This window comes from Arthrobacter sp. USHLN218, from assembly GCF_037144715.1.
Lineage (GTDB): Bacteria > Actinomycetota > Actinomycetes > Actinomycetales > Micrococcaceae > Crystallibacter.
The window spans coordinates 1-228254 of the sequence record NZ_JBBCYT010000006.1 but is presented as its reverse complement, the minus strand read 5'-3'; the positions used below and the strand labels follow the sequence as shown (position 1 = coordinate 228254).

Annotated in this window: 208 protein-coding genes, 3 tRNA genes and 1 riboswitch (1 of these 212 running past the window's edge); of the genes, 126 read left to right on the top strand and 85 right to left on the bottom strand. The window is 67.6% G+C overall.

Going from position 1 to position 228254, the window contains the following annotated elements; all coding sequences use genetic code 11:
- The 3 genes from WFH44_RS15180 to WFH44_RS15170 all read right to left on the bottom strand — a co-directional run.
- Nucleotides 1-849: the 5' portion of an amidohydrolase gene (locus WFH44_RS15180; protein WP_336714755.1), read on the bottom strand. Its footprint begins 825 nt before the window's first position; 849 of the gene's 1674 nt are visible here — the first part of the coding sequence; the start codon lies at nt 847-849; its stop codon lies beyond the left edge, outside the window.
- Nucleotides 846-2561: a thiamine pyrophosphate-dependent enzyme gene (locus WFH44_RS15175; RefSeq protein ID WP_336714754.1), complete on the bottom strand. Its 1716-nt coding sequence runs from the start codon at nt 2559-2561 to the stop codon at nt 846-848. Before WFH44_RS15175 ends, WFH44_RS15180 begins: the two co-directional genes overlap by 4 nt.
- A gap of 187 nt (nt 2562-2748) precedes the next feature.
- Nucleotides 2749-4071, bottom strand: a complete 1323-nt coding sequence (locus tag WFH44_RS15170) for an MFS transporter (RefSeq protein WP_336714753.1) — start codon at nt 4069-4071, stop codon at nt 2749-2751.
- A 167-nt stretch (nt 4072-4238) separates the two neighbouring features.
- On the opposite strand from WFH44_RS15170, the gene WFH44_RS15165 reads away from it, so the two are divergent.
- Nucleotides 4239-5411, top strand: a complete 1173-nt coding sequence (locus WFH44_RS15165) for a PucR family transcriptional regulator (protein WP_336714752.1) — start codon at nt 4239-4241, stop codon at nt 5409-5411.
- Nucleotides 5412-5421: 10 nt separating this feature from the next.
- On the opposite strand, the gene WFH44_RS15160 is transcribed toward WFH44_RS15165, so the two are convergent.
- Nucleotides 5422-6045 (bottom strand): LysE/ArgO family amino acid transporter, encoded by a 624-nt coding sequence (locus WFH44_RS15160; protein WP_442892920.1) that lies wholly within the window; start codon nt 6043-6045, stop codon nt 5422-5424.
- Between the two features lie 157 nt (nt 6046-6202).
- Here WFH44_RS15160 and WFH44_RS15155 point away from each other — a divergent pair, with 157 nt between their 5' ends.
- Both WFH44_RS15155 and WFH44_RS15150 read left to right on the top strand, forming a co-directional pair.
- Complete coding sequence (locus WFH44_RS15155; protein WP_336714751.1) at nt 6203-6394, top strand: DUF2795 domain-containing protein; 192 nt, start codon at nt 6203-6205, stop codon at nt 6392-6394.
- A gap of 122 nt (nt 6395-6516) precedes the next feature.
- Nucleotides 6517-6978, top strand: coding sequence for a DUF3817 domain-containing protein (locus tag WFH44_RS15150; RefSeq protein WP_336714750.1), 462 nt, complete (start codon nt 6517-6519; stop codon nt 6976-6978).
- A gap of 3 nt (nt 6979-6981) precedes the next feature.
- On the opposite strand, the gene WFH44_RS15145 is transcribed toward WFH44_RS15150, so the two are convergent.
- The 3 genes from WFH44_RS15145 to WFH44_RS15135 form a co-directional block, all read right to left on the bottom strand.
- Nucleotides 6982-7371 (bottom strand): hypothetical protein, encoded by a 390-nt coding sequence (locus WFH44_RS15145; RefSeq protein ID WP_336714749.1) that lies wholly within the window; start codon nt 7369-7371, stop codon nt 6982-6984.
- 1 nt (nt 7372) lies between these two features.
- Nucleotides 7373-7780, bottom strand: coding sequence for a GNAT family N-acetyltransferase (locus tag WFH44_RS15140; RefSeq protein WP_336714748.1), 408 nt, complete (start codon nt 7778-7780; stop codon nt 7373-7375).
- Nucleotides 7781-7962: 182 nt separating this feature from the next.
- The gene (locus WFH44_RS15135; RefSeq protein ID WP_336714746.1) at nt 7963-8676 is read right to left on the bottom strand and encodes a TetR/AcrR family transcriptional regulator C-terminal domain-containing protein; all 714 of its coding nucleotides are present in this window, start codon (nt 8674-8676) and stop codon (nt 7963-7965) included.
- 167 nt (nt 8677-8843) lie between these two features.
- Here WFH44_RS15135 and WFH44_RS15130 point away from each other — a divergent pair, with 167 nt between their 5' ends.
- Nucleotides 8844-9053 carry a hypothetical protein gene (locus tag WFH44_RS15130; RefSeq protein ID WP_336714745.1) on the top strand — a complete coding sequence of 70 codons (210 nt, stop codon included), beginning with the start codon at nt 8844-8846 and terminating at the stop codon, nt 9051-9053.
- A gap of 112 nt (nt 9054-9165) precedes the next feature.
- Here the strand turns inward: WFH44_RS15130 and WFH44_RS15125 are convergent, their stop codons facing one another.
- The gene (locus tag WFH44_RS15125; protein WP_336714744.1) at nt 9166-9360 is read right to left on the bottom strand and encodes a hypothetical protein; all 195 of its coding nucleotides are present in this window, start codon (nt 9358-9360) and stop codon (nt 9166-9168) included.
- Nucleotides 9361-9526: 166 nt separating this feature from the next.
- A complete protein-coding gene (dnaB, locus tag WFH44_RS15120; RefSeq protein WP_336714743.1) occupies nt 9527-10897 on the bottom strand; it encodes a replicative DNA helicase in 1371 nt (456 codons plus the stop codon).
- A gap of 595 nt (nt 10898-11492) precedes the next feature.
- On the opposite strand from dnaB, the gene WFH44_RS15115 reads away from it, so the two are divergent.
- The 3 genes from WFH44_RS15115 (at nt 11493) to WFH44_RS15105 (ending at nt 13873) form a co-directional block, all read left to right on the top strand.
- Nucleotides 11493-12458 (top strand): hypothetical protein, encoded by a 966-nt coding sequence (locus WFH44_RS15115; protein ID WP_336714742.1) that lies wholly within the window; start codon nt 11493-11495, stop codon nt 12456-12458.
- A 102-nt stretch (nt 12459-12560) separates the two neighbouring features.
- A complete protein-coding gene (locus tag WFH44_RS15110) occupies nt 12561-12998 on the top strand; it encodes a DUF1801 domain-containing protein (protein WP_336714741.1) in 438 nt (145 codons plus the stop codon).
- 83 nt (nt 12999-13081) lie between these two features.
- The gene (locus WFH44_RS15105; protein WP_336714740.1) at nt 13082-13873 is read left to right on the top strand and encodes a ZIP family metal transporter; all 792 of its coding nucleotides are present in this window, start codon (nt 13082-13084) and stop codon (nt 13871-13873) included.
- A 17-nt stretch (nt 13874-13890) separates the two neighbouring features.
- Here the strand turns inward: WFH44_RS15105 and WFH44_RS15100 are convergent, their stop codons facing one another.
- From WFH44_RS15100 to WFH44_RS15035, 14 genes are all read right to left on the bottom strand, one after another.
- On the bottom strand, nt 13891-14214 hold the full coding sequence (locus WFH44_RS15100; RefSeq protein WP_336714739.1) for a hypothetical protein: 324 nt from the start codon (nt 14212-14214) through the stop codon (nt 13891-13893).
- Between the two features lies 1 nt (nt 14215).
- Nucleotides 14216-15055, bottom strand: coding sequence for a PhzF family phenazine biosynthesis protein (locus tag WFH44_RS15095; protein WP_336714738.1), 840 nt, complete (start codon nt 15053-15055; stop codon nt 14216-14218).
- 127 nt (nt 15056-15182) lie between these two features.
- Nucleotides 15183-16814: an alkaline phosphatase D family protein gene (locus WFH44_RS15090; protein ID WP_336714737.1), complete on the bottom strand. Its 1632-nt coding sequence runs from the start codon at nt 16812-16814 to the stop codon at nt 15183-15185.
- Between the two features lie 154 nt (nt 16815-16968).
- A complete protein-coding gene (gene rplI / locus WFH44_RS15085; RefSeq protein ID WP_336714736.1) occupies nt 16969-17418 on the bottom strand; it encodes a 50S ribosomal protein L9 in 450 nt (149 codons plus the stop codon).
- Nucleotides 17419-17445: 27 nt separating this feature from the next.
- Nucleotides 17446-17685: a 30S ribosomal protein S18 gene (gene rpsR, locus WFH44_RS15080; protein ID WP_026543915.1), complete on the bottom strand. Its 240-nt coding sequence runs from the start codon at nt 17683-17685 to the stop codon at nt 17446-17448.
- Nucleotides 17686-17790: 105 nt separating this feature from the next.
- A complete protein-coding gene (locus WFH44_RS15075) occupies nt 17791-18357 on the bottom strand; it encodes a single-stranded DNA-binding protein (protein ID WP_336714735.1) in 567 nt (188 codons plus the stop codon).
- A gap of 106 nt (nt 18358-18463) precedes the next feature.
- A complete protein-coding gene (rpsF, locus tag WFH44_RS15070) occupies nt 18464-18769 on the bottom strand; it encodes a 30S ribosomal protein S6 (protein ID WP_336714734.1) in 306 nt (101 codons plus the stop codon).
- 218 nt (nt 18770-18987) lie between these two features.
- Nucleotides 18988-19401 (bottom strand): hypothetical protein, encoded by a 414-nt coding sequence (locus WFH44_RS15065; protein WP_336714733.1) that lies wholly within the window; start codon nt 19399-19401, stop codon nt 18988-18990.
- A 70-nt stretch (nt 19402-19471) separates the two neighbouring features.
- On the bottom strand, nt 19472-20185 hold the full coding sequence (locus tag WFH44_RS15060; protein WP_336714731.1) for a response regulator transcription factor: 714 nt from the start codon (nt 20183-20185) through the stop codon (nt 19472-19474).
- Complete coding sequence (locus tag WFH44_RS15055) at nt 20178-21440, bottom strand: sensor histidine kinase (protein ID WP_336714730.1); 1263 nt, start codon at nt 21438-21440, stop codon at nt 20178-20180. The genes WFH44_RS15060 and WFH44_RS15055 overlap by 8 nt, the downstream gene beginning before the upstream one ends.
- Nucleotides 21441-21465: 25 nt before the next feature.
- Nucleotides 21466-22314, bottom strand: a complete 849-nt coding sequence (locus WFH44_RS15050; RefSeq protein ID WP_336714729.1) for an ABC transporter permease — start codon at nt 22312-22314, stop codon at nt 21466-21468.
- 4 nt (nt 22315-22318) lie between these two features.
- Nucleotides 22319-23299, bottom strand: coding sequence for an ABC transporter ATP-binding protein (locus WFH44_RS15045; RefSeq protein ID WP_336714728.1), 981 nt, complete (start codon nt 23297-23299; stop codon nt 22319-22321).
- A gap of 226 nt (nt 23300-23525) precedes the next feature.
- On the bottom strand, nt 23526-24704 hold the full coding sequence (locus tag WFH44_RS15040; RefSeq protein ID WP_336714727.1) for an MFS transporter: 1179 nt from the start codon (nt 24702-24704) through the stop codon (nt 23526-23528).
- A 388-nt stretch (nt 24705-25092) separates the two neighbouring features.
- Entirely contained in the window at nt 25093-26109 is a 1017-nt protein-coding gene (locus WFH44_RS15035; protein WP_336714726.1) for a PHP domain-containing protein, read from the bottom strand.
- 221 nt (nt 26110-26330) lie between these two features.
- On the opposite strand from WFH44_RS15035, the gene WFH44_RS15030 reads away from it, so the two are divergent.
- The gene (locus tag WFH44_RS15030; RefSeq protein ID WP_336714725.1) at nt 26331-27146 is read left to right on the top strand and encodes a phosphotransferase enzyme family protein; all 816 of its coding nucleotides are present in this window, start codon (nt 26331-26333) and stop codon (nt 27144-27146) included.
- A 57-nt stretch (nt 27147-27203) separates the two neighbouring features.
- A complete protein-coding gene (gene arfB / locus WFH44_RS15025; protein WP_336714724.1) occupies nt 27204-27626 on the top strand; it encodes an alternative ribosome rescue aminoacyl-tRNA hydrolase ArfB in 423 nt (140 codons plus the stop codon).
- Nucleotides 27627-27670: 44 nt separating this feature from the next.
- Here arfB and WFH44_RS15020 read toward each other — a convergent pair whose 3' ends face one another.
- The gene (locus WFH44_RS15020; RefSeq protein ID WP_336714723.1) at nt 27671-30505 is read right to left on the bottom strand and encodes a helix-turn-helix transcriptional regulator; all 2835 of its coding nucleotides are present in this window, start codon (nt 30503-30505) and stop codon (nt 27671-27673) included.
- A 93-nt stretch (nt 30506-30598) separates the two neighbouring features.
- Nucleotides 30599-31417 (bottom strand): fumarylacetoacetate hydrolase family protein, encoded by an 819-nt coding sequence (locus WFH44_RS15015; RefSeq protein ID WP_336714722.1) that lies wholly within the window; start codon nt 31415-31417, stop codon nt 30599-30601.
- Nucleotides 31418-31628: 211 nt separating this feature from the next.
- On the opposite strand from WFH44_RS15015, the gene WFH44_RS15010 reads away from it, so the two are divergent.
- From WFH44_RS15010 to WFH44_RS15000, 3 genes are read left to right on the top strand one after another with little or no spacing between them, the layout of a single operon-like run.
- Nucleotides 31629-32363 carry a DUF5058 family protein gene (locus tag WFH44_RS15010; protein WP_336714721.1) on the top strand — a complete coding sequence of 245 codons (735 nt, stop codon included), beginning with the start codon at nt 31629-31631 and terminating at the stop codon, nt 32361-32363.
- A 16-nt stretch (nt 32364-32379) separates the two neighbouring features.
- Complete coding sequence (locus tag WFH44_RS15005; protein WP_336714720.1) at nt 32380-33111, top strand: hypothetical protein; 732 nt, start codon at nt 32380-32382, stop codon at nt 33109-33111.
- Between the two features lie 31 nt (nt 33112-33142).
- Entirely contained in the window at nt 33143-34387 is a 1245-nt protein-coding gene (locus WFH44_RS15000) for an amidohydrolase (RefSeq protein ID WP_336714719.1), read from the top strand.
- Between the two features lie 32 nt (nt 34388-34419).
- Here the strand turns inward: WFH44_RS15000 and WFH44_RS14995 are convergent, their stop codons facing one another.
- Entirely contained in the window at nt 34420-35865 is a 1446-nt protein-coding gene (locus WFH44_RS14995) for a phytoene desaturase family protein (RefSeq protein ID WP_336714718.1), read from the bottom strand.
- A complete protein-coding gene (locus WFH44_RS14990) occupies nt 35865-37328 on the bottom strand; it encodes a glycosyltransferase family 87 protein (protein ID WP_336714717.1) in 1464 nt (487 codons plus the stop codon). The genes WFH44_RS14995 and WFH44_RS14990 overlap by 1 nt, the downstream gene beginning before the upstream one ends.
- Before the next feature lie 122 nt (nt 37329-37450).
- On the opposite strand from WFH44_RS14990, the gene WFH44_RS14985 reads away from it, so the two are divergent.
- The 6 genes from WFH44_RS14985 to WFH44_RS14960 are packed head-to-tail and all read left to right on the top strand — an operon-like array spanning nt 37451 to nt 44307.
- A complete protein-coding gene (locus WFH44_RS14985; RefSeq protein ID WP_336714716.1) occupies nt 37451-38644 on the top strand; it encodes an acylneuraminate cytidylyltransferase in 1194 nt (397 codons plus the stop codon).
- A gap of 17 nt (nt 38645-38661) precedes the next feature.
- On the top strand, nt 38662-39567 hold the full coding sequence (locus WFH44_RS14980; RefSeq protein WP_336714715.1) for an N-acetylneuraminate synthase family protein: 906 nt from the start codon (nt 38662-38664) through the stop codon (nt 39565-39567).
- 9 nt (nt 39568-39576) lie between these two features.
- A complete protein-coding gene (locus WFH44_RS14975; RefSeq protein ID WP_336714714.1) occupies nt 39577-40551 on the top strand; it encodes a glycosyltransferase family 2 protein in 975 nt (324 codons plus the stop codon).
- On the top strand, nt 40548-42014 hold the full coding sequence (locus WFH44_RS14970) for a polysialyltransferase family glycosyltransferase (protein WP_336714712.1): 1467 nt from the start codon (nt 40548-40550) through the stop codon (nt 42012-42014). The genes WFH44_RS14975 and WFH44_RS14970 overlap by 4 nt, the downstream gene beginning before the upstream one ends.
- Complete coding sequence (locus WFH44_RS14965) at nt 42011-43042, top strand: hypothetical protein (RefSeq protein ID WP_336714711.1); 1032 nt, start codon at nt 42011-42013, stop codon at nt 43040-43042. The genes WFH44_RS14970 and WFH44_RS14965 overlap by 4 nt, the downstream gene beginning before the upstream one ends.
- Nucleotides 43039-44307 (top strand): DUF6716 putative glycosyltransferase, encoded by a 1269-nt coding sequence (locus tag WFH44_RS14960; protein ID WP_336714710.1) that lies wholly within the window; start codon nt 43039-43041, stop codon nt 44305-44307. The genes WFH44_RS14965 and WFH44_RS14960 overlap by 4 nt, the downstream gene beginning before the upstream one ends.
- A 106-nt stretch (nt 44308-44413) precedes the next feature.
- Here WFH44_RS14960 and WFH44_RS14955 read toward each other — a convergent pair whose 3' ends face one another.
- On the bottom strand, nt 44414-46648 hold the full coding sequence (locus tag WFH44_RS14955; protein ID WP_336714709.1) for a catalase: 2235 nt from the start codon (nt 46646-46648) through the stop codon (nt 44414-44416).
- 131 nt (nt 46649-46779) lie between these two features.
- On the opposite strand from WFH44_RS14955, the gene WFH44_RS14950 reads away from it, so the two are divergent.
- The 8 genes from WFH44_RS14950 (at nt 46780) to WFH44_RS14915 (ending at nt 56066) form a co-directional block, all read left to right on the top strand.
- Nucleotides 46780-47790 carry a DNA topoisomerase IB gene (locus WFH44_RS14950; protein ID WP_336714708.1) on the top strand — a complete coding sequence of 337 codons (1011 nt, stop codon included), beginning with the start codon at nt 46780-46782 and terminating at the stop codon, nt 47788-47790.
- Between the two features lie 132 nt (nt 47791-47922).
- The gene (locus tag WFH44_RS14945; RefSeq protein WP_336714707.1) at nt 47923-48345 is read left to right on the top strand and encodes a hypothetical protein; all 423 of its coding nucleotides are present in this window, start codon (nt 47923-47925) and stop codon (nt 48343-48345) included.
- Nucleotides 48346-48426: 81 nt separating this feature from the next.
- Nucleotides 48427-49104 carry a DUF6766 family protein gene (locus WFH44_RS14940; protein WP_336714706.1) on the top strand — a complete coding sequence of 226 codons (678 nt, stop codon included), beginning with the start codon at nt 48427-48429 and terminating at the stop codon, nt 49102-49104.
- A 188-nt stretch (nt 49105-49292) separates the two neighbouring features.
- Nucleotides 49293-50378 (top strand): inositol-3-phosphate synthase, encoded by a 1086-nt coding sequence (locus tag WFH44_RS14935; protein WP_336714705.1) that lies wholly within the window; start codon nt 49293-49295, stop codon nt 50376-50378.
- Between the two features lie 141 nt (nt 50379-50519).
- Nucleotides 50520-51596 (top strand): acyltransferase, encoded by a 1077-nt coding sequence (locus WFH44_RS14930; RefSeq protein ID WP_336714704.1) that lies wholly within the window; start codon nt 50520-50522, stop codon nt 51594-51596.
- A gap of 199 nt (nt 51597-51795) precedes the next feature.
- The gene (locus tag WFH44_RS14925) at nt 51796-53262 is read left to right on the top strand and encodes a GntP family permease (protein ID WP_336714703.1); all 1467 of its coding nucleotides are present in this window, start codon (nt 51796-51798) and stop codon (nt 53260-53262) included.
- A gap of 127 nt (nt 53263-53389) precedes the next feature.
- Nucleotides 53390-54091: a GntR family transcriptional regulator gene (locus WFH44_RS14920; RefSeq protein WP_336714702.1), complete on the top strand. Its 702-nt coding sequence runs from the start codon at nt 53390-53392 to the stop codon at nt 54089-54091.
- Between the two features lie 175 nt (nt 54092-54266).
- Nucleotides 54267-56066 carry a dihydroxy-acid dehydratase gene (locus WFH44_RS14915; RefSeq protein WP_336714701.1) on the top strand — a complete coding sequence of 600 codons (1800 nt, stop codon included), beginning with the start codon at nt 54267-54269 and terminating at the stop codon, nt 56064-56066.
- Nucleotides 56067-56155: 89 nt separating this feature from the next.
- Here the strand turns inward: WFH44_RS14915 and WFH44_RS14910 are convergent, their stop codons facing one another.
- A complete protein-coding gene (locus WFH44_RS14910; RefSeq protein ID WP_336714700.1) occupies nt 56156-57517 on the bottom strand; it encodes an MFS transporter in 1362 nt (453 codons plus the stop codon).
- 366 nt (nt 57518-57883) lie between these two features.
- Here WFH44_RS14910 and WFH44_RS14905 point away from each other — a divergent pair, with 366 nt between their 5' ends.
- Nucleotides 57884-58681, top strand: coding sequence for an IclR family transcriptional regulator (locus WFH44_RS14905; RefSeq protein WP_336714699.1), 798 nt, complete (start codon nt 57884-57886; stop codon nt 58679-58681).
- On the opposite strand, the gene WFH44_RS14900 is transcribed toward WFH44_RS14905, so the two are convergent.
- Both WFH44_RS14900 and WFH44_RS14895 read right to left on the bottom strand, forming a co-directional pair.
- Nucleotides 58682-59560, bottom strand: coding sequence for an IclR family transcriptional regulator (locus WFH44_RS14900; protein ID WP_336714698.1), 879 nt, complete (start codon nt 59558-59560; stop codon nt 58682-58684).
- Nucleotides 59561-59716: 156 nt separating this feature from the next.
- A complete protein-coding gene (locus tag WFH44_RS14895; RefSeq protein ID WP_336714697.1) occupies nt 59717-60487 on the bottom strand; it encodes an N-carbamoylsarcosine amidohydrolase in 771 nt (256 codons plus the stop codon).
- A gap of 733 nt (nt 60488-61220) precedes the next feature.
- On the opposite strand from WFH44_RS14895, the gene WFH44_RS14890 reads away from it, so the two are divergent.
- From WFH44_RS14890 to WFH44_RS14880, 3 genes are all read left to right on the top strand, one after another.
- On the top strand, nt 61221-65087 hold the full coding sequence (locus WFH44_RS14890) for a hydantoinase B/oxoprolinase family protein (RefSeq protein WP_336714696.1): 3867 nt from the start codon (nt 61221-61223) through the stop codon (nt 65085-65087).
- A gap of 125 nt (nt 65088-65212) precedes the next feature.
- A complete protein-coding gene (locus tag WFH44_RS14885; protein WP_336714695.1) occupies nt 65213-66580 on the top strand; it encodes an MFS transporter in 1368 nt (455 codons plus the stop codon).
- A 205-nt stretch (nt 66581-66785) separates the two neighbouring features.
- Nucleotides 66786-67088 carry a DUF4193 domain-containing protein gene (locus WFH44_RS14880; RefSeq protein WP_336714694.1) on the top strand — a complete coding sequence of 101 codons (303 nt, stop codon included), beginning with the start codon at nt 66786-66788 and terminating at the stop codon, nt 67086-67088.
- 23 nt (nt 67089-67111) lie between these two features.
- Here WFH44_RS14880 and WFH44_RS14875 read toward each other — a convergent pair whose 3' ends face one another.
- Both WFH44_RS14875 and WFH44_RS14870 read right to left on the bottom strand, forming a co-directional pair.
- Nucleotides 67112-67489, bottom strand: a complete 378-nt coding sequence (locus tag WFH44_RS14875; RefSeq protein ID WP_336714693.1) for a DUF1622 domain-containing protein — start codon at nt 67487-67489, stop codon at nt 67112-67114.
- 322 nt (nt 67490-67811) lie between these two features.
- Nucleotides 67812-68681 carry a 3-hydroxyacyl-CoA dehydrogenase family protein gene (locus WFH44_RS14870; RefSeq protein WP_336714692.1) on the bottom strand — a complete coding sequence of 290 codons (870 nt, stop codon included), beginning with the start codon at nt 68679-68681 and terminating at the stop codon, nt 67812-67814.
- Between the two features lie 204 nt (nt 68682-68885).
- On the opposite strand from WFH44_RS14870, the gene WFH44_RS14865 reads away from it, so the two are divergent.
- Both WFH44_RS14865 and WFH44_RS14860 read left to right on the top strand, forming a co-directional pair.
- Nucleotides 68886-69518 carry a GntR family transcriptional regulator gene (locus WFH44_RS14865; RefSeq protein ID WP_336714856.1) on the top strand — a complete coding sequence of 211 codons (633 nt, stop codon included), beginning with the start codon at nt 68886-68888 and terminating at the stop codon, nt 69516-69518.
- A 125-nt stretch (nt 69519-69643) separates the two neighbouring features.
- Nucleotides 69644-71029, top strand: coding sequence for an MFS transporter (locus WFH44_RS14860; RefSeq protein ID WP_336714691.1), 1386 nt, complete (start codon nt 69644-69646; stop codon nt 71027-71029).
- Between the two features lie 172 nt (nt 71030-71201).
- Here the strand turns inward: WFH44_RS14860 and WFH44_RS14855 are convergent, their stop codons facing one another.
- Nucleotides 71202-71783 (bottom strand): TetR/AcrR family transcriptional regulator, encoded by a 582-nt coding sequence (locus WFH44_RS14855; RefSeq protein ID WP_336714690.1) that lies wholly within the window; start codon nt 71781-71783, stop codon nt 71202-71204.
- A gap of 141 nt (nt 71784-71924) precedes the next feature.
- On the opposite strand from WFH44_RS14855, the gene WFH44_RS14850 reads away from it, so the two are divergent.
- The 4 genes from WFH44_RS14850 (at nt 71925) to WFH44_RS14835 (ending at nt 75584) form a co-directional block, all read left to right on the top strand.
- Nucleotides 71925-73382 carry an APC family permease gene (locus WFH44_RS14850; RefSeq protein ID WP_336714689.1) on the top strand — a complete coding sequence of 486 codons (1458 nt, stop codon included), beginning with the start codon at nt 71925-71927 and terminating at the stop codon, nt 73380-73382.
- A 44-nt stretch (nt 73383-73426) separates the two neighbouring features.
- Nucleotides 73427-73759 (top strand): cupin domain-containing protein, encoded by a 333-nt coding sequence (locus tag WFH44_RS14845; RefSeq protein WP_336714688.1) that lies wholly within the window; start codon nt 73427-73429, stop codon nt 73757-73759.
- Nucleotides 73760-73773: 14 nt separating this feature from the next.
- Entirely contained in the window at nt 73774-75120 is a 1347-nt protein-coding gene (locus tag WFH44_RS14840) for a flavin monoamine oxidase family protein (protein ID WP_336714687.1), read from the top strand.
- A 224-nt stretch (nt 75121-75344) separates the two neighbouring features.
- Nucleotides 75345-75584, top strand: a complete 240-nt coding sequence (locus WFH44_RS14835; RefSeq protein WP_336714685.1) for a hypothetical protein — start codon at nt 75345-75347, stop codon at nt 75582-75584.
- Nucleotides 75585-75629: 45 nt separating this feature from the next.
- On the opposite strand, the gene WFH44_RS14830 is transcribed toward WFH44_RS14835, so the two are convergent.
- From WFH44_RS14830 to WFH44_RS14810, 5 genes are all read right to left on the bottom strand, one after another.
- Entirely contained in the window at nt 75630-76832 is a 1203-nt protein-coding gene (locus WFH44_RS14830; protein ID WP_336714684.1) for a cytochrome P450, read from the bottom strand.
- 45 nt (nt 76833-76877) lie between these two features.
- Nucleotides 76878-77843 carry a PDR/VanB family oxidoreductase gene (locus tag WFH44_RS14825; protein ID WP_336714682.1) on the bottom strand — a complete coding sequence of 322 codons (966 nt, stop codon included), beginning with the start codon at nt 77841-77843 and terminating at the stop codon, nt 76878-76880.
- A gap of 52 nt (nt 77844-77895) precedes the next feature.
- Nucleotides 77896-79260, bottom strand: coding sequence for an MFS transporter (locus tag WFH44_RS14820; RefSeq protein ID WP_336714681.1), 1365 nt, complete (start codon nt 79258-79260; stop codon nt 77896-77898).
- Between the two features lie 123 nt (nt 79261-79383).
- Nucleotides 79384-80217 carry an IclR family transcriptional regulator gene (locus WFH44_RS14815; RefSeq protein WP_336714680.1) on the bottom strand — a complete coding sequence of 278 codons (834 nt, stop codon included), beginning with the start codon at nt 80215-80217 and terminating at the stop codon, nt 79384-79386.
- A gap of 126 nt (nt 80218-80343) precedes the next feature.
- A complete protein-coding gene (locus WFH44_RS14810; protein WP_336714679.1) occupies nt 80344-81144 on the bottom strand; it encodes an SDR family oxidoreductase in 801 nt (266 codons plus the stop codon).
- A gap of 160 nt (nt 81145-81304) precedes the next feature.
- Between WFH44_RS14810 and WFH44_RS14805 the strand changes: the two genes are divergently transcribed.
- The 4 genes from WFH44_RS14805 (at nt 81305) to WFH44_RS14790 (ending at nt 86464) form a co-directional block, all read left to right on the top strand.
- Nucleotides 81305-82684 (top strand): aldehyde dehydrogenase family protein, encoded by a 1380-nt coding sequence (locus WFH44_RS14805; RefSeq protein ID WP_336714678.1) that lies wholly within the window; start codon nt 81305-81307, stop codon nt 82682-82684.
- Nucleotides 82685-82710: 26 nt separating this feature from the next.
- Nucleotides 82711-83637: an MBL fold metallo-hydrolase gene (locus WFH44_RS14800; RefSeq protein ID WP_336714677.1), complete on the top strand. Its 927-nt coding sequence runs from the start codon at nt 82711-82713 to the stop codon at nt 83635-83637.
- A 33-nt stretch (nt 83638-83670) separates the two neighbouring features.
- A complete protein-coding gene (locus tag WFH44_RS14795) occupies nt 83671-84924 on the top strand; it encodes an MFS transporter (RefSeq protein WP_336714676.1) in 1254 nt (417 codons plus the stop codon).
- A 115-nt stretch (nt 84925-85039) separates the two neighbouring features.
- Entirely contained in the window at nt 85040-86464 is a 1425-nt protein-coding gene (locus WFH44_RS14790; protein WP_336714675.1) for an MFS transporter, read from the top strand.
- Between the two features lie 74 nt (nt 86465-86538).
- On the opposite strand, the gene WFH44_RS14785 is transcribed toward WFH44_RS14790, so the two are convergent.
- The 4 genes from WFH44_RS14785 to WFH44_RS14770 form a co-directional block, all read right to left on the bottom strand.
- Nucleotides 86539-88227: a formate--tetrahydrofolate ligase gene (locus WFH44_RS14785; protein WP_336714855.1), complete on the bottom strand. Its 1689-nt coding sequence runs from the start codon at nt 88225-88227 to the stop codon at nt 86539-86541.
- A gap of 102 nt (nt 88228-88329) precedes the next feature.
- The gene (locus WFH44_RS14780; RefSeq protein WP_336714674.1) at nt 88330-88692 is read right to left on the bottom strand and encodes a hypothetical protein; all 363 of its coding nucleotides are present in this window, start codon (nt 88690-88692) and stop codon (nt 88330-88332) included.
- A gap of 537 nt (nt 88693-89229) precedes the next feature.
- Nucleotides 89230-89850 (bottom strand): histidine phosphatase family protein, encoded by a 621-nt coding sequence (locus tag WFH44_RS14775; protein WP_336714673.1) that lies wholly within the window; start codon nt 89848-89850, stop codon nt 89230-89232.
- Nucleotides 89847-91310, bottom strand: a complete 1464-nt coding sequence (locus WFH44_RS14770; protein WP_336714672.1) for a CCA tRNA nucleotidyltransferase — start codon at nt 91308-91310, stop codon at nt 89847-89849. Before WFH44_RS14770 ends, WFH44_RS14775 begins: the two co-directional genes overlap by 4 nt.
- Nucleotides 91311-91411: 101 nt before the next feature.
- Here WFH44_RS14770 and WFH44_RS14765 point away from each other — a divergent pair, with 101 nt between their 5' ends.
- The 6 genes from WFH44_RS14765 to WFH44_RS14740 all read left to right on the top strand — a co-directional run bounded on the left by WFH44_RS14765 (nt 91412) and on the right by WFH44_RS14740 (nt 98117).
- Nucleotides 91412-91936, top strand: coding sequence for an NUDIX hydrolase (locus tag WFH44_RS14765; RefSeq protein ID WP_336714671.1), 525 nt, complete (start codon nt 91412-91414; stop codon nt 91934-91936).
- Between the two features lie 102 nt (nt 91937-92038).
- Entirely contained in the window at nt 92039-93712 is a 1674-nt protein-coding gene (murJ, locus tag WFH44_RS14760; RefSeq protein WP_336714670.1) for a murein biosynthesis integral membrane protein MurJ, read from the top strand.
- Nucleotides 93713-93807: 95 nt separating this feature from the next.
- Nucleotides 93808-95448 carry an ABC transporter substrate-binding protein gene (locus WFH44_RS14755; protein ID WP_336714669.1) on the top strand — a complete coding sequence of 547 codons (1641 nt, stop codon included), beginning with the start codon at nt 93808-93810 and terminating at the stop codon, nt 95446-95448.
- 136 nt (nt 95449-95584) lie between these two features.
- The gene (gene trxB, locus WFH44_RS14750; protein ID WP_336714668.1) at nt 95585-96568 is read left to right on the top strand and encodes a thioredoxin-disulfide reductase; all 984 of its coding nucleotides are present in this window, start codon (nt 95585-95587) and stop codon (nt 96566-96568) included.
- 27 nt (nt 96569-96595) lie between these two features.
- The gene (gene trxA, locus WFH44_RS14745; protein ID WP_264794794.1) at nt 96596-96922 is read left to right on the top strand and encodes a thioredoxin; all 327 of its coding nucleotides are present in this window, start codon (nt 96596-96598) and stop codon (nt 96920-96922) included.
- Nucleotides 96923-96926: 4 nt separating this feature from the next.
- Entirely contained in the window at nt 96927-98117 is a 1191-nt protein-coding gene (locus WFH44_RS14740) for an N-acetylmuramoyl-L-alanine amidase (protein ID WP_336714667.1), read from the top strand.
- 4405 nt (nt 98118-102522) lie between these two features.
- Here WFH44_RS14740 and WFH44_RS14735 read toward each other — a convergent pair.
- The 8 genes from WFH44_RS14735 to rpmH all read right to left on the bottom strand — a co-directional run bounded on the left by WFH44_RS14735 (nt 102523) and on the right by rpmH (nt 108297).
- Nucleotides 102523-103845, bottom strand: coding sequence for a ParB/RepB/Spo0J family partition protein (locus tag WFH44_RS14735; RefSeq protein ID WP_336714666.1), 1323 nt, complete (start codon nt 103843-103845; stop codon nt 102523-102525).
- Between the two features lie 86 nt (nt 103846-103931).
- Nucleotides 103932-104822, bottom strand: a complete 891-nt coding sequence (locus WFH44_RS14730; protein WP_442892919.1) for a ParA family protein — start codon at nt 104820-104822, stop codon at nt 103932-103934.
- A gap of 291 nt (nt 104823-105113) precedes the next feature.
- Nucleotides 105114-105749, bottom strand: coding sequence for a 16S rRNA (guanine(527)-N(7))-methyltransferase RsmG (gene rsmG / locus WFH44_RS14725; protein WP_336714664.1), 636 nt, complete (start codon nt 105747-105749; stop codon nt 105114-105116).
- 34 nt (nt 105750-105783) lie between these two features.
- Nucleotides 105784-106341, bottom strand: coding sequence for a Jag family protein (locus tag WFH44_RS14720; RefSeq protein WP_336714663.1), 558 nt, complete (start codon nt 106339-106341; stop codon nt 105784-105786).
- Complete coding sequence (gene yidC, locus WFH44_RS14715) at nt 106338-107303, bottom strand: membrane protein insertase YidC (RefSeq protein WP_336714662.1); 966 nt, start codon at nt 107301-107303, stop codon at nt 106338-106340. Before yidC ends, WFH44_RS14720 begins: the two co-directional genes overlap by 4 nt.
- An 18-nt stretch (nt 107304-107321) precedes the next feature.
- Nucleotides 107322-107714 (bottom strand): membrane protein insertion efficiency factor YidD, encoded by a 393-nt coding sequence (gene yidD / locus WFH44_RS14710; RefSeq protein ID WP_336714661.1) that lies wholly within the window; start codon nt 107712-107714, stop codon nt 107322-107324.
- Entirely contained in the window at nt 107711-108094 is a 384-nt protein-coding gene (gene rnpA / locus WFH44_RS14705) for a ribonuclease P protein component (protein ID WP_336714660.1), read from the bottom strand. The genes yidD and rnpA overlap by 4 nt, the downstream gene beginning before the upstream one ends.
- Nucleotides 108095-108159: 65 nt before the next feature.
- Nucleotides 108160-108297 (bottom strand): 50S ribosomal protein L34, encoded by a 138-nt coding sequence (gene rpmH / locus WFH44_RS14700; RefSeq protein WP_005268235.1) that lies wholly within the window; start codon nt 108295-108297, stop codon nt 108160-108162.
- Between the two features lie 428 nt (nt 108298-108725).
- Between rpmH and dnaA the strand changes: the two genes are divergently transcribed.
- The 11 genes from dnaA to WFH44_RS14645 all read left to right on the top strand — a co-directional run bounded on the left by dnaA (nt 108726) and on the right by WFH44_RS14645 (nt 120826).
- On the top strand, nt 108726-110144 hold the full coding sequence (dnaA, locus tag WFH44_RS14695; protein ID WP_336714659.1) for a chromosomal replication initiator protein DnaA: 1419 nt from the start codon (nt 108726-108728) through the stop codon (nt 110142-110144).
- A 762-nt stretch (nt 110145-110906) separates the two neighbouring features.
- Nucleotides 110907-112031: a DNA polymerase III subunit beta gene (gene dnaN / locus WFH44_RS14690; protein WP_336714658.1), complete on the top strand. Its 1125-nt coding sequence runs from the start codon at nt 110907-110909 to the stop codon at nt 112029-112031.
- A 49-nt stretch (nt 112032-112080) separates the two neighbouring features.
- Nucleotides 112081-112989, top strand: coding sequence for a phosphogluconate dehydrogenase (NAD(+)-dependent, decarboxylating) (gene gnd / locus WFH44_RS14685; protein WP_336714657.1), 909 nt, complete (start codon nt 112081-112083; stop codon nt 112987-112989).
- Between the two features lie 10 nt (nt 112990-112999).
- On the top strand, nt 113000-114190 hold the full coding sequence (recF, locus tag WFH44_RS14680) for a DNA replication/repair protein RecF (protein ID WP_336714656.1): 1191 nt from the start codon (nt 113000-113002) through the stop codon (nt 114188-114190).
- Entirely contained in the window at nt 114180-114713 is a 534-nt protein-coding gene (locus WFH44_RS14675; RefSeq protein WP_442892918.1) for a DUF721 domain-containing protein, read from the top strand. The genes recF and WFH44_RS14675 overlap by 11 nt, the downstream gene beginning before the upstream one ends.
- Before the next feature lie 259 nt (nt 114714-114972).
- Nucleotides 114973-117039: a DNA topoisomerase (ATP-hydrolyzing) subunit B gene (gene gyrB / locus WFH44_RS14670; RefSeq protein WP_336714655.1), complete on the top strand. Its 2067-nt coding sequence runs from the start codon at nt 114973-114975 to the stop codon at nt 117037-117039.
- Nucleotides 117040-117098: 59 nt separating this feature from the next.
- Nucleotides 117099-119774 carry a DNA gyrase subunit A gene (gyrA, locus tag WFH44_RS14665; RefSeq protein ID WP_336714654.1) on the top strand — a complete coding sequence of 892 codons (2676 nt, stop codon included), beginning with the start codon at nt 117099-117101 and terminating at the stop codon, nt 119772-119774.
- Nucleotides 119771-120355: a DUF3566 domain-containing protein gene (locus tag WFH44_RS14660; protein ID WP_336714653.1), complete on the top strand. Its 585-nt coding sequence runs from the start codon at nt 119771-119773 to the stop codon at nt 120353-120355. The genes gyrA and WFH44_RS14660 overlap by 4 nt, the downstream gene beginning before the upstream one ends.
- Before the next feature lie 134 nt (nt 120356-120489).
- Nucleotides 120490-120563, top strand: a tRNA-Ile gene (locus WFH44_RS14655).
- Between the two features lie 35 nt (nt 120564-120598).
- On the top strand, nt 120599-120715 hold the full coding sequence (locus tag WFH44_RS14650; RefSeq protein WP_005268244.1) for a DLW-39 family protein: 117 nt from the start codon (nt 120599-120601) through the stop codon (nt 120713-120715).
- 38 nt (nt 120716-120753) lie between these two features.
- Nucleotides 120754-120826, top strand: a tRNA-Ala gene (locus tag WFH44_RS14645).
- A gap of 113 nt (nt 120827-120939) precedes the next feature.
- On the opposite strand, the gene WFH44_RS14640 is transcribed toward WFH44_RS14645, so the two are convergent.
- Both WFH44_RS14640 and WFH44_RS14635 read right to left on the bottom strand, forming a co-directional pair.
- A complete protein-coding gene (locus tag WFH44_RS14640; RefSeq protein WP_336714652.1) occupies nt 120940-121779 on the bottom strand; it encodes a glycosyltransferase in 840 nt (279 codons plus the stop codon).
- Between the two features lie 85 nt (nt 121780-121864).
- Nucleotides 121865-122758: a hypothetical protein gene (locus WFH44_RS14635; protein WP_336714651.1), complete on the bottom strand. Its 894-nt coding sequence runs from the start codon at nt 122756-122758 to the stop codon at nt 121865-121867.
- Between the two features lie 263 nt (nt 122759-123021).
- Between WFH44_RS14635 and WFH44_RS14630 the strand changes: the two genes are divergently transcribed.
- The 3 genes from WFH44_RS14630 (at nt 123022) to WFH44_RS14620 (ending at nt 127111) form a co-directional block, all read left to right on the top strand.
- Complete coding sequence (locus tag WFH44_RS14630; RefSeq protein WP_336714650.1) at nt 123022-123564, top strand: peptidylprolyl isomerase; 543 nt, start codon at nt 123022-123024, stop codon at nt 123562-123564.
- Between the two features lie 67 nt (nt 123565-123631).
- Nucleotides 123632-124489, top strand: coding sequence for a rhomboid family intramembrane serine protease (locus WFH44_RS14625; protein WP_336714649.1), 858 nt, complete (start codon nt 123632-123634; stop codon nt 124487-124489).
- Nucleotides 124490-125929: 1440 nt separating this feature from the next.
- The gene (locus tag WFH44_RS14620; protein WP_336714648.1) at nt 125930-127111 is read left to right on the top strand and encodes an NAD(P)-dependent malic enzyme; all 1182 of its coding nucleotides are present in this window, start codon (nt 125930-125932) and stop codon (nt 127109-127111) included.
- 55 nt (nt 127112-127166) lie between these two features.
- Here the strand turns inward: WFH44_RS14620 and WFH44_RS14615 are convergent, their stop codons facing one another.
- Nucleotides 127167-128162, bottom strand: coding sequence for a magnesium and cobalt transport protein CorA (locus tag WFH44_RS14615; RefSeq protein WP_336714647.1), 996 nt, complete (start codon nt 128160-128162; stop codon nt 127167-127169).
- 13 nt (nt 128163-128175) lie between these two features.
- Entirely contained in the window at nt 128176-128427 is a 252-nt protein-coding gene (locus tag WFH44_RS14610) for a cell division protein CrgA (RefSeq protein ID WP_264794816.1), read from the bottom strand.
- 216 nt (nt 128428-128643) lie between these two features.
- Between WFH44_RS14610 and WFH44_RS14605 the strand changes: the two genes are divergently transcribed.
- From WFH44_RS14605 to WFH44_RS14595, 3 genes are read left to right on the top strand one after another with little or no spacing between them, the layout of a single operon-like run.
- Nucleotides 128644-129465: a class E sortase gene (locus WFH44_RS14605; RefSeq protein WP_336714646.1), complete on the top strand. Its 822-nt coding sequence runs from the start codon at nt 128644-128646 to the stop codon at nt 129463-129465.
- A 3-nt stretch (nt 129466-129468) separates the two neighbouring features.
- Nucleotides 129469-129633 carry a hypothetical protein gene (locus tag WFH44_RS14600; RefSeq protein WP_336714645.1) on the top strand — a complete coding sequence of 55 codons (165 nt, stop codon included), beginning with the start codon at nt 129469-129471 and terminating at the stop codon, nt 129631-129633.
- 2 nt (nt 129634-129635) lie between these two features.
- Nucleotides 129636-130280, top strand: coding sequence for an aminodeoxychorismate/anthranilate synthase component II (locus WFH44_RS14595; protein WP_336714644.1), 645 nt, complete (start codon nt 129636-129638; stop codon nt 130278-130280).
- 107 nt (nt 130281-130387) lie between these two features.
- Here the strand turns inward: WFH44_RS14595 and pknB are convergent, their stop codons facing one another.
- Genes pknB through WFH44_RS14560 form a run of 7 tightly spaced genes read right to left on the bottom strand, consistent with a single transcriptional unit; the run spans nt 130388 to nt 139837 of the window.
- The gene (pknB, locus tag WFH44_RS14590; protein WP_442892917.1) at nt 130388-132352 is read right to left on the bottom strand and encodes a Stk1 family PASTA domain-containing Ser/Thr kinase; all 1965 of its coding nucleotides are present in this window, start codon (nt 132350-132352) and stop codon (nt 130388-130390) included.
- 27 nt (nt 132353-132379) lie between these two features.
- Nucleotides 132380-134197: a protein kinase domain-containing protein gene (locus WFH44_RS14585; RefSeq protein WP_336714642.1), complete on the bottom strand. Its 1818-nt coding sequence runs from the start codon at nt 134195-134197 to the stop codon at nt 132380-132382.
- The gene (locus WFH44_RS14580; protein WP_336714641.1) at nt 134194-135645 is read right to left on the bottom strand and encodes a peptidoglycan D,D-transpeptidase FtsI family protein; all 1452 of its coding nucleotides are present in this window, start codon (nt 135643-135645) and stop codon (nt 134194-134196) included. The genes WFH44_RS14585 and WFH44_RS14580 overlap by 4 nt, the downstream gene beginning before the upstream one ends.
- On the bottom strand, nt 135642-137084 hold the full coding sequence (locus WFH44_RS14575; protein WP_336714640.1) for an FtsW/RodA/SpoVE family cell cycle protein: 1443 nt from the start codon (nt 137082-137084) through the stop codon (nt 135642-135644). Before WFH44_RS14575 ends, WFH44_RS14580 begins: the two co-directional genes overlap by 4 nt.
- Nucleotides 137077-138612 carry a PP2C family protein-serine/threonine phosphatase gene (locus tag WFH44_RS14570; protein ID WP_336714639.1) on the bottom strand — a complete coding sequence of 512 codons (1536 nt, stop codon included), beginning with the start codon at nt 138610-138612 and terminating at the stop codon, nt 137077-137079. Before WFH44_RS14570 ends, WFH44_RS14575 begins: the two co-directional genes overlap by 8 nt.
- A 2-nt stretch (nt 138613-138614) precedes the next feature.
- The gene (locus WFH44_RS14565; RefSeq protein ID WP_264794825.1) at nt 138615-139100 is read right to left on the bottom strand and encodes an FHA domain-containing protein FhaB/FipA; all 486 of its coding nucleotides are present in this window, start codon (nt 139098-139100) and stop codon (nt 138615-138617) included.
- On the bottom strand, nt 139100-139837 hold the full coding sequence (locus WFH44_RS14560) for an FhaA domain-containing protein (protein ID WP_264794826.1): 738 nt from the start codon (nt 139835-139837) through the stop codon (nt 139100-139102). The genes WFH44_RS14565 and WFH44_RS14560 overlap by 1 nt, the downstream gene beginning before the upstream one ends.
- Nucleotides 139838-140278: 441 nt before the next feature.
- Between WFH44_RS14560 and WFH44_RS14555 the strand changes: the two genes are divergently transcribed.
- From WFH44_RS14555 to WFH44_RS14530, 6 genes are all read left to right on the top strand, one after another.
- Nucleotides 140279-140364: transfer RNA gene (locus WFH44_RS14555), tRNA-Leu, on the top strand.
- A 149-nt stretch (nt 140365-140513) separates the two neighbouring features.
- The gene (locus tag WFH44_RS14550) at nt 140514-141257 is read left to right on the top strand and encodes a GntR family transcriptional regulator (RefSeq protein WP_336714638.1); all 744 of its coding nucleotides are present in this window, start codon (nt 140514-140516) and stop codon (nt 141255-141257) included.
- A 282-nt stretch (nt 141258-141539) separates the two neighbouring features.
- The gene (locus WFH44_RS14545; protein WP_336714637.1) at nt 141540-142526 is read left to right on the top strand and encodes a phosphotriesterase; all 987 of its coding nucleotides are present in this window, start codon (nt 141540-141542) and stop codon (nt 142524-142526) included.
- Between the two features lie 49 nt (nt 142527-142575).
- Nucleotides 142576-143529 carry a phosphotriesterase family protein gene (locus WFH44_RS14540; RefSeq protein WP_442892916.1) on the top strand — a complete coding sequence of 318 codons (954 nt, stop codon included), beginning with the start codon at nt 142576-142578 and terminating at the stop codon, nt 143527-143529.
- Nucleotides 143530-143596: 67 nt separating this feature from the next.
- Nucleotides 143597-144724: an FAD-dependent oxidoreductase gene (locus tag WFH44_RS14535; protein WP_336714635.1), complete on the top strand. Its 1128-nt coding sequence runs from the start codon at nt 143597-143599 to the stop codon at nt 144722-144724.
- 4 nt (nt 144725-144728) lie between these two features.
- Nucleotides 144729-145652, top strand: a complete 924-nt coding sequence (locus tag WFH44_RS14530; protein WP_336714634.1) for an alpha/beta hydrolase — start codon at nt 144729-144731, stop codon at nt 145650-145652.
- A 120-nt stretch (nt 145653-145772) separates the two neighbouring features.
- Here the strand turns inward: WFH44_RS14530 and WFH44_RS14525 are convergent, their stop codons facing one another.
- Complete coding sequence (locus WFH44_RS14525) at nt 145773-146714, bottom strand: MBL fold metallo-hydrolase (protein ID WP_336714633.1); 942 nt, start codon at nt 146712-146714, stop codon at nt 145773-145775.
- Between the two features lie 224 nt (nt 146715-146938).
- On the opposite strand from WFH44_RS14525, the gene WFH44_RS14520 reads away from it, so the two are divergent.
- Nucleotides 146939-148678, top strand: a complete 1740-nt coding sequence (locus WFH44_RS14520) for a CocE/NonD family hydrolase (RefSeq protein ID WP_336714632.1) — start codon at nt 146939-146941, stop codon at nt 148676-148678.
- Nucleotides 148679-148821: 143 nt separating this feature from the next.
- Entirely contained in the window at nt 148822-149202 is a 381-nt protein-coding gene (locus WFH44_RS14515; protein WP_336714631.1) for a VOC family protein, read from the top strand.
- 56 nt (nt 149203-149258) lie between these two features.
- Here the strand turns inward: WFH44_RS14515 and WFH44_RS14510 are convergent, their stop codons facing one another.
- Nucleotides 149259-149642, bottom strand: coding sequence for a DUF5997 family protein (locus tag WFH44_RS14510; RefSeq protein WP_336714630.1), 384 nt, complete (start codon nt 149640-149642; stop codon nt 149259-149261).
- 75 nt (nt 149643-149717) lie between these two features.
- Between WFH44_RS14510 and WFH44_RS14505 the strand changes: the two genes are divergently transcribed.
- The 6 genes from WFH44_RS14505 to WFH44_RS14480 all read left to right on the top strand — a co-directional run bounded on the left by WFH44_RS14505 (nt 149718) and on the right by WFH44_RS14480 (nt 154068).
- Complete coding sequence (locus WFH44_RS14505; RefSeq protein WP_336714629.1) at nt 149718-150503, top strand: LysR family transcriptional regulator substrate-binding protein; 786 nt, start codon at nt 149718-149720, stop codon at nt 150501-150503.
- Between the two features lie 23 nt (nt 150504-150526).
- Nucleotides 150527-151315: an inositol monophosphatase family protein gene (locus WFH44_RS14500; RefSeq protein ID WP_336714628.1), complete on the top strand. Its 789-nt coding sequence runs from the start codon at nt 150527-150529 to the stop codon at nt 151313-151315.
- 48 nt (nt 151316-151363) lie between these two features.
- A complete protein-coding gene (locus tag WFH44_RS14495) occupies nt 151364-152158 on the top strand; it encodes an enoyl-CoA hydratase/isomerase family protein (RefSeq protein ID WP_336714627.1) in 795 nt (264 codons plus the stop codon).
- 152 nt (nt 152159-152310) lie between these two features.
- The gene (locus WFH44_RS14490) at nt 152311-152853 is read left to right on the top strand and encodes a YceI family protein (RefSeq protein ID WP_336714626.1); all 543 of its coding nucleotides are present in this window, start codon (nt 152311-152313) and stop codon (nt 152851-152853) included.
- 208 nt (nt 152854-153061) lie between these two features.
- Nucleotides 153062-153313, top strand: coding sequence for a hypothetical protein (locus WFH44_RS14485; protein ID WP_336714625.1), 252 nt, complete (start codon nt 153062-153064; stop codon nt 153311-153313).
- A gap of 71 nt (nt 153314-153384) precedes the next feature.
- Nucleotides 153385-154068, top strand: a complete 684-nt coding sequence (locus tag WFH44_RS14480; protein ID WP_336714624.1) for an SRPBCC family protein — start codon at nt 153385-153387, stop codon at nt 154066-154068.
- On the opposite strand, the gene pstS is transcribed toward WFH44_RS14480, so the two are convergent.
- The 6 genes from pstS to WFH44_RS14450 are packed head-to-tail and all read right to left on the bottom strand — an operon-like array spanning nt 154055 to nt 159108.
- Nucleotides 154055-155164, bottom strand: a complete 1110-nt coding sequence (gene pstS, locus WFH44_RS14475) for a phosphate ABC transporter substrate-binding protein PstS (RefSeq protein ID WP_336714623.1) — start codon at nt 155162-155164, stop codon at nt 154055-154057. The two genes, WFH44_RS14480 and pstS, sit on opposite strands and share 14 nt — an antisense overlap.
- A 56-nt stretch (nt 155165-155220) precedes the next feature.
- Nucleotides 155221-155562 carry a PRC-barrel domain-containing protein gene (locus WFH44_RS14470; RefSeq protein WP_336714622.1) on the bottom strand — a complete coding sequence of 114 codons (342 nt, stop codon included), beginning with the start codon at nt 155560-155562 and terminating at the stop codon, nt 155221-155223.
- On the bottom strand, nt 155549-155926 hold the full coding sequence (locus WFH44_RS14465) for a hypothetical protein (protein ID WP_336714621.1): 378 nt from the start codon (nt 155924-155926) through the stop codon (nt 155549-155551). Before WFH44_RS14465 ends, WFH44_RS14470 begins: the two co-directional genes overlap by 14 nt.
- Nucleotides 155923-157152 carry an NRAMP family divalent metal transporter gene (locus WFH44_RS14460; protein ID WP_336714620.1) on the bottom strand — a complete coding sequence of 410 codons (1230 nt, stop codon included), beginning with the start codon at nt 157150-157152 and terminating at the stop codon, nt 155923-155925. The genes WFH44_RS14465 and WFH44_RS14460 overlap by 4 nt, the downstream gene beginning before the upstream one ends.
- Nucleotides 157149-157598 (bottom strand): hypothetical protein, encoded by a 450-nt coding sequence (locus tag WFH44_RS14455; protein ID WP_336714619.1) that lies wholly within the window; start codon nt 157596-157598, stop codon nt 157149-157151. Before WFH44_RS14455 ends, WFH44_RS14460 begins: the two co-directional genes overlap by 4 nt.
- Nucleotides 157585-159108 carry an FAD-dependent oxidoreductase gene (locus WFH44_RS14450; protein ID WP_336714618.1) on the bottom strand — a complete coding sequence of 508 codons (1524 nt, stop codon included), beginning with the start codon at nt 159106-159108 and terminating at the stop codon, nt 157585-157587. Before WFH44_RS14450 ends, WFH44_RS14455 begins: the two co-directional genes overlap by 14 nt.
- 109 nt (nt 159109-159217) lie before the next feature.
- Between WFH44_RS14450 and WFH44_RS14445 the strand changes: the two genes are divergently transcribed.
- On the top strand, nt 159218-159796 hold the full coding sequence (locus WFH44_RS14445; RefSeq protein WP_336714617.1) for a cysteine hydrolase family protein: 579 nt from the start codon (nt 159218-159220) through the stop codon (nt 159794-159796).
- 44 nt (nt 159797-159840) lie between these two features.
- Nucleotides 159841-160083 (top strand): DUF2630 family protein, encoded by a 243-nt coding sequence (locus tag WFH44_RS14440; RefSeq protein ID WP_336714616.1) that lies wholly within the window; start codon nt 159841-159843, stop codon nt 160081-160083.
- A gap of 6 nt (nt 160084-160089) precedes the next feature.
- Here WFH44_RS14440 and ku read toward each other — a convergent pair whose 3' ends face one another.
- Nucleotides 160090-161025: a non-homologous end joining protein Ku gene (gene ku, locus WFH44_RS14435; protein ID WP_336714615.1), complete on the bottom strand. Its 936-nt coding sequence runs from the start codon at nt 161023-161025 to the stop codon at nt 160090-160092.
- 69 nt (nt 161026-161094) lie between these two features.
- On the opposite strand from ku, the gene WFH44_RS14430 reads away from it, so the two are divergent.
- The 8 genes from WFH44_RS14430 to WFH44_RS14395 all read left to right on the top strand — a co-directional run bounded on the left by WFH44_RS14430 (nt 161095) and on the right by WFH44_RS14395 (nt 171854).
- A complete protein-coding gene (locus WFH44_RS14430; RefSeq protein WP_336714614.1) occupies nt 161095-163635 on the top strand; it encodes an ATP-dependent DNA ligase in 2541 nt (846 codons plus the stop codon).
- 27 nt (nt 163636-163662) lie between these two features.
- Nucleotides 163663-166071, top strand: coding sequence for a phosphoketolase family protein (locus WFH44_RS14425; protein ID WP_336714613.1), 2409 nt, complete (start codon nt 163663-163665; stop codon nt 166069-166071).
- Between the two features lie 182 nt (nt 166072-166253).
- Nucleotides 166254-167252, top strand: coding sequence for a LacI family DNA-binding transcriptional regulator (locus WFH44_RS14420; RefSeq protein WP_373875787.1), 999 nt, complete (start codon nt 166254-166256; stop codon nt 167250-167252).
- A gap of 10 nt (nt 167253-167262) precedes the next feature.
- Nucleotides 167263-168033: an alpha/beta hydrolase family protein gene (locus WFH44_RS14415; RefSeq protein WP_336714612.1), complete on the top strand. Its 771-nt coding sequence runs from the start codon at nt 167263-167265 to the stop codon at nt 168031-168033.
- Between the two features lie 38 nt (nt 168034-168071).
- Entirely contained in the window at nt 168072-168995 is a 924-nt protein-coding gene (locus tag WFH44_RS14410; RefSeq protein WP_336714611.1) for a carbohydrate kinase family protein, read from the top strand.
- Between the two features lie 119 nt (nt 168996-169114).
- A complete protein-coding gene (locus WFH44_RS14405) occupies nt 169115-169927 on the top strand; it encodes an HAD family hydrolase (protein ID WP_336714610.1) in 813 nt (270 codons plus the stop codon).
- A complete protein-coding gene (locus tag WFH44_RS14400; protein ID WP_336714609.1) occupies nt 169924-170736 on the top strand; it encodes a glycerophosphodiester phosphodiesterase in 813 nt (270 codons plus the stop codon). The genes WFH44_RS14405 and WFH44_RS14400 overlap by 4 nt, the downstream gene beginning before the upstream one ends.
- Nucleotides 170733-171854: a glycerate kinase gene (locus WFH44_RS14395; protein ID WP_336714608.1), complete on the top strand. Its 1122-nt coding sequence runs from the start codon at nt 170733-170735 to the stop codon at nt 171852-171854. The genes WFH44_RS14400 and WFH44_RS14395 overlap by 4 nt, the downstream gene beginning before the upstream one ends.
- Nucleotides 171855-171856: 2 nt before the next feature.
- Here the strand turns inward: WFH44_RS14395 and WFH44_RS14390 are convergent, their stop codons facing one another.
- Nucleotides 171857-172108: a hypothetical protein gene (locus WFH44_RS14390; protein WP_336714607.1), complete on the bottom strand. Its 252-nt coding sequence runs from the start codon at nt 172106-172108 to the stop codon at nt 171857-171859.
- An 81-nt stretch (nt 172109-172189) separates the two neighbouring features.
- Here WFH44_RS14390 and WFH44_RS14385 point away from each other — a divergent pair, with 81 nt between their 5' ends.
- Nucleotides 172190-172840 (top strand): dienelactone hydrolase family protein, encoded by a 651-nt coding sequence (locus WFH44_RS14385; RefSeq protein WP_336714606.1) that lies wholly within the window; start codon nt 172190-172192, stop codon nt 172838-172840.
- Between the two features lie 69 nt (nt 172841-172909).
- On the opposite strand, the gene WFH44_RS14380 is transcribed toward WFH44_RS14385, so the two are convergent.
- A complete protein-coding gene (locus WFH44_RS14380) occupies nt 172910-173122 on the bottom strand; it encodes a dodecin (protein ID WP_264794859.1) in 213 nt (70 codons plus the stop codon).
- Between the two features lie 278 nt (nt 173123-173400).
- Here WFH44_RS14380 and WFH44_RS14375 point away from each other — a divergent pair, with 278 nt between their 5' ends.
- Complete coding sequence (locus WFH44_RS14375) at nt 173401-174765, top strand: MFS transporter (protein ID WP_336714605.1); 1365 nt, start codon at nt 173401-173403, stop codon at nt 174763-174765.
- Between the two features lie 7 nt (nt 174766-174772).
- Here the strand turns inward: WFH44_RS14375 and WFH44_RS14370 are convergent, their stop codons facing one another.
- Both WFH44_RS14370 and pgm read right to left on the bottom strand, forming a co-directional pair.
- Nucleotides 174773-176098, bottom strand: coding sequence for a uracil-xanthine permease family protein (locus WFH44_RS14370; protein ID WP_336714604.1), 1326 nt, complete (start codon nt 176096-176098; stop codon nt 174773-174775).
- Nucleotides 176099-176199: 101 nt separating this feature from the next.
- Entirely contained in the window at nt 176200-177834 is a 1635-nt protein-coding gene (pgm, locus tag WFH44_RS14365) for a phosphoglucomutase (alpha-D-glucose-1,6-bisphosphate-dependent) (protein WP_336714603.1), read from the bottom strand.
- A 104-nt stretch (nt 177835-177938) separates the two neighbouring features.
- Here pgm and WFH44_RS14360 point away from each other — a divergent pair, with 104 nt between their 5' ends.
- The 6 genes from WFH44_RS14360 to WFH44_RS14335 all read left to right on the top strand — a co-directional run bounded on the left by WFH44_RS14360 (nt 177939) and on the right by WFH44_RS14335 (nt 185537).
- Nucleotides 177939-178436, top strand: coding sequence for a MarR family winged helix-turn-helix transcriptional regulator (locus tag WFH44_RS14360; RefSeq protein ID WP_336714602.1), 498 nt, complete (start codon nt 177939-177941; stop codon nt 178434-178436).
- Complete coding sequence (locus WFH44_RS14355) at nt 178423-179214, top strand: alpha/beta fold hydrolase (RefSeq protein WP_336714601.1); 792 nt, start codon at nt 178423-178425, stop codon at nt 179212-179214. The genes WFH44_RS14360 and WFH44_RS14355 overlap by 14 nt, the downstream gene beginning before the upstream one ends.
- Nucleotides 179215-179372: 158 nt before the next feature.
- Nucleotides 179373-179484, top strand: a riboswitch (SAM riboswitch).
- A gap of 104 nt (nt 179485-179588) precedes the next feature.
- Nucleotides 179589-180503, top strand: a complete 915-nt coding sequence (locus WFH44_RS14350) for a methylenetetrahydrofolate reductase (RefSeq protein ID WP_336714600.1) — start codon at nt 179589-179591, stop codon at nt 180501-180503.
- Nucleotides 180504-180556: 53 nt separating this feature from the next.
- Nucleotides 180557-182935 carry a 5-methyltetrahydropteroyltriglutamate--homocysteine S-methyltransferase gene (gene metE / locus WFH44_RS14345; RefSeq protein ID WP_336714599.1) on the top strand — a complete coding sequence of 793 codons (2379 nt, stop codon included), beginning with the start codon at nt 180557-180559 and terminating at the stop codon, nt 182933-182935.
- Between the two features lie 39 nt (nt 182936-182974).
- Nucleotides 182975-184309, top strand: a complete 1335-nt coding sequence (locus tag WFH44_RS14340; protein ID WP_336714598.1) for an O-acetylhomoserine aminocarboxypropyltransferase/cysteine synthase family protein — start codon at nt 182975-182977, stop codon at nt 184307-184309.
- A gap of 28 nt (nt 184310-184337) precedes the next feature.
- Nucleotides 184338-185537, top strand: coding sequence for a cystathionine gamma-synthase (locus WFH44_RS14335; RefSeq protein ID WP_336714597.1), 1200 nt, complete (start codon nt 184338-184340; stop codon nt 185535-185537).
- Nucleotides 185538-185725: 188 nt separating this feature from the next.
- On the opposite strand, the gene WFH44_RS14330 is transcribed toward WFH44_RS14335, so the two are convergent.
- Together WFH44_RS14330 and WFH44_RS14325 are read right to left on the bottom strand one after the other, a co-directional pair.
- Complete coding sequence (locus WFH44_RS14330) at nt 185726-186232, bottom strand: GNAT family N-acetyltransferase (protein ID WP_336714596.1); 507 nt, start codon at nt 186230-186232, stop codon at nt 185726-185728.
- 16 nt (nt 186233-186248) lie between these two features.
- Nucleotides 186249-188249: an FAD/NAD(P)-binding protein gene (locus WFH44_RS14325; protein ID WP_336714595.1), complete on the bottom strand. Its 2001-nt coding sequence runs from the start codon at nt 188247-188249 to the stop codon at nt 186249-186251.
- A 294-nt stretch (nt 188250-188543) separates the two neighbouring features.
- On the opposite strand from WFH44_RS14325, the gene WFH44_RS14320 reads away from it, so the two are divergent.
- From WFH44_RS14320 to WFH44_RS14285, 8 genes are all read left to right on the top strand, one after another.
- Nucleotides 188544-189533: an amino acid ABC transporter permease gene (locus tag WFH44_RS14320; protein ID WP_336714594.1), complete on the top strand. Its 990-nt coding sequence runs from the start codon at nt 188544-188546 to the stop codon at nt 189531-189533.
- Nucleotides 189530-190372 (top strand): amino acid ABC transporter ATP-binding protein, encoded by an 843-nt coding sequence (locus tag WFH44_RS14315; RefSeq protein WP_336714593.1) that lies wholly within the window; start codon nt 189530-189532, stop codon nt 190370-190372. The genes WFH44_RS14320 and WFH44_RS14315 overlap by 4 nt, the downstream gene beginning before the upstream one ends.
- A gap of 32 nt (nt 190373-190404) precedes the next feature.
- Nucleotides 190405-191379, top strand: a complete 975-nt coding sequence (locus WFH44_RS14310) for an ABC transporter substrate-binding protein (RefSeq protein ID WP_336714592.1) — start codon at nt 190405-190407, stop codon at nt 191377-191379.
- Nucleotides 191376-192503, top strand: a complete 1128-nt coding sequence (locus tag WFH44_RS14305; protein ID WP_336714591.1) for an LLM class flavin-dependent oxidoreductase — start codon at nt 191376-191378, stop codon at nt 192501-192503. The genes WFH44_RS14310 and WFH44_RS14305 overlap by 4 nt, the downstream gene beginning before the upstream one ends.
- The gene (locus tag WFH44_RS14300; RefSeq protein ID WP_336714590.1) at nt 192500-193606 is read left to right on the top strand and encodes an LLM class flavin-dependent oxidoreductase; all 1107 of its coding nucleotides are present in this window, start codon (nt 192500-192502) and stop codon (nt 193604-193606) included. The genes WFH44_RS14305 and WFH44_RS14300 overlap by 4 nt, the downstream gene beginning before the upstream one ends.
- Before the next feature lie 24 nt (nt 193607-193630).
- Entirely contained in the window at nt 193631-195007 is a 1377-nt protein-coding gene (locus tag WFH44_RS14295; protein ID WP_336714589.1) for an NtaA/DmoA family FMN-dependent monooxygenase, read from the top strand.
- Nucleotides 195004-196014, top strand: coding sequence for an ABC transporter substrate-binding protein (locus WFH44_RS14290; protein WP_336714588.1), 1011 nt, complete (start codon nt 195004-195006; stop codon nt 196012-196014). The genes WFH44_RS14295 and WFH44_RS14290 overlap by 4 nt, the downstream gene beginning before the upstream one ends.
- Before the next feature lie 92 nt (nt 196015-196106).
- Entirely contained in the window at nt 196107-196556 is a 450-nt protein-coding gene (locus WFH44_RS14285; protein WP_336714587.1) for a DUF4190 domain-containing protein, read from the top strand.
- Nucleotides 196557-196644: 88 nt separating this feature from the next.
- Here the strand turns inward: WFH44_RS14285 and WFH44_RS14280 are convergent, their stop codons facing one another.
- The 4 genes from WFH44_RS14280 to WFH44_RS14265 all read right to left on the bottom strand — a co-directional run bounded on the left by WFH44_RS14280 (nt 196645) and on the right by WFH44_RS14265 (nt 202377).
- Nucleotides 196645-198120 (bottom strand): peptide MFS transporter, encoded by a 1476-nt coding sequence (locus WFH44_RS14280; RefSeq protein ID WP_336714586.1) that lies wholly within the window; start codon nt 198118-198120, stop codon nt 196645-196647.
- 82 nt (nt 198121-198202) lie between these two features.
- Nucleotides 198203-199585, bottom strand: a complete 1383-nt coding sequence (locus tag WFH44_RS14275) for an amidase (RefSeq protein WP_336714585.1) — start codon at nt 199583-199585, stop codon at nt 198203-198205.
- A 22-nt stretch (nt 199586-199607) separates the two neighbouring features.
- Nucleotides 199608-201596, bottom strand: coding sequence for an ABC1 kinase family protein (locus WFH44_RS14270; RefSeq protein ID WP_336714584.1), 1989 nt, complete (start codon nt 201594-201596; stop codon nt 199608-199610).
- A 37-nt stretch (nt 201597-201633) separates the two neighbouring features.
- Nucleotides 201634-202377, bottom strand: coding sequence for a peptidase E (locus WFH44_RS14265; protein ID WP_336714583.1), 744 nt, complete (start codon nt 202375-202377; stop codon nt 201634-201636).
- Between the two features lie 100 nt (nt 202378-202477).
- Here WFH44_RS14265 and WFH44_RS14260 point away from each other — a divergent pair, with 100 nt between their 5' ends.
- From WFH44_RS14260 to WFH44_RS14250, 3 genes are all read left to right on the top strand, one after another.
- Nucleotides 202478-202804, top strand: a complete 327-nt coding sequence (locus WFH44_RS14260) for a rhodanese-like domain-containing protein (RefSeq protein WP_336714582.1) — start codon at nt 202478-202480, stop codon at nt 202802-202804.
- On the top strand, nt 202804-203730 hold the full coding sequence (pheA, locus tag WFH44_RS14255) for a prephenate dehydratase (protein WP_336714581.1): 927 nt from the start codon (nt 202804-202806) through the stop codon (nt 203728-203730). Before WFH44_RS14260 ends, pheA begins: the two co-directional genes overlap by 1 nt.
- A gap of 111 nt (nt 203731-203841) precedes the next feature.
- Nucleotides 203842-204159, top strand: coding sequence for a hypothetical protein (locus WFH44_RS14250; RefSeq protein ID WP_336714580.1), 318 nt, complete (start codon nt 203842-203844; stop codon nt 204157-204159).
- A 75-nt stretch (nt 204160-204234) separates the two neighbouring features.
- Here WFH44_RS14250 and WFH44_RS14245 read toward each other — a convergent pair whose 3' ends face one another.
- The gene (locus tag WFH44_RS14245) at nt 204235-205338 is read right to left on the bottom strand and encodes a diacylglycerol/lipid kinase family protein (RefSeq protein WP_336714579.1); all 1104 of its coding nucleotides are present in this window, start codon (nt 205336-205338) and stop codon (nt 204235-204237) included.
- Between the two features lie 75 nt (nt 205339-205413).
- On the opposite strand from WFH44_RS14245, the gene serS reads away from it, so the two are divergent.
- Both serS and WFH44_RS14235 read left to right on the top strand, forming a co-directional pair.
- On the top strand, nt 205414-206697 hold the full coding sequence (serS, locus tag WFH44_RS14240) for a serine--tRNA ligase (protein WP_336714578.1): 1284 nt from the start codon (nt 205414-205416) through the stop codon (nt 206695-206697).
- A 105-nt stretch (nt 206698-206802) separates the two neighbouring features.
- Nucleotides 206803-207678, top strand: a complete 876-nt coding sequence (locus tag WFH44_RS14235; RefSeq protein WP_336714577.1) for an HAD family hydrolase — start codon at nt 206803-206805, stop codon at nt 207676-207678.
- 39 nt (nt 207679-207717) lie between these two features.
- Here the strand turns inward: WFH44_RS14235 and WFH44_RS14230 are convergent, their stop codons facing one another.
- From WFH44_RS14230 to WFH44_RS14220, 3 genes are all read right to left on the bottom strand, one after another.
- The gene (locus WFH44_RS14230; RefSeq protein ID WP_336714576.1) at nt 207718-208146 is read right to left on the bottom strand and encodes a DUF1761 domain-containing protein; all 429 of its coding nucleotides are present in this window, start codon (nt 208144-208146) and stop codon (nt 207718-207720) included.
- Between the two features lie 56 nt (nt 208147-208202).
- Nucleotides 208203-208832, bottom strand: a complete 630-nt coding sequence (locus tag WFH44_RS14225) for a hypothetical protein (RefSeq protein WP_336714575.1) — start codon at nt 208830-208832, stop codon at nt 208203-208205.
- 139 nt (nt 208833-208971) lie between these two features.
- Entirely contained in the window at nt 208972-209541 is a 570-nt protein-coding gene (locus WFH44_RS14220; protein WP_264794884.1) for an inorganic diphosphatase, read from the bottom strand.
- Between the two features lie 190 nt (nt 209542-209731).
- Here WFH44_RS14220 and dacB point away from each other — a divergent pair, with 190 nt between their 5' ends.
- The 18 genes from dacB (at nt 209732) to WFH44_RS14130 (ending at nt 228082) form a co-directional block, all read left to right on the top strand.
- A complete protein-coding gene (gene dacB, locus WFH44_RS14215; protein ID WP_336714574.1) occupies nt 209732-211156 on the top strand; it encodes a D-alanyl-D-alanine carboxypeptidase/D-alanyl-D-alanine endopeptidase in 1425 nt (474 codons plus the stop codon).
- Between the two features lie 78 nt (nt 211157-211234).
- Nucleotides 211235-212398 (top strand): zinc-dependent metalloprotease, encoded by a 1164-nt coding sequence (locus WFH44_RS14210; protein WP_336714573.1) that lies wholly within the window; start codon nt 211235-211237, stop codon nt 212396-212398.
- Nucleotides 212395-213495: a tRNA lysidine(34) synthetase TilS gene (gene tilS, locus WFH44_RS14205; RefSeq protein ID WP_336714572.1), complete on the top strand. Its 1101-nt coding sequence runs from the start codon at nt 212395-212397 to the stop codon at nt 213493-213495. The genes WFH44_RS14210 and tilS overlap by 4 nt, the downstream gene beginning before the upstream one ends.
- Nucleotides 213496-213530: 35 nt before the next feature.
- Nucleotides 213531-214082, top strand: coding sequence for a hypoxanthine phosphoribosyltransferase (hpt, locus tag WFH44_RS14200; RefSeq protein WP_336714571.1), 552 nt, complete (start codon nt 213531-213533; stop codon nt 214080-214082).
- A gap of 200 nt (nt 214083-214282) precedes the next feature.
- Complete coding sequence (gene ftsH, locus WFH44_RS14195) at nt 214283-216355, top strand: ATP-dependent zinc metalloprotease FtsH (RefSeq protein WP_336714570.1); 2073 nt, start codon at nt 214283-214285, stop codon at nt 216353-216355.
- Between the two features lie 10 nt (nt 216356-216365).
- Entirely contained in the window at nt 216366-216974 is a 609-nt protein-coding gene (folE, locus tag WFH44_RS14190) for a GTP cyclohydrolase I FolE (protein WP_336714569.1), read from the top strand.
- A 32-nt stretch (nt 216975-217006) separates the two neighbouring features.
- Nucleotides 217007-217912, top strand: a complete 906-nt coding sequence (folP, locus tag WFH44_RS14185) for a dihydropteroate synthase (RefSeq protein WP_336714568.1) — start codon at nt 217007-217009, stop codon at nt 217910-217912.
- 11 nt (nt 217913-217923) lie between these two features.
- On the top strand, nt 217924-218304 hold the full coding sequence (folB, locus tag WFH44_RS14180; protein WP_336714567.1) for a dihydroneopterin aldolase: 381 nt from the start codon (nt 217924-217926) through the stop codon (nt 218302-218304).
- Nucleotides 218301-218795, top strand: a complete 495-nt coding sequence (gene folK / locus WFH44_RS14175) for a 2-amino-4-hydroxy-6-hydroxymethyldihydropteridine diphosphokinase (protein ID WP_336714566.1) — start codon at nt 218301-218303, stop codon at nt 218793-218795. Before folB ends, folK begins: the two co-directional genes overlap by 4 nt.
- A 25-nt stretch (nt 218796-218820) precedes the next feature.
- Nucleotides 218821-219318, top strand: a complete 498-nt coding sequence (locus WFH44_RS14170) for a DUF3180 domain-containing protein (protein WP_336714565.1) — start codon at nt 218821-218823, stop codon at nt 219316-219318.
- Complete coding sequence (locus tag WFH44_RS14165; RefSeq protein WP_336714564.1) at nt 219311-219823, top strand: PH domain-containing protein; 513 nt, start codon at nt 219311-219313, stop codon at nt 219821-219823. The genes WFH44_RS14170 and WFH44_RS14165 overlap by 8 nt, the downstream gene beginning before the upstream one ends.
- Nucleotides 219820-221412, top strand: a complete 1593-nt coding sequence (locus tag WFH44_RS14160; protein ID WP_336714563.1) for a PH domain-containing protein — start codon at nt 219820-219822, stop codon at nt 221410-221412. The genes WFH44_RS14165 and WFH44_RS14160 overlap by 4 nt, the downstream gene beginning before the upstream one ends.
- Nucleotides 221399-222316, top strand: a complete 918-nt coding sequence (locus tag WFH44_RS14155; protein WP_336714562.1) for a Rossmann-like and DUF2520 domain-containing protein — start codon at nt 221399-221401, stop codon at nt 222314-222316. Before WFH44_RS14160 ends, WFH44_RS14155 begins: the two co-directional genes overlap by 14 nt.
- Nucleotides 222313-223218, top strand: coding sequence for a pantoate--beta-alanine ligase (panC, locus tag WFH44_RS14150; protein ID WP_442892914.1), 906 nt, complete (start codon nt 222313-222315; stop codon nt 223216-223218). Before WFH44_RS14155 ends, panC begins: the two co-directional genes overlap by 4 nt.
- A gap of 105 nt (nt 223219-223323) precedes the next feature.
- Nucleotides 223324-224778 carry a lysine--tRNA ligase gene (gene lysS, locus WFH44_RS14145; protein ID WP_336714851.1) on the top strand — a complete coding sequence of 485 codons (1455 nt, stop codon included), beginning with the start codon at nt 223324-223326 and terminating at the stop codon, nt 224776-224778.
- A 2-nt stretch (nt 224779-224780) separates the two neighbouring features.
- Complete coding sequence (locus WFH44_RS14140) at nt 224781-224924, top strand: hypothetical protein (protein WP_264794898.1); 144 nt, start codon at nt 224781-224783, stop codon at nt 224922-224924.
- Nucleotides 224925-225141: 217 nt separating this feature from the next.
- Nucleotides 225142-225474 carry a histone-like nucleoid-structuring protein Lsr2 gene (locus WFH44_RS14135; RefSeq protein ID WP_336714561.1) on the top strand — a complete coding sequence of 111 codons (333 nt, stop codon included), beginning with the start codon at nt 225142-225144 and terminating at the stop codon, nt 225472-225474.
- Between the two features lie 106 nt (nt 225475-225580).
- Complete coding sequence (locus tag WFH44_RS14130) at nt 225581-228082, top strand: ATP-dependent Clp protease ATP-binding subunit (protein WP_336714560.1); 2502 nt, start codon at nt 225581-225583, stop codon at nt 228080-228082.
- Nucleotides 228083-228254: the final 172 nt, after the last annotated feature.

The following is a 228254-nucleotide window of genomic DNA, read 5'->3' as shown; positions in this document are numbered from 1 at the left end:
GTCCAGCCCGCGGCCGGAGCCGGTCCCGTGCATGTCGCGGGCGTTGGCTTCCAGCGGCCGCAGCGCGTCCAGTGCCGGCATCAGCTGGGCCCGCGCGTGCAGCTTCCCGGCGCGGCGGGCGACCTGGTAGGCCTGCACTTCCACTGGGCTGTGCCCGATCCAGCCGCCGCCGATCCCGGCCTCGGTGAAGCTGGTGATGCCCTCGGCGGCGTACCGAGCGGTCGCGGCGTCCAGCGCGTCCACGATCTGCTCCACCGGATACGGCAGCAGCAGGTTCTGGACCAGGGCCTGCGCGGATTCCTCCACTATGCCCGTGGGGTAGCCGTCCTCGCCGCGGAGGACGGCGCCGCCCGTCGGGTTGCCGAAGCCGGGCTCGAAGACCCCGGCCAGCCGCAGCGTCGCGGTGTTGGTGATGGACAGGTGGCCGGACGTGTGCCGCAGGTAGAGCGGCCGGTCCCCGGTGATCGCGTCCAGCCGCCGGATGTCCGGGAAGGCGCCGCCGTGGTGCTTCTGGTTGAACCCGGTGCCCTGGACCCAGCGGCCCGGCTCCCCGGCCAGCCGCTCCGCCTCCGCTTCGAGCAGCGCGTAGAGCTCTTCCAGGCCGCGGGCCTTGCTCAGGTCCACGGCGTCCAGGCCGAGCCCCCACCAGGTGGTGTGGCAGTGCGCGTCGATGAAGCCGGGCACCGCCGCGGCGCCGCCCAGGCTGATGTCGCGGCCGGCGGTGCAGCCGGCGAGCTCCTCGTCGAAGCCGACGATGCGCCCGTGCAGCACGCCGACACTGTGCGCGCGGGGCCGCTCGTGGTCGAGCGTGATGATGTCCGCATCGCGGAGGATCAGGTCCAGCTTCATTCGCCCGCCCTTTCGGAAGCAGCGGCGGCCAGCTCGGCCAAGTCTCCGCCGTCGTCGTTAATATCCCCGTGCAGCGCCGCGTTGGCCTGGCCGGGCGGCATCGTGGCGGGGTCCATGAACAGGTGCAGCAGGGCCGGCTTGCCGCTGGCCAGCGCCCGTTCCAAAGCCGGCGCGAAGTCCGCGGTGGATTCCACCCGCTCCCCGTGCCCGCCGAAGGTCTGCATCCACGCGGCGAAGTCCGGGTTGGCCATCGAGGTGCCGGAGGGGCGGCCCGGGTAATGCTTCTGCTGGTGCGCGACGATGGTCCCGTAGATGCCGTTGTCCACCACGACCACCAGCGGCGCCGCCCCGTGGCCGACGGCCGTGGCCAGCTCCTGCGCGTTCATCAGGAAGTCGCCGTCGCCGCACACCGCGACCACCTGCCGTTCCGGATGGACCAGCGCCGCGGCCACGGCGGCGGGAACGGCCAGGCCCATGGCGCCGTTGCGCGGGCCGACCAGCGTGCCCGGGCCGGCGTGGCTCAGGTAGCGGTGGCCCCAGATGGTCGCATTGCCGGCGCCGTAGGTGGCGATCCGGTCCGCGGGCAGCGTCCGCTCGAGCACGCCGAAGGCCTCGCCCAGGTCCACGCCGCGGGCGGAGTCGCCGGGGCCGTAGTCCGGGCGGGCGGTGGCGTAGCGCCGCTGGTCGGCCGCGAGCGCGTCCATCCAGTCCCGGCCGCGGGCGCCGCGCGCCGCGGACGCGTCCGGCAGGGCGGCGGCAAAGGCCGCGGGTCCCGCGGGGATGTGCTGGTCGATGCGGCCGGCATGGGTCGCGGCGTCGGGATCGGGAAGAACGACGACGGTAGGCGCCTCGAGCCCGCGGGTGTACCCGTCGCTGAGCACGTCGGAGCGGCCGCACCCGATGAAGACGAGCAGGTCCGCCTCGTCGAGCCGGGCCGCGAGGGTGTCCGCGCGCCCGTAGCCCAGCCAGCCGGCCCAGGCCGGACTGGAGTGCGGGACCGCGTCGTAGGCCCGCCAGTCGGCGGCCACCGGGATGTTGGCGTCCTCGGCCCAGCCGGCGAGCCGGTGCGCGGCCTCCGGGGTCCAGCCATCGCCGCCGGCCACCAGCAGCGGGCGCTTCGCGCCGGCCAGCCGGGCCGCCAGTTCGTCGAGCGATGCCGGAGCGGGCGCCGCCGCCGGGAGCGCCCGCGGCGGCACGGCCCGGGCCTCCGTGCGGCGGACCAGCACGTCCTCGGGCAGCCCGACGACCACCGGACCGGGCCGGCCGGACGAGGCCAGCCGCATGGCCTCAGCGACCATCTCGGCCGCCCGATGCTCGTCGTCGAGCACCATTACCCGCTTGGCAGTGGTGGAGAACCAGCCGGAGAGGCTGAACTCCTGGAACGAGTCCCGCTCCCGGTCTGCCACCGGAATGAGCCCCACGAAGAGGACCAGCGGCGTGGCGTCCTGCCAGGCCGTGTGGACGGCGATCATCGCGTTGGCTGCCCCCGGCCCGCGGGTCACCATGGCGATGCCCGGGGTGCCGGTGAGCCGCGCCTCCGCCAGGGCCATGAAGCCGGCCCCGCCCTCGTGGCGGCAGACCACCGTTTCGATGGGCGAGTCGTAGAGCCCGTCGAGCACGTCGAGGAAACTCTCCCCCGGGACGGCGTAGGCGCGGCGGACCCCGTGCTGCTCAAGCTGGCTGACGATCAGGTGGCCGGCGGTGCTGGACATGAAGCGTTAATTCCTTTGTTCGGTGCTGGTGTACAGGCCGGGGAGGGCCCGGCTGGCGGCGAGGGCCCGGCCATCGCTCAGGGGTTGGTATCTGCAAGCGATTGGCCCGTAATGGCTGGAATGGACGTCCTAACGAGCCACTTCAGGCCAATCGTTTGAGAGGGTGCCAGCCGGGCCGGGCTGGCGGCTAGTGCTTGAACCCGGGCAGGTTCACGCTCATCCGCGGCGCGACGACGCCGGCCACGGCGGTGAACAGGCTCAGGAAGACCAGCATCGCGGCAGCGGGCCACCAGTGGTTGCCGACCGACGCGACGAAGCCCGTGGCCAGCAGCGGGACGAAGCCGCTGAGCATGCCGGCCACGTTCTGCGCGAACCCGACGCCGCTGTAGCGGGTCCGGGCCGGGAACAGGCCGGTGAGCACGGTGCCGGAGGCCGCGTACGGGAAGGACAGCGTCGCCACCGCCAGGACCATGCCGGTGATGACGAGGAAGTCGTTGCCGCTCTCGACCAGCAGGAAGGAGGGCACCGCGGCGACGGCGGACAGGATGCCGCCGTAGATAATCACCTTGCTGGCGCCGAAGCGCTCGGCCAGCCGGCCGCCGGCGATCAGGACAGGGATCTCGACGACGGCGGCGATCATGCCGCCCAAGAGCATCAGCGAGGACTCGTAGCCCAGGATCTTTACGCCGTAGTAGACCACGAACGCGGTGACCAGGTAGAAGCCGCCGACGCCGAGCAGGGCCGCCGCCATGCCCACGATGATGTGCTTCCAGCTCTCGCGCAGCACGGTGCGGATCGGCGCCTTCTCGGTCTCGCCGGCTTCCATCAGCTCGGCGAAGACCGGAGACTCGTCGAGGCGGGAGCGGATGTAGAGGGCGAGCAGCAGCATCGGGAACGCCGCCAGGAACGGGATACGCCAGCCGAAGGAGTCGAAGCTCTCCTGCGAGAAGAGGAGCGTCATCACGAAGAAGCCGCCGGAGGAGAGAATGGTGCCGATCGGGGAGCCGATCTGCGGCAGCGCGGCGTAGCGGGCACGGCGCTCGAGCGGCGCGTTCTCCACCACGATGGTCATGGCGCCGGACCACTCACCGCCCACGAACAGCCCCTGCGCGATGCGCAGCAGCACCAGCAGGATGGGGGCGGCGACGCCGATCGCCGCGTAGGTGGGCAGCAGGCCGATCAGGCCGGTGATGATGCCGATGCCGACGATGGTGACCATCAGGGTCTTGCGCCGGCCGATCCGGTCGCCCATCGCGCCGAAGATCATTCCGCCGATCGGACGGGCCACGAGGCCGACGCCGAAGGTCGCGAAGGAGGCCATCGCGGCCGCCGTCGCGTTTTCGCTGGTGAAGTACTGGACGTTGAAGACCAAGGCAGCGGCCGCGCTGAAGAGGAAGAAGTCGTACCACTCCATCGCGGTGCCGACGAGGGCGCCGATGGCGACCTTGGTCGCCTCCTTGTCCGAGATCTTCCTGGTCGCCCCGGCTTCGAGGTTCAGGGATTGCGTCATGGTGCCTCCGCACTCTAGGGGCCGGCGCTACACGGACGCCGCGGCCTCGCATTCGAATGCACACCAGCATGCCAGAGTGCAGCAGGTCACACCCGCACGAATCGAGGCGGGTTTGGAGGAGTAGGATGTGCAAACGCACAAGATTGGAGGGTCCTGACGCGGTGGAAATGCCTTCGAAACGGGGAATTAACGACGGCGGCGCGGCCGCCCGCTGGAACGAGCTGCTCGACCTGCTCTCCGTCGACGCCCTGACGGACGCGTTCCTCGAGCGCGTCCTGCAGCTGGAGGACTACCGCGACGGGGCGCTCCCGGCCAGCGAGATCCGCCGGACCGGCGCCGCCTCCTTCGAAGCGCTGATCGAAAGCCTGCGGCCCGGGGCCGACAGCAGCCGCCTGGTCAGCGAACGCCAGAACATCGCGCTGGACGTCGGCGTCTCCCGCGCCCGGGCCGGCGTCCCCGTGGAGTCGCTGATGACGGCGATCCGGCTCGACTTCACGGTCCTCTGGAGCCATCTCATGGCCCTGGCCGGGCCGGACGACGCGCCGCTGCTCGTGCGCCGGGCCGAGACGGTGTGGCAGGTCGTGGACACCTATGCCGCGCAGACCCAGGTGACGTACCTGGCGGAGCGGCAGCGCATGGCCCACGAAGAGTCCTCGGTCCGCCAGGGCTACGTGGCGGCCATCTTCGGCCCCGCGGCACCGGCGCCCGACCTGGTCGAGCGCATCGCCGCCGAGCTTGGCCTGGAGCGGGACGGACCCTTCGGCGTCGCCGTCGCCACGGTCGAGAATGCCGCCGCCCTGCGGATCGTCATCGCGCAGGCCGCCCGCCGGGGCGGCGAAATCTTCACCCATCCGCTGGCCGACGCGCTCGTCGCGTTCTGGGTGCTGGACGAGCGGCACGGGTCCGCGCTCTACGAGGCAGCGGAGCGGATCGGCCGGCTCCGCTGCGGCCTGATCGAACGGGTGGACGGCCTCGCGGACCTCTGGAACAGCGCGCGGCTCGCACGGGACCTCGCCCAGCTCGCGGAACCCGAAGACGGGGGCGCGCTGACCCTCAGCGGCGCCTGGTCGCGGCTGGCCCGGCTCCGGCTCGCCGCCGCCAACCTTCCGATTGCCCCGGACGTGGAGAGCGCCCTGGCCGGCTGCGGACCGGTGGAACGCGAGCGGCTCATGGAAGCCGTCCGCGCCTACCTCGCCACGGGCAGTGTCACCGATTCGGCCGCCCGCCTCTTCTGCCACCGCAACACGCTGATGAACCGGCTGCGCCGCTTCGCCGACCTCACGGGGGTCGACCCCACCGTGCCCGCCCAGGCCGCCCGCCTGGTCGTCGCCTGGCTCTGATTGCCCCCGGTTAAGCGCCGAACGCCATCCGCAGGCCCAGCGCGAACATCACCAGGGCAATCAGCCCGTCCAGGATCCGCCACGACATCGGCTTCGCAAAGAACGGGCGCAGCAGCCGGGCGCCGAAGCCCAGCGCGCTGAACCAGAGGACGCTGCCCAGCATCGCCCCGCCGCCGAACCACCAGCGGGCGCCGCCGGCCTGGCTGTTGGCGACCGAGCCGAGCAGCAGGACCGTGTCGAGGTAGACATGCGGGTTCAGCCAGGTCAGCGCCAGCACCGTTGCCACCGCCGCTTTCCGGCTGAGCGGCCCCTGCTGAGCGGACGCGGTGAGCGCCCCGGGCCGGATCGCCCGTTTTGCGGCCAGGATTCCGTACGCCAGCAGGAACGCCGCGCCGGCAAAGCGGATAATAACGACGACGGCGGGGGCCGCCTCGATCAGCGTGCCGATTCCCAGGATGCCCGCGGCGATCAGCACCGCGTCCGACAGAGCGCAGATCAGCACCGTCACCGCTACGTGCTCGCCGCGGATGCCCTGCCGCAGCACGAAGGCGTTCTGGGCGCCAATGGCCACGATGAGGGCCAGGCCGGTGCCGAGGCCGAGGAGCGCCGCCTGGATCATGTCCGCTGGAATCACCACAAGAGGCTACTACGGCCGCCGGCCGCACCCGCGCCGCCCACCGCCAGCCGCCCGGGCCCGCGGACGCGGAGTTGGCCCGAGGCATTCCCATGGACCCGAGGGGCCAGTAGGTTAGGTGATTGAATCCCGTTCCGCCCTTCAGGAAGGACCTCCCGTGGCCAACCCCAGCCCGATCGACATCCAGAAGGCCCTCGGCGGCGTCGACTACCCCGCCTCCGCCGCCGACTTGGTCAAGAAAGCAGAGGACTCCGGCGCGGACAGCAGCGTCATCGACGTCCTGCGCGGCCTGCCCGACCGGCAGTACGAGACGCCCGCCGAGGTCAACAAGGCCGTCGCCGGCAACTGACCGTCCGGGCGTTCCCGGGATGCGCCGGTCCTCCGGCGGCGCGGGCCCGCGCCGATGGAGGTGCGCCGGCCGGCCGCTGCGGCTACCTTGGAAGGGATCCCTTTCCCCACCCGAGGACTTCCATGCCGCCCCGCACCTTGTTCCGGTCAGTTGCATTTGCCGAAGCAGCCACCTGGACGCTGCTGCTCTTCGCCCTGTTCCTGAAGTACGTCCTGCACACCGGCGAGGCCGTGATGAGCGTCGCCGGAGGCCTGCACGGCTTCGTGTTCCTGTGCTACGTGGCGAGCACGTGCTTCACGTGGGTGAACCAGAAATGGTCCACCGGAACGGGCCTGCTCACCGTGGCCTCCGCCGTCGTTCCCTATGCCACCATTCCCGCGGAAAGGTCACTGGACCGCCGGGGCCTGCTGAGCGGTGGCTGGCGCCTGGCCGCGGGCGGGGCGGAACCGCGCGGACCGCTGGAGAAGCTCCAGGCGTGGGTCCTGCGGAAGCCGGCCACCGCCGTCGTCGTCGCGCTGGTGGCCGTCGCGGCCGTCTTCAGTTTCCTGCTGTTCCTCGGTCCGCCGGATACCTGGTTCGCCTAGCCGCTAGGCCGCCAGGGCAACGTCGGAACCCGAGGCCACGGACGCGCCCGCCAGCGCTCCGGCCTTCCCGGCCGCTTCCGCGGACCGGGCCGGTTCGGCGGCCTCGGCCGGAAGGACGGCGCTCAGGTTGCATGGAACCGGATCCTGGCCGGCACCTGCCGGGAGAGCCTGTGCGTCGGCGCACTCCCGCAGTTCCCGGGCGGCCTCGGCCGTTGCCTGGGCCGCCGCAAGATCCAGGACGATCCCGAGGCCCGGCATGAGCGTGTTCACCCGCCGGGCGACGGCATGGAGTGCCTGCACGTTCCGGGAATCCACGCTCCCTTTGACTTCGATCCTGGCGCTGTGGCAGTCCACGTCCATGCTCACCAGGACCTTGAGTTTGTCGCCCTCCATGCTAAGCAGCTTCCGCCTTGCCGACGGATGCCAGCACGGGCTTGCGCGCCGCGCGGCTGGCTTCCGCCCTCCGCCAGGCGGCCTCATCCTTGAGGATCTCCTCGTACGACTCGCGGAAACGCTCCCGCTCCCCGGCCGGCACGAGCTGCAGGTAAACGGGGTGGTTGAAGACCCGTTTGCGGACCTGGTGGCAGAACGGCAGCACGGACAGCCGGCGGCTGTGCGCATCCGCCAGCGCGGTGCGGATCAGCCGGTCGTCCAGGTCGGTGTCGCGGAATTCCTGGTCCACAGCGGTGTGAAGAAGCCACATCTGGTCGCCCTCAATGCGGTAGTGCAGGGACCCTGCGACCGCTCCATCAACGTAGGCGTCGTACTGCGATGCACCGAAGTTGTTTCGAATGACCTGCATGCTCTCTCCTCTGTTTCTCCCCTTCAGCCCCGACCGTAGCTGGGGCCGGCATTTCGGGCTGAAGGGTCCAGCGGCGCCCCCCTGAAGGATCGGCACCGCCATCGGATCTTGCTTACAAGGGTAAGCAAAGCATGCTTACTTTATTTGCGCAAAACGTTCCATCAAAATTGGTCATTTTTGTATCAGCTGCGCAGCGTTTCGAGGCGTTCCAGCAGATGGTCCAGCGATTCCTCGAACTCCTGCCCTGCCCGATCCTCGGAAAGCAAGGTCTGGAATTCCCGCAGCAGCGGGTAGTCCGACAGGTCGGCCGCGCGCGGGGGCCGCACCTCGGCCTCCTCTGCCGGCCCGATGTCCACGCCCATGGCAGAAACCTCGAGCAGCAGATGCCCCAGCAGGAAACTGCTGAAGGCCCGGTAGGCGTCCACGGCCGCGCGGTCGCTGAATCCCGAACCGGTCAGTGCTGCCAGGAAGGACTCCACCCAGCGCAGGCTGCGCAGCGGCGGCCGCACCCAGGGGGCCTCGGTCGGCCTGGTGGCAACCAGCGGAAACACCTGCGGCCGCGCCATGGCCAGGCGCCGCGAACCGTGCGCCAGCCGCAGCAGGTAGTCCTGCCAGCCGTGGACCGGCTCTACCGTGACCTCCGGGTCGCTGTAGAGCTCGTCCACCACGGTTTCCACAATGCCGTCCAGCAGGTCTTCCCGCGAATGCACGTAGCGGTAGAGCGACATCGCCTCCACGCCCAGTTCCTTGCCCAGCCGGCGCATGGTGAGCTGCCGGACCCCGAAGCGCTCCACGTACTCGACGCCGGCTTCCAGGATCATTCCGCGTTCCAGGCGGGCGCGTTCGGCACCGGGTTCCCGGCTTCCGTCGTGGCCTGCTGACGCTGGACCGGACACTGTCTGCCCCTTCCCTGCGGCTCAATCCAGCCTACGCTCAGACAGGCATCCGTGTCCCAGCATCCGGAACATAGAAGAGGGGAAGCGCCAAGCGCCTTCCGTTATGCCGAGGGAGAACCGGGCCGCGGGCGTTCGACCGGGTAGTGCTTACGCCGTAAGCTCTTGGTATGGATGAAGAGTTGAAACAGGTTTGGGTCGCCTCGGCGGCGGTCGAATCCCTGCAGGGAGAAATCGACCAAGCCGAAAGCAACCTGGACACCGCCATCGACGAGGCGGTGAAGGCCGGAGCCGATCCGGACGCAATCGGCAACGCGGCAAACCTCACCGCCAGCGAGCTGAGCGGCCGCGTCCCCGTGCTCCCCGCCGAACCGGCCTAGCCGCCCTCCACGGCGAAGGGAACGGCAGCAACAACTTACGCAAGACAGAAGCACCGCCGCAGCCAGACGCTGCAGCGGTGCTGTTCCTTTTTGCCGTAAGGCTCGAGAAGGCCTAAGCCAAAGAGCCTGGGGCCGCGTCGCCCGACAGGCTGACCGTGAATACGTTGGGCCCGCTGCGCGTGACCCTCACCCGATCCCGCGGGGCGTTGGCCTTGGTGGACACGTGCGCGATGGCGGCCTCCAGCGTGTGGTCCATCGTGGAGTGGTCCCAGATCTTGAGCGTCATCGAGTGCGATTCGAAGTTCATGCACCGCTGCTTTCTTCGTCGTTTTCCCGCCACCTCGTCGCTGAGGAAGCGGGTCCACCTTATCCGGCAACCCATGGGCGGCTCATTGAATGTGACCGAAAGTGACCGCCTGCACAAGCATCGACCCGCCCGGCGGTGGCCGGCGGGGCGCCCGGAACCCCTGACGCTATCCGCTCTCGACCGCCATGTTGGCGAAGCGCGAGTAGTGGCCCTGGAAGCCCACCACGATGGTCTTCGTGGGGCCGTTACGGTGCTTTGCCACAATCACGTCCGCCTCGCCGGCACGCGGTGATTCCTTGTCGTAGATGTCCTCGCGGTGCAGCAGGATGACCATGTCCGCATCCTGCTCGATGCTGCCGGATTCGCGAAGGTCGGAAACCATCGGCTTCTTGTCGGTGCGCTGCTCGGAACCACGGTTCAGCTGCGACAGGGCAATGACGGGCACCTCGAGCTCCTTGGCCAGCAGCTTCAGCGCACGGGAAAACTCGGACACTTCCTGCTGGCGGGATTCGACGCGCTTGCCGGACGACATCAGCTGCAGGTAGTCCAGCACGACCAGCTTCAGGTCGTGCCGCTGCTTGAGCCGGCGGCACTTCGCGCGGATTTCCATCAGCGACATGTTCGGGCTGTCGTCAATGAAGAGCGGCGCGTCATTCATCCGGCCCATCGTGGTGGCGATCTTGCCCCACTGTTCGTCCTTGATCGTGCCCTTGCGGAGGTCCTGCAGCCCGATCGTGGCCTCGGCCGACAGCAGGCGCATCGCAATCTCGTTGCGTCCCATTTCCAGCGAGAAGAACACGGTGGTCATGTTGCTCTTGATCGCGGCCGAACGAGCGAAATCCAGCGCGAACGTCGACTTGCCGACCGCGGGCCGGGCCGCGATGACGATCATCTGGCCGCCGTGCAGGCCCTGTGTGAGCTCGTCGAGCTCGTAGAAGCCGGTGGGGACGCCGGTCAGCCCTTCGCCGCGGTGCCCGGCGGATTCGATCTCGTCCACCGTGGACTCGATGATGTCCTTGAGCGGCACGTAGTCTTCGGCGCTGCGCCGCTCGGCCACGGTGTAGATCTCCGCCTGGGCCTGGTTGACGATGTCGTCCACCTCGCCGTCCTGGGAGTAGCCGAGCTGGACGATCTTGGTGCCGGCGTTGACGAGGCGGCGGAGCACGGCACGCTCGCGGACGATCTCCGCGTAGAAGCCGGCGTTGGCCGCCGTCGGAACCGACTGGATCAGGGTGTGCAGGTACGCCGGACCGCCGATGCGGGTGATTTCGCCGCGCTTGGTCAGCAGGTCGGAGACGGTGACGGCGTCGGCCGGCTCGCCGCGGCCGTAGAGATCGATGACCGCCTCGTAGATGCTCTCGTGGGCCGGCCGGTAGAAGTCATTGCCGCGCAGGATCTCCACGACGTCGGCGATGGCATCCTTGGACAGCATCATGCCGCCCAGCACCGATTGCTCGGCGACGAGGTCCTGCGGCGGCGTCCTTGCGAAATCCGGTTCCCGACTCGTCTGGGCGGAGTCCGATTGAACTGCTGTCACCGCTGCCTGCTTTCTGTCCTCGATGCTGCTTTTGCCAGCCGGCGCACTCCTTGGCGGAGGGGCCGGCCGATTCCTGTGTATCAACCGCTTCCGACACTTCCGCCCGGCGCCGGGCAGGGCTGTATAGCCCCGGACGGCGCCGAAACAAGGAGGAATACCCGGTACGTTAGTCCTCTTTGTGCGGCGCGCAAAGCCGGTTATCCACCGGCCCTGTGGATACATTGTGGATTGGGTGGCGTGTCTTGTGCACAGACTGTGTGGACAACTGTGGATAACGTTGTTAACTCGGCAGTAACATGCCTCTGGCCTGCGCAAATACTCTGCACAGCCTGTGGATCAAAGAAAATCACCCGGATCTTTTCCCCAATACTGTGGGTTTGACAAGTGTGGAAAAGGGCCGTAGGGGCTGATTGTCCACACAGTTATCCACAGGCCGTGCGGCTTTTCCCGTGGATAACCCCGGGGCTCTTCCCGGCTGGGCCTGCGTCGATGCCCGATGGGACCTGCTGGGCGCCCGGCATAGCCCCAAAATCGGGTGGCGGCCATTCCCGACCCCGCCCTAGGGTCCTGGGGGCGTGCCCGTAGGATTAATCACATGGAGTCCTTCCTGATCCCCCTGCTGATTGTCGTCGTCGTTGTGGTGCTGGGTCTGCTGGCCATGAAGTATCTGGGCGGCCGTTCCAGGACGGAGAACGACGGCGGGACCCGCGGGCGGTCGTCCCGGGGACCGGCGGCGGTGGCATCCCGCGAGGAGTCGGTCAGAGCCAGTGCGCGGCTGAACCAGCAGCAGCACTCGGCCATCTACGCACTGCTGGCGCGCGGCGATGCGCTGAACGCGATCATGGAGTACCGGAAGGCGACCGGCGCCAAGCTCCGCGAGGCAGCGACCGCCATCGCCAGCATGTCCACCTACCCGCAGGCTTACGGGGCCTCGCCCGCTATGGACGGTGCCGGGGACGCGGGCGAATCCGGCCGCCCCGGTGACGCCTCCGCCCCGGACCGGCCCGAAGAGGACGCCGGCCGTCCCGGCACGGCCGGGGAAACGGGTTCCGGCCTGTTCGAAAACGACCGTTCCGGGTTGTCCGGAGGCGCAGCCGGTTCGGGCCCGGCAAAGGACGTCGGTTCCGGATCGGCCGCAGAAGCCGACCGATCCGGCTTGTCCGGGGACGCTGCCGGTCGCGGCCAGGCCGGATCGCAGGGATCCGGTCCGCTCGGCCCGCCGGCCCATCCGGTGGTCCCCGACACTCCCGAATCGCTCGCCGGGCCGGGGCCCGCGCCGCGCCCGGAAGCAGCCGATGCCCCCGCGTTCGCTCGGCGGCCGAAGGAGGCGGCACGCGGTTACCGCTACCGCGCGATTGTCTCCCAGGGTGACGAGATCCGCGAGATCGCCAGCACCCGCCTCAACGACGACGTCTTCGGCCGGATCAAGGACCAGGCCCTCGGCGGCGATCGAGAGGCCGCCGTCCGGCTCCTGATGGAGCACTCGGACGCGGACGAGCAGCAGGCAAGGGACTTCGTCCGCCTGATCCAGCCCGAGCCGCCGGCCAAGTCCGAGGGCTAGCCGCACCCGCGACATAGCGCCGGGAGGCAAGCCCGGCCGTGGCGGCCGGGGCATGGGCAACGAGCCGGCCGGTCCGTGCCGGGACTCTGGCAGACTGTGGCCATGGCAGAGAACAAGACCGCCCCCACCGACGTGCCGGTAGACGAGTTCCTGGCGGGCATCGAGCACCCTGTGCGCCGCGCCGACGGCGAGGCGCTGCTGGAGCTGATGGGCCAGGCGACGGGCGAGGATCCGCTGATGTGGGGGCCATCCATGGTGGGCTTCGGCAGCTACCACTACCGTTACGCGAGCGGCCGCGAAGGCGACGCGCTGGCCGTCGGATTCTCGCCGCGCAAGGCCAATCTAGCGCTCTACGGCCTGACCTACGCCCCGGAGTCCGCCCGATTGCTCGCGCGGCTGGGCAAGCACAAGACCGGAGCCGCGTGCCTCTACATCAACAAGCTGGCCGATGTGGATCCGGAGGTGCTGCGCGAACTGGTAACCGCCGGCCACCGCTTCATGACCACGCACGACCACGAATCGCTCCCAAGCCAAGCCTGAGTAAGCCGGCCGTCACCGAGCTGCTCCGGGCAAGGACACTGCCAGTCGTTGTCGTCCACCCGGCCAGCGCCCATAATGGCCGTGTGGCAACGTCGCTGCTATTCGGCATCGTGACTTCCAGCGCGCTCGTGCTCGGCAGCTTCATCGGCGTGTGGTTCGAGCTGCCCAAGCGTGTGCTGGCCATCATCCTCTCCTTTGCGGCCGGAGCCCTGGTTACCGCGCTGACCTTCGAGCTGTTCGAGGATGCCTACCAGCGCGGAGGCATCTGGCGCGCGGCTGGAGGCCTCTTCGTCGGTGCCGTGGTGTTCACGACCTTGAGCGCGCTGCTCGACCGCTGGGCGCAAGCCGGGTCGAAACCCATTCCCGCGGACGAGTACCGGGGCAGCGCCAAGCTGGACACGGATGCCGCCGCCAAGGGCCACGCGCCGTCGGCGGAGTCAACGCGGGGCGCGGCGGGCCTGGCCCTGCTTGCCGCAGCCACGCTCGACGGCGTGCCGGAGAACCTGGCTCTGGGCGTGGCACTCGGCGAGGGCAGCGGCGGGCTGGCACTGCTCGCAGCGATCTTCGTCTCCAACCTGCCGGAGGCACTGGTCGGGGCAGCCTCCATGCGCAGCCAGGGCATGTCGAGGCCCTCCGTCATCTGGCCGTGGGTCGCGTGCTCCGTGCTGCTGGTTGCCGCCGTGGTCGTCGGCGCCGGGCCTCTGTCAACCAGCGATCCTGAGACGATCTCGCTGCCGTTGGCCTTCGCCGCGGGGGCGGTGATCGCCGCCCTGGCCGACACCCTGATGCCTGAGGCGTTCGAACACGGCGGCCCTGCGGTCGCCCTGAGCACCGCGGCCGGCTTCGTGCTTTCCTACGTGCTGTCCCTGGCCTGACCGCCGCCTCACGTGCGTCAGCCGGCGAGCAGCCACACCCAGAGCCAGACGGGCGGGACCGCGGCCGCGATTCCGATCACGAGGGCGGCCAGGGCGGGCTTCCGGCGGGGCGTCCGACCGGCCAGGGCGACGGCGGCCAGCACCACCCCGATCAGCGCGAACATGAGGACCGGCAGGGCGACGAAGGGAGCGAGCACCAGCCCCGCGCCCTCGGTGCCGAGCCCGTAGGCCAGCATCAGCGCGAGCAGCAGCGCCCCGAGCAGGGACGAGGCGAGGGCCCAGGCGGCGGAGCGCGGGGAGGTGCGGGAGGTGGCGGCGACGCCGGTTCGTGCCGCAGCCACCTTAGAGCTCCACCGTTCCGCGGATGACTGCCTGCACGTCGCCGCCGACCCAGATTTTCCCGTCGGAGGCGGAGACGTAGACCCGCCCGTCGCGGCCCAGCCGGGTTCCCTGCCGGGCCACGTAGCTCTCGGGGGCGAGGCCGGCGCCGATCAGCCACTGTCCCAGCGCGGCATTCAGGCTCCCGGTGACCGGGTCCTCGGCAGGCATGGCTTCGAAGCCCATCAGCCCGCGCACTTCGAAGTCGATATCGCGGCCGGGCGGGTAGGCGCCGATGAGCCCGACGCCGAAGGGCGCCAGCGCGGCATAGTCCGGTTCCACGTCGAGCACGGCCTGGGCGTCGGCCAGCTGGAGTGCCTGCCACCGCGGCCCGTTGTGCGCCCACTGGTGGCGCAGGACGTCCGACCGCTCCAGCCCGAGGGCGGCACAGATCTTCTGCACGTTCTCCTCCGGCAGTTCCCCCGTCTGCTGCAGCACGGGCGCGGCGAAAGCCAGCCGTCCGCCGTCGTTCCTGATCTCCACCAGGCCCGCCGCGCACTCCTGCACGATCCGGCCCTCGGTGCGCGGCACGCCGCCGCCGCGCAGCCAGACATCCGCGGTGCCCAGCGTCGGGTGGCCGGCGAACGGCAGCTCGCCGCTCGGTGTGAAGATCCGTACCCGGTAGTCGGCCTCGGGATCGGCCGGCGGCAGCAGGAACGTGGTCTCGGAGAGGTTGGTCCAGTTGGCGAAGGACTGCATCTGCCCGTCGGTCAGGGTTTCGGCTCCGCCGACGACGGCGAGCGGGTTGCCTTTGCCGGGCCCGGTAGTGAAGACATCGACCTGGGAGAATTCGTGGGTGCTCACCGGTTCAGCCTACCGCCGGTGGCCGGCCGGGCCCGCCGGCCGCCACCCGGCAGCAGTGGAGTGTGCGCCAGTCGGGCGGCGGCGCGGGCGGTGTCCGGCCGGTGCATGGCGGCCCGGCCGGACCGGGTCAGCGCTGGGGCCTGAGCGCCTTGCGCCAGAGCACCGTCTCCGCGGCGTCGCGCAGGCTGACCGTGAAGGTATCGTCCTCGTCCAGCTCGACGTGTCCGAAGAACTGCCCCTCGCCGGTCCGCGGGGACTGGTTGGTGTAGCCGGCCTTGCTGAAGACCACCTCGGGACCGAAGGTCAGGTCCATGTCATTGGGGCCGAAGCTGCCCGCGTTGATCGGCCCGGCGACGAACTCCCAGAACGGGTCGAAGTCCTTGAAGGCGGCGCGCTCCGGCGAATAGTGGTGGGCCGCGCAGTAATGCACGTCCGCGGTCAGCCACACCACGTTCCTGACCTTATTGTCCTTCAAGGCCTTCAGCAGCCGGGCGAGCTCCAGCTCGCGGCCGAGCGGCGCCCCGTTGTCCCGGTTGGCGATCGACTCCTGGGCCTTGCCGTCCGGCACGATGATGCCCAGCGGCAGGTCGGAGGAGATGACCTTCCAGGTGGCCTTGGACCGGGTGACCTCGCGGATCAGCCACTGCAGCTGCTCCTCCCCGAGGATGCTGGTGGCGTGCGGCTCCGTACCGGGCGTGTTCTCGCCCTTGAAGGTGCGCATATCCAGGGCGAAGACGTCCAGCTGCGGGCCGCGCTCGATCTTGCGGTAGATGCGCGCGGGCTCGAAGCCCGTGCCCTTGCGGAGGGCCCGGGAGTCGGCGATCGGCATGTATTCCTGCCAGGCCTGGCGTCCGCGTGCGGCGAGGGTGTCGACGTCGCGCACGGTGTAGCGCGGATCGTCGAGGGTTTCGCCGTGCCACCAGTTGTTGGTGGTCTCGTGGTCGTCCCACTGCGCGATGACCGGGACCTCCGCGTACATCGCGCGCAGGTTGGCGTCCATCATGTTGTAGCGGTGCCGCCCGCGGAATTCGTTGAGCGTCTCGGCCACCTTGGAGACCTCTTCGGTCACCACGTTCTTCCAGATCCGGCCGTCCGGCTCCACCACTTCGGCGGTGATCGGGCCGTCGGCGTAGACCGTGTCGCCGGAGTGGATGAAGAAGTCGGGCCGGGTGCGGTGCATCGCGCGGTAGCCGAGCATGCCGCCGATCTCCTCGTTGATGCCCCAGCCCTGTCCGGCGGTGTCGCCGGTCCAGACGAAGCTCTGCCCGCGCGGAACCTGGTTCCCGCGCACGCTGCTGCGGCCCGCGGCGGACGGCCCCGCCGCCGTCGCCAGGGAGCCGATGCCCGCCTCGCTGAGGGTACCGGCCTCGTCCTCGAACTGCAGGGTGAGCTGGAAGCGGCTGCCGGAGGGAAGGTTCGCGGCGTTGACCTTGGCGGTGAAGTCGGTGTCGGCATTGGCCCAGCCGCCGCGCAGCACGCGCTCGTACGCCCCCTTGCCGCGCAGCACGCGGCCGTCGGTGCCGACGGTGCGGAGCGTGGCGATGAGCCGGCCGGGTCCGGAGGAGCGGGACCACAGCACGGCGGAGTTGCTGGTGACGTCGCCGGTGGCGATGCCGCTGGGCAGCGTGAGGCGCCTGCGGACCAGGGGTACGGCGGCGGGGCGGGAGGCGGCCGACGCCGGCGCGGCACCGGCAGCGGCGACGGTTCCGGCGGCGGCGAGGGTGCCAAGGACGAGGGAGCGGCGGGAAATCTCAGTCATGGAGCCCACCATGTCCGGCCAAGCTGACGCGGTTCTGTCCCGGGGGTGAACGTTTTAGAACGGTTCGGAGAGCAACCGGGTCCCGGCGTTCAGACCGGTTAAACTCCGTTGGGCCCCTGCCGAAGCAGAGGCCCAACGAAACAGTGCAGCGGAACTAGCCGGCCACGACCTGCAGGTCGATGACGGCGGAGACGTCCTCGTGCAGGCGCACGTTGGCCTGGTAGTTGCCGACCGACTTGATGTGCTCAGGCAGTTCAACCTTGCGCTTGTCGATGGAACCCAGTCCTGCGGCCTCGACGGCGGCAGCGATGTCGCCCTGCTTGACGGTGCCGAACAGGCGTCCGGACTCGCCGGCCTTGACGGTCAGCTTGACCGGCTTGGCGGACAGGGTTGCAGCCAGCTGCTGCGCCTCTTCGAGGGAGGCGACTTCGCGGGCAGCACGTGCAGCCTTGATGGACTCCACCTGCTTCTCGCCGCCCTTGGACCAGGTCAGGGCGAAGCCGCGGGGCAGAAGGTAGTTACGGGCGTAACCGTTCTTCACCTCAACGACGTCACCTGCGGTACCGAGACCGGTCACTTCGTGGGTCAAAATGAGCTTTGCCATGTTGGTACTCTCTCCTCTTCGCTTCGCTTAGCCGCGGCCAGCGCCGGAGTAGGGCAGCAGTGCAACTTCGCGGGCATTCTTGATTGCCAGGGCGATCTTGCGCTGCTCCTGCACGGTTACACCGGTAACGCGGCGGGCACGGATCTTTCCGCGGTCGGAGATGAACTTGCGCAGCAAGGCTACGTCCTTGTAGTCGATGACGGTGACGTCAGCGGCCTTCAAGGGGTTGGACTTTGGTTTGGGCTTACGGAGTTCAGCCTTAGCCATCGTGGAGCTCCTTTATCTTGTGGAGCCCGCAGAACGTTTCTGCGGGATGGGGTCGACGGCGGTTGCCGCCTTGGGGTGAGGGACACCCGGAGGCGTCCTTCGGATTTAGAAGGGAGGTTCGTTGGAATCCGGGCCGTTGCCCCAGGTGTTGGAGCTTCCGCCACCGGTCGAGGCGCCCCAGGGATCTTCCTGCGGGGAGGACTGCTGTCCGCCGCCCCAGCCCTGGTTGGAGTTTCCGCCGAAGCCGCCTTGGCCGCCACCGAAGCCGCCCTGGCCTCCGCCGAAGCCGCCCTGCCCGCCGCCGGAGCGCTGGGTGCGGGTGACCTTGGCCGAGGCGTAGCGCAGCGAGGGGCCGATTTCGTCGACCTCAAGCTCGATGACGGTGCGCTTCTCGCCTTCCTTGGTTTCATACGAACGCGACTTCAGCCGGCCCTGGACGATCACGCGGGTTCCCTTGGTCAGGGTCTCGGCGACGTTCTCGGCGGCCTCGCGCCATACCGACGCCCGGAGGAACAGGGTCTCCCCGTCCTTCCATTCGTTGGACTGGCGGTCAAAGGTGCGCGGCGTGGAGGCAACGGTGAAATTCGCCACTGCCGACCCGGACGGAGTGAACCTCAGTTCGGGGTCGCTGGTCAGATTGCCAACTACGGTGATGACGGTTTCGCCTGCCATGGTGCCTCCTGATGTCTCGCTCCGCCCGGTAAACCGGCGGAGCTGCGTTCGTAAAGAGTGGGCCCGGTTCGTGCGGGCCCGAAGATCTATGCCGGAGCTACCGAAGTTACTCGGCGGAGATCTTCTGCTCCTCCGGGCGGATGATCTTGGTGCGCAGGATGGTCTCGTTGAGTCCAAGCTGGCGGTCCAGTTCAGCAGCGGTGGCCGGAGTAGCGGTGAAGTTGACGACCGCGTAGATGCCTTCGGACTTCTTCTTGATGTCGTAGGCGAGGCGGCGGCGGCCCCAGATATCGACCTTGTCGATGGTTCCACCGTCATTGCGGACGACGTTCAGGAACTTATCGAGCTGCGATTCCACGGTACGCTCTTCGACCTCGGGGTCGATGATTACCATCAGTTCATAAGGACGCATGTGAACCCACCTCCTTTGGGCTAAGCGGTCACGGTCTTTCCGTAACAGGAGGTTCTATTGCGTTGTCCGCGTGCAGAACCGCCGGGCCGATCAGGTGCTTGGTCGTTCTCACCCAAGATTAGCTGCCGGCGGGGGCGGCACAGACCTATCAATCTTAGCGGATACCCCGCCTGCCGCATAAATCCGGCCGCCGCACTACTCCTCCACAGGGGCGGCAGCTACCGGGTCAGCCCCTGCACATCGAGGACCTCGCAGCGCTGCACCCACCATTTCTCGCAGCCGACGGTGAGCACCGCGGTGCCGGGGTCGCCGAAACCGGTGTCGACCGCGGCGCTGACCTCGACGACGGACAGCTGCTCAATGCGCTCGGTGCGGACGGAGCCGGTGATCTCGAAGGTGCCCGGAACCTGGTCCTCCAGGTAGGCCGAGGCGCTGAGGGCGGCCTGGTCCGTGGCGGAGTTCAGGTGCGCCAGCTGGGTCATGACGAAGACGGCCACCACGGCGAAGGCGCCGGCCGCCACCAGCGTGAAGCCCAGGGCGGCCGCCAGATTCCTGCCTACTGCCTGCCTCTTGCCGGCCGGCGATTCGGTCTCTTCTTCCTGGACCCGCTGGTCCAGCTCCTCCAGGTTCATGACCCCTCCCCCTGCCTTCGGAAAAGCCAACTCTAGCCGGAAGCACCTTGGGAAAGGACTGGGCCGAAGGTCAGTAGTCCAGGCCCTGGGTCGGAACCACCAGCCCGGTTTCGTAGGCGTAGACCACGGCCTGAACGCGGTCGCGCAGGTGCAGCTTGGCCAGGATGCGCCGCACGTGGGTCTTCACTGTCGCCTCGGACAGGAAGAAGCGGTGGGCGATCTCCGCATTGGACAGACCCTCGGCGATGGCACCGAGCACCTCGAGTTCGCGGGGCGTGAGGTCGTCGAGCAGCGGGTCGCGCTGCGGCGGGACGGCGGGGCCGCCGGCGGGGAGCCCGCGGACATAGGTTTCCAGCAGCCGCTGCGTCACGCGCGGCGCCACGACGGCATCCCCGCTGGCGACCAGGCGCACCGCCTGCACGAGTTCCTCCGGCGCCACGTCCTTGAGCAGGAAGGCGCTGGCCCCGGCCTGCAGCCCGGCGAAGGCATATTCGTCCAGGTCGAAGGTGGTCAGGATGATGATCCGCGCATTCAGCCCGGCCTCGGTGATCCGGCGCGTGGCCTCGATGCCGTCCAGCACCGGCATCCGCACGTCCATCAGCACCACCTCCGGCTCGAGCCGGCGCACCAGCTCCAGTGCCTCGGCGCCGTGCGAAGCCTCGCCGGCGATTTCCACGTCCGCCTCGCCCTCGAGGATCAGCCGGAACCCCATCCGCAGCAGCGGCTGGTCGTCCACCAGCAGGACCCTGATCGGGTCCGCCGAACCCGTGCTTTCCTCAGTCATGCGCAAGCTCCTCCCCCGGCCAATGCAACGTTGCTTCGACTATCCAACCACCCCCGGGCCGGGGCCCGCAGGCCACCTGCCCGCTGTAGATGGCGGCGCGTTCCCGCATGCCCGCGATCCCCTGCCCGGCACCCAGGGACTTCACGTTCGCCGGGGCACGTCCGTCGTCGGACACGCAGATGTACACCTGGCCGTCCGAACGGGCCACCGTCAGCTCGACTTCGCTCATCCCGCGGGCGTAGCGCAGCACGTTGGTCAACGACTCCTGGATGATCCGGTAGGCGTTGAGCCTGAAGTTCGGGTCCTCGGGCAGCGGCGGTCCGCTCGTGACCACCTTCAGCGGCAGTCCGGCGGCGCGGAAGCCCTCGACCAGGTCCGCGAGCTCGCTGCCGGCCGGTTCCAGCGGCGCCGTGGGCTGCTGGCCGCCCTCGCGCAGCACGCCGAGCACCCGCCGCATGTCCGCGAGCGCGGTCCGTCCGGTGGTGGACAGCTGCCCCAGCACCTCGCCGGCGCGCTGCGGATCCTTCTTGACGACGACGGCGGCCCCGTCCGAGAGCGCAACCATCACCGAGAGCGAGTGGGCAACGACATCGTGCATTTCCCTTGCGATCCGGTTCCGTTCCTTCGCCGAGGCGAGCATCGCGTTGTCGGCCGCCCAGCGGTGCAGTTCCATGTCGTGCAGCCGGTCCCGCCGGACCGTGACGCCGATGCCCGCCGCGATCACGTTGAACAGGATCATGATCACGCCGGAGACCAGGCCGACGTAGGGCGGCAGTTCCCCGGAGGCAATGCTTTCGGAGATCTCGGGCGGCAGGTTGATCCCCATGGCGGCCACCATGAGGGCCCCGACAACGATCGCGCCGGCCACGGCGACGGCGGCGCGCACCGTCGTGGCGAGGGTGTAGATGGCGATCCAGATGCCGATGGAGCTGCTGCCCGTGCTGGTGTACAGGATGGTCAGGACATCGCTCACCGTGGCCACGGCCAGCACGGGCCACGGGAAGCGCCGCCGGAAGGCGAGCGCCGCGCAGACGACCAGCAGCAGGACCAGGGGCAGCCACTCCCCCTTGCCGAGCGTGACCACCACGTTCGGCAGACCGAAGAGCGCGGTCGCAATGATCAGGACCCAGTCCATGGCGACCGGGCGGGCATGGAAGTAGCGGCGGATCGGGCCGCGCCGCTTGGAAGAGATTTCGGCGAAGGAGACGGCGGCCGTTCGCTCCGCTGCCTCCTTCGCCGAAGACTGTGCACTCATTCGGATGAGCCTAGTGGGCGAGGGATCAGACGTCCCGGGTCTTCGTCGTCACCGCCGCTGCCACCAGCAGCACCGCCGCCCAGGCGGCCATGACCAGGCCGCCCTGGAGCTGGGTCAGCGCGTCCTCCGGAATCTGCAGCGCCACGAGCTGTCGGCCGGCGTTGGAGGGCAGGAAGGGCTCGACGCCGTCCTTCACCCAGTCGAACTGCAGCATGCTCGCGACGATCGGCAGCACCAGCAGGAGGGCGACCAGCGTGACGATGCCGCCGGCACTGTTGCGCAGCAGCGAGCCGAGCGCCAGGCCCATCAGCGCCACCAGGGCGAGGTAGACGCCGGAGAGCAGGATGGACTGCACCAGGTTCTCCACGTCCAGGCCGTACTCCAGGCCGTACTGGGAGAGCACCGGCTGGCTGACGAAGTAGGTGGCGAAGCTGGAGACGATGCCGACGATGGCCGCGACGACGGCGACGACCACGGCCTTGGCGGCGAGGGCGGGAATCCGCCGCGGCACCGCCGTCATGGTGGAGCGGATCATGCCCGTGGAGTATTCCGAGGCGATCAGCAGGACGCCGAGGGCGCCGATGATGAGCTGGCCGAAGTCGAGGCCGCCGGTGGCCATCATATGGATCATCGACGGATCCAGGCCGACCGAGGCCGGATCCTGGCCGTCCGCACGGAGCTGCTCGATTCCCGAACCCATGCCCCAGGCACCGAGCACGCCGATGCCGATGCTGACGGCGATGGTGGTGGCCAGCAGGATCCAGGTGGAGCGCAGGGTCGTGAACTTGATCCACTCCGAATGCAGGGCGCGGGCGAAGCTGACGCCCTTGCCGGAGACCCGCGCGGCGGGGCGGTTCATGGTTGCGGTGCTCATGGCCTTACTTCCCTTCCCCGGAGGCTGCCCCGGCGCCGGCCAGGACCTCCTGCGGCCCGGCTGGACTGTCGATGGTGTCGATGTTCTGCGAGTGGTACTCCACCTCGTCCTTGGTCAGCGCCATGTAGACCTCCTCGAGCGAGGCCTGCAGCGGCGTGAGTTCGTAGACCAGGACCTGGTGGTCCAGCGCCGCCCGGGCGATGGTCCGGGCGTCGACGCCGGCGATTTCCAGCAGGGCGGAGTCCCGGGTCTCGATCGTGACCCCCTCGGCGGCAAGCGCGCGGCCGAGCACCTCCGGCTGGTCCGTGCGGACGCGGGTGCGGAGCTGGCCGCTGCGGGCCAGGAAGTCCTGCATCGAGGCGTCCGCGATGATCCGGCCGCGGCCGATGACCAGCAGGTGGTCGGCCGTCTGGGCCATCTCGCTCATGAGGTGGGAGGACAGGAAGACGGTGCGGCCCTCGGCAGCGAGGGCGCGGACCAGGTTGCGGACCCAGAGCACGCCTTCGGGATCGAGCCCGTTGACCGGCTCATCCAGGATGACCGTCTGCGGGTCCCCGAGCAGCGCGGCGGCGATGCCCAGCCGCTGCCCCATGCCCAGCGAGAATCCGCCGACCCGCTTCTTGGCCACGGCACCCAGGCCGGTCAGCTCGATGACCTCGTGGACGCGCTTGTTGCCGATGCCGTGCGTGGCCGCCATGGCCCGCAGGTGGTTGTAGGCGCTCCGCGAGGAGTGCACCGCCTTGGCGTCGAGCAGGGCGCCGACTTCGCGCAGCGGCGCCCGGTGCTCGGCGTAGTGCCGGCCGTTGACCGTGACGTCGCCGCCGGTCGGGCTGTCCAGGCCCATGATCATGCGCATGGTGGTGGACTTGCCCGCACCGTTCGGACCGAGGAAGCCGGTCACCTTGCCGGGCTGCACCGTGAAGGAAATCCCCCGCACCGCAGGTTTCTTGCCGTACATCTTGACCAGGCCGCGTGCCTCGATCATGTTTGCCGTCCTTAGTTTCGGGTTGCGGGCCGGGAGATTTCCCCGCATTGACTACGCTACGGATCGGACGGCGCGCGGTAACCGCACCACGGGATGATCTTGCCAACCGCCGTCGTACTCCTCAGGGACTACGCTATGGCGCGACAGGCACGCGCCGCTGCCGGGTGATCCCCTGAACCGCCCCTGAGAAACCCCGAGCAACCCTGAGCAACCCGGACAAACCCTGTCAGCCCCGCACGGGCTGCTGTTCCCGGGCCGCCGGCGCCGTCAGCAGGGACGCGACCATGAGCACCGCCACGGCCAGCAGCGCGTTGCGGACGCCGACGTGTTCGCCGAGGAAGCCCAGGAACGGCGGACCCGCCAGGAAGGCCACGTAGCCCAGCGTGGAGACCACGGAAACGCGCTCGGCCGCGTAGGCCCGGTCGTCCGCGGCTGCGGACATGCCCATCGGGAAGCCCAGCGCCGCGCCGGCACCCCACAGCACCGCGCCGGCCACGGCCAGCGGCACGGAGGGGGCGAACACGAAGACCAGCAGCCCGGCGAGGGCCACGGTCATACTGGTGCGCAGCACCGCGACGCGGCCCCAGCGGTCGATGAACCGGCCGCCGACCAGCCGCAGCAGGGTCATCGCGGCGACGAAGATGCCGAACATTACCGCGCCCGTCGCTTCCGTAGCGCCGAGGCCCGCCACCGTGGCCTGGGCGATCCAGTCGTTGGCGGCACCTTCGGTGAGGGCGGCGCCAAGAACGACGACGCCGATCAGGACCGTGCGCGGCTCGCGCCAGGGGGCGAACCGGCTGCGCCGGGCCTCGCCGTCGCCCGGCCGCTCCGGCGCGTGCGGCAGGAAGTACTTCGGGACCGCCAGCAGCACCGCCGTGACGATCACCGCCAGGCAGAGCAGGTGGACGGCGAGCTGCACGTTCAGCACGGAGAGCCAGGCGCCGATCATCGCGCCAGCGAACGCGCCGAGGCTGAAGGCGGCATGGAACTGGGGCATGATGGTGCGCAGCATCCGCCGCTCCACATCCGCACCCTCGATGTTCTGCGCCACGTCCCACCAGGCCACGCCGATCCCGTAGCAGAACAACGCAGCCGCGGCGCCGGGAGCGGAACCGGCGAAGAGGGCCAGCGCCAGGCCGGAAGCGGCCATGGCAGCGATGACGCCGCCGGCCCGGACCGTGTTCGCGGTGCCGATCCTGGCGGCAATGGGGCCAGCCAGCGGCAGCGACAGGACGGAGCCGAGTCCGAGGGCCAGCAGGAGCAGCCCGATCTGCCCCGCGGTGATGTCCAGCGCAGTGGCCGCGGCCGGGATGCGGGCGGCCCAGCTGGCGAAGACCAGCCCGTTCAGGCCGAAGACGGCAAAGGTGGCGGCGGCCGCGTTCCGGGCGGTCCGATCGACGCTCACGGGCGGGGCTTGCGGGAGGTCTCGATGCACCGTTCCAGTCTGCCATCGGCGTCCGGCGGGTCCAGCCCGCAACACGAACCTCGTCCCGCGGCCGGTTTGGTCCCGGACGCGCGAAATGGCCTGAAGTCAGGCCTCCCCAGTAGCCAACTCACTTCAAGCCATTTCGCAAAAGCAGCCGCGAATCTCAGATGTTGCCACCTCAGCCGGTCACCCGGCCGCCCCCAAGCGGATTATGCTGCTGCCGGTTGCGGGCCGGTTTCCCTTTCCGCTTCCAACACAATTAGTGTGGCCGATCCATGGAGCGTTTGACCATAGCCTGCCACCCTAGTTCACAAACGCTGGGGTGGCCTTGGGATCCGCGTTCCAAAGTGCAGAGCCCGTCCAAGGCCTACGGTGCGCACCAGTCCAGCAGCTTCGGAAGCGGCCAGGTGTTGATGATCCGCTCCGCCGGTACGCCGTTGCGGGCGGCGCGTTCTGCCCCGTACTGCAGGAAATCCAGCTGGCCCGGTGCGTGGGCGTCGCTGTCGATGCTGAAGAGGCAGCCCGCGTCGAGGGCCAGCCGGATCAGGTCGTCCGGAGGGTCCTGGCGTTCCGGGCGGGAATTGATTTCGACGGCGACCTCGTACTCGGCGCAGGCGGCGAACACGCGCTCGGCGTCGAACTCGGACTGGGGACGGGTGCCGCGGGAGCCTTTGACGAGCCGGCCGGTGCAGTGGCCGAGCACGTTGGTGTGCGGATCCTTGATGCCCTTGAGCATCCGGCGCGTCATAGGCCCCTTCTCGGCCCGGAGCTTGGAGTGCACGCTGGCCACCACCACGTCCAGCCGGTCCAGGAGTTCCGGCTCCTGGTCCAGCTCGCCGGACTCCAGGATGTCCACCTCGATCCCGGCCAGCAGGCGGAAGCCGTCTCCGGCGCCGTCGTTAATCCCCGCGACGACGTCCAGTTGCTGCTCCAGCCGCTCGGGACTGAGCCCGTTGGCGATCTTGAGGTTGGGCGAATGGTCCGTCAGCGCCAGGTACTCCCGGCCCAACCAGCGGGCGGCAGCGACCATCTCCTCGATGGGAGAGCCGCCGTCCGACCAGCTGCTGTGGCTGTGCAGGTCCCCGCGCAGTGCCGCACGCAACTCGGCGCCGCCCTCGGCCAGCGGTGCAGCCGAGCGTTCGCGCAGCTTCGCCAGATAGTCGGGCACCTCGCCGTCCACGGCTTGGCGGATCACCTCGAAGGTCCGCGCGCCGATCCCCTTCATGTTCTTGAGCCGGCCGTCCCTGGCCCGGGCGGCCAGATCCGCCGGTTCCAGCGTGCCGATGGTTCCCGCGGCGCGGCGGAAAGCCTGCACCTTGAAGCTCGGGGCCAGCTCGCGCTCCAGCCAGAACGCGATCTCGTTGAGGGCGTCGACAGCATCCATGGCACCATCTTCCAGCACCGGCGCCGGGGCGGGGCCGGCAGCACCGAAGTCGGGCGCCGACGCTGGCGGAAGGCGGGCCTCATGGTGCCCAACCTGTTCGGCGCGCACCAGGGCGGCGTCGCTGGTGCGCCCGCGGAAGCGGGCACGGTCGAAAGATTGCGCAGTCCGTCCGCTTTGTCGGCGGAGGTGGACCCCGGGCGGGCGGCGGGCAAGGATGGGGTATGGCCACGGACAGAGGTGTGGAGCAGCAACTCGGCGACCAGGTCACGCACGTGGTCCGGATCGGCAACACAGTGCGCCGGCCGGTGCGCGTGTTCACGGCAACCATCCAGGCCTACCTGGGACATCTGCAGGATCGCGGTTTCTGCGACGCCCCGATCCCGTTGGGCTATGACGACGCCGGGCGGGAGGTTTTGTCCTTCGTCCGCGGCGAGGTGCCGGTGGAACCGCTGCCCGGGCCCGCCACCGGGATGGACGTGCTGCGGTCGCTGGCCCGGCTGATCCGGCGGCTGCACGACGCCGCCGAGGGCTGGGTTCCGCCGCCGGACGCGGTCTTCGGCGGCATTCCGGGCGGCCGTCCCGACGGGCTGGAGCCCCTCTTCACGGCGCCGGAGCTGGTGTCGCACCAGGACTATTGCCCAGGGAACGTGGTGTTTCGCGCCGGCCTTCCCGCGGCGCTGATCGACTTCGACCTGGCCAGGCCCACCACGCGCGTCGCCGACCTGGCCAACGCCCTCTACTGGTGGGCGCCGCTGATGCATCCGGCGGACCGCGCGCCGTCGCTGGCCGGCGCTGACATCCCGGCGCGGGTGCGCGCCTTCGCGGACGCCTACGGCCTGGACCTGGAGCGGCGGCGGGCCCTCACGGACGTGGCCCTGGCCCGCAGCCGGAACGCCCTGCTGACCATGGCGGCTGCGGCCGAGGCGGACCCGGTGTTTGCGCGCTGGTGGGAAGAAGGGCTGAAGGACAAGCTGCCGCGGGCCGAGGCCTGGCTGCGCTCGGCTGCCCGGCCGATCAATGACGCCCTGCTGGACTGACGGCTGGTTGCACCCGGACAGGACGTCCGCCGGTCGACGCTGTGCGACGCTTGATGCATGGATCTGGAGGTGTCGCCCGCGCTCACGGTTCCCGCGGCGGAACTCAGGTGGCGGTTCTCGCGGTCGCCGGGCCCGGGCGGCCAGCACGTCAACACCTCGGACAGCCGCGTCGAGCTGTCATGGAATATCAACGACTCGAAGGCGATTTCGGAGGGCCAGCGGCTGCTCCTGGCTGCGCGTCTCGGGCAGCGACTCGTCGCCGGAGCGATCACCGTTACCGCCTCCGAGCGGCGCTCCCAGCTGCGCAACCGCGAGATCGCCCTGGCCAAGCTCCGCAACGTTATCGGGGAGGGTCTTGCTCCCGAGGGTCCCCGCCGCCGGGCGACCAAACCCACCCGGGGCTCCAACCGCCGGCGCCTTGCGGCCAAGGCGCAGCGGGCGGCGACGAAACAGCAACGACGACGCCCGTCTGCCGAGTAACCCGCACCGTCCACGATTTTCGTGGACGGGCTGTCTGGGGAGAGCTAGTCCCGCGCGTCCATCGCCGATCCAAGCTGCTTCCGGGAGGAGATCTCCAGCTTCGGGTAGGACCGGGAAAGGTGCCATTCCACCGCCTTGATGGTGATGAAGAGTTCGGCCGCGATCTGCCGGTTGGTCATGCCCTTGGCCGCCAGGGAACAGACCCGGAACTCCGCCGCGGTGAGCCGGTCCGCCTTGTTCTCGGCGAGCAGCGGCAGCTGCGCCTCCTGGCCCGACAGGAGCGTGCCCATCCGGCGGGCCACCGCGGCGGCGCCGATCCGGTTACCGAGCACGAGGGCTTTGCGGGCCGCCCCGATTCCTTCCTGCCGGTGCGCCGACAAAAAGGCGCGGTCCTCGCCCAGCAGGCAGGTCTCCGCCAGGTCCGCGAGCGCGAGGGCCTGCGCGTACCGCCCCTCGTTTGCCTCGAGCAGTCCGATCGCCTCACGCAGCATGGGCACCGCCGCCTCGGCTGGCTGGGCCAGGGCCGCCACGCTCAGCGTCACGCCGGTGAGCCGGGGAGCGCCGAAGGCCCGCACCCGCTCGAGCTCCTCCTCGGCGACCGCGGAGGCATACTCGGCCTGGCCGCTCCGGGCGGCGGACTCAATGGCGCTTCGGGTCCAGGCGTTCAGCGTCGGGCCCAGCCCCGGGGCAAGGTCCATCGCCGTCGTGAAGTGCTCCAGGGCGGCGGGATGGTCGCCATGCGCCGCCTTGACCGTCCCGTGCAGCTGCAGCGCCATGGCCTGCACCAGCGGAACCCGGTCCTGCTCAAGCGGGACCCGCGGCAGGAGCGCATCCGCGGCGGCGAGGTCATCCCGCGCGATGTACACGCTGGCCAGCAGGAAGGCGGCGACCTCGAGGTAGGTGCACCAGCCGCTCTCCGCCGCGCGGAGGCTGGCCTCCAGGTCCACCTGGGCTAGCCGCAGCCGGCCGCGGTTCAGGTGGACCGATCCGCGGCAGTAGGCGAGCGTGGCGTGCGCCATGACCGAGGAATTGGCGCGCGCTTCGGCGATCGCCGCATCCAGCAGTTCAAGCGCCTCTGCGTCCCGCTCCCCGGCGTTGAGCGAACCCGTGACGTAGTTGATGATGTTGGATTCGGCCCCGTTTTCCGCCAGCACCCGGCCCTTGCCGTAGGCGCGCACCCCCAGCTCTCCGCTGAGCTTGGCATTTTCGCCCGTGATGGCCAGCCGCAGTGCCTCCTGGGCGAGCAGCAGGCGGTCTCCCGGGCCGTCCTCGGAAGGGTCCTGCGCGAGGATCCCGGCAAGCTCCGCGGAGTACCGTTCCGCGACCTGCATTTGCTGGAAGCCGGCCCCGCAGGCCAGGGCGACCACCCGCCTCCGCAAATCCTGGTCCGGCTCCGGATCCTGCTCCACTTCCTCCAGTGCCTGCGCGAAGTACTTGGAAGCGCGCTCCAGCTGGTTGATGTCGTAGAGGGTGACGGCGCCTTCCAGCAGCAGTTCCACGCGCTCGGCGATGCTGCCGGAAAGGTCGAGCGCCGCGAGGCCGCACTTCTCCGCGGTTTCCAGCCGCCCGCTGCCGGCGTAGGCATGGGCCGCCTCGATGAGCAGCGCACGCCGCAGGTCCCGCGGCAGTTGGGACTCCGCCATCGCCCTCTCGCAGAACTGGGCGGCCAGCGCATGGGCCCCCTGTCTGCGGGCCCTGCCGGCTGCGGCCAGCAGCGTCCGGATGCCATCCTCGTTCCCGTCCGGCTCCGCTTTGAGCAGATAGCCGGCGACCAGCGCGGGGTCCGCCCCCTCAGCCATCAGGAGCCCTGCGGCCTTCCGGTACAGCCGCGAAACCTCGTCCCCCAGGTCGGCGAGCAGCGCCTCGCCCACCAGCGCGTGCTGGATGGCCGGCCTTGGCTTGGTCCCCGCGAGGAAACGTTCGCTGCGGAGGCGGTCGAGGATCGCGCCGAGGCTCCCCGCGTGGGGCTCCGCCATCGCCTTCAGCCGGGGCATGGTGGCGTCCTTGCCCAGTACGGCGACGGCGCTAAGCACCGCGCGCTCCTCATCCGCCAGCCGGCGCAGGCGCTCCCGAAGGACGCTTTCCACGCTTCCGGCGGCCTCCGGCGCGGCCGCGGCAACGTCCCGTTCCAGCAGCTCCTCGACGAAGAACGGCACGCCTCCGCTGGCCGCCTGCACCCGCTCTGCGGTGACCCGGGCCGCGTCCGCCTGGCGTTCCATGATCCAGGACTCGATGGCGCTGGAGGTCAGCGGCTTCAGCTGCCAGTGCAGCGGCACGCCGGACACGCTTTCCTTGCCGATCTGCGAGCCCTTCACGCGAAGCAGGTCCGCGGTGTCCAGCCCTTCCGGGTGCTCCGCGCCCGGCCCCGTCCGCACGCCGCGCAGGAGCAGCACCGGCACGTCGATCAGGAGGCTGCCGATGTCCAGCAGCGCCGCGAGCGAGAGCTCGTCCAGCCACTGCGCGTCGTCCACCGCCGCCACGATGGGCCGCGTCTGGCTCCGCGAACGCAGCACCCACGCCGCCGAATAGCTGAGGGCATCGCGTTCCGCGGGCACGCCGGTCGAGGCGACGAACTTATGCAGCATGGCACCCTGTCCGTCGAAGGGCGGGGAGCCGGCGGGAATGCGCTGGACCAGCGGCGCGAACCATTGCCACAGCATGGCACCGGGCAGTTGCCGCCTGGCATCGCCCGTGGCGCGCAGGACCTTCCAGCCGCGCGCGGCGGCGTCGGCGCAGATGGCGTCCAGCATGGAGGTCTTGCCGATCCCGGAGGGCCCGCTGATGGTCAGCTCCGCGTCCCGGCCGCCGGCCACCGAGGCGGCCAGTGCGCGCCAGTGCGCGAGCTCCTCATCCCGCCCGAAAAGCCGTGGCTGTCCCATAGACCCGATAGTATGGCGCGGCCCCGACAAATTGTTATTGATGCGTCACTTTACGCGCCGCGAGTCGCCTCCCGGTTCACGTTTGCGTCCGGATCAGGCCTCTGGCACGCAGCGGTTGCGCAGCTCGCCGATCCCTTCGATGCGCGTGACCAGTTCCGCCCCCGCCGGGATCCATTCGCGCGGCTTGCGCGCGAGCCCGACGCCGGCCGGCGTGCCGGTAGCGATGAGGTCGCCCGGCTCCAGCGTCATGAACTGGCTGATATAGGAGACCAGGGTGGCACAGGAAAAGATCAGGTCCGCCGTTGTGCCCGACTGCTTCTGCACGCCATCGAGCTCGCATTCGACCGCCAGTCCCTTCTCCGGGTCCAGTTCGTCGGCGGTAACGACGACGGGGCCCACCGGCGTCATGCGGTCCCAGTTCTTGCCCTGGAACCACTCGGACGTGCGGCCCTGCCAGTCGCGGACGGAGACGTCGTTCATCACGGTGTAGCCGGCGATGGCGTCCTTTGCCTCCGCCTCGTCCGCCTTGCGCACGGTGCGGCCGATGACGACGACCAGCTCGGCCTCCCAGTCGATCTTGCTGCTGGCCAGGGGCATGACGACGTCGTCCGCCGGGCCGACCAGGGAGTTGTGGAACTTGGTGAAAATGGTCGGGTACTTCGGAACTTCCTGCCCGACCTCTTCGGCGTGCGCGTAGTAGTTGAGGCCGGCGCAGAGGATCTTGCCGGGACGCGGGATGGGCATGGCCAGCTCGTCGGCGTCAGGCTCCGGTCCCGGCTCCCCCGCCAGCGTCCGCCAGTCGCCGCGGGCCAGCAGCTCGCCGACGTCCTTGACGGGAAGATAGACAGTGCCGGCTTCGTCCTGCCGGAAAGCCTGCGTGGTCCCGTCCCGCCGCACCGTACCCAGACGCATCCGGTCCTCCTGTCCGCGACCCAAGCGCCGCCGTCGTTGTTGTCCGTTGTTGCCCATTGTTGCTGGTAGCGGAGTAACCCGCCCTGTGGCAGACTACCCGCTCGGCTGGCGGGTCCGATCCAAAAGTCACGTCGAGGTGTTGACCTGCCGACATTCCGGCGCGCTTCATTGATACAACCGGAAACGGTCCGGACCATCCTGGGAGCGCGTTATGCATCCTGCTGTGATAGACCCCAATTCGACCGACATCGCGCCGGTGGCCTTCCAACCGGTTCTGTGGCTCGCGGCAGCCGGCGTATTCGCCGTCATCATCCTGCAGTCGGTGATCTACCTCCGGGCCATCCGCAAGGCCGGTGCCGCGGCCCACCTGACCGATCAGCAGGTGGGCCGCGCCGTCCGTGCGGGCGCCGTGGCGGCCATCGGACCTTCGCTGGCCGTCGCTCTGGTGGCGGTCTCCCTCCTGCCGCTGTTCGGCACCCCGGCCGTCCTGACCCGCATCGGCCTGGTGGGCTCGGCTGCCTTCGACGTCGCGGCCGCCGGCCTCGCGGCGGGAACCCAAGGTGCCCAGCTCGGCGGTCCGACCTACACGCAGAAGGTGTTCGCCATCGGGTTCGCCGCGATGACGCTCGGCGGGCTCCTGTGGATGGTCTCCGCGCTCGTCCTCACCCCGATCCTCGCCAGGGGCGACAAGGCGCTGCGCAAGGTCAATCCCGCGGTCATGACCGTCGTGCCCGCCGCGGCCCTGCTCGCGGCGTTCTTCACGCTCGCCTTCGCCGAGACCCTCAAGTCGCCTGTCCATCTGGTGACCCTGCTGGTCTCGGCCGCCGTGATGGGCCTATGCCTGCTCGGGGCCAAATACCTCAAGAAGCCGTGGCTGCACGAGTGGGGGCTCGGGATCGCGATCGTCGTGGCCCTGGCCGTCGCCTATTCCATGACCGCCAAGTAAGAGGCCGGGAGACCACATGTCCTCGCAGACCAGCAACGCGCCGCTCACAGGGCTGGCCCAGTTCGACCGCACCACGTCCATCTGGGGCCCCATCACCCTGGCGCTCGGCTTCCTCGTCTCCCTCGCCGCCGCCCTCTTCGTCGCCTTCGGCACCGGGCTGGGGATCACCGCCGCGGAGTTGTGGAAAGCCGTCGGCATCGTCATCGTGACCTTCGGCATCATCGCGGTCGTGGAGCCGATTGCCTACTATCCGATCCTCGGGCGCTCGGCGATGTACCAGGCGTTCATGATTGGCAACATCGCGAACAAGCTGCTCCCGGCGGCACTCATCGCCCAGACCGACCTGGGCGAGAAACCCGGTACGCGCCGTGCCGACCTCATAGCGGGTGCCGCGATCATCGGCGCGGCGTTCATCCACCTCATCACGCTCGTGGTCCTCGTCGGCATCCTCGGCACCTTGCTCCTTGCAGCGCTGCCGCCGGACCTCGTCGCCGTCGCGCGGCTCTACATCCTGCCGGCGGTGTTCGGTGCCGTCACGGTCCAGGCCGTCGTCACGATGAAGAACGTGCGCATCACCATCATCGCCGCCGTCATCGCGGCGCTCTTGGTGTTCGTCGTCGTCCCGCTGGTCCCGGCGTTGGCGAACCTGGCCACCGCCTTGGCCGTCATCATCGCGATCGTCGCGGCGTGGTTCCTCCGGAAGCGCACGGAGGGTCCGCCCCCGGCGCCGCAGTCCATCGGCCACTGACGTCCCGTCCCACGATCCCGAAAGGCCTCCCATGGCACAGGCTGACACGGTCACCCTCGCCCCCGGCATCAGGGTCTCCCCCGGCTTCGTCGCCGAGCACCTCGAGCTGTACAAGGCGTTCCACCGCGCGCCGGAACTGTCGTCCCAGGAGCACCGGACCGCCGCGGCCATCGAACAGCGCCTCGATGAGCTCGGCATCGAGCACTTCCGCTGCGGCGGGACCGGCGTCGTTGGACTCCTGCGCAACGGCGAGGGGCCGGTCATCGGCTTCCGCGCCGACACCGACGGCCTGCCGATTGCCGAGGAGACCGGGCTGGACTACGCGAGCACCGCGACGGGGACGATTCCGGACGGCAGCACCGTCCCGGTCATGCACGGCTGCGGCCACGACACCCACATCACGGACGCCCTCGCCGCCGCCGCTTACCTGGCGGGGAATCGCGCGGTCTGGGCCGGCACCATCGTCCTCCTCTTCCAGCCCGCCGAGGAAACCGCGGCCGGAGCCAAGGCCATGGTCGACGACGGACTCTGGGACCGCGCGCCCCGCCCGGAGGTGGTCCTGGCCCAGCACGTCATGCCCCAGCGGTCCGGCACGGTGACGCTTCGCCCGGGGCACATGGCGAGCCTTGCCGACTCGTGGCGCATCACGGTCCGCGGCCGCCAGGCGCACGGCTCGCAGCCGGAGAAGTCGATCGATCCGATCGTCGCGGCGGCGGCGATGGTCCTGCGCCTGCAGACCATCGTCTCGCGCGAGCTCCCGCCCACTAAACCGGCCGTGGTCACGGTCGGGACGTTCCATGCGGGGCTGAAAGAGAACATCATCCCGGAGACCGCCGAGTTCAGCCTCAACGTCCGAACGCCGGACGAGGAGACCCGCATCCAGGTCCTCGACGCCATCCGCCGGATCGTCAACGCCGAGGCCGCCGCGTCCGGGATCGGCGCGCCGGGCATCGTGGAAATCTCCCGCTTCCCGCGGCTCTTCAATGACGCCGGGCACACCGAGCGGGTGACGGCCGCCTTCCGCGAGGCCTTCGGCGAGGAGTCGATTATCAGCGCCCCGCTCGGCATGGGCTCCGAGGATGCCGGCTGGCTCGGCGACGCGATCGGCGTCCCCGTGGTCTTCTGGTCCTTCGGCGCGTTCCCGCACGAGCAGTTCGAGGACGGAAATATGCCACCGGGCAACCACCACCCGGGCTTCGCACCGGACGCCGAGGCGGCCCTCGTGCACGGCACCGCCGCCGCGATCACCGCGCTGCTCGCCTACGTGGGCGGCTGAGGATACGGGGAAGCTGCGGGCCGATGGGGAGCCTACGGCCGGAGCGAGGGCATCGGCAGGCCGAAGACGTCTTTCAGCGCCAGCCGGGCGGCGTGGTAGCCGGCCATGCCGTGCACTCCCGGGCCCGGCGGAGTGGCGGCCGAGCAGAGGTAGACGCCCCCGAGCGGGGTCTTCCACGGCTTGGTCCCGGCAACGGGACGCGCCAGCAGCTGCCGGATATCGACTGCGCCGGTGCCAAAGTCCCCGCCCACGTAGTTGGGGTTGTAGGCCTGGTAGTCCATGGCGCTCATGCCGCGGGAAGCAATGACGACGTCGGAAAAGCCTGGCGCGGCTTCCTCCAGTTGCGCGGTGATCACGTCTGTCATGTCCAGCGTGGAACCCTGCGGGACGTGGCAGTAGGCCCAGAGGATGTGCCGGCCGGCCGGAGCGCGGGTGGAATCGAAAACGCTGGGCTGCGAGACGAGCACGAAGGGCTTGGCGGCGTGCCGGCCGCGGGCGATCTCCCGTTCCGAGGCAGCCACCTCGTAGCGCGTGCCGCCCAGGTGCACCGTACCGGCTCGGGCTAGGTCGTGCTCGGCCCACGGCACCGGTTCGGACAGGATGAAGTCCACCTTCGCCGCGCCGGGCCCGTACCGGTAGGCACCTAGGGCCGCGGCGTAACTACGGGGCAAGCGCCCGCCGGCCAGCCGAAGCAGTTCCTGCGGGGCGGTGTCCAGCAGGATGGCGTCCGCGTCGGTCAGGTCGGCCAGCGAGTCCACCCGGTGCCCGGTGACAATGCGGCCGCCGTGTGCGGCCACATCCTGCACCATGGCGTCGATGATCGCCTGCGAACCGCCGACCGGGAGCGGATAGCCGACGGCGTGGGCCAGGGACCCGAGCATCAGCCCCGCGCCCGCCGCGACCAGCCGCTTGATCCCGCCCGGAGTGTGGGCGGCCACCCCGGACAGCAGCGCCGGAGCGAAGTATTCCTTGAAACGCATATCCCACCAGGGGCTGCCCTGCTCCAGGGTCCCCATTCCATAGCGCAGCGCGGAGAGGGGGTGGCGCGGGACGCGCAGCAGCTGGTTCATGGTCAGGTCCAGCAGTTCGGCGGAGTGGCTGGCCAGCGGTTCCATCAGCGCCCGGTACGCGGGGCCGTCGGCACCGAGCCGCTCGGCCGTCCGGTCCACATCCTGGTAGGCGAACGCGACGTGGTCGGGCCGGACGACGTGGGCAAAGGCGATTTCGGGGTGGATCATCTCGACCCGGTCGGCCAGGCCGAAGTCGCGGAAGAAGGGCGCAGCCACCGCCATTGGATGCACGGCGGAGCATACGTCATGCCGGTGCCCCGACTCGATGAGTTCCATGGTCCGGGCTCCGCCGCCGGCGGTAGAGGCAGCCTCGTAGACGCTGACCTCCAACCCGGCCCGGGCCATGATTACCGCAGCCGCCAGGCCGTTGGGCCCGGCCCCTACCACTGCCACCTGTCCGCGTGCCATCAGTCCTGCCTTCCCTCCGCCGCGCTGCGAATGGGTTGTGCGCGATAGCGCCAGTCCAGCACAAATCTGTCCGGTGCGTTATCGAATGGACCACCTTGCGGGTCATCGACGTCCAGCCGCCGCACCACGTCATGCTCCGGCCGGTGCACGGAACGCGCCACCTGGAACATGAGATATGCCGTGGCAGCAATATGCCCCAGCACGGCAAAAACGTAGTAGGGAGTGTCGATGTTGTGCTGCGGCTCCCCGCCGCTGGTGATCCGGCCGAGGTACATCCAGATGGCCCACCAGTGGAGCACCTCGAAGAACTGCCAGAGGAGGAAGTCGCGCCAGCGCGGATGCGCCAGCGCGGCGAGGGGAACCAGCCAGACCACGAACTGCGGCGAGTAGACCTTATTGGTCAGTACGAACGCGGCCACCACCAGGAAGACAATGCCGGCCAGCCGCGGCCGGCGCGGGGCGGACAGCACCAGCACCGCGATGGCCAGGCACGCCGCCAGGAACAGCAGGAGCGAGAGCGTGTTGGCCGGGCCCGGCCCCAGTTCAGGCAGCCCGCCGCGCTCGGCCGTGACGTTGTAGGCGTACCAGAGCGAGGAATAGCCGGCCTCGCGGTCCCGGGTGTAGCCGAGGAAGTGCGCCCAGGACTCGAAGCCGGAGACCATGAAGGGGACGTTGACCAGCAGCCAGGCCACTGCGGCGGAACCTCCCGTGACGAGCAGCGGCCGGAACCTGCCCGATCGCATCGCCAGGAGGAGGATGGCGCCGAGCATCAGCACCGGATAGACCTTGAGGGCGGCCCCGAGCCCGATCAGCACGCCCGCCGCCACGAGCCGCCCGCGCGCGAAGCAAAGCATGGCCAGCGCCAGCACCATCGCCGGCCAGAGGTCCCAGTTGACCGTGCCGGCCAGCACGATGCCCGGGGCCACCGCGACCATCGCCGCATCCCAGGGCCGCCGATGGCTCATCCGTGCGGTGGCGATAACAGTGATGATCCAGACCACCGCCGCCAAGGTGGCATTGACGTCGAAGTAGGCCAGGGTGCGCTCCGGCGACGCCCCTGAGCCCGGCACCAGCAAGGCCGTCGCCCCGGCCAGCAGGCCCATCAGCACGGGATATTCGAAGGAACTGCCCGGGGTCAGGAACGGCAGCACGCCGTCGGCCAGGCCGCGGGAATCGAACAGGACCGGCCAGTCCGAATAGCAGCCCATGTAGAAATAGTCGGGCAGTGCCCAGCCGGCCACCCGGCACGGCGTCTTGGCCAGCACCGACAGCAGCGCGGCCAGCGTCGTCAGCAGGATCAGCACCCGCTCCACGGTGAAGAAGCCGGGCCGGACGATCCCGGGTGCTGTGCGGCGCCCCAGCGGGCCGCCGACGGATTCAGTGAACCGCCTCAGCAGCGGGTCATTGCGGCTGGGCACCACAATGCGCAGCGGCAGACGACGGCGCGAAGAGGGCCCGGGCATGGCATCAACACTACTTGCGCCGCTTGGTTATCGCCTTAGGTTAACAAAACGTTGACTGGCGGCCACCTCCCCGTAACCGGCAGCTCACCGTCCGGCCATTGAGCCTCCCTACGGTTGAGCCAATGAGCATTACCCACCCCCACGAAGTACTGGTGGTGATCCCCGCCCGCGGCGGTTCGAAGGGGATCCCCTTCAAGAACCTCAAGCCCGTTGCAGGACGATCCCTGGTAGCCCGCGCCGTCGAGGCCGCACGGAACGCCGCCCGGGTGACGGACGTCGTCGTCAGCACCGATTCGCCGGACATCCGGTTCGAGGCCGAGCGCTTCGGCGCCCGCGTCATCGAACGGCCCGCGGAGCTCTCGGGCGACACCGCCACCAGCGAGTCGGCCGTGCTGCATGCCCTCGAGAACAGCGGTGCCCGGCCCGCGGTCACGGTGCTGATGCAGTGCACCTCCCCGTTCATCGATTCGGCGGATCTGGACGCGGCCATCGCCTCCGTGCTCGACGGCGGTGCGGACGTGGCGTTCTCGGTCGCGGAGAACCACAACTTCCTCTGGGCGAGGGACGCCGAGGGCGCCGTCACCGCGGTTGGCCACAGCGCCGATTTCCGTCCGCGCCGGCAGGACCGCGAGCCGCAGTACCGCGAGACCGGGGCCTTCTACGCGATGCGCACTTCAGGTTTCCTGGCCCGCGGGCACCGCTTCTTCGGCCGCCTCGAGTTCCAGGTCGTCCCGGCGGAGCACGCCATCGAGATCGATTCGATGGAGGACCTGGAGATCGTCCGGGCGATGGATTCGCGCCCGGAGTCCAGCGGGATCGACGTGGACGCACTCGTCATGGACTTCGACGGGGTGCACACCGATGACCATGCCTTGGTCAACTTCCAAGGCGAAGAATTCGTCCGGGTCAGCCGCTCGGACGGAATGGGGGTGGCCCGGCTGCGCCGCGCCGGAGTCCCCCAGCTGATCCTCTCCACCGAAACCAATCCGGTGGTGACCGCCCGGGCGAACAAGCTCGGCGTCGACGTCGTCCAGGACGTCTCGGACAAGGCGGCCGCGGTGACCGAATGGATCACCACGTACGGACTTGATCCAGAACGCGTTGCCTTCGTGGGCAATGACGTGAATGACCTGCCTGCCATGGGCCGGGTCGGTTGGCCAGTGGCCGTGGCGGATGCCCGGCCCGAGGTCAAGGCCGCAGCGCGCATTGTGCTGCAGCACAACGGCGGCGAGGGCGCGGTCCGCGAAATCTGCGAACGCGTCCTGGCCGCACAACCGGCAGCCCAACCGGCAGCCACAGCAATCCAATCCCGATGACAGAAAGAGCTTCGCTGATGACCACCGAAACCACCGCCCCCGCCGGAGCCCCGGCACCCGTAGCCATCGGCGACGTCCAGGTCGGCGCCGGCCAGCCCGTCTACGTGATCGGCGAGATCGGCATTAACCACAACGGCGACATCGAGATCGCCAAGCAGCTGATCGACGTTGCCGCCGCCGCCGGCGCCAACGCCGTGAAGTTCCAGAAGCGCACCCCGGAAATCTCCACCCCGGTCGACATGCGCGACAAGATGCGCTCCACCCCGTGGGGCGAGATGACCTACCTGGACTACCGCTACCGCGTCGAGTTCGACATGCCGATCTACCAGAAGCTGATCCAGCACGCGGCAGACAAGGGCCTGCACTGCTTCGCTTCGCCGTGGGACGTGCCCTCGGTGGCCTTCATGGAGGAAGCCGGCGCGCTGACCCACAAGGTCGCCTCCGCCTCCGTCACCGACATCGAACTGCTGACCGCCCTGCGCGAAACCGGCAAGCCGATCATCCTCTCCACCGGCATGTCCACCATCGAGCAGATCGATAAGGCCGTCGAGACCCTGGGCACCGACAACCTGGTCCTGATGCACGCCACCTCCACCTACCCGCTGCCCCCGGAGGAGGCCAACCTGCGCATGATCACCACGCTGCAGGAGCGCTACCAGGTTCCGGTCGGCTACTCGGGCCACGAGCGCGGCCTGCAGATCTCCCTGGCAGCCGTCGCCCTCGGCGCCGTAACCGTGGAGCGCCACATCACCCTGGACCGCACCATGTGGGGCTCGGACCAGGCCTCTTCGCTCGAGCCCAAGGGCTTCGAGTCGCTGATCCGCGACATCCGCATCCTCCAGGACGCGATGGGCGACGGCGTCAAGAAGGTCTTCCCGGGCGAGCTGGCGCCGCTGTCCCGCCTGCGCCGGGTGGACGGCTAAGTTAGCCCTATGGACCAGCCATTACTGAGCGTCATCGTTCCAGCGAAAGACCAGGCACCTTTCATCCGTGACTCGATGACCAGCCTGACGCGCCAGTTCGATGACCCCTCCGTAATGGAAGTCATCGTCATCGACGACGGTTCAACCGACGGAACCGGGGAGCTGGCTGCCGCATTCGCCAGCCGGCTCCCCGGCCTGAAGATCCTCCGCAACGAGGCCGCGACCGGCGTCGCCTCCGCCCGCAACCGCGGGCTGGACATCGCGGCCGGCCGCTTCATCACCTTCCTCGACCCGGACGACTGGTACGCCCCCGGGCACCTGTCCCGGATCACGGACGAGATCGCCGAGCTGGGCGTGGACTTCCTGCGGGTCGACCACGTCCGGCACACCGGCGGCGTGCGCACCGTCCATAAGGCGCCCCAGGCGCGCCGCGGCGCCAGGCTGGATCCGCGCAACGACATCGCGCCGCACAACCAGTCCACGATGGTGGACTACTGCTTCCCGCCGTTCGGAATTTTCGACGGCGGACTCAGGGATGCGGGCCTGCTCCACTTCCTGGACGGCCGGCACACCGCAGAGGACCGCCCGTGGGTCTGGCGGCTCCACCTGAAGGCCGCCTCCTACGCCGTCAGCAACCAGCTCGGCGCGTTCTACCGGCGCGGCGTCGCCAGCTCGCTCACGCAGGTCTTCGACCGCCGCCAGCTGGATTTCCTGCCCTGCTTCGCCGAGGTCTTCCGCCTCGTCGGGGAGGACCCGGAAGCAAGCCGCTTCTGGCCCAAGGCCGTCCGCCAGTTCCTCGCCATCGCCTGCCACCAGCTGGACCGCTCCGGCGACATGGACAAGCAAGTCGTGGCGGAACTCCATGCGGGCATCAACGACGCCCTCGCGGGCCTGCCGGACGACGTGCGCGGGCAGGGCCTGGCCGGCATGGACAACAAGCGCCGCAAGTTGCTCAAACCTGTGCTCCGGAGAGCTGCCGCATGAAAGAACTCTTTGTCGTTTCCACGCTGTACCAGTGCATCTCGCTGGCGTCCGCGATCGACGCCGGCCGGATCCCGGACCGGGGTGCCGAGCGCATCCTGGTCCTGACCAACAGCGCCCTGATCCCCGAGATCACCGTGCCGTTCCATGAGGCTCCCGGCTTCGCGGAGGCGGCGGCCCGCTTCGACCGCTCCGTGGACCTGAGCCAGCTGCTCTGGCCGCGCCGCCCCGGGCAGTTCGACCCGCGGCCCGAGGAGGTGCATCTCTGGGAACGACTGCTCCGGGCCGAATGGGACCTCGGCGACAGCCCCGTGGGCCTGTTCGTCGAGTCCATCCAGGTCAACCCGGCAGTCGCGCTGTGCCGCATCTTCGCCGACGCCGGCATCAGCGTGCACTCCGACGGCCTGATGAGCTACGGCCCTACCCGCAATCCGCTGCCGCGCGAACTGGCGCAGCGGCTCGAGACGCTGGTGTACGTTGACCTGGTGCCCGGCCTGGTGCCGCAGCTGCTGCGCGAACACAACCCGGCCCTGGTGCCGGTGGACCGCGCCGACCTGCGCCGCGGCATGGAGGCGCTGGCGCGGACCCTGCCCGAGGACGATGCGGTGGCCGCCGCCGTCAGCGGGACCCCCGCGGCGGAGCTCGAGAAGCACCGCGCGGACCACGGCGCCTCCGGCAGTGCCTTGATCCTCGGCCAGTACCTCTCCGAGCTCGGCATCCTCTCCGCCGAGGAAGAGGTCACGCTGCACCGGGACATGCTGCAGAAGGCCCTGGACCGGGGCATCCGCCACTGCGTGTTCAAGCCCCACCCCAGCGCCGGCCCTGGTGCCGTCACCTCGATCCAGGCCGCCGCCGCGGAACTCGGGCTCCAGCTCGAAGTACTTACCTCGAGCAGCCCGGCGGAGGTCGTCATGCAGCGGCTGGAACCGGAGCTGGTGGTCAGCTGCTTCTCCACCGCCCTGATGACGGCGAAGTACCTCTTCGGCATCGACGCCGCGGCCGTGGGCACCGGGATCCTGCTCGAGCGGCTCACGCCGTACCAGAACAGCAACCGCATCCCGGTCACCATCATCGACGCCCTGCTGGAACGCGGCTACGCCGCCCCCGCTGAGGCGCCGGCGGACTCATCGGCGGACGCATCCTCGGGGGCATCGGCAGCGGCCGGTTCCGACGCCGCGCAGACGCCGGACGCTTTGCCCGGGCGCCCGGCCCCGCTTCAGCAGCTGGTCGAGGCCGTGTCCTACTGCATGCAGCCGCAGACGCTTGAGCTGGCCCGGCCCGCAGCCGAGGCCTTGTTGGCCGGCGCCCAGCACACCGGAGAGCTGCGCTACTTCAAGCGCCGCCGGCTGACCAAGCTGGAGCTGCCCGGCTCCCTGCCCGCCGCGAAGGTGCTCCACCCGCTGGGCCGCGCCCGCCGCGCCGGCGCCCGGCAGGTCAAGCGCGTCCTGACGGTGCTGGCGAAATGATGCAGGAAATCCTGCCCTCGCTGCTGGTGGCCCGGCCACGCTTCGGCCGGGCCACGGTCTGGGCCGAATCTCCGCTGCAGCTGCTCAGCGCCGTGGAAGCCCACGGCGCGGGCCTGCTGGGCAACGAAACCGTCATCCACTCGCGCAGCGACGCTGTCGGCATGGACGCCACCCTAACCGAGCTGCTGAGCCAGGTCCCGGACGGCGTCAGCTTCGCCGAGCCCGGATCCTCCGTGCCGGCGCTGCGCGTTCCGGGCCTGGACCGCTGGGTTATCGGGGACGCCTACTCCGGCGTGGCGCAGACCGAATTGCTGCGCGGAGCGGCGGACAAAGAGATCGTGATTGTCGACGACGGACTGGCCACGCTCAAACTGCTGGCCACGCTGGCGAAAGACTCCGCGGCCCCGCTGGTGCGTCCGCGGGCGGCGGCTTCCTCGGTCCGCAAGGCGCTCGGCCTGGCGGTCTGGTTCATGCTGCGCCGGCTCGCCCGCCAGAACCGCCTGCTGGTGGTCACGGCGCTGCCGGTGCCGCTGGACCTCGAGCAGCGTTTCCGCGCCGTCGGCGGCCAGCTGGAGCGCCACCGCTTCGAATGGCTGGGAACGCAGCCGGTGACGGAGGAGATCACCGAGCCCACCGTCGTCGTCGGTTCCGCCATGGCCGCGGACGGCCTCATCCGCGAGGAGCCCTATCTGGCATGGGTCGAATCGCTCACGGAGGACGGGCCGGTCAGCTACTTCCCGCACCGGCGGGAGACCCCGGCCTTCCTGACCAAGCTGGACCAGCACCCCCTGGTCCGCGTCAACCGCCACACCATTCCCGTGGAGATGCGCCTGCGCGGACTCCGCGCCGGACAGGTCGTCCGGGCGCTGCCGTCCACCGTGCTGGCCTCGCTCCGCCTGATCCTCGGGCCCAACGGGGTTCCGCTGAAAGGACAGGCCGTGCCGGACAGCTGGTGGCTGCCGCAGGCCTCGGACTCGCTGCGCAGGCACCTGAGCAGTTCCCTCGACGACGGCGGATCCCCCGCATGAGCACCGAAACTTCGAACCCCCGGAAGGCGGCACGGAAGATGCGCATTGTCGCCATCGCTGACAGCGACTCCTACTTGAAGTTCGCCTGTGCCACGCTGGACGCCCTCGGCCCGGAGTGGGAGCGCGAGGTCCTGCTGGTCCGCTCCCCCATCCAGCCGACCCTGGAACAGATGGCCGCGGCCACCGCCGGGACCTTCCTCCACGGCCGCGCCACCGCGGTGATCCCCGCCTCCGGCCTGCGGACCGCGCTGGCCGGCGCCGACGTCGTGCTCGCCGCAGCCACCGGCCCCGTGGTCGAGGAGGTCTACCTGCATGCCGCCGCGCTGACCCCGCGCCCGGCGCTGGTGTCCGGGCTGCCCGGCGTCGCCTTCCCCGCCACCCAAAAGGCGCTGCGCTACCGGGCGCTCGGGGACGCCTTCGTCACCCACAGCCACGCGGAATGCCGCGCTTTCAGCGAACGGGCCGAAGACCTCGGACTGCCGCAGCGCATCCTGGTCTCCCGGCTTCCCTTCCTCTCCTCGCCCGAGGCGCCGGTGCCGGACCCCACTCCCCTGCAGCGTGTGGTGTTCGCCCCGCAGGCCAAGGTGCCCGTGGAGAAGGACGAGCGCGTCGCCATCCTGCAGGCGCTGGCCGCGCTGGCCCGCCGCACCGGCTTCACCGTGCGCGTCAAGCTGCGGGCCTGGGCCGGGGAACCGCAGACCCACCTGGAGCAGTATCCGTTCGACACCCTCTGGAACGACATGGTGAAGGCCCGCGCGGTGGCCGGGCACGAACTGGAGTTCTGCACCGGCTCGATGGCCGAGCAGCTGGTCCCCGGCACGGCCATGGTCACCGTCAGCTCCACCGCCGCCCTGGAAGCACTCGACGCCGGCCTGCAGGTGCTGATCCTGTCCGACTTCGGGGTCAGCGACGAGATGCTCAATAAGGTCTTCGACGGCTCCGGTCTGCTCGGCACCCTCGATGACCTGAAGGCCGGCCGTTTCTTCCACCCGGAGCACAGCTGGCTGCGGGACAACTACTTCCACCGGCAGGACGTGCCGCTGGGGCACGTGCTCGCCATCTACGCCGAGTGGGCCAGGGCCGGCAAGCTCGCGCTGGATACGGACCAACTGGCGGCCACGCGGAAGCGCCGGGTGCGGCTGCGCCTGCGCACCCTGCTGCCGACGCCCGCGCTGAAGGCCATCCGCTGGGTCCGCCAGCAGCAGCGGGACGGTGACGCCCGCCGGATGGAGGCGGAGCGGGCCGCCGCGAGCCTGCCCGCCTGACCATCCCGCGGACGTCCGTGCCCTGGCGGCCGGGCTTCCCCGAACCGAGCCGGGGGCCGAACCTGTAGCGGCCGGCCCCCGGCACACGGACCTTTTCGGACGGACCTTAGCGGAGCGTTCCTTGCTCGGCACCGGCCGGGAAGCGTTCCCAGACCCGGTGCTTGGACAGCAGTTCCGCCATCTTCTCCAGCACCTGGGGGCCGCTGCCCAGTACGACGCCGGCGGCGTCCTCGGGCACGGAGGCTGCGGCCAGTGCCTGGCCGGCGCTGTCCCACCCGCCGATCGCCTTGCAGTGCCGGTACGCCTCGGCCAGCAGCAGGCTGACCCGCGGGTCCACCCCGGGGTAGCCCGCGGGATCGCCGGCCTTGGCGTCCAGCCCCGGCGCCGCGTCCGGCGCCGGCTTGGCGGATCCGGCGACCACGACGGCGTCGAACTCCACCGAGCGCGCCGTCAGGTAGGTCCGCTGGACCGGCAGGCCGCCGGGGAGCTTGCCGCCGTGCGGGGCGATGATCAGCGGGACCATGCCGCCGGCGTGGATGGCTTCGCGCGCCCTCGCCAGCGCCTCCTGGTCGCTGTATTCGTCCGCGATGATGCCCACGGTCCGGCCGGCCAGCGGCCAGCTCCCGCGCAGCTGCGACAGTGCGGCGCTCGGCTCCGGGTCGCCGAGCTCCACGGTCGGCGCGGGCGCCTCGAGTCCCAGTCCGGCGGCAACCTTCGCGCACAGGTCCGCGTCGATGTTCGCCAGGGCCTGCAGCTGCCGCTTGCGGATGTTCTCCTCGTAGCACTTGCCCAGTTCGAACGTGTAGGCCTGCGCGACGTGTTCCTGTTCGACCGGCGCCAGCGAGAGGTAGAAGAGCCGCGCCTGGCTGAAGTGGTCGTCGAAGCTCGCCGGCTTCTCCCGCTTCTTGGCCGAGGCCGGCAGTTCCTGCGGGACCTCGATGTAGGCACTCATGTCCTCGCCCGCCAGGAAGGGACAGCCGCCGTCGATCGAGTTGGGCCGGTACGGCGCCGCCCCAGCATGCACCGCGGTCTGGTGGAAGCCGTCGCGGAACATGTCGTTGACCGGGGCCTGCGGCCGGTTGATCGGGATCTGCGCGAAGTTGGGCCCGCCCAGCCGCGTGAGCTGGGTGTCCAGGTAGGAGAACAGGCGGGCCTGCAGCAGCGCATCGTTGGTCACGTCGATGCCGGGCACCAGGTGGCCGGGGTGGAACGCCACCTGCTCGGTCTCCGCGAAGAAGTTCGTGGGATTGGCGTTGAGGGTCATGGTGCCGATCACCTGCACCGGCGCCAGCTCCTCGGGCACGATCTTGGTCGGATCCAGCAGGTCGATCCCCTCGAACGTCTCGTCCGGGGTGTCCGGGAACGTCTGGATGCCCAGCTCCCACTCGGGGAAGGCCCCGGCCTCGATCGCGTCCGCCAGGTCCCGCCGGTGGAAGTCCGGGTCGGTGCCGTTGATCATCAGCGCCTCCTCCCAGACCAGCGAGTGCACGCCCTGCTTCGGCTTCCAGTGGAACTTCACCAGCGTGGTCTCGCCGGCGGCGTTCTGCAGCCGGAAGGTGTGCACGCCGAAGCCCTCCATGGTTCGGTAGGAGCGCGGGATGCCGCGGTCCGCCATGAACCACATGGTGTGGGCCTGCGCCTCGGTGTGGAGCGAGACGAAATCCCAGAACGTGTCGTGCGCACTCTGCGCCTGCGGGATCTCCCGGTCCGGGTGCGGCTTCGCCGCGTGCACCACGTCCGGGAACTTGATCCCGTCCTGGATGAAGAACACCGGAATGTTGTTGCCGACCAGGTCGAACGTGCCCTCGTCCGTGTAGAACTTCGTGGCGAAGCCGCGGGTGTCTCGGACCGTGTCGGCGGAGCCGCGGGAACCGACCACCGTGGAGAAGCGGACAAAGACGGGGGTTTCGACGCCGGACGCCAGGAAGCCTGCCTTCGTCACCCCGGCGGCGGCGCCGTTGGCAACGAACGTGCCGTGCGCGCCGGCACCGCGGGCGTGGACCACGCGTTCCGGGATCCGCTCGTGGTCGAAGTGCATGATCTTCTCGCGCAGGTGGTGGTCCTGCAGCAGGCTCGGCCCGCGGGCCCCGGCCTTCAGGGAATGGTCCGTCTCGTACAGCCGGGCCCCCTGCGCCGTCGTCAGCCAGGACCCGCTCTGGCTGTGCAGCGACTTCTGCGCGCCCGTGGGAACGCCGGTGGGCGTGACCGTCTCCGGCGCGTCCTGGTCCGGCTTGGGCGGTAGCGGCTCGCGCGGCTCGGTGGGCTCGGCGAGCGCGGGCGGCTCTACGCCCGGCACTCCCGGAATCGGGATCTCGTTGGCCGGCGTGCTGTTCGTTGACATAGCTGTCTCCCTTTCGCAGGACCTGGTTTGGCCGGCGCCATCGCGCCCTGCTCAGCACCCTACTAGAGTTAGTAAGCAAGCTGAATAACTTGGGCGGGATGCGCCCCACCGGCGGCGAGGTGAGGAGAACCATGGCGACACAACAGGAGCGGCCGGCACCGAAAGCAAGGAAGCCGCGCCTGCGCCGCAGCAATTGCAACATGCCCGGCTTCGGCCGGCGCCGCCGCGGCAAGGGTTTCAGCTACGCCGCTGCGGACGGCAGCCGGATCGATGACCGGGAGACGCTGGAGCGGATCAACCAGCTCGCCATCCCGCCGGCCTGGCGTGACGTCTGGATCAGTCCGGTGCCCAACGGCCACATCCAGGCCACCGGCGTCGACGACGCCGGCCGGCGCCAGTACATCTACCACCCGCGCTGGCGGGAGCTGAAGGACCGCGAGAAGTTCGACCGCGCCCTGGACTTCGCCGACGCCCTGCCGCGGGCCCGCCCGGCCGTGACCCGGCTGCTGCGCGGGAGCGAGCCGACCGAGGAACGGGCCTATGCCGCCGCCTTCCGGCTGATCGACGAGGGCTCGCTGCGGATCGGCAACGAAGAGTACGCGCAGACCAACGGCTCCTTCGGCGTCACCACCATCCGCATCCGCCACATCCGGCTGCGCGGGGAGATTGTGGAACTCGATTTCCCCGCCAAGAGCGGCCAGCAGTGGAGCGGGCAGCTCAAGGATGCGGACCTCGCCCACGCCCTCGAACCGCTGCTCCAGCGAGGCCCCGAGGAGCCGGCGCTTGCCTACCGCACGGACGACGGCGAGTGGTCGCCGATCAGTTCGGCCGGCCTCAACGACTTCATCCGCGAGCAGTGCGGCGGGGACTTCACCGCCAAGGACTTCCGGACCTGGCAGGGCACGGTGGAAGCCGCGCTGGCCCTGGCCCGGCACGCGCCCGAGCGCACAAGCGAGACCGCGCGCAAGAAAGCCGTCGCCGCCGCCATGCGGGATGTCTCGGATCGGCTCGGCAACACGCCGGCCATCGCCCGCAAGTCCTACGTTGATCCCCGGGTGGTGGACCGGTTCATGAACGGAGACGTGCTCGACGCCGGCTCCTACCGGGCGGCCGAGCGCTCCCTCCGCGAGCTGGTCACGTAAGCCCGCCCGCCCCGGGCCTCCGGAAGGCCTCCCCGCTGTTCGTTCCGGGCTGACCGGCAGGTTTCCCCGCGATTCCTGCCGCGTCCGCCATCGAGCAGTACGGTAGGGACAGAACGTAAGGAGGCTTAGCTTATGGACCACAAGCCGCACCGCAGGTGCGGGCCGCTGGTGCTTGCCGGCGTCGCACTAGCCCTGTCCCTGGCCGGGTGCAGCAGCCTGAACCCCGGCACGGCCGAAGCCGCGGACATCGCCTCGCAGTTCCACGCGGACCTGGCCTCCGGCGATGCCCAGGCTGCCTGCACGCTGCTGGCCCCCGGCACGGTCGAGAAACTCGAAGACGGGGCCGCCGGAAGCTGCGCCCGGAAGCTCGCGGACCTGGGCCTGCCCGGCGCCGGCGAGGTACGCAGCAGCCAGGCCTACGGCAGCAACGCCCAGGTGCAGCTCGAAGCGGACACGGTGTTCCTCACGCTCTCGGGCCAGCACTGGAAGATCACCGCCATCGGCTGCACGCCGCGCGGCGAAAAACCCTACGACTGCGAAGTGGAGGGACACTGATATGCGGTGGGCATTCTGGATCTGCCTGGGCGTCATCGCCCTCGGCCTGGCCTACATGCTGACGATCGGGGTGCTGGCCCGATGAAGCACAATCCCCTGCTGACCAACGGGCTGAGCATCGCCTTCAGCTTCCTGTTCGCGTTCTCGCTGCTCGGGCAGGCCTTCTCCGGGCTGGCCTACTTCAACGACCAGCAGCAGACCTCGCAGCTGGAGCCGGTGGGCTTCTGGCAGTACGTGACGTCCTCGAGCTTTGCGGTGGACGTCGCCGAGAACTGGCAGTCCGAGTTCCTGCAGTTCCTGCTCTACATCTGGCTCACAGTCTGGCTGGTCCAGAAGGGATCCCCGGAGTCCAAGGAGATCGACAAGCGCGGCACGGAGTCGGACAAGGAGGAGCTGATCGGCCGGTTCGCCAGGCCGGACTCCCCGAAGTGGGCCAAGGCCGGCGGGCTGAAGACCCACATCTACTCGAACTCGCTGATCCTGGTCATGGGCGGCATCTTCCTGGGCTCCTGGTTCGTGCAGTCCGTCGCGGGCTTCAGCGCGTTCGCCGAGGAGCAGCTGGCGAACCTCCAGGACCCGGGGACCTGGGGCGAGTACGTGCTCTCTCCGGAGTTCTGGAACCGGACCCTGCAGAACTGGCAGTCCGAGTTCCTCGCCGTCTGGGCCATGGTGATCCTCTCGGTCTATCTGCGCCAGCGCGGCTCCCCCGAGTCCAAGCCCGTGGGCGAGCCGCACGACTCCACCGGCGCGAGCAACTAAGCCGGCGTAGCCGTACCCCTCCCGGCAACAGGTTGGGAGGCGCACGCAAGCCGCCTGCCGCCGTCGTACGTGCAACAATTCCCGGCGGGAATCACAGCAGTAAGGTGAACGTTGCGTAACGAAGTAAGCTAGAGAGGTTGCCTGCCCTCGGCCGGGCGGCATACCAGGATTGTTGTTGAAGGAGAACCGTGGCAGAGAACCCCATCCGGGTCGCGATCGTCGGCGTTGGCAACTGTGCGGCTTCGCTGGTGCAGGGCGTCCACTATTACCGGGACGCCGATCCGGAGTCGACCATTCCCGGGCTGATGCATGTGCAGTTCGGCAAGTACCACGTCAACGATGTGCAGTTCGTTGCCGCGTTCGACGTGGACAGCAAGAAGGTGGGGCTGGACCTGGCCGACGCGATCGGCGCCAGCGAGAACAACACCATCAAAATCGCCGACGTGCCGGAAACCGGCGTGAAAGTCCAGCGCGGCCACACCCTGGATGGCCTGGGCAAGTACTACCGCGAAACCATCGTCGAGGCGGACGAGGATCCGGTGGACATCGTCGCCGCACTGCGCGAGGCCAAGGCGGACGTCGTGGTCTGCTACCTGCCGGTCGGCTCCGAGCAGGCCGCCAAGTTCTACGCCCAGTGCGCGATCGACGCCGGCGTGGCCTTCGTGAATGCGCTGCCGGTCTTCATCGCCGGCACCAAGGAGTGGGCGGACAAGTTCACCGCCGCGGGCGTGCCGATCGTCGGTGACGACATCAAGAGCCAGATCGGCGCCACCATCACCCACCGCGTGATGGCCAAGCTGTTCGAAGACCGCGGCGTCACGCTGGACCGCACGTACCAGCTCAACGTCGGCGGCAACATGGACTTCAAGAACATGCTCGAGCGGGACCGCCTCGAGTCCAAGAAGATCTCCAAGACCCAGGCCGTCACCTCGAACACCTCGGCCGAGCTGGCCGCCGACGACGTGCACATCGGTCCGTCCGACTACGTTGCCTGGCTCGATGACCGCAAGTGGGCGTTTGTCCGCCTCGAGGGCCGCAACTTCGGCGACGCCCCGGTCTCGCTGGAGTACAAGCTGGAGGTCTGGGACTCCCCGAACTCCGCCGGCGTGATCATCGACGCCGTGCGCGCCGCCAAGATCGCCCTGGACCGCGGCGTCGGCGGCCCGATCCTGTCTGCTTCGAGCTACTTCATGAAGTCGCCGCCGGAGCAGTACAACGACGACGCCGCCCGCGAGAAGGTCGAAGCCTTCATCCGCGGCGACATCGAACGCTGACCATCGAGGCCCCCGGATCGCTTCCGGGGGCCTCCGCCGTCGTTCCTGCGCTCAAGCTGTGACCTGTTCGCGCGCTCACCCCGCTCCGCGCTTCGGCATAACTCGCGCAACCGGAATCAACGGCCTCCGGCCTCCTCGCTCATGAGCACCGCCACCACACACGCCGCCACCCGCCAGCGGAATTACGCGCTGGACATCCTGCGGATCGTCTGCATCCTCGGCGTCGTCGCCATCCACGCCTACGGGGAAATCGCCGGGGACGCCGGCCTCCGCGGGCAGCCGCGCTGGCTGGCCGCCGCCATCATCGACATCGCGTTCATCTGGGTGGTCCCGGTCTTCGTCATCATCTCCGGCACGCTGACGCTGGCCCCCCGCGCGCACCGCGATGGCGCCCTAGCGTTCTACCGGAAGCGGGCGCTGCGGCTGCTGCCCGCGCTGGTGTTCTGGCATCTCGTCTACATTTTCGTCGGCCGCGGCCTGCTCATGGGCCAGGAACTCGAGCCCGGCGCGATCGCCGACGCCGTATCCAGCACGAAGCTGGCCCCGCACCTGTACTTCCTCTGGCTGATCCTCGGCCTCTACCTCGTCGCCCCGCTGATCGCCCGCTTCCTGCGTTGCGTGAGCCCGAGGACGGCGGGACTGACGACGGCGGCAATGCTGCTTCTGTGCCTGGCCATCTTCAGCGCGCAGGCAGTCAGCATCCAGTACGGTTTGGACTGGCGCTACCCGTGGAACGTGCTGACGCAGTGGTTCCCGTACGTCGGCTACTTCATGGCAGGCTGGGTCCTCGCCCAATTCAACCTGCGCAAAAGGTATGCCGCCCTGCTCGGAGGCGCCGCCGTCGTACTCTCCGCCTTCAACATCTGGCACTGGATCCACCGCGACAGCACGCCGCTGCTGAATATCGTCACGCCGTCCAGTTATCTCGGCCTCGGCGTTATGGCCGCCGCCCTCGCCATTTTCACGTCGGCCTACCACCTGTTCCGAGGCTGGCAGCCCCGCCCCGCCTGCGCGAAAGCCATCATTGCCCTCTCCAACGCCTCCTTCGGCGTCTACCTGTCCCACTACCTCATCCTGCTCTGGCTCACCTTCGCGGTCTTCGACGGCGCCGACCCCACCCTCGCCCTCGTCACCCTCAAGTTCGTGATCGCCGCCCTGGGCTCCTTCGCCCTGTCCCTCGCTGCCCTCCGCATCCCCGTGGCCCGCGTCCTCGTCTGACCGCGAGGGCAGCGAGACGGTGCTTCCGGGACCCGAGCCATCCTGAAATACGGGTTGCCGTGGACGGGAGTGATGTGGTTCACTCGTCGGGATAGATTATCAATAATTTCATTGACGGTTGCCGAAGGCGCTGCCGTTACTGACTCTGGCCCTTCTTTCATTGCTCCATCCAGAGCGACTGAGACAGGAATCTTCCGGCATGAACCTCACCATCACCCACGAGGCATGGGTCATCACGGCAGCCGTTCTGGCTGTCGCACTCCTACTCCTCCTCATCATCAAGTTCAAGTGGCAGGAGTTCGTCGCCCTGCTCTTCACGTCCATCGTCTTCGGGCTTGCCATCGGGCAGAACCCCAACGAGATGCTCACATTCATTGTCGAAGAGATGGGCTCGTCGCTGGGACAGCTCTCGCTGGTCATCGGGCTCGGGGCGATTTTCGGCATGATGCTGCAGCGCGCCGGCGCCGCCCAGCGGATCGCGCTGACGCTGGTCGAGAAGTTCTCCGACCGAACCATCGCGCTCGGCCTAAGCGCCGCCGGCTTCCTGGTGGGAACGTCGGTCTACATTGACGTGGCGATCGTCATCCTGGTCCCGATGCTCTACCAAGTCGCCCTGAGGACCGGAAAGTCGCTGCTGCACTACGGGATCCCGCTCTGTGCCGGCCTGAGCACCGCCTACACGTTCATGCCGCCGGCCCCCGGTCCTCTCGCCACCGCGGGCATCATGAACGCCGACGTCGGCCTGGTGGTCCTGTTCGGCCTGATCTGCGGGTTACCTGCCGTGCTGGTGGCTGGTCCGGTTTTCGGCCGCTTCATCTCCAAACGCATCCATGTCGAACCGCCCGTTCCCGTTTCCACGGAATCGTCCGGTGCGCAGGTCCAGGACGCTGATGGAAACCGGGCGCAGGACCTGGCCCGGGACGGATCTTCCGGAACCGCTGGAGCCGCGCTCGGGCAGCGCGGCTCCGCACCGGTGGCTGTCGATGAACGGGGCGTCCCGCTGCCCAGCCTCGTCTCCGTCGTCGGCGCGCTGCTCCTGCCGCTCATCCTCGTCGTCGTCGGCACCGTCGGCCGCCTCGTCGGCGGGCCTGTGGGCGAGGTCTTCCAGTTCATCGGCAATCCCGTCATCGCGATGCTGGCCACGTGCCTGTTCTCCCTGTACTTCTTCGGAGTCCGCCGCAAGCTGCGCAAAGAAGACCTGCAGGACATTGCCACGGCCGCCCTTGGCCCCGCCGGGATGATCATCCTCATCACCGGCGCCGGAAGCGTCTTCGGCGGGGTCCTTGTGCAATCCGGGCTCGGCGACACCCTTTCGGAGGGAATGCAGTCCGCAAGCGTTCCGCTGGTGGTCTTCGGTTTCGTCGTGGCATCGGTCATGCGCATCTCCCAAGGATCCGGACTCGTGGCCATGGTCACCGGCGCATCCTTCAGCGCGCCGCTTGCCGAGACCCTGGGCGCAAGTCCCTCCGTCGTAGCGCTGACCTGCATCGCGATTGCCTGCGGCGGCGCCGGGTACTCGCATGTCAACGACTCGGGTTTCTGGATGGCCAACCGCTACTTCGGGATGTCCGTTGCCAACACCTTGAAGTCCTGGACAGTCATGAAGACGCTGGTCGCGCTGACCGGCTTCACCATGGTCCTGATCCTCAGCTTCTTCATCCGCTGACAAGCACCGGCCCCAAGGAACTTCCCATGCGATTCCCGCGAAGCCACCACCTGGACAAACACGGGCACCGGATGCTCCGTGCCTACAATGGCAAGACCACCCACGGTGCCACGCCGGAGCCGCCGCCATGGCCCTCCGTGCCGCACCTACGCCATCGAAGGAGCACGAATCCACCATGGCCCGCGCCACCGCTGCCACCACCGCCGCAGCAATCGCCGACGCCGTGGAGGAAGACGTCGTGCTCGGACGGCTCTACCCGCGGGAGCGGCTCGTCGAAGACGAGCTCATGGCCCGCTTCGAAGCCAAGCGGCACGTCGTGCGGGCCGCCCTCCAGCTCCTGGAAACCCGGGGACTGGCGGAACGGCGGCCGAACGTCGGCGTCGCAGTCAAGTCCTTCTCGGCCGCGGAGGTCGGGCAGCTGTATGAGCTGCGCACGCTGCTCGAATCGAACGCCGCGCGGCTCATCAAGCTGCCCGTCGACGCGGACGCGCTACGACCTGTCATCCAGGCACGGGACGAGCACCGCACGGCCGTCGGGAACCGCGACCTGCCGGCGATCGTCAGGGCAAACGACGTATTCCACAGGGAGATCTACAAGCTCACCGGGAATGCGATCCTGGCCGGCGCCATCCGCCACTATGCACAAATGGCCTCGCCGATACGCTTCCTGAACGTCTCCTCCCCGGAAAAGATGGAGCGTTCGATGGCGGAACACGATTTGATCGTGGAGGCGCTCCAGGGCACCGACTCCGAGGAACTCGCCCGGCTGTGCCGCGAGCACCTCATCCCTTCGAGGGACTACTACCTCGAAAAGAGCACCACTTCCTAAATGGGTTCGAAGGATTGCGCCAGCACCATCGTGCGCTAGAATTATCAATAATTTTATTAAAGAATCCAGTTATCTTCGAGTGTCCGCCCCTCCCCGCCCGAGGGGTTGTGGAAACGGCAGTAGGACCTGCCCCGCAGGCTCCACCGACTCCAGTACTGAGAATCCGAGGGACCGCATGAGCACCAACCACATCGACAACACCCAGCCCGGGACGGGCGGCGCGTCCGCGCCCGATCACGGAGAGACCGGGCTGTACCGGGGGCTAACCAACTACGGGGACCGCGAGTTCGCCCGGTATCTCCGCCGCACGTTCGCGCATTCGACCGGGCGCAGTCCGGAACTGCTCGAGCGCCCGGTGGTGGGCATCGCGACCTCGACCAGCGACTTCAACAACTGTCACCGCCAGCAGCCGGAACTCATCGAGGCCGTGAAGCGCGGCGTGCTTGCCGCCGGGGGTGTTCCCATGGAGTTCCCCACCATCTCTCTGGGCGAGGGTTTCCTCTCCCCCACTTCGATGGCCTACCGGAACCTGATGGCCATGGACGTGGAGGAAATGGTGCGGGCCCAGCCCATGGACTCCGTGGTGCTGGTGGGAGGGTGTGACAAGACCGTCCCCGCCCAGTTGATGGGCGCCTTCTCCACCGACCGCCCCGCGGTGCAGCTCGTGGTGGGTCCCATGATGACGGGCCGGTTCGAAGGGGAGCGACTCGGCGCGTGCACCGACTGCCGCCGCTTCTGGGGCCAGTACCGCGGCGGGGCGATCAGTGGCGAGACGATCAAGAAAGTCGAACGCAACCTTGCGACCACTACCGGCACCTGCGCCGTCATGGGCACGGCCAGCACCATGGCCTGCATCACCGAGGCCCTGGGCATGGCGCTGCCGGGAAGCGCGACCGCGCCGGCCGTACACTCGGACCGCCTCCGCTTCGGCGAATACTCCGGCCGCCTCGCCGTCGAACTCGCCGGCAACCGGCTGGCGCCCTCGCAAATCGTCACCGCGGCATCCGTGCGCAACGCCCTGCGCATCCTGCTCGCTATCGGCGGATCAACCAACGCCCTGATCCACCTCACCGCCATGGCCGGCCGGCTCGGCATCGAACTGGACCCCTCGGAGCTCAACGCGCTGTCCGACGAGACGCCCGTCCTCGTGGACCTCAAGCCCACCGGCGCCCACTACATGGAAGACCTCCACGCTGCCGGCGGTGTGCCGGCGATCATGCGCGAACTCCGCGGCCTCCTCGAGCTCGATGCGGCAACGGTCACCGGACAAACCATCGGCGAAGTGATCGAGGGCGCCGACCCCTGGGTGGACCATTCGGTCATCCGACCCGTCACCGACCCGATCCGGCCGCAGGGCGGACTGAAATGGCTGACCGGTTCCCTGGCCCCGAAGGGCGCCCTCATCAAGCGCTCAGCCGCCAACCCCGAATTGTTCGAACGCACAGGCCGCGCCGTCGTCTTCACTTCACTTGAAGACCTCTCCCAGCGCATCGATGATCCGGAGCTCGATGTCGAAGAGGATGACTTCCTCGTGCTGCAGAACGCCGGGCCGATAGCGGCTGGCATGCCCGAAGCCGGCTACCTTCCGATACCTGCCAAGCTCGCGTCCCGCGGCGTCCGGGACATGGTGCGCCTCTCGGACGCGCGCATGAGCGGGACCGCCTACGGAACCATCGTGCTGCACATCGCTCCCGAAGCCGCCATCGGCGGTCCGCTCGCATTCGTTCGCAACGGCGACCGGATCAGCCTCTCCGTCGCGGAAGGACGCATCGACCTTCTCGTAAACGCCGACGAACTCGAAGCACGAAAAGCGGCAGCGCAATTCGCCGCGACGGACACAGGCAGCCAAGTGACCGGCTACCAGAGATTGTTCCGGAACCACGTCATGCAGGCCGACCGCGGATGCGACTTCGACTTCGCAACACCAATGAACGCCGAACAAGCCGAGCCGGCCGGACAGCACGCAAGAGCATGAAATGAGGCGCGCCTCCCCGGGGGTCGGGGAGGCGCGCATCGAGGGATAACAGCGTATCCGTTCGGGACAGCCCGAATGCCGGAGTGGCGTTATTTCCCGGCGTTGCGTACGGCTTTGTCTTCCTCTTCGAAGGACTTCCTGGAGGTTTCCGGCATGAAGAAGGTTGCGACAAGGGCCCCCGCCGCGATGACGGTGAGGTAGATGGCGGGTGCCAGCTTGTTGTCGGTGAGGGAGATCAGGAAGGTCGCCACGAACGGTGCCGTACCGCCGAAGATGGCGTAGCTGACGTTGTAGGTGACTGCGGATGCGGTGTACCGCACCGCCGTCGGGAAGGCCTCGCTGAGCAGCACGGCCGTGACGACGTTGGCCGTGACGGCACCGACGGCGAGCAGCAGCTGGCCGCCCAGGGCGTTGGCAAAGCTGCCGCCGCCAGCCAGCAGGTACGCAGGGATTGCCAGTCCGCCGAGCAGCACCGAGGAGGCGAACATGGTGCGGCGGCGCCCCACCCTGTCGCAGATGCGGCCGATGACCGGGGCGATCACGGCTGCGAATGTCAGTGCCAGCACATTGCTCATCAGCACCAGTTCAGACGGCAGTCCGACGACTTCACTGAGGAAGGTGGTCATGTAGGTAGAGAACGTGTAGAAGGACAATGCGGTGAGGCTGATGTAGCCGGTGAGGATCGCCATCGGTTTCCACTGCTTCTTCAGTGTGGCGCTCAGCGGGGTGTGCGTGGCGGCGGAGCTTTCGGATACCTCTTTGAACAGCGGGCTTTCGTCGAGTTTGCGCCGGATATAGAAGGCGATGAGTCCCATCGGAGCCGCGACGAGGAACGGAATGCGCCAGCCCCAGCTGTCCATGGACTCTGCCGGGAGGTTTGCCGTGAGCAGGTAGCAGAGCAGCGCCGCTCCCGCGAAGGAGGCGAAGGTGGACGCCGGCATCCAGCTGCTGTGGCGGGAGCGCTCGTTCTGCGGTGAGTGTTCAATAACGTACGTCACGGCACCGGCGTACTCGCCGCCGGCCGACAGGCCCTGCAGGCTGCGCGCCAGGGTCAGCAGGACCGCGGCCCAGATCCCGATTGTTTCGTAGGAGGGGAGCAGGCCGATGCTCATCGTGGCCCCGGACATGAGCAGAACGGTCAGGGCCAGGACCCGTTTGCGGCCGATCCGGTCACCCAGCATGCCGAAGAACGCGCCGCCGATGGGCCGCAGGGCGAAGGCGACAGCGAAGACCGCGAATGTCTGCAGGAGCGCGACCACGGTGTCACCCTCCGGGAAGAATGTCCTGGCGATGATGGGGGCCAAGAATCCGTAGACGGCGAAGTCGAACCATTCGACGACGGTGCCGGCGGAGGCCGCGAACGTCACTTTCCGCAGCGTGGCAGGAGAGACGTTGGCCGTTCCTGCTGCGGAAGCCGAAGTGGAAGTTGATGGGTTGTGGTCCAGTTGCATAGCTGCTCCCGATTGGGGTGCCGTGCCGGCACCCGGCTTTGTGGAGAGGACGAACCTTCGGACAGTCGGCACGGGCTGTAGCCTTGGCTGTGCCTTGTTAGGGAATGGGGGCTCGGCTGAAGCGATGCAACCACCCCAGTTGCTTTTAGATCAATATAGTTGCATCAGCAGCAACAAGCAAGGGTTTTTCCCCGTAATGCTCTTACCGGGCTCGGGGCAGGTCCGAGCGCTTCGAACCCGCCCGGGTGGTGCTCCGATGCCGGAGCTGGGCGGAAGCCGAAGGCGGGATCTTCCACCTCACCGCGCGAAGCGGAGCATATGATGGCCAGAAGAGTGGTGACAGTCGCGCCACGCGAAAGGATGCAGATGGCAGGCAGGCCGAGGCAGGAGAACGGGCAGGTCCAGGGGGCTGCGGCTTCGCTGCTGAACGGTCTTGCTGTGCTGGAAGCCTTTTCCGTTCAAAAACCGGTGCTAGGTGTAACCGAGGTCGCTCAGCGCGTGGGCCTGCACAAGAGCACGGTGTCGCGCATTCTCGGTGGCTTGACCGATGCCGGATATGTCCAGCGGGATGAGGAGACAGGCCGGTACCGGCTCGGTCTGGGCCTCATTGCGCTGTCCGGCCCCTTGCTGGCGGATTTGGATGTCCGCCGTGCTGCGGTTCCGTACCTGGAACAGTTGACCGAAAGCACCCAGGAGACCAGCGCAATCGCGGTCTGGAATGGCCATGAGGCCATCGTCGTGGAGCAGGTCGCCAGTCCGCACCAGGTCAAGCACACGGCCACCATCGGAACCCGATACAACAAATTCGAGAGCTCCTCGGTGCGCGTGTTCCTGGCGGAGCTAGCGCCCGGCCTGGCGACCGAACTGATCGAATCCGGGCGGATACATCGCGTGGCAGGCGACGGCTTGCCTCTGGACCACACCTCCCACCTGCAGGAGGTCGCCCGGCAGGCATACGCCGTCAACGACGGGGCGACTACCGATGAGGAGTTTGGAGTCTCCGCCCCGGTCCGCGATTACCGCGGCAAGGTGGTCGGTTGCATCACCGCATCTGCTCCCCGTTCCCGCGTGCACAAGCATGCAACCGGGGACGCACTGGTGCAGGCCGTGCAACACGCTGCCGCGGAAGTATCCGTCCGCCTGGGCTGGTCCGCCGCCAGCTGATCACCGTGCACCGGCTGCGGGAAGCAATGGCTCGGGGCGCTTCCCCCGAGGGTCCGTGACGGCAGTCGACGCGCCGGATGCGTTTTCCGCCGACCAGCTCCCTAGCCGGGCGGACATTCGGGCGGCAGCCCGGAGCACTGCATCGCGCAGAATCGCTTGGCTCTGCCGGTATTGCACTCGGGACCGGGGCGCGCTGGCCGTGACGCAGCCGACGACCGCGCCCCGGTAGTCGCGTACGGGCGCGGAAACGCCGTATTCCTCGAACGTGGTCTCGCCGTCGTTGACGGCGAACCCATGCTCCCGCACGTCGGCGAGCCGTTCGTGTGCCGGGTCCTCGAACCCCCGATAGCCGTCCCGCAGCACCACCCGGGCAGCAAGGAGGCGGTCGGTCTCCTCGGGCGGCAGCTCGGCGAGGAAGATCTGGACCGAGGAGCTGGCGAACTTGTTATAGCGCGTGCCGATCGCCGCGCTGTGCTTGACCTGATGCATGCTGGCCGTCTGTTCCACGACGATCGCATTGGTACCGTTCCAGACGGCAATCGCTGCCGTCTCCCCCGTGGTTTGTGTCAGTTCTTCCAGATGAGGCAGCGCGGCCCGGCGGACGTCGAGCTCGGAGAGCAGCGGTCCGGCCAGGCCGATCATCCCGAGCCCGAGCCGGTACCGCCCAGTGTCATCGTCGCGCTGGACGTATCCGGCTTCGGTCAGTCCCGTGAGCATCCGGGAGACGGTGCTCTTGTGCAGGCCGACCAGCTCGGAGATCTCCGTGACGCCCAGGAGCGAACGCTTGGCGACGGAGAAGGCCTCGAGGACGGCAAGACCGTTGAGCAGAGATGCCGCCGCCCCTTGAGGTTTGTCGGTGGTGGTTTGCGGGTCAAGCATGAGTGCTCCCTTTCCGTTCGCCCGGCGCAACAGACGGCGGCCGCCCGGTACGTTGGTGTCCTCCCGGATGTGCGTCAGCCCGGCACCACTGAGGGTGCCGGGCTGACGCCGGGCCGGCCCGGGAATGCCGGCCCCGAGCCTGCTAGTACGGGTGGCTCAGGCCGGATCCGCGGGAGCGGCGACCTCGGGCTGGGGATCCGAGAGGGTCTTCGGGACGGTGTCCTCGAACTGCGGGAGGCGGTTCAGGTACTCCACCACCGCATCGGTGGACTCCACGTCACCGAATTTGTTGTCGATGTCGTAGAGGTTCCACTGCACGACGCCCGGGACACGGTCGCCGATGGTCTCCCTGGGGATGATCGGGCGGAAGCCCTTCGCGATCGCGTCCTCGACGGTGTGGCGCACGCACCCGGCCGCGGTCGCACCGGTCACGATCAGGGTGTCGATTCGGTTGGAGGTCAGGAAGAGCTCGAGGTTCGTTCCCGGGAACGCCGAGGCGCGGTTCTTCTCGATCACAACCTCTCCCTCTGCGGGTGCGATGCGGTCGTCGATCTGCGCCCAGTAGGAATCCGCAGGAAGGGTCTCCGTGGGGATCTTCGAGTACCACAGGCCCATGTCGTTCGTGCCGGAGGTGGCGTCGCGGTTGCGGTACACGTTCGTGGTGTAGAAGACCGGGACTCCCTTGGCGCGCGCAGCCTCGTTAATCCGCTGGACGTTCGGGATGATCTCCTCCATGCCCGGGCAGCTGAACGGGTGGCCCGGACGGGTCCAGGCGTTCGCGAGGTCGATGTGGATGACGGCGGGGCGGTTGCCGTAACCGATCCGGCGCTTGAAGCCGCGCTCGTTGTAGATGCCCGTGCCGGCTTCGAACGCCTCCTCCAGTACTGCTGCGAGACGGGCTTCGATGTCGTTGGTCGTAATCGTCATGGCTCTCTCCACTCTCATATTTGTGTGTTGCTGACCGAGCAACTTGGTTGCTGTGTTGACTACGGTAGCGCATGAACTGGCGCTGCACCAGAGGTTCGTCGAATCTGTTTTTCCTCTGACTACCGGCTCGGGCCGGAGGGAGCATCCAGCGCGACCGTGCGACTGGCCAGCAGTGGTCCGGCCAGGCCGATCATGCCGAACCCGAGCCGGCATCACCCCGCACCTTCATCGCGTTGGACGTACCTGGCTGCGGTCAGCCCGGTGTATCGCCGGCTCCAAGCCGGGGTCCACGCCTCGACCGGGCTCTTCCGGGACCACAGGTTCTGACGAATTGCCAACCGTCGCGGGTCGCCGGGAAAAACACTTCGGCTCGTCGCACGCTGCTCCATCCGACCTGCCCAGCCGAACGCCACGGACTGGCGGAATCCCCGGGAACGTGGGGCGACCAGCCCTCAATCGGACACGGTGCCCGGCATGCCCACGGAAGCACGCCGCAAAAAAGACGCGTCATAACCATTGCGTGTTGTTGCTGGGGGAACTAAATTGCTTAGCAAGCAACCAGAAGTGAGCAAGAGCACATCAAGTTGCGGGATTGGATTCCGGCCCGGGGGATTAGGGCTCCAATCCGGGGCAGAGCGGACCGGCCCAAGCCCTTTCCTTCGACCCCAGGCCTTCCCTTCAACCACGACTTCCGTACAACGCAGTCCTGAGCCCAACTTCCGAAAGGACCATCATGAAGCGCATCGGAGTAGACGTCGGCGGCACCTTCACCGACCTGTATTTCTCGGACGACGACCAGCGCATAGCCGTTGTGGAAAAAGTTCCGTCCACTCCCCACGACCCGTCTGAAGCCGTGATCAATGGCATCAAGAAGCTCTGCGCGAAGGCCGGAGTGTCGCTCGCGGAGATCGACCAGCTGGTGCACGGGACCACGGTGGCAACGAATACCGCGCTGACGCACACCGGTGCGGAGGTCGGGATGATCACTACCGACGGTTTCCGGGACATCCTGCACATCGCCCGCCACAAGAAGCCGCACAACTTCTCGCTCCAGCAGGACATGCCCTGGCAGACCAAGCCCCTGATCAAGCGCCGCCATCGCCTTACCGTCAAGGAGCGCATCACCGCCCCGAACGGCGACGTCCTGGTACCCCTGGACGAGGACGAGGTCCGGGAGCGGGTGCGCGAGCTCAAGGCTGCCGGCGTAGAGGCCATCGCCGTCTGCCTGCTGCACTCCTACCTGAACTCCGCCCATGAGCAGCGGATCGGGGAGATCGTCGCGGAGGAATTCCCAGAGGCTTACCTCTCCCTATCCAGCGACATCGTGCCCCTTTACCGGGAGTATGAGCGGTTCTCCACCACGGCCTTGAACGCCTATGTAGGGCCCAGGGTTTCGCGGTACCTTTACCGCCTGCAGGAACAGGCCGAAAGCCTGGGCTATCAGCGCGAGATCCTTCTGATGCAGTCCTCCGGCGGGATGGTCCCGATCAAGGAGGCTGCCAAGCGGCCCGTGACACTGATGATGTCCGGACCGGTCGGCGGTCTGATCGGCGGCATGTGGGCAGGCCGGCAGTCCGGCTTCGAGAATGTCGTCACCTTGGACATCGGCGGCACGTCGGCGGACATCGGTGTGGCCTACCAGGGTGAACTGCGCATGCGCCACCTGCTGGACACCAAGATCGGCGACCACCAAGCCATGGTCCCCATGGTGGATATCGACACCATCGGTGCCGGCGGCGGCTCCATCGCCTACGTCGACGCCGGCGGCGTCTTCCGCGTCGGACCCCAGTCGGCCGGCGCCGACCCGGGCCCGGTTTGCTACGGCCGGGGCGGCACGGAACCGACGTCGACCGACGCCCAAGTGCTGCTGGGCCGCATGCGCCCCGACCGTGTCCTCGCCGGATCCGGACTGGACATGGACCTCGACGGCGCCCGCCACGCGATGGAGGGACTGGCCGGAAAGCTGGGCATGTCCGTCGAGGAGGCCGCCCTCGGCGCCCTCCAGATCCAGAAGTTCGGCATGACCCAGGCCATCGAGCAGAACTCGGTGCGGCGCGGCTACGATCCGCGCGACTTCACCCTCGTGGCAGCTGGCGGTGCGGGCGCCCTGTTCGCCTGTGAAATCGCCGCGGAGCTCGAGGTACCGAACGTGCTGATCCCGGCCCACCCGGGCATCATCGCCGCAACCGGCCTGCTGGCCACGGACGAACAGTACGAGTTCGTCGCCACCAACCGGTTCACGTTCCGCGACGCCGATCCTGCTGCCATCCAGGCCTCTTTCGAACAGCTGGAGCGCGAAGCCAATGCCCAGTTGGACGCGGAGGACGTCCCCGCCGGCCGACGCCGCCTGGACTGGCTGGCCGATGCCCGTTACGAGGGCCAGGGCTACGAGATCCGCTTCGACGTCCCGGAGGGCCCGGTCACCTCGGCCTGGCTGGTCCAGGCGGAGGCCGCCTTCCACGACGCCCACTTCGAGGAGTACGGCCACCGTTTCAAGAACGGCACCGTCGAGGTCATCAACATCCGGGTCGAAGCCCGCGCCTTGATGGACGAACTGCCCACGCCGGAGGCGACGAAGTCCGGGTCCCTCGAGGATGCCCTCGTGGAGACCCGCCCGGTGACCTTCGACCAGGACGGCAAGCCCGTCACCGTGGACACCGGCTTCTATGACCGCGAGAAGATGGGGGTGGGCACCTCCTTCGAAGGCCCGGCCATCATCGAGCAATACGACTCCACCGTTGTTATTCCGCCGGGCTTCTCCGGAACCGTGGATGCTGCCGGCAACCTCGTGATCGCCTGCCCCGCAGCCGCCGAAACCGCTGAAAAGCTGGCCACCCCGATCCTCATGCGCGTGATCGGCGGCGCCCTGAATTCCGCGGCCAAGGAAATGGCCTCGGTGCTGTTCCGCATGGCCTACTCCTCGATCATCCGCGAGTCCGAAGACCTCGGCGCGGGCCTGTTCGACAAGGACGGCAACGTCCTGGCCGAGTCCGACTCCACGCCGATGTTCATGGGCTCCATGCCCAAGATCGTCAAGGGCGTGATCTCGGTCCTCGGGGACGACATCCACGAGGGTGACGTCATCCTGCACAACGACCCGTACCTGGGGGCGACCCACTCCCCGGACGTGGCCATCATCGAGCCGATCTTCCACGACGGCGAACTCGTCGGCTTTGCCGGCGCCTCGGGTCAGCTGATCGACAACGGCGGCGCGTTCTCCGGCCTGATGGTGGACATCCAGGACGTCCAGTCCGAGGGCACGATCTTCCGGGCCGTGAAGATCTACGAGAAGGGCGTGCGCCAGGAATCCCTGATCCGGCACATCCTCAACAACACCCGGACGCCAACCTCCAACGAGGGCGACTTCCAGGCCATGATTGCCGCCTGCGAGCTGGCCAAGTCCCGCTACCTGGCCCTGATCGAGCGCTACAGCTTCGCGGCGGTGCGCGAGGCCGGCCAGAGCTGGATCGATTACTCGGAGCGGATGCTGCGCCAGGAAATCGCCAAGATCCCGGACGGCGTCTACGAGACGGAAGTCGGCTACCTCGACGACGACGGCCGCAACTACGGCAAGAAATTGCCGATCGTCGTGAAGGTGATTGTCGAGGGCGACGAGATTACCTATGACCTCACCGGATCCTCCGAACAGGTGCCAACCGCCTACAACTGCGCCTTCGAGGGCACGACGGTCTCGGCGTTCACCTTCATCACCCGCATGATGTTCCTGGACGAGGTAGCCTTCCCGGTGTTCGTGCCGCAGAACGAGGGCATGCTCAAGCCGCTGAAGGTGATCGCCCCGGAGGGCACCATCTTCAATCCCAAGTACCCGGCCGCAACCTTCTCCCGGTTCTCCCAGGTGCAGCGCGCCGTCGACCTGGCGCTGCGAGCCCTCTCCCCGGTCATCCCCGATCGCGTCACCGCCGGCAACTCCGCCCACATCCACTTCATCTCCTACTCCGGATGGGACGAGAAGCAGGGCGAGTACTGGGTCTACCTGGAGGTGAACGAGGGCTCCTACGGCGCCCGCGCCACCAGCGACGGACCCGACTCCGTGGACAACCTCATCGCCAACACCCGCAATAACCCGATCGAGGAGCTCGAATGGCGGTTCCCGATGCGCACCGACCGCTACGAGCTGCGCTCGGATCCGGCGGCGGCGGGCGAGTTCCGCGGCGGGATCGGCATCGTCCGGGAAAACACCTTCCTGACCGACACCGTGATCACCTGCGAGGGCGAACGCCACGAGTCGGACGCGCCGTGGGGCGCCTACGGAGGTCATGACGGTCTCAACGGCTCGCTCGTGAAGAACCCCGGCCGCACGGGTGAGGAGTCCTGGCCCTCCAAGGTCACCGGCCGCCAGTTGCTGGCCGGAGACTCCCTCCAGATCACCGTGCCCAGCGGCGGCGGCTTCGGCGACCCGCTCCGGCGGGACCCGCTGAAGGTCCTCGAGGATGTCCTGGACGGCTTCACGACCGCGGAGGCGGCCACCCGGGACTACGGCGTGGTCCTCAGGGAGGTCGACGGCCAGCTCACGGTTGATCTGAAGGCCACCGCCGAGCGTCGGGAAAACGCAAAGTCGGAGCTTGCTCCAACCCGCTGATCGAAGATCTGCGGCAGTAAGGGGGGCGGCCTGGAGGCCAGCTAGCAACGTTGGCTCCCGGGCCGCCCCCTTTTCGCTCCGGAATCATCACATCGCTACCCCTATCTCCGTGAATAGGAACCGTCATGTCCACTTTTCAAACCTCCCAATTCGTCGAGTCCGATATCAGGCCCAAGGACGTCCGGCTAGCCACCTGGATTTGCTTTTTCGCCTGGACCTTCGCCGTCTATGACTTCGTCCTGTTCGGCAACCTCCTGCCACAGCTGGCGGCAGACCTCGGCTGGACTGCGGCCCAGTCCACCGAGGTCAACACCTGGGTGACGGCCGGCACTGCGATCGTCGCCTTTGCGATCGGCCCGGTCGTCGACCGGATCGGCCGCCGCAAGGGCATCCTGATCGCCGTCGCCGGTGCCGCCGTCGCCTCCCTGCTGACCGCTATGGTCGGCTGGGTCGCCGGCATCGCTGCCGGCCTCGGACTCGTCTTCCTCGTCCTCGTGCGTTCACTCGCCGGCCTCGGCTACGCCGAACAGGCCATCAACGCGGCCTACCTCAACGAGATGTTCGCCCACAGCCATAGCGACCCGGCCAAGGCGCGCCGCCGCGGGCTCATCTACTCGCTCGTCCAGTCTGGCTGGCCGGTCGGCTCAGTTCTGGCCGCCGGGTCCGTCTACCTGCTCTTCCCCATTGGCGGATGGGCGCTCTGCTTTGTCGTGGCCGCCGTCCCGGCCATCTTCATCATCATTGCCGGCCGTTGGCTCAAGGAAAGCCCCCAGTTCGCCCACCGCCACCAGATCGACAAGATGATCAAGGACGGGCGGCGCGAAGAGGCGCAGCAACTCGGGGAGAAATACGGCATCGACGTCTCGGAGAAGGCCAGTCCGCTCGTCTCCGTCTTCCGCGGGGAGTCGCGGCGGTCCGCTTTGACGATCGGCGGCGCCTTCCTCCTGAACTGGCTCGGCGTCCTCGCCTTCGCAATCCTCGGCACGTCGCTGCTTTCGGCCCCGGACGGCAAGAACATCGAGTTCGACAACGCGCTGCTGATCCTCATCATCTCCAATGCGACGGCCTTCGCCGGATACCTGTTCCACGGCTGGCTGGGTGACCGGATCGGACGCCGCAACGCGATCGGCATCGGCTGGATCCTGTGCGCCGTCTCGTTCTTCATCATGCTCCAGGCCCCCAACGGGAACTTTCCGCTTATCGTTGCCCTGTACAGCGCCGGGCTGTTCTTCCTGATCGGGCCTTTCTCCGCCCTGCTGTTCTTCACCGGCGAAAGCTTCCCCGTCCACACCCGGGCCACGGGAAGTTCCATCATCAACGCCTCAGGCCAGGTCGGCGCGATCCTCGGCGGCCTGCTGATCACCGCCACCCTCGCTGCCGGTGGCGGCTGGATCAACGCGAGCCTTTGGTGGGGCGTCCTGCCCATCCTGGGCTCCGGTCTGCTGATCTTCGCGGCCCGGAACGTCGACCCGCGAACGGTCCGCAAGGACTGACTGGTCCGAACTCCCGGCACAACACCATCCGCCCGGCGGCAACTCCCGGTTCCAGGGAGTTCCTGCCGGGCGGCTGGCCTTAATCCATGGCCGCGGGGCACGGGGCAGCGCCTATGAGGATTGTCACACTCGTGGACGGGGAATACCCGCGCGATAGCAGACGTTGTAAAGCATTCATCCACCTTCAGAAAAGAGATTGAACCAAGTGGCAACCGATTACGATGAGGTCCGGGCCGACGTCAAGGAGTCCCAGGACAAGTCCCTGCAGGCAGTACGGTCCGCAAATGCGCCCGGCGCCCGCAGCGTCGTCATGGAACTGGACGAAGCCGACGGCCTTGATGGAGCCGGTGTACCCGGCGGCGAGTTCATCGCCGAGGAACTCAACGTCCAGGTCATCCCCCAGGCCGACGACGAATTCACCTGCTACTCATGCTTCCTCGTCCGGCACCGCTCCCAGATCGCCCGGCAACAAGGCTCCCACGCCTACTGCAGCGACTGCGAGGGCTAGACGCCCAACAGCGTCCGGACCAGCTACTCAGCTGCCCGTCCACCCGAATTCGCAGGCAGCTGCTCTTCCTTCCCCTGCCATGGCCACCTGCCAGTGATTTCGAGCTCCAGCGACCAGCTCAGGAATGTACGGATCAACACGATCACGGCCAGCGCAGCTACGCTTTCCAGCGTCGGACTGACGGCTACTGTGCGGATAATATCCGCCGCCACGAGCAGTTCGAGCCCCAAGAGGATTGAACGTCCAAGGAACCGGCGGAACCCCTCGTACACCCCGGCCTGCCTTCCGAGGAGCTTCGGCACGGCGAACGTCGCAGCCAGGACGGCACCGATCACCATGGCAAGGACACCAGCAGCATCGATAACGCGGCCGGCCGTCTCGATCAGTTCTCTGAAGTCCATGCGCCCACGCTACAACTGAGCCACGCCCGCGCAACCCCTGGCGGCGTCGTCGTAACACCGGTCACCGGAGAGACATCGCGCTTACTGCTTCGCGACAATGGGCGGACTTCGCCAGGGGTCGCCGAAGGCTTCGGGGCCACCGAGATCATCGACAAAACGATTAAGAAGCAGTCCTTCAGGACCTGGGGACCAACGACGGCGGGGATCCGGCTTCTGCTCTTGGCCCACCTCGAGGGCGTCGAGGGCAACGTGGCCATGCCCCTCAACGCCCTGTCCTCCACCCAGCTTTTCGGCTCCATGGGGAAGAAGCAGCCGCAGCAATTCAGCTCCAGTCGAAGAAGCCCTTGCCGGCCTTGCGGCCCAGTTCGCCATTGGCGACTTTATTCCTCAGGATCTGTGGCGGCGCGAACCTGTCGCCGAGTGTCTTGTGCAGGTACTCCGCGATGCCAAGGCGAACGTCGAGGCCGACGATGTCGGTGGTCCGCAGCGGTCCCGTGGGGTGCTTGTAGCCCAGGACCATCGCGTTGTCGATGTCCTCGGCGGAGGCAACGCCTTCCTCGACCATCCGCATGGCTTCGAGCGCGATGGCGACGCCCAGCCTCGAGCTGGCAAATCCGGGGGCATCGTTGACGACGACGGCGGTCTTGCCCAGTGCCCGGACCCAGCCACGCGCCGTCCCTACCAGCTCAGGACGGGTCTGCCGGCCGATGACGACCTCGATGAGGGTGGAGGCCGGAACGGGATTGAAGAAGTGCAGGCCGAGGAAATCCTGCGGCCGGGCCAGCTCTTGGGCCAGGTCGCTCACGGACAGCGAGGACGTGTTCGAGGCCAGCACGGCACCCGGTGCGAGGCGTTCCTCGACCCCACGGAGCGCGACGACCTTGAGGTCCCAGTCTTCGGGCACGGCCTCGATGACCAGCCCGCGGTCTGCGAAATCTGCATAGTCCACAGAAACGGCCAGACGGGAGGCCATCTCGTCGAGGTTCGCGTCCTCCGCGCCGCGCTCGATTGATTTCGCGGCGGACGATTCGACCCGCTCGCGAGCCGCCTCCGCGGCGGCTTCGTCGCGCTCAACCACCAGGACGTCCGCCCCTTTGAGCAGGAACGCGTGGGCGATGCCCGCCCCCATGCGGCCTCCACCGAGTACGCCGACCTTGGCGGGAAGCCCTGCGGGATGTTCGGAGTTGCTCATCTCTACTTCTTCTTCCTGTCGAGGAACGCCTGCATGCGTTCGAATTTGCCGGGGACTCAAACAGCATTCCCTGGGGCCAGCGTATCGATGAGCGGGTGGACTTCGCGCGGGGTATCTCGATCGATCCGTCTCTCAAGACCACGCACTCCCCCTCGGTGGGCGGTAAATTGAGGAGTTGAGCTTGCCCGAACGGGGGAACAGACCATCGAATCGCTTGCAGACATCGCCTACAAGGTCATCGCCGACCGCATCATTACCCTCCAGATTCGTCCCAACGAGCCCATCAACGAATCCCAGCTGTCCAAGGAAATGCAGATGGGAAGGACGCCGATTCGAGAGGCCTTGCGTCGGCTCGAAGGTGAAGACCTGGTGGTGACCCAGCCCAGGAAAGGTTCGTTTGCGGCACCGATAAACCTTACTGACCTCTCCGAGGTCTCGCAGATCCGCCAGATCCTCGAACCGGTTGCAGCCGAAATGGCCGCGGAGAACCTCCGCCCGCCGCAGGGGGATGAACTCCGCAGGTATCTCGATCTTCTGGGCTCCCTGAGCGCAAGGGCCGTCGACCAGCACGAGCTCATGCGCTTCGACCTTGCCGTGCACCAGGTCATCTACGAGCTGTGCGGGAACCGGCATCTCATGGACACGCTGCTCCGATACGCGCACCACTCCACCCGGATCTGGTCAATGGTCCTCGAACGCCGCGCCCTGGTGACCGAACACATAAATGAGCTGGGGCCCATCATGGAGAGCATCCTGTCCAAGGATGCCCGGACCGCCCGGGACCTCATGGACATCCACGTCCGCAGCTTCAACGACTCCGTAACCAGCAGCATGTAACTTCTCCGTTCGGCGACGAAATAGATTGACGTGTGACGCGCCACACTCTATCTTCTGATATATCACTCGTCGTCAGGCTGTCGGCAATAGCACGGCGGCAATTCTTCCGGTTCCAAAGGAGATCCATGGACATCCATGCCGCGATTGACGAAGCGCGCTTCACGCGTTTCCATAAAAAGCTGGTCGCCGCCTGCATGGGCGGGCCGATCCTCGACGGCTACATTCTGAGCATCATCGCGATCGCACTGATCGGCATCACCGCGGACTTCGGACCCAGCCCGCTGGAGACGAGCCTGATCGGCGCCTCGGCGCTCGTCGGCATCTTCCTCGGCGCTGTTTTCCTCGGCCCGCTAACCGACCGCATCGGCCGGCAGCTCATGTACACCATCGACCTTTGGGTCCTCGTGCTCGGCTCCGTCCTGCAGTTCTTCGTCCAGGACCCGCTCCAGCTCATCGTGGCCCGCTTCATCATGGGTCTGGCCATCGGCGCTGATTACCCGATCGCCAACTCCCTGCTCGCCGAGTGGCTCCCCCGGAAGCGCCGCGGGCAGATGCTCGGGGTCCTGCAGGTGGGATGGTTCATCGGCGCCGCCACGGCAGCCCTCGTCGGTTTCTTCATGTTCGAGCTCTTCGGCCCGGAATCCTGGCGCTGGATGCTCGGTTCTTCCGCGGTCCTCGGAGCGATCGTCATGCTCCTGCGCCTGGGCACCCCCGAGTCCCCGCGCTGGCTCCTCCACCACGGCCGGGTCCAGGAGGCGAAGTCCTCGCTGCGCGCGGCCCTTGCCGACCAGCTCAGCATCGAGCAGGTCGTGTTCGATTCCACTCCACAGGAGAGCGAGCAGACCGGCAAGGTCAATCTCCGGGTGCTCCTGCAGGGGACGTACCTCAAACGCATCATCTTCTGCAGCGGCTTCTACACCTTGCAGGTAGGACCGCTCTTCGCCATCTTCACGTTCGGGCCAACGATCCTCTCGGCCTTCGGCCTCGGCGAGGGCAACGCCTCCAACCTGGGCTCCGTGGTCATCGACCTCGTGTTCCTGGCCGGCTGCATACCCGCGCTGAAGCTCATCGAAACCTGGGGCCGGCGGCCGCTCATCATCTGGTGCTTCGCGCTCATGGCGATCCCGCTGTTCATCCTCGGCTTCGCCCCCTCTGCCCCGGTGGGCGTCATCGTGGCCTGCTTCTGTGCCTACGCGCTGTTCTCCGGCGGTCCGAGCATCCTCGAGTGGGCCTACCCGAGCGAGCTGTTCCCCACGAACGTGCGGGCCAGCGCCGTCGGCATCACCACCGCCGCCAGCCGCATCGGCGCGGCGCTGGGAACCTTCGGGCTTCCGTTCGCCCTAACCGCATGGGGCATCGGCCCGACTATGATCATCGCCGGCGCCGTCACGGCCGCCGGCTTCGTCCTGTGCCTCTTCATGGCGGAGGAAACCCGAGGAATGACACTGGCTCAGGCCGGCGGCGAAACAGAAGCCCATCCGGCCACCGCACCGGTCCACGAATCAGTCTGACCCTGATCTCAACAGCAGCGGGCGCGGCGGATTTTCGCCGGGCCCGCTGCCCGTTAAACGGTGGGAACGCTTTCGCGCACGTGGCGATGGCCGCCGTCGTACCCATGCTGCCGGTGCCGCCGCTGGGACACTGGATCAACACGCACATCATCCGCGAGTGGGGAGCTCAGCTCTAGGCCGGCTGACCGCTTGCGACCAGATTCGTTTCCAACAGTCGTCCGATGCACTCGATGGCCTCGCGCACGACGTCGGCATCGGCGACAGTGAGCTGCTGGAGCACCAGGCCGTCCAGTGCTGCGAAAATCGCGCGGGCCAGGGGCTTGGTGTTCGCATGTCCGTGGCGCGCGAGGGCCAGCTCGAGGGCCTCAATGTACCCCTCGTAGAGAGCCACGGCCTCGTCCCGGAGGTCGGGGCGCCGCCGCGCTTCCAGCACGAATTCGTACTGGAAGATCTGCAGCTGGGGTTCCTTCGCGACGAGTTCCACGAGCGCACGGGCGAAACTGCCATCGATGGTCTCGGTCGCCGATAGATCGCTCAGGCGGATGGCGCGTGCGGTCGCCCACGCCACGGCCTCGTGGAGCAGCGCATCCTTGGTACCGAAGTGATGGCTGATCAGGGTGTTGTTGACGCCGGCGACCTCCGCGACCGCGCGAAGTGTCAGCCCGTGCAGCCCGCGTTCGGCCACCACAGCCACGGTGGCCGCGAGCAGGGCCTCCCGCCCCTCGCCGTACTTGTTGTTCCGCGGTAACGCCACAGACCCGAGTCTAGTCGGCAAATTTCTCCTTGACAGCAAAACTAAGCAGTTGCATAGTTGTTGTTTGTGGCGCAGCGCACGTCACAGCCTCTTCCGGGGATCCGTCCACCCCGATCAGTCCTAACCCTGTTGAAAGGCCGCATGAAGGCTGGTTCACTCGAGCACACAGAAACCGTTCCCGCCCTGCACCGCACGCTGCGGTGGCAGGACGCGTTCGCCCTCGCCATGGCCGTTTCCGGCGGCCTCTTCGTCTCTTTCGGGCCGACGATGGCCGCCATCGGCGCACTGTCGGCCATGTTCATCTGGGCCCTTGCCGCGGCCATCGGCTGGGCGCAGAACCACCTCTTCGCGGAGATGGCCTCGATGTTTCCGGACAAGCCGGGCGGAGTCCCGGTCTATGCCCACGAGGCGTGGAAAGGCAGGTTCGCCCCGGCCGGCGCCCTCGCCACGTTCGGCTACTGGTTCGGCTGGTCGGCCGTCATTTCGATCGTCAGCCTCACGGCCGGCGCCATTATCCAGGCCCGCTGGCTTCCCGACGCGACGTGGACGCTCAATCTCGGTTTCCTGCAGATCGGAGTCGCGCAGCTGATCGGCATCGGGTTCATCCTGGCGCTCATGGTGCCCAACCTGTTCGGCGCGCAGCCGGCAGCATGGGTGAACAAGGTCTTTGGCGCCCTGCTCCTCATCCCCCTGCTGACCTTCGTCGTCGCACCGCTGGTCAGCGGCCAGTGGGACGCCGCCAACCTGGCCTGGGGCCTCGGCCAGCCCGACGCCGACCATTGGGGTGGATGGCAGGACGCCGCGGTCTGGCTCTACCTCGTCGGCTGGACCGCCTACGGCACCGAGATGTGCGCCGCGTTCACGCCCGAGTACCGCAGCAATAAGGACGCGCGCCGGGCCCTGTCCACGTCGGGTGCGTACACGTTCATAATGTTCGCCCTCGTCCCGATCGGCATCGGAGGGCTCATGTCCCAAACGGACGCCGCGGCGGACCCGGCCGCGGTCTTCGTATCCGGCTTCGCCACGGTCCTGCCGGCGGGCTTTGCCGGAGACGCCGCGCTCGTCATCACCATCGGCGCCCTGCTGATGGGCGTCAACGCCAGCATGGCCGACGGCTCCCGCGCCCTCTACGGCGCAGCCATCGACGGACTCGTCCCGCGCCAGCTCGAAACGCTCAACCGCCACCAGGTTCCCGCGAGGGCGATCATCGCCGCCGTCATCATGAACATCCTGCTGGTCCTCTTCGTCTCCAACCCGATCGGCATCCTGGTCGCGGCCAACATCGGCTACCTCCTCGCCATCCTGCTCGCCGTCTCCGGTTTCCTTCTCCTGCGCAAGGACCGCCCCAACGCCCCGCGCAGCTTCAAGCTCGGCCGCTGGGCCGTCCCGCTCGCCGCCGTGCTCACCGTGTACGGAGCAGCCGTCCTCGTTGTCGGCGCCTTCTCCTCCGAACTCTCCGGCTACGGCGGGCCCGTGGAACTGGGGATCGGCCTCGGCATCCTCCTCCTTTCCCTGGTCCTGTTCGTCGTACGACGGCGGTTCCAGGACCGGATGCCGCTGCTGCGCGAACCGCAGTCCGCGCCCGACGCCGACTCCTGAGCCCGTCAGCACCCACAAATCGACCACTACAAAGGAGCAACAAGATGTCCCAGGTCTTCCATGCCCGGCACGACGACGCCGCTTTCGAGCCCTTCGAACTCGGCACCGTGCAGTGGCTCCGCCGCCCCGGCGACAACGGCAACGAAAAACTGTCCTCGGGCATCTGGAAAGTCACCCCCGAGGAAGCACCCGAGCCCTTCGACCTGCCCATCGACGAGGACGAGACCGTCTACATCGTCTCCGGGCATCTGCGCATCGAAGTCAAAGGCGGCGACACCTTCGACCTCACCGCCGGTTCAATGGCCTCGCTCTCGGCGGGCGCCATGACCCGGTGGACCGTTATCGAACCCACCATCGAATTCTTCGTCTACAGCTAGCAAGGACCGTCATCGTGGAAAATTCTGACGTCATCATCGTCGGCGCAGGCTTCGCCGGCCTCATCGCCGCCCGCGAGCTTTCCCGCCGCGGCCACAAGACCATCCTCCTCGAGGCCAGGGACCGCGTCGCCGGCCGCACCCACCTCGATGAGCGCATGGGCCGCAACCTGGAACTCGGCGGCACATGGGTGCACTGGACCCAGCCGTTCGTGTGGGCGGAAATGGGCCGCTACGGCATCGACCCCGTCCCCGGGCCCGAGTTCACCAAGGCCTTCTGGGCCGCGGACGGGCACCGGCACGAGGGCCACGCCGACACGCTGCTGGAACTGCTGGATGCCCCGAACCAAGCCCTTTTGGCCGACGCGCGCCGCTACTTCCCGCTTCCCTGGTCTCCGCTGGCGAACCCGGAGGTCGCCGAGATCGACGGCATCACGCTGTCCGACGCCATCGACCGGCTGGACCTGAGGGCGGACCAGCGCCAGCTCTTGCGGTCCTTCTGGACCCTGAACTTCAACGGCAGGCTCGACCAGGCCGCCTACACGCAGGCCCTCCGCTGGTGCGCGGTCGCCACCGGCTCGTGGCAAACGATGTTCGAAGCCTGCGCCAGCTTCAAGATCGACGGCGGCACGCGCCGCCTTGCCGAGGCGATCCTGGCGGACTCCACCGCCGACGTGCGGCTGAACCGGACCGTCGTATCGATCAGCCACGACGACGCCGGCGTCACCGTGCTGACCTCCTCCGGCGAGCAGTATGCCGGCCGGGAGCTGATCCTCGCCTTGCCGCTGAGCGTGCTTAACGACGTCGACATCCGGCCCGCGCTTTCCCCCGCCAAACGGGAGGCGGCAGTCAGAGGGCAGGCCGGGCGCGGCGCGAAACTGTGGATCAAGGTCAGGGGCCGGCAGGAACGGTTCGTGGCCTTGGGACCCGAACACGCGCCGCTGAACTTCGTGCAGGCCGAATACATCGATGAGGACAGCACCACCTTGGTGTGCTTCGGCCCGGACGCATCCGCCGTCGACGTCGACGATCCGGTCGCCGCCCAGGCGATCCTCGACGCCCTCGTGCCCGGGCTGGAAGTCCTCGAGGTTGCCGGCCACAACTGGGTGGACGACGAGCTGGCCCGGTCCACCTGGCCCATGCACTACACCGGCTACCTCACCCAGTCCCTGGCCGAGCTCCAGCGCCCCGAGGGCCGGATCCGTCTGGCCGGCTCCGACTTCGCCAACGGCTGGGGCGGATTCATCGACGGCGCCATCGAGAGCGGACTCGACGCCGCCCGGGCCGTCGGGCAACAGCTCTCTACACCGGTTGGCGGAACCAGGATCACGGAAACAGTGCCGGCGCCAGCACCCGCCGTTTAGGCGCGAAGCGTTCACGACATCCGCCAAAACGGGGCCGGCATCGCACCACGGTGCCGGCCCCGTTCGGCGTCTGGTTCCTTGCGCGGCAGAACGCGGATCCATGCCCGCACGAGGCAGAGCCGGAATGCCCTATCGGCATCGGGTATGGACGCCGACTCTGGATTCAGGAGGTCCGCTGTGGCCTACTCGGCCAGCTCCTCCGAAATGAAACGAGAGGAAGTCAGATGGACGTGCGGATCGTCGAGAGCGTCGCAATGTTCGGCATCGGCGACGGATTACTCACCGTGCTCTTCCCGGACGAGCACTGTTCCCGCTGGGCAGCCGGCCCGTTCCAGCCAATCATGGAGTGGTGCCGCCAGCACCCTGGACTGACGCGGGCTCTGGGCGCTGTGCAGCTCGTCACTTGTGCGGCCCTGGCAGCGAGCCTGTCGAAGGAACCCGGCCCGGCAAGGCTGCGCTCCTAGCCTGCGAGGCTAACACCCGACCATCGGGAGCGTCACGGAACCGGCCTATCGTGCTGCGGTGATGCGTACAGGCAAGGACTCGAAGCCGCGGAGCACGTTGTGCAGGATCGGCACGGGCGCGCCATCCGGCTCGATGGCTGCCACGCGCTGCAGCAGTTCCTGCAGGACGATTTCCATCTCCAGGCGTGCGATGGGCTGGCCCACGCACTGGTGCAGGCCCATGCCGAAGGCGACGTGGCCGGAGGCGCTGCGGTCCAGGTCGAAGTCGTCCGCGTTGTCGCCCCACTTGCGCGGGTCGCGGTTGGCTGCGCCGACGAAGACCAGCACCTTTGCCCCTGCAGGCAGATGCACCCCACCGAGCACCGTGTCCACCGCTACGGTGCGGTGGAACTTCTGGAATGGCGACTCGAGGCGCAGGGCCTCGTCCACCGCAAACTTCGCCAGCTTCGGGTTCTCGCGCAGCCGGGCCCACGCCTCAGGGTAGCGGGCCAGCACGGAGAGCGTGTTGCCGATGCCGAAGATCGTGGTGTCCACACCCGCCGAGAGCAGGGCGCGCACCAGGAGGGTAGCCTGCTGTTCGGTGATCAGCCCGTCCGCGACGCGGTCCCAGATCCTAGCGCCGAAGCCGGTGTCGTTCAGGTTCTCCCGTTCGCAGTTCCGCATGACGGCCGCGGCATGCTCATCGCCGTGTGCGAAGGCCTGCTTGAAGATGTAGTTCTCGGGGCCGAAGGCGTTGAAGACCATGTTGCCGTACGGGAGCAGGTGCTCGCGGCCTTCGTCGGGAATGCCGACAGCGTCGGGAAACACGCGCAGCGGGTACTTCTCTGCGAGGTCGGTGATGGCGTCGAACCGGTCCCGCTGTGCCAGCTGCTCCGTGAGCTCAACGGCCGGCGGGGTGAAGGGTTCGCGGAGGGCTCGGACGGTTCCGGGGTTGATCACACCGGTCAGTGCGCGCCGCATCACGGTGTGGATGGGCGGATCCGACTCCAGGATGCTCGGCGGGCGCCAGCCGGAGTCCTGGCGGATGTCGCGCGGCCCCAAGCCGCCGGAGGAGATGTAGGTTTCGAAGTCGGTGAGGACTTCATAGACCTCTTCATAGCCGGCGACGGCGTAGCTTCCCGTGGCCTCCAGGTAGGAGACGGCTCCCGCGTCGCGCAGCTTAGCGAGGAACGGATAGGGATCGAGGAGGTTGGCGGTTTCGAACGGGTCGTCGCCCAGAACGTTGGCTTCATGCGTGGTGGCGGTCATTGGGAATGCTCCTGGTTGCGTAGGCGTTGTCGAGAGGCGCGACGGCTAAAGGTCGAGGACAAGCCGGGGACAACCGGCGGCGGCGCGCGAGACGCACACCAGCATGATTTCGCCGGCCTCCTTGTCTTCCTCGGTCAGCACTGCGTCGCGGTGCTCCGGTTCGCCCGAGATGATCTGGGTCTCGCAGGTTCCGCACAGCCCGCCGCGGCAGGACGATAGAACGCGGACACCGACCTCTTCGACGGCCTCGAGGATGGTCTTGTCATTGGGTACGGTGACCGTGGTCCCGGTGCGGGCGAGTTCCACCTCGAACGGCGCGTTGGCAGCCCCGACGCCCAGGCTGGAGGCGACGAAGCGCTCGGTGTGCAGGGCCCCGGGCGGCCAGCCCATGCAGCGCTCCTCGATGGCGCCGAGCATGCCACCAGGACCGCAGGCGTAAACCAGCATGTGGGCCCGAGGCATGCCGAGGATCCCGTCCAGATCCAGCCGGCCGACCTCGTCCTCGGCGACGATGCGGATGTGGTCCGCGCCGTAGCGGTCCTCGAGCTGCTGCGCGAAGGCCATGGTCTTTCGGCTGCGGCCGCCGTAGATCAGTGTCCATTCCTTGCCGGCCCGGTCTGCGGCTTCCATCATCGGCATGAGCGGGGTGATTCCGATGCCGCCGGCGATGAAAAGGTAGCGGCGGGAGTCCCGCAGCGGGAAGTTGTTGCGCGGTTCGGAGATGGTCAGCTGCGTCCCGGTCAGCAGGGCGTGGACCGCTTTCGACCCGCCGCGGGAGTCCGGGACGTGCAGGACGCCGATCCGCAGGTGGTCCAGCTCCTCCGGAGAGGAACACAGCGAGTATTGGCGGACAAGGCCGTCGCCCACGTGGACGTCGATGTGGGCACCGGGCTGCCACGGCTGGAAGGGCTGGCCGTCCGTGCGTCGCAGGACCAGGGAGACTACCTGGTCCGCCACGATCTCAACCGTGTCGACGACGGCCTCGATGGTTGCTCCTGCGGATGCAGTCATGGGGTTCTCGCTTCCTTGAAATGCTTTGCCTGACGCCCGGGCGGCCGGGAGTCTAGAGGTCCAGGCCCAGGCGCTTGCGGTCGCGCTGCTGGTTGATGAAGAGTACGGAGAGGATGCCGATGCCGAGCATCATGGCGCCTGTGAGCACGAACGCGTTCCCGTAGCCGACGGCGGGGCTGGAGGCTGATCCGACCAGCAGGCCGACGACGGCAGGAGCCAGGAGTCCGCCGCTGGTCAGGACGGCATTGCTGTACTGGAGCATGGCGCCGCGCTGCCCGATGGTGGTGGTCTCGGCGACCACCAGGTAGGTCAGGGCGAAGATGGCTGGCGCCGTGCCGAAACCGAACACGAAGCACACTATGGCCAGTACTTGCTGCTCGGCCATGGTGCCGGCGAGCACCATCGCCCCCGAAAAGAGGGCCGTGGAGCCCAGCACGACGCCGCGCGAATAGCGTGATGGCATGCCCCGGCGACCCAGCCGCTCCGTCAGCCAGCTCAGCCCGACGGTTGCGGCGGCGCCCCATACGGCGGGAAGCGCGATCAGGGAGCCGGCCTGCTGGGTGCTCATCTTCATGACGTTCTCGAAGTAGGCGGGCAGCCAGGTCATCGCGACGGTGAAGGTCCAGTAGCCGAGGAAAGCCGCGAGGACCGAGAGCACCCAGCTGGGCGTTGCGATCGAGCGCCAGTAGGAGACCCTGCGGTCCGCCGCGGACAACGCGTCTTTCCCGGCCGGGTCGGGGATCGTGCCCTCGATCCGGTGCTCCTCGCGGATGGAGGTGTAGGGTCCCTCCTTGCCGACGAAGAACCAGATGGCGGCCCAGGCCACCCCGATCAGGGCCAGAAAGATGAAGGTGGACTTCCAGCCGAACTCCGCGGTAATCCACGCCAGCACCGGAGCGAAGACCACGATGCCCAGGGTCACGCCCGAGGAGGCCACGGCGGCCGGAGTGGCACCCTTGGCGCTGGGGAACCACTTGTACACGGCGTGCATGGTGATCGGCGCCAGCGGCCCTTCGCCGGCGCCCAGCAGGACACGGCTGAACCAGAGTGCCGGCAGGGACGCGAAGACGAAGATGGGCACCTGCGCGATCGACCACACAAGGCAGAGGGCCAGCAGGATCCATTTGGAGCCGACCCTGTTGGCGATGGGCGCAGCCGCGAGCTGCGCGACGCCGAAGAGGATGAAGACGGCGCTGCCCAGCAGCCCGAAAGTCTCGGGGCTGATGCCCAGGTCCCGCATCAGGGGAACGGCGACGATACCCAGGATCGCCTTGTCCGCCCAGCTGATCATCATCAGGACCAGCAGGAACATGGTGATGATCCAGCCGCGGCGGGAGCGGCGCCGGGCATCCCAGAGCGCCGGATCGGCAGCTGAAACCGCCGTCTCCCGTGCCTGCTGGGGTGCGTGAATCGCCATGGAAATCCTGTCTGCCGTGACGGTCGTCTACCGGGGTTGTGACGTGAAATACGCCTATTCGATAGTAGGTGGCCCACAACACAGGGGCCGGATCGGTTTCCATCCAATGGAAAGGATCTTGGCTTATTGCGGCCACTGCTCGGTGCCAAGCCTGCGGGCGATGCCGCGTGCGGCGATCTTGAGCACCGGCACCACGGCGCCGAGGGAGGCCGGGCGGCTCTTCGTCACGATGCCCAGCGCGGCCGCCACCTGGTTGTTCGGCAGGAAGACCGGCACGGCCAGCCCGTAGTTGTCCGGCCCGGCTTCTTCGTCCGTGGTGGCATACCCGTTGCTCCGGACCCGCTCGATTTCGGCGGCCAGCACCCTCGCGTTGGTGATGGTCCGCGGAGTCAGCGGCTCCAACTCTCCGACGGCGGAGGCCAGCAGATCCTCCGGCCCGTAGGCCAGCATGATTTTGCCGGCGGCGCTGGCATGCAGCGGGAGCCGCGCGCCCACCCGGCGGAAGGGCGAGCCCGCTCCGGTCCCGGACATCCGCTCGACGAGCAGGACCTCGTGTCCGTCCAGGATGAACAGGTTCACTACGTTCTGGGTCACGAAGAGGACGTCCTGCATGAAGGGAGCGGCCACCTCGGCGATGTTTTGCTGCGCGGGCGCCAGCAGGCCCAGTCGCCAGATCCGCTGGCCCACCCGGTACTCGCCTCTGCGCTTTTCCAGTCCGCCCCAGGCCACGAGTTCCCCCGCGAGCCGGTGCGCGGTAGCCACCGGGAGTCCTGCCCTGCGGGCCATCGCGCTGAGGGTCTGGACGGAGTGCTGGGAGTCGAAGGTGCCGAGGAGCGCCAGGGCACGGGAAGTCACGCTCGCGGTGGACGGCGAGGCCACCTCGCTATCCTGGTCCGGCGCCGTCGCGGTTGCCGCGGGCGGGCGCGGGCCGCGTCCACGCGGGGCAGCGTTGGCCATTGCAGCATCCCTCCCAACCGGCGCCCTGGGCGGGAGCCTTGCCGTCCCAGCCATTTTAAGGCCCGACGCCGGAACCCACCCTGCGCGCGGCAGGTGCGGTCCCGGCGTCGTACCTGGAAAAGAACCTCAGACCGTCTGCGCGGCGAAAACCGAACCGCGGTAGGCAGCCAAGCCGCCGTCCACCCGGATGTCGGACCCGTTGACCCACGCCGATTCGGGGCGCAGCAGGAAGTCGATGACGAGGGCGATGTCTTCGGGCTCACCGAAGCGGCCCACCAGGGCACCGGCGCCCTCGACCTTGTCGCGGCCGTGATCCTTCTTGAAATCCTCAAGGATCGGGGTGGACACCGGGCCCGGGCTGACGCTGTTCACCCGGATGTGCCGCTGCAGCAGTTCGGCGGCCAAGTGTTCGGTGAGGAACCGGACGCACTGCTTCGAGAAGAGATAGGACTCGCCGGTAATTTCTTCATCGCCGGCAATCGAGTCCAGCGCCGCTTCCTGGTCCTCGGCCAGCGCGAACTGTGCGCAGCTGTCCTTCACGCTGCGCCACTGCACGCCCACGTTGGAGGCGAGATTGACCACTGCGGCACCTTCGCCCATCAGCGGGACCAAGGCGCGGACCAATCCGCGGACACCGAAGACGTTGACGGATAGCACCGTCCGCCACGGGGCTGTCCCGGGGACCCCCGCGATATTCGCCAACCCTGCGATACCCTGCGGGGCTGCCTCGGTAACTGCTGCCACAACGGCGTCGATTCCGGACTGGCCGGAGAGGTCGGCCTGCACGAAGGTGCCGCTGAAGGCCCCGGACGGATTGCGGTCGACTCCGATCAGGGGGACACCGCGCTCTGCCAGGACCTGCGCCGTGCGGGCCCCGATCCCGGAGGAAACACCGGTCAGGACGATGGGCTGCTGGTTTTCGGTCATGGCGCTCCTTGGTGGTACGTGACGGGCTTCACTCCATGGTGGCAAGTATGACGCACGACGGGAGGGCGCCTTTCCATTGGATGGAAACCGCCATGCGGATTGTGATGCGGACCATGACACTTGAAGGAAGTCCCCTCCTCCCGGCCCGAAAGGACGCACCATGACGGCAAGCCACTACGACGTGCTGGATCCGGCCACCCTTGAACTCGTGGGCCAGGCCCCCGAGCACACCGGGCAGGACGTCGAGCACGCCGTTGCCGCCGCCCGAGCCGCCGCGCCCGGCTGGAGCGCCGACCGCGAGGCCCGCCGCAGTGCGCTTCGAGCCGGCGCCGCGCTAATCCGCCGTGACCTGGACCGTTTGTCCACGCTCCTCTCCAGGGAACAGGGCAAGCCCAAGGCCGACGCCGCCGGCGAGTTCACCGTAGCGGCCGGCCTCTTCGAATACTATGCCGACCTGGCCTGGGACGAAACGGAACCGCTGGCGCCGCGCGCAGACCGCACATTGGAAGTGCAGTACCGGCCCGTGGGCACGGTGGGCACCATTACCCCCTGGAACTTCCCCATCTCGCTGCTGAGCGTGAAGCTGGCCCCTGCCTTGGTAGCCGGATGCACCGTGGTCGCGAAACCCTCGCCGTCGACTCCGCTGTCCACGATTGCGCTCGTCGACCTGCTCAACGAGGTGCTCCCGGCAGGAGTACTGCAGGTCCGCACCAGTTCCCGGCGCACAGTGAATGTAGCTTTGAGCACCTCCCCCGGCATCCGCAAGATCTCCTTCACCGGTTCGACCGACGTAGGGATCTCGATCGCCCAGCAGGCCGCCCCGACAGTCAAGCGTGTCACCATGGAGCTGGGCGGGAACGATCCCGCCATCGTGCTCGATGACGCCGACATCGAAACCACTGCCCGTGGCATCGTCGGCAGCGCTTTCCGCAACGCCGGCCAAGTCTGCATGGCCGTCAAGCGCGTGTACGTTCCACGCAACCGCAGCAAGGAACTGGCTGAGGCCGTCGCCGCCGAGGCAGCCCGCCACGTGCTCGGCCACGGCATTGCGGACGGCACCACCATGGGCCCCATGCACAATGAAGCACAGCTCAAGCTCGTCCATGGCCTCGTCGACTCGGCGGTAGGCGCCGGCGCCCGCGTCATCACCGGCGGCACCCCGGGCTGCGATCTCCCCGGCTACTTCCTCTCCCCGACGGTAGTGATCGACGCCGAACCCGGCATGGACCTGGTGGAGCAGGAACAGTTCGGCGCGGCGCTGCCTATCGTCGCCTACGATGACCTCGACGCTACCATCGCCCAGCTCAACGACGGCGAGTTCGGGCTCGGCGCCTCCGTTTGGAGCCCGGACGGAGGACGCGCCCACGCCGTCGCCTCGCGGATCGAGGCCGGCACGATATGGATCAACCAGCACACCCTGGTGGAGCCGGACGCCCCGTTCGGCGGCTGGAAGTCTTCCGGCCTAGGCCGCGAGCGGGGACGTTGGGGCCTGGAGGAATACCTAGAGACCCGCGTCATCAACGCCCGCCCCCACGCCTGACCCCGCACTCTTCCAAAGGACTTATCTTGAGCGTCGAACTGATCACCCTCGGCACTGCAGCCGGACCGGCCATCCGCGGACCGGAAAACGGAATCTCCAGCGCCCTCGTGGTTGGCGATGCCTTCTATATGGTGGACTTCGGCATGGGCTGCTCCCGTGCTGCCCATGAGGCCGGGCTTCGGGGCAAGGATTTCGCCGCCGGCTTCGTCACCCACCTGCACTCGGACCATGTGGTGGAGCTGCCTGGCTTCCTGCTATGGAACTGGGGCGCGCCCGTCGACGGTTTCACCGCTCCGGTTTCCATCCTGGGCCCGAGCAAGGATGCCACCCGCCCCGACGGCGCAGCGCTCTCCGGCACCAGCGAACTAGTCTCACATGTCCTCCAGGCGTTCTCCTATGACATCGACATCCGGGTCCACGACGAGGCCCGCCCGGATCCCGCGGCCCTGCTGCGGACCGTGGACCTGGATACGCCGGCCGAAGGCTCCCCCGCCGCGGCGCTGCCCTTCGACGTGTATGAAGACGACAGGGCTAAGGTCACGGGCATCCTCGTGGAGCACCCTCCGGTGCGCCCGGCCCTGGCCTTCCGCTTCGACACCGACGCCGGATCGGTGGTCTTCTCAGGCGACACCGCCGAGTGCGATGCCCTCGCGGTCCTCGCCACCGGGGCGGACGTCTTGGTCCATGAGGCGGTCAATCTGGACTTCTACGCCGGCAAGGGCTTCGCCCCGGAATTCCTGAACCACCAGCAGATCTCGCATACCCCGCCCGAAGGTGCCGGCCGCGTGGCCGCCGCCGCCGGAGTCGGCCGCCTGGTGCTCTCCCATCTGGCCGGCCGAGCCGAGCCGGAATGGTGGCGTACCCGCGCGGCCTCCACGTTCGACGGCCCCGTCGACGTTGCCGTGAGCGGCCAGCGCTTTGGTATCGGTAGCCCCGTCCTGAGCCTCGCGTAGGATTACCCCGCCGCCCCTTCCGTGAGGACTGCTTTGCCGCTGCCGTCGCCCGCCACCGCGTCCGCCGAACCGATAACGGCGACGACAGACGCCGCTTGGCTCGCCGTTCTCGCCTCGGGCATCGCCGCGGCAATGCATATCTGGAAACTTCCCGCTGCCTTGGCGGGAATCCAAACCGACCTTGGCACCACGCTCGTCCAGGCTGGTCTGTTGCTGGGCATCATCCAGGTCGCGAGCATGGTAGGCGGGCTAGCGACGGCGCTGGGCGGTGAACTGCTGGGACTGCGGCGAATGCTGCTGTCCGGCCTGGTCCTGCTGAGCGCCGCCTCCGCGCTGGGCGCCGCTGCCCCGGACACCAACCTGCTCATGGCCGCACGTACCCTCGAAGGCGTGGGCTTCCTGCTTGCCGTCGTCGTTGCTCCCGCCCTGATACGCAAGGTAGCACCGCCTCGGCGCCTTAACATAGCGCTAGCCAGCTGGGCGACATTCCACGGCATGGCCACCCTCGTGGGGCTCTCCGCCGGCGCGTTGTTCCTGCTGGTGGGTGATTGGCGGCAGTGGTGGCTGGTGATGGCCGCGATCACCCTGCTGCCGGTGCCCCTCCTGCTGCGCCAGGTTCCCAGAGATTCACCGTCCTCCGACTCCGGGCTCCGCGCTGCCCTCCGACGGGTGCGCCGCACGGTCGCCACCGGACGGACCTGGCTCACCGGTATCGTCTTCGCCTGCTACACCGCCCAGTGGATGGCCGTTGTCGGCTTCTTGCCCTCGATCTACCAATCCGCAGGGATGGGCGGCCCGTGGCCCGGACTGTTGAGCGCCTTCGTCGGAGGCGTGAACGCTATCGGTGCCGTCAGCGCGGGCCCCCTCCTGCAGCGCGGGCTGTCCGAGCGGTGCATAGCCTCCTGGGCTTTCCTCGCGATGTCGGCGGCCTCCCTGGCCACCTTCGCGATCGAGTGGGAGGAACAGGACAATGGAATCGTCTTCCAACTCGTCCTCATCGCGGCCTTCTCGGCGATCGGCGGCCTCGTTCCCGCCGTCTTGACCCGCCACTCCGTACATATCGCGCCCCCTGACGGATCCGTCACGGCCGTTCTCGGGCTTACCCAACAGATCTTCAACGTCGGCAACTTCCTCGGCCCGATGCTCCTCGCCCTTCTCGCCACACGAGCCGGCGGCTGGAACACCGCGTGGTGGTTTACGTGCGGACTAAGCCTGCTGGGGGTGCTCCTCCTGTCGTTCCTCGGCAGGGAGCGCGCCGCTGGTTCCGGCCGGACTGAAGCGGGCTGAAAAAAGCCTTTCCATCCAACGGAAAGCGGGAATGTTAGGCCCGTCACACGTCCATAGAGTCGGGGAAACGCCGCTGCAACAGGCAAAGGCATCCTCCTCCAAAGATTGGCTTACCGTGTCAGCACCCACTCTTCCCGACGTCACCACGGGCCCGGCGAGTGCCCGCGACCCCCGCTATTGGTCCGCCGCCAAGCGGAATCGCTACGGCTGGTTCATCACCGTCAGCCTGCTTTTCCTGATGATGCTCAGCTGGGCGGACAAGGCGGTCCTGGGCATCGCCGCCGTTCCCCTGATGAAGGATCTCGGCATCACTCCGGAACAGTTCGGTCTGGTCGGCAGCGCCATGTTCCTGACCTTCGGCGTCGCACAGATCGTCGCCGCGCCGATTGCCAACAAGGTTTCCAGCAAGTGGATTCTGCTGGTTTTGTGCCTCCTCTGGTCCATTGCCCAGGCTCCGATCCTGATGTTCGCCTCTTTGCCCGCCCTCTGGGCCAGCCGTCTGCTGCTCGGTGCCGGCGAAGGCCCGCTGGCTCCGGTCCTGATGCACGGCATCTACAAGTGGTTCCCGGAGAAGAAGGGGGCCACCCCGGCAGCACTCGCTTCCTCGGGTGTCACCCTTGGCATTGTTGCCTTCGCCCCGGTCCTGGCCTGGGTCATTGGACAGTTCGGCTGGCAGACCGCTTTTGCGCTACTGGCGATCGTCGGCCTCGTCTGGTCGGTTTTCTGGCTTATTGCCGGAAAGGAAGGTCCCTACACCAGCCGCCAGGTCGAGCAGGAAATCGAGGGCGTCCCGGCCGATGAGAAGCCGGTCCTGGTTGAAAACAAGGTCCGGTACTGGCGCACCATCCTCTCCCCAAGCTGGATCTTTGCAGTGCTCGCCTCCTTCTTTGGCTATTGGACCTTCACCTTGGCCATGTCCTGGGGACCGGCCTACTTCCAGAACGTCCTGGGCTTCACCGGCCAGCAGGCCGGCACCATGATCGCCCTGCCCGCAGCATGGGGAGCCATCGCCACCGTTGGCCTCAGCGCGCTGACCCAGCGGCTGCATCTCAGGGGTGTCCCGACCCGAAAGGCACGCGGCTGGGTCCTCGGCATCTCCGCCACCGTCGCCGGCGCCTGCCTGGTAGGCGCGACGCTGGCCGTCTCCCCGGTCCTGTCCATCGCCCTCATGGTCGTCGGCTTCGGCACCGCCCCCGCGCTGTTCGCCATCACTTATCTGGTGGTCGCAGAGCTGACCACCATCGCGCAGCGCGGCGCCAATCTATCCATCGCGAACGCAGTCCTCACCAGCGGCGGCGTGTTCGCGCCGGCCGTATCCGGCTTCCTCATTGGCGGCGCCACCACGCCCGCCGACGGCTACAAGGCCGCATTTGCCCTCGCGGGCGGCCTCATGTTCACCTTTGGAATCCTCGCTTTGCTGTTCGTCAACCAGCAGCGCGACCGCCGCGGGCTCGGCCTCGACGCAGAATCTGCGTCGCCGGAGACCGCTGCCTCCGCGGAGCCGAAGGCCGACGCGGCAACAGTCCCCGCCAGCGTCTAAACCCTTGCGCCTCGCTGTAGCCCCCTGCCCGCTCGGGCAGGGGGCACACTGCACTAGCAACAACGGAAGGCGGGCTAGAAGAGGCCGGTGATCTCGCCGTCGTCGTTCACGTCCATGCGCATGGCGGCCGGTTCCTTGGGCAGGCCGGGCATGGTCATTACGGCGCCGGTGAGGGCGACGATGAAGCCGGCGCCGGTCCTGGGAATCAGCTCGCGCACGGTGATGGTGAAGCCGGACGGCGCGCCGAGGCGGGTGGCGTCGTCGGTGAAGGAGTACTGGGTCTTGGCCATGCAGACCGGCAGTTTGCCCCACCCGTTGGCGTCGATCTCGGCCAGCCGGTTCTTGGCGAGGGTGGAGAATTCGACGTGGTCGGCGCCGTAGATCTGCTGGGCGATGGTCTCGATCTTCTTGTCCACCGACAGGTCCAGGTCGTACAGCGGCGCGAAATGATGCTCCGCGCCGAGGGCCTGCTCGACCTTGGCGGCCAGCTCGTCGCCGCCGTCACCGCCGCCGCCATGACCCCAGACGTCCGCCGGGGCGGCCTCGACGCCCTTCTGCCGGCACCACTCAAGCACCCAGTCGACTTCCTCGTCCGTATCCGATGTGAAGCGGTTGATCGCGACGACCGGCGTGATCCCGAACTTCGCGGCGTTATCGAGGTGCCGCTCGAGGTTCGCGGCGCCCTCCTGCAGCGCGGCAAGGTTGGGGGCGGACAGTTCCTCCTTGGGCACGCCGCCGTGCATCTTCAGCGCGCGGATGGTGGCGACGATGACGATCGCCGACGGGGCGAAGCCGGCCGAGCGCGCCTTGATGTCCATGAACTTCTCGGCACCCAGGTCCGAGCCGAAGCCGGCCTCGGTGACGACGACGTCGGCCAGCCTGCGGGCGGTCTGCGTGGCGATGACGGAGTTGCAGCCGTGTGCGATGTTGGCGAACGGGCCGCCGTGGACAAGGGCCGGCGTTCCCGCGATGGTCTGGACCAGGTTCGGCTTGATGGCGTCCTTGAGCATCATTGTCATGGCGCCCTCGGCCCCGAGCTGGGCGACCGTCACGGGCTTCTTGGCATAGGTGTAGCCGAAGGTGATCCGCGACAGCCGCCGCTTAAGGTCCTTCAGGTCAGTGGCGAGGCAGAAGACCGCCATCACCTCGGAAGCGACGGTGATGTCGAAGCCGGCCTCGCGCGGGACGCCCTGCCCGGGCCCGCCGAGGCCGATCACGATCTGCCGCAGCGCGCGGTCGTTCATGTCCAGCACGCGCCGGAAGGTCAGCCGCCGCGGATCGATGTTGAGCTCGTTGCCTTGGTAGATGTGGTTGTCCACCAGCGCCATCAGCGCGTTGTTGGCGCTGGTGATGGCGTGGAAGTCCCCCGTGAAGTGCAGGTTGATCTGGTCCATCGGCAGCACCTGGGAATAGCCGCCGCCGGTGGCTCCGCCCTTCATGCCCAGGATCGGGCCGAGCGAGGGCTCGCGCAGCGCGATCATGGTCCGGTGGCCGGCCTTGGCCAGGGCGTCCCCCAGCCCCACGGTCACAGTGGACTTGCCCTCCCCGGCCGGCGTCGGGGACATGGCGCTGACCAGCACCACCTTGCCGCGGGGCCGGGCCTGGTCCGCGCCGAGTTTGGCCGGGTCGATCTTGGCCTTGTAGTTGCCGTAGAGCTCGACGGCGTCGCCCGGGATTCCGGCGGCCAGGGCCACCTCGGCGATCGGCTTCAGCGTTGCGCGGCGGGCAATTTCAAGATCGGAAAGCGGAGCCGGGTCAGACATCATTGTCCTCCAAACGGGTGCGTCAGCGAGTGGCGGCCGAGGCCGTCACAGCCAACGTACCAGCCGATCAGGAAGCCGTCACGGGCGAGGGAACCGGGAGATTCAGCGGATGAGCTGCCGGTACGCCAGCAGTTCATCGCGGGCCTCGTCCAGCCTTTGCTCGTCGATGCTTGTGCCCTGTATTCGCTTCCAGAATGAGTAGCTCTGGCGCAGTTTGCGGATCACGATATTCACCTCCTCCCGTTCCAGGTAGTTCGGCATGACCGAGCCGGGGTTCGTGGAGCCGTCCAGGCCGGCCAGGCCGTCCAGGGAGCCGGCGGTAATCAGCTCACCGTGCGATTCCTGGCAGCGGTCGCGGGATTCCTGGCTGGCGTGCCGGGGCGGCTGGGCCGCTTTCACCGGATGGACGTCGGGGCGGATGGACTGTTCCGGGGCCGGACGGACAGCGCTGTCCAACGGTTTCATGAGTGGATCCTCTTTCAGGCAGGACTCCGAAGGCAGACCCGTGCATGGGACGGGTGGGCCAACGGAATTGATGCGAGTGCGGCAAGCAATGGCCCAGGCCATGGGCTTGCACAGAAGGCGCCGGCAAACGCAGGCCCCTGAGGGGCTGCGTGCGGGAGCCGAAGGAGGCAGGCTTTTCAGCTGGAGCGGCCCGGCAGGTAGGCGGTTGCCGCGGTGGAAAAGCTAGTGCGCAGCGAAGACGGAGGCAGCCCGGAGTCGGGCAGCAACGGCATGGAATCCGGCTGGCGTGGCGATAATATTCACGGGGCCCACCTCTCTTTCCCTCACGGCGTCGATCATGAAAACGTCCCGGCCATCTCATGATTGAGAAAGCTCAATCGGACAAAAGCGAGGCTACTCTACCCGCAGGGCTTCTGGCCAGCGAAGCTCGGGAACTTTTCAGGATTTTGTGATTTCAGCGGCGTGTCGTCTTAGACACGCCGTAAATATCGACGGCGGGAACCGGTCTTCGCGGGCGCCACTCCCCTGGCCCTGGGGTCACACGTTCCAGCCGGTAATCGCCGGGGTTTTTTTGTCCCAGCCCAGACTGCAGACCGCCGCAGTGTCCAAGACGAAGCGGCGCCCCTCTACCGGCGGCAGGTCCAGCCAGCGTGCGGCGAGCACCCGAAGGAAGTGGCCGTGCGCGACCAGGAGGACGTTGCGCTGGGCTGAAGAATCCGCGTGGAACGGCGGGTCGGAAGGACTGTCGAGCACTTTGGCAATGACATGGTCGGCGCGGTCGGCCACTTGCTGCAGCGTCTCTCCGCCGCGCACACCATGGGTCCAGATCAGGTAGGACGGGTCCTTAGCGCGGATGTCCGCACTGCGGAGGCCCTCATACTCGCCGTAGTCCCACTCGTGCGCGTACGGGACAACTTCCGGGTCCGCGAACCCGGCTAGTCGGGCGGTTCGAACCGCGCGTGTGAGCGGGGACGACAGGACTGTCGCGAATTTGAGGCCTGACAGCTTCTTTCCCGCCTCTTCGGCCTGCAGCACCCCGTTTTCGGTCAGGTCCAGGTCGGTCAGCCCTGTGTACTGGCCGCTTCTGGACCAGTCGGTCTCGCCGTGGCGCAGGAGCCAGAGCTTGGGATGGTCATGACTAACAGGCAGATAACTCATGACTCCTCCGCTGCTGTGGCGGATTCCGGCTGCTGGCTCCACCACTCCAGCAGCTTCTTCTCGGCCACGTCCGGATCCTGCGGCCCGTTCTCCATCCGCTCGTCGAGCAGGAACTTGTAGGCCCGCCCCACCACCGGGCCGGGCTTGATCCCGAGCAGGGCCATAATCCGCTGCCCGTCCAGATCCGGCCGCACGGAATCGAGCTGCTCCTGCTCCTGCAATGTGGCGATGCGCTGCTCCAGGTCGTCGTACGCGAACGCCAACCGCTCGGCCTTGCGGCGGTTGCGGGTGGTGACGTCCGAACGGGTAAGCCGATGCAGCCGCTCGAGCAGCGGTCCGGCATCCGTGACGTACCGGCGGACCGCCGAGTCCGTCCAGCCGGCCTCGCCGTAACCATAGAAACGCATGTGGAGTTCCACGAGCCGGGAGACGGCCTTGATCGTGTCGTTGTCGAAACGCAGCTTCTTCATCCGCTTGGCTGTCAGCTTCGCGCCGACCGCGTCGTGGTGGCGGAAGCTGACTGCCCCCGAAGGCTCGAACCGCCGCGTCGCCGGCTTGCCGACGTCGTGCATTAGCGCCGCGAACCGCAGGATAAAGTCCGGACCGGGCACCGCACCGCCATCGTTGGTCTCCAGCTCGCACGCCTGCTCCAGCACGGTGAGCGAATGCTGGTACACGTCCTTATGCCGGTGGTGCTCATCGATTTCCAGCTTGAGCGCCGCAACCTCCGGCAGCACATGCCCGGCCAGTCCGGTTTCCACCAGCAGGTCGATGCCGGCCCTCGGGTCCTTACCGTTGATTAGCTTGACCAGTTCGTCGCGCACCCGCTCGGCCGAAATGATCTCGATCCGCTCGGCCATGTCAGTCATCGCGGCGGCTACCTCGGGTGCCACGGAGACCCCGAGCTGGGAGGCAAAGCGGGCGGCGCGGAGCATGCGCAGCGGGTCATCGGAGAACGACGCCGATGGCTCCCCGGGGGTCCGGACCATGCCGGCGTGCAGGTCGCGGACGCCGCCGTAGGGATCGACCAGCTCCAGCGAGGGAAGCCTCAGCGCCATGGCGTTCATGGTGAAGTCGCGGCGGAAGAGGTCGTCCTCCAGGGACTTGCCGAAGGCGACCTGCGGCTTGCGCGAATCCGCGTCATAGGCGTCGGCGCGATAGGTAGTGACCTCGATGGTGTAGTCGCCCTTCCGGAGCCCGATGGTCCCGAAGTCGCGCCCGATTTCCCAGAAGGCGTCGGCCCATTTCCGGATGACGGCGATGATGGCGTCCGGGTCGGCATCGCTCGTGAAGTCCAGGTCCGGCGACACGCGGCCCAGGAAGAGGTCACGCACCGGCCCGCCCACCAGGGACAGTTCATGTCCGGCGTCCACAAAACGCTGCCCCAATTCCATGACGACATCGGGCAACTGCAGGGCGGAAGTCCCGGGGGCGTTTGCCGGGCCAAAAACGTGAACCATAGTGACTTAAGCGTGCCAGAAACCCATCCCTCGCGCTGAAGAATTCCGGCACCCCGCGGTGTCATCATCCGCAGCTACCAAAAATCGTTAGAGTGGACTGCATGGCATATCCGGTCCCAAGCGCACCAAAGCGCACTCCGCTAACAGCGGCAGTGGGCAGCACCGCGCCCGGACACCATGCCCTGCCCACCGTGGAGGAGGTCTCCGCCGGCGGCGTCGTCGTGGACACGGCCACGGAGGAGCTCCGCGTGGCGATCATCGCGCGGTTCAACCGCGGCGGCCGGCTCGAGTGGTGCCTGCCGAAAGGCCACCCCGAGAACGCGGAAACCAACGAGGAAGCGGCCGTCCGCGAGATCGAAGAGGAAACCGGGATCCAGGGCAAGGTCCTCGCCACCCTTGGCAGCATCGACTACTGGTTCACGGTCAGCGGCCACCGCGTCCACAAGACGGTCCACCATTTCCTGCTGCGCGCCACCGGGGGCCAGCTGACCATTGAGAACGACCCGGACCACGAGGCAGTCGATGTCGCGTGGGTTCCGCTGGCCGAGCTGGGCCGGAAGCTCTCCTTTCCCAATGAGCGCCGCATAGTCGACCTGGCCCGGGAAGTCCTCCCCGAGTACCTCTGACCTGCGCGCGACCTACCGCTGGCCCGCCCACAGGCCGGACACACGATCAGCTGGGTGTTGTCTGGACGGCCGCGGCGGCCCTAAATGAGACGATAGACAACGATGCCTGCCTCCCGTCCCCAAAGCACAGCCCGCGCCAGCGCCATCATGGCCGCCGGCACCATGGTCTCCCGCGTGCTCGGCTTCGTCCGCACGTCGCTGCTGGCCGTCGCCATCGGCGCGAACACGACCATGGGCGACATCTTCGAAAAAGCCAACACCATTCCTAACATCATCTACCTGCTGCTCGCGGGCGGTGTGTTCAATGTGGTGCTGGTGCCGCAGATCATCAAGGCCAGCAACAATAACGACGGCGGTGCGGACTATGTCTCGCGCCTGCTGTCCCTCACGGTGCTGGTTCTGGGAGGCATCGCCCTCGCGGCGACGGCGCTGGCAGGGCCGATCATCTCGATGCTGACCAAGGGCTGGACCCAGCCGATGCTGGAACTGGGCACGATCTTCGCCCTCTGGTGCCTGCCCCAGATCTTCTTCTACGGCCTATACGCCGTCCTCGGCCAGGTGCTCAACGCCCACGGCCGCTTCGGCTGGTACATGTGGGCCCCGGTGGTGAACAACGTAGTCGCCATCTCGGTCCTGGTGCTCTACATCTTCCTCTTCGGCTCCTATACGCCCCAAGGAGACCATCCGGAAGCCTGGACGTCGCCGCAGACCCTGGTGCTGGCGGGCGGGACCACGCTCGGGATCGTGCTGCAGAGCCTGGTCCTGCTGTGGCCGCTCAGCCGGCTGGGCCTGGGCCTGAAGCTGAAGTTCGGCTGGCGCGGAATCGGCCTCCGGCAGGCAGGCAAAGTTGCCGGCTGGACGCTGGGCACCATGATCGTCGGCAACTCCGCCTACCTCCTTTACGGCACCATCGCTTCCGCAGCTACCGCCGGCCGCCAGGAACTGGCCAACGGCGGAGCCGGCGTCCCGGGTGAATACGCGCTGAATACCGGCACCCTGATCGCGATGCTGCCGCACTCCGTGTTCGTGCTCTCGCTCGCCACCGTCCTGTTCAACCAGCTCTCGCGCTCCCAGGCGACGCGTGACCTGGACGCGGTCCGGGGAACCATCAACTCCGGCCTGCGCACGATCGGCGTGGCCACCATGTTCGGCTCCGCAATCCTGGTGGTCCTGGCCGGACCGCTGGCCAGGCTCTTTGCCGGTTCCGGTCCGACGGCGGAGGCCTCGGCCGGGGCGATGGGCCAGATCGTCGCGGTGCTGGGCGCCGCCATGCCCTTCATGAGCATCTACTTCTTCCTCAGCCGCGTGTTCTATGCCGAGGAAGATGCGAAGACGCCCCTGATCATGCAGTCGATCCTCTCCGGCACCTGCGCCGTCATCGCGATCGTCCTGGGCCGGCTGCTGCCCTCCACCCAGATCGTCTTCGCGCTGGCTATCCTGTTCGCGGTCTTCCACCTGATCTCCGCCGCCCTCGCTCACTTCTTCGCCGTCCGCCGCCTCGGGGACTACGGCACCGGCGGCGTCGCGGAAAGCTACATCCGTTTCGGCTACGCGGCCCTCGGGGCCGCCGCCGCCGGCGCGGCCGCCCTGTGGCTACTCGGCGGCTACCAGTCCGGGGGCTTCGCCATGGGCAGCATCGTCAGCGCCGCCGTCAGCCTCGCCATCTGCGGCACGGTCATGGCCGCCGCCTATTTGCTGCTGCTCAAACTGCTGCGCGTCCCCGAACTGGACGGCTTCCTGGCCCCGATTCTCGCGCGGCTGCCGGGACGCGCCTGAATGCGCCCCGTCTCCCCAGTACCACCCGGTAGCATGGAAACAAAGTACCTACTCATCGGCGCCAGCCTGCCGACTATCCGCCTGGAGGAACACCCGTGCCACTACCAGTAGATGTGGGGACCTTGCTTGGAGGCCGCTACAAGGTTACCGGCCAAGTTCTCGCATCCGCCGAACAGGACCTGGTGCTCAACGGCATCGACCAGGTACTGAACCGGCCGGTAAGCATCCTGGTGGCCGCCCCGGAGAACGCCAGCCAGGCGGCCATGAGCGCGCGCGAAATCGCCACCGGTGAGCGTGCCGGCAACGTCCAGGTGCTGGATCTTGGCATCACGGACGGCTACACGTACCTCATCACCAACCAGGCCGAGGCTGCTGACCTGCTGGATCTCGTCATCCAGCAGGACGCCCCCTACGTCGAACCGTTCTTCACCGAGACCCTCGGTTCGGAGATCTTCGGCCAGGCCCGTACCTACGAGCCGGAGACGTACGAGGATGAGGACTACTACGACGATGAGGAAGAGGACGAGCCCCGCACCAGCCTACGGGACCGCCTGAACCGGCTGGAGCTGCCCAAGCTGGGCCGGGGCAACGCTAACGACGGCGGCGGCAAGCCGTTGTTCGGGCGTCGCCCGGGTGCCGGTGCGGCTGCCGGCGTTGCCGGAGCTGCTGCGGCGGCCTCCGCTGCAGGACAGGGCCGGGCGGATACCGGCCAATTCGACCGTGTGGAGACCGGCTGGCAGGACCGTGCTGACACCGGACGCCACGAACCCGTTGCCTCTGCGCGGCAGACCATCGCGCCGCCGCCTCCCGCTTCCCCTCCGCACATCCCAGCGGATGCCGATGCCCCCGCAACCGCGCCCGTGGGCCGGCAGACCACCGAGCGTCCCAAAGTCAGCCTCTGGCAGGACCAGGAAGACTATGCTCCCGCTGCCGAGCCTGCCCGCCCCGCCCCGCGCCGCGGCGAGGACGAGCACGGCCGCGCCGCCTCCGTGTTCCCGGCGGGTGCCGGCGGCGGCCCGACGCAGCCGGATGACTATGACTACGATTACGACGACGACGACGACGACGAGCGCAATCGCCCGCGGACCTCGCGCCTGCTGGTCGGTGGGCTCCTCGCCGTGCTCCTCATCGTCGCCGTCGTCATCGCCGTCAATCAGCTCAACCTGTTCCGCGGCGGCCCCGTTGCCGGCGACACCCAGGAAACGAACAACTCCGCTCCGGCGACCGAGGCCCAGGGCGGCAACGAAACGAGTGCGCCCGCTGAGGAAGTCGTCGAACCGGAGATTGCCGGACTGACTCGCCTCGTACCGGACATGCCGGCACTGGATGCCGAAAACGATGGCCGCCTGCCCCAGGCCATCGACGGGAACCCGGCGACCTACTGGACGAGCTTCCAGTACCAGTCGGATGACTTCGGCCGCTATGCATCGAACCTCGCGCTGGTCGTCGAGCTGAAGGAGTCCTCGAGCATCAGTTCCATCGAACTGACCCAGCTCAGCGGCAGCGGCGGAAAGTTCTCGGTGATGCTTAACGACACGGCATCGCTTGAGGGAGCCACACCGGTCGCCCAGGGCAGCTTCACGGCCCAGAACACCACCATCCCGGTGCCTGAATCGGACGGCGCTGCGCCCAAGGCCCAGTACGTCATCATCGATTTCACCCAGTTGCCCCGCCTGGCCAACCCGCAGGGCGGGCCGCCCTTCGGCATCCGCATGGCGGAGATCGAAATCTCCTGACCCCACAGGTAGTCGGGTGCACCTTCACAACGGCGCGGAATAAGCTGGGTAGAGCGCTCGTTGTGAGAAGTGGCTGCCCGGGCCGCATGCCAGGCCCCATCGCAACGTAAGCAGAACAGGAAGAGGTTCACACGCAGTGAGCACAGAAACCAACCAGTCCGTGCGCGACGTCATCATCGTCGGCTCCGGTCCGGCCGGCTACACGGCCGCCGTGTACACCGCACGAGCCAATCTGAAGCCGCTGCTGATCGCCAGCTCTGTTGAAGCCGGCGGCGAGCTCATGAACACCACCGATGTCGAGAACTTCCCGGGCTTCCCCGGCGGTGTGATGGGCCCCGACCTGATGGACCAGTTCCAGAAGCAGGCCGAGCGCTTCGGCACCGAGATCCTCTTCGAAGACGTAACCTCCGTGGACCTGCAGGGTCCGGTCAAGCGCGTCACGATCGGGACCGGCGAGACCTTCGAGGCCAAGGCCGTCATCATCTCCACCGGCTCTGCCTACCGCGAGCTGGGCCTCGAGGATGAGAAGCGGCTCTCCGGCCACGGCGTTAGCTGGTGCGCGACCTGCGACGGCTTCTTCTTCAAGGGCCAGGACATAGCTGTTATCGGCGGCGGCGACTCCGCGATGGAGGAAGCCCTGTTCCTGACCAAGTTCGCCAACTCGGTCACCGTCGTCCACCGCCGCGGCTCGTTGCGCGCCTCTAAGATCATGCAGGACCGCGCCCTCGCCCACGAGAAGATCAACTTCCGCTGGAACTCCGAGGTCGTAGGCATCGATGGCACGGACAAGGTCACCGCACTGCGCCTGCGCGACACCACGGACGGCACGGAAAGCACGCTCGCCGTTACCGGTGCCTTCGTTGCTATCGGAAACGACCCGCGGGTCGCTTTGGTCAAGGACCAGCTGGAGCTGACTGCTGAAGGCACTATCGCCGTTCAGGGCCGCTCGTCCAAGACCTCCATCCCCGGCGTTTTCGCTGCGGGCGACGTCATTGATCCGACCTACCGCCAGGCAATCACGGCCTCCGGTTCCGGCTGTGTGGCCGCGATCGACGTCGAACATTACCTTGCAGAGGTAAGTGACCTGCCCGAGCTGGTCGCCGAGACCGCTGCAGTCTGACACTCAACCCCGGAAAGAGAGATACCCATGAGCACTGCAAAAGACGTTACTGACGCCAGTTTCGACGCCGACGTCCTGAAGTCCGACAAGCCGGTCATCGTGGACTTCTGGGCTGAATGGTGCGGTCCCTGCCGCATGCTGACGCCGATCCTCGACGACATCGCGAAGGAGCACGCCGGCAAGGTCGAGGTCGTCAAGCTCAACGTGGACGACAACCCGGCCACCGCAGCCCAATACGGCATCACCTCCATCCCGGCCGTTTACGTCTTCAAGGACGGCCAGGTCGCCGCAACCTCCATCGGCGCCAAGCCGAAGCAGGTTATCGAGCAGGAATTCGCTGAGTTCCTCGGCTAATTAAATGATGGAATCTGACGCTGCAGACCGCAGTCTGCGCCGTTCCGACAATAGCCCGCGCGTAGTAGCCCTCCGTGAGAGGCTGCTGCGCGCGGGTGTTTCCATGGCGTACCTGGCACCGGATCAGGTCAACGACGCCGCCATTTTTGACGACCACGTAGATGCGGCCGTCCGGACCTTCCAGCAGGCGCGCGGCCTCATGGTCGACGGAATCGCCGGCCCGGAGACACTGCGGGCTCTCTCGGAGGCACAGTTCAACCTGGGCGACCGGCAGCTCGCCTGGTTCCCGGGAGCAGACGTGGTCCGCGGAGACGACGTCGCCGAGCTGCAGCGACAGCTGTCCTACCTGGGTTTCTACTACGGCCACATCGACGGTGAATTCGGCGAACGCTGCTACTTCGCCGTTCGTGAGCTCCAGATGAACCTCGGCCTCGAGGTAACCGGAGTGTGCGACGCGCCGCTAATCGGCGCCATGGCCCGCGTCAGCCGGACCATCAGCCCGAGCCAGGCCTTTTCCCTGCGCGACTACGAACACCTCCACCAGTCCTCAGCGGCGTTGAAAGGCCGGGTTGTTTGCCTAGGAGTGGGGCAGGGGTCGGCGACGGCCGAACATGCCATCGACAGGGCCAGCGGCCGTGCACTATCCCAATGGTCCGTCGCATCGGACATCACACACCGCATCGAGAGCATCCTGTCGGCACTGGGCGCCGATGTCACCGTCATCGGCGACACGTCGGAGATGCCCCACGCAAAGCGGATGCAGCGAATCAAGGAATCGAACGCCAGCCTAAGCGTGACAATCAACTGTGACTGGTTGGATCAGCCGGCTGCTAATGGCGTTTCGGCCTTCTACTGGGGAAGACCTGAAACAGGAGAGATCCGTTCTCCTATCGGTCATCGGGCAGCCGAACTGGTCCTAAAGGAGGTTCTGGCTCGTACGTCCATGACGGACCTGGGTATTCATGGCAGAACCTGGGATGTCCTGCGCATGACTTCAGTACCCTCCATAGAACTGGACCTCGGCTACCTCAGCAGCCCGATCGACAGCGAGCGACTCGCTGACCCCGTCTTCCGCCAGGTCCTCGCCGACGCCGTTGTCATTGCCATACAGCGCCTCTATCTCTTGGAAGACGAGGATGAGCCAACGGGCACACTCGCTGTAGACGATGTTCTCCGCTTCAACCCCGGCCTCTAATTAGGGCTTCAACGCCGGCCTCCAGATCGGCCTCGCCCCGGGGCAGGGGTTTGCCGCGGGTCAAGTCATCTCAGACAGCCTCCCATAGCGCCACATGGGTCTTTACCGACATACAGAAGGGCTTGTACGGCGCTTGGCACCTGCCGTGTTCCACGTGAAACACTGTCCCTTCGTCCGGCCTCTGCTACTTTCATGCTAGGTAGAGCAAAAGTGTTACAGGATCACCGTCGCCCAGAATGGGGTTGTCGCCGGCCGAGTCAGCGCGACGAAGCAGATTCATGCTCAACAACGCTTGCCACGACCAAAGATCCTCTAGGCATGCGTCCAGAGGACGGCCGAGTCAACGACTCCGGCCTATTCATACTCCCCGTCATCGCAGAACTATTTGCCGCAGAAAAGCGAGCCCTCAACCTCCGGGTAGGCGATGCCTCATCCTCCGGGTTCAAGACCCGACCTCCTCCGGGCTGAAGCCCCGACCTCCGCGAATAAGAGGGGAGGTGCTCCTCAATGGTGTCGGACGGGGCGGGGGACGGCCGATCCCGCCGATGACAGACATTCTGATGTACCGTGACCGACCAGAAGGAATTCATGCGGCGCACATTACTCGGCAACTCCAAGCACAAGCCACTTGCTCCCGTCAGTGACGGCCAGCAGGCGCGCCGCTCACACCCATTCCGCCTATCGGCCTGAAGCCGTTGATCTAGATCTACTCCTCCGGGTTGCCCCTAAGCGGTCGACTAAGGCACGTTTTCATTCGTCCCACCTCCGCCTCATGGCAACAGTTCGCAGGCAACTGTCCGCGTCCTCGCCACAGTGGCTAACGAAACTCCAACCGAGTAGGTCCACACGAGGGTTGCACGAAGGCCCTCAAGCAACTTTGTCTGCGTAGATCCGGTTGCCGGTATCGCCACGCAGAGGTCTTTGCTACTCGCACTCCGGCCTGGCCTGAGCCCCCACGGCCGCGATGCCTCCACGCAGAGGGAAGAATTCTTCCACCCAGGAGCGTGCCCCTGATACTACTCACTCATCGTATCGACACAGCCATTTCGATTAGACTTCGAATTCCTGCTCAGCGAAGCAGTCAGTTCCTACGAAATATCGGCTCATAGTACGATTCGCACGGCACGCTTTCGTCGGCATCAAGGGCCTACTTGCTCGTCAGTCAGGTTTCACGTGGAACCCGGCAAACGAGTGAGTCGGGCCAACTCAGCCCACACTCGATAGACGAAGCGCAGTGGACGGGGCAGCCCCATCACAGCCAGGGATTCAGCAGCTCTCTCAGGAGAAGGAGGTCGTCGCCCGGACGCTCGGTGAAGCCGCAAGATCACTCCACTTATGCCTGTTATAGAGCTGCTCATTCCTAACGACTATAGCCCCCTCACCGATGAGTATGATCGTTGGCTGAAAGCTTAGGAGGTTGGCAGCAACCCTAAACTGCCGCGCTCCACATAGGACTCGACACAGGAACAGCGATCGATTACATGCCTATCAGGACCGGTTCGTGCGACTCGGACCTGCCCATCTTTGCCGATCGATAGGTCGATGCCCACGATGCACGCTAGGCCCGTTCCACGTGAAACACATCTCCCCAGTACCTGCGGTGAATACAACGTACTGTAGTTAGGTCCATCGATGGCGCAGTGGGCAGACGATCTGCTCCGAAATGAGGTCGCCGGTATCAAGCCAGTGCAAGCGTTCCCATGGCACCGAAACTTGCCGGACGGGGCGGCGGATCTCGGAGTACGCACTAACCGATATTGCCTGGCCTCACGACCTGTTCCGGCACGCCACGATGACAACTCGGTGAGAAGCCAGTACCCAGCTACAACGGACGACTGCAATTGCTGCACTGAACGACCCCCAAATCAAACCGTAAGCCTGCCCTAAGCGGACTCCGCGGGATTCATGGGGAAGCCAACGCCTTCAATAGTTGCTCTCCATTCGCTAGCACCTCGAAGAGGGATCGCACTTCCGATCAGAATCGATATGGACCGCTACACGGATCAGCGTTGGCGCGGCCTGCAGACGCGCATGACCCGCCCCGACTCCTCGAGCCACAGATGGCTGGCCGTCCCATCAATACACAGAGTCGCTGCGAGGCGACGAGTTCCACGTGAAACACCGACCGGGCTTTACAGGACTAGACGGGTGCGCCTGTCTCCTCCCCGGGATGCATCGCACAAGACACGAAATTGGTCGTTCTACAGGAGTCGAAAATGTGCTTCCCCGGTAGGTTTTGCACAGGTTTGGAGTCTCTGACCCCCGCTTCTAAACGTTCTTTCGATTAGTAGAAGCTTCGCGGCGTCAGCCCACCGCCCCTTAGCGGTGCTCCGTCAACGGCCGGGGTCGCTACAACTTGCGCCAGTTCCGGCGACACACGATGCGTTCCACGTGAAACTTGCTGGGCGACCAGGGAACGGGAACTTCCCGAAGCGAACTGGAGAATCCTCGCAGGGTGCAAGACCGACAGCGCCGCCACACCCAGCTTCGATTCCCGTAGACAGCGAAGCCAGGCCGGCTACCGATAAAGAGGAGGGACGCCGGGGTCTCGCTTCTCGTGAATCTGCCTGGGCCTTGCCTATGCAAATCTGCACGGGTCTCGTGCGTGACGTTTACGTGTAGGCAGCTAGTACCTGTCGATAGTCGGGCAGCCTCCGGCATAGATGATCCCCGACATATTCAACTGCACAACGCCCGACCCCGCACCGACAAGTGCGTAGGCGGAATCAGCATCAGATTGAAGGTCCGTCCCGGCGGCAACAGGCACAATCTAAGCCGTCGTTGATCGAGCTAGACCTGCCTTGGTGCAGCTCAGCCGCGCTATTCGGACGGCGATTCACGTGAAACATTGCCGCGCATTCCCTCCTTTCAGCCGCCGATGGAGACCCCGAGAGGAAGGCGGGACTTTCTATCGGAAAACTATCAAACTCCTCCGTCAGGGTATGTGCAGTTGTCCGGCAACGGCATCGGCCGCGGCAGCGTAAGCGGCAGCGTAAGCGGCTGAAGAGTAGTGGACCGTATAAAGTCCCTGTGTAAGGTCGAACTGTTTGCTTACTCGATCCCCTCAGTTTTCTGCAACGTGCTCCACGGAACGGTGCGAGCTGCTTAGCTGCAAGGCTAGATGTCATTTTGCGCTGATGGTCAGGTCCGGTGTAAGTGCAGTCGTGCATACCCAAGCTGAGTTCCAGAGGCAAACCCCCGATTTCCCGAACCCCGACGATCCAGATCAGCGAAGCCCGTGCACTTGTTTCGCGGGTGACGAAGACTGTCATCCGCTCTCACTCCAGGATTCGAAGCTGAAAGCTGCTCCGGTCCCAGGTTTCCTTAGAACCCACCAGAGCGCCCATTGGAGGTCTGTCACTCGCCCTGCAAGATCTAGTTGTACGGAACGACTGCTGCCCGACCGATCAGTAGTGTTCACGGTGGGTCGGGCCGGTATCCGCATAGTGCACAAGTTTTATAGTCACGTCAGGCCTCCAGACCGCTCGCTAAAGCTGATTAGCGAAGAAAAGCGACTGCCATCCTCTGTACGAGCCAACGACCCTCACTCGCTGCGCCCAAAAGACCATGACATTGGGGTGTTACGGGAGCACCCGCCTACTGACCAGCCGCACGAACGTCGCCCTGTACCGTGGCTGGTCAGTAGCTGAAGCCGTTTCACGTGAAACAGGTGGGGGGGAGATCAAGCGACGCGGGCCAGGGATGAGCATTCCTAAACAACGTTGCCGAGGACTAGGCAGCATCGACAATTAGCTGGCTAGTATCAATGACTGTTTCGACACTCGGTCGGGACATGTGTAAGTGCGGCCACCAGCACGCAGGAGACGGTGACGGAACCACCGCGACGATGCTGGGCGATCGATACTTCGCGAAACCAGGGAGTACCAGTATCCCTTCGAGCCAGCGCCGCTCGAATCTCGGCTCGTCAACGAGAGCGCTGGTTCCACATGAAACAAGGCGCCGCCGATTAGTCCAGCAAACGTCATATCTGAAGGTTACGCTGCACCTTCTGGGACCAGAGCGGAATGTCTACCAGTAGTCTCACTGGCAGCATACGGCCTTGGCGGGATCAGTCGACAATTAGATTCTGTCGAAAGAATAGGCATTTAGAGACTTTGATCGTCTCTGCTGTGAGCACAGCTTGCAGCCGAAATCCGCGCCACGGCAACGTCCGAAAACGCGAGACGAAGCGCGGTCCAGGACTCCGGCCCGTTCGTCGCATCCTACCGCTCGCCGTAAAGCATGTTTCCGTGCCCGTTCCACGTGAAACCAGAGAGATTTAGACAGAGCCCGGGCACTGGGACACATCAGGTCTGACATAGTAAGTGTGCGTTCGGATCAAAGGCCCAATGCAGAGGAGGGTGGCTCCGCTCTCGCGGGGCCACCCTCCTCTGATGATGAGTGCCTAATTCTCTGAGGGGCTAAGCACGCCCATGATGCGATTGAGGTCGTCGACGCTTGCAAATTCGATGCTTACGCGTCCCTTCTTCGCTCCCAAAGTGATCTTCACACTCGTATCGAGGCGATCCGACAAGGAAGTGGCCAGGAAATCGAGTCGCTCATGCCTGGCGCCCAGACGCGGCTTGGTCTCGCGCTTCGGCCGGCGAAGACTGTCGCTAAGGGCAACAATCTCCTCAGTAGCCCTCACGGATAGTCCCTCTGCCACAATCTTCTGTGCGAGCTTCTCCATTTCGGCCGGATCAGCCAGGCCAAGCAGCGCACGCGCATGGCCAGCCGAGAGCACTCCAGCTGCAACCCGGCGTTGCACCAAAGGCGGCAGCTTCATCAGACGGATTGTGTTGGAAACCTGAGGGCGTGAACGGCCGATTCGATCTGCCAGCTCATCGTGCGTACAACCGAAATCATCAAGCAGTTGTTGATATGCCGCTGCTTCTTCAAGCGGATTCAGTTGACTCCGGTGAAGGTTTTCCAGCAGGGCATCTCGAAGCAGGGCATCGTCCGACGTGGAACGGATGATCGCCGGAACTGCCTCGAGTCCCGCCTGCTGGGCGGCACGCCAACGCCGCTCACCCATGACCAGCTCGTACTCATGATCATTCTGTTCAGACGAAGGCCGAACAACGATGGGCTGCAGGATACCGATTTCCCGTACCGAGTGAACGAGTTCGGCCATGTCCTCTTCGTCGAAGACCGATCTTGGCTGTTTGCGGTTTGGATGAATGGAACCTACGGGGACTTCAGCGAACCTAGCACCGGGTACCTCGACGAGAGTTTCACGTGAAACATCCTCCGAGTCAGCATCAAACTGCGCTCCGGTCTCGCTGGATACAGAACTGTCCAGGTTCTCGCTGGGCTCCTTGGGAGCTTCGGCACTGGGCTTAGCAGCCTCAAGTTTCGTCTCCATCGCCGCTAAATCGGCGCTAGCGTCTGCTGCCGGCGTCTCCTCAACCGTCTCGGGCTTGCTGGCCTTCGCAGACTTTGTGCCGCCCGCAGCGCCGCTCTTGCGGCCTCCTGCGGCCGGACGGCGGGGTCCGCGCAGGACTTCTGCGACCTGAGCGGCCGATGAAGAGGGGCGTCCCGCTGCACCGTCAGTCTCTCCAGGTCCCTCGAGATAGGGACGAGTGCCAGCTGAGGGGAAGAAGACGTCGACGGGCCGTCCCTTCGGCGCGTTCGAACCACCTTCCGTGGCTGAGTCTTCCGTGGCCGTTGCGGCATTCGGAATCAAAGCGCCTAGGCCCCTGCCCAAACCGCGGCGTTTCTCACTCATCAAGGATCCTTCCTGAATGCATGCCTACATGCATTGTTGCGATCTAAGCAGTCATTCTACTGGGGGCACTTGCCGCCAGTACGGAACTAAACACCGCGTTCTGCGATTTCCGCAGCGGCTTCCTGATACGAAAGCGCACCGCTAGACGATGGATCGTATGTAATCACGGTTTGCTGGTAGCTGGGAGCTTCGGAAATGCGAACCGACCGCGGAACGACAGCGCTAAGGACCTGGTCCGGGAAATGCTCCCGCACTTCCGCGGCCACCTGGGCGGCCAGATTCGTCCTTCCGTCATACATGGTCAGGAGAATGGTCGACACAACCAGTTCAGCGTTCAGGTGCTTCTGGATCATTTCGATGTTGTTCAGAAGCTGGCTGAGACCTTCCAGGGCGTAGTACTCACACTGGATTGGGATGAGCACCTCTTGGGCTGCAACGAAGGCATTGACTGTCAGCAGTCCGAGGCTAGGCGGGCAGTCAATGAAAACATAGTCCAAGCGCTCCAGGCCGGCCTTTTCGCGCTCACGCCCATAGACTTCGATGGCCCGTCGCAACCGCTGTTCCCTGGCGACGAGAGAGACCAGCTCGATCTCGGCTCCGGCCAAATGGATAGTCGCAGGAGCGACGATCAGATTCCTGATATCCGGGCAGGGGGCAACCACTTCCGCGAGCGGCATGTCGTTGATGAGCACATCGTAGATGCTGTCCACCTCAGCGTGGTGCTCTACGCCCAATGCCGTCGAGGCGTTGCCCTGCGGATCGATGTCCACTACGAGGACATTAAGGCCCGCATTCGCGAGGGCAGCGGCGAGATTCACCGTCGTAGTCGTCTTGCCGACACCGCCCTTTTGATTGCTGACGGTCAGCAGGCGGGTCCTGGTCGGCCTTGGCAGGGGACGGCCCCGGAGTCGTTCGCGACGTCGGTTCTCATTAGCCAGTTCCCGCGCCAGTGGAGTAGTTTCGTCGATCGTATCCATAACGTTGGGAACCATAACCTCTGCTGTGTGTATATCGCCCATGTCTTGTGTTTCACGTGAAACGGCTGATTCACTCACCGCGAACAACCCCATCTAGTTGTCTGCAGCCGGGACGATCGACAGTCTTAGCCACTGGCTGGCAGCCAGTTTCAGAGATGGTTAACTCGAATCGCACCTGAACCTGCTCACTTCCGTTCTCGTGGCCTCAGTGTCTATAGCCTATCCGCATATACCCAAGGAGCCGTCCAAGCACGCCGTCCAGCCCTAGCAGAGTCGCGGGTCGCGAAGGAATTAGTGGCCAACTACGATACGGACCACTGTCGTCGGTTCTTCGAGCAGGCCGGATCCGACGCTCAAGACAGACGTGTCGACGCCACCCAGTTTCCTGATCACCTTCGCCGCTTTTTCAAGCTCTTCGGCAGCGCTCCTGCCCTTGATCGCGAGCACTTCGCCTTTACCCTCAAGCAGCGGGATGGTCAGCGGGGCGAGCTTATTCAGAGCCGACACGGCTCTCGCGGTAACAACGTCAGCTTTGACCTGGCCAACCGCAGCCTCTGCACGTGCACGCAATACGCTGACATTGTCAAGTCCTAGATCCTCGATAACCTCATTCAGCCAGTTAACGCGCCGTTCCAAGGGTTCAATCAGAGTGATCTTCAGATCAGGACGAGCCAAAGCGAAAGTCAGGCCGGGAAGCCCGGCCCCACTGCCGACGTCAGCGACGAACGCATCGGCCGGAATCAGGTCCGCGACAACCGCACAATTGAGGACATGGCGCCCCCACAGACGCGGAACTTCGCGAGGACCCAACAGCCCCCGTTCCATGCCCGAAGTCGCCAAATGTCCGACATAGCGTTCCGCTAGGTCCAGACGGTCCTTGAACACTACTTCGGCAGCAGACTTCTCCTGTGCCGTAATTTCGACCACGCGCAGACTTTCTCCCGTTAAGCGGATCTGAGGATCAGGAATCGACGGATACGACGATGTGGCGGTTATCGCCCTCGCCCTCGGACTCGCTCACAAGCCCAAGGTCCGCCACGGCGTCGTGAACGATCTTCCGTTCGTAGGCGCTCATCGGCTCCAGGGCAACATCCTCGCCGGATTCCTTGGCCTTCGCGACAGCGTCCTCCGCAATGCGATGCAGTTCGACGCTGCGCTCTTTGCGGTAGTCACTCACGTCCAAGACGAGTCTGGAGCGGTTGTCGGTTGCCGTCAGGACTGCAAGCCGCGCGAGCTCCTGGAGGGCCTCCAGCACCTCGCCATCGCGGCCGATGAGCCCCTCCAGGGCCTCATTGTCATCCTCTTCCGAGACGATGGAAATGTAGGTCCTGCCGTTGCGGACTTCGATGTCAATATCGCCGTCGATGTCAGCGATGTCCAGAAGTTCTTCAAGATAATCCGCTGCAACGTCGCCTTCTTCTTCCAGGCGACCCGCCGCTGAACTGCTCGTGGCTTCCTGGTCAGCAGTATCAGTGGCTGTCGACTCAGTCGACGTTTCCGAGACGCTTTCAGTGCTCATTTTCTCTTCCTGTTCTTACGCTGCGGCTGCTGGCGCTGGATTTTCGGACCGGCCGGCGCCTCGACTGCAGGTTCCTCGGACTTCTTTTCACCGAGCAGCGGAACCATCGGCAGACCCTTCTTGGCACGGCGCTCGGCAAGAGCCTTGGCGGCGGGCGATCCCGGCGTAGGCATACGACGGATCACGATGAACTGCTGTGCCATGGTCCAGAGGTTAGTGGTGGTCCAGTAGATCAGGACGCCGATGGGGAAGTTGATGCCACCGATACCGAAGACCAAGGGCAGGATGTAGAGCATCATCTGCTGCTGCCGCATAAAGGGGCTCGCCAAAGCCTCTTCGGACATGTTCTTCGCCATGATCTGCTTCTGCGTGATGAACTGCGAGGCAGTCATTGCCAGGATCATGAGGATGGAGAGAACGACGACGTTAACCTGGTTCTCGCCTCCGCCTCCATGAAGCAGTGAAGCCGACAGGGGCGCGCCGAAAATTGAGGATTCGTCGAACTGGCGGATGTCTTCGGGAGTCAGTGCACCGATGCCCTGACCGCCCCCGCTCGCCTTCGACGTGTTGTTCAGGACGTTGAACAGCGCAAAGAAGAACGGCATCTGGATTAGCAGCGGCAGGCAGGCGGAGAACGGGTTGGTGCCGTGCTTCTTATAAAGAGCCATCTGCTCTTGGGTCATCGCCTGACGCGAGAGCTGATCAGTCTTGCCCTTGTACTTCTGCTGGAGCTTACGCAAATCAGGCTGCAGCGCCTGCATGCCGCGCTGCGCCTTGATCTGCTTGACGAAGACAGGGATCAAGGCAGCCCGGATAACCAGGACCAGACCGATGATGGATAGGGTCCAGGTCCAGCCGTTCGCGGGATCCATGCCAAGCCAGCTGAAGGCCGAGTGGAAGGTCTTTAGGATCCAGGACACGACCCACGTGAATGGCGTCAGTAGCGCGTTGATGAAGTCCATGTTTTTTCTTCTAGCTCCTCAGGCCGCGGGGCGGCCATCATCGTCAGCCGGAATCACCGGGTGGTTGAGTACCAATATCCGTGGGGTCAGCGAAGGATTCTCCCTCAGTTTCCGCTCGAAACCGGGAGAGCTCGGCACGTGGTCCACGCCGCCCGCATTCCACGGATGGCAGCGCAGGATTCGCCTCCCCGCGAGCCAGGTGCCCTTAACGGCGCCGTGAACGGTGACTGCTTCCAGTGCGTAAGCGGAACAGGAGGGAAAAAACCGGCAGACCTGCCCGTAGAGGGGCGAGATCGTTTTTCGATAGCCCATGAGCAGGAAGATGAGGGACTTCTGGGGCAAGGTCCAGATGAACCGCGCGACGGTCTTGCCGTCAAGCGCATGCTCCGGGGAATGGCCTGAAACGGTCATTCGGCGGATCCCTTCTGTTCAACTGGCGGCACAGCCGGCCTGGCTTTCGAGACTACTGTAGAAAACGCCTTGCGGAAGTCCTTTGCTAAAGCATTGAAATCGGATGCACCCGCCGCCGGAAGCGCACGCACGACGACGGAGAGTCCCTGGGGATATTCTTCCAGAATCCGCCCAGCTATTTCCCGGAGTCTCCTCTTAACGAGGTTCCGGGTAACGGCGTTCCCGATCGCTTTGGACACGATGAAGCCAAAAGCTGACGGCAGGTCGGCTTCGCGACTTGTCGCATATAACACTAAGTTCCGGCGCCCAGAACGGGCGCCGGAACGTACAGTATGGGAGAAGTCCGTCGAACGCCGCATCCGGTTCCTGCTGGAAAGCATGACCGCCTATCTGATGCCGGGCCGCAGTTGGAAGGTAGCGGCCTGATTCGACAAACTGCCGCTAATTAGGCCGACAGTTCGCTGCGGCCCTTGCTGCGGCGTGCGGCCAGGATGGCGCGGCCTGCACGGGTACGCATGCGAAGGCGGAAGCCATGCTTCTTGGCACGACGGCGGTTATTCGGCTGAAAAGTCCGCTTGCTCACGGTGGTTACTCCAAGACGATCGACAGATTTGCCTGATCCCGTGTTGCTCCAGAGGTGCAGGAACGGGATGGCGCTCTATTGGGCATCTGATTCGGTGACCCTCAAAAGGCATGCATGAGCGCACGAAACAGACACAAGGACTACATAACGTTAGGGGTTGGGAGGCCTCCCCGTCAAATGAGGCGTCCACAACACATTATCCACTAGTGGATTAACACCTGTGGACAACTACTGCGGTCTGAACCCCGCTGGGTGCCGGAGGCACCCGTTCCCGCCCCAAACATCCCGGCTGTCTTATGCCCGATTCATCATCTACCCTTGCAGGAGCACTTTATCCACTGTCTGTGCATAACTCTGTGGATGAAGGCCCCGAATCCGGTAGAACCGGACGTGGAGGTTTATTGCACGACAGTTATGAGGGGTACTAAGTGGACGCGGACCAGATCAACGACGTCGGAAGTTCCTGGCGTAAAGTGGTTCGGACGCTGGAGCGCGACGACAGGATCAGCCCGCGAAACCGCGGTTTCGTGGGGCTTGCGCAGGCCAAGGGCCTGATCGGCACGACGCTGCTGGTTGCGGTTCCCAATGAGTTGACCCGAGAGGTCTATCAGTCGCAGCAGCTCAAGAGCCCCCTGCAGGAAGCCCTTCGGGAGGTTTTCCAGGACGACATCCTCTGTGCTTTCTCCGTGGATACCGACATGATGGCGGCGGAGCCGGAACCCGAACCCGAGCCGGCTCCCGCCCCGAGTCGTGCCACGGCGGCAGCCGAGAACCGCGCCCAGCCTGCACCCCCCAGCACGTCGCAGGAGTTCGGCCGGCTCAATCCGAAGTACATTTTCGATACGTTCGTTATTGGTTCTTCCAACCGGTTCGCCCACGCCGCTGCCGTCGCGGTCGCCGAGGCGCCTGCGAAGGCCTACAACCCGTTGTTCATCTACGGGGATTCCGGGCTGGGGAAGACCCACCTGCTGCACGCGATCGGCCACTACGCCAGGCATCTCTACAACGGCATCCGAGTCCGCTACGTCAATTCGGAAGAATTCACGAACGACTTCATCAACTCGATCCGCGACGACGAGGGCGCCAGCTTCAAGCACCTTTACCGCAACGTGGACATCCTCCTCATCGACGACATCCAGTTCCTTGCCAACAAGGACGCGACGCAGGAAGAGTTTTTCCACACCTTCAATGCGCTGCACAACCACAACAAGCAGGTGGTCATCACCTCTGACCTTCCGCCGAAGCAGCTGTCAGGTTTCGAAGAGCGGATGCGTTCGCGCTTCGAATGGGGACTCCTGACCGACATCCAGCCGCCCGAATTGGAGACCCGTATCGCGATTCTCCGCAAGAAGGCGATCAGTGAGGGCCTGTCCGTACCTGACGAAGTCCTGGAATACATCGGCACCAAGATCTCGACGAATATCCGCGAGCTTGAGGGCGCCTTGATCCGCGTGACAGCCTTCGCCAGCCTCAACCGCCAGGCGGTGGATATGGGACTGGCCGAGATTGTCCTCAAGGACCTCATTACCGACGACGGCGCCCAGGAGATCACGTCGGCCACGATCCTGGGACAGACAGCCGCCTACTTCAAGCTGAGCCTCGATGAACTGAAGAGCAAGTCCCGGACCCGCACGCTGGTCACTGCACGCCAGATCGCGATGTATCTGTGCCGCGAGCTGACCGACATGTCCCTGCCCAAGATCGGTCAGGAACTTGGAGGACGCGACCACACCACCGTGATCCACGCGGACAGGAAGATCCGCGAACTGATGGCGGAGCGGCGCGCCATCTACAACCAGGTGACGGAACTGACCAACCTGATCAAGCAACAGCAGCGCGACAACTAACCTTCGGCCGGCCGGGCAGGCGGCACGCCAACGCCCCGCGGTTCAGGACTCTTGGGCGGGACCGCCCGATGACCAGGCCAAAGACTGCCTGCCATGGGTAGGCCCTTCCGGCGTTCAGCAGCATCCCCTGCGCTCCAAGGCACCCAGGCATGCCTGTTCGAGCCGATGAGGGGAAGCCATTGAGCCGAAACCCGGAGCCACGTCGGTGAAGGAGATGCCGCGTCTGGACATCATCCGCCGCAGTCCAGCCTCTTCCGCAACCCTCCGGCGGCCGATTGGTCCTGTTTCCGTTCCTGGCCGGGCGAAATTAACAGGTGTGGACAAACCTGTGGATTCTTAAGTGGAGAACCACGGCCCATCGAGGGAAAACTGAGGGGGTCTCTGTGGATCTGCGGAACAGCGGGATTTTCCATCCACAAGATGTGCCTCTTGAACCCCTCTATGGATGCACATCTTGTGAACACCCAAATTTCGCGCGTTGACGGGGCGAAGTGGAGTTATCCACAGTTTCCACAGTAGTTATTAACACTACGAATCCCATTTTTTGGGCTTTGCCAAATAACATCTGCGTTCCCGCCATCCTCGACCCTTCGCAACCCACAGACCGCTACCGCTCGATGCGTGAACCGCCGCGCGGCGGCTAAGCTTGCACAGAGAATTGTTGTCATTGGCCTTCCGCTGCCGAACCGCCCCAACCGGGACCGGCTGAGGAATGCCGGTGACCTTCCCCGGCATGTTCGTTGCGAAAGGCGGCACACTTCAGTGAAGTTCAGAGTTGATCGGGATGTCCTGGCTGAGGCCGTTACGTGGACAGCCCGCTCGCTGTCTCCTCGCCCACCGGTACCCGTGCTATCGGGCCTGCTCATCAATGCCGAAAACGGCACCGTCAGCTTGGCGAGCTTCGACTACGAAATCTCCGCGCGCCTCCAGATTCCGGCCGAAGTCAGCGAAGAAGGAACCATCCTGGTCTCAGGTCGGTTGCTGGCTGATATCTCGCGTAGCCTGCCCTCGGCACCGGTCGATATCGAAACGGACGGCTCCAAGGTCACGCTCACGTGCCGCAGCAGCCGGTTCAACCTGGCCACAATGCCGGTCGCGGACTACCCCGAGCTGCCGGCACTGCCGGAAACCAGCGGAATTGTCGACGGAGACGCTTTCGCCGAAGCCGTCAGCCAGGTCATCATCGCTGCCAGCCGTGATGACACTCTGCCGATCCTCACCGGCGTACGCATGGAAATCGAGGACGACCAGATCACGCTGCTCTCGACGGACCGCTACCGGCTGGCCCTTCGGGAGCTGAACTGGCGGCCGGCCACACCCGGCATTTCCACGAGCGCCCTGGTCAAGGCCAAGACCCTCAACGAAGTCGCCAAGACTCTTGGCGGTGCAGGTGACCTGAGCATCGCATTGTCCGACAACAGCGAACTCATCGGCTTCGAAAGCGGCGGCCGGCGGACAACTTCGCTGCTCGTGGACGGCGACTACCCGAAGATCCGTTCGCTGTTCCCGGAAAACACCCCGATCCATGCCACCGTGGAAACGTCGGTGCTGGTCGAGGCCGTCCGGCGCGTCTCGCTCGTGGCCGAGCGGAACACCCCGGTGCGGCTTGCCTTCACCCAGGGACAGTTGGCCCTCGATGCGGGCACCGGCGAAGACGCGCAGGCCTCAGAGGTCCTTGAAGCCGCGCTGATCGGAGAGGACATCACCGTCGCCTTCAACCCGCACTACCTGTCCGAAGGCCTGAACGCGTTCAGCAGCAAGTACGTCCGGTTCTCTTTCACGACGCCGCCGAAGCCTGCCGTCCTGTCCGCCCAGGATGACCTCGAGGGCCAGGACCGGGAAGACTACCGCTACCTGCTCATGCCGGTGCGCCTGCCCAACCAGTAAGCGGCGCCCAGCCTGCTCGTCCGGCCACAACCGCGAAAGAGGGATCCACATGCACATTGGCCTGATCGGCCTCGGCAGAATGGGTTTCAACATGCGCAAACGCCTGCGGGACGGCGGGATCGAGGTCACCGGGTATGACCGCAATCCGGACGTGACCGACGTCGAAACCCTCGACCAGCTGGTGGCCGCGCTTCCGGCGCCGCGGACCGTCTGGGTGATGGTTCCTGCCGGCGAAGTCACCGCGTCGGTAATCGCCGACCTTGCGGAGAAGCTGGCGGCGGGCGACCTAGTGATCGACGGCGGCAACTCCAAGTACACCGAGGACCAGAAACACCATGAGCTGCTCGCAGCGCGCGGGATCGATTTCATCGATGTCGGTGTTTCAGGAGGCATCTGGGGACTGGCCAACGGCTACGGGCTGATGGCCGGTGGCAGCCCCGACCGCGTCGCCGCCGCAATGCCGCTGTTCGACGTGCTGCGACCGGAAGGGCCGCGCGAAGAAAGCTTCGTCCATGTCGGTGAAGTCGGGGCGGGGCACTACGCGAAGATGGTGCACAACGGCGTCGAGTACGGACTCATGCAGGCCTATGCCGAAGGGTACGAACTGCTCGAGGCCAAGGACATCGTCAAGGACGTTTCCGGGACCTTCCGGGCCTGGCAGAAGGGCACCGTGGTGCGGTCCTGGCTGCTGGACCTGATGGTGAAGGCCTTGGACGAGGATCCGGGCCTCGCCCAGACCGCCGGCTACGTCGAGGATTCCGGCGAAGGCCGATGGACCGTCGCGGAATCCCTCGACAACGCCGTTCCGGCCCCAGCCATCACGGCCGCCGTCTTCGCAAGGTTCGCCTCGAGGCAGGAAGACGCCCCGGCCATGAAAATGGTGGCGGCCCTGCGCAACCAGTTCGGCGGCCACGCCGTACGCAAGCCCGGCCACGGCCGGGAGACCAACCAGAAGTAGCCCGTTCCAGGTGTTTGTAGAGTACTTATCGCTGACCGATTTCCGGACCTACCCGCAGCTCGACCTTGCCCTGCAGCCGGGGACAACCGTGCTGGTCGGCCCGAACGGGATCGGCAAGACCAACATTGTCGAAGCCATCGGCTATCTGGCCTCGCTTTCGTCCCACCGCGTGAGTTCGGACGGTCCGCTGGTCCGGTTCGGAGCCGACCAGGCGCTGGTCCGGGCCAAAGTGGTCCGCGGCGGACAGGCCACGTCGCTCGAGCTCGAACTCAATCCCGGCAAGGCGAACCGGGTGCGCATCAACCGGGCCAACCCGGTGCGGGCCCGCGATTCCCTGGGCATCCTGCGGACGGTCCTGTTCGCGCCGGAGGACCTGGCACTGGTGAAGGGCGACCCGGGCAACCGGCGCCGTTTCCTCGACGAACTGCTCACCAGCCTGATTCCCCACCACGCGGCGACGCGGAGCGACTTCGAGCGGGTCCTCAAGCAGCGCAACGCCCTGCTCAAATCCGCGCGTTCCAGCGGCCGCTTCACGGCTGCCCACGAGTCGACGCTTGAAGTCTGGGACCAGCACATGGCACAGGCCGGTGCCGTCCTGCTGCGCGGCAGGTTGGATGTGGTGCGGCTGCTCCAGCCGCACCTGCAGGCGGCGTATGCCTCGCTGACCGACGGATCCAAGGCCGCGCGGGCCATCTACCGGTCCACGCTCGACACCCTGCTTTCGGATGACGGGGAGGTAGAGAACGACGGCGCGGCCTCGCCTGGGCTGCTGGAGGACCTGAGCGTTCCCGAACTGGCGCAAAAGTACCTCGACGAGTTCAAACGCCAGCGGAAAAAGGAAGTCGAGCGCGGTGTTTCGCTGGTCGGACCGCACCGCGACGAGCTGGAGCTGCTGCTCGGTCCGGCCCCGGCGAAGGGGTACGCGTCGCACGGCGAAACCTGGTCGATGGCATTGTCGCTCCGGCTCGCCTCCTACCACGTCTTCTGCGAGGACGACCGATCGCCGGGTGCGACGCCAGTGCTCATCCTCGACGATGTCTTCGCCGAACTGGACACCGGCCGCAGGAACCGGCTGGCCGAGGTGGTCGCGGAGGCGGAACAGGTCATCGTCACGGCCGCTGTCGCGGAGGATATTCCGGCGGCGCTCCAGGGCGCACAGCTGGTGGTGGTTTCCGGGGGTGTGACCGCCGGTGCCAGCTAAGGAACCCCATCCGGAGGAACGCGACGAGATCGACGCAGCCAAGGCGATGCTGAACCGGGTCAGGCAGGCGGCCACCAACCGCGGAGAGGTGCGCGCCCGCGGCGGAAACCGCCGTCGTACTGCCGGCAAGTCACCCGTTGAGCGCGGCACCCTTTCCCACAGCGGAGGCCGTGATCCACAGGGCCTCGGGACGGTCTTCGGCCGGCTGGTCCGCGACCGGGGGTGGGCCTCCCCCGTTGCGGTGGGCTCGGTGATTTCGCGCTGGGACGAACTCGTTGGCGGGGACATCGCCGCCCACTGCCGGCCGGAGAGCTTCCAGGATTCCACCGTGCAGGTGCGCTGCGATTCCACGGCGTGGGCAACGCAGCTGCGGCTGCTGACCACCCCATTGCTGAAGCGGTTCGACGAGGCGCTGGGCCCCGGCGTCGTCACTAAGATCCAGGTCCTGGCGCCGGCTGCCCCGAACTGGCGCAAGGGCAAGCGGACCGTAGGCGGCCGCGGACCGCGCGATACCTACGGCTGATTTCCACAGAGATATCCACAATTGGGGTTGGAGCTGTGGCGGAATGCGCAGGCGGCGTGTAGAGCGTAGCGGAGCCCTCCGGACATACCCGCCCCCATCCGGCACCCGGAAAATGCCGCATATGCCATGTTCTTGCCCGTTCAGGGGCATATAGGGCAAGATTCGACCCCGCGACACGGTAGAATTACGGGTGCGGCGCCTTTCCCGTACCGGGAGGGCGCCGGTACATGAGACGGAACTTGAGGAGTCGACGGCAACTGTGGCGCAGGACAACGAGCAGGCAAACACCGGCCCAGCATCTCCGGAGCAGCAGGAAACCCCCGCGCACGGGTACGGCGCCGATGACATCACCGTACTCGAGGGGCTCGAGGCCGTCCGCAAGCGTCCGGGCATGTACATCGGTTCCACGGGACCGCGCGGCCTGCACCACCTGGTGTACGAGGTGGTCGACAACTCGGTGGACGAGGCGCTGGCCGGCTACTGCGACACCATCGACGTGACGCTGCGGGCCGACGGCGGCGTCCGGGTGAAGGACAACGGCCGCGGCATCCCGGTGGACCTGCACCCGACCGAGGGCCGTCCGACGGTCCAGGTCGTCATGACAATCCTGCACGCGGGCGGCAAGTTCGGCGGCGGCGGCTACGCCGTCTCCGGCGGCCTCCACGGCGTGGGCATCTCCGTGGTCAACGCGCTCTCCCGCCGGGTCGAGACGGAAGTGCGGCGCCAGGGTTTCACATGGCATCAGTCGTTTGCCGACGGCGGAAAGCCGGTCGGCGACCTGCGCAAGGGCGAGCCGACGGAAGAGACCGGCACCGTCCAGACGTTCTGGCCGGACCCGGAGATCTTCGAGGTCACCGAGTTCGATTTCGAGACGCTCCGCGCGCGCTTCCAGCAGATGGCGTTCCTGAACAAGGGCCTGAAGATCACGCTGACGGACGAGCGTAACCCGGAGTCCAACATCTCCGAGGACGAGGACGTCAACCTGGACGCCCCGGCGTCGGACGTAGAGATGACCTCCGAACACCGCAAGGTCGTCTACAAGTACGACAACGGCCTGCTGGACTACGTCACGCACCTGAACTCCTCGAAGAAGGTGGATGTGATCCACCCCGAGGTGATCGCCTTCGAGAGCGAGGACCCCGAGCGGCGGATGTCGGTCGAGGTCGCGATGCAGTGGACCACGTCCTACTCGGAGAGCGTCCACACCTACGCCAACACGATCAACACGCACGAGGGCGGCACCCACGAAGAGGGCTTCCGCGCCGCCATGACCACCCTGATCAACCGCTACGCGCGGGAGAAGAACCTGATCAAGGAGAAGGAAGACAACCTCACCGGCGAGGACATCCGCGAGGGCCTGACCGCGGTGATCTCGATGAAGCTCGGCGAGCCGCAGTTCGAGGGCCAGACGAAGACCAAGCTCGGCAACTCGGAGGCCCGCGGCTTCGTCCAGCGCGTCATGGGCGAAGAGCTGAGCGACTGGCTCGAGCGCAACCCCGGCCCGGCGCGTGACGTCATCCGCAAGTCGGTCCAGGCCTCGCAGGCCCGACTGGCCGCGCGCAAGGCCCGGGAATCCACCCGGCGCAAGGGCCTGCTGGAATCCGGCGGCATGCCGGGCAAGCTCAAGGACTGTTCCTCCAAGGATCCTTCCGTATCCGAGATCTACATCGTGGAGGGTGACTCGGCCGGCGGTTCGGCCGTGCGCGGCCGGAACCCGGAAACCCAGGCGATCCTGCCGCTGCGCGGCAAGATCCTGAACGTGGAGCGGGCGCGGCTGGACCGGGCCCTCGGCAACGCCGAAGTCCAGGCGATGATCACCGCGTTCGGTGCGGGCATCGGCGAGGACTTCGATGTCGAAAAGGCCCGTTACCACAAGATCGTGCTGATGGCGGATGCGGACGTGGACGGCCAGCACATCACCACGCTGCTGCTCACCCTGCTGTTCCGCTACATGCGTCCGCTGATCGAGGAAGGCTACGTGTACCTGGCGCAGCCGCCGCTGTACCGCATCAAGTGGTCCAACCACGCGCATGACTACGTGTTCAGCGACCGGGAACGCGATGAGTGCGTCCGCAAGGGCCTGGCCAACAACCAGCGCCTGCCCAAGGAGAACGGCATCCAGCGCTACAAGGGCCTGGGCGAGATGGACTACACGGAACTGTGGGACACCACGATGGATCCGGAGCACCGCACGCTGCTGCAGGTCACCATGGAGGATGCCGCCGCCGCAGACCAGATCTTCGCCGTGCTGATGGGCGAAGACGTGGAGTCGCGCCGCACCTTCATCCAGCAGAACGCGAAGGACGTGCGGTTCCTGGACATCTAGTCCGGCCGGCATCCGGCCCCTGCCTCGGCACCCCTGACTTTCACAGAAGGAACTGATTTATGAGCGACGAAGAGACCCCGGACCTGCCGGAGAACGCAACCGGCGGAGACGCTCCCTTGGAAGGGGAGGTGCTGACGGACCGGGTGGAGCAGGTGGACCTGCAAACCGAGATGCAGCGTTCCTACCTCGACTACGCCATGGCCGTCATCGTGGGTCGTGCGCTGCCGGACGTTCGGGACGGACTGAAGCCCGTGCACCGGCGCGTGCTGTACGCAATGTTCGACGGCGGCTACCGGCCGGAGCGCGCGTTCAACAAGTGTGCGCGCGTGGTCGGCGAAGTCATGGGCCAGTACCACCCGCACGGCGACTCGGCCATCTACGATGCCCTGGTGCGCCTGATCCAGGACTGGATCATGAGGTACCCGCTGGCCCTCGGCCAGGGCAACTTCGGTTCCCCCGGCAACGACGGCGCAGCCGCTCCGCGTTACACCGAGACCAAGATGGCGCCGCTGGCCATGGAGATGGTCCGGGACATCGACGAGGAAACCGTCGATTTCCAGGACAACTACGACGGCAAGAACCAGGAACCGACCATCCTGCCGGCGCGCTTCCCGAACCTGCTGGTCAACGGCTCCTCGGGCATCGCCGTCGGTATGGCCACCAACATTCCGCCGCACAACCTGCGCGAGGTCGCCGATGGCGTGCAGTGGTACCTGGACAATCCGGAGGCCAGCCGCGAGGAGCTGCTCGAGGCACTGCTCCAGCGGATTAAGGGCCCGGACTTCCCGACCGGTGCACAGATCCTCGGGCACAAGGGCATCGAGGACGCCTACCGGACCGGCCGCGGCTCCATCACCATGCGCGCCGTGGTCAACGTCGAGGAACTGCAGGGCCGCACGTGCCTGGTGGTCACCGAGCTGCCCTACCAGGCCAACCCGGACAACCTCGCGGTCAAGATCGCGGACCTGGTCAAGGACGGCAAGGTCGGCGGCATTGCGGATATGCGGGACGAGACGTCCGGCCGGACCGGCCAGCGGCTGGTCATCGTGCTCAAGCGTGACGCCGTCGCCAAGGTTGTGCTGAACAACCTCTACAAGCACACGCAGCTGCAGGAAAACTTCGCCGCGAACATGCTGGCGATCGTCGACGGGGTGCCGCGCACGCTGACGCTGGACGCCTTCGTCCGGCACTGGGTCACCCACCAGCTGGAAGTCATCGTCCGCCGCACCCGGTACCGGCTGCGCAAGGCGGAGGAAGAAGCGCACATCCTGCGTGGCCTGCTGAAGGCCCTGGACGCGCTGGACGAGGTCATCGCGCTGATCCGCGCCTCGGCCACCACCGAGGAAGCGCGCGACGGCCTCATGGGGCTGCTGGACATCGACGAGCTGCAGGCCCGGGCCATCCTCGATATGCAGCTGCGCCGGCTGGCCGCCCTGGAACGCCAGAAGATCCAGGACCGCCACGCCGAACTCGAGCGCATGATCACGGAGTTCAACCGGATCCTCGCGTCCGAGCAGGTCCAGCGCGGCATCGTCAGCGACGAGCTCGCCGAAATCGTGGCCAAGTACGGCGACGACCGCCGGACGCAGATCATGATGGGCTACGACGGCGACATGAGCATGGAAGACCTCATCCCCGAAGAGGAGATGGTGGTCACCATTACCCGCGGCGGGTACGTCAAGCGCACGCGCAGCGATAACTACCGCTCGCAGCAGCGCGGAGGCAAGGGCATCCGCGGCGCCCAACTGCGCGGCGATGACATTGTCGAGCACTTCTTCGTGACGACGACGCACCACTGGCTGCTGTTCTTCACCAACCTCGGCCGGGTGTACCGGGCCAAGACGTACGAACTGGCCGAGGGCGGCCGGGACGCGAAGGGCCAGCATGTGGCGAACCTGATGGCGTTCCAGCCGGACGAACGGATCGCCCAGGTCCTGGACCTGAGGGATTACCAGCAGGCGCCGTACCTGGTCTTGGCGACGAAGCGCGGGCTGATCAAGAAGACACGGCTGGAGGACTACGACACCAACCGGTCGGCCGGCGTCATCGCGATCAACCTGCGCGAGGGCGACGAACTGGTGTCGGCGCGCCTGGTTTCCGAGTCGGATGACCTGATGCTGGTTTCCAGCCGCGGGCAGTCGCTCCGGTTTACCGCCACGGACGACGCCCTTCGCCCGATGGGCCGGGCGACTTCCGGTGTCACCGGCATGAAGTTCCGCGAGGACGATGAGCTCCTTGCGGCGGACGTGGTGACCGACGAGTCCTTCGTGTTCATCGTCACGGCCGGCGGCTACGCCAAGCGCACCAAGGTCGAGGAGTACCGGGTGCAGGGCCGCGGCGGCCTGGGCATCAAGGTCGGCAAGTACCAGGAAGAGCGGGGCCACCTGGTCGGGGCCCTCATCGTCCAGGAAGAGGACGAGGTGCTGGTGGTCATGGCCAGCGGAAAGGTCGTCCGTTCGAGCGTGACCGGCGTGCCTGCCAAGGGCCGGGACACCATGGGCGTTATCTTTGCGAAACCGGACAAGAAGGACCGCATTATCGCCGTCGCACGCAACACCGAGCGCACCCTCACGGTAGAGGACGACGACGAGCATTCGGCCGAGGGATTGGTAGAGGTCTCGGTCGTGCCGGAATCTGCGCAGCAGGCTACGGATGAAGTACCGTTGAATGCAGATCAGCTGCCGGCAGAGGCAGATGGCACCGAGCAGGGGCCCGAAGACGGAGGTAATGAGTGAGCACGCCTAATACGCCACGGCCGGGTGCCCGGCCGGCTAATGCACCACGGGCGGGAACAACTCGCACTGCCACCCCGGCCAAGCCGACCCAGCGGCCCTCCGCCGGGGCGCCCCAGAAGCCGGCCGCCGCGCGCCAGGCACCTCAGCGTCCCGCCCAGCGGCCGAGCAGCGGTCAGGGCGGCCGGCCCGGACTGGTGCGGCCCGCGCCCAAGGCCAAGGCCCGGCGCGCCCGCCTGCTGGTCAGCAAGGTCGATCCCTGGTCGGTGCTGAAGATGGCATTCCTGCTTTCGGTTGCCCTCGGCATCGTCACGGTGGTCGCCTCCATCGTCCTGTGGACCACCCTGGACATCACCGGCATCTTCGACCGGGTCAATGACCTGCTGACCGAGATCGCCGGCACCGAAGGCGGAGCCTTCGACCTGCGGGCCTATGCCTCGCTGGGACAGGTCGCCTCGTTCGCGACGATCATCGCCGTCGTCAATGTGGTCCTGCTGACCGCACTGGCCATGCTTTCCGCGGTGCTCTACAACATCTCGGCCACGCTGGTTGGCGGCATCGGCGTTACGCTGACCGACGACTAGGATCCAAAGCGGCGGGCCCCTCTCCCGGAGTGGGGCCCGCCGCTTTTAAGGAGGGTTCCGGCGCCCGCAGGACCCTCGATTTGAAGTTCAGCGGAGGTGTGCTGTAGAGTCTTATCTCGGCCCGAGAGGCAAGAGGGCGTATAGCTCAGGCGGTTAGAGCGCTTCGCTGATAACGAAGAGGTCCCAGGTTCAAGTCCTGGTACGCCCACGGAAATCCTGTTTCCGATCCCACGGGAGGACACTGTGAAGAAGTTGCTGGTATTGGCAGCGGCGGTCGCGGGTGCCCTCGCCTACAAGAAGTGGCAGGAATCCGAAGCGGAGAAGTCCGCTTGGAGCAAGGCGACCGACAAGGTCGACTAGCTCAACCTTCCGCAGGCACCGCCGGCGGAAATCCCCTCGGGGGCATGGCGCAATTGGTAGCGCACCTGCTTTGCAAGCAGGGGGTTAGGGGTTCGAGTCCCCTTGCCTCCACCGAGAAAAGATCCCGGTCCACGCGGACCGGGATCTTTTGCTATCCGGACTAATCCTGGTTCCTGTCTGCAGGTACCGCGGGCCCGGGGGCGCGCGCTTCCGGCCGCTGCGGCTCAGATGCCGCCGCGCGGCACCATCTGGCGCGTCCTGGCCTGGTGGACCCTCCGCAGGAGCTTGGCGGGGTAATACACGCCCATGAAGATGAGCCTGGGCGCCCGCACGACGCGGTTCCTGATTTTGTGGTTGGCGTAGGTCCGGTCGAAGCGGGTGACGTAGTAGCGGTAGTCCTTCGGCGAATCCTCGAGCCTCCGCGCGGACATTCCGCTGACCATCTCCGGAACATAGAGGATTTTGAGAGCATGGTCGGCCAAGTGGACGGAGATGTCGATGTCTTCGTGCATCTCGTCGGCCTCATCGCGGCAGACATCATCCCGGATTATCGTCCAGGCCTCGCGGCGAACGGCCATATTGGATCCGAAGAGGAAGTGGTATTGATTCTTTGCCAGCTTCAGTACGAACCGGCGCATCTGGTCGTCCGCCTCCAGGCCGAAGCGCCGCAGCGGCATGTCGTAGTACAGCACCGGGCCGGTGGCGGCCATGACGTCCGGATCCGCAAAGGCATTCTGGACCTGCTCGACCCAGTCCGGTTCCAGGATCGAGTCGGCGTCTATGCGGCCCAGTACGTCGCCCTTCGCTTGGTCCAGCCCGAAATTCCGGGTAGGGATCAGACCCTGCTCCTCGTCCTGCCGCAGCAGCTTCAGAGGAGCGTCGGGGTACTCGGCCTGCACCTGCCTGACGAGGTCGGCGGTAGCGTCCGTTGATTTGTTGTCGACGACGATGATCTCGGCGGCGGGCACGGATTGATAGAGCGCGGCGAAGAGGCATGGCCGGATGACGGATTCTTCGTTGAAGGCGGGGATCACAATCGAGATGCTCGGTTTGGCTGGCTCCACGCCCCGAATCTACCAATCCGGCTATCGGGGACAAAGAGGGGCCCCTGCTTCACTGAAGCAGGGGCCCCGATTCGAACGGCAGGTCCTACAGCGAGGAGTCCTTGCCCTCCTCCTTGCCCTTGGCAGCCTCATCGGCCGAGGCACGCGCCACGCGGGCTGCGCCTTCCGCCGCGCTGCTGGTCTTGGCTGCATCGGCAGCAGCACTGCTGGCGTCACCGGAGGACGCAGCGGCTTCGTGTGCAGCCTCAGCGGACTTCTTGGCGGCGCCTTCCTGAGCATCCGCGGCATGGCGGGCGGTGCCGGCCGCCGTGGACGTGCTGGTTTCAGACGGTGCCGTGAAGCCGACGGTCTTCGCGGTTTCACCAACCGGCGGAGCCGAGGTGCCCGAGGTGCCCGACGTGCTGGGAACAGCTGCGGGAGTCGGGGTCACAGGCGTCTTCCACGGATCTTCGACCGGTCGGGCAGCGCGCCACGCGGCGATGCCCGCGGCAACCGCAGCAGCAATGACGCCCACGATCAGCCAAGCCTTGCCCTTGCCCGACTTCTGCTGTTTCCGCAGGTCCTTGGCGGCCTGTTTCGCAGCCGCGGCGGCCGCCTTCCGGCCCTTGCGGACGGCTTTCTTGGAACCCGTGAGCTTGACGACGGCGCTTTCGACCTTGCCGGCACCATAGCCCTTGTCCAGGCTGCGGGAAACGTTGCCCGCAGCCGTCCCGAGTGCGGTTGACAGGGTCGGAATGTAGCCGCCGACCACCTTGTCCTTGGCGTGGGTCAGCGCGGGCGCGGCCTTGTCCAGCGTGACCTGGAGGCGCGGAGCCGCGTCGTCGACGATCTGGGAGATCTTGGGAGCGATCTTCTCCAGTTCTTCCTGGATCTTCGGAGTCACGGTGGCGACGCCGAGCGACAGCTCATGCGCGGCCTTCTGGATTCCTTCCTGGATCCGGGGAGACGCCGTCTCGATGCCCTTTTCAATGCGGGGCACGGCCCAATTGCGGGCTGCTTCCACTCGGGGGGTGGCCCATTCTTTCGCGCTTCCCACCCCGGCGACCACGGTGCCTTCAAGGTCACGGGTAATTCGTTCGTTTCTCTTCACTACTACCTCCCGGAGATGGCAACGGTTCCTTCTTAGCCTACGTTGTGCCCCGCGGAGGTGCTATGCACCGCACGGAATATTCAGGAGTTTCACTGAGCGCGGAACCGCCGGAGAGGGGAGGATTCCCGCGTCTTGCGTGGAAGAATGAGCCTATGACTGCTATTCCCACAGCCAAAGCCACTATCCACACGAACCACGGCGACATCGTGGTCAACCTGTTCGGCAACCACGCGCCCAAGACCGTGAAGAACTTCGTCGGACTGGCCACGGGCGAGATCACCTGGAAGCACCCGGCAACGGGTGAGGAATCCAACGCCCCCCTGTACGACGGCGTGATTTTCCACCGCATCATCAAGGACTTCATGCTGCAGGGCGGCGATCCGCTCGGCCAGGGCGTCGGCGGTCCCGGCTACCAGTTCGACGACGAGATCAACCCCGACCTGGACTTCACCGAACCGTACAAGCTGGCCATGGCGAATGCGGGCATCCAGGGCGGCCGCGGTACCAACGGCTCCCAGTTCTTCATCACGACCGTGCCGACGACCTGGCTGCAGGGCAAGCACACCATCTTCGGCGACGTGACGGACGAAGCCTCCCGCGCCGTCGTCGACAAGATCAACAACGTTGCCACGGACATGCGCGACAAGCCGCTCGAAGACGTGGTTATCAACAGCATCAGCGTCGAGCAGCTCTAGCCGCCTCTTTGTCCCCGCCCCGTCTCCCATGACCGGGCGGGGACAACTTTTTGCAGGAGACCTTCCCATGTCCTATGGAATGCAGCCGCAGCCACCGACGTCGGCGGTGCCCGTGTGTCCCCGCCACCCGGACCGGGTTTCGTACGTGCGCTGCCAGCGGTGCGGCCAGCCGGCCTGTCCGGAGTGCCAGCGCAGCGCCGCCGTCGGAGTCCAGTGCGTCGACTGCGTGCGGGAAGCCTCCCGCAGCATTCCGGTGGCGCGCACCGTGTACGGCGGAGCCGTCGCTCCGGGCAGGCCGCTCGTGACGATCGTGCTGATTGCCATGTGCGCCGGGGCCTACCTCCTGCAGTGGGCGGTGCCCGGCTTCACGGAGCGGTTCTGGTACGCCCCGCTCTACACCCTGCCTAACCCCGTCTACGCCGCCGAGCCGTGGCGCATGCTTACGAGCGCATTCCTGCATTCCCAGGGATTCTTCCTGCACATCGCCTTCAACATGTATGCCCTGTGGATACTCGGCAGCCATCTCGAACCGCTGCTGGGCCGCGTCCGGTTCCTGGCCCTCTACCTGCTTTCCGCCATCGGCGGATCTGTCGCCGTCCTGTTGTTCTCCTCGCCGAATGTTCCGGTCCTAGGGGCCTCGGGAGCGGTGTTCGGCCTTTTCGGGGCGCTGTTCATCGTCCAGCGGCAGCGCGGCGGAGAGGTTAAATCGCTGCTGATCCTGATCGGCATCAACGTGGTACTGGGCTTCGTGGTCTCCGGCATAGCCTGGCAGGCCCATCTGGGTGGTTTAGTAACCGGGGCGGTGGCGGCGCTCGTGCTGGCGTACGCGCCGCGAGGCAAGAACCGGGCGCTCATTCAGAGCGGGGGCCTCGTGCTTCTGTTCCTCATCCTGGCGGGCGTCACCGCCTTCACTGCGATCGGTTAGGTCGGGGCCCCGTGGCCGGTCTGCGCTACGCCTTCGGGCGTGTGCAGACCGGCCGTTCTTTTTAACCGGATGCCGGCGCATTGTTCCACCTTTGGCAGCGTTCGAAGGTGGCGTTTGTACCCTGCTTCCACGGTTATCCACATGGCTTGTCCACAGCGGGGATAACTTACACACATGTGATTCCACACGTGTGGAAACCGCGATTGCAGCGATTAAGACCTGTGGGCGATCCTCATCAGCCTGAGTTATGCACGCCTGTGGAAAACTCTGTGCACAAGTGTGAACAAGCTGGGAGGCGAGACTGCAGGAGGGGCAGCACGGTTCCGAACAGGCCGGAGACCGGTGTTCGCGGCCGAACCGTTGGAATCGCGGGCCGGAACCTTTCCGGAATGGTCCACGACGTTTACAGGCCCGGAAGAGGCGGCTGCGGGCCTGTGGAGGGGACCGGAGACCCCGCCAAGCGCGGACGCGCGGCTAGCGGCGTAGGCGGGCTTCCCCGGGCCATCGGCGGGTCCGCTGCGCTTCGCCAGACCGTGCATGACCTTCGACGGGCCGCTGCCGGATCGGACGGGCTGCGATACTCCAGGGCGGACGATACTCCACGGAGCCCTGCGGGAAGGGCGGCGTTTGGCTTGCCTGGACGAAGCGCGGCCATCCGGAAGGTGCGGCTTGGGGAAAGCGGGAGCGGCTGCTTCTGCGAGGCGCCTCTCGGCCCACTTCCCCTGGCCTTATCCACCGGCGGCACGGGGAGGCAATGCCGCCGTTTTACGCTGTGACGAAGCGGTGGATTCCGGGGTTTCCGACATGGATTTCCCCAGCCGGCTTCACATCTGGTGAGGGTTTTCCACACGAGTTATGCACAGCGTGGAAAACTTACACTTCTGTAGTTTCCCCATAGGAGCCGGTCCATGGGGCCTCACGAGGCGATCCCGGGGCCGGCATCGTCCGGAGTTATGCACCACTGTGGATAACTCTGTGCACATCTGTGCAAAGAACATGTTTCGGGAATCGATGAGCCCGCGGCGCGCTGAATGCTTTCAACGGGTGGCCTGGAATCTTTGGTTCAAACAGGCTCCGAGGGAGGGGACCTAGGGCGCGGAGCGGCAGGACCGGAGCAGGAAAACCGGGCGCAGAGGACGTGCATTCTGGTAAACATTGGCATAACAATCGGAAATGTGACGGGGCGGGCTGCGCCGATCCAGTAACGTAGAACAACCAGTGTCCGGCTCGACCAGCCGGATCCTCCAGACGGTCGCCGGTGGAACCGGGCGGCGGTCGAGCAAGTAACGCTGTGCGTACCGCATCTGTGGACAGCCGCCAGCCGCGGCGCCCTGCAAGGTAGAGGAACAGCCCTCCTGTATTTCGAGCCGTATGCACGCGCCGCGTTGCCCGACCATGATGACTCTTCCGGATAGCCGGAGCAGAGGAAAAGGAATTCAAGTGACTGCCGAAGCCATCAGCACCTCTCCGATCGAACTGACCAGCGAAGAAATCTTCGCCGCGCACGAAGGCGGAAAACTCGCCGTCGGACTCACGGCCCCGCTGGAGTCGAAGCGCGACCTGTCCATCGCCTACACGCCGGGGGTCGCCCAGGTCAGCCGGGCGATCCACAGCGAGCCCGAGCTCGCCCGCCAGTACACCTGGGCTTCGCGGCTCGTCGCCGTCGTCAGTGACGGCAGCGCCGTCCTCGGCCTCGGCAATATCGGCGCCAGCGCCTCCCTGCCCGTCATGGAGGGCAAGTCCGCGCTGTTCAAGCAGTTCGCCGGCCTGGACTCCATCCCCCTGGTCATCGAGTCCAACGACGTGGATGAGATCGTTGAGACGGTTGTCCGGATGCGCTCGAGCTTCGGTGCGGTCAACCTGGAAGACATCTCCGCGCCGCGCTGCTTCGAGATCGAAGCCCGCCTGATCGAGGCGCTGGACATGCCGGTCATGCACGACGACCAGCACGGCACGGCCGTGGTTGTCCTCGCTGCCCTCATGAACTCGGCCACGTTCGTGGGCCGCGAGCTCCCGTCGCTGAAGGTCGCCATTTCGGGCGCCGGGGCTGCCGGCATTGCGGTCGCCGAGATCCTGCTGGCCGCGGGGATCGCCGACGTGACGGTCCTGGACTCCCGCGGCGTTATCCACACCGGGCGCGAGGACCTGACGCCGATCAAGGCGGAGTACGCCGCCCGCACCAACCCGCGCGGTACGACCGGGGGCATTGTCGAGGCGCTCGACGGCGCCGATGTCTTCGTCGGTGTTTCCGCCGGCACCATTCCGGAGGAGGCTCTGGCGGGGATGTCCGACGACGCGATCGTCTTCGCGCTGTCCAACCCCGATCCGGAGGTCCACCCGGAGATCGCGGCGAAGTACGCCAAGGTCGTCGCCACGGGGCGCAGCGACTTCCCGAACCAGATCAACAACGTGCTGGCATTCCCGGGCATCTTCCGGGGCGCCCTCGATTCCGGCGCCCGACGCATCACGTCCGGGATGAAGGTGGCCGCGGCCAACGCCATCGCGGGCATCGCCGCGGAGGAGCTGAGCGCCGACTACGTCATTCCGAGCCCGCTTGATCCCCGGGTGGCCCCCGCCGTCACCGCGGCCGTGAGCGCGGCGGCCGAGGACGTGAAGGCCTAAGCCAAAGATCCGGACCGGTGCCCGCCCCTCTTCGCAGAGCGGCGGGCACCGGCCGTTAAAGCCATTTGTTGCGTTTGAACGCGACGTACAGCCCCAGGCTCATGGCGAGCATCAGCAGCAGCGCCAGCGGGTACCCCCAGAGCCAGTGGAGCTCAGGCATAAAGCGGAAGTTCATGCCGTAGACGGTCCCGACCAGGGTGGGCACGAAGAGGATGGCCGCCCAGGCCGAGATCCGCTTGACCTGCTCGTTCTGCCGCACAGAGGTCGCGGTCATACGCTCGGCAGCCAGTGTGGCGCTGAGGCTCAGCGCGTTCTGCAGCAGGGACCGGAAAGCCTGGGCCTGCCGCTTCTGGCGTAAGGCCAGGTCCTGGACGTGCCGCAGGCGGTGCCGCACCACGGGGTTGGACTCCGGCCCGTCCAGCTGGTCATGTATCGCGGCCACGGTTTCCTCCAGCGGACCGGTGGCGTGCAGGAAGGCCAGCACCTCGCGGTGCAGTTCGTAGGTGCGCCGGGAGACATCGGTCTGGCCGAGGAACAGCTGCTCTTCGATCTGGTCGATGTCCTGCTGCAGCCCGGCGAGCACCGGCTCGTAATCCGTCGTCACACGGTCGAGGATGCCGGTGAAGGCCGCCAGCGGTCCCTGCCGCAGCAGGTGCGGATTCTCCTCCAGCGTCTGGAACACCTGGTCGATGTTGGGGAAGTCGTCGTGCTGGACGGTGATGATGAAGTCCGGTCCCAAAAACACGTGGAGTTCGCTGAACCTGATCCGGTTCCCGTCTTCCACATAGCGGGCCGGCCGCAGGACCGCCAGCAGCGTGGATTCGTAATGTCCCAGTCGGGCCCGGGGATGGCCCAGCCGGGCGGCGTCGACAAAGAGCGCGGGAAGGCCGAATTCCTTTGCCACGGCCTCCAGCTCGGCGGGATCGGGCCTGTGCAGGCCGATCCAGCTGATGCCGGAAAGCCGGCGGCGCGCCTGGAACGCCTCGTCGAGGCTGCCGGGGCTGAGCACCCGGACGCCGTCGACGAAGATCTTGTTCCCGGTCAGCGCCACGGCCGCCGCCGTCTTAGGAACGCCAGCGGGTGGTCATCAGGAAGCCCACGATCGCGATGCCGAACCCGATGAGGATGTTCCAGGATCCCGCCGCGGCGATCGGCCACTGGGCCTCGGTGATGTAGAACACGATGATCCAGAGCAGGCCGATCACCATGAGGCCGAACATCACCGGCTTGAACCAGACGGGGTTCGGCTTGTACTGCGGTGCCGCCGCCGCCTCGGGCCTGCGCTCGGTCCGCTTACGGGGCTTCGACTCTGGCACTGATCCTCCTTGCGGTCCGGCACCCAGCCGGGCGGGCCGCCGTCGTTGTGGGAAAAACGGGCAGTGGCGGCTGGCCGTACAAGGTATTCTGCATAGTGAGACTTTGGAAAACCAGCACCTTCTTGCGGTTTCAGTCTAGCTAATACTGCCGGCGGCCGGCGCCAGCCCACGGGCGTATGCCTGCGGCCGCGGCGGCCGGGTGATGCGTGGAGGACCATGACGGACGTGAAGGATGCAGCTGCGCCGACACACCGGGCTGCCCACGGCAAAGCCAAGGCAAACGAGCGACGGCGGCGGAGTCCATTCCAAGTCATCGTCCAGGTGTTCGGCGAGCTGCTGATTACTGCCGGGCTGGTGCTACTGCTGTTCGTGGCCTGGGAACTGTGGTGGACCAACATCGAGTCGAACCAGAAGCAGGACGAGGCTCTCAGCAGCCTGTTCGAGGAGTTCCAGCAGGCGCCCGCGGCACCGGCGCCGCAAAACAGCGACGCCGGGGACTCGCCTGAGCCTGCCGACCCGCCTGTGCTGGACGAACCGGCGGAGGGCGAGACTTTCGGCGTCATCTACATTCCGCGGTTCGGTGAGAACCACGCCCGGCCGCTGACCGGCGGGGTCGGCCTCGACGTGCTCGACACGCTGGGCCTGGGGCACTACCCCGGGACGCAGATGCCCGGAGAGGTGGGAAACTTCGCCGTCGCGGGCCACCGGCAGACCCACGGGCAGGTGCTGGACCTCATCCACACTCTGGTACCGGGCGACAAGATCTACATCCAGACCAAGGACGGCTTCTACACCTACGTGTTCCGCAACAACCAGATTGTGATGCCGGACCAGGTGGACGTGATCGCGCCGGTGCCGACGCTACCCGACGCCAAGCCGACCGAGCGGTTCCTGACCATGACCAGCTGCAACCCGCGGTTCGGCGCCGAGGAGCGGATCATCGCCTACGCCGTCATGGACAGCTGGCAGCCGGCCTCGGAAGGGCCGCCGAAGGAAATAGCGGAGCGCGTTGCCGAGTTCTATGGAAAGGGAGGCTGACCCGTGTACGCCTGGATCTTCCGGCACCTGCCCGGACCGCTATGGGTGCGGATCATCCTGGCGGTGCTGCTGGTGGCCGCCGCCGTGGTGCTGCTGATGGAGTACGCCTTCCCCTGGCTCTCGCAATTCAATCCCCTGACCGACTCGACGATTGGCGTCACTGAATAACCATGACCACGACCCCGCGCATTCTGGTTGTCGACAACTACGACAGCTTCGTCTACACCCTGGTGGGCTACCTGCAGCAGCTCGGAGCCGAGACCACCGTTGTCCGCAATGACGACGTGACCCTCGAGGAAGCCGCCGAACTGGCCACGTCCCGCGACGGCGTCCTCATCTCCCCCGGCCCGGGCAATCCCGCCGAAGCCGGCGTCTGCATCGAGCTGATCAAGTGGTGCGGCGGCCGGGGCAAGCCGATGCTCGGCGTCTGCCTGGGCCACCAGGCGCTGGCCGAGGCGTACGGCGGCACCGTCACGCACGCCCCCGAGCTGATGCACGGCAAGACCTCGCAGGTGCTGCACCGAGGACAGAACGTCTTTGCCGGCGTTCCAAGCCCGTTCACCGCTACGCGCTACCACTCGTTGGCCGCCGTGCGGGATACCATTCCCGCAGAGCTGGAGATCACCGCGGAGACCGAGGGCGGCGTGGTCATGGGCCTGGCACACCGTTCGGCGCCGCTGTGGGGCGTGCAGTTCCACCCGGAGTCCGTGCTGACCGAGTCCGGCTACCTGATGCTGGGCAACTGGCTGGAGTCCCTCGGCATGGAGGGCGCCGCGGCCAAGGCCGCCGAGCTAAGCCCGCTCATCACGAAGTAGCTCCTGAAGCGGCCCTGCGGCCGGGCAGCGGTTTGCCGGCGCGGCTACCCGGGTAAGGGCGGGGCCCGGTACGGCCACGGGCCGGGTGCGGGGCCGCAGCGGAACGGCTAGTCTCCGCCGTCGCCTTCGTCGTTATCGCCCGAGTTGTCCTTGGTCTCCTTGGACTTGGGGCTTTCCTTGGTTTCCTTGGGCGTCTGTGTCGCTTTCGACGTTTCCTTCTCCGGCTCGATCGCGACGCTGATCGTGATCTCGGTGCCCTGGTCTACGTCGCCGCCCGCGGGATGGCTCTGCGCGACAACGGTGCCGGCAGGCACCACTTCGTTCTCGACCCGGACTACGTGGTACGGCAGCGCCACGGCGGGATCGTCCTTGAGGAGGCTGATGGCCTCGTCCTCCGTCGTGCCCACGAGTTCGGGCACGGTGACCATGCCGGTGGAGATCACCAGGTCCACGGTGGAGCCGGTCTTGACCCGCTCTCCGGCCCTGGGATCCGTGCCCACGACGTTACCTCGCGGCACGGTGGCGCTGTTGGCCGAAATGTTCTCCCCCGGTGTGACGCCGATCTGGCGCAGCATGTCGCGGACCTCGCCCTCGGTACGCCCGCTGAGGTTGTCCGGAATTTCCGCGAACTCTTTGCCCTGCGAGACCAAAACGCGCACCTCGCTGTCCGGCAGCGCCATGGCGCCGGCAGCGGGATCCGAGTCGATCACCTCGCCGGTGGCGACGTCCTCGCTGAACTGCTCCTCCACGATAGGTCGGAGTCCGGCCCGGGTGATGGCATTGGCCGCGTCCGTCTCTTCCATACCCGCGATCGACGGCACGGGGACGGGATCCGGCTCGGCGTTCTGCAGGAAGCTGACCAGGAAGAACGCGCCGGCGGCGAGCAGCAGCAGCATCGCAATGAGCAGCGTGGTGATCCAGGCACGCCTCCGGGAACGACGGCGGGAGGCTTCTTCCACGTCATCCTCCGGCTGCATCCCGAGGGACAGGGCGGCCGTGTGCTGCTCACCCGCGTCCGTGCCGGCGAAGCCCTCGTCGTCGTAATCTTCCTCCGGCGAGACCGCGGCCTCCGGCGTGTAGGGTGCCACCCGGCCGCCCGCCTGGGGAACGGGAACGGGATAGGGGGCCGCGCTGAAGGCGGCGGTGGGTGCAGGCTGCGCCGGCATCGCTTCGGTCCGCGCGTCTGCGGTACTGACGACGGCGATGCCCTCCTTCGCGCCTTCGAGGGCCGCGCTGAATGACGCGGCGTCCTGGAACCGGTCCGCCTTGTCCTTCTGCAGACCGCGGGCCAGGACCGAATCCAGGGCTGCGCTGACTTTCGGGTTGTACCGGCTCGGCGGGTCCGGCTGCTCCCGGACATGCTGGTAGGCGACGGAGACGGGGCTCTCCCCGACGAACGGCGGCCGGCCGGCGAGCATCTCGTAGAGCAGGCAGGAGGCGGAATACAGGTCGCTCCGGGCGTCCACGGTCTCTCCGCGGGCCTGCTCGGGCGACAGATACTGCGCCGTGCCGAGGACGGCCTGGGTCTGCGTCATGGTCGCGGCCGAATCCGCCAGCGCCCGGGCGATGCCGAAGTCCATGACCTTGACGTTCCCGTCAGGTGTCACCATGACGTTGGCGGGCTTGATGTCGCGGTGGACGATCCCGGAGCGGTGGCTGTACTGCAGGGCGGAGAGGACGCCGAGGGCGTAGCCGATGGCCTGGTCGGTGGTCAGTTCGCCGGACTTGATCAGGTCCCGGAGGGTGCGGCCGCTGACGTACTCCATGACGATGAAGGGGACCTTGACGTCGAGCGACGAGCCTCCGGGCAGTTCCTGCTCGCCCGTGTCGTAGACGGCGACAATCGCCGGGTGGTTCAGCCCGGCGACGGCCTGGGCCTCCCGGCGGAAGCGCGACTGGAAGACCGGGTCGCGGGCCAGGTCGGCGCGGAGTTCCTTGATCGCCACGGTACGTCCAAGGCGGATGTCACGGCCGAGGTGCACATCGGCCATGCCACCGCGGCCAATGAGTTCACCTACTTCGTAACGTCCGTTGAGGATCTGTGGCGATTCCACCGAATACTTACCTTCCATGTTCCGTTCAGCGCAATCCTGCGGCTACTAGCCTTCCGGCGTGGGTTGGGTTGTCGATTCCGTGGGCGTCTCCGACGGAGTGGGTTCTTCGGACGGGCCGCTCGATACGACGTAGCTGACCGTGGCGCCCTCGGAGACGTCGGAGCCTTCGGCCGGGTCTACGCTCAGGACGGTTCCGGCCGGCTGGTCGCTGGCCTCCTCGCCGGCCTTCTGCGGAACCAGCCCGAGGCCGATCAGGGCCTCGCGGACCTGCTGCTCATCCTGTCCGGTCAGGCCGCCGGGAACCTGGATGGTCCCCGGACCCTGCGAATAGGTGACGGTGATGGTGGCGCCGGGCTGCACGGCGCCGGCGGGATCGATGTCCAGCACCGTGCCCTCGGCCGCGGAGTTCTCCACCGGCTGTCCGCGCACGGCGAAGCCCATCCCGGACAGCTCGCTCCGTACTTGGTCGAACGGGCGGCCCTGGTAGGCCGCCGCGACCAGCTGGATGGTTTCCGGCGTCTGGGGCTGGGTGGGCGTCTGCGTTTCCTGCGTCGGCTCGGCGCTCGTGGTGGTCGGTGAGGCCGAGCGGGAGGCCGTGGTGGTCCTTGTCGCGGGGGCGGACTCGGTCGATTCGCCGTCGGCGGTCAGCATGGGCACCAGCCAGGCCCCGAGCAGCGCGAAGAGCACCAGCAGGATGAGTGCCACGAACGGCCACGTCCAGGGGCTTCGGCGCTTGGGCTTGGGGGCCGCCGGCGGGGCCTGTTCGCCGTCGTCGTCGAGGTCCGACTCGCGCCAGGCGCGTTCCGCGCCCAATGGGCGTTCCGCGGCGCCGGCCGCTCCCGCAGCCCCCGCCGCGCCTGCAGCACCTGCGGCAGCGCCGGCCGCGGCCGCCGCGCCGACGGCGGGGAACTGCGACGTGCCGGAGTCGACGACGCGGGTGGGCGAGGTGCCGGCGGTGGGCACCGGGGCGGTCATCGCGCTGGTGGATGCGTCGGGACCGTCGAAGAGCAGCATGCCGGGTACTGCGGCCTCGGCGGCGCGGATGTTGCCCGCGCGGATGGCGTCGGCGGCCTCGGCCAGCTTCTCGGCGTTGGCGGGGCGGTCCGCCGGATCCTTGGCCAGCATGGACATGAGCAGGGCGCGAACCGGCCGCGGGAGGCTTTCGGGCAGCGGCGGCGGTGTGTCGTTGACCTGCGCCAGCGCGATGGCGATCTGCGACTCGCCGGAGAACGGGCGCGCCCCGGCAAGGCATTCGTAGCCGATGACGCCGAGCGAGTAGATATCGCTCTGGCCGGTGGCGGTCTGGCCGGTGGCCTGTTCCGGTGCCAGGTACTGCGCGGTGCCCATGACCTGGCCCGTGGCGGTCAGCGGCACCTGGTCTGCGAGGCGGGCGATGCCGAAGTCAGTGACCTTCACCCGGCGGTCCGGGGTGATCAGCAGGTTTCCGGGTTTGACGTCCCGGTGCACAAGGCCCTGCGCGTGCGCGACGGCGAGGGCACGGGCGGTCTGCGAAATGATGGAGAGCGTCCGGTCCGGCGAGAGCACCTTTTCGCGCTCGATAATCGTTGACAGCGGCGGACCCGGCACCAGTTCCATGACCAGGTAGGCCGAGCCCTCCTCCTCGCCGTAGTCGAAGACGTTGGCGATGCCCACATGGTTGAGCAGCGCAGTGTGCCGGGCCTCGGCGCGGAAGCGGTTCAGGAATCCCGGATCCCCCGTGTATTCCTCCTTGAGGATCTTGATGGCGACAAGGCGTCCCAGGACCTGGTCCTGTGCCTTCCAGACCTCACCCATACCGCCGATAGCGATACGTTCAGTGAGCTGGTATCTGCCGCCTAACGTGATACCTGATGTAGGCCTCACTTATTCAACACCGCCTCCAGGAGTTGCCGAGCGCTTGGACTTGTCAGTTGGGACCCGGTGGCCAGATCGACGTCTTCGATGACGACGCTCACCACGGCCTGCGGGTCATCCGCCGGCGCGAACCCGGTGAACCAGGAGTTGTTGCCTTCGCTGCCGGCCAGCAGCTCGGCCGTTCCGGTCTTGCCTGCGACCTTCACGCCCGGGATGGCGGCGCGGTTCGCAATGCCGCGGTCGACGGCGTTGACCATCCACTGCTGGATCAGCTGGGCATTCTCGGCTGACAGGGAGCGCTGCAGCTCCTCGGGCTTCGGGCTGTCGAGGACGCGCAGATCCGGCGCCCTGACGGTACGGACGAGGTTGGGCTTCATGAGCACGCCGTCGTTGGCGATCGCACTGGTCATCATGGCGACCTGCAACGGCGTCACACGGACGTCGTACTGGCCGATGGCGGCCTGGGCCAGCAGGTCGTCGCTCATGCCTGTCGGGAACTGGCTGGCGGTGACGTTGGTCGGAATATTGAAGGACTCGCCAAAGCCGAACTTCGCGGCCTGGTCGGCGATCGCATCCTCGCCCAGGTCCATGGCGATCTGCGCGAACGGTGTGTTGCAGGACTGCTCCAAGGCGAACGAGAAGTCCGCGGTGGTCTGCGCACTGCATCCGCCGTTGACGAAGTTGGGCAGGCTGGTGTTGGTGCCCGGCAGCGGCAGTTCGGCGGGATTGTCCAGCTTGCTGTTCTCGTCATACTTGCCGGATTCGAGCGCCGCGGCGGTATCGACCAGCTTGAAGACCGATCCCGGGGCCAGCAGGCTCTCGGTTGCGGGGTTGGTAAACGGGGACAGCCCGGGGACTTCCTCGAGCTTTGCCATGTTGGCGGCGACGTCGTCCGTATTGTGGCCAGCCAGTTGGTTCGGATCGAAGCTGGGCTTCGACACCATCGCCAGGATGTTGCCGGTCTTCGGCTCCATCACGACGATCGAGCCCTTCACTCCGTCGGGGAGGAGGTCGTAGGCGAGCTTCTGCAGCTCGGGGTCGATGGTGAGCTCGACCGAGGCACCGGCCACCTGCGAGCCCGAGAAGAGCTGCAGGATGCGGTCGTAGAAGAAATCGTTGCTGCTGCCGGACAGTTCTTCGTTCATCGCCGATTCCATCTGGGTGGCGCCGTAGACGAGCGAGTAGAAGCCTGTGAGGGGACCGTAGAGTTCCGGTTCGTTGTAGCGGCGCTGGAACTCAAACTCATCGTCGGACGACGGAACCGATTCGGCGATCGGATTGCCGGCGACCAGGATGGCCCCGCGGTTCTTGTCGAAATCCTTGTACAGGGTCCGGCTGTTCCAGTCGTTGGCGTTCAGATTGTCCGCCTCGAAGAACTGGACGACGGTGAGCGAACCGAACAGCAGGGCGAACATCGCTATGGCAATGATCCACGTGTTGCGGATGGCCTGGTTCATGGTTGCTTCACCTCCCTGGTGTTGTTAGTTCGGTTTCCATCAGTGCGCCCCCGGCCTGTCCAGCTGCGGCCGCGCACCCCGGAGACGGGACGCGGGGCATGGCTGGTGCCGGAGGATGCGGGGACGGCCGGCCTGCGGGCCGCGTCGGAGATCAAGAGCAGAAGCCCGATGATCAGCCAGTTGGCGAGCAGCGAGGAACCGCCGGCCGCCAGGAACGGAGTGGTGAGCCCGGTCAGCGGGATCAGGCGCGTCACGCCGCCGATCACCACGAAGCACTGCAGCGCCAGCGTGAAGGACAGGCCGGTCGCCAGCAGCTTGCCGAACGAATCCCGGGTCCCCAGGGCCGCACGGACCCCGCGCGTCACCAGGAGGACGTAGAGGAGCACAATCGCCGACAGGCCGACGAGCCCCAGCTCCTCCCCGAGCGCGGCAATGATCATATCGCTGTTCGCGAAGGTGACGATGTCCGGCCGCCCCTGGCCAAGGCCTGTGCCGGTAAGCCCGCCGCTGGCCAGCCCGAAGAGGCCTTGGACGATCTGGTGGCTGCCGCCGATCCGGTTGTAGACCTCTGGATCGAAGGCATTGAGCCAGCCGTCGATGCGGGCCGTGACATGCGGGAAGAGCTTGAACGCCACGAAACCGCCGAAGATGATCATCACCAGGCCGATGAGGATCCAGCTGATGCGGCTGGTGGCCACGTAAATCATGACCATGAAGAGGCCGAAGAACAGGATCGAAGAGCCAAGGTCGCGCTGGAAGATCAGCACGCCAATGCTGACCAGCCAGGCCACGACCATAGGGCCGAGGTCGCGCCAGCGCGGCAACTGCAACGGCCCCACCTTCTTGCCCGCCAGCAGGATCAGATCCCTGTTGGTGGATAGATACCCGGCGAAGAATATAGCCAAAGTGATCTTTGCGATCTCACCCGGCTGGAAGGTCGCGAACCCCAGATTGACCCAGATCCGGGCGCCGTTAAGCTCCACGCCGACGCCGGGAAGCAGCGGCAGCATCAGCAGGACGGCGCTGATAATCAGCGAGATGTAGGTAAACCGGCGCAGCACGCGGTGGTCCCGGAGCAGCCAGATCAGGGCGATCATGGCGGCGATCGCGAGCCCCGTCCACATCAGCTGGCGGGCCGCGGCGGCATCTCCGGTGGCGATGTCCAGGCGATGGATCATGGCCAGTCCGATGCCGTTGAGGGCGATCACGATTGGAAGTATTACTGGATCGGCATACTTTGCCCGGAGCCGCAAAACGACATGCACGGCCAGCGCCACCGCGGCCAGCGTGATGCTCTGGGCGAAGAAGTCCTTATCGAAGGCGCGGTTCTGGTCGAGGCCCACCAGCATGTTCGCACCCACGCCGACAACGAGGGCAAGCAGCAGGAGCAGGAGCTCCGTGTTGCGGCGGGACTTAGGGGCGGTCTGCAGTTCACTCATTGGTTCCACCTATGCACTCGGGCGGAATGGAAGGGCTCGGCGTCGGGGTCGCCTTGGCGGACGCCGAAGCGTTCGGCGAGGCGGAGGCGGCCGGGACGGGTTCGGGGCAATTGCGCCTGCTGGTAATGCGCAGTTCCTCAACGATGGTTTCGGCATGCTCCAGGTCGCGGGCCGCGATGCCGGAATCGAGGCGCTGCTGCTGGTAGAGCGGCAGGCTCTGCAAGGGAATGTTGTAGGCAGCGTCCAGGCGCGAAAGATGGATCGGCCCGAGGTCTTGGGAGACCCCGTTGAAGATCGCGACGCGGCCATCGAACTGGCTGACGTAGTACTGGGTCTGGGTCCAGAGGTAGCCGAACCACAGGACGGCCACCACCAGCAGGGACATAACGGCCACGAAGGTGGGGACAATCCAGCCGCGGCGCGCCGGGGTGGCCTCGTCGGCATCGTCGCCCTCCGCCGGCTGGCTCGGAGCAGCCTTGTGGGTCAGCAGGGCGGCGGCCCGGCGCTCCGTGGAGTGCTTGGTGACGATCGGGATCTGGCCGGTGTGGGTCGCCAGCGCGGCCGCACCCACCAGCACGTGCGGTTTGGTGGCCAGTTCGAGGCGGATCAGGTCCGCGCGCACCGCCTCGGCGGGGCCTTCGGTGGAGCCGTCGGCATCGTCAGCGGCCGCGTCCGGGGTGCCGTCGCCGTCGTTATTGCCCTCGGGAACCTTTGCTGCAGGCGGAGGGGTGGCCGCACCGCCGTGGACCGACTCCGCCGGATTCGCGGCGGCGGCCAGGGCCTCCGCCTGGGCAAGTTCTTCCTTGGTCGCTTCCGCTACCTCGACCATCACGACGGTGACGTTGTCCGGCGCGCCCCCGTCGAGGGTCAGCTGCACCAGGCGGTCGACTGCATCCTGCAGGGAGTCCGAGTAGCGCATCGCGTCTTCGATGACATGGTCCGGTACGACCGTGTCCAAACCGTCGGAGGAGAGGAGCCACCGTTCGCCGGCCTCGGCCGGATGGGACGCCAGGTCCAGTTCGGGACTGGCGTCGACGTCGCCGAGGACGCGCATGAGGACGTTGCGGTGGGGGTGCACGTCCGCTTCCTCAGGCCGGAGCCGGCCTTCGTCGATCAGCCGCTGGACGAACGTGTGGTCCACACTGACCTGTTCGAACACGTTGTTTTTGAGCCGGTAGGCACGGGAGTCGCCGATGTGGGCGAACTCGAGCTTGTCATCATGCAGCAGGAGGGCGGTGACGGTGGTGCCCATGCCGGCGAGCTTGGGGCTGGTGCGCACAAGTTCGGAAAGGATCGAGTTGGCGGTCTGGATCTCGTCCGCCAGGACGTTGGCGGGGTCCTCGTGGTCCGTGCGGTCAAGATGGATCAGGTCGAGGACCGTGGAGGCCGAGGCGACGTCGCCGCCGGCGTGGCCGCCCATGCCGTCGGCGACCACGGCGAGATGATGGCCGGCGTAGGCCGAATCATCATTCTTGGAGCGGGACTTGCCGACATCCGACCGCGCCGCATAGCGCAGAATCAGTGCCATGGCTACGGCCTCAATTCAATGACCGTCTTGCCGATCCGGATAGGTACACCGGGTTCCACAGGCAGTGCACGAGTGAGCTGTGTATCCCCCAGGAAGGTTCCATTGGTGGAACCAAGATCTTCGATGAACCAGCGGCTGCCTTGCGGGAACAACCGCGCGTGCCGGCCCGAGGCATAGTCGTCCTCGAGGACCAGCGTGGCTTCTTGTGCGCGGCCCAACAAGATGGGGCTGGCAGCCAGCGGCAGTTCGCTGCCGGCCAGCGGCCCCTCGATCACGGACAAACGATGGGCCTGGACTTTCGGCGGGCTCGGCTGCTGGGCGGCGAGCTCGGGATTCTTGCGCACCTCACGCGCGCTGGGCTGCCCGGTCTTGACCTTCTGGCCGATCATCAGGTCGCGGCGAAGCGCTGAAACGATGCTGATAATCAGGATCCACAGCAGGATCAGGAATCCAAAACGCAGGGCGGTGACGGCAAGGTCGCTGAGCATCAGTGTCCGCCGCTCCCCGCCGGCAGCAGCCGGAAAGTGATCCGGGTGCGGCCCATGGTGATAACTGTCCCGTCGGAGAGTTCCTCGGGCTGTCCTATGCGCTGGCCGTTGACGAAGCTGCCGTTCGTGGAGCCGAGGTCAACGGCCACGGCCGAGCCGCCTGAGGTGCGGATTTCCAGGTGGCGGCGCGAGACGCCGGTGTCGTCAATCAGGATGTCTGCCTCCGAGGACCGTCCCAGCACAACCGAAGGGGCGTTGAGGGAATAGCGCTGGCCGTTGATTTCCAGTACCGGCTGGAGCCGGGTCGGCTGGCGGGCTGGTGCCGGCGGACCCGCCGGACGTTGCTGTTGCTGCGGAGCCGAGCCGGACTTCTCCACGGACGAGTCGATCTCGAAGTCCCCGGACTTGAGGCTTTCATCTTCATTGAACGAGACGCGGACCGGCCCTTGCAGCGTGTACTTCTGGCTGTTGACGTGATTGATCACCACGTCGCAGAGCTCTTCTGCCAAGGTGGCGCCCCACTGCTGCGCAATCGAATAGTCGGATCCGCTGAGCCTGATGTCGAACACGTTGGGAGCGAGGGTGCGTCCTTGGGCCAGCGTGATCGAGTGGTTGTCCAGTTCCCGGCGCAGCCGGCTGGCGATTTCCACCGGCTGGACCTGGTTCTTGCCACCCACGGAGAAGGCACCGCGGACCATCTTTTCGATGCCACGTTCCACGTTGTCCAGTAAGCCCACTAGAGTTGCCTCCTCTCCGTCGTCGATCCGGCGCGGCATGGGCCGCGGGGCACGCCGCTGAAACGTGCTCCAAATCCGATACTACTTGCGACTCCTCCAAATGGCCTTAACCGGCAACGAGCCGCGGTCCGGAAAAAGTGCCCTGCTGTGCGCAAGGTCACATGGTGGTTCAGGGGCCGGACGGGAGGCGGGGCATGGTGGGCGGGCCGGCCTGCGCCACCGTGGGCCCGGCAGGCGGGTGACGGTGCTCGGGCCGCAGCACAGTCCTTCGACCTGCGGGTTTAGGCGCGCAGGCACCCGTGGACTGCCCAGGGCCAGCCTACGGCGACTGGTCCCGGCAGAGGGCTGATTCCCGACCCGCCGGCCCGATTTGGGAATTCCGGCCGGTTTCGCCTAGTATTGATCTCGCTGTTCTTACGGAAACTCTTCGGTAAGAATTCTGCGCGAGTGGCGGAACGGCAGACGCGCTGGCTTCAGGTGCCAGTGTCCGAAAGGGCGTGGGGGTTCAAATCCCCCCTCGCGCACCAAGGGAAGATCTATTGGTCCCGAAGTGCGATGAAAAAACCGGCCATCCCGATGGGATGGCCGGTTTTTTGTTGTCCTGGGCGCGCCCGGTTCCATGGTTAACTGCCTGCAGAGCAGATCCCGGTGGACCGACATGGAGGACGGAAGACTCATGGCATATGGCGAGCTCGACCCCTCGTCGGGCGTACCTCTGTATCGCCAGATCAAAGAGATTCTGCGCAGGGAAGTTGCCGACGGGACTGCGGATCCCCGAAAACCGATGACCGAGGTACAGCTCCTCAATCGTTTCGCGGTCAGCCGTGCGCCTATCCGGCAGGCGTTACAGGAACTCGCCAGCGAAGGGTACGTCTACCGGAAACAGGGTAAGGGGACGTTCCCGGTTACAGGCATCCGAGTTCGGCGGCCCGCCGATGTGCAGCCCGGTGCCTTGTATGAATACCTCTCTGAGAGCGGGCTGCATCCGGCATCGAGGGTTTCCGGCATTGAACGGGTGGAAGCGCCCGCCGTAATCGGAGACCGCCTGGGGCTCGAGGAGGGGGAGATGCTGCTGCATTTCACCCGCTTGATCTCGGTTGAGGACGAACCGCTGCTCGAGGCCAGCGTCTATATGCGCGCACCCGAAGACTTCACCCCCACGGCCGAGGAACTGGAAGACGAAGGCTCGGCCTTCAAGCTGCTGGAGCGGCGGTTCGGCATTACCCTCGACCGCGCCGAGCACGAAGCTTGGGCGACGGCGGCTTCGGCCGACCGCGCGGCGACTTTCGGCGTGGGCGAGGGGAGCCCGTTGCTGGTCATCGAGACTATTTTCTTCACGACCGGAGGCCGGCCTGCCGGGTGGCGTTCTGCGGTTCACCGGGCCGAGGATTTCAAATACCGGTTCACCACCAGCCCCTGAGCTCCGGCCCCTGTGCCGACCCTTCGCAAGCCGATTCGCGACCCGATAAGCGCCACCGGGCTACCCTTGACTTTCGCACGACACCGTGTAAACCTAGTGGACAGGTAATCGGGGTCACATAGGGCAGTGGGCCGCGGCTCATCGGGAAGCTCCGTGGAGTTTCACCTTGCTCGATTACCACTGCCTGCACCGAGTTCGGCGAGGAATCAATCCAGAGGTCGCGGTGCATGATCCTTCCAGCGCGTGGCGCCGTGTACGCCACGCAGACGAAAGGTTGTGCCAATGACGGATACAACAAATTCCACTCCCACCGTCAATACGGTCCTAGGCCCCGTTTCCGCCGATGAGCTTGGTGTAGTCGCGGTCCACGAGGCTCTGCTCTCGGTGGTCCCCGGCGCGGAGCATGCCTACGACATCACCATGGATCGCGCGGAAATCTTCGAGATCCTGGCCGGCAAGCTGCGCGACTTCCGCAGCCATGGCGGCGGGACCATCGTGGACAGCACCGGCATGTTCCACGGCCGCGATGTGAACCTGTACGAAGCACTCTCGCGCTCGACCGGAGTGCACATTGTCGCTTCCACGGGTATGGGTCCGGAGGAGATGCTCGGCGGCTACTTCCTGACGCCGCAGACCAACCCGCCGACGCCGTGGCCCGCCGAAAAGTTCGCCGACCTCTTCACCAAGGAGGTCACCGAGGGCATGGTGGTTCCGCGCGTCGAGCGCCGCGGCGCTGCCGGCCTCGTGGCCAGTACCGCGACCGCGGAGGGCATGACCGCCACGGACGAGAGCCTCTTCCGCGGGGCGGCCCGGACCGCGTTGAACACGGGTGTCCCGGTTTCCATCCGCTACGGCAAGGACGCGCTCGGAGACCTCGGCGTGGTCCTGGACGAGCAGTTGCCCGCCCACCGGATCGTCGTCGGCGGACTGGACCGCAGGGACGCCGCCGCCGCCGGCGCGCCGCTCGAGGTCGCGCAGCGGGGCGCCTTCGTGGCGCTGGACCATGTGGGACTGGACGACGACGACGCATACCTCACCGACCGTGAGCGCGCCTTACTGGTGCTCGACCTGGTCAAGGCCGGTCATGTAAACCGCATCCTGCTCTCGAGCAACGCGATCGGCGTTGCCAAGGGCCAGCCGGACTACGACCTGCCGTTCAGCTATGTCGTCTCGAAGTTTGTCCCGTTCGCGCAGTCGCAGGGGCTCTCCGACGAGGGTGCGCGGCGGATCCTCGTGGACAACCCCCGCGACCTGCTGACCCTGCGCTGAGACCAGCCACGCCCACACATCCTTTTCAAACTTTTTTGAGGTGAATCTCTTGTCGAGAATCAACACAGTGCTGGGGCCGATCTCAGCGGAGGAACTCGGCCTCGTTGCCATCCATGAGCACATTGGCTACGGCATGCCGGGCTCCGAACTGGATACCAAATGGTGGAAGACACCGGAGGAACGGTACGAGGAGACCGTGCCGAAGCTGCGGAAGTTCCATGAGAACGGCGGCGGCACGTTCGTCGACGCCACCGGCATCTGCAACGGCCGCGACATCGACTACTACAAGTCGCTCTCCCGCAAGACCGGCGTGCACATCGTGGCCTGCACCGGCTTCGTCGGCGGAGACACGGCCCTGCCGCACTTCGCCCGGGCATCCGTCGACTACCTGGCACGCCACTTCATCCACGAGATCACCGTCGGCATCGGCGATACCGGCAGCAAGGCGGGCGTCATCAAGGTCGGCGTGAGCCGCGGCGGGCGCATGACGGAACTGGACAAGCGCATCTACCGCGCCGCTGCCCGCGCCGCTGTCGCCACCGGGGTGCCGATCCTGACCCACCTGGCCATCGATGCACGGCCGGCCATCGACATTTTCAATGAAGAAGGACTCCCGCTGGACCGGGTGCTCTTCGGGCACGTGGACGACGGCGTGAACGCCGAGAGCACCCCGGACACCTGGATCATCGAGCGGGGCGGCCGGCTGGGCTTCGACACCTTCGGCTACGAGACCGAACTACCGGACCCGCCGTTCTGGGCCCGCCCCCGGAAGGACCGCATGGACCACTTCCTCCGCTTCGTCCAGGGCGGCCATGCCGACAAGGTGCTCGCCTCGGCCGACGCGAACTGCAGCCCGCTGGGCTGGCCCGGCGTCAAGGGCCACACCGTGAACTACATCTTCGAAGTGCTCATCCCGGACCTGCGAGCCAACGGCGTGGACGAGGCGACGATCAACAAGATCTTTGTCGAGAACGCCGCCGATTTCCTGTCGATCCGCAACTGACCGCCGACGAGCCACCACACACCGACGTTTTCCGGGCACGGCCCGGGGCAAGAAAAGAGAATGAACAATGAAGGCTTTTGAAATCGAGAACCTGAAGATCGCGATCGTCGGCGCAGGCTACGGCGGCGCCGCAGCTGCCAAGGCCCTGAGCCTCCTGGGTGCGGACGTCACGGTGTACGAGCAGGCACCCGCGCTGGGCGAGGTCGGGGCGGGCATCGGCCTGCGTCCGGCGACCATGGCCCGGTTCCGCCAGTGGGGGATTTTCGACGCCATCGCGAAGGTGAGCTCGCCGAGCGACTTCTTCGAGATCCTTACCGCCACCGGTGAGCCGATCATGAAGGACACCTGGCCGGAGGCGGGCGCGGAGAAGCAGACCTACCTGATCCACCGCGGGGACTTCATCGCGGCGTTGACCGGTGTGCTCCCCGAGGGCATGGTGCAGCTCGACCACAAGCTGGAGAAGATCGAGGACAAGGGCGACCGCTCCGTCCTGACCTTCGCCAACGGCAAGACTGTCGAGGCGGATCTTGTGGTTGGTGCCGACGGCATCAGGTCCACCGTGCGCAAGCAGCTGTTCAGCGGGAAGGAACCCGTGTTCTCGGGCGAGCATGCCTACCGCGCGGTCATCTCCATGGACGACGCGCAGGGCATGGTCGGCGATGACAACCTCCGGATGTACATCGGCAGGGGCACGAAGGTCTACCTGCTGCCGCTGCGCCACCGTAACCAGCTGTCCTTCGATATCACCGCGCTGAACCCGGACAGCGCCTGGGCTCCCGCCATCTCTTCGGAGGACATGGTCGCAACCGTCGGCGGCTTCGACGATCGGATTGTGGAGATCACCCGCGGCCTTGACCTGAAGGCAGTTACCATCCGCTCGGTCTGGGACATCGACCCGGTCGACAACTGGCACACGGACTCCGTCGTCATCGTGGGCGATGCGGCCCACTCGATGCTGCACCACCAGGGCCAGGGCGCGAACTCGGCCATCGAGGATGCAGGCGCCCTCGCCGACGCCCTTGCCCAGGCCGGCTCCGTCAAGGAGGCACTGGCCCTCTTCCAGGCAACCCGCAAACCGGTGACTGACGAACTGCAGCGCATCTCGCGCCAGGGCTGGAGCGAAGACGAGGTCAACGACGTCTTCCCCGGCCAGAAGCCCGCGTCCCAGAGCCCCGCTGCCCGCCAGGAGGCATAACCCAGTGCCGATCCATCCCGAAATTGCCAAGATCCTCAGCACGCTCCCGGCGCCTGACGGCTCCCCGCTGGACCCGGAAGCGATGCGCGCCGGCGAGGCGGCGCAGATCCCGCCGCTGGAGGACCGGATTCCGCTGCACGCCGTGGAGGACGCCGCGGCTGCGACACGCTCCGGCGACGTGCCGGTGCGGATCTACACGCCCCCCGGGGCGGATGCCTATGGGGTCCTGGTGTACTTCCACGGCGGCGCCTTCTTCCTCGGCAGCCTGGACACCCACGACCACGTCGCACGGTCGCTGGCCAAGGAAACCGGCTATAAGGTCGTTTCCGTCGGCTACCGGCTGGCGCCGGAGAACGCCTTCCCGGCCGGCCTGGATGATTGCTACGAAGTGGTCCGCTGGGCCGCGGAGCAGGGCGAAAGCCTGGGTTGGGACGGGCAGAACCTCGCCATCGCGGGCGACAGCTCGGGCGGCACCTTCGTGGCCGCCGTCGCTGCCAAGGCACACGACGAGGGGTTCGACCGGATCACGCACCAGATCCTGTTCTACCCGTCGCTGGACCTGGATTTCGACGTAGACCGCTACGCGTCGCTGCGCGAGAATGCCGAAGGCTTCGGACTGGAGACAGCGGGCCTGAAGCCGTTCAACGCCTTTTACATTGATAGCGGCGCGGATCCGGCGGACCCGCGCGTCTCTCCGATCAAGCGCGAGGACCTCTCGGGCCTGCCCAAGGCCCTGGTCATCACGGCGGAGTTCGACCCCCTGCGCGACGAGGGAGAATTCTACGGGCAGCGCCTGAAGGACGCCGGCGTGGACGTGAAGGTCAGCCGCTATGCGGGGGCCAACCACGGCTTCGTCCAGAACTTCTCCTGGATTCCGGAGTTCTACCGGGCTTTCGAAGAGACTGCCGGTTTCCTGAACCGGGACTAACCGACCGGGGCCCCTCCCCAACCCCCACAACGGCGGCGCGCACCTACCCAAGGTGGGCGCCGTCGTCGTCGTTGTCGGCTAAGGCCTCCGCCGGGCGCGGCGGAGGCCTGCCGCGTGAGGTCAGCTGCCCTCGCCGAACCGCTGGCGGTAGCCGTGCAGGGTGGTGAAGAACGGGGAAGGCTCCAGCGAGGGGTCGCCGGTGTAGCCGAGCTCCTCGGCCACACGGGCGAATGGGGAGTGGGGTGAATCCGTGTCCTGCAGGCCGTCCTTCAGGCAGCGGCGGGCGGCGTCGGCGATGCGGGCCTCAAGGTCGATGCTCTGCTGCAAGGCCCGGTAGGCGCCGTCCCGGTCCAGGCCGATCTCATAGGGCTCTCCGTCCGGGCCGCGGTAAGGGTGGCCCAGGAACAGGCGGTTCGGACGGATTTCGTCACGCAGGTACTCCAGGCTCGAGCGGTAGGCGGCCGGGTCCTCGTAACCCGGGAAGCCGTTGGCGGCGCCGTGGGCCTGGACCGCGTCCCCCACGAAGACGTCGTCCTGCCCGTCGATGACGTAGGCCACGGATCCGGCGGTGTGGCCCGGGATGTGGCGCACGGACACGGAGACGCCCCCGCCGAGGGAAAGGGTCTCGCCGCCCTTCACCAGCAGGGTTGGTTCCATCTCGCCCGAGATGGCCTGCTGGGCCATGCCGGCCTGCTTGGCCTCGGCCTCCGGGTCCTGCAGGTACTGCTGCCGCACGGAGAGGTACTGGTCGACGTGGGCGCGGCGGGAGCGCAGCAGGGGCGCGTCGGCCTGATGGATCACGACCTGCGCGCGCCGGCCCGTGAGCTCCCACAGGGCGTGGGCGCCGCCGAGGTGGTCGATGTGGCCGTGGGTCAGCAGGATCCAGCGCACGTCCTCTATGCTGCGGCCGAGCTTTTGGAGGGCGGGGGCCATGCCCTCGGCGGGAGACGAGCTGACTCCGGTGTCCACGATGGCCGGTTCCGGTGCGTCGATGAAGAAGCTGTACAGGCCGAAGCGGCCCCAGGGGGATACCAGCGGATGGACTTGCACTTCTTGCGTCAACGTTCTCTCCTCGGCTCCGGGACCCATTTTCCGGGTCGGATGGTCGGCGGCCATGTCGGGGGAGGGACGGTGCTCCCGCTCCGAGCCTTTCAGCGCAGCGCGCGGATCGCAACGGTGCCAGGGCCTTGATCCACCAACTTTATTATAATAATATGCTTGAGTCACGCCGAGGCCGCAACATGCGCTGGCGGGACACTCGACGTTTGCTTAGGAGCTGCACACTCATGACTGATTTCACGACGTGGAATGCGGGCGGGGAGAAGATCGCCATCCGCAAGGACCTGCGGATCCCAATGCGGGACGGCGTTGAACTGGCCGCGGACACCTACCAGGGCCTCGAGGACAAGCCGCGTCCGGCACTGGTCGCGCTGAGCCCCTACGGCAAGGAACTGCAGGCGCTGGCACTCACTACTCCGCCGCAGCGCCGTCCGAGCCCGATGTGGGACGGCTGCATCGAAGCCGGGGACATCGCCCGCATCGTCAAGGAGGACTATGTCCACGTCATCGGCGACCTGCGCGGCTCCGGCGCGTCCGGCGGCGAGCACATCGGCAACTACAACGCCGGCGGTGTTTCCCTGGGCCAGGACGCCTACGACTTCATTGAGTGGGTCGCGGCGCAGCCGTGGTGCGACGGCAATGTCGGCATGGTCGGCATCTCCTACTTCGGTTCCATGCAGGTGCTGGCCGCCGCCGAGCGCCCCCCGCACCTGAAGGCAATCTTCGTTTCCGGCGGACACTACGACTTCTACGAGACGACCTACCACGGCGGCGTCATGTGGTTCATGCCGCGTGCCGCCCGGGAGGGCCGTGGCGGCGACTCCGGCTGGGCCTTCACCGACAACGTCAAGTCCCGCATGATCGAGAAGTACTCTCCCGAGGAGCTGAAGAAGCTCGTCGCGAAGCGCCTCCGGGACCCGGACGTGGCCGCGTGGCCGAACCTGGTGCACGTCCTGAACTACCCCAAGAACCACGAGGCATGGTTCGACATCGTCATGAACGAGCTGGACGGGGACTGGTATGAGGAACGCAACCCCATCACGCTGGCCCCGAACATCGACATCCCGGTCTGGCTGCAGCTCGACCAGGGCCGCGGCTGGACGCTGGACGGCACCATCGAGCTGTACAACGCGCTGAAGGGCCCCAAGAAGCTGACCGTGGGGCCCTACCCGCCGATGCAGTCGCGCCCGTTCATCGAGGAACACGACAAGATGTTCCGCTGGTACGACTACTGGCTCAAGGGCATCGATAACGGTGTCCTGGACGAACCGGCCGTGAGCGTCTTCGTCGAGGGCTCCCGGGAGATCATCAACGCGGACCAGTGGCCGCCGAAGGACGTCGAATACACGTCCCTCTACCTGCGCCCGCGCCACAAGCTCTCGACCGAACCGGAGCCAATGGGTTCCGAGTATGCCGCCCCGGACGGCTTCTACCAGGCGCCGCTCACGGTGACGGACAAGGTGGAGATCATCAGCTGGAGCACCGCGCCGTTCGAAGAGGATACGGAAATGATCGGCACCGGTGCCGCCCACATCTTCGCCGAGCTCGACCAGCCGGACACCAACTTCATCCTGCGTCTGTGGGACTACGCCCCCAACGGCAAGCGCCAGCTCATCACCAGCGGCTACCTGAAGGCCTCGCACCGCGAGCTTGACGACCGCACGACCGAGGGCAATCCGTACCACCCGCACACCCGTGCGGTGCCGGTGGAGCCCGGGCAGATCGAGGAGTACGTGCTTCGCCTCTACCCGTTCGCCAACACGTTCAGGCCGGGCCACAAGCTGACGGTGGAGCTGTCGAACGCCGAGCCGCTGGCCGACGAGCACAACGCACTGCTGCCGCCGGACGCCTTCCACCTCCCCGTGGGCCGGCCCGTCACCCATAAGATCTACCGCGACGCGGCCCACCAGTCCCGGCTGGTCCTGCCGTTCACCACGCGCAGGGCCGCCGAGGGTCAGGACGGCTAGCCGGACGGGCGGGCGGCGGGAGACCAGGCCGGTTAACCGGCCGGCTCCCCGACGCGGCGGCAAGGGTCCCGGTCTTCGGACCGGACCCTTCTTTTTGTCCGGCGCTCCTCCGGTTGGCCGCGGGTCCGCGGTAGGCTCGCACAATGCGGATCAAAATGTGCAGCATCCATGTCAAAGACCCGGCGGAAGCGTTCAAGTTCTACACCGAGGTTCTGGGGTTCGAGGAACTCGTCGCGATGCCCGAGTACTTCCTCTACATCGTGAAGTCGCCCGAGGAGGGGCAGGGGACCGGCCTGCTGCTGGAGCCCAGCGACAACCCGCTCGGCGAGGCGTACATGAAGGGCGTGTACGACGCCGGCATGCCCACCATCGTCTTCGGGGTGCCTGATGTGCAGGCAGAGTATGAGCGGTTGGTCGCCCGAGGCGTGAAGTTTACCGCCGAGCCGCAGCCGGATCCCTCGGGCATCCTGTCCGCGGTGTTCGACGACGGCTGCGGCAACCTGGTCCAGCTGCACCAGGACTAACCCGGCCGGCCCGGCCGGCTCCGCCCTGGTTTTGCCGGGCCTGTCTTCGCGAAAGCCTAGCTCGACCGGGTTTCGGTGCGCTCTTTGAGCCGCTGTTCCTCGGCGCGGACGGCCGCGAAGGACGCGCGCTCGGCGACCAGCCACTGGGGCGGATCCTGCAGCAGCGCGGTGATCTCCGCCGTCGTCAGCGGATCCGTGATTCCGCCGCGCGCGAGGCCGCCGATGGAGACGTTCAGTTTCCGGGCGACTTCCGGCCGGGGGTGCGGCCCGTTGCGGCGCAGGTCCTGCAGCCACTGCGGCGGGTTGGCCTGGAGCTGGTCGAATTCCTCGCGCGAGACGGGGTTGTCCTGGAATTCCTGGGGTGCTGCCGGCAGGTAGATGCCCAGCTTCTTGGCTGCTGTGGCCGGTTTCATGGTCTGGGACGGTCGCGCGCTTGTCATGGGACCAGCGTAGCCGCCCTCGGCTAATCTATTGAAGGACCGGGCCCCCGACGGGCGCGCAGCCGAGAGGAACGCATGGACACGGACACCCCCGGGCAGCGGACGCTGACCATCGGCCTGGTCCCCGGTGTTATCCCGGACAAGTGGACGCGCCGCTGGGCGGACCGGATGCCGGACATCCCGCTGCGCGTGCTGGCTTGCGGCGAGGACGAGCAGCTGCAGGTCCTGCGCGACGGCCGGGCTGACATGTGCTTCATCCGGCAGGCGGCGGACGCCGAGCCGCCCGCGGGCCGGGAGGAACTGAGCCTGATCCCGCTGTACACCGAGCGGCCGGTGGTGGTGGCGCCGAAGGAGCACGAGCTCGAGCTCTATGACGAGGAGGTCCCGGCCGCCGAACTGGCCGCGTTCACGGTGCTGGATCCGGCGGAGATGGGCGGAGCCAGGACGGGCGTGGAAGTGGTGGCGTCCGGGGCCGGAGTCATGGTCCTGCCGATGTCGGTGGCCCGGCACTACAGCCGCAAGGACGTCATCAGCCGGATCGTGGCCGGTTACCCGGAGACGAAGGTCGGCCTGGCCTGGCTCACAGAGCGCACCGACGAGGTCATCGAGGAATTCATCGGCGTGGTGCGCGGACGCACGGCCAACAGCTCGCGCCAGCCGTCCGTGCGCCGCGAGGCCGAGGCGAAGAAGGATACCCGGGGCCGGAAGGGAGCCGGCGGACAGGGCGGCACGGCGGGCGCCCAGGGCGGCGGCAAAAGCCCCGCCAAAAGCGGCACCAAGGGCGGCCAGGGAACCAAGGGCAAGAGCCCCAAGGGCCGGCAGCCGCCGAAGGGCCGGCGCCCCAAGCGTCACGGACGGTGACCGGCCGCGGTTAGGCTGGTGCCATGACGTTGCCGCAGAACCCTGACCATCTTGACGATGCCGACCTGGCGGCCTGGCTGGTGCGCTCCGCGGCCCAGCTGGCCGCCCGGATGCGCTCCGACGTGACGACGTTCGAGGAGAAGACGAGCATTTCCGACGTGGTGACGGCGGCGGACATGGCGGCCGAGAAGCTGGTGGTGGACACCCTGCGCCGGGTGCGGCCCCAGGACAGCATCTTCGGCGAGGAGGGGTCCGAGTACGCCGGCACTTCGGGCCGGACTTGGGTGATCGACCCGGTGGACGGAACCTACAACTTCTTTACCGGGGCGACGTACTGGTGTGCTGCCCTGGCCCTCAAGGACGACGGCGGGGTGCAGCTGGGCGCCGTGTACCACCCCGCGGAGGATGCCCTCTGGCTGGGCGGGCAGGACCGTCCGACCACGCGCAACGGGGTCCCGGCGTCAGTCCAGGCCAGCACCCCGCTGGACCAGAGCTGCGCCGCCGCCTACCTCCACCACACCTACCTGCGGGACGGGAACGCCGCGGAGCCGTACCTCGCGGCCGTGCTCGGGGCGGCGACCTACCGCACCTGGGGCTCCGCCTCCTGCGAGCTCGCCGCCACGTCCGCGGGCATATTTGGGGTGTGGCTGCAGCAGGGGCTGCCGGAATGGGACTGGCTCCCCGGCAAGGCCTTGGTGGAAGCGGCCGGCGGGGACACCGCCGTCGTGCAGGTCAAGGGATACCGCTGGCACGTGGCCGGCGGGCAGCAGCAGGTGGCCGACACGGTGCGGCTGCTGCAGTCGCAGGCTTAGCCGAAGTAGTTGAACACTCAGCAACGGGACGAAAGAGGGCAGGACCGCATGCAGCAGTACGAGACACTGAAGATCGAGCGGGCCGAGGCGCTGGCCACCGTCACGCTGGAGCGGCCTGAGGCCATGAACGCGCTGAGCAGCCGCGTGGTGGCCGAGCTGGCGGAGCTGGTCGAGGAGCTGCGGTCGCCGGAGGCCGCCGGCATCCGCTGCGTGCTGCTCACGGGCTCCGGCGGAAAGGCCTTCGCCGCCGGTGCCGACATCCGCGAACTGGCGGACATGACGGGGGAGCAGGCCGCGCGCTACAGCGGCGCGATGCTGGAGGTGACGCGGGCGCTGGAGCAGCTGCCGATGCCGGTGATCGCCTGCGTCAACGGCTTCGCCCTCGGCGGCGGACTGGAACTGGCGATGGCCTGCGACTTCATCTACGCGACGGCGAACGCCAAGTTCGGCCAGCCGGAGGTCAACCTCGGCCTGATTCCGGGCTTTGGCGGAACGGTCCGGCTGCCGCAGCTGGTGGGCCCGGCCCGGGCCAAGGAGCTGATCTACAGCGGCCGCGCCATCGACGCAGCGCGCGCCCTCGAGATCGGCCTGGTCAACCAGGTCTTCGACACGCGCGAGGAGATGCTGGAGGCCGCTGCGGCCACCGGCGCCGAAATCGCCGCCAAGTCGCCGGCGGCCGTTGCCAGCGCCAAGCGGACGGTGGATGCCGTGGCCGCGCTGCCTACCGCCGAGGGCCTGAAGCTGGAGCGCGATGCGTTCGCCGGAGCCTTCGGCACCGAGGACGCCAGGATCGGCACCCGGGCCTTCCTGGCCAAGGAAAAGCCGGAGTTCACGGGGAAGTAGCCTCCCCGTCGCCTCTGCTCCATTATCGGGCGAAAGTATTGCGGCGGCGGCAGTGTGATGCATATTATGTTGACGTATCAACTAATACGCCGCTACAGTTATATACGAACGCATGAAAAATGCTGTCGGATAAGCAACCCTAGGAGGCACTCATGGCCATCGAACTCACCCCCGGAACCTGGAACCTGGACCTGGCCCACAGCGAGGTCGGCTTCACCGTCCGCCACGCCGGCATCAGCAAGGTGCGCGGCCAGTTCACCGACGCCGAGGGCACCCTCGTGGTCGGCGAGACGCTCGAGGGTTCGTCCGTGCAGGCCGTGGTGAAGACCGCGTCCTTCGACTCCAACGATGACAACCGCGACGCGCACGTCAAGGGCGCCGACTTCTTCGACGTCGAGCAGTACCCCAACATGACCTTCAAGGCCAGCGGCGTCGAGGGCACCCCGGAAGAGTTCAAGCTGGCCGGCGACCTGACCATCAAGGACACCACCCTGCCGGTGGTCTTCGACGTGGAGTTCGGCGGCATGGCCGTGGATCCGTTCGGTGCCACCCGCGCTGGCTTCTCGGCCACCACCCAGATCTCCCGCAAGCAGTTCGGCATCACCTGGAATGCGGCGCTGGAGGCCGGCGGCGTACTGGTCGGCGACAAGGTGACCATCAACGTCGACGCCGCGTTCGTCCTGCCCTCGAACTAGGCTCGCACGCCCTCGGGCTAGGCGCGCATCGCGCAAAGCACTGACGACGGCGGACGGTTCCCTCCCGCAGCGAAGGGAGCCGTCCGCCGTCGGGCTTTAACGCGTGGCCTTCGGCCGGCAGCCCCGGCATTCCGTTGCCGGTACGGGGCTTGTTGCGTACGGTGGGACGAAACGCGAAGCACCGGGAGACGACGAGAGGAAGCCAGGCATGCGGCACAGGGGCGAGGGCGAACCGGACGCGGTCGGCCGGGGCAAGTCGAAGAACGAAAACGGCAGCACGGACTACTACGGCGGAACAGGGGCCGGCGGCTTCCCGCCCGGCGCCAGCGGCACGGAGGACCTGCCGGTCGAGGATCCTGCGGCCAAGTCGGACAAGCCCGGCGGTTCGGCCCCGGCGCAGGATGTCCCGGGCGGCACCTTGAACGACCCGGACAACGAGCCGGAGGCCGGCGGGGCCTGACCTGCGGCCGGACCATTGCCGCGCGTGCCGGTGCTGGGTACCGTTGATTTATCGTCAGTGGAGGGATTCCCATGGCACGCATCGAAGAGACCATCGACGTAACGCTCGGCGCGGATGACGCGTACGGCCAGTGGATGCATTTTGAGGCTTTCAGCCTGTTCATGCGCAGCGTAGAGCGGGTGATCCGGACCGGCGACGGGGCCCATCACTGGGTGGTCAAGATCGCGGGCCGGCGCCGCGAATTCGACACGCGCATTACCTCGGACGATCCGGGCAAACGCGTGGCCTGGGAGGGGACCGGGGACATGCCGCACAGCGGCGTGATGGTCTTCACCCCCATCGACAACGGGAATACCCGGATGTCCGCGTCGATCGACTGGCAGCCTGGGTCCATGGTGCAGAAGGCCGGCCACCGCGTGGGGTCGGACCACCGGGAGGTCCGCAACGAACTCTGGCGCTTCAAGGACTTTGCCGAGTCCGGCGGCACGCTCACCCACCACGGGGTCCCGGAGCACGGCCTCGGCAGCCACGATTACTTCGGCGGCACCGCCGGCGGCGGCTTCCCGCCCGGGGTCACGGAACAGCCGGACATCCCCATGCAGGACCCGGCGGCGGCCAAGGACCAGCCGGGCGCTCACGGCGAGATGGGCGAGGCCATCCCGCGCCACCGGGCCGCGGATGCTGCCCGGGCCCGAGGCGCCGGCCCGGTTCCGGAGGCGGCGGGGGAGACCGAAGGGGGAACTACCGGGCGCTGATCCGGTCCACCGTCTCGATCGCCTGAGCCGAGAGGCGTTCGGAGAGGGGCGCGGACTTGGCGGACTCGGCGGCCGCGGCCTGGCCTTCCTGGCTCAGCACGTATTTGGCGAAGGTCTTGGCGAGTTCGACCTTGTGTGCGTCCTCGTAGCTGCTGCAGTACACGTGGTACGAGACGAGCAGGAGCGGGTAGGCTCCCGCCGCCGTGGTGGTCCGGTTCAGTTCCAGTGCAAGGTCGCCCTCGGGCCGGCCCTCAACGGGCTTCGACTGATCCAGCGCCTTGGCCGCGGCCTCGGCGGTGACAGGCACGAAGTCGTCGCCGACCTTGAGGTTCACCTTGCCCAGCGGGGGTCCGACGGCGGAGTCATCGGCGTAGGTCACGGCACCTTTGGTGCGCGCGACCATGCTGACGACGCCGGCATTGCCCTGGGCGTTCTCGCCGACGTATTCCGCGGGGAAGGAGTCCGAAGGATCGGCGGTCCACGCCTCGGGTGCCACGGCGTGCAGGTACTCGGTGAAGTTTTCGGTGGTGCCTGAGTCGTCACCGCGGGTGACCGGGGAGACGGGCAGGTCCGGCAGGTCCACGCCGGGGTTCTGGCGGGTAATGGCCGGATCGTCCCAGGTGGCGATCTCGCCCTTGAAGATCTGTGCAATGGTCGCCGCATCCAGGTTCAGTTCGCTGATGCCCGGCAGGTTGAAGCCGACGGCGATCGGCGAAACGTAGGCGGGAACGTTGAAGGCGCCGCCGGGTCCGCAGACATCCTTGGCGAGTTCCATTTCCTCGTCGTCCAGGTAGGCGTCCGAGCCGGCAAAGTCCACCGCACCGGCCAGGAAAGCCGTGCGGCCGGCGCCCGACCCGTCCGGGGAATACTGCATCTGGACCTTGGGGTTCAGCAGGGCGAATTCCGCGCGCCAGGCGTCCATGGCGGCGTTCTGTGCGGACGAGCCGGCGCCGGACAGTGTGCCTTCCAGGTCCGAGCCATGCTGCGCGGCGGCTTCCTGTTCGGCCCCGAGCGGGTAGTCGGAGCCGCAGCTTGCCAGCGGCAGCGCGAGCAGGGCGGCGGCGAGGAAGATCGGGCGGAGTTTTTTGCGTGCCATCACCTCGAGCCTAGCGTTAAGAGACAGTGAACAGGGAGTGAAGGATGGATGGCGGCTCAGGGCAGCATGGGGCTGCGCCGCCGGAAGCCGGGGCGGAGCACGACCCGGCGCTTATCGATCCGCTCCACGTCTTCCCATGCCACCAGGAATGCGCCGCGGTGCCGCCACCTCAGCAGCTGGGCGATCGGCCAAGGCGCCGTGACCCTGGAACGCTCGTAGCCCATGAAGGACGTCCCGCTGTGCGGGCTGACGATGAAGCCCTCGAGCCGCGCCTCGGCCAGCGCCCCGGGGAGCGGCGCGTGCGATCCGTCCAGCGCGAACCGTGCGTCGACCACCTTGCCCAGGCGTCCGCCGTCGTGGTCCGTCACGGCGCTGCCGAGCAGGTCACTGAGGATCATGGCGGCCTCCCGGAATCCGGCCGATGACGTGGTCCCGCACCCAGTGTTCCACCCAACGGATGTCCAGGTCGGCCCCCGCGATGTTCAGGCGGATGACCGTGCCGATCTGGCCGATGCTCCGCCACGGAATCCGTTCCAGCCGTCCCGTCGGGGGGCGGCCGCCGAAGATCCGCGTGCCCAGCACGGAGCCGCTGAGCAGGTTGGTGATCACCGGGGGAGCGGTGCCGGGCGGGATCGTGCCCTCCGGAATGCCGGAGAGCTCCACATCGTCCACCGTGGTGACGGGTACGTCCTCGGTATCGAGGATCTGCCGGTCCAGGAGGTGCAGCTGCGCGTCCAGCACCTTGCCCTTGTAGGAATTCATGCTCCGGCTCCGGTAACGATCATGAGGGGGATGGCGGACAGGGACGCGACCAGAATGATGCCCAGGTAGAAGGTGCCGAGCAGGTTCAGGCCCCGGCCGTTGACGTGCTCGCCCATGTACTCCGGATCGTTGGCAACGATCAGCACGGGGATGTAGGTCAGCGGCAGGGCGATCGCGGAGAAGACCACCGAGTACTCGGTGACCAGGACGGGATCGACCCCGGTGGCGAGGACCGCCAGGCCGATGAGCAGGGTGAGGATCATGGACAGGTGGAAACGCGCAGCGTTCGCGGGGCGGTGGAACTTCCCCCAGGACCACCCGAAGAACTGGGCGAGCGTGTAGCCGCTGGAGAGGGTGGTCTCCAGCGCGGCCCCGAAGGTCGCGGCCACCACGCCGATAATCGCGATGGCCAGGAACAGCTTGCCGCCGGCCTCGGCCACCGGCAGGACCACCTGGGAGAGCGAGGTGACCTGGATTCCCGCGGGCAGCAGCACCACGGCGGCACAGGCGGCGATGGCCACGGAGAGCAGCCCGCCCAGCGGGAAGCCGACCAGGACGTTGATCCTCGACTGCATCAGGTCCTTCAGTTTCCACCCCTCCTCGACGGCGCCGGAGGAGAAAAAGAAGACCTCGTACGGCGTCATGGCCGCGCCGAACAGGGCCACGGCGTAATAGAAGTAGACGGCGGGTCCCTCGTTGCCCGGGATGGCCGGCGTCAGCGCCTGGTCCGCCAGCTCGGTCCAGTCCGGTCCCAGCGCGAAGAGGGCGACCCCGAAGATGATCAGCGACAGGCCCATCAGCCCGGTGACGTTCTCCAGGATCTTGAATTTCACCCGCCAGATGACCAGCCAGACGGCCAGGGCGGCCAGCGGGATCCAGAGCAGGTAATTCACGCTGCTGGCCAGTTGCAGGGCCAGCGCGATGCCGCCGACTTCGGCCGTTACGGTCATGAGGTTGATCAGGAAGGAGGCCCCGAGGTTCGCGCCGGCGGCGCGGGAGCCGAGGCGTTCGCGGATGATTTCGAACGTGGCGCGGCCGCTGACGACGGCGACCTTTCCAGACATATGGGCGAAGGCGCAGATTCCGATAACGCCGAGGACGACCACCCAAAGCAGCGAGAGGCCGAAGCGGGACCCGACGACTGCGTTGGTCACGAGGTCGCCGATGTCGACGAAGCCGCCGATCGCGGTGAGGATGCCCAGCGCAACGCCGAGGATGCGTTTCACGGCAGCCACTCCTTCGCCGCAGCGTCCAGGCGCTCCGCCAGCCGTCCCAGTTCGGCGGCGACGGCTGCCGTTTCCGCGCCGTGATTATCCGCCTGAACCAGGTCCTGGGCCTGGTTCAGCAGGGCGACGGCGGTAAATGCCAGGTCCCTTGCGGCGGCACGGTCGTCGCTTTCCTTTTGGTTCTTCGGCTCAGCCTCGGCGATGTTGGTGGCGGCGTCCGTGGTCTCCTTCAGGGCGTCCTGCAGCGTCGAGTCGGTCAACCCCTTGATGCTCCGGTCCTGGAGGTGGATGTCAAGGGCCAGCTGGGCCGTTGCGGCGGCCGAGGACGTCTGCTCCATGGCCCGGCCCAGCGTGCCATCGACGCCGCCTTCCGCGGTGGCGCAACCGCCTAGGAACAGGGTCGCGGCGAGGGCGGCCGCCGCGGCCGCCGCGCTATTTCGCCTCAAGGTCGCGGGTCGCCGGTCCCTCCAGTACCGTGCCGTCCGGCGCGAAGCGGGAGCCGTGCAGCGGGCAGTCCCAACTGCACTCCGCGTCGTTCCAGGTCAGCACGCCGCCTAGGTGGGTGCAGATGCCGCTGACCCGCCGGGTGGTCCCGTCCACGGTGCTCACTCCGACGGGCCGGGCGTTCCCGCGCACCACCGTGCCCTGGCCCTCGGGCGGGGATGTCTGCGAGGTGCGGGTCAGGCCGCCGAGCCAGCCGGAGACCAGTTCCAGGCCGACCTCGGCATTCGTCTGGACCGTGGACAGCGCGTCCTGGGCCGCTATTCCTGCCTTGTAAAGTTCTGCGGCCCAAGGCTTCGAGCCGCCGAGCAGGGTGGAGGACAAGGCCAGCGCCGCGGCCGCCGCATTGGTCAGGCCCCACTTGTTGAAGCCGGTGGCCACCAGGATCCGGTCCTCGACGAAGGACAGCCGGCCCACATAGGGGACCGCGGCCGCGGGCTCGTAGTCCTGCGCGGACCAGCTGTGCGTCAGCTCGGCCCCGGGGAACTGGTCCTTGGTCCAGCGGACCAGGTCCTCGAGGTTGCCTTTGGTGTGCTGCTGCCGGCCGACGCTGTGCCCGTTGCCGCCGACAATGAGCACCTGCCGCCCGGCGTGTCCGGCGGTGCGGAGGCTGCGGGTGGGGGCGTCGATGGAGAGGTACATGCCGGACGGCATGCCGCCGGGCACGTTGAACGCGGCGGCATAGGAGCGCTGCGGCTTGAGGACGCTGAAATGCCCGCCGCGGTTGAGGACCGGCGTGCCGGTGGCGAGCACCACGTGCTCCGCGGTGACCTGGCCGGCCGCGCTGTGCACGGTCAGCCTGCGGCCGGCCTGCCCGCCCTCGGCGCGCCGGGACCCGATGGCATCCCGGGTGACCGAGACGTTAGTGGCGCGGATCCGCTCGATCAGCACTCCGCCCCGCTCGCGCAGCTCTGCGGCCAGCCCGGCGAGCAGCTCCATCGGGTGCAGCTGGGCCTGGTCCGCGAGGCGCAGCGCCCCGGCGACGGGAAAGGGCAGCTCCGGTGCCGCCTCGACGTATTCTCCGCCCAGCCCGGCGTCGGTGGCCGCCTGCAGTTCGCTGCGCAGGTCGGCAACGCCCTGCCCGGTGGCGGCGTAGGTGAACGCGTCGCGCCGCTCGTAAGCGATGTTGTGCTCCTCGCAGAAGCGCAGCAGCCACGCCTGGCCCTCGCGCTGCGCCTCCACGTAGGCCCGGGCGGTGCGGGCACCGTGGTGCGCGGTGATCCTGGAGAGCTGGCGCCCCTGCAGCAGCGAGACTTTCGCCGTCGTATTGCCGGTGGTCACCGCCCCCGTGCTGCGTGCTTCGAGGACTGCGACGCGCTGGCCGGCGCGCGAGAGCAGGACGCCGGTGGCCAGGCCCGTGAGCCCGGCGCCGACGATGACCGTGTCGTATTCGGCACCCGGCTCGAAGGAATCGGCGGGAATGGCGGGCGCGGTGTCTAGCCAGAGCGATTTCATCCAGTTGTCCTTTCCTGCAAGGTCAACTCCCACCCCACCCTGTTGGACGCAGGCCGTCAAGGGATAGCTAAGCTTGCTTCCAAAATGGTTGGAAACCTTGGGAGGAACCATGGACAGCTCCGGGACGGCCGTTCTGGTCATCGACATGCAGAAGGCCTACTTCGAGGCCGAGGCCCTCCGCGGCCGGCAGGACGAGGTGGTGGCGGCCTGCAACCGCCTGGTCGCCGCGGCCGCCGCCAACGACGTTCCGGTGCTGCTGGTCTGCACCGAGCACGAGCGGGACAAGTCCACCTGGACGCTGAGCATGCTCGACGACGACCAGGGCTTCATCTTCTCCGGCAGCGAGCAGGCCGAGTTCGTTGACGGCCTGCGGCACGAGGGCCTGCCGCGCATGGTGAAGACCCGGGACAGCGCCTTCATGGGCACGGACCTGCTGCTGCGGCTGCGGAATTTCGGGGCCGGCCGGCTGGTCCTGGCGGGGGTGGCCACCCACAATTGCGTGGCCCAGACGGCGGCCGACGCCTTCGCGAACAACTTCCGCGTGGTGTACGCGGCGGACGCCATGGCCTCCACCAACGAAGAGTATGCCGAGGCGATGCGGAACATCCTCAGCGACGAATACCGCCAGCCGGTGCTCGGAGAGGCGGAGGTGGAGAAACTGCTGGCCGCCAGCGGCGAGCCTCAGTAGCCTGATAACCGAGCCAGCAAGCCCGAGCGAGCAGGAGGCCCAACATGGACGACGAGATCCACCGCCGGATCCAAGACCTGATCCAGCAGGAGCAGCGTTTGCGCGAAATCGGCGCCGAGGACAGCGAACAGGCCGAGGCGCGGGCCGCCGACCTGGCCCGGCTGGAGGAGCAGCTGGACCAGTCCTGGGACCTGCTGCGCCAGCGCCGCGCGAAGCGGAAGGCCGGCGACGATCCGGAGGACGCCCGCGTCCGCCCCGTGGACGAGGTCGAGGGCTACCGCCAGTAGCGCGGGTCAGGCGCCCTTGCTGGCCTTGGCCCGGGGGCGCTTCGGCGCGGCCTCTTCGTCCTCGTCCTTTTTCGCGGCGGTCTTCCGGCCGGACGCCTTGGAAGCCGGCTTGGCCTTGGACTCCGCCGCCGTATCCTTCCCGGCCGCGGGCTTCTTGCCCTCGCGGTTCTTTTCCACGCTGCGCCGCAGCGCCTCCATCAGGTCCAGGACCTTGCCGCCCTCTTCCTCGCCTTCCTCGCCGAACGTGGCCTCGGTGTCCAGCGACTCGCCCTGTTCGATCTTGGCGTCGATCAGCGTGCGAAGCTGCTCCTGGTATTCGTCCGTGAACTCGTCGGGCTTGAAGTCGCTAGAGAAGGACTCCACCAGCGCGGCCGACATCTCGCGCTCCTTCGCCGAGATCCGCACCGTCTCCTCCAGCGAGGGAAAGCTGGCCTCGCGGACCTCGTCCTCCCAGAGCAGCGTCTGCAGCATCAGCACGTCCCCGCGCACCCGCAGCGCGGCGAGCCGGGTCTTTTGCCGCAGCGCGAACTTCACCACTGCCGTCCGGTCCGTGTCCTCGAGCGTCTTGCGCAGCAGCACGTACGCCTTGGTGGACTTCGAATCCGGCTCCAGGTAGTAGCTGCGGTCGAACATGATCGGGTCGATCTGGTCGCTCGGGACGAACTCGACGACGTCGATCTCCCGGTTCTTCTCCACGGGCAGGGAGGCCAGGTCCTCGTCCGTGAGCACGACCGTGCGTTCGCCGTCGTCGAAGGCCTTGTCGATGTCCTTGAACTCGACGACTTTTCCGCAGACCTCGCAGCGGCGCTGGTACCGGATCCGCCCGCCGTCCTTCTCATGGACCTGGTGGAGCTTGACGTCATGGTCTTCGGTGGCGCTGTACAGCTTGACCGGGACGTTGACCAGCCCGAAGGCCACGGCCCCTTTCCAGATGGCTCGCATGGGACAAGTCAACACCAAGCATGCTGGCAATTACTAGCTATCAGGGCGCATATTGGCAAGACTAAGCCTATGGCCAGGACAAGCAGTGCCCAGCGGCAGATCGTCGAGGTGGAGGGGCACCGCCTGAGGCTGACCAGCCTGGACAAGGTCATTTACCCCGAAACGGGCACCACTAAGGCGGACGTCCTGTCCTATTACTCGAGCATTGCGCCGTACCTGATTCCGCATGCAGCCAACCGTCCGGTCACGCGCAAGCGCTGGGTCGAAGGCGTCGGAACCGCGGCCAGGCCGGGCGAGGTGTTCTTCCAGAAGAACCTGGAGGACTCGGCTCCCTCGTGGATCAAGCGGCACGCGATCGAGCACAAGAGCGGCACGAACGTCTACCCAATGGTCAACGATCTGGCCACCCTGACCTGGCTGGCCCAGATCAGCGCGCTGGAGATCCATGTGCCGCAGTGGAAATTCGGCCCGCGCGGCAAGCGGAACAATCCGGACCGGATGGTGCTGGACCTGGACCCCGGCGAGGGGGCCGGCCTGGCCGAGTGCGCCGAAGTGGCCCGAATGGTCCGCAGGATCCTAGTGGACATGGGGCTGGATCCGCGGCCGGTGACCAGCGGCTCCAAGGGAATCCATCTCTACGCCGCGCTCGACGGAACGCAGACCTCCGAGGAGGTGTCCGACGTCGCACATGAACTGGCGCGCATGCTCGAGGCGGACCACAAGGACCTGGTGGTCAGCGACATGAAGAAGACGCTGCGGCAGGGGCGGGTGCTGCTCGACTGGAGCCAGAACCACTGGAACAAGACCACCATCACCCCGTATTCGCTGCGCGGCCGGCTGCATCCCATGGTCGCGGCGCCGCGGACCTGGGAGGAGCTCGAGGACCCGGACCTTGGCCACCTGGACTACCGCCAGGTGCTGGACCGGGTGGCGGAGCTTGGCGATGTGCTTGCCGGGATGGGTTCCGGCGCGGTGGCGGAGGAGTCGCTGGAGGAGGCCCGGGACGCGGCTGTGGAGGCAGAGGAGAACGACGGCGGCGCGGGGCCGGCAGCGGACCGGTTGAGCAAGTACCGCTCCATGCGGGACGCGTCGCTGACCCCCGAGCCGGTGCCGGAGGCCAGCCCGGTGGACCGGGCCGGCAACACCTTCGTGATCCAGGAGCACCATGCCCGGCGGCTGCACTATGATGTCCGGCTCGAGCGCGAGGGCGTCCTGGTGTCCTGGGCGGTGCCGAAGGGGCCTCCGCCGGGCACAGGCAAAAACCACCTCGCCGTGCAGACCGAGGACCACCCGCTGGAATACGGCGGCTTCGAGGGCACGATTCCCAAGGGCGAGTACGGGGCCGGCGAGGTCACCATCTGGGACGCGGGCACCTACGACCTGGAGAAATGGCGGGACGGCAAGGAGATCATCGTCATCCTGCACGGGCGCGAGGACGGCGGGCTCAGCCGGGACGGCGGTCCGGCGGGGCCGCGGCGCTATGCGCTGATCCATACCGGCGGGGAGCGCGGCGAAAACAACTGGCTGATGCACTTGATGAAGGACCAGACGCCCGGTTCCTACCGCAAGGGGACGCCGCACGAGCGGCAGGACGACGATCTGGCGAAGGACGCCGAGCCGCAGTTCGTGAAGCCGATGCTGGCCTCACAGGGCGGAGGGGCGGACATCACGGATGAGGACGAGTGGGCGTTCGAGATGAAGTGGGACGGGATCCGGGCGATCGCGATCATCGAGGACAACGGCGTCCGCCTCATCAGCCGCAACGGCAACGACCTCACGTCCGGCTATCCCGAGCTCGCGGACCTGCCGGACGCGGTGCACGCCTCGACGGCGGTGCTGGACGGCGAGATCGTGGCGCTGAACAAGGCCGGCCGCCCCGATTTCGGGCTGCTGCAGACCCGCATGAACCTCACGAAGAAGCGGGAGATCGACCAGGCCGCCAGGAGCACGCCGGTGCACCTGATGCTGTTCGACCTGCTGCATCTGGACGGGCACTCGCTGCTGCGGCTCGAGTACTGCCAGCGCCGGGAGATCCTCGCCAAGGCCGTGGAGGCCGGCGGGCACGTCCACGTTCCGCCGGACATGGACCTCACCCTGGCGCAGGCCGTCTCCACCAGCAAGGAGATCGGCCTGGAGGGCGTTATCGCCAAACGGGTGGACAGCACATACACGGACGGGGCACGTTCGAGGAGTTGGATCAAGATCAAGCACCAGACAACGCAGGAAGTGGTCATCGTCGGCTGGCGGCCGGGCAAAGGCAGCAGGGAGCGCAAGATCGGCTCGCTGCTCGTGGCCGTGCCGCACGGGCCGGAGCTGCGCTACATCGGCCGGGTCGGCTCCGGCCTGACCGAACGTGACCTGGCCGCCGTGGGGGCGCGGCTGAAGAAGATGGCCCGCAAGACGCCGCCGCTGGCCGGTGTCCCCTCCGCCGACGCGGCCGACGCGCACTGGGTCAGGCCCGCGCTGGTGGGCGAGGTGCAGTTCAGCGAGCGGACGGAGGCCGGCAAGCTGCGCCACCCGGTCTGGCGCGGCTTCCGCCCGGACAAGAAGCCGTCGGACGTCGTCGTCGAAACCGAACCCCTGACCGGAACCGCAGCAGCCGAAGCCTGAACCGCCAATCCCACGAGGAGTGAGCACGTGACCGAACAGCAGGAAGCACTGACCAACCCGGGTGCCGACCAGCGCAGCCTCGGCAGGCTTGACGGGGTCGACCTGTGGTGGCGCGCGGCCAATTACCTGAGCGCCGGCCAGATCTACCTGCGGGACAATCCCCTGCTGCGGCGGCCGCTGGAACCGGCGGACACCAAGGCGCGGCTGCTGGGGCATTGGGGTACGACGCCGGGGCTCAACTTTGTCTACGCGCACCTGAACCGGGTCATCGCCGAGACCGGGCAGGACTTCCTCTTCGTTACCGGGCCGGGCCACGGCGGGCCGGCCAACGTCGCCAACGCGTGGCTGGAGGGTACGTACTCCGAGATCTACACCCACGTGGGCCAGGACGAAGTCGGGATGCGCGCGCTGTTCAAGCAGTTCTCCTATCCCGGCGGCGTCCCGAGCCACGCCGCCCCGGAAACGCCAGGGTCCATCAATGAGGGCGGCGAGCTCGGCTACTCGCTGGCGCACGCGTTCGGGGCGGTGTTCGACAACCCGGAGCTGGTGGCTGCCTGCGTCATCGGCGACGGCGAGGCCGAGACCGCGGCCCTGGCCGGGAGCTGGCACTCCAGCTCCTTCCTCAACCCGGCAGCGGACGGCGCGGTGCTGCCCATCCTGCACCTGAACGGCTACAAGATCGCGAACCCCACCGTGCTGGCCCGGATGCCGGAGGAGCAGCTGGCGGCGCTGATGGCCGGCTACGGCTACGAGCCGCACTTCGTCACCGTGGCGGATCCGCGGGACACCGTCCGGGCGCACGAGGAGTTTGCCTACGCCCTCGAGACCTGCCTGGCCGGCATCCGCCGCATCCAGGCCGAGGCCCGGGCGGCCGGCGGCGGCAGGGCGGCGGGGGAGGGCGCACCGGTCTGGCCAATGATCGTGCTGCGTTCGCCGAAGGGCTGGACCGGCCCGGAAACCGTGGACGGCAAGCCGGTGGAGGGGACCTGGCGGGCGCACCAGGTGCCGCTGTCCGAGGTTCGGACCAACCGGGCGCACCTCGAGCAGCTGGAGCAGTGGCTGCAGTCCTACCGTCCGGAGGAACTGTTCGACGGCGCCGGCAGGCTGCGTGCCGAGATCGCGGCCCTGGCGCCGGCCGGCGACAGCCGCATGAGCGCAACCCCTTATGCCAACGGCGGCCGGCTGCTGCAGGACCTGGTGCTTCCCGAGTACGGCGACTTCGCCGTCGTCGTTAAGGAACCGGGCACCGAACGCGTCTCTCCGATGGCGAACCTGGGCGGCTGGCTGCGTGAGGTCATCCGGCTCAATCCGCACAACTTCCGACTCTTCGGCCCGGACGAGACGGCCTCCAACCGGCTCCAGGCGGTCTATGAGGCCACGGACAAGGTGTGGCAGCAGCGCATCGAGGATGTGGACGAGCATCTGGCCCGGGCCGGGCGGGTGATGGAGGTGCTCAGCGAGAACCTCTGCCAGGGCTGGCTGGAAGGCTACCTGCTGACCGGGCGGCACGGCGTCTTCAACTGCTATGAGGCGTTCGTTCACATCGTCGACTCGATGTTCAACCAGCACGCGAAGTGGCTGCAGGTGCACCGGGAACTGCCCTGGCGGCAGCCCGTGGCGTCGCTGAACTACCTGCTCTCCAGCCACGTCTGGCAGCAGGACCACAACGGCTTTTCGCATCAGGACCCGGGCTTCATCGACCATGTGATGAACAAGAAGCCGGAGGTGGTCCGGGTCTATCTGCCGCCGGATGCGAACACGCTGCTGGCCGTGGCCGAGCACTGCCTGACGTCCCGGGACTACGTGAACGTGGTCGTCTGCGGCAAGCAGCCGTCGCTGACCTGGCTGGCGCCGGAGGACGCCCGCAACCACGCCGAGCGGGGCATCGGCGTGTGGGAGTTCGCGGGAAGCGAGCGGCCCGGGGAGGAACCCGACGTGGTCCTGGCGTGCGCCGGGGATGTGCCGACCACCGAGGCGGTGGCCGCGGCGCGGATCCTGCGCCGGCAGCTGCCGCAGCTGAAGGTCCGGCTGGTCAACGTGGTGGACCTGATGCGGCTCCAGGACGCCAAGGAGCATCCGCACGGGCTGGAGCACCGGGACTTCGACCGGCTGTTCACCACTGATAAGCCCATCATCTTCGCCTATCACGGCTACCCGTGGCTGATCCACCGGCTGACCTACCGGCGCACGAACCACGACAACCTGCACGTGCGCGGCTATGTCGAGGAAGGCACCACAACCACGCCGTTCGACATGGCGCTGATGAACCGGATCGACCGCTTCCAGCTGGCCATCGACGTGATCGACCGGGTTCCCTCGCTCGGCTCGGCCCAGACCGGGCTGCGCCAGCGGCTGCAGGACATGCGGATGCGGGCGCGGCGGCACACCAGGGAGTTCGGCGAGGATCCCGCGGAAATAGCGGACTGGAGCCTCTAAGCGGAACGTTTCAATATTTCTCCAAGGTCCGGGCCTGTCAAATGGTCGCGGAATCGTTACGCTTGTCCCAGGGGGGCCAATCTGTTGGGGGAGAGAGCGAACAGGCCATGGGGAGTCTATTCAAGCCGACCATCCGTGATGTCGCGGAGAAGGCCGGCGTTTCACTAGCGACAGTTTCTTATGTGCTGTCGGGACGCAGCGGCGGATCCACGCGGATTAGCGAGCCGACCAAGGAACGTGTCCTGCAGGCGGCGAAGGACCTGGGCTATGTGCCCAACCGTGCCGCGCAGGGCATGCGGCGCGGCCGGACGGACACCGTCGCGGTTGTCATCGAGTCCTTGGAGTCGCCGTGGGACAGGGCGTTGGTGGAGACCGCCAACCAGATCCTGCCGGCGCACGGGCTGCGGGTCGTGATCCTGCTGGGGCAGGACGCGTGGCGCAACTTCATGCTCTCGGGCGGGGCGGACGGGGTCATCCTCGGCTTCAGCTCGGAGTCCGAGGAGGAGACCCGGACCATCGAGGACCTGGCCCGGCGCGGCGTGGCCCAGGTGGTGGTTTCGCAGTTCCTGGAGCCGAAGGGCTTCGACGTGCTGGCCATCGATGCCGAGGGCGGGCTGGCCGAGGCGGCCAAGTACCTGGCCGCGAGGCACCAGCGGATCGGCGTGATCCACCGGGGGCTGGCGACGGCCAGCCGGCGCGGCACGCGGTTCGAGCTGTTCCGTGCGGCCATGCAGAAGGCCGGCGTCGAGCTCGATGACCGGCTGGTCCGGGCCTCGGGCGGGAACTGGCGCACCGCGGTGAATGACGCGATGGAGCTGCTGAGCCTGCCGGAACCGCCGACGGCGTTCTTCACGACGGCGGACATGGAGGCCTTGTGCGTCTCCGGCGCGGCCACGCTGAAGGGCCTGAACATCCCGGAGGACCTGGAGATCATCGGCGTGGAGAATTCCGAACTGGGCCGGGAATCCAATCCCACGCTCAGCACGGTCGGGCCGGATCCCAGCGAGCACATCGCGGTGGACCTGCTGCTGCAGCGGCTGCAGGGGAAGGGGCCGCAGGAGGGTCGCCGGGTCCCGGTGCCGTGGAAGCTGCACCTGCGCGGTACGACCGCGCACAACGTCGCGGGCTCGGAATCGAACGGCAACGACAGTCCGATCGTGGGGGCCGGCACGGGCAGCTAAAGTGCTGCGGATGGAGCCTATCCGCTACGGCTACGGCCCGGATCCCAGCCAGTACGCGCAGCTGTACCTGCCCGCCGAACCCCGGCGCGCCGTCGTCGTTATTGTCCATGGCGGCTACTGGCGCGCCCGCTATACCGCCGAACTGGGCCAGGCCGCCGCCCGCGACCTGGCGGCGCGCGGCTGGGCCTGCTGGAACCTCGAGTACCGGCGTGCGGGCAACGGCGGCGGCTGGCCCGGGACCGTCGAGGACGTGGCCGCCGGTATCGATGCCTTGGCCGGTGCCGCGGCCGAGCACGGCCTGGCCCTGGACACGGTGGTCGGGCTGGGCCACTCCGCCGGCGGACAGCTCGCGGCCTGGGCCGCCGGACGCGGCGGGCTGCCGGCCGGAAGCCCCGGCGCGGACCCCGCAGTGCCGCTGGCCGCGGTGCTCAGCCAGGCCGGGGTCCTGGACCTGCGCCGGGCGTGGGAACTGGGGCTGAGCGACCACGCGGTCCGGAACTTCCTCGGCAGCGGCCCGGAAGACGAGCCGGACAGGTTCGCGTTGGCGGACCCGATGCGCAGGCTGCCGCTGCCGGTGCCCGTCTACGCCTTCCACAGCCGGCGGGACGAGGCCGTGCCCTTCGAGCTGTCCGAGCGCTACGTCGCCGCCGCCCGGGCTGCCGGAGGCCGGGCGGAACTGATCCCGGTGCCCGGCGGCCACATGGACCTTATCGATCCCGCCAGCCCGGCATTCGAGAGTGTCCGCGAGGTGATCGGGCGCCTGGATCCCGGTCCGTCCTAGGCCTGCCGCCGGCGGACTTGCTCTGCTACGTTGACACTGTGCTGACAGTAATCGGGGAAGCCCTCGTAGACGTTGTCTCCAGCGATACCACCGCGCCGCGGCCCCATGTGGGCGGCAGTCCGCTGAACGTGGCCGTGGGGCTCGCGCGGCTGGGGCAGCCCGTGCAGTTCGTGGGCCGCTATGGCCGGGACGACTACGGCAACATGATCCTGCACCACCTGCGGCGGAACTCGGTGCTGACGCCGCTGGAGCCTGACTCGCAGCCCTCCAGCGTGGCCCTGGCCAGGCTGGACAAGACGGGGGCGGCGCACTACAGCTTCGACCTGCTCTGGGAGCTGCCCGCCCTGGACCGCGCGGCGCCCCGGCTGTTCGAGGACACCCAGTGGCTGCACACCGGCTCGGTCGCCGCCATGCTGGAGCCGGGCGCGCACACGGTGCTTGCCGCCGTCGAACGCGTCCACCCGCGAGCCCTGGTCAGCTACGATCCGAACTGCCGGCCGACGATCGTCACCGACCGGGATTTCGCCCGGCGCCAGGTGGAGAAGTTCGTGTCGCTCAGCGACCTGGTGAAGGCCTCGGACGAGGACCTGCGCTGGCTCTACCCGGACCGGCACCCGGAGGACACCGCGCGTGCATGGCTGGACAAGGGCCCCGCCATGGTCGTGGTCACGCGCGGCGCCCGGGGGCCGTGGGGCGTGGTCCGGGACGGCGCGGCCGAAGTGGCCGCCCCGGCCGTGGACGTCGCGGACACCGTGGGCGCCGGGGACTCCTTCATGGCCGCGCTGCTGGCCACCCTCATGGAGCGCGGCTTCGGCGGCTCCGGCCGGCGGGACGCGCTGCAGGGTTTGAACGCGGAGCAGCTCGAGGAAGTGCTGGCGTTCGCCGCCCGCGCGGCCGCCGTCACGGTGTCACGGCCGGGGGCCAATCCGCCCACGCGCCAGGAACTCGGCCTGGGCGAGTGACGGGACCGCGGAGAGGCAGCGGCGCGCCGGCACCGGACACGCCGGTACTGGACACGGCGGCACCGAACACGGCGGCACCGGGCGCAGCGCCTCCCGCGGACCGCCCTAGGATGGGCACTATGCGTTTGATTGCCAGTGATCTGGACGGGACCATCATTGGCCGGGACGGAAAAATCAGCGACCGCACGGTGCGCGCCTTCCAGGACGCGGCCTCGGCCGGCGTCGAAGTAGTCTTTGTCACCGGGCGCCCGCCGCGCTGGCTGGACCCGCTGCGCGAGCGGATCGGCCACGAGGGCAAGGTCATCTGCTCCAACGGTGCGGTGGTGTACGACCTGGCCGCCGGCGAGGTCCTGACCGCCCAGGCGCTGCCGCACCGCAACATCTTCGCCGCCCGCGACGCCATCCTGCACCTGCACCCGACGACGACGTTCGCCGCCGAAACGACCACGGGCTTCCTGCTGGAACCGGGGTTCGTGGACTCGGGGTCCGTGGAGCTGCTGGACGGAATCACCCCGGCCCCGCTGGAGGCCTCGCTGACCGAGGAGGACGCCGTCGTCAAATTCCTGGCCCGCGGCAAGGAACAGGACCCGGACGCCTTCCTGGCCGAGGTCCACGCCGCCGTCTCGCACCTCGTGTCGGTGACCCGCTCCGCGCCGACGGAGGCCCTGCTGGAGATGGCGCAGCCTGGCATCAACAAGGCCGTCACGCTGGCCGAATACGCGGCGTCGCTGCGGATCGGGCCCCAGGACGTGGTGGCCTTCGGCGACATGCCCAACGACATCGAGATGCTGCAGTGGGCCGGCTCTGGATACGCCATGGGCTCGGGCCACCCGGAAGCCATCGGCGCCGCCCGCTACAAGGCGCCGTCCTTCGCGGAGGACGGCGTGGCCCAGGTGCTTGAGGCGCGGCTGGCGGAACTGGAAGGGCCGTGACCGGCGACTTTCCCTACCTGAGCAACTCCTTCGGCGGGCCCGCCGGCTCCGAGCCCTGGCCGCTGGCCTTCGCGCACCGCGGATTCTCCCCCGAGGGGCTGGAGAATTCGATGGCTGCGTTCAATGCCGCCGTCGAGCTCGGCTTCGGCTACATCGAGACGGACGTGCGCACCAGCGCCGACGGGGAACTAATGGTGTTCCACGACGAGACGCTGGACCGGGTCACGGACGGCACCGGACGGCTGTCCCGCCACACCGCCGAGCAGTTGCGGCAGGTTCGGATCGGCGGCGTGGAGCCCATTCCGCGGCTGGAGGACGTCCTCACCCGGTGGCCGGACCTGAAGCTGAACGTGGACGTGAAGGACGCGGCCGGCGGACCCCTGCTGGCGCGGCTGATCGAGGAGCACGAGGCCCACGGCCGGATCCTCGTTACGTCCTTCTCCGACCGGCGGCGGCGTGCGGCGTTCCGCGGGCTGACCCTGCCCGCGGCAAGCTCGGGCGGCGTCACGTCCCTCGCCGCGCTGGTGGGGCTCGGCCGGGTCGGCCTGACCCGGGCCGTGGGCCGCGCCGCCCGCATGCACGCGGTCCAGGTGCCGGTCCGGTACGGTCGGATCACCGTGGTCACGGCCGCGTTCGTGCGGCGCTGCCATGCCGCCGGGCTCAAGGTGCATGTCTGGACGATCAACGAGCGCGCCGAGATGGAGCGGTTGCTGGACCTCGGCGTGGACGGCATCATGTCGGACCGGGCGGACATACTGGCACAGGTGATGGATGAACGCGGCTTCTGGCCGCAGAGGGGACGGGCATGAAGGTTCTGGTGGCACCGGACAAGTTCAAGGGCACGCTCTCCGCGGCGGAGGCCGCGGCGGCGATGGCCGAAGGCGTGCTGCGCGTCTACCCGGATGCCGAGGTCCGGACCGTTCCGGTGGCGGACGGGGGCGAGGGAACGCTGGAAGCTGCCCTTGCCGCGGGCGCGCAGGAGCACACCGCGCGGGTCCGCGGGCCGCTGGAGAAGGATGTGACGGCGTCGTGGGCGATGCTCGAGCGGGGCGGCACCAGGACGGCAGTGATCGAGACCGCGAGGGCCTCCGGGATGCTGCTGGCCGAGCCCTCGGTCCAGACCGCCCTGGCCGCGCACTGCTACGGCAGCGGCCAGCTGATTGCGGCGGCGCTGGACGCCGGGGCCACCGAGATTGTGCTGGGTCTGGGCGGTTCCGCCATGACCGACGGCGGCGCGGGCGCCCTGCGCGCTTTGGGGCTGGAGATTTACGACGGCGCCGGTGCCCGCCTTCCGCTCGGCGGAGCGGAACTCGGCGTGGCCCGGCGGGTGGACAGCACCCGCCTGGACCCGCGGCTGCAGCGTACGGTGCTGCGGATCGCCGCCGACGTGCAGAACCCGCTCTACGGGCCGGAGGGTGCGGCCCGGATCTTCGCGGCGCAGAAGGGCGCGGACCTGACGTCCCTGGAGGTGCTGGACGCGGGCCTGCGGCGCTGGGCCGCACTGATCGAGGAGGCGACCGGGCGGGACGTCAACGTCCCCGGGGCGGGCGCAGCCGGCGGTTTCCCGTCCGCCTTCCTCGGCTTTACCGAGGCGCGGCTGGAGAGCGGATTCGAGCTGGTGGCCGAGCTCACCGGCCTGGACGCGGCGCTGGACGAGGCGGACCTGGTCATCACCGGGGAAGGCGCTCTCGACGAGCAGTCGGAATACGGAAAGGCACCCCTGGGCGTGGCGGACCGTGCGCACGCCAGGGGACTCCCCGTCGTCGTTGTTGCCGGAAAGATCACGCTGGATCCCCGCCGCCTGGCGGCCCACGGCGTCGAGGCGGCCGTGAGCCTGCTCGACCTCGCCGGTAGCCCGGACGAGGCGTTCGCCCAGGCCGCCAAGTACGTCACGTGGGCCACGCAGCAGGCGCTGGAAGGGGCCTGAGACTAGTCGCGGGGAGCGGGTTCGGGCGGCAGGAAGCCGTCCTGGCCCGGCTCGGCGCCGCGTTCCGGGTCTTCGGAGGCCTTGTATTCGCCCTCCGGGCTGAGCCCGGGGACCCGCTGGCCGGCATTCAACTGGCCCGACGTGAAGGTGTCTTCGTCGAACTCGGCGGACGATTCCTGCTCGGGCGCCGGGCCCCCGACGTCCTCGCGCAGGTGTTCGTCCCGGGGCAGGTCTTCGCTCGGTTGCTGAGTCATCACCCCAGCCAACCATCGGCGGCGCAGGCGCACAACGGGTTGGGCGTAGGAAGCCGCCCGGTTTTTTGGCAGACTTAAAGCATGTCCGCACAGATGACCGTGCTCTCCGGCGGGCCCGCCCTGGCCGCGGACCTGCATATCCCCGCCGGCGCCCGGGGGATCGTGGTGTTTGCCCACGGCAGCGGCAGCAGCCGCCGCAGCCCGCGCAACATCGAGGTGGCTCGGACCCTGCACTATGCCGGGCTCGGCACGCTGCTGTTCGACCTGCTGACCGACTCGGAAGAACGCCGGGATGCCGTGGACGCATCGCTCCGGTTCGACATCGGCTTCCTCACCGAACGGCTCACGGCGGTGGTGGACGAGGTCGGGACGCGGCCCGACACCGCGGCGCTTCCCATCGGGCTGTTCGGGGCCAGCACCGGCGCCGCGGCCGCGCTCGGCACCGCCGCGGACAGGCCCGAAACGGTCGCATCCGTGGTGTCACGCGGCGGCCGGCCGGACCTCGCGCCGGACCTGGCCGGCGTGAAGGTGCCGACGCTGCTGCTAGTTGGGTCCCGGGACACCCAGGTCATCGAGCTGAACCGGAGCGCCGCGGCGCGACTGGGCGGACCGCATGAGCTGTACATCGTGGAAGGGGCCACCCACCTGTTCGAAGAGCCGGGCACCCTGGACGTTGTCGCGGAACGGGCGGCGGCCTGGTTCATCCGGACGATGCCGGCGCGGGCGCACTAAGGCCCGGGCACAGTGAAGGCCCGGGCCCGCCGGCGGGGAGTCCCTGTTCTGGAACTCCCGATCTGCCGGTCAGGAACTCTCGTGCCGGAAGCCCAGCTTGATCGTGACCTGCCAGTCCGCCACGGCGTTGTCCTTGAGGTGGCCGCGGACCTCCTTGACCTCGAACCAGTCCAGGTTGCGGAGCGTCTTGGAGGCCTCCGCTACGGCGTTGGAGACGGCGGCGTCGATGCCGTCGGGGGACGATCCGACGATTTCGGTGACGTTGTAGACGTGGTTGGCCATGCTTCCTCCTTGCGGATGGGCCCGGGTCGGACCCCGGGGCACGTGCCTGCCACGCTAGCCGCGTTGCCGCCGCCGGTCTAGGCCTTCGCCCATCCGGGGCAGCCGGCGGCCCGCGCCGTCGGGGTGCCCGGACTGGTGTTCAAAAATTTCCCTTTGTGATCCACGACATGTGCACTATCCTCGTTGTGACGGAATACGAACATTTGTGCGGGATGCGCACACAACACCAGCTATCTTCCATCGCGGGACTGACCCCGCATTGATCGAAGGAAACCCCCATGTCCCACCAGACAGGACACGAGCCAGTGGAATCGCGCACCGCGGCAGAGCAGCAGTACCGCCTGAAGCGGGCCAAGAAGGCGGCCCTCGCGGCCTTCCTGGGCGGCATGCTGGAGTACTACGACTTCTTCGTCTACGCCACGGCCGCCTCGCTGGTCTTCTCGCACATCTTTTTCCCGGAGGGCGATCCGACGGTGGCGCTGATCGCGTCGTTCGCCACGTTCGGCGTTGCATATATCGCCCGCCCGTTCGGCGCTGTCGTCTTCGGGCACCTGGGGGACCACATCGGCCGCAAGAACACCCTGGTGCTGACGCTCGTGCTGATGGGCGGGGCGACCTTCCTGATCGGCCTGCTCCCGGACTTCAACACGATCGGCTACTGGGCGCCGGCCCTGCTGGTCCTGCTGCGCCTGCTGCAGGGCCTCTCCGCCGGCGCGGAGACCGCGGGCGCGTCGGCCCTGACCATGGAGGAGTCGCCGGTGGGCCGCCGCGCGTTCTTCCCGTCCTTCGCGATGAGCGGCATCTCGGCCGGAATCGTTTTGGCGTCCCTGGCCTTCCTGCCCGTCGCCGCGATGTCGGAAGCCGACCGGCTTGCGTGGGGCTGGCGCATCCCGTTCCTGCTTTCCCTTGTCGTGCTGGTCGTGGCCTACCTCGTCCGGCGTTCGCTTGAGGAACCTGAAGTCTTCGCGGAGACCGCCAAGCAGCACGACCGCGCCAAGCTGCCCTTCGTGGAGATGTTCCGCACCCATCCGGCCCAGTTCTTCCAGGTGGCCCTCATGTCCTTCGAGACCGTGACGAATACCTTCATGCAGGCTTTCGGGCTGGCGTTCGCCGTCTCGGTGGGGATCCCCGCGCAGACCATGCTGTTCGTCAGCATCCTGGGCAACGTCGTCGCCATCGTCAGCCAGCCGGCCATGGCCATGCTCTCGGACAGGTTCGGCCGGAGGCCGATCTTCATCAGCGGCGTGCTGGGCTCCGGCCTGCTGATCTTTGTCTACTTCTGGGCCATTTCGACCGCCCAGATAGGCCTGGTGTTCATCGTGAGCACGCTCATCACTGCGGGTACCTACGCCATGTCCAACGCCATCTACCCGGCATGGTTCGCCGAGCTCTTCAACGTCCGGGTGCGCTACAGCGGCATGGCGATCGGCCTGCAGGTGGGCATCCTGTGCGCCGGGTTCACCCCGCTGCTGGGCACCGCCCTGGTGGGCGGCGACCCGGCGAACTGGGGGCCGGCGGCCTGGATCGTGGCGGGGTCATCCGTGCTCGCCGTCATCGGTGCGCTGTGGGCGCGGGAAACCTACCGCACGCCTATCCGCGAGCTGGGCAATCGTCTCCACGGACAGATGCACGCCACTGTCTGAGTGCCGCTCAGCCCAGCTTTGAGGGGGTGGCACCGGTGTCCTCGGCGGAGTCCAGCGGCTCGGTGCCGCGCCAGCGGGCGACGAGGCCCATTCCGTGGAAGATCAGCAGCGCAGCGGCCGTGCCCAGGGCGATGCCTTCGAAGGTCAGCTCGCCGATGGACCAGGTGAAGTTGGCAATGCCGATCACCAGCGAAACGCCGGCCACAGAGAGGTTGATGGGATTGGCGAAGTTCACCCGGTTCTGGACCCAGATCCTTACGCCGAGGATGCCGATCATGCCGTAGAGCACCACGCCGGCCCCGCCCAGCACGCCCGGGGGGACCGTGGCGATGAGCGCGCCGAACTTGGGGAACAGGCTCAGCAGCACGGCGATGATGCCAGCGACCCAGTAGGCCGCCGTCGAGTAGACCTTGGACGCCGCCATCACGCCGATGTTCTCGGCGTAGGTGGTGGTGCCGGACCCGCCGCCGCTGCCGGCGAGGACGGTGGCCAGGCCATCCGCCATCAGCGCGCGGCCGGTGTAGGGATCAAGGTTCTGGCCCGTCATGGCCGCCACGGACTTCACGTGCCCGATGTTCTCCGCCACGAGCACCAGCACCACCGGGACGAACAGGCCGATGAGGGAGATGTGGAACTCCGGGGTGTGGAACTGGGGCAGGCCCACCCATGCGGCACTGTTGATGGCGGAGAAGTCCACCTCGCCCCGCAGCACGGCGGTCAGGTAGCCCGCCAGCACGCCGACCAGGATGGACAGCCGCCCGAGCAGGCCGCGGAAGAGGACGGCGGCCAGCAGGATCGCCACCACGGTGACCACGCCGGTCACGGCGCCCTGCTCGAAGTTGGTCTTCGCCGTCGGCGCCAGGTTCAGGCCGATCAGCGCCACGATGGAGCCGGTCACCACCGGCGGCATCACGACCTGGATCCAATGCGAGCCGGCCTTGTGCACGATGAGGCCGATGACGAACAGAACCGCCCCCGCCATGATCAGCCCGCCCAGCGCGCCGCCCATCCCGTACTGGTTCATGGCCGCCCCGATCGGGGCGATGAACGCGAAGCTGGAGCCGAGGTAGCTCGGGATCCTGCCGGCCGTGATGATCAGGAAGAGGAGCGTGCCGAGTCCCGAGAACAGCAGGGTGGTGGACGGCGGGAATCCCGTGATCAGCGGCACCAGGAAGGTGGCGCCGAACATGGCGACCACGTGCTGGGCGCCGATTCCGATGGTCCGGCCCCAGGACAACCGCTCCTGCGGGGCCACCACCGTGCCGGGCGCAATGCTCTTGCCGTCGCCGTGCAGTTTCCAGCGGAAGGGGGAGGACTTCACGGGCGTGCTCATGGCGGGCCTCTCGGGACGTGGGATGACTTGGTCTGGAAGAATCCTACTGCCGCCCGCCCCGCCCCGCGTGCCGGCCCTCCGGCGGCCGCCCTAGGGCCGGGTCAGCCGATGACCCCGTCCACCAGCGCCTTCGCCTCGGCCTGCACCTGCTTCAGATGCTCGTCGCCCTTGAAGGATTCCGCGTAGATCTTGTAGACGTCTTCGGTGCCGGACGGGCGGGCGGCGAACCACGCGTTTTCGGTGGTGACCTTGAGTCCGCCGATCGCGGCGCCGTTGCCCGGGGCCTCGGTCAGCTTGGCGGTGATCGGCTCGCCGGCAAGTTCGGTCGCCGTCACGTCCGAGGCGGAGAGCTTGCCGAGGGCGGCCTTCTGTTCCCGGGTGGCGGCCGCGTCGATCCGCGCGTATGACGGCGACCCGAACTTCGCGGCCAGCTCACCGTAGAGTTCGGACGGGGACTTGCCGGTGACGGCCTTGATCTCCGAGGCCAGCAGGGCCAGCAGGATGCCGTCCTTGTCCGTGGACCACGGCTGCCCGTTGAACCGGACGAAGGATGCGCCGGCCGACTCCTCGCCGCCGAAGACGCCCTCACCGGAGAGCAGGCCGGGCACGAACCACTTGAAGCCGACCGGGACCTCCACCAGCTTGCGGCCCAGGTCCGCGGCCACGCGGTCGATCATCGAGGACGAGACGAGGGTCTTGCCCACGGAGGCGCCAGCGGGCCACTGCGGCCGGTGGGTGTACAGGTACTGGATCGCCACTGCGAGGTAATGGTTCGGATTCATCAGCCCCGCGTCCGGGGTGACGATCCCGTGGCGGTCCGCGTCGGCGTCGTTCCCGGTAGCGATCTCGAACTCGGCGGAACGTCCGATTAGCGACGCCATGGCGTAGGGGGAGGAGCAGTCCATGCGGATCTTCTCGTCCCAGTCCAGCGTCATGAACGCCCACTGCGGGTCCACCGTGGAATTGACCACCGTCAGGTCCAGGTTGTGCCGCTCCCCGATCGCGCCCCAGTAGTCCACCGAGGCGCCGCCCATCGGATCCGCGCCGATGCGCACGCGGGCGTTGCGGATGGCCTCCAGGTCCAGCACCTGCGGCAGGTCGTCCACGTAGTTGCTGAGGAAATCGTACGTGCCCACGGCGCCGGAGAACTGGGCCTGGCCGAGCGGAATCCGCTTGACCCCGCGCAGTTCAGATTCGAGCAGCTCGTTGGCGCGGTTGGCGATCCAGCCTGTGGCATCCGAATCCGCGGGGCCGCCGTGCGGCGGGTTGTACTTGAAGCCGCCGTCTCCGGGCGGATTGTGCGAGGGCGTGATGACGATGCCGTCGCCCTGCCCGTCCGGATTCGAGGTGTTGTGCTTGAGGATGGCGTGGCTGACGGCCGGCGTCGGGGTCCAGCCGGTCCTCGAGTCCACCCAGACCGTGACGCCGTTGGCGGCAAGGACCTCCAGCGCCGTGTTCTGCGCCGGGTCGGAGAGCGCGTGCGTGTCCTTGCCCATGAACAGCGGGCCGGCGATGCCCTGGCCGGCACGGTATTCCACGATCGCCTGCGTGATGGCGGCGATGTGGTCCTCGTTGAAGGAACCCTTCAGGCTGCTGCCGCGGTGGCCCGACGTGCCGAAGGCCACGCGCTGCGTCGGCTCCTTCGGATCGGGCTTCACGTCGAAGTACGCGTCGAGCAGCGCGGTCAGGTCAACAAGGTCGCTGGGTTGGGCCACTGTGCCCGCACGGTTTGCCATGCCCCAAGCATGCCAAAGATCACAGCGAGTGAGCCGGGTCGGTCACCAGAAGTTCACAACATTACGACTGCGGAGGGTTGACGCCTGGCGCGAGATATCGTTAAGTGCTTAACAATATGGAAATCACCCAGTATGCCTCGTTCAAGCTCCACCAGGCCACAGCGCTGCTCGACCGCGTGGCGGACAACTACCTGCGGACCCACCACGGGATCCGGTACGCGCCGTTCCTGGTGCTGCTGATTTCCAAGGTCGTCGGGCCGGCCACGCAGCAGCGGCTCGCCACCGCGCTCGACGTCAGCCGGGCATCGGTCAACCAGCGCGTCAGCGCGCTCAAGCAGCAGGGGCTGCTCTCGGTGGTGACGGATCCGGAAGATTCCCGCGCCCACATCGTCAGCCTGACCGAGGCCGGCGAACGGCTCGTGGCCGCGGCGTGGGAAGGCCTCGACCGGGACCTCGCGGACGTCGAAACGGGCATTGACGAGCGGCTGCTGGCGGAACAGCTGGACCGGCTGATCGGCAACTTGTTGAAGGTACTGGAAGCCCAGGGCGGAGTGCAGCCGGTGAAGGCCGGCAGGAAAGGAACCTACGATGGCCCAGCCTGAAATGTTCTGCCAGGAACTGAACTCCCATTGCCAGGAAACCGTTCTCTTCCTGCACGGAGGCAATGTCGCCGGATGGATGTGGGAGCCGCAGCATGAGGCGGTCCGGGACTATCACTGCCTGGTCCCGGACTTCCCCGGGTATGGCGGCAGCCGGAATATGCGGTGGGAAAGCCTGGCGGGGACCGCTGACCTTCTGGCGGACCTCATCCGCTCCCGTGCCCGCGGCGGCCGGGCGCACATCGTCGGCCTCTCCCTGGGAGCGGTGGTCGGGTTGCACCTGGCCGGCCGGCATGCGGATCTGGTCAGCTCCGGGTTCCTTACCGGCCCCCCGCTGACGGCCCCTGGACCGGTAACGGGTCTGCTGGCCCGCCTCCAGCTGCGCGCCTGGGACCAGCCCTGGTTCTGGAAAACCACCGGCCGGGGCTACGGCCTCACCGGCGAGGGCCTAGATGTCTTCGTGGAGACTGCCCTGGGCGTCTCCAAGGACAACCGGGACCGGATCTTCGCAGAGGTGTTCGGCACCTTTCCTGTCGAGGTGCTGCGCAGCATCACCGCTCCGTTGCTTCTGGTGACCGGAGGCAAGGACGCGCGGCTCATCAAAGATTCTGCGGCGATTGCCGCGCGGGAGATCCCCGGCATCCGTACGGCCATGGCACCGGGCATGCACCACCAATGGAACATCGAGGACATTGGCCTGTTCAACCGATCGCTCACGGCCTGGCTCACCGGCGCTCAACTGCATCCCGACCTGGCGTCCGCCGTCGTAAATCCCGCCTGAACCGGCGTCCGGCCGCTTCCGCGGCCGGAACTTTGTTGCGCAGGATGACGGCGGATTTGCCGTTCGTGACGAAACATTCCGTGCCGGGGAGCAACACTTCGACGTACACGGTGCAGGTATTGCTCCCCGACCCCCTCCGCTCCCTACAGTGGACGCATTAGCCATCCAGAGCGGCCGAGAGATCTGGCTCGTTGACGCCGCAGCAACCATCCGGGTAAGCCTCCGCAAGGAGACGGACCGGAACGGTGCTACCGCCAGGACCGATGGAGACGCGCCAGCGACACCACCAGGGCCTTGACCTGCCCGGCGTGGAAAACGGCTGGTCCTTTCAGCAGCGCAGCGGCGCACTCCCTCGGCACGACCGAGGAGCGTACATGACCCTGGCAGCACGGACAGCCGTCCCGCCGTCGTTGTCCTACGAGCTGTATCCGCCCGCCAACGCGCAGGCCGAAGCCACGGTGCTTCGGGCCATCGAAGAGCTTGGCGGCACCCATCCCGACTACGTTTCAGTGACCTACAACGGCACGCCCGAGCGGCGCCGCGCCTCCATCCAGCTGATCGAGCACCTGGTGGGCGCCACCAGGCTGCGGCCGCTGGCGCACCTGACCTGCGTCGGGGAAACCCGCGACAGCCTGGAACTGCTGGTGTGCCAGTTCGTGGGGCTGGGCGTGCGCGGCGTGCTGGCCATGCGCGGGGACCTGCCCGCCGATCCGCAGGCCTGCCGTGGAGACCTGCCCTTCGCCCGCTACCTGGTGGAGCTGATCCGCCGGGTCGAGGGGCGGCATTCCGCGACGCTGGCCGGCGGCCGAATGGCCGTCGGGGTGGCCGCCTACCCGAACCGGCATCCGGAGTCCCCGTCCTTCGAGCACGACATCGAGGTGCTCGTCTCGAAGGAACGCTCCGGGGCCGACTTCGCGATCAGCCAGGTCTACTTCGACCCGGCCCACTACGTCCGCCTCGTGGCGGCGGCCCGCGCGGCCGGCGTGACGATCCCGATCATTCCCGGGGTCATCCCGATGTCGAGCGTCCGCCGGCTGGAGCGGCTGGCCGTGATGACCGGCGTCCGTCCGGATCCGGCGCTGCTGCACCGGCTGGAGACGGCCTCCTCCGACGCCGAGCGGCGAAGGATCGGGGTCGCCGCCGCCGCGGAACTGGCCCGCGCCGCCCTGGACGCGGGGGCGCCCGGGCTGCACCTGTACACCTTCAACGATGCGCGCGCCTCCATCGAGGTCGTCGAGGCGCTTGACCTGCCCTCCACCCGTACCCTTTCCGCTTCCGTATCCGCCTGAACCCGCACGAAACCGCACGAACCCGAACGAATCCGCCTGAAAAGGAGAACACCATGACCGCCAAGAACACCTTCCCCGCCGCCACCATCCTGGGCTACCCGCGCATCGGCCCGAACCGCGAACTGAAGAAGGCCCTCGAGGCACACTGGAGCGGCCGGCTCGACGAGGACGGCCTGCTCTTCGAGGCCCGCAAGGTCCAGGACAGGACGGTCCTCCGGCTGGTCCAGCTCGGGCTGGACGCCGCCGACTCCTCCATCCCCGCCGACTTCGCGCTCTATGACCAGGTCCTCGACACCACGGCCGCCCTCGGTGCGCTGCCGTCCCGCTTCGCCGACCTCGCGGACAGCGACGGCGGCGTCGGAACCGCCGCATCCTTCGTGCTCGCCCGCGGCGACGGCGAACGCCCGCCCCTGGAACTGACCAAGTGGTTCGACACGAACTACCACTACCTCGTGCCGGAAATCGGCCCGGAGACCCGCTTCGCCGCCGTCGCACACCAGCTGGCCGGGATCATCCGCCGGCACAAGGACCGCGGCGCCGTGCTGCGGCCGGTCCTCGTGGGCCCGGTGACCTACCTGCTGCTCGCCAAGGCTGAGGACGGCGCGCCCGAGGGCTTCGACCCGCTGACCCGGATCGACGATGCCGTCGCGGCCTACGTGGGGATCCTCGGCCAGCTGGCCGAGGCCGGCGCCGAGTGGGTGCAGCTCGACGAGCCGGGCCTCTCCACGGACACCGGCGGTGCCCTGGCGGCCCCCGGCGGTCTGGTGGAGCAGGTCTACCGGAAGCTGGCCGAGGCTCCGGTGGCCGCCCCGGGCCGCCAGGCGAACGGGCGCCCGGCCCTGCTGGTCACCACCGGCTACGGCACCGCGGGGGATCCGGCCCGCGCCGGAGAGGCCTTGGCCGTGCTGGCCGCCGTCGGCGTCGAAGCCGTCCACGCGGACCTGGTCCGCGGCGCGCTGCCCCCCGCCGAAGCGCTGCGGGCGCTCGGCGGCACCCGCTTCGTCGCCGGCATCGTGGACGGCCGCAATGTCTGGCGGAACAACCTGCTGTCCTCGCTGAACGTGATCGAGGACCTGCAGGCGCAGTCCGGCGCGGCCGTCTCGGTCGGCACCTCCACGTCGCTGCTGCACGTGCCGCACGATGTCGCCGCCGAGTCCGTGCTGCCGGCGCACCTGCCGGCCTGGCTCTCCTTCGCGGACCAGAAGGTGCGCGAGGTGGCGGCACTGGCCCGCGGTCTGGCCGAAGGCCGGCCGTCCATTGCGGCGGAACTGCAGGATGCGGAGGCGGCCCTGCGGTCCCGCGCCAAGTACGACGGCGTGGTGTCGCCGGCCGTCCGGCAGCGCACCGCGGCGCTGGGGGAGGAGGACTTCACCCGGGGCCCGGCCGAGCGCCGCGCCGAACTGCAGCAGGCCAAGCTGGGGCTGCCGGTCCTGCCGACCACCACGATCGGCTCCTTCCCGCAGACGGGCGAGGTCCGCCGGGCCCGTGCCGCCGCGCAGAAGGGCAGCATCACCGAGGCGGAGTACGAGCAGTTCCTCAAGGACGAGATCGCCCGCGTGGTGGCACTGCAGGAGGAGCTGGGCTTGGACGTCCTGGTCCACGGCGAGCCGGAGCGCAACGACATGGTCCAGTACTTCGCCGAGAACTTCGACGGCTTCGCGGCCACCGGCAATGGCTGGGTCCAGTCCTACGGCTCGCGCTGCACCCGGCCCTCCATCCTCTGGGGCGACGTGTCCCGGCCGGCCGCGTTCACCGTTCCGTGGACCAGCTATGCACAGTCGCTGACCCGGCGGCCGCTGAAGGGCATGCTCACCGGCCCGGTCACCATCCTCGCCTGGTCCTTCGTCCGCGACGACCAGCCGCTGGCGGAGACGGCCAACCAGGTGGCCCTGGCCCTGCGCGACGAGATCGCCGACCTGGAGGCCGCGGGAACCGGCATCGTGCAGGTGGACGAACCCGCCCTGCGCGAACTGCTGCCGCTCCGGTCCGCGGACCAGGCCGCCTACCTCGACTGGTCCGTGCGCGCCTTCCGGCTCGCCACCTCGGGCGCCGGGGACGCGACCCAGATCCACACGCACCTGTGCTATTCCGAGTTCGGCGAGGTCATCGCCGCGATCGACGCCCTCGACGCGGACGTGACCAGCATCGAAGCCGCCCGCTCGCGGCTCGAGGTGGTCGCCGACCTGGCCGGCTTCGGGTTCCGCCGCGGGATCGGCCCGGGTGTCTACGACATCCACTCGCCGCGGGTGCCCTCCCGCGAGGAAATCGCCGGGCTGATCGAAACCGCGCTGGCCGCCATCCCGGTCCGCCAGCTGTGGATCAACCCGGACTGCGGGCTGAAGACCCGCGGCTACGAGGAAACCGCCGAGTCCCTGCGCAACGTCGTCGCCGCCGCGAAGTCAGCGCGCGAAGCCCTGGCCGTCCGCGCCTAGCGGCCCCGGCCGCAGCGTCCAACAGAAGGAGCCCCTTCCATGAGCATTCCCGACGGCGGTACCGCCACTGCGCAGATCCATGCCGGCTACGAACCGCAGGCCCCGCACCGGCCGGTGGCGGTGCCGCTCTACCAGAGCGCGGCCTACGAGTTCCCCGACTATGAATCGGCCCGGCGAATGTTCGCGTTGAAGGAAGCAGGCTTCACCTACACGCGGACCGGCAACCCGACCGTGGCCGTGCTGGAGCAGCGCGTGGCCGCCCTCGAGGGCGGCGCGGGCGCCCTGGCCACGGCCACGGGACAGGCCGCCGTCGCCGTGGCCCTGCTGGCCCTGGTGCGCGGCGGCCAGCACCTGGTCGCCTCCTCCAAGCTGTACGGCGGAACCGTGGACCTGCTCACGGACACCTTCGGCGACTTCGGGATCGAGGTCAGCTTCGCCGATCCGGCCGATGTGGGGGCCTGGGCCGCGGCGGTCCGTCCGCAGACCAGGGCGTTTCTGACCGAGGCCATCGGGAATCCGCTGGCCACGCTGCAGGACCTGCCGGCGATTGCCGCCGTCGCGCACGGCGCCGGGGTGCCGCTGGTCGTGGACAACACGCTGGCCACCCCGGTGCTGTACCGGCCGCTGGAACTGGGCGCCGACGTCGTTGTCCACTCGGCGACCAAGTTCCTCGGCGGACACGGCACCTCGCTCGCGGGGGTGGTGGTGGACGGCGGCCGGTTCGATTTCTCCGCCTACCCGGAGAAGTGGCCGCAGCTCACGGCGCCCAAGCGCCGCTACGGCGGTGACACCCTGTGGGGGCGGCACGGCCGCGGCGCCTACCTGGCGCTGGCGCGCAGCAAGTACCTGCACGACCTCGGTCCCTCGCTCTCCCCGTACAACGCGGCGCAGGTCCTGCAGGGGCTCGAGACGCTGGACATCCGGGTCGCGCGGCACGGGGAGAATACGCGCGAGGTGGCCGGCTTCCTGGCCGGCCATCCGGCAGTCGCCGCCGTGCACCACCCCTCGGTGCCGGGGCATCCGCAGGCCTCGCTGGCGGCCCGGGACTTCCCGCGCGGCACCGGCAGCGTGTTCTCCTTCGACCTGGCTGCCGACCCGGCCGAGGTGGGGCCATTCATCGACCGCCTGCGGCTTTTCAAGCTGGTGGCCAACGTGGGAGACACCCGGTCGCTGGTGGCGCACCCGGCGGCCATGACGCACTGCCGGCTCTCGCCCCGACAACGGGCCGCGGCGGGCATCGGCGAGGCCACCATCCGGCTCTCGATCGGCCTGGAATCCGCCGCGGACCTGGTCGCCGACCTGGCCCGGGCGCTGGACCCGCTCACCGCAACCTTGACCGCGTCCGGCGCACCGGCCGCCGTCGTCAACGCCTAGACCTCGACGCCCAGAACGGAGGCCCGACATGCCCGGATTCAACACCACCGCCATTCACGCCGGCCAGGAGCCGGACCCGCTGACCGGCGCCGTGATCCCGCCGATCTACCAGACCTCGACCTTCGTGCAGGACGGCATCAACGTGCTGCGCGCGGGGCACGAGTACAGCCGCGGTTCCAACCCCACCCGCAACGGCTTCGAGGCGCAGCTGGCGGCGCTGGAACACGGCGCGGCGGGTTTCGCGTTCGCCTCCGGCCTGGCCGCGGAGGATGCCCTGCTCCGCGCGCTGCTGCGGCCGGGCGACCACATCGTGCTCGGCGGGGACGGCTACGGCGGCACCAACCGGCTGGTCAACCACCTGCTGGGGCCGTGGGGCGTGGCCAACACGGCAGTGGACATCACGGACCTGGACGCGGTTGCGGCGGCCGTCCGGCCGGGCGAAACGGCGCTGCTCTGGGTGGAGACGCCGTCGAACCCCCTGCTGGGGATCGCCGACCTCGCCGGGTGGGCGCGGGTGGCGCACGACGCCGGGGCCCTCCTCGTGGTCGACAACACCTTCGCGTCGCCCTACCTGCAGCGGCCGCTGGATTTGGGCGCTGACGTGGTGGTGCACTCCACCACCAAGTACATCGGCGGGCACTCGGACGTCCTCGGCGGCGCCGTGGTGGTGGCGGACCGGGCGTTCCGCGGCAAGGCCCTGGCCGAGGCGGTCGGCTACCAGCAGTTCGCCGGCGGCGCCATTGCCGGCCCGCAGGACTGTTACCTGGCCGCCCGCGGACTGAAGACCCTGGGCCTGCGGATGGAGCGGCACGGCAGCAACGCCCTGGCCCTGGCCGAATGGCTGCGGGAACAGCCCGGCATCGCCGAGGTGCTCTACCCCGGCCTGCCCGAGCACCCCGGCCATGGGCTGGCCGCCCGCCAGATGTCCGGTTTCGGCGGGATCGTGTCGCTGCGTTTCGCCGCGGGCGAGGCCGCCGCCCGGGCCTTCGCGGAGTCCACGCGGCTGTTCGCGCTCTCCGTCAGCCTCGGCGGGGTGGAATCGCTGGTCTGCTACTGCTCCGAGATGACGCACGCCTCGGTCCGCGGCACGGAACTGGCGGTGCCGGCGGACCTGGTCCGGCTGTCCGTCGGCGTGGAGGACGTCGCCGATCTGCGCGCCGACCTGGCGGCCGGGCTCGAGGCGGCGCGGGCGGCCGCGCCGGACCGGCCCGTGCTCAGCGTCGTGTGAGGCGGGGAGGGATGGGCCAGCCGGCCCGTCCCTCCCCTCTCGATTCCCCAGCGCCCCTTCTCTCTGGATTTTGCCGCGAAACGGAATCCTGCCGGCGCTTCGGAACGTAGGCGGAGTTCCATTTCGCGGCGAAAAGGGGGAGGCGGGCCGAGCCTGAGGGCAGGTGGTCGGCTAGGGGAAGAGGTCGGCTACGGCAGGTCCTTCGTGAAGGAGAGGTGCTTGACCGTCTCGGGGTCGGCGGCGAGGTCGAAGCCCGGCCGGTAGCCCGTCGCGAGGTAGAGGTTCTTTGCTTCCGGCTGCCGCGGGCCGGTGGTCAGGTAGAGCCGGCGGTAGCCGCGGCGCACGGCTTCGGCCTCCAGCTCGACCAGCACGCGGCGGGCCAGGCCGCGGCGGCGGTGCTCGGCGTGCGTCCAGATGCGCTTCAGCTCGGCGGTGTCGGCATCGAAGCGGCGGAACGCGCCGCCGGCTACTGAGCGGCCGTGCTCCTGCAGGATCAGCAGGGCGCCGTGCGGTGCCTCGAACTCTTCGGCCGGATAGCGCAGCATCTCCTGGCTGGCGTCGCCGAACAGTCCGCCATACCGGCGGTCGTACTCCTCGGTCAGTCCCTCGACTAGCGGCCGCACCCGCGGGTCGGACAGCGGCAGGCGCAGCACGGTCAGTTCGGGGTGCGCCTCGGAGAAGGTCTGCTGGGTCATGGAAGGTCCTTTCGGCTCAGCCGAGCGAGGCATGGAAGGTCGAGAGGTCGGCCGCCAGGCGGTTCGCGGAATAGCCGGCGGTCGACGGGACGCGGCGTTCCGCGAGCTCGGCCAGCACCCGGCGGGCCAGCGCGTCGCTTTCCCGAAACGGCGCGGCGTTGCTGTGCGGCCGGGAGAAGGCCCCGGCGCCCCAGGAGGAGGTAGCCGGGCCGGCGGCATACAGGCCGGGACGCGTGCTGCCGTCCGGTCCAACTATCCGCGCGGCCGCGTCCACCAGCAGCTTCCCGGTTCCGCGCCCCGCGGGCGCGCCGGCGGCGGTCTCCTCGCAGCCGAGTCCGGACTTTTGCAGCGCGGCCAGCAGCGGGTTCAGCGAGCCCTCGACCGCGGGCGCGGGCAGCCTGGCCTCGATCAGCGCCTGGGCTGTGATGACCTCCCCGGCCTGCGCCGACGTGGCGGTGAACAGGCCCAGGTCCTCGTCCGCGGCCAGCTGGAGATCCGGGCCGAGGAACCTGACGTAGCCGGCCTCGTGCAGGGCCAGCAGTTCCCGCAGCCGGCGTGCGGGCGGACCGGAATCCACGTAGCTGAAGAAGCCGTGCCACCAGCCGCTCACGATCGGGCGGGACTCGGGGGTCAGGGCGTCCAGCGGGATCAGCCGGCCGAGTTCGAAATAGACGCGGAGCAGTCCCAGGAAGAGCCCCAGGGTCTCCGAGTTTCCATCGCCGTCGCGCAGTCGCAGATCGTTGCGGATGTGGGCGGCAACGGCCTCCTCCGCCTCGCCCGCACCGGCGAAGCGGCGGCCGCGCAACGGGCGGTCCAGGTCCTCGAATTCGAGACGGTCGGCGGGGTCCGGAACCGCGGCCTCGACCAGGGCGCGGCGCTCCTCGGAATACCAGGCGGCGGCGTCGAAGGCCTGCTGGAAGGCTGCCCAGGGCATCGCCACCCGCCGTGGATGGCCGGTGAACAGCTCGCGGTAGTACCCGAGGGCGGCATCCTTGGCCAGCAGCGGCCACAGGTGTTCGTTGAAGTCCAGCAGGTCGTGGCGCTCCAGCAGCCCGGCGACGGCGGCCGCCGTCAGGTAACGGGGTGCCCCGGCCGGCTCACCCTGCAGCGGCGCGGAGATCTTGGACCGGTAGGGGACGCCGCGCCGCGATCCGGTCCAGAGCCGGGGCTCGCGGCCCGAGGGCAGGTATTCGAGCCCGCCGCCGGGCTTCTCCCGGAACCGTCCGCCCCGACCCTCCATCAGGAGCACTACCAGGTCGACGAAGGCCAGTCCCATCCCGGACACGATCGCGTCCTGGCCCGGGAGCAGGCCGGAGAAGTCGACGTCGTTGGTGTACGCGGGCGGTGCGTAGAAGAGCCCGTGCCTGCCGGCGAAACTGGCGAAGCCCGAGGAGCGGGAGTCCGGTTCGGAGTCCGTGTGTCCTACGGCAACGACGACGGCATCCGCCGGCAGCGCCGATCCGGAGGCCAGCCGCACGACGTGTCCGGTCCCGGCCGGACCGACGTCCACGGCAACGTCCCGGTGGACGGTCAGCGAGACCTGCGGGCCCAGCGAACGCACGGTGCGGCGGAAGAACCATTCGAGGTACAGGCTCTGCAGGCGGCGCGTGGGGAAGGAAGCAGGCCGCAGGCCGCGCAGCTGCTCCGCGAGGTCCTCATCGGGTATCTCGGCGTCCGGAATGCTGCCGTCCAGCACGCCGCGCGCCCACTCGATCAGGCTAGGGCCGGGGGCGGCAGGACCGGAGCATTCGACCGAGTCGTCGGTGAACATCGTGACGTCCTCGGCCATCGAGTTCAGCATCAGCAGCGGGCTCTGGTCCCGCCGCCAGATCCGCCCGGAGCCCGGGCGGTGCGGTTCGACGACGTGGATCTGGAGAGGCTCCTCGAAAAGCGCGGGAAGGTTTGCGGCGAGGCGCTCCAGGATCATGGCGGCCTTGGGCCCGCCGCCGATAAACACGATGGACGCGGCAGGCACGGCCACCCGGGCATTCCTGCGTCCGGCGTCGGCAATGGTCATCCCCCGCCCCTCCCTTCGACTGGCTGGCTAGCGGTTCCGCCATGCTATGGAGCCCCGGGCCAGCCGCGCGCGCGGAGGTTCACGGCGGTTCATGGCCCGACACACGGGGCAACAGAGCGTCTTTTCACGCCGTCATGCAGGGCTTTCTTGACGTGAATAAGTCCTCCATTGACACCCCGCGACGGCCCTTTTGTCCGCCGCCGCAGGCCGCCCTAGATTTCTGGCCATGGCCCGGAGCGACACCGCCCCGGGCCGACCTGGACAGACCAGCCAAGTGGAAGAGGGAGGTGCCTGATGGGTGCACCGGGGATCCAGACACCCGCGAAGGCGGATGCGCCGGCAGGGCCCGCGCCGGTGCCGGCCGCCGGCCCGCGCGACGACTACCAGGGCTACCGCGTGGTTCCGGCCCGCCACCCGGGGCGCTGGGTCGGCACCGCCGTGGTGGCCATCGGCGTGGCCGCCGTCCTCTTTTCGCTGTTCACCAACCCGCGCTGGGAGTGGGACGTCGTCGCCGAGTGGTTCACCGCCGAGTCCGTGGTCCGCGGCCTGGCCGAGACCCTGAAGCTGACCGTGATCGCCGGCAGCCTCGGCTTCGTCCTCGGGTTTGTCCTGGCGCTGATGCGGCTGTCCGCGTCCCCGCTGCTGGTCTCGGTCTCCTGGACCTTCTCCTGGATTTTCCGCTCCACGCCGCTGCTCGTGCAGCTGCTGCTCTGGTACAACCTCGGCTACCTGTACGAGAAGATCTCCCTCGGCATCCCGTTCACAGACGTGCGCTTCTTCGAGGTGCAGACCACCACCCTGATCAGCCAGTTCGCCGCCGCCGTGCTCGGGCTGACCCTGAACCAGGCCGCCTACTCGGCGGAGATCATCCGCGGCGGCATCCTCGCCGTCGACCAGGGCCAGCTGGAGGCGGCGGCGGCGCTCGGCATTCCCGCCTGGCGCCGCTCCACCCGGATCGTGCTCCCGCAGGCCATGCGCTCCATCCTGCCGACGGCCTTCAACGAGATCATTGGCCTGGTCAAAGGCACTTCGATTGTCTACGTGCTGGCCTACTCCGAGCTCTTCTATACGGTCCAGGTCATCTACAACCGCACCCAGCAGGTCCTGCCGCTGCTGCTCGTAGCCACTATCTGGTACGTCGTGATCACGTCGGTGCTGAGCATCTTCCAGTACTACATCGAGCGGCACTACTCCAAGGGCGCCCTCCGCAGCCTCCCGCCGACCCCGCTGCAGCGGGTCCGCAAGTTCTTCGCCAGCCACGCCACCACCAGGAGCGCCTCATGAGCAGCCGGACCCTCACCGGGCAGGAACCAACGACGGCGGGGCGCGCGGCTTCGGCACGCACGCGCGGTCTGGTGGAGATCAACCACGTGCACAAGAGCTTCGGAACCACGGAGGTGCTCAAGGACATCTCGCTGACCGTGCAGCCCGGCGAGGTCAGCGTAATCCTCGGGCCGTCCGGGTCCGGTAAGTCGACCCTGCTGCGCACCATCAACCATCTGGAGAAGGTGGACTCCGGACTGGTCAGCATCGACGGCGAGCTGGTCGGCTACGCGCCCCGCGGCGGCAGGCTGCACGAGCTGAAGGAGAAGGCCATCCTGAAGCAGCGCACGGAAATCGGGATGGTCTTCCAGTCCTTCAACCTCTTCCCGCACCTGACTGCCCTGCAGAACGTCATGGAAGCCCCGCTCTATGCGCAGGGCCGGGGCAAAGCCGAGGTCGAACGGCGGGCCCGCGAACTGCTGGCCCGGGTCGGCCTCGGGGACCGCGCGGACGCCTATCCCCGCCAGCTCTCCGGCGGCCAGCAGCAGCGCGTTGCCATCGCCCGTGCGCTGGCGCTGGATCCCAAGATCCTGCTCTTCGACGAGCCCACCTCGGCCCTGGACCCCGAACTGGTCGGCGAGGTGCTGGACGTGATCAGGGACCTGGCCCGCTCGGGCACCACGCTGATCGTGGTCACCCACGAAATGGGCTTCGCCCGCGACGTCGCGGACACCGTCGTCTTCATGGACGGCGGCCGGATCGTCGAATCCGGACCGCCGCGGACGATGTTCAGCCGCCCCAAGGAAGAGCGCACTCGGGCCTTCTTCTCCAAGGTCATCGAACCGGCCTTCAACCTCTGATGAATCCACCCCGCCACAGCACAAGGACTTCCATGGCCACCACCAGACTCCGCAAGCTCTACCCGCTGCCGGCCGCCGCCGCCGTCGTCCTGCTTTCCCTGGCCGGCTGCGCGGACCCGGACTCAGCCGCCGCCGAAGGCGCGGGATCCACCGCGGCCGCCGGCAACGGCGTCGTCTACAACACCAGCCCGGACCAGGACCGGATCCGCAGCCAGCAGGACGCGGGGCTCGCCGCCGAGGTGCCGGACGACATCGCCGAGGACGGAAAGCTGACCGTGGCAAGCACCGGCGGTTCCGTGCCGCTGTCCTTCCACGCCACCGATGACAAGACCGTCATCGGCACCGAGATCGACCTGGCCCAGCTAGTCGCGGACAAGCTCGGGTTGGAGCTCGACCTGCAGGTGACTTCGTGGGAGAACTGGCCGCTGAAGACCGAGTCCGGCGACTATGAAGCGGTGTTCTCCAACGTGGGGATCAACGACGAGCGGCTGCAGAAGTTCGACTTCGCCAGCTATCGGGCGGCTTACATGGGCTTCGAGGCGAAGACGTCGACCGACATCGCGGTGGACGGCGCCGAGGACATCGCAGGGAAGAAGATCGCCGTCGGCTCCGGCACCAACCAGGAAAAAATCCTGCTCGCCTGGAACGAGGAGCTCGAAAAGGATGGCAAGGAACCGGCGTCGCTCCACTACTACGGCTCCGAAGCCGACACCATCCTGGCCCTGTCCTCCGGGCGGATCGACCTGAACCTGGCACCGTACCCGAGCACGGTCTACCGCGAGAACACCCGCGATGACCTGAAGGTTGTCGGCAAGGTCAACGCCGGCTGGCCCACCGAGACACTCGTTGCCGCGACCACCAAGCGCGGCAACGGGCTCGCACCCGTCATCTCCGAGGCGGTCAACGCACTGATCGCGGACGGCAGCTACGCCCAGGTCCTCGAGCGTTGGGGACTCGAGGAAGAAGCAGTGCCGGAATCCGAGGTCTTCTCCGAGGACAGCAAATGAAGTTCCAGGTCCTCGACATCATCCCGCACTTGAAGGACCCGCTGACCGGCCGCATTGTTTCCACTGCCGAGCGGCTGGAACAGGTGGTCAGGACGGCGCAGCGGGCCGAAGAACTCGGCTTCGATTCCTTCTCCGTGGGGGAACGGCATGCCGGCGAGTTCATCTCCTCCTCTCCTGCCGCCGTGCTCGCGGCCATAGCCGCGGTCACCACCAGGATCCGGCTGCAGAGCGGCGTGACCGTCCTGTCCGTGCTGGACCCGGTACGCGTCGCCGAGGATTACGCCACGGTCGACCAGCTCAGCCGGGGCCGGCTGGAAGTCGTGATCGGCAAGGGCAACGAGGTGCTCCAGTACCCGCTCTTCGGACTCGACCTATCGGATCAGTGGGACCTGCTGGAGGAAAAGTACTGGCTGCTGCGCCGGCTCTGGCGCGAGGAGGCGGTGACCTGGCAGGGCCGGTTCCGCAGCCCGCTGACCGAGCCGACGACCACAACGCCACGCCCCTTCGCCGGTCCGCTGCGCGTGTGGCACGGCTCCGCCACGTCGCTGCGCTCGGCAGAGCTGGCCGCACACTGTGGCGATCCGCTCTTCACCGCCAACGCGATCCAGCCGCGGGAGAACTACCGGCGCCTGATCGACCACTACACGGAGAAGTATCTTGCCGCGGGCCACGACCCGGCGCAGCGGTACATCGCCTCCGGCTCCGGGGCCGGCGGGGTCTTCCTCGCGGACAGCACGGCCGCGGCGAAGCGGGACTTCGGCCCGGTCTACGAGGCCCTGACGGCCGCGCGGAACGTCCCCGGCAACAACACGCCGTTCCGCGACATCGACCACGCCGTGGCCGAGGGGCCCGCCCTGGTCGGCAGCCCGGAGGACGTGGCGGCCAAGATCCTCGACTACCACGCGGAGTACGGGCACTCCCTGCAGTCCATCTCGCTGCCCACGACCCTGCCGCTGGGACAGCAGCTGGAGATCCTCGAGCGCTTTGCGACCGAGGTCATCCCCGTGGTCCGCGCTGCGGCACCAACCACGCTGTGGGAGGCCGGGGATCCCTGGGCGGACCGCCCATCCGGCCGGCCCGCCTACGAGTTTGCCGGCGTTCCGGCGGAAGGAGCAGCACGATGAGCCAGCAGCACAGCGGGCGTGGAATCCTCGCCCTGGAGGTCGACGGCGCGGGCGCGCATCCGGCCGCCCGGCGGGCCGCCGGCCTCACCCGGGAGGATCTCCTGGCCGGAACGCGGACAGGGCAGGTGGTACTGGCCGCGGAGAGCGCAGGGTTCCACGCGGTAACGTTCGACGACGGCCGGCTGGCCCCCGTGCAGGGGCTGGTCCCGGGTGTGCGGCTGGACGCAGTGCAGCGGGCCGCCTTCGCGGCGCCGCTCACTCGAAGCATCGCGCTGGTGCCCGTGGTCGACGCCGTCTACACGGAGCCGTTCCACGTGGCCACGCAGCTGGCGAGCCTCGACTACGTCTCGCGGGGCCGGGCCGGCTGGATCGCATCGGCCTCCGGCACGGCTGCGGAAGGCGCGGCGGTGGGCCGCGGAGCTGTCTCCGGTCAAGCACTGAGCCGCGAGGCCCAGGACGTGGTGGAGGCCAGCCGGCTGCTCTGGGACAGCTGGGAAGACGACGCGGTCATCCGCGATGTCGCCTCCGGCCGCTACCTGGACTCCGGCAAGCTCCACTACGCCGAGTTCCGCGGCGGCTCCTTCTCCGTGAAGGGCCCGTCCATCATTCCGCGGCCGCCGCAGGGCCAGCTGCCGGTGCTCGCGCCGGCGGGCCTGGTGCCGCCGGGCGCGGACTCCGGCGCCGACGCCGTGCTGGTGTCCGCCCCGACGCCGGAACTGCTGCTGGCCGAGGCAGCCGAGCATGCCGCACGGGGTCCCGTCATCGCGGAACTGGAAATAGCACTGGACTCGCGCGGACGGCGGGCCGTGGAGCGCCTCGCCGAGCTGGACGCCTGGGAGCTTCCCGGGCCCCGGACGGAACTGCGCGCCCAGCTGGCCGGGACGGCGGAAGAACTCGCCGACTATCTGGCCCAGCTGCTCGCCGTCGCCCGCGGAGTAAGGCTGCACCCGGCCGTCCTCGACACGGAACTGGAGGAGCTGGGGCGGCTGGTGCTGCCGAGGCTGCGCGCTGCCGGGCTGCTGGCGCCAACAACTCCGGACAACACTTTCCGCGGGATCCTGGGCCTGGCCCGTCCTGCCAACCGCTTTGCCGCCGCCGGCTAAACCACGAACCTAAGGAGGATCAGCATGGCCAACACACCACGCCGGCTGCAGTTCGGCGTCTTCTTCCAGGGCGTGAATTCCGGAACCGTCTGGAAACTGCCCGAGTCCGGCTCGCAGACGGACTTCGAATCCTTCCGCCGGTTGGCGCAGACCGCCGAGCGCGGCCTGTTTGCCGCCTTCTTCCTCGGCGAGGGCCTGAGGCTGCGCGAGCACTTCGGGCGCCCGCACGAACTCGATGTCGCTGGCCGCCCGGACGCACAGACCATGCTCGCCGCCCTGGCCGCGGTCACCACCCGGATCGGCCTCGTCGCCACCCAGAACACCACCTACAACGACCCGGCCGACCTGGCCCACCGGCTCGCTTCACTGGACCTGCTGTCCGGCGGCCGCGCCGCCTGGAACGTGGTGACCACGGACAACGCCTGGACCGGAGAGAACTTCCGGCGGGGCGGCTACCTGGACCACGCCGACCGGTACACCCACGCCGAGGCGTTCGTCCGCACGGCAAAGGAAATCTGGCACTCCTGGGCGGCCGGCGCGGATGCGCCCGCCGGCCCCGTCCGCCACGAGGGCCGGCACTACACCGTGGATTACACCCCGCGGCTGCCACGCAGCCCGCAGCACCGCCCGGTCCTGTTCCAAGCCGGCGACTCGGCGGAGGGCCGCGATTTCGCCGCCCGCCAGGCGGACGTCATCTTCTCCGGCCATCCGGGGTTCGACGACGCCGTGGCGTTCCGGGCCGACATCACCGAACGCACCGTGCGCGCCGGCAGGCCCGCCGACGCGGTCCGGATCATGCCGGCCAGCGAGTTCATCCTCGGCGCCACCAGCGCCGAGGCGGCGGAGAAGCGGGAATGGGTCCGCTCGCTCCAGATCGGCCCGCAGCAGGCGATCGCGTATCTCGAGCAGTTCTGGGGCCGGCCGCTGGACGGCTACGACCCGGACGGCCCGCTGCCGGATATCGGCCCGGCCGTCGAAGAGACCTCCGAGACCCGCGGCAGCGGATTCCACGGAGCCAAAGCCGCCGAACTGACCGCCCAATGGCGCCGGGAGGCCGCCGAGCAGGGCCTGAGCATCCTGCAGTTCGTCCGCGCCAAGGCCGGCCGGACGGACGGCTCCTTCGTCGGCTCCTATTCCGAGGTGGCGGACCTGCTGGCCAAGTATGCCCGCGCGGGCGCGGTCGACGGCTTCAACATCTCGCCGTGGCTGATTCCCACCGGACTCGACGACATCGTCAACCACCTGGTGCCCGAACTGCAGGAACGGGGGGTCTATCCGACGGAGTACCGCGGCAGCACGCTGCGTGAAAACCTCGGCCTCGACCTCCCCGGCAGCCCCCTGCCAGCCGGCCCCGCCCGCACCCAGCCCGTCCCGCCCAGAACCGAAAGCGTCCACCCATGAACACTCCCTCCACGCCGTCCGCCCGCCGCATCCGCCGGCTCCGCCCGCTGATCGGCACCGCCCTCGTCGGAACCTCCCTGCTGGCCCTGGCCGGCTGCGCGGACCCGGACTCCGCCTCGGCGAGCCAGGAGCAGGCCGGAAGCCCCGCGGCCTCATCCTCCGCCCAGGACTTCAACCTTTCCCCGGAGCAGGACCGCTTCACCTCGGACGAGTCGGCGGAAGCCAAGGCGCTGGTTCCGAAGGAGGTCAGCGCGGACGGCAGGCTTACGGTCGCCGTCAGCCCCTTCGCCGCGCCGCTCGCCTTGTACGCCACGGACAACAAGACGCCGGTGGGCAACGAGGTGGACATCGCCTACGCCCTCGCCGATTCCCTCGGACTACAGGCGCAGATCGTTCCGGTGGCCTGGGCCGACTGGCCGCTGGGCGTCGAGTCCGGCAAGTACGAGGCCGTGCTCAGCAACGTGACCGTCACCGAGGAACGCAAGCAGAAGTTCGACTTCGCCACCTACCGCAACGACCTGCTCGGCTTCTACGCAAAATCCGATTCGGCCGTCGGCGAGATCAAGGAGGCTAAGGACGTGGCCGGCCTGCGCGTGATCGTCGGCTCCGGAACGAACCAGGAGAAGATCCTGCTCGATTGGGACGCGGAGAACAAGAAGAACGGGCTCGAGGCCGTCGAGTTCTTGTATTACGACGACGATTCGGCCTCCACGCTGGCTGTCCAGTCCGGCAGGGCGGACGTCTACTTCGGGCCCAACGCCACCGGCGCCTATAAGGCCAAGGCGGACGGCAAGACCAAGCTGGTGGGACTCGTGGACGGCGGCTGGCCCAAGAAGGCCAGCATCGCGGTGACCACCAAGAAGGGGAACGGCCTGGCCGAAGCGGCCGAGGCCGGGCTGGACCACCTGATCGACAACGGCGTCTACGCCAAGATCCTGGACCGGTGGGGGCTGGAGACGGAAGCCGTTCCGGACTCCGAGCTGAATCCTCCCGGCCTGGGATCCTGACCGCCATGCCCGGCCCGCCGCGCGGCCCTAGACTGGTAGCGGCACCCGCCGGTCTGCGGGCGCCGGAGCACGCTCATGAGGGGGCAACAAGCATGTCAGGCGCGGGCGCGGACAGGAATCCGCCGTTCAACGATCCCAAACACCCGGGCTGGTACACCGATCCTCAGGCCGGGCAACAGCAGGGCCAGCCCGCGCCCGGCGCCAGCCCCTTTTCCTACCAGCCCGGCCCGGACATGCAGCCCGCACCGCAGCACAACTCGTACGGCGGCCCGGGCTACAGCCAGCCGCCGTACTACCAGCCGGCGCCGGAGCCGAAGGGCCTGAGCATCGGCGCGCTGGTCTGCGGCATCGTCGGCGTGGTGACTTTCGGCTTCCTTCTCGTGCCGCAAATCGCCGCGATCGTGCTCGGCCACATCGCGCTCGGTCGCGAACCGGCGGGCCGCGGCATGGCGCTCGGCGGCCTCATCATGGGCTACGTGGTCGTTGGCCTCTGGACCCTGATCCTGATGATCGGCGTCCTCGGGGCCGCGGTTCAATCCTGACCTTCTGCCGGTAAAAACCACGGCGGTCCAAACGGAAGACGCGATGCTTCCGGCTTGGACCGCCGTCGTTATTTCCGGTTGCAGGGACCTAGCGGACCCCGCCCATGATCTTCTTCATCGCCGGAGCGGCGACGGCCAGGGCGGCGCCGAGGACAATGGCGGTCACGCCGATGAAGCCGAAGTACGGAGCCTCGTTGGCGGGATCGTAGTAGCCCGCGAGGATGCCGGCCAGCGTGGTTCCCAGCGAGATGGAGAGCAGGAACAGCGCCACCATCTGGGTCTTGAAGGCCGCCGGGGCCAGCTTGGTGGAGATGGAGCTGCCGGTCGGGGACAGGAACAGCTCCGCCATCGTGAACAGGAACAGGATGCCCACCATCGCCAGCAGGGGGGTGCTGTTGGCGCCGCCGCCGGCCAGCGGGATGAACGCCAGGAAGGCCAGGCCCATGATGGCCAGGCCCAGCGCGAACTTCAGCGGTGAACCGGGCTGCTTGGGGCCGAGCTTGGTCCAGATCGCGGCGAAGATGCCCGCGAAAATGATGATGAAGACAGGGTTGATCGACTGCACCCAGGTGGCCGGCATTTCCCAGCCGAACAGCGTGCGGTCCAGCTGCTTGTCCGCGTACAGCGCCACCACGGTGAACTGCTGCTGGAACAGCGCCCAGAACGCGGCGGACGCGATGAAGAGCGGGATGAAGGCGTAGACCCGGCCGCGCTCCACGGGCGTGACACGCTTGCTGGACAGGATCACCACGAAGTAGATGGCGGCGGCAATGATCGCCAGCCACGCCATGATCGGGGCGAGGTTCTCCGCGGTGACCAGGCCCAGTGCCACGGCCAGCACAATGACAACGACGACGGCAATCGCCACGGCGGCGATCCGGCCGTACTTGCTGCGCGGCAGGGGATTGGCGACGTAGTGCGACTCCTCCGGCAGGTTCTTGCGGGTCAGCGCGTACTGGCCGAGGCCGATGGCCATGCCGAGCGCGGCCAGGCCGAAGCCGTAGTGGAAGCCGAGGCTGACCTGGGCAAGGCCGGTGAGCAGCGGGCCGATCAGGCCGCCGATGTTGACGCCCATGTAGAAGATGGAGAAGCCGGCGTCGCGGCGCTCATCTTTCTCCGCGTACAGGGAGCCGACCAGCGAGGTGGCCGTGGCCTTCAGTCCGCCGGAGCCGACGGCCACCAGGACGAGGCCGACGGCGAGGCCGGCGGCGCCCGGGACCAGGGCCAGCGCGATGTGGCCGAACATGATCATGATGCCCGAGTAGAAGAGCACCTTCTCCGCACCGAGCAGCCGGTCGGAAATCCAGGCGCCGAGAATGCTGGAGAGGTACACGCCGCCGCCGTACGCGCCGACCAGTCCCGTGGCCAGGCCCTCGTCCATCCCGAGGCCGCCTTCGGCCACCGAGAAGTACATGTAGTACAGGAGAATGCCCTGCATTCCGTAGAAGGAGAAGCGCTCCCAGAGTTCCACGGAGAAGAGGTTGGCGAGCATTCGGGGGTGCCCGAAGAACGTCTTGCCTCCCGCGGTTTGTGACACGCGGGTAGACGGGGAAATTTGACTCATTCGATCAATTTTGCCACCGATGTTCATTCATTGTCATATTCTTGGTTGCCCGCGGACACCAGTGGTAGGGAGTCGTCCCTTGTCAGCGCACTGTTTCGAGCTGCGCGGCGACGGCCAGCAGCTGCGCTTCGGATCCGGTCCGGCCGATCAGCTGGATGCCCATCGAAAGTCCTGCCGGGGTGGTGAGAACGGGCACGGTGATAGCGGGCAGCCCGCATACGTTGACCATGGAGCTGTAGGGCGAGTACTGGCACTGGCGCATGTAGTCCACCTCGGCGGTCTGCTCCGTGTACCAGCCGACGGGACGCGGGGTCATGGCCAGGGTCGGCGTCAGCACTAGGTCGAACCGTGAATACTGCGCGATTGTGTCCTCCTGGAACTTCGCGAGGACGGCGAGGGCCTGGTCCAGTTCGGCCGGGCTCCGTCCCAGGGCACGACGGCGGAAGGCGCGGGTCAGCGGCATGAGCTGCGGTTCGTGGCTGGCAGGGATCCGCAGGTGCGCCAGGCTGGAGGTCCACGCCGTCGTGAAGGCCTCGGGGTAGCGGTTGTCGTAGCGGAAATCCGTGTCGAGCACGTCGTGGCCGAGTCCTGCCAGGAGGGCGGTGCCCCGGTCGAACGCGGCCTGGGCTTCCGGTTCGAGCCACAGCGGATAACGGGTGGCGAAGGGCGAGAGCGTGCTCGCCCCGATCCGGAACCGTCCCTCGGCCCGCCGGGCGGCGCCGAGGAAGTCGGGTTCCGGGCCGAACTGGGAGCGGGCCAGCGGCTCGTCCACCATCGCATCGAGGAGCAGCCCGGCGTCCTCGGCGGTGCGCGCAAGGGGTCCGGCGACCACCAGCCGCCCCGGATCGTCCCCGGAGGAGCCTGCCGGCACCCGGGCACGGCCGGGCTTGAGGCCCACCAGCCCCGTCGCGGCCGCCGGAATCCGGATGGATCCGCCTCCGTCCGAACCGGGGGCGAAGGGCAGCATGCCGGCGGCGACGGCGGCCGCGCTGCCGCCCGAGGATCCGCCGGCGCTGGTTGCCGGTGCCTGCGGATTGCGTGCCGGCGGGGCCACCCGGTTCTCGCTGTAGGAGGTCAGGCCGAACTCCGGCACCTGGGTCTTGCCCAGGCTGATCGCGCCGGCCCGCTCCAGCACCTCCACCAGGGTGTGGTTGGAGGCCGCCGGCGCATGGTCCACGGCACGGCTGCCGTGCGTGGTCTTCACGCCGGCCACGTCCGTCAGGTCCTTGAAGGCCAGCGGGAGCCCGTGCAGCCGCCGCAGCAGCCCGCCGTGCGCCTGGAACTCGTCCGCGGCCCGCGCCCGGTCCAGCGCGTTCTCCGCCGTGACGGTGATGAAGGAGCCCAGCTCGGGATTGAGGGACCCGATCCGGGCCAGGTAGTGCTCGGTGAGTTCGCGTGCGCCGACCTCGCCGCGGCGGATCGCCAGCCGCTGCTCCACGGCCGTGAGTTCGTACAGGTCAGACATCGCAATTACCTTAGCTGCTGTTTTAGCTGCTGTTTTCCGGATGACGGCGGAAGACCAGCGCCACCGCCCGCAGGGACAGGACGAAGCCGGCGAACAGCAGGGTGTACCCGAAGAACGCGTGCATCCGTACATTCTCGGTCAGCATCGGACCGGTATCGCTGGCGATCAGGATGATGGCGCCCAGCGTCGCTGCACTGGCCAGCAGGGCCACCACCACCTGCTGGACGAGGGTGTCCAGGAAGTGCCGGTCCCGGTGGTCGGCCAGCATCCGGATGTTCATCGAGAAGCGGCCCTGCTCCAGGTCCTCGGTCAGCTTGTTCAGCCGCCTGGGCATCCGCTCCAGCAGCGGCAGCAGCTGGAGGGCCCGGCTCTCGAGCTGGTCCTTCAGGTTTCCCGGCCGGAACTGGTGGGCCATCATGCGCTTGCCCTCCGCGCGCGCCGCGGCAACGACGTCGAACCCCGGGCACACCTGCCCCAGTGTCCCTTCCAGCGCCGCCAGCGCACGGAAGGCCGCGGCGATCTGCGGCGGGACAGCGAAGCCGTGCTGCACCAGCAGGTTCAGCAGCACCGTGAACATGCTGCGGCTGCCGAGTCCGCCGAAGCCCGTCCGGTACCGCGTCAGCAGCTGGCCCACGCCGCGCTCCAGCGCCCGCTCGTTGAGCTCCTCCGGCCGGTCCAGCAGCTCGATCAGCGCATCCGTGGCGGCGACGCTGTCGTCCTTCTCCACCGCGTACAGCAGCGTGCCGAGCGAATGCCGGGTCGAAGGATCCAGGCGCCCGACGGAACCGAAGTCCAGAAGCCCGATGCCGCCGCCGTCGCGCAGGAAAATGTTGCCCGGGTGCAGGTCCGCGTGGAAGACCCCGGAATCGACAATCTGGGTCAGCGTCGCCGAGAGCAGCTTCGTCGCCACCTCATGCCGGCGCTCCTCGGTCATGCCGGACAGGATGCCGCGGGCGTGCGAAATCGGCCGCCCCTCCAGCTTGTCCATCACCAGCAGCCGGCTGCCGGAGAACTCTTCGTACGCATGCGGCACGCGGACGTCCCCAACGCCGGCCTCCGCCAGCGACGCGCCGACGCTGCGCATGTTCTCCAGCTCCACGTGGTAGTTGAGCTCCTCGCGCAGCGAGGCGGCGAAGCCCTCGGCCAGGCCCTTGACGCCGATGGTGCGCGCCCACGGCGCCGAGCGGTCCAGCCAGTTCGCCATCCGCAGCACGATGTCCATGTCCCGGCGCACCTGCCGCAGGGCCAGCGGCCGCTGCACCTTCAGCACCACGACCTGACCGGAGAGCAGGCTGCCCTCGTGGACCTGGGCGACCGAGGCCGAGGCGAGCGGCTCGGGATTGACCCAGGCGAAGACCTCGTCCAGGTCGCGGCCCAGGTACGTCCGGATCGCCGGCTCGATGGCCGACCACGGCTCCGGCTCCGCGTGCGTCTGCAGCTTTGATAGCTCGCGGATGTAGGGCTCGGAGAGCAGGTCCCGGCGCGTGGACAACATCTGGCCCAGCTTCACGAAGGTCACGCCGGCCTCGTTCAGCGCCAGGCGCAGGTGGAGCGCCGTTTCTTCCTCGTTCTCGTGCCGCGAGTTGCGGTTGAGCCCGCGCAGCTGCGACCCGAGGCCGTGCCGCATCGCGATGCCGACCACCTCCGCGTAGCGCCGGGTCCGCTGCCGCCGCGCGCGCCAGCCGCGGAAGAGGCTGCTCAGCTTCGGCAGCGAGCCGGTGGGGAGGGCGACTTCCAGCCCGACGAGGATCGCGACGCCGAGGGCGAACACCCAGACCACTGCCAGGGTGAGGAACATGAGCACGACGGCGGCCGGCACCTTGACTGCCGACCCGTCCACTCCGCCGATGTTCGCGCTCGTGGCCAGGTACTGCGCCATGACGCCGAAAGAGACGATCATCAGGACGCCGACCACGATCGAGCGCGGCCAGCCCACGGGGACGCCGAGCACGCGGCGGGCGATCATGGCCAACAGCCACGCAAGCACCAGGACGATCAGCGCCGAAGCCACTACAAGAGCGCCGTTCCCCAGCCCCGCGAGGCCGCTGCTAACCCAGATAGCGGGCCTCGATCGGCTCCTCGTGGGCCACGGCCTCCGGGCCGTCGCCGGCCTTCGCCGTCACCCGGTAGGCGAGCTTTCCGGGCACCTCGGTAACCGCCTCCGCGAGGATCGTGCCCCGGTACACCAGCCCGACGCCGTCGTCCGTGCAGTGCGTTTCGCCCAAGGTGCCGTCCGCCACGAGCCGGTGGACCAGGGGCCGGCGGCGGGGCTCGGAGTCGTAGTGGACGCCGTTGTCGTAGGGCAGCAGGGCCAGTCCGTTCGTGACGGCGCGCAGCTCGGGCCCGAAGGAATCCGTGGTGCCGCCGCGGAACCAGCAGATGGAGCCCGCCGAGACGCCCGCCAGGACGACCCCGGCCTCCCAGACCCGGCGGAAGATCCCGTCCAGCCCGTGCATGCGCCACACGGCCAGCAGGTTGGCCACGGATCCTCCGTTGACCCAGACGACGTCCTGCTGCAGCAGGTGCCCCTCCATGTCTTCGACGTTGGGCATGCTGAACAGGTTCAGGTGCGAGAGGTCGAACCCCGCGACCCGGGCCGCCTCGTCCAGTTCCGCGGCGAACCAGCGCTGGTCCCCGCCGGCGGTGCCGAGGTGCGTGACGCGTGGCGCCCGGCCGGTCGAGCCGGAGAGTTCCACGGCATGGTGGACCAGGTGATTGAACTCGAGGCGGGTGCGTCCGCCGGACTTGTAGCCACCGGACGTGGCGAGGATCGTGGGGTGGTCGGCAGCCATCGGTACCTCTGTCTTCGTAAGGTGCAGGGCGTGCTCCCACTATAGGCTGGAGGCGGCGGCAGATCGTCAGCCGAATCTGTGAGTGTTACGGAGGGACCCCATGACCGAGATCGAGAACGTGGATGTGGAAAGCATCGGCGCCGACGCCAAGGTGCTCGACGTCCGCGAAGACTACGAATGGGAAGCCGGGCACATCGAAGGCGCCCTGCACATCCCGATGAACGACCTGCCCGAGCGGGTCGAGGAGCTGGATCCGGACGAGGACGTCTACGTCATCTGCCGCAGCGGCGGCCGCTCGTTCCGGGTGGTGCAGTGGCTGGTGGGGAACGGCTATTCCGCGATGAATGTCTCCGGCGGCATGGGTGCCTGGCTGGAAGCCGGGAAGCCGATGGTGGCGGACAACGGCCTGGAGCCCACGGTCAAGTAATGGGCTCGACTTACACCTACCTGGGCCCCGAGGGCACCTTCACCGAGGCGGCGCTCCTGCAGGTTGCCGGCGCCGAGGACGCGGAACGGCTCCCGGCCGGCAGCGTGGATTCGGCCCTGGAACTGGTCCGGACCGGGCGTGCCACGGCCGCCATGGTTCCCATCGAGAACTCGGTGGAAGGCGGGGTGAGCGCCACCCTCGACGCGATCGCCACCGGCGGCCAGCTGATGATCCTGGGGGAGCAGCTCGTGCCCATCCGGTTCGTCATCGGGGCCAGGCCGGGGCTGGGGCTTTCGGACATCAGGCGGGTCTCGACGCATTCGCACGCCTGGGCCCAGTGCCGGCAGTGGAGCAGCATCAATATTCCCGATGCAGAATATGTCCCGGCTTCGTCCACTGCGGCCGCCGCGGTCGGCCTGCTGGATGCCGACTGCCCCTACGATGCCGCTATCTGCGCGCCGCTCGTGGCGCAGCAGCGCGGGCTGAACGTGCTGGCCGAGGGCATCGGCGACGTCGAAGACGCGGTCACCCGCTTCATCCTGGTCGGACTTCCCGGGGCTTTGCCCGCGCCGACCGGGTCGGACAAGACGACGCTGGTCGTGCCGCTGCCCGAGGACCATCCCGGCGCGCTGATGGGCATCCTGGAGCAATTCGCCAGCCGCGGCGTCAACCTCAGCCGGATCGAATCCCGCCCCACCGGCCAGTTCCTCGGGGACTACTTCTTCAGCATCGACATCGACGGCCACCTCGCGGAGGAACGTGTGGCCGACGCCGTGCGCGGCCTGCACAGGATCAGTCCCGGCCTGCGGTTCCTCGGCTCCTTCCCCCGGGCGGACCGGCGCGGTTCTGCCGTTCCCGCACACCATGAGGACAAAGCATTCCGCGAGGCGCATGAATGGGTGGCCCGCCTCCTCGAGCCGGCCTAGACCGCCGCGGCGCCGCTCGTCGGCCCCGTTCCCGCCGCGGACTTACATCACGCACCATTGCTCAGTAGGCTGATCATTACTGACCCGAGCAACCGAACGGAAGGATGCATGATGACCGATCGCAAAGACGATGGACAGGAAGAGCATTACGACGAGCAGCTCCAGCAGACGGCCAGCGAGTCCCGCTCGGGCGATGCGGGCGACCTGGGCAACGACCTTCGGTTCGCGGAGGAGCAGGAGCTAATCAAACAGCAGAGCCACGGCGAATTCCCGGAGCCCCAGGGTGAAGGCCTGGACGACCGTCTCGAGGACGTTCCCGGGATGGACGAGGAACGTGCAGCCACCGACGTCCCCGGCGACGAACTGCGCAACACGGACGAGGCCGACGCGAGCGACGATCCGTACAACCTCGGCGGGCAGGACACCTGAGGCCCTCCGCGCCACCAACGGCGGCAGCCCCGGGCCCCTTCAGGGGCGGCCCGGGGCTGCCGCCGTTATGAGGACCTAGAATTCCTCGGCTTCGTACGGGTAGGTGGTCGCCTCGATGGCCTCGAGCGTGCCCGGATGGACCCGCACCGCCAGCGCGCCGGGCTGCACCTCCACGGTGAGCGAAGTGACGTCGCCGGAGAGGTCGCCGTCCAGTTGGGTGCCCATCGGTTCATGCGCGACGACCCTGACCTTGCGGCCGCGGTGGAATTCGAGGACCGGAATCGGCACGCTGTGCCGCAGCAGGGTCTTCGCGGCGATGCGGACCCAGCCGAACGTGTTGCGCGGGCTCATCACGACGATGTCGAGTTCGCCGTCGTCGATATTGGCTTCCGGAATGAAGTCGATGCCGGCGGGCAGCTTGCCGCAGTTGGCGAACAGAATGCTGCGGATGCTTACGGTGTGCGTTGGGCCGTCGTCGATGCTGATGCGGACCTTCTTGCGCTTGCCCGGGAGGTTGCGGACGCCCGCCTCCGAGTAGGCGAGCCAGCCGAACTTCCTCTTGAGGTCGTCCTTGGTGTCGGCGAGGACCTGCGCATCCAATCCGATGCCCGCGATCACCAGGAACGTGTCCCGGGTGCTCGTCCCGGTCCGCGTGTTCTCCAGGGCGATGGTGGCCATGTCGATGCGGCGGACCTGCCCGTGCAGTGCCGTGGCAATGTTGGCCTCCAGGTTGCCCGGGTCCATGCCGAGGTTGCGGGCGAGCAGGTTGCCGGTGCCGAGCGGAACCAGGCCGAACGGGACGTCGGTGCCGGCCAGTTCGCTGGTGACGACCCGGACGGTGCCGTCCCCGCCGCCGGCCAGGATGACGTCGGCACCCGCGTCCAGGGCGCGCCGGGTCTGTGAGTGGCCCGGGTCCTCGATGGTCGTTTCCAGGATGAGCGGCTCCGGCCACCCGGCCGCCTGGCAGGCCTCGCCCAGCCTGGCGCGTGCCTCGTCCGCTGAGTTCTTGATCGGATTGAGGATGAAGGCGACCTGCTGCGGGGCGCTGCGCCCGTCCTCCGCAGGCGCGGGAAGCACCTTGGACGAGCGCGGCGCCAGGCGGCGCGCGCCGAGCCAGCTGGCGAGAATGACCACTACCGCGATCACGACGACGAGGCCGATCATCCACTGCGTGTCCATGATGCTCCTAGGATAGCGGCCGCAACTGTCCGCCTTGCTCGCCGCCCGGCGGCTGTTGTTCGGTACCCTTAGCAGGTGATCGATGTCAATGAACTCCGCGCCAATCCCGAGGTTTTCCGAGCGTCGCAGCGAGCCCGCGGCGCCGATGAGTCCCTGATCGATGCCATCGTGTCGGCGGATGCGTCCCGGCGCGAAGCCATTACGCGCTACGAATCCCTGCGCGCCAAGCAGAACGCCTTCGGCAAGAAGGTGGCGCAGGCCAAGGGCGAAGAAAAGCAGGCCCTGCTCGCCGAAGTGAAGGAGCTGGCCGCGTCGGTCAAGGCAGCGCAGGCCGATTCCGAGGCCGCCCAGGCAACCCAGGACGCCTTGGTCCGCAGCATCCCGAACGTGGTCGAGGACGGCGTTCCCGCGGGCGGCGAGGACGATTTCGAGGTCATCAAGACGGTAGGGACGCCGCGCGATTTCTCCGGCGACGGCTTCGAGCCGCGCGACCACCTGGAGATCGGCGAGCTGATCGGCGCCATCGACATGGAACGCGGCGCGAAGGTTTCCGGCGCGCGCTTCTATTTCCTCAAGGGCATGGGCGCCCGGCTGGAACTGGCCCTGCTGAACATGGCGATGGACCAGGCCGTGGCCGCCGGCTTCACCCCAATGATCACGCCGACACTGGTGCGTCCCGAGACCATGCAGGGCACGGGCTTCGATGTAGCGCACGACGCCGAAATCTACCGTTTGGCGGACGACGACCTTTACCTCGTGGGGACCTCCGAGGTCCCGCTCGCCGGCTACCACGCCGACGAGATCCTCGACCTTTCGGGCGGCCCGCTGCGCTACGCCGGCTGGTCCTCCTGCTACCGGCGCGAGGCCGGCTCGCACGGCAAGGACACCCGCGGCATCATCCGCGTCCACCAGTTCAACAAGGTGGAGATGTTCACCTACACCACGGTCGAGGAGGCGGCCAAGGAGCACGAGCGGCTGCTCGCCTGGGAAGAGGAAATGCTCGCCAAGGTCGAGCTGCCCTACCGCGTCATCCACACGGCAGCAGGCGACCTGGGAACCTCAGCCGCCCGCAAGTACGACTGCGAGGCCTGGGTCCCGACCCAGAACGCCTACCGGGAGCTGACCTCGACCTCCAACTGCACCACCTTCCAGGCCCGCCGCCTGAACGTGCGCGAGCGGTTGAGCGGCGAGGAGAAGAAGAGCACGCGTACGGTTGCGACGCTCAACGGCACCCTGGCGACCACGCGCTGGATCGTCGCGATCCTGGAGCACCACCAGAACGCCGACGGTTCGGTCACCGTGCCGGCCGCGCTGCGCCCGTACCTCGGCGGCCTGGAAGTGATCCCGGTCCTCGAATAGGTCCCTAGCGGGGCGGCTTTCCGGTACAGCCAGGGTTCACCGAGGGTTCACGTAGTGTGACCCATTCCCTACCCTGCCGTAGGGTGCGTCTGGTTCACTTGATCCATGACAACTACAGCTGATAAAGCAACTGCCGGCAGCGAAGACCGGCAAGCAGAAGGAAACCGCCCCGCCGGGATTTCGACCGAAGAGCGCCGCCTCGTGGCGCTGGACGTGGACGGAACCCTGGTGAACCATGACGGGCACATGAGCCCGGCCGTACGCGAGGCCGCTCAGTCCGTGGTGGACGCCGGCCACGAAGTCGTCGTCTCCACCGGCCGGTCGCTGGGGGCCACGCTGCCCATCATCGAGCTGATCGGCCTGACCAAGGGCTACGCCGTCTGCTCCAACGGCGCCGTGACCCTGCGGATCGATGCCGGCCTCGAGGACGGCTACGAAGTGGTCGACCGCGTGACCTTCAACCCGGGACCGGCGCTCCGGGCACTGCGGAGCAAGCTGCCCACGGCAAAGTTCGCGCTGGAAGACGATGAGGGCAGCTTCCTCTCCACCGAGCGCTTCCAGGACCCCAGCTTCGGCGTCGAGGCGGACGGCGTGGACTTCGAAACCATGCTGGAATCCACCGCGGTCCGCGTCGTCGTGTTCAGCACCGAGAACACGCCCGAGGAATTCAAGGAAGCCATCGACGAGGCCGGCCTGCACGGCGTCACCTACTCCGTTGGCTGGACGGCGTGGCTGGACATCGCCGCCAACGGCGTGACCAAGGCCAGCGCCCTCGAGACCCTGCGCCGCAAGCTGGAGATCGACCCTGCCCAGACCGTGGCTATGGGAGACGGCCGGAACGACATCGAGATGCTTGACTGGGCCGCCCGCGCGATCGCCATGGGGCAGGCGCCCGAGGAGGTCGCCGCCGTCGCCCACGAGGTCACCGGCACCGTGGAAGAAGACGGCGCCGTGCCGGTGCTGCGCAGCCTGGTGGCGTAGCGCCGGGCCCCGCCCTCCGGTGCCGCCTGCCCGCCTCGGTCAGGCGGCACCGATGCCGAACAGGCCGATGATCAGTGCCATGACCAGGAACGTCACGAGCTCGTGGGCGCAGTTCAGCGCGGTCAGGCCGGCGGGACGGCCCTCGAAGGCGTCGTGGGTGATGAACCGTGCCGCTGTGAAGCCGCCCCACAGGATCAGCGCGGTCAGGACGGAGTTCCACAGGAAACTGCCGCCGTAGAAGTCCTGGGCGATAGCGGCCGCGCCCGCCAGCACCCAGGCGCTGACGAAGCTCACGATGAGGGTCAGGATGATCGGCCGGACGGCGTCCTTGGCGTCGCCGCCCGGGGAGACGTTCGCCGTCTTCATCCAGTAGTTGCCGAAGACCCTGGGCGTGTACCAGATGGAGCCGACCACCATACTGGAGACGGTGGCGACCAGGACGCCCCAGAAATTGATGTCCGGAATCATGACCAGTTCCTTGCCGTGTTGGACCGCTTAGTCCGGAGTCTAGACCATGGCGCAGGTCACCGATACGGTAAAGCCGCAGGTGGGAGCGATTTTGGTCCGTAGATCAGGTCCAGGAGGCGGGCCGCGGCCGGGCGGCAGGCCCACTCCTCGGCCCAATGCGAGCGGACCACGGCCTTGCTGACGGCCTGTGTCGTGATGCCCAGGACCTCGGCAATGAACTTCTGCTGGCCGCGCGCGCCGGGGGTCAGCAGGTCCAGCACCTTCCACTCTGCCTCGGTGCGGGTGGCGACGATCTGGCCGATCAGCCGGAGCACGGCCTCGGCCTCGGCGGCCACCTCGGCGTCCGGACCCTCGACCGCCAGCGGGACCCGTTCGCCCGTCTTCCGGGCCCGGTCGACGGCGCGCCGGGCGTAGACCAGGCCGAAACCCTCGGCCTGGCCGATCTCTTCCGGCAAGGGCTGGCGGATTTCGCCGACGCCGATCCCCACGTGCCACCGCCGGTTCCGCAGCGCGATCAGGGCGGCATCGATCGCCGTCTTCGCGTCCTCGACGACCCCGATTGCTTCATCCCCCACCGAACGCTGGAAGGCGATGGCGGCGGGCAGGTGCCGCAGCGCCTTGGTCAGTTCCGGCACAAGGTCGCCGACTTCCCGCGAATCCCGCTGGTTGATGGTCAGCACGTACATGGCACCAGTATGACCAACGACCGGGCCGAATCAACTGATTTCGGTTGTTATCCCGCGTGTGGAGGACAACGAAAGGCGGCCCGGGCGCTTTTTTCGGCCCGGACCGCCGTCGTGGTTGATGTTGCGCGCTGAGGCGGGGCTAGAGCGTGCGGCCCTGTGCCTCGCTGCTGTCCGCGGTGCCGCCGTCCACATCGCGGCCCTGCGGCTCGTCAGCCGCGGACTCCTCGCCCAGCGCGGCGAAGCGCTTGATGGACGCCTCAAGCTCGGCCTCGGCGGCGGCGCGGTCGGACCAGCCCTCCGCCTTGACCCACTTGCCCGGCTCCAGATCTTTGTAGCGGGTGAAGAAGTGCTCGATCTCCTTGACCAGGAACTCCGGCACGTCGGAGAGCTCCTGGATGTGGTCGAAGCGCTTGTCGGCCGGCACGCACAGGACCTTGGCATCGCCGCCGCCGTCGTCCGTCATGTTGAAGACGGCGATCGGACGGGACTCGACCAGCACGCCCGGCAGGAGATCGAAGTCCTGCAGCATGACCAGGGCGTCCAAAGGATCCCCGTCCTCGCCGAGGGTGTCCTCGAAGTAGCCGTAGTGGGTGGGGTACTGCATCGAGGTGAACAGCACCCGGTCCAGCCGCAGGCGGTGGGTTTCGTGGTCGATCTCGTACTTGACGCGCGATCCCTTGGGGATCTCGATCGTCACATCGTGCTGCATGGCAGGCTCCTTGGAATACGGTGACATTGCTGTAAAGGCGTGGGCGCGGTGGACGGGCCGTGGCGCCACGCCGGTCTAGGCTTAACGATATAGCTCCCCAAGCAGCGGTCCGTCATTTGGCCATGCTGTGCTACGGCGAACCGAAGCTGGGGCGCTGGTTTGTCTTGCGGGAAGCCGGGGGAGGGGATCAATGGGCCGTGGGTGGCGTGTGCTCACCTCGCTGCTGCTGGCGGCGGTGTTTGCCGTGCTCGCCCTGCCCCTCGGGCTGAACCTGGCGCAGGCCATCCAATGGCCGGACACCGGGCCGCAGCCGGTTATCAGCACGCCGCCCGCGCAGCAGGGGCCGCGCACGCTCTCCGCGGCTCCGCTCCTCGCGACGGACCGTCCGGCGGCGCCGGCCGTTGATGCCAAGGCGCTCGGCAAGGCGCTGGACGGGGCGTTGAAGTACGACGGCGAGGGAGACGTGACGGCGATCGTCATCGAGGCGTCCACCGGCAAAGTGGTCTACGACCGCCGGGGCTCCGAACCCAGGATCCCGGCGTCCAACATGAAGCTGCTGACCGCTGCCGCCGCCCTCTCCACGATGGGGGCGGACACGCGCTTGCGCACCGACGTCGTCCGCGGCAGTTCGCCCGGCGCCGTTGTGCTGCGGGGCGGGGGCGACGTCCTGCTCGGCGCGGGGGAATCCCGGCCTGGCGAGGTCCGGGGACGGGCCGGACTCAAGACCCTGGCCGAGGCGGCCGCGAAAGAAATCGATACGGGCGAATACAGCGGCGACCTCACGGTGCAGCTGGATGATTCGCTGTTCGCCGGTCCGGCCATCAGCCCGGCGTGGGCACGCGAGGACGTCCAGGCCGGCGAAATCGGACCGGTCCACGCCCTGGCCGTCAACGGCGGGCGGGAGCGTGCCGACGGCACGGGCGCGTACGCGGCGGATCCCGCACTGTCCGCCGCTTCGGCCTTCCGCGACGCGCTGGCCGACGCCGTAGCCGGCCGCGGCATTGAGGTCGCCCCGAATGTGGTGCGCGGCCGCGCCACCAAGGAGGCTCCGGTGCTGGCCTCCGTCGAGTCCGCGACGGTGGCCGCACAGGTCAACTACATGCTGCTGCGTTCGGACAACTACGTAGCTGAAGTCATGGCGCGCAATCTGGCGCTGGCGAGCGGGAAACCCGGCTCCTTCGGAGGCGGCACCGAGGCCATCAAGGAGGCCCTGGGCCAGCTGGAGATCCCGATGGACGGGCTGCTGATTACCGACGCTTCCGGCCTCTCGCTGGGCGACCGTGTCTCCGCGGCCCAGATCGCCGCCGTCGTCCGCGAGATCACGAACGGGGAGAACCCGAATCTCCGCGCCGCGCTGGACGGCCTGCCGGTCGCGGGCCTGAACGGGACCCTGAGCGACCGCTTCACCGACAAAGCGGAGGCCGGTGCGGGACTGGTCAGGGCGAAGACCGGGACGCTCAACGCGGTGACGTCGCTGGGCGGCTACGCAGTATCCGCCGAAGGGCATATATTCGTTTTCGCGTTCGTGGCCAACGGCCTGCAGGGTCCGGCCGAGCCCGCCCGGGAGGCCTTGGACCGCGCCGCGGCCGTCCTGGCAGGCTGCGGCTGCCGGTAAAGATGCCCGCCGGGGAATGGTTCACCGCTGGGCGAACGGCCGGTGACCGGGGCGGCGTTCCTGTGATCTGATGGGGGCATGGAGACTCCTGCGTCCGTATCCGAAAATCCGCCCCGGCTGGTCAACTGGGAGCTGGCTGCTACCACGGCTGCCAAGCTGACGCCCGCGGGACCGAAACTTTCCGACGGGCAGATCCGGGAGGCCGTCGCCAACCTGCGCGAACTGGCGGACGTGTCGGTGGAGCACGTGCACCGGATCACCGGACTGGACGCCGCCCGGGACCTGCGCGACTCCCAGGTGCTGGTGGTGGACCGCGCGGAATGGTCCAAGGCCAACGCCCGCAGCTTCGAGGCGCTGCTGCAGCCGGCACTGGAGGAGCTGGCACGCAAGAAGCCCGAACAGCTCAAGAGCGCCGCCACCGCCGTCGGCAGCACGCTGACCGGCACCCAGATGGGGGCGATCCTGTCCTTCCTCTCCAGCAAGGTGCTCGGCCAGTACGATCCCTTCTGCGCCCTGCTGCCCGGCGGGCCTGCGGGCGGGCGGCTGCTGCTCGTGGCGCCCAACGTGATCTCCGTGGAGCGGGAACTGAACGTGGAGCCTGCGGACTTCCGGCTCTGGGTCTGCCTGCACGAGCAGACGCACCGGGTGCAATTCGCCGCGGCGCCATGGCTGCGCGACCATATGATGCAGCAGATCGGCCAGCTGTCCTCCGGCCTGGTGGCCAAGGCGGACACCTTCGCCGAGCGGCTGCAGCAGGCGGCACGGGCCGTGGTGGCCGGCGGCAAGGACGCGCTGCAGGGGACCAGCAACGGCGCCGGCAGCCCGGACAGCGCGGCGGTCGCCGGCGGTGCGGGGACCCTCATCGACCTCTTCCAGGATCCCGAGGACAAGGCCGTATTCTCGCACCTGACGGCCGTCATGAGCCTGCTCGAGGGCCACGCCAACGTGGTGATGGACGCGGTGGATTCTTCCGTCGTCCCCACGGTCAAGACCATCCGGCAGCGCTTCAACGCCCGCAGCAAGAGCAGGGGCGCGGTGGAGAACCTGATGCGCCGGCTGCTCGGGCTGGACGCGAAGGCCCGCCAGTACACCGACGGCGCCAGGTTCGTCCGGGCCGTGGTGGACCAGATCGGCATGGAGGGCTTCAACCAGGTCTGGCAGCGCGAGGAGAACCTGCCGACCGAGGACGAAATCCACAACCCGGACCGCTGGATCAGCCGCATGGACCAAAGCCGCCCATGAGCGGTGCCGCCCCGGAGGCTCTCCCGCGCAGGCCGCGGCTCCACCCGCTGGTCGGCACCGCGCGCAACCACATCCGCTCGGCCCTGGAACTGCTGGAACCGCAGGGAACGGACCAAGCCGGACGGCCGGCCCCTCCGCTGCTGCTCGTTGCGTGCAGCGGCGGTCCCGATTCACTGGCGCTGGCGGCGGTGGCCGCCTACTTCGCCCGCCCCCTGCGGGACGGGACGCAGCTGTGGCGGGTGGGCGCCGTCGTTATTGACCACGGTCTGCAGCCGGGAAGCGCGGACGTCGCCCGCCGGGCCGCCGACCAGGCGGGCGCGCTGGGACTGGACCCCGTGCTGGTGCGCCAAGTGGAGGTCGACCGGCCGGGCATGGGCCCCGAGGCCGCGGCCCGCACGGCCCGCTACGAGGCCATGGACCGGGCGGCCGAGGAGACCGGCGCGGCAGCCATCCTGCTCGGGCACACCCTCGACGACCAGGCCGAACAGGTGCTGCTCGGCCTCGGCCGCGGTTCGGGGACGCGGTCCCTTGCCGGGATGCCGGCCCGCCGCGGCAAGTACCTGCGCCCCTTCCTGGGCCTGCGCCGCCGCGACACCGAGGAGCTCTGCGCCGTGGCGGGCCTCGAGCCGTGGCACGATCCCACCAACCGGGACCCGAAGTTCCTGCGCTCCCGGGTGCGGACCGAGGTGCTGCCCTTCCTCGAAGACCGGCTGGGCCCCGGCGTCGCCGAGGCGCTCTGGCGGACCGGACGGATCCTGCGCCAGGACGCGGACTACCTCGAAGAGCTCGCCGAGCGGGAGTACCAGCGGCTGCACATCGTCACGGCTGCAGGCATCGAACTGGACCGGGAGGGCCTGGCGGAGCTGCCGGAGGCGATGAAGCAGCGCGTCATCGCGCGTGCCGCTGCCCAGCTCGGCGGGGAGAACCCCAGCTACGAAAGGCTGCTCGCGGCGGAAGCGCTGCTGCGGCGGAAGGGGTCTGCCGGACCGGTGCAGCTGGCCGGGAAAGTCAGCGTGTACCGCAAGGTCCGCGGGGAGAAGTTTGCACAAGACGAGCGCGGCTATGGCAATCTTGTTTTTAGAGCAACTGGCCCCTAGCCAGTGTCACCACATCTTAGTAATGGGAGTATCCGGTGGATTCGAACGACGTCCAGGCTGACCTCAAGCACGTCCTCTACACCAAGGAACAAATCCAGCAGCGCGTCGCCGAACTCGCCGCGCAGATCGACAAGGATTACGAGGGCCGCGACCTGCTGATCGTCGGGGTGCTCAAGGGTGCGGTCATGGTCATGGCGGACCTGGCGCGCGCCCTGCACAGCCACCTCAAGATGGACTGGATGGCCGTGTCTTCCTACGGCTCCGGCACCCAGTCCTCCGGCGTGGTCCGGATCCTGAAGGACCTTGAGACGGACCTGATGGGCAAGCACGTGCTCATCGTCGAGGACATCATCGATTCCGGCCTGACCCTGTCGTGGCTGAAGACCAACCTCCTCTCGCGCGGCCCGGCGTCGGTGGAAATCTGCACCTTGCTGCGCAAGCCGGATGCCGCGAAGGTAGAGATTGACGTGAAGTATGTCGGCTACGAGATCCCCAACGAGTTCGTGGTCGGCTACGGGCTGGACTTCGCGGAGAAATACCGCAACCTGGACTTCATCGGAACGCTGGCTCCGCACGTCTACGAGTAAGACACCCGGAGGGCCAGCGGAAGACCACCGGGAGCCGTCGGAAAACCACGGCCGGCGAAACGCGTGCAAATGCTTGCTTGTACGCCGAGAGGGAACTATTCTTGCCCGCCGTGCGTGATTTACCTCGGACGGGTGTATGACTAGACGAGTCACACCACGCGCAGAACAGCAGGAGGGACGGGCCCAGTGCCCTTAGTCGCATGAAATTGAAGAACATTTTCAAGGGGCCGATCATTTGGATCGTGCTGGTTCTGGCCATCCTGCTGATTGCCGTGCCGAACCTCGCCGGCCCGCAGTCCGAGCGCGTGGACACCAGCGTCGGCCTGCAGCTTCTCCGCGAGAACAAGGCGGAGCAGGCCCGGATTAACGACGGCGCCCAGAGCGTCGAGCTGACCCTGCGCGATGACTTCGTCCAGGACGACGTCAACAAGGGCCGCAGCATCACCTTCTTCTACAGCACGGACCGCGGTCCGGACATCGTGCAGGCCATCAACGCCTCCAAGGTTGATACCTTCACGGACCAGCCTGTGGAGAACAACTGGTTCATGAGCTTCATCAGCCTGATCCTGCCTATCCTGATCATCGGCCTGATCTTCTGGTTCCTGCTCTCGCGCATGCAGGGCGGCGGCTCCAAGGTCATGCAGTTCGGCAAGTCCAAGGCCAAGCTGATCTCCAAGGACATGCCCCAGGTCACCTTCGCCGATGTGGCCGGCGCGGACGAGGCCGTCGAGGAACTGCACGAGATCAAGGAATTCCTGCAGGAGCCCGGCAAGTTCCAGGCGCTCGGCGCCAAGATCCCCAAGGGCGTGCTGCTGTACGGCCCTCCCGGCACGGGCAAGACCCTCTTGGCCCGCGCCGTTGCGGGCGAGGCAGGCGTGCCGTTCTACTCGATTTCCGGTTCGGACTTCGTCGAGATGTTCGTCGGTGTCGGCGCGTCCCGCGTCCGCGACCTGTTCGAGCAGGCCAAGAGCAACGCCCCGGCCATCATCTTCGTTGACGAGATCGACGCCGTCGGCCGCCACCGCGGCGCCGGCGTCGGCGGCGGAAATGACGAGCGCGAGCAGACGCTGAACCAGCTGCTCGTCGAAATGGATGGCTTCGACGTCAAGACCAACGTCATCCTGATCGCCGCGACCAACCGCCCGGATGTCCTGGACCCCGCGCTGCTGCGTCCGGGCCGCTTCGACCGCCAGATCGCGGTGGAGGCGCCGGACCTCGACGGCCGCCACCAGATCCTGCAGGTCCACGCCGCCGGCAAGCCGATGGCTCCGGACGTCGACCTGCGCGCCCTGGCCAAGCGCGCCCCCGGTTTCACCGGCGCGGACCTGGCCAACGTGCTGAACGAGGCCGCCCTGCTGACCGCGCGCTCCAACGCCCAGCTGATCGATGACCGCGCCCTGGACGAGGCGATCGACCGCGTGATGGCCGGACCGCAGAAGCGCTCCCGCGTGATGAAGGAACACGAGCGGAAGATCACGGCGTACCACGAGGGCGGCCACGCGCTGGTCGCCGCGGCCCTGCGCTACACCGCGCCGGTCACCAAGGTCACCATCCTCCCGCGCGGCCGGGCCCTCGGCTACACCATGGTGGTCCCCGAGGACGACAAGTACTCGGTGACCCGCAACGAGCTGCTGGACCAGCTGGCGTATGCCATGGGCGGCCGCGTCGCGGAGGAGATCGTTTTCCACGACCCCTCCACCGGCGCCTCGAACGACATCGAGAAGGCCACCGGCACGGCCCGCAAGATGGTCACCCAGTACGGCATGAGCGAACGCGTCGGCGCGGTCAAGCTGGGACAGGGCGGCGGCGAGCCGTTCCTGGGCCGCGACATGTCGCACGAGCGCAACTACTCGGACCACGTCGCCTTCGTGGTGGACGAGGAAGTGCGCCGGCTGATCGACACCGCCCACGACGAGGCCTACGCCGTCCTGACTGAGAACCGCGACGTGCTGGACCGCCTGGCCCTGGCACTGCTGGAACGCGAGACGCTGAACCAGCGCGAGATCGCGGAGGTCTTCGTGGACATCCGCAAGCGCGAATACCGCGACGTCTGGCTCTCCAAGGAGACCCGTCCCGTCCACGACATCCCGCCGGTGGTAAGCCCGAAGGAGCGTGCCGAGGCCGCCGCCCGGCGGAACAGCAATGACGAGGAAGAGGGCCACTCTTCCGTCATCGTGGATCCGGAGCCCGGCGCCCCGCAGCTGCCCGGTGAGAATCCCCCGGTGCCCGGTCCCGGTACTCCGGGGGCGGGACCCGGCGGCGTCACCGGCTAGGATCGTTTTCGTGACCGAATACGATGACGTTGTTGCCGAGCTGGAAATCGACGCTACGATCGACTTCCAGCGGATTGAGAAGGCCGTCCGCGAGATTCTGATCGCGGTCGGCGAGGACCCGGACCGCGAGGGCCTGCAGGACACCCCCAAACGGGTAGCCCGGTCCTACGCAGAGATCTTCGCCGGCCTGCACCAGGATCCGGGGGACCTGCTGGCCACTACCTTCGACCTCGACCATGAGGAGATGGTGCTGGTCAAGGACATCCCCTTCTACTCGACGTGTGAGCACCACCTGGTGCCGTTCCATGGCACCGCCCACATTGGCTATATCCCGTCGCATGACGGTAAGGTGACGGGGCTGAGCAAACTGGCCCGGCTGGTGGAGATCTACGCCCGCCGGCCGCAGGTGCAGGAACGGCTCACTACCCAGATTGTGGACGCGCTCGTGGAACACCTCGAGCCCAAGGGCGCCATCGTCGTGATCGAGTGCGAGCACATGTGCATGTCCATGCGCGGAGTGCGCAAGCCCGGAGCCCGGACCGTGACCTCGGCCGTCCGCGGCCAGCTGCGGGAACAGGCCACCAGGGCCGAGGCCATGAGCCTGATCATCGGCCGCTGACGAAGGCCAAAAGACAGAAACGGTAGAGATTGATGGATTCACTCGCTGCAGTCCCCGGAACGGGACCGGCTACTTCCCCCCTGCCCGTGGTACGCAAGGCCCGCGGCCCCAAGAGCTTCTCGGACCTGCCGACGGACCGCTGCGTGGTCATGGGGATCCTCAATGTCACGCCGGATTCGTTCAGCGACGGCGGCGAGTTCGTTGCCGCGGACAAGGCCATCGCCCAGGGCCTCAAGCTGCTGTACGGCGGGGCGGACATCATCGACGTCGGCGGCGAATCCACGCGGCCCGGCTCGCAGCCGGTGTCTCCGGAGGAGGAGCAGGCCCGGATCCTGCCGGTCATCGAGGCCCTCGCGAAGGCCGGTGCCCTCATCAGCGTGGATACCAAGAACGTGGACACCGCGGCCAAGGCCCTGGACGCCGGGGCCGGCATCATCAACGACGTCTCGGGCACGACCTATGACCCGCAGATGCCCGCGCTGATCGCCGAGCGCAAGGTGCCCTACGTGCTCATGCACAGCCGCGGTGAGGCCCGGCATAATGACCCGAAGGCCAGGTACGACGACGTCGTGGCCGAGGTGCTGGCGGAGTTGACCGCGCTCCGGGACAAGTTCGTGGCGGCCGGAGTGGCGCCGGAACTGCTGATCCTCGATCCCGGACTCGGCTTCTCCAAGAACGGCGAGCACAATTGGGCGCTGCTGCGCGCGCTGCCCGAGTTCACCAAGCTCGGCCATAAGGTCCTGGTCGCCGCTTCCCGCAAGCGTTTCCTTGGCAGCCTGCTCTCCGAAGCCGGCAAGGCGGCCGCCCCCGCGGAGCGGGACGACGCCACCGTGGCGATTTCCGCCCTGTCCGCGGCCAACGGTGCCTGGGGCGTGCGCGTGCACGACGCCGGTGCGAGCCTTGACGCGGTCAAGGTCGCGTCCGTCTGGGCAGGGTAATGGTGGTGCCGATGGCAGCCGGATCCGCCCGCAGGGACATCATCGCGCTCTCCGGAATCACCGCCGTCGGCTACCACGGGGTGTTCGACCATGAACGCCGGGACGGCCAGCCATTCACTGTGGACGTCGCCCTGCACACGGATATCCGCGCGGCAGCCGCCAGCGACGACCTGGCCGACACGGCCAACTACGGCGCCCTCGCCGAGGGGGTCCAGGCGATCATCACCGGCGAGCCGGTAAACCTGATCGAAACCCTGGCCGAGCGGATCGCCGGCTACGTGCTCGCCGGTTTCCCGGTGGCGGCCGTCGAGGTAACGGTCCATAAGCCCCAGGCGCCGATCGAGGTGCCTTTCGGCGACGTCACCATCACGATCTTCCGGGAGCGGCCATGAGCGTCAAAGCAGTACTGGCGCTGGGCAGCAACCTCGGCGAACGCAGCGACACCCTCTCCCACGCTGTGGCGGACCTCGTGGACACGCCACGGGTGCGGCTCTGCGCCGTCTCGCCCGTGGTGCAGACCAAATCCGTCGGCGGCCCGGAGGACCAGCCGGATTACCTGAACATGGTGATCGAGGTGGAAACGGACCTCGGACCCCACGAACTGCTGGCGCACTGCCAGGCGGTGGAGAATAGGCACCACCGCACGCGCGAAGTGCGCTGGGGCCCGCGTACGCTGGACGTAGATATCATCACGTATGGGGATCTGACCATGGATGAGCCGACCCTGACCATCCCGCATCCGAGGGCGCACGAGCGGGCATTCGTGCTGCAGCCGTGGGCCTGGATGGACTCGCACGCCACCTTGGGCGGGGTGCCGGTCGGGGAACTGGCCGCGGCTGCCGAGGACCTGGACGGTCTGGCGCCCTTCGAACCGGGACGTTGACAGCTAGCTAAGGGGCACGGCGATCGTGAGGACCATCAAGTACAGCTGGCTGGCAATCATCGCCCTCTGTGCCGGCGTGCTCGGCTGGCTAGCGAACCTGCTGACCATCCGCAACGGGCTCCCCGTGCCCGTCCTGCACCTTAGCTCCCTGGCGACGATGGGCGCCGTCGTCCTCTTTACCCTGATCCTCGGCCTGAAGGTGCGCAGCTGGCGCAACGGCAAGCGCGAGAAGCCGCTGGACCCGATCCTCGCCGCCCGCACCCTGGTGCTCGCTCAGGCCTGCGCCTACGCCGGTTCCCTGCTGCTCGGCTGGCACGCCGGGATTCTGGTGGACCAGCTCGTGCTGCTGGCCTTCCGCCCCGCATCGGAGGTGTTGCTGCAGGTGCTGGCTATGATGGGCGGAGGCTTGGTCATGGTCGTCGTCGGCCTGGTCGTCGAGCGGTTCTGCAAGCTGCCTCCCGAGGACCCGGAGGCGTCGGAGCGGGAGCGCGGGCCGGCCGAAGGGGAGGGGGAGTATGCGTAGCGAGCCCATCGATCCGGACGGGATCAGCTGGATCCGCGTCTCGCCCAAGTTCATCACCGTGCAGCTGATCGGCTGGGCGGTCGGCACGGTCATCGCCGTCGCGGTGGCCAGCGTGCCGCTGGTGCTGCTGCTGACTGAAGTGTGGCCGGGCTTCCCGGCCTGGCTGGCCTGGACCCTCAGCCTGGGAACCTTGCTGGTCAGCCTGTGGATGGGTGTGCTGATCCCGCGCCAGGTACGGGCCATCGGATACGCCGAGCGGGACGAGGACCTGCTGATCCGCCGCGGCATCTTCTTCCAGCGCGTCATGGTGGTGCCGTACGGCCGGATGCAGTACGTGGACGTCGCCGTCGGACCGCTGGAGCGTGCCTTCGGCCTCGCCTCGGTGAAGCTGCACACCGCGTCGCCGCAGACCAACGCGGCCATTCCGGGAGTGCCGGCCGCCGAAGCCGCCCGACTGCGCGAGCAGCTGTCGGCGCGAGGACAGGCAAGGCTGGCCGGGCTGTGACCGAGCCGCTGGGACCGGGGCCCGAGGTCCCGGCGCCGTCCGGTCCCACCCGGGACGTCCCGCTGGTGCCGGACCACGAAGACAGCTGGCACCGGGTCCATCCGATCTCGCCGCTCGTGCGGGGCTGGCTGGCGCTGGCCGCCCTCGCCTACTTCTTCGGGCGCGACTGGTTCGAGTCCATTTTCAGGGGCGAACCGCTCTGGCTGCTCGCGGAGGGCCGCGGCTTCGTGGCCGCCGCCATCCTCCTCGGAGTCCTGCTGCTGCTGATCGGCGGATTCCTGATGTCCTGGTGGTTCACGCGCTACCAGGTCACGCTCGAACACGTGCGGGTCAACTCCGGAATCGTGTTCCGCCAGCACCGTCAGGCGAGGCTGGACCGGGTGCAGGCCATCGACGTTATCCAGCCGCTGCTCGGGCGGATCTTCGGGCTGGCGGAACTGAAGTTCGAGGTGGCCGACGCCGGCGAATCGGCCGTGCGGCTTGCCTACCTTCCGCTCGCCTCGGCCCAGCAGTTGCGCGCCACGATCCTGGCCCGGGCTTCGGGGGCGGAAACCGATCCGGAGCACCCCGACCAGATCCAGGAGGCGCCGGAGCACCCGGTGCTGGCGATTCCCGCTCCCAGGGTCGTCGGGGCCGCGCTGCTTTCCGGGTCGACGGTGGCACTGGCCATCATGGTCCTGGTGATCGGCTCCGGCCTCGTCGTGGGCCACGCCCTGGACTGGAGCAGCAGCGGCGTGATCCTCTCCGCCCTGGTGCCGGGCCTGATCGCCGTGCTCGCCGGCTACTGGAGCGTGTTCACCACCGCCTACAACTTCCGCGCCGCCGTTTCCTCGGACGGCATCCGGCTGCGCTACGGCCTGCTGGAGACCCGCGCGCAGACCGTCCCGCCCGGACGCGTCCAGGCCGTCGCCGTCACGCAGCCGCTGCTCTGGCGGTTCAAGGACTGGTACCGCATCAAGGTCAACGTGGCCGGGTACGGTGTCAGCGCGGAGAATGCCGGCGCGCGCACCACGCTGCTGCCCGTCGGCAGGCGCGAGGACGTGATGCAGATGCTCGCCCTCGTGCTGCCGGACCCCGGAACCGAGGATCCGTTCGGCGTCTTCGGCGCGGGCCTTGCAGGCAAGGATAACGACGGCGGCTTCGTCACCTCCCCGCGCCGGGTGCGGTGGCTGTCCTTCCTCACCTGGCGGCGCAACGGCTTCGCCGTCACCCGGACGGCGCTGCTGGCCCGCTCGGGACGGCTGTGGCGCAGCCTCGCCGTCGTGCCGCATGAACGAACCCAGTCGATGGCCCTGCACCAAGGCCCGTTGGCCCGCCTGCTCAGGGTCGCGGACCTGCAGCTGCACACCACCATGGGTCCGGTCAGGCCCGTCGTGTACCAGATGGACATCGCGACGGCCCGGCGGCTCTTCGACGAACAGGCCGCCCGGGCCGCGGCCGCCCGCCGGCACAGCCTTCCCGAGCGCTGGCTCGAGCACCAGCCGGCAGACCCGGGCCAGCCCGGCTCGCCGACCCACCCAGGCGCGGCGGGCCGGTCGGACCAGCAGGCCGTCGGCCTCGCCGGACAGGAGCAGGATGAACAGCACTAAGCCGGGACGACTAGGCATCGGCGTGATCGGTGCCGGAAAGGTCGGCGCCGTCCTCGGTGCCGCCCTGCGCGCCGCGGGGCACGCCGTCGTCGGTGTTTCCGCCGTTTCCGAGGACAGCCGCGAACGGGCGGAACTCCTGCTGCCCGGCGTGCCGGTGCTGGAGATCCCGGACATCGTCGAGCGGGCCGAACTGGTGCTGCTCGCGGTGCCGGACGATGCCCTGCCGGAGCTGGTGGCCGGGCTGGCGGAGACCGGCGCCTGGCAGCCGGGCCAGCTGATCGCGCACACCTCCGGACGCCACGGCGTGGAGGTGCTCGCGCCGGCCCGCGCGAAGGGCGCAATCGGCCTGGCAATCCACCCGGCCATGACCTTCACCGGCATGAGCTTGGACCTGACGCGGCTCACCGACTGTGCCTTCGGCGTGACCGCTCCGGCAACGATGCTGCCGATCGCGCAGGCCCTGGTCGTGGAGATGGGCGGCGAACCCATCGTGATCGAGGAGCAGGACCGGCCGCTCTACCATGCCGCCCTCGCCCACGCGTCGAACCATTTGGTCACCATCGCTGCGCAGTCGGCGCAGCTGTTGCGCAGCGCCGGGGTGGAACGGCCGGACCGTCTGCTCAGCGCCCTGATGCGGGCCTCCCTGGAGAACGCCCTGGCCGCCGGCGAGGCGGCCTTGACCGGGCCGGTGGCCCGCGGCGACGCCGGCACGGTGCAGGCGCACCGCCAGGCACTGCTCGATTACGAGCTGGAGCACACGGGCACGGACATCCGCCAGGCCTACGAAGAGCTGGCCCGGGCCACTGCAAAGCGGGCGCTGGCCCGCGGGCGGCTGAAAGAAGGCCAGGCGGCGCAGATCCTCGACATCCTCAACCCCCAGACCCCTCCGGAGGAGAAACAGTGACCCGCAGACCGTTCCTAGCGCGCACCTATGCCGAACTGAATGCCGCCAGCGCAGAGCTGCTGGGCACGGCGGCGGCGTCGCACCATGCCGGGCACACAAGCCTAGGCCTGGTCCCGACCATGGGAGCGCTGCACGAGGGCCACGCCGCCCTGGTGCGGAGCGCGCGCGAGGCGAACGACGTCGTCGTTGTTTCCATCTTCGTGAACCCCCTCCAGTTCGGCGAGGCCGCGGACCTGGAGCGCTACCCGCGGAACCTGGAGGCCGACCTGGACCTGCTGGCCGACTGCGGGGCGGACGTGGCGTTCGCACCCTCGGCGGACGAGGTGTACCCCGGCGGCGAGCCGATGGTGCGGATCTCCTCGGGAGCGCTGGGCGCCAAATTCGAGGGGGCCTCGCGGCCGGGGCATTTCGACGGCGCCCTCACCGTGGTCGCCAAGCTGCTGCACTACGGACTGCCTCCGGTACCCGCGGACTACCGTGCCTACTTCGGCCAGAAGGATGCCCAGCAGCTGGCCCTGGTCCGCCGAATGGCCGCGGACCTGGACTTCCCCGTGGAGATCGTCGGCGTGCCCACGGTGCGGGATGCCGACGGACTGGCCCTCTCCAGCCGCAACCGGTTCCTCACTCCGGACCAGCGCACCGCCGCGCTCGTGCTCCACCGCAGCCTGAGCTACCTGAAGGAGCAGGCGGACCGCCACGAGCCGCTGGACGTCGAGGGTGCTTTGGCGATGATCCGCTCGGTTCGGCAGGTTGACCTGGACTATCTTGAGGTCGTCGACCCGGACAGCCTCGAGCCGCTGGCCTTCAACTGCCAGGACACGCCGTTCACGGGCGACGCGCTGGCCCTGATCGCTGCGCGGGTCGGCGACGTGCGGCTGATCGACAACGTCAGGCTGGGCTGACCCGCCCAAATAGGACGCTGCCAAACACACCCGGTACCCTTAAGTACCGTGACCACACATAACCCCCCCACCCCTTCCGCGGAGCCAACCGACGTTTCCGAGCAGATGCGCGTGCGCATGGACAAGCGCGCCAAGCTGGTTCAGGACGGGGCGGACCCGTATCCCGTCGGCGTGGAACGGACCCACTCGCTGAGCGAAATCCGGGAGAAGCACGGTCACCTGGAAGCCGACGAAACCACCGGTGACATCGTCGGCGTCGCTGGCCGCGTGGTCTTCGTGCGCAACACCGGCAAGCTCTGCTTCGCGACGCTGCAGGAGGGCAACGGCACCCGGCTGCAGGCGATGCTGAGCCTGGCGAACGTGGGCGAGGAGCAACTGGCCGCGTGGAAGCACCTGGTGGATCTGGGTGACCACGTCTTCATCCGCGGCGAGGTCATTTCGTCCAAGCGCGGCGAGCTTTCCGTGATGGCCGAATCCTGGTCCATGGTCTCGAAGGCGCTGCGGCCGATGCCCGTGCTGCACGCGGACCTGAATGAGGAGACCCGGGTCCGCCAGCGCTACCTGGACCTGATGGTCCGCGACGAGGCGCGCCAGATGGTCTACACCCGCGCGTCGGTGATCCGGTCGATCCGCGAAACGCTGCACAGCCGCGGCTACGTCGAAGTCGAGACGCCGATCCTGCAGCTCGTGCACGGCGGTGCGGCCGCGCGTCCGTTCGAAACGCACCTGAATGCCTTCGACCAGAAAATGACGCTGCGTATCGCGACGGAGCTTTACCTGAAGCGCGCCGTGGTCGGGGGCATCGACCGGGTATTCGAGATCGGCCGGATCTTCCGCAATGAAGGTGTTGATTCCACCCACAGCCCGGAATTCACCACGCTGGAAAGCTACGAGGCATATGCCGACCAATTCGTCATGGCCGATCGCATGAAGGAAATGATCCTCAATGTGGCGGACGAAGTGGGCGCGCGAATCATCGAAACCGAGAACGGGACGATTGACCTTAACGGCGAATGGAAGTGGCTTGGAGTTTATCCGGGCCTCTCCGAAGCTGTCGGAATTGAAATCACGCCGGAAACCAGCGGTGCAGTGCTGCGTGAAATAGCCCGGAAGCACGGACTGAAGACGGAGCCCCAGTGGGACCGGCAGAAGCTGGTTATTGAACTGTTCGGGGAAATCGTCGAACCGCAGCTGATCCAGCCGACGTTCGTTTACGATTATCCGCCGGCCGCCCAGCCGCTGGCCCGCGCGCACCGGAGCGAGCCGGGACTGATCGAGGCCTGGGACCTGATCATCGGCGGGATGGAACGCGGAACGGCCTTCAGCGAGCTGATCGACCCCGTCATCCAGCGCGAGCGGCTCACCGAGCAATCGCGCAAGGCTGCATCCGGCGACCACGAGGCCATGCAGCTGGATGAGGACTTCCTGCGGGCCCTCGAGTACGGCGCGCCGCCCATGGGCGGCATCGGCCTGGGAATCGACCGGCTGGTCATGTTGTTTACACAGACAGGGATCCGGGAGACGATCCTCTTCCCGCTGCTGAAACCTGAATTGGGATAACGATGGAATATCTATGGGTGCTGGCCCCCTCCACCGGTGTGGGCCTCATTTTCTACTTTGCGATGAAGGCGGTCTTCAACGCGGACCGGAAAGAACGCGAAGCTCTGGCCGAGGCGGAACGGGAAGCCGCGGGCGGAGCTGAATAGGGCAATAATCAGCATTTGGATTACGGGGTTGGCATTCAAGCCGGCCCCTTAATCCGTTAACTGGCCATGCCGCGCCTTTGCGGGTTCCGGCCACGCCTCGGCTGAATCCACAAAGCCATTGCCGTATGTTGCGCGCAATTGCCCGATTAGGCAATAATCAAATTGGTTTCGGGGAGACCAGGGGGATTTCAGAAAGCTCACAATTAAAGGAGCCACCGTGGCGCAGGAAGTAAAAGTAATTCTCGTTGACGACCTCGAAGGCGGGACTGCGGATGAAACGGTGCGTTTCTCCCTGGACGGCAGCAATTTCGAAATCGACCTTTCCACCGAGCACGCACAGCAGCTCCGGGACGCGCTGCAGCCGTTTGTTGCGAAGGCCCGCAAGGCCCAGCCCCGTGGCGGTGCCAAGCTGAAGGCAGTCTCGTCCAGCCGCACACAGGACGCCTCGGCCGTCCGGGCCTGGGCGCGGGAGAACGGGTACACCGTCAGTGACCGCGGCCGCGTGCAGTCGGAAATTCTAGAAGCCTACCGCCGCGCGCACGGAGGCTGAGCGGAACGTCACTGTTTGGTCGCGCATTATCCCTTGGGCGAACAGGCATCCCAATCCGAGGATCGGCACGTAGCATCAAAGTACGCAGTAGCTAGGAGTGTGCGAGATGTTTGAGAGATTTACCGACCGTGCCCGTCGCGTTGTCGTGCTGGCTCAAGAAGAAGCCCGCATGCTCAACCACAACTACATCGGGACCGAACACATCCTCCTCGGGCTCATTCACGAGGGCGAGGGTGTGGCGGCAAAGGCGCTGGAATTCCTCGGCGTCTCGCTGAACGGCGTCCGCGAGCAGGTTCAGGAGATTATCGGCCAGGGCCAGCAGGCTCCGAGCGGCCATATCCCGTTCACACCGCGCGCCAAGAAAGTCCTGGAGCTCTCGCTGCGGGAGGCCCTGCAGCTCGGCCACAACTACATCGGCACCGAGCACATCCTGCTCGGCCTCATCCGCGAAGGTGAGGGCGTTGCCACCCAGGTCCTGGTCAAGCTCGGCGCGGATCTGAACCGCGTGCGGCAGCAGGTCATCCAGCTGCTCTCCGGCTATCAGGGCAAGGAACCTGTGTCTGCCGGCGGCCAGCAGCAGGAAGGCGCTCCGGCCGGCTCCGTGGTGCTCGACCAGTTCGGCCGCAACCTCACGCAGGCGGCGCGGGAATCCAAGCTGGATCCGGTCATTGGCCGCGAGCATGAGATGGAACGCGTCATGCAGGTCCTCTCGCGCCGTACCAAGAACAACCCGGTCCTGATCGGCGAGCCCGGCGTCGGCAAGACCGCCGTCGTCGAAGGCCTGGCACAGGCCATCGTGCGGGGCGACGTCCCGGAGACCATCCGCGACAAGCAGCTCTACACCCTGGACCTGGGCTCCCTGGTCGCCGGCTCGCGCTACCGCGGTGATTTCGAGGAGCGGCTGAAGAAGGTCCTCAAGGAGATCCGTACCCGCGGCGATATCATCCTCTTCATCGACGAGATCCACACCCTCGTTGGAGCGGGTGCGGCCGAAGGTGCCATCGACGCCGCATCGATCCTCAAGCCGATGCTGGCGCGCGGGGAACTGCAGACCATCGGTGCCACCACGCTGGATGAGTACCGCAAGCACATCGAGAAGGACGCTGCCCTCGAGCGGCGGTTCCAGCCGATCCAGGTCAACGAGCCTTCGGTGGACCATGCCGTGCAGATCCTCAAGGGCCTGCGCGACCGTTACGAGGCGCACCACCGGGTATCCATTACCGACGGCGCCCTGGACGCCGCGGCGCACTTGGCGCACCGCTACATCTCGGACCGTTTCCTGCCGGACAAGGCGATCGACCTGATCGACGAGGCCGGTGCCCGCCTGCGCATCCGCCGGATGACCGCCCCGCCGGAGCTGAAGGAAATCGATGAGAAGATCTCCGAGCTGAAGAAGCAGAAGGAATCCGCCATCGATGCCCAGGACTTCGAAGGTGCCGCTTCCCTGCGCGACAAGGAAAGCAAGCTGCAGAATGAGCGCGCGGCTAAGGAACGTGCCTGGAAGTCCGGCGACCTGGATGAGATCGCCGAGGTTGACGAAGACCTGATTGCAGAGGTGCTGGCGAATTCCACCGGCATCCCGGTCTTCAAGCTGACCGAGGAAGAGTCCAGCCGCCTGATGCACATGGAGGCCGAACTCCACAAGCGCGTCATTGGCCAGGACGAGGCCATCAAGGCAATCTCGCAGGCCATCCGCCGCACCCGCGCCGGCCTGAAGGACCCGAACCGCCCGTCCGGTTCCTTCATCTTCGCCGGCCCGACCGGTGTCGGAAAGACGGAGCTGGCCAAGGCGCTGGCGGAGTTCCTCTTCGGTGAAGAGGACGCCCTGATCACCCTTGACATGTCCGAGTACTCCGAGAAGCACACCGTTTCCCGGCTGTTCGGTGCACCTCCCGGTTATGTCGGCTACGAAGAAGGCGGCCAGCTGACCGAGAAGGTCCGTCGCCGTCCGTTCTCGGTGGTGCTGTTCGACGAGGTCGAGAAGGCCCATGCGGATCTGTTCAATTCGCTGCTGCAGATCCTCGAGGACGGCCGCCTGACGGACAGCCAGGGCCGGGTCGTGGACTTCAAGAACACGGTCATCATCATGACGACCAACCTTGGCACCCGCGACATCTCCAAGGGCGTCATGACCGGCTTCCAGTCCGGCACGGACACCAAGACCGGCTACGAACGGATGCGGGCCCGGGTGCAGGACGAGCTCAAGCAGCACTTCCGCCCCGAGTTCCTCAACCGCGTGGACGACACGGTGGTGTTCCCGCAGCTGACCGAGGAAGAGATCGTCCAGATTGTCGACCTGTTCGTGACCCGCCTGCAGAAGCGGCTGGCGGAGAAGAACATGAAGATCGAACTGACGCCCGCTGCCAAGGTCCTGCTGGCCAACCGCGGCTACGATCCCACGATGGGTGCCCGCCCGCTGCGCCGGACCATCCAGCGGGAGGTCGAGGACCAGCTCTCGGAGAAGATTCTGTTCGGCGAGATCCAGCCGGGCGAAGTCATCCACGTGGATGTAGATGGCGAAGGCGACAGTGCAAAGCTGGTCTTCAGCAGCACTGGTGCCCCCAAGGCCATCGAAGAAGCTCCGGAGACACCTGCTCTGTCCCAGTAAGAATCATCTAGCTATTGCGTCAGCGAGGGTCCCGCCGTACGGCGGGACCCTCGCTGCTGTTTTGGGGTGGTTTGTGGGGGTGTGGGGTGTGGGTTTGCGGTTTGGGGTGGGGGCGTGTAATGTTTTCTGAGCCGCCGCCGCGGGGCCGGGTTTTGTTCCGGTGGGTGTGCAG

What these genes read in the sequence shown, in the direction of transcription:
- WFH44_RS15175 (WP_336714754.1), bottom strand. Translation starts at nt 2,561, where the DNA reads ATGTCCAGCACCGCCGGCCACCTGATCGTCAGCCAGCTTGAGCAGCAC.
- WFH44_RS15170 (WP_336714753.1), bottom strand. Translation starts at nt 4,071, where the DNA reads ATGACGCAATCCCTGAACCTCGAAGCCGGGGCGACCAGGAAGATCTCG.
- WFH44_RS15165 (WP_336714752.1), top strand. Translation starts at nt 4,239, where the DNA reads ATGCCTTCGAAACGGGGAATTAACGACGGCGGCGCGGCCGCCCGCTGG.
- WFH44_RS15150 (WP_336714750.1), top strand. Translation starts at nt 6,517, where the DNA reads ATGCCGCCCCGCACCTTGTTCCGGTCAGTTGCATTTGCCGAAGCAGCC.
- WFH44_RS15145 (WP_336714749.1), bottom strand. Translation starts at nt 7,371, where the DNA reads ATGGAGGGCGACAAACTCAAGGTCCTGGTGAGCATGGACGTGGACTGC.
- WFH44_RS15140 (WP_336714748.1), bottom strand. Translation starts at nt 7,780, where the DNA reads ATGCAGGTCATTCGAAACAACTTCGGTGCATCGCAGTACGACGCCTAC.
- WFH44_RS15130 (WP_336714745.1), top strand. Translation starts at nt 8,844, where the DNA reads ATGGATGAAGAGTTGAAACAGGTTTGGGTCGCCTCGGCGGCGGTCGAA.
- WFH44_RS15125 (WP_336714744.1), bottom strand. Translation starts at nt 9,360, where the DNA reads ATGAACTTCGAATCGCACTCGATGACGCTCAAGATCTGGGACCACTCC.
- WFH44_RS15115 (WP_336714742.1), top strand. Translation starts at nt 11,493, where the DNA reads ATGGAGTCCTTCCTGATCCCCCTGCTGATTGTCGTCGTCGTTGTGGTG.
- WFH44_RS15110 (WP_336714741.1), top strand. Translation starts at nt 12,561, where the DNA reads ATGGCAGAGAACAAGACCGCCCCCACCGACGTGCCGGTAGACGAGTTC.
- WFH44_RS15090 (WP_336714737.1), bottom strand. Translation starts at nt 16,814, where the DNA reads ATGACTGAGATTTCCCGCCGCTCCCTCGTCCTTGGCACCCTCGCCGCC.
- rplI (WP_336714736.1), bottom strand. Translation starts at nt 17,418, where the DNA reads ATGGCAAAGCTCATTTTGACCCACGAAGTGACCGGTCTCGGTACCGCA.
- rpsR (WP_026543915.1), bottom strand. Translation starts at nt 17,685, where the DNA reads ATGGCTAAGGCTGAACTCCGTAAGCCCAAACCAAAGTCCAACCCCTTG.
- WFH44_RS15075 (WP_336714735.1), bottom strand. Translation starts at nt 18,357, where the DNA reads ATGGCAGGCGAAACCGTCATCACCGTAGTTGGCAATCTGACCAGCGAC.
- rpsF (WP_336714734.1), bottom strand. Translation starts at nt 18,769, where the DNA reads ATGCGTCCTTATGAACTGATGGTAATCATCGACCCCGAGGTCGAAGAG.
- WFH44_RS15065 (WP_336714733.1), bottom strand. Translation starts at nt 19,401, where the DNA reads ATGAACCTGGAGGAGCTGGACCAGCGGGTCCAGGAAGAAGAGACCGAA.
- WFH44_RS15060 (WP_336714731.1), bottom strand. Translation starts at nt 20,185, where the DNA reads ATGACTGAGGAAAGCACGGGTTCGGCGGACCCGATCAGGGTCCTGCTG.
- WFH44_RS15055 (WP_336714730.1), bottom strand. Translation starts at nt 21,440, where the DNA reads ATGAGTGCACAGTCTTCGGCGAAGGAGGCAGCGGAGCGAACGGCCGCC.
- WFH44_RS15050 (WP_336714729.1), bottom strand. Translation starts at nt 22,314, where the DNA reads ATGAGCACCGCAACCATGAACCGCCCCGCCGCGCGGGTCTCCGGCAAG.
- WFH44_RS15045 (WP_336714728.1), bottom strand. Translation starts at nt 23,299, where the DNA reads ATGATCGAGGCACGCGGCCTGGTCAAGATGTACGGCAAGAAACCTGCG.
- WFH44_RS15035 (WP_336714726.1), bottom strand. Translation starts at nt 26,109, where the DNA reads ATGGATGCTGTCGACGCCCTCAACGAGATCGCGTTCTGGCTGGAGCGC.
- WFH44_RS15030 (WP_336714725.1), top strand. Translation starts at nt 26,331, where the DNA reads ATGGCCACGGACAGAGGTGTGGAGCAGCAACTCGGCGACCAGGTCACG.
- arfB (WP_336714724.1), top strand. Translation starts at nt 27,204, where the DNA reads ATGGATCTGGAGGTGTCGCCCGCGCTCACGGTTCCCGCGGCGGAACTC.
- WFH44_RS15020 (WP_336714723.1), bottom strand. Translation starts at nt 30,505, where the DNA reads ATGGGACAGCCACGGCTTTTCGGGCGGGATGAGGAGCTCGCGCACTGG.
- WFH44_RS15015 (WP_336714722.1), bottom strand. Translation starts at nt 31,417, where the DNA reads ATGCGTCTGGGTACGGTGCGGCGGGACGGGACCACGCAGGCTTTCCGG.
- WFH44_RS15010 (WP_336714721.1), top strand. Translation starts at nt 31,629, where the DNA reads ATGCATCCTGCTGTGATAGACCCCAATTCGACCGACATCGCGCCGGTG.
- WFH44_RS15005 (WP_336714720.1), top strand. Translation starts at nt 32,380, where the DNA reads ATGTCCTCGCAGACCAGCAACGCGCCGCTCACAGGGCTGGCCCAGTTC.
- WFH44_RS15000 (WP_336714719.1), top strand. Translation starts at nt 33,143, where the DNA reads ATGGCACAGGCTGACACGGTCACCCTCGCCCCCGGCATCAGGGTCTCC.
- WFH44_RS14995 (WP_336714718.1), bottom strand. Translation starts at nt 35,865, where the DNA reads ATGGCACGCGGACAGGTGGCAGTGGTAGGGGCCGGGCCCAACGGCCTG.
- WFH44_RS14990 (WP_336714717.1), bottom strand. Translation starts at nt 37,328, where the DNA reads ATGCCCGGGCCCTCTTCGCGCCGTCGTCTGCCGCTGCGCATTGTGGTG.
- WFH44_RS14985 (WP_336714716.1), top strand. Translation starts at nt 37,451, where the DNA reads ATGAGCATTACCCACCCCCACGAAGTACTGGTGGTGATCCCCGCCCGC.
- WFH44_RS14980 (WP_336714715.1), top strand. Translation starts at nt 38,662, where the DNA reads ATGACCACCGAAACCACCGCCCCCGCCGGAGCCCCGGCACCCGTAGCC.
- WFH44_RS14975 (WP_336714714.1), top strand. Translation starts at nt 39,577, where the DNA reads ATGGACCAGCCATTACTGAGCGTCATCGTTCCAGCGAAAGACCAGGCA.
- WFH44_RS14970 (WP_336714712.1), top strand. Translation starts at nt 40,548, where the DNA reads ATGAAAGAACTCTTTGTCGTTTCCACGCTGTACCAGTGCATCTCGCTG.
- WFH44_RS14965 (WP_336714711.1), top strand. Translation starts at nt 42,011, where the DNA reads ATGATGCAGGAAATCCTGCCCTCGCTGCTGGTGGCCCGGCCACGCTTC.
- WFH44_RS14960 (WP_336714710.1), top strand. Translation starts at nt 43,039, where the DNA reads ATGAGCACCGAAACTTCGAACCCCCGGAAGGCGGCACGGAAGATGCGC.
- WFH44_RS14955 (WP_336714709.1), bottom strand. Translation starts at nt 46,648, where the DNA reads ATGTCAACGAACAGCACGCCGGCCAACGAGATCCCGATTCCGGGAGTG.
- WFH44_RS14950 (WP_336714708.1), top strand. Translation starts at nt 46,780, where the DNA reads ATGGCGACACAACAGGAGCGGCCGGCACCGAAAGCAAGGAAGCCGCGC.
- WFH44_RS14945 (WP_336714707.1), top strand. Translation starts at nt 47,923, where the DNA reads ATGGACCACAAGCCGCACCGCAGGTGCGGGCCGCTGGTGCTTGCCGGC.
- WFH44_RS14940 (WP_336714706.1), top strand. Translation starts at nt 48,427, where the DNA reads ATGAAGCACAATCCCCTGCTGACCAACGGGCTGAGCATCGCCTTCAGC.
- WFH44_RS14930 (WP_336714704.1), top strand. Translation starts at nt 50,520, where the DNA reads ATGAGCACCGCCACCACACACGCCGCCACCCGCCAGCGGAATTACGCG.
- WFH44_RS14925 (WP_336714703.1), top strand. Translation starts at nt 51,796, where the DNA reads ATGAACCTCACCATCACCCACGAGGCATGGGTCATCACGGCAGCCGTT.
- WFH44_RS14920 (WP_336714702.1), top strand. Translation starts at nt 53,390, where the DNA reads ATGGCCCTCCGTGCCGCACCTACGCCATCGAAGGAGCACGAATCCACC.
- WFH44_RS14915 (WP_336714701.1), top strand. Translation starts at nt 54,267, where the DNA reads ATGAGCACCAACCACATCGACAACACCCAGCCCGGGACGGGCGGCGCG.
- WFH44_RS14910 (WP_336714700.1), bottom strand. Translation starts at nt 57,517, where the DNA reads ATGCAACTGGACCACAACCCATCAACTTCCACTTCGGCTTCCGCAGCA.
- WFH44_RS14905 (WP_336714699.1), top strand. Translation starts at nt 57,884, where the DNA reads ATGGCAGGCAGGCCGAGGCAGGAGAACGGGCAGGTCCAGGGGGCTGCG.
- WFH44_RS14900 (WP_336714698.1), bottom strand. Translation starts at nt 59,560, where the DNA reads ATGCTTGACCCGCAAACCACCACCGACAAACCTCAAGGGGCGGCGGCA.
- WFH44_RS14895 (WP_336714697.1), bottom strand. Translation starts at nt 60,487, where the DNA reads ATGACGATTACGACCAACGACATCGAAGCCCGTCTCGCAGCAGTACTG.
- WFH44_RS14890 (WP_336714696.1), top strand. Translation starts at nt 61,221, where the DNA reads ATGAAGCGCATCGGAGTAGACGTCGGCGGCACCTTCACCGACCTGTAT.
- WFH44_RS14885 (WP_336714695.1), top strand. Translation starts at nt 65,213, where the DNA reads ATGTCCACTTTTCAAACCTCCCAATTCGTCGAGTCCGATATCAGGCCC.
- WFH44_RS14875 (WP_336714693.1), bottom strand. Translation starts at nt 67,489, where the DNA reads ATGGACTTCAGAGAACTGATCGAGACGGCCGGCCGCGTTATCGATGCT.
- WFH44_RS14870 (WP_336714692.1), bottom strand. Translation starts at nt 68,681, where the DNA reads ATGAGCAACTCCGAACATCCCGCAGGGCTTCCCGCCAAGGTCGGCGTA.
- WFH44_RS14860 (WP_336714691.1), top strand. Translation starts at nt 69,644, where the DNA reads ATGGACATCCATGCCGCGATTGACGAAGCGCGCTTCACGCGTTTCCAT.
- WFH44_RS14850 (WP_336714689.1), top strand. Translation starts at nt 71,925, where the DNA reads ATGAAGGCTGGTTCACTCGAGCACACAGAAACCGTTCCCGCCCTGCAC.
- WFH44_RS14845 (WP_336714688.1), top strand. Translation starts at nt 73,427, where the DNA reads ATGTCCCAGGTCTTCCATGCCCGGCACGACGACGCCGCTTTCGAGCCC.
- WFH44_RS14835 (WP_336714685.1), top strand. Translation starts at nt 75,345, where the DNA reads ATGGACGTGCGGATCGTCGAGAGCGTCGCAATGTTCGGCATCGGCGAC.
- WFH44_RS14830 (WP_336714684.1), bottom strand. Translation starts at nt 76,832, where the DNA reads ATGACCGCCACCACGCATGAAGCCAACGTTCTGGGCGACGACCCGTTC.
- WFH44_RS14825 (WP_336714682.1), bottom strand. Translation starts at nt 77,843, where the DNA reads ATGACTGCATCCGCAGGAGCAACCATCGAGGCCGTCGTCGACACGGTT.
- WFH44_RS14820 (WP_336714681.1), bottom strand. Translation starts at nt 79,260, where the DNA reads ATGGCGATTCACGCACCCCAGCAGGCACGGGAGACGGCGGTTTCAGCT.
- WFH44_RS14815 (WP_336714680.1), bottom strand. Translation starts at nt 80,217, where the DNA reads ATGGCCAACGCTGCCCCGCGTGGACGCGGCCCGCGCCCGCCCGCGGCA.
- WFH44_RS14810 (WP_336714679.1), bottom strand. Translation starts at nt 81,144, where the DNA reads ATGACCGAAAACCAGCAGCCCATCGTCCTGACCGGTGTTTCCTCCGGG.
- WFH44_RS14805 (WP_336714678.1), top strand. Translation starts at nt 81,305, where the DNA reads ATGACGGCAAGCCACTACGACGTGCTGGATCCGGCCACCCTTGAACTC.
- WFH44_RS14785 (WP_336714855.1), bottom strand. Translation starts at nt 88,227, where the DNA reads ATGTCTGACCCGGCTCCGCTTTCCGATCTTGAAATTGCCCGCCGCGCA.
- WFH44_RS14780 (WP_336714674.1), bottom strand. Translation starts at nt 88,692, where the DNA reads ATGAAACCGTTGGACAGCGCTGTCCGTCCGGCCCCGGAACAGTCCATC.
- WFH44_RS14775 (WP_336714673.1), bottom strand. Translation starts at nt 89,850, where the DNA reads ATGAGTTATCTGCCTGTTAGTCATGACCATCCCAAGCTCTGGCTCCTG.
- WFH44_RS14770 (WP_336714672.1), bottom strand. Translation starts at nt 91,310, where the DNA reads ATGGTTCACGTTTTTGGCCCGGCAAACGCCCCCGGGACTTCCGCCCTG.
- WFH44_RS14765 (WP_336714671.1), top strand. Translation starts at nt 91,412, where the DNA reads ATGGCATATCCGGTCCCAAGCGCACCAAAGCGCACTCCGCTAACAGCG.
- murJ (WP_336714670.1), top strand. Translation starts at nt 92,039, where the DNA reads ATGCCTGCCTCCCGTCCCCAAAGCACAGCCCGCGCCAGCGCCATCATG.
- trxA (WP_264794794.1), top strand. Translation starts at nt 96,596, where the DNA reads ATGAGCACTGCAAAAGACGTTACTGACGCCAGTTTCGACGCCGACGTC.
- WFH44_RS14740 (WP_336714667.1), top strand. Translation starts at nt 96,927, where the DNA reads ATGATGGAATCTGACGCTGCAGACCGCAGTCTGCGCCGTTCCGACAAT.
- WFH44_RS14735 (WP_336714666.1), bottom strand. Translation starts at nt 103,845, where the DNA reads ATGAGTGAGAAACGCCGCGGTTTGGGCAGGGGCCTAGGCGCTTTGATT.
- WFH44_RS14730 (WP_442892919.1), bottom strand. Translation starts at nt 104,822, where the DNA reads ATGGATACGATCGACGAAACTACTCCACTGGCGCGGGAACTGGCTAAT.
- WFH44_RS14720 (WP_336714663.1), bottom strand. Translation starts at nt 106,341, where the DNA reads ATGAGCACTGAAAGCGTCTCGGAAACGTCGACTGAGTCGACAGCCACT.
- yidC (WP_336714662.1), bottom strand. Translation starts at nt 107,303, where the DNA reads ATGGACTTCATCAACGCGCTACTGACGCCATTCACGTGGGTCGTGTCC.
- yidD (WP_336714661.1), bottom strand. Translation starts at nt 107,714, where the DNA reads ATGACCGTTTCAGGCCATTCCCCGGAGCATGCGCTTGACGGCAAGACC.
- rnpA (WP_336714660.1), bottom strand. Translation starts at nt 108,094, where the DNA reads ATGCTTTCCAGCAGGAACCGGATGCGGCGTTCGACGGACTTCTCCCAT.
- gnd (WP_336714657.1), top strand. Translation starts at nt 112,081, where the DNA reads ATGCACATTGGCCTGATCGGCCTCGGCAGAATGGGTTTCAACATGCGC.
- gyrA (WP_336714654.1), top strand. Translation starts at nt 117,099, where the DNA reads ATGAGCGACGAAGAGACCCCGGACCTGCCGGAGAACGCAACCGGCGGA.
- WFH44_RS14630 (WP_336714650.1), top strand. Translation starts at nt 123,022, where the DNA reads ATGACTGCTATTCCCACAGCCAAAGCCACTATCCACACGAACCACGGC.
- WFH44_RS14625 (WP_336714649.1), top strand. Translation starts at nt 123,632, where the DNA reads ATGTCCTATGGAATGCAGCCGCAGCCACCGACGTCGGCGGTGCCCGTG.
- WFH44_RS14605 (WP_336714646.1), top strand. Translation starts at nt 128,644, where the DNA reads ATGACGGACGTGAAGGATGCAGCTGCGCCGACACACCGGGCTGCCCAC.
- WFH44_RS14595 (WP_336714644.1), top strand. Translation starts at nt 129,636, where the DNA reads ATGACCACGACCCCGCGCATTCTGGTTGTCGACAACTACGACAGCTTC.
- pknB (WP_442892917.1), bottom strand. Translation starts at nt 132,352, where the DNA reads ATGGAAGGTAAGTATTCGGTGGAATCGCCACAGATCCTCAACGGACGT.
- WFH44_RS14580 (WP_336714641.1), bottom strand. Translation starts at nt 135,645, where the DNA reads ATGAACCAGGCCATCCGCAACACGTGGATCATTGCCATAGCGATGTTC.
- WFH44_RS14575 (WP_336714640.1), bottom strand. Translation starts at nt 137,084, where the DNA reads ATGAGTGAACTGCAGACCGCCCCTAAGTCCCGCCGCAACACGGAGCTC.
- WFH44_RS14570 (WP_336714639.1), bottom strand. Translation starts at nt 138,612, where the DNA reads ATGGCACTGATTCTGCGCTATGCGGCGCGGTCGGATGTCGGCAAGTCC.
- WFH44_RS14565 (WP_264794825.1), bottom strand. Translation starts at nt 139,100, where the DNA reads ATGCTCAGCGACCTTGCCGTCACCGCCCTGCGTTTTGGATTCCTGATC.
- WFH44_RS14550 (WP_336714638.1), top strand. Translation starts at nt 140,514, where the DNA reads ATGGCATATGGCGAGCTCGACCCCTCGTCGGGCGTACCTCTGTATCGC.
- WFH44_RS14545 (WP_336714637.1), top strand. Translation starts at nt 141,540, where the DNA reads ATGACGGATACAACAAATTCCACTCCCACCGTCAATACGGTCCTAGGC.
- WFH44_RS14535 (WP_336714635.1), top strand. Translation starts at nt 143,597, where the DNA reads ATGAAGGCTTTTGAAATCGAGAACCTGAAGATCGCGATCGTCGGCGCA.
- WFH44_RS14520 (WP_336714632.1), top strand. Translation starts at nt 146,939, where the DNA reads ATGACTGATTTCACGACGTGGAATGCGGGCGGGGAGAAGATCGCCATC.
- WFH44_RS14515 (WP_336714631.1), top strand. Translation starts at nt 148,822, where the DNA reads ATGCGGATCAAAATGTGCAGCATCCATGTCAAAGACCCGGCGGAAGCG.
- WFH44_RS14510 (WP_336714630.1), bottom strand. Translation starts at nt 149,642, where the DNA reads ATGACAAGCGCGCGACCGTCCCAGACCATGAAACCGGCCACAGCAGCC.
- WFH44_RS14505 (WP_336714629.1), top strand. Translation starts at nt 149,718, where the DNA reads ATGGACACGGACACCCCCGGGCAGCGGACGCTGACCATCGGCCTGGTC.
- WFH44_RS14500 (WP_336714628.1), top strand. Translation starts at nt 150,527, where the DNA reads ATGACGTTGCCGCAGAACCCTGACCATCTTGACGATGCCGACCTGGCG.
- WFH44_RS14495 (WP_336714627.1), top strand. Translation starts at nt 151,364, where the DNA reads ATGCAGCAGTACGAGACACTGAAGATCGAGCGGGCCGAGGCGCTGGCC.
- WFH44_RS14490 (WP_336714626.1), top strand. Translation starts at nt 152,311, where the DNA reads ATGGCCATCGAACTCACCCCCGGAACCTGGAACCTGGACCTGGCCCAC.
- WFH44_RS14485 (WP_336714625.1), top strand. Translation starts at nt 153,062, where the DNA reads ATGCGGCACAGGGGCGAGGGCGAACCGGACGCGGTCGGCCGGGGCAAG.
- WFH44_RS14480 (WP_336714624.1), top strand. Translation starts at nt 153,385, where the DNA reads ATGGCACGCATCGAAGAGACCATCGACGTAACGCTCGGCGCGGATGAC.
- pstS (WP_336714623.1), bottom strand. Translation starts at nt 155,164, where the DNA reads ATGGCACGCAAAAAACTCCGCCCGATCTTCCTCGCCGCCGCCCTGCTC.
- WFH44_RS14470 (WP_336714622.1), bottom strand. Translation starts at nt 155,562, where the DNA reads ATGATCCTCAGTGACCTGCTCGGCAGCGCCGTGACGGACCACGACGGC.
- WFH44_RS14465 (WP_336714621.1), bottom strand. Translation starts at nt 155,926, where the DNA reads ATGAATTCCTACAAGGGCAAGGTGCTGGACGCGCAGCTGCACCTCCTG.
- WFH44_RS14450 (WP_336714618.1), bottom strand. Translation starts at nt 159,108, where the DNA reads ATGAAATCGCTCTGGCTAGACACCGCGCCCGCCATTCCCGCCGATTCC.
- WFH44_RS14445 (WP_336714617.1), top strand. Translation starts at nt 159,218, where the DNA reads ATGGACAGCTCCGGGACGGCCGTTCTGGTCATCGACATGCAGAAGGCC.
- WFH44_RS14440 (WP_336714616.1), top strand. Translation starts at nt 159,841, where the DNA reads ATGGACGACGAGATCCACCGCCGGATCCAAGACCTGATCCAGCAGGAG.
- ku (WP_336714615.1), bottom strand. Translation starts at nt 161,025, where the DNA reads ATGCGAGCCATCTGGAAAGGGGCCGTGGCCTTCGGGCTGGTCAACGTC.
- WFH44_RS14430 (WP_336714614.1), top strand. Translation starts at nt 161,095, where the DNA reads ATGGCCAGGACAAGCAGTGCCCAGCGGCAGATCGTCGAGGTGGAGGGG.
- WFH44_RS14415 (WP_336714612.1), top strand. Translation starts at nt 167,263, where the DNA reads ATGGAGCCTATCCGCTACGGCTACGGCCCGGATCCCAGCCAGTACGCG.
- WFH44_RS14405 (WP_336714610.1), top strand. Translation starts at nt 169,115, where the DNA reads ATGCGTTTGATTGCCAGTGATCTGGACGGGACCATCATTGGCCGGGAC.
- WFH44_RS14395 (WP_336714608.1), top strand. Translation starts at nt 170,733, where the DNA reads ATGAAGGTTCTGGTGGCACCGGACAAGTTCAAGGGCACGCTCTCCGCG.
- WFH44_RS14390 (WP_336714607.1), bottom strand. Translation starts at nt 172,108, where the DNA reads ATGACTCAGCAACCGAGCGAAGACCTGCCCCGGGACGAACACCTGCGC.
- WFH44_RS14385 (WP_336714606.1), top strand. Translation starts at nt 172,190, where the DNA reads ATGTCCGCACAGATGACCGTGCTCTCCGGCGGGCCCGCCCTGGCCGCG.
- WFH44_RS14380 (WP_264794859.1), bottom strand. Translation starts at nt 173,122, where the DNA reads ATGGCCAACCACGTCTACAACGTCACCGAAATCGTCGGATCGTCCCCC.
- WFH44_RS14375 (WP_336714605.1), top strand. Translation starts at nt 173,401, where the DNA reads ATGTCCCACCAGACAGGACACGAGCCAGTGGAATCGCGCACCGCGGCA.
- WFH44_RS14370 (WP_336714604.1), bottom strand. Translation starts at nt 176,098, where the DNA reads ATGAGCACGCCCGTGAAGTCCTCCCCCTTCCGCTGGAAACTGCACGGC.
- pgm (WP_336714603.1), bottom strand. Translation starts at nt 177,834, where the DNA reads ATGGCAAACCGTGCGGGCACAGTGGCCCAACCCAGCGACCTTGTTGAC.
- WFH44_RS14355 (WP_336714601.1), top strand. Translation starts at nt 178,423, where the DNA reads ATGGCCCAGCCTGAAATGTTCTGCCAGGAACTGAACTCCCATTGCCAG.
- WFH44_RS14350 (WP_336714600.1), top strand. Translation starts at nt 179,589, where the DNA reads ATGACCCTGGCAGCACGGACAGCCGTCCCGCCGTCGTTGTCCTACGAG.
- metE (WP_336714599.1), top strand. Translation starts at nt 180,557, where the DNA reads ATGACCGCCAAGAACACCTTCCCCGCCGCCACCATCCTGGGCTACCCG.
- WFH44_RS14340 (WP_336714598.1), top strand. Translation starts at nt 182,975, where the DNA reads ATGAGCATTCCCGACGGCGGTACCGCCACTGCGCAGATCCATGCCGGC.
- WFH44_RS14335 (WP_336714597.1), top strand. Translation starts at nt 184,338, where the DNA reads ATGCCCGGATTCAACACCACCGCCATTCACGCCGGCCAGGAGCCGGAC.
- WFH44_RS14330 (WP_336714596.1), bottom strand. Translation starts at nt 186,232, where the DNA reads ATGACCCAGCAGACCTTCTCCGAGGCGCACCCCGAACTGACCGTGCTG.
- WFH44_RS14325 (WP_336714595.1), bottom strand. Translation starts at nt 188,249, where the DNA reads ATGACCATTGCCGACGCCGGACGCAGGAATGCCCGGGTGGCCGTGCCT.
- WFH44_RS14320 (WP_336714594.1), top strand. Translation starts at nt 188,544, where the DNA reads ATGGGTGCACCGGGGATCCAGACACCCGCGAAGGCGGATGCGCCGGCA.
- WFH44_RS14315 (WP_336714593.1), top strand. Translation starts at nt 189,530, where the DNA reads ATGAGCAGCCGGACCCTCACCGGGCAGGAACCAACGACGGCGGGGCGC.
- WFH44_RS14310 (WP_336714592.1), top strand. Translation starts at nt 190,405, where the DNA reads ATGGCCACCACCAGACTCCGCAAGCTCTACCCGCTGCCGGCCGCCGCC.
- WFH44_RS14305 (WP_336714591.1), top strand. Translation starts at nt 191,376, where the DNA reads ATGAAGTTCCAGGTCCTCGACATCATCCCGCACTTGAAGGACCCGCTG.
- WFH44_RS14300 (WP_336714590.1), top strand. Translation starts at nt 192,500, where the DNA reads ATGAGCCAGCAGCACAGCGGGCGTGGAATCCTCGCCCTGGAGGTCGAC.
- WFH44_RS14295 (WP_336714589.1), top strand. Translation starts at nt 193,631, where the DNA reads ATGGCCAACACACCACGCCGGCTGCAGTTCGGCGTCTTCTTCCAGGGC.
- WFH44_RS14290 (WP_336714588.1), top strand. Translation starts at nt 195,004, where the DNA reads ATGAACACTCCCTCCACGCCGTCCGCCCGCCGCATCCGCCGGCTCCGC.
- WFH44_RS14285 (WP_336714587.1), top strand. Translation starts at nt 196,107, where the DNA reads ATGTCAGGCGCGGGCGCGGACAGGAATCCGCCGTTCAACGATCCCAAA.
- WFH44_RS14280 (WP_336714586.1), bottom strand. Translation starts at nt 198,120, where the DNA reads ATGAGTCAAATTTCCCCGTCTACCCGCGTGTCACAAACCGCGGGAGGC.
- WFH44_RS14275 (WP_336714585.1), bottom strand. Translation starts at nt 199,585, where the DNA reads ATGTCTGACCTGTACGAACTCACGGCCGTGGAGCAGCGGCTGGCGATC.
- WFH44_RS14265 (WP_336714583.1), bottom strand. Translation starts at nt 202,377, where the DNA reads ATGGCTGCCGACCACCCCACGATCCTCGCCACGTCCGGTGGCTACAAG.
- WFH44_RS14260 (WP_336714582.1), top strand. Translation starts at nt 202,478, where the DNA reads ATGACCGAGATCGAGAACGTGGATGTGGAAAGCATCGGCGCCGACGCC.
- pheA (WP_336714581.1), top strand. Translation starts at nt 202,804, where the DNA reads ATGGGCTCGACTTACACCTACCTGGGCCCCGAGGGCACCTTCACCGAG.
- WFH44_RS14250 (WP_336714580.1), top strand. Translation starts at nt 203,842, where the DNA reads ATGACCGATCGCAAAGACGATGGACAGGAAGAGCATTACGACGAGCAG.
- WFH44_RS14245 (WP_336714579.1), bottom strand. Translation starts at nt 205,338, where the DNA reads ATGGACACGCAGTGGATGATCGGCCTCGTCGTCGTGATCGCGGTAGTG.
- WFH44_RS14235 (WP_336714577.1), top strand. Translation starts at nt 206,803, where the DNA reads ATGACAACTACAGCTGATAAAGCAACTGCCGGCAGCGAAGACCGGCAA.
- WFH44_RS14230 (WP_336714576.1), bottom strand. Translation starts at nt 208,146, where the DNA reads ATGATTCCGGACATCAATTTCTGGGGCGTCCTGGTCGCCACCGTCTCC.
- WFH44_RS14225 (WP_336714575.1), bottom strand. Translation starts at nt 208,832, where the DNA reads ATGTACGTGCTGACCATCAACCAGCGGGATTCGCGGGAAGTCGGCGAC.
- WFH44_RS14220 (WP_264794884.1), bottom strand. Translation starts at nt 209,541, where the DNA reads ATGCAGCACGATGTGACGATCGAGATCCCCAAGGGATCGCGCGTCAAG.
- dacB (WP_336714574.1), top strand. Translation starts at nt 209,732, where the DNA reads ATGGGCCGTGGGTGGCGTGTGCTCACCTCGCTGCTGCTGGCGGCGGTG.
- WFH44_RS14210 (WP_336714573.1), top strand. Translation starts at nt 211,235, where the DNA reads ATGGAGACTCCTGCGTCCGTATCCGAAAATCCGCCCCGGCTGGTCAAC.
- tilS (WP_336714572.1), top strand. Translation starts at nt 212,395, where the DNA reads ATGAGCGGTGCCGCCCCGGAGGCTCTCCCGCGCAGGCCGCGGCTCCAC.
- ftsH (WP_336714570.1), top strand. Translation starts at nt 214,283, where the DNA reads ATGAAATTGAAGAACATTTTCAAGGGGCCGATCATTTGGATCGTGCTG.
- folP (WP_336714568.1), top strand. Translation starts at nt 217,007, where the DNA reads ATGGATTCACTCGCTGCAGTCCCCGGAACGGGACCGGCTACTTCCCCC.
- folB (WP_336714567.1), top strand. Translation starts at nt 217,924, where the DNA reads ATGGCAGCCGGATCCGCCCGCAGGGACATCATCGCGCTCTCCGGAATC.
- folK (WP_336714566.1), top strand. Translation starts at nt 218,301, where the DNA reads ATGAGCGTCAAAGCAGTACTGGCGCTGGGCAGCAACCTCGGCGAACGC.
- WFH44_RS14165 (WP_336714564.1), top strand. Translation starts at nt 219,311, where the DNA reads ATGCGTAGCGAGCCCATCGATCCGGACGGGATCAGCTGGATCCGCGTC.
- WFH44_RS14155 (WP_336714562.1), top strand. Translation starts at nt 221,399, where the DNA reads ATGAACAGCACTAAGCCGGGACGACTAGGCATCGGCGTGATCGGTGCC.
- lysS (WP_336714851.1), top strand. Translation starts at nt 223,324, where the DNA reads ATGCGCGTGCGCATGGACAAGCGCGCCAAGCTGGTTCAGGACGGGGCG.
- WFH44_RS14140 (WP_264794898.1), top strand. Translation starts at nt 224,781, where the DNA reads ATGGAATATCTATGGGTGCTGGCCCCCTCCACCGGTGTGGGCCTCATT.
- WFH44_RS14130 (WP_336714560.1), top strand. Translation starts at nt 225,581, where the DNA reads ATGTTTGAGAGATTTACCGACCGTGCCCGTCGCGTTGTCGTGCTGGCT.